Consider the following 185,718-nt stretch of genomic DNA (forward strand, 5'->3'; position numbering starts at 1 on the left):
ACCCTAGGTTGGAAAACACCGGCGGAAACTCTCGACCAATTGCTACGAGTGAGCGATACACAGGGTGTTGCGACGAGTGATTGAATCCGCCCTGGATCGCCCGATCAAGTCGGGCGATGACACCGAGGGTGAGGAGCAAGCTTCGCGGACGGCGACGGCGGAGAAGAATTGGGAGCGCGCCACGCAAAAAGAAAAAGGCCGGGATTGCTCCCGGCCTTTCGTCGTTACGAGGCGTGCGTTACTGCAGCGAGGCGCGCTTGGGCGGGGTGGCCGGCCACGACTTGATCAGCGTGTCGTAGTCGACCGTCTCGCCCTTCGGCTTCTCGTTGGCGAGCTTGCGCTGCGGAGCAATCGTGCCGTCCTTCTGGGCCTTGGCGAACCAGTACTCGGCCGACTCCTTCTTGTGCAGCTTCGGACCGCAGGCACCCTGCACGCCGGACTTCTCGAGGCGCTCCATGACGGAGTCCTGAGCGGCCGCGAGTGCATCCATCGCCTGCTGCGGCGTCTTCGTACCGGACGACGCATCGCCGATGTTCTGCCACCACAGCTGCGCGAGCTTCGGATAGTCGGGCACGTTGTTGCCGGTCGGGGTCCACTGCACGCGCGCGGGCGAACGGTAGAACTCGATCAGGCCGCCGAGCTTCGGCGCACGCTCGGTGAACGACTTGTCCCAAATGTCGGATTCACGGATGAAGGTGAGACCGACATGGCTCTTCTTCAGCGACACCGTCTTGGAGACGATGAACTGGAGATAGAGCCAGGCCGCCTTGCGGCGATCCGCCGGGGTCGACTTCAGAAGCGTGAGCGAGCCCGCGTCCTGGTAGCCGAGCTTCATGCCTTCCTTCCAGTACGAACCGTGGGGCGAGGGAGCCATACGCCATTTCGGCGTACCGTCCGCGTTCATCACGGCGATGCCCGGCTTCACCATGTCGGCGGTGAAGGCGGTGTACCAGAACATCTGCTGGGCGATGTTGCCCTGCGCCGGCACCGGACCCGACTCGGAGAAGGTCATGCCCTGAGCCTGCGGCGGAGCATACTTCTTCATCCACTCCAGGTACTTGGTGATCGAGTAGACCGCGGCCGGACCGTTGGTGTCGCCACCACGCTCGACCGAGGAGCCGACCGGACGGCAGCCTTCCATGCGGATGCCCCATTCGTCGACCGGCAGACCGTTCGGAATGCCCTTGTCGCCGTTGCCGGCCATCGACAGCCAGGCGTCGGTGAAACGCCAGCCGAGCGAGGGGTCCTTCTTGCCATAGTCCATATGGCCGTAGACCTTGACGCCGTTGATCTCCTTGATGTCGTTGGTGAAGAACTCGGCGATGTCCTCATAGGCGGACCAGTTCACGGGCACGCCGAGTTCGTAGCCATACTTGGCCTTGAACTTGGCCTTGTAGTCGGGGTTGGTGAACCAGTCGTAGCGGAACCAGTAGAGGTTGGCGAACTGCTGGTCGGGCAGCTGATAGAGCTTGCCGTCCGGCGCGGTGCCGAACGACTTGCCGATGAAGTCGTTGACGTCAAGCATGGGATCGGTGACGTCCTTGCCCTCGCCGGTCATGTAGTCCGACAGCGCGATGGTCTGGCCGTAACGGAAGTGCGTGCCGATCAGGTCGGAATCGTTGATCCAGCCGTCATAGACGTTCTTGCCGGACTGCATCTGGGTCTGCAGCTTCTCGACGACGTCACCTTCCTGGATGATGTCGTGCTTGAGCTTGATGCCGGTGAGCTCGGAGAACGCCTTGGCCAGCGTCTGCGATTCGTATTCGTGGGTCGTGATGGTTTCGGAGACGACGTTGATCTCCATGCCCTTGAAGGGCTCAGCGGCCTTGGCGAACCACTCCAGCTCCTTCTTCTGGTCTTCCTTCGACAGTGTCGAGGGCTGGAATTCCGCAATCCACTTCTGGATCGCGGCGTCGTCTGCGGCGCGGACCGGCGCCGAGACGGCGAACGACACCGCAACAAGCGCGGCGACGCTGGACATGGTCAGAAAGCTATTCTTGGTCAATGGACCTTTCCTTCTCCTAAACTGTCGCATGTTGTTCCTCCGTTGCAGCGACAAAATTTTTACAGGCCCGGGTTGGTCCCGGATCTGGCCGTCCCTTCGCGAGCGTCAGACCGTGCGGAAAATGAGCACGGCCGTGGCCAGCGAAATTCCTGATGCGAGCCACAGGCTCGAGATTTCAAAACCCTCCTCGCCGATCGGCAGCGTGGCGAGCGCGTCGGTGCCGACGAAGGCGATCCACAAGAGATGGATCACGGCGGCCGTGATCAGCGAGATGAACAGGCGGTCGCCGCGCGTGGTCGGAATGCTGAGCACGCCGACACGCTCGGCTTCGGGATAGACCGCCGCGAGCCAGGTCATCACGGCCAGCGTGCAGGCCAGCGCGGCGAAGAAGATCGCCGTCGGCAGCGTCCAGGCCATCCATGCGATGGATTCCATCAGAGCCTCCTTACACGCGCCCGAGCGCAAAACCGCTCGCGATGTAATTGCGGACGAACCAGATCACGAGCGCGCCCGGAATGATGGTGAGCACGCCGGCCGCCGCCAACAGGCCCCAGTCCATGCCGGCCGCCGACACCGTGCGCGTCATGATCGCCGCGATGGGCTTGGTCTGCACCGAGGTCAGCGTGCGCGCGAGCAGCAGTTCGACCCAGGAGAACATGAAGCAGAAGAAGGCGGCAACGCCGATGCCGCTCGCGATCAGCGGCACCAGGATCTTGATGAAGAAGCGCGGGAAGGAATAGCCGTCGAGGAATGCCGTCTCGTCGATCTCGCGCGGCACGCCGGAGACGAAGCCTTCGAGGATCCAGACCGCCAAGGGCACGTTGAAGATGCAATGCGCGAGCGCAACCGCCCAGGGCGTATCGAACAGCCCGATCGCCGAATAGAGGTTGAAGAACGGCAGCGCATAGACCGCGGCCGGCGCCATGCGGTTCGACAGCAGCCAGAAGAACAGATGCTTGTCGCCGAGGAAGCGGTAGCGCGAGAAGGCGTAGGCCGCAGGCAAGGCCACCGAGATCGAGATGATGGTGTTGAGGACGACGTATTCCAGCGAGTTGATGTAGCCGGAATACCAGCTCTCGTCGGTGAAGATGCGCCTGTAGTGCTGCAGCGTCGGCGTGTGCGGCCACAGCGTCATCGTCGAGACGATCTCGGCGTTGGTCTTGAAGCTCATGTTGACGAGCCAGTAGATCGGCAGCAGCAGGAAGATCAGGAACAGCCCCATGATGAGGCGACGGCCGGGAATCGAGTGCATCACGCGGCTCCTTCCTGCGGCTTACGTTCAGCGCCCGCATTGGTCATGACGGTGTAGAAGATCCAGCAGACGATCAGGATGATGAGGTTGTAGACCAGCGACAGCGCGGCGGCCTTGCCGAGGTCGAACTGGCCGAGCGCGATCTTGACGAGCTCGATCGACACGAAGGTCGTCGAGTTGCCGGGCCCGCCGCCGGTGACGACGAACGGCTCGGTGTAGATCATGAAACTGTCCATGAAGCGCAGCAGCACCGCGATCAGCAGCACGCGGTTCATCTTCGGCAACTGGATCGCCTTGAACACGGCCCAGCGCGAGGCCCCGTCGATCTGCGCTGCCTGGTAATAGGCCTCCGGGATCGACTTCAGGCCGGCATAGCAGAGCAGCGCAACCAGGCTGGTCCAGTGCCAGACGTCCATCACGATGACGGTGACCCAGGCATCGATGTCGTTGGAGACGTAATTGTAGTCGAGGCCGATATGGTTGAGGACGTACCCCATCAGACCGATGTCGGGCCGGCCAAAGATCTGCCAGATCGTGCCGACCACGTTCCACGGAATCAACAGCGGCAGCGCGAGGATCACGAGGCAGGCCGCCACCGTCCAGCCCTGGCGCGGCATCGACAGTGCGATGACGATGCCGAGCGGCACCTCGATGGCGAGGATCACCAGCGAGAAGAACAGGTTGCGGCCGAGCGAGGCGAGGAAGCGGCCGCCGAGATCGGTCGAGGGATCGAGCAGCTCCTTGAACCAGCCGACGCCGTTCCAGAAGAACTGGTTGTTGCCGAAGGTGTCCTGCATCGAATAGTTCACCACCGTCATCAACGGCAGCACCGCGGAGAAGGCGACGACCAGGAACACCGGCAGCACCAGGAACCAGGCTTTTTGGTTGACGGTCTTGTCCATCAGGCGGCTCCCTCCACCAGAAGGCTGTCGGCATAGACGTGGACATGCGACGGATCGAATTTCAGCCCGGCGGTGCCGTCCGACGTGAAACCGCCCGGCGCGCGCGCGGCGAGCTTGGCGTCGCCGAGACGCGCACGCGCAAAGCGGATGCGGCCGAGGTCGTCGATGCGTTCGATTTTTGCGGTGAGCAGGCCGGACGCGGGCGCAACCACCTCCACGAATTCCGGACGCACGCCGATCTCGATCTTCGCGCCCGCGGGAAGCTTGTCGTAGCTGCGGCCCAGCGCGATGACGTGACCGTCGATCCTGGCCTCGCGTCCCCTCACCTCGGCCGGCAGGATGTTCATGCCGGGCGAGCCGATGAAATAGCCAACGAAGGTGTGCGCCGGCTTGTCGAACAGCTCGGCCGGCGTGCCGCTCTGCACCACGCGGCCGTCATGCATGACGACGACGGTGTCGGCGAAGGTCAGCGCCTCGGTCTGGTCGTGGGTGACGTAGATCATCGTGAGGTCGAGCTCGCGATGCAGCGCCTTCAGCTTGGAGCGCAGCTGCCATTTCAGCTCGGGGTCGATCACCGTCAGCGGCTCGTCGAACAGCACGGCGGCGACGTCGGAGCGCACGAGGCCGCGGCCGAGCGAGATCTTCTGCTTGGCGTCGGCGGTGAGCCGCGTCGCCTTGCGGTTCAGATAGGGATCGAGATCGAGCAGGCGGCCGATCTCGGCGACGCGCTTGTCGATCTCGGCCTTGGGCACGCCGCGGTTCTTGAGCGGAAACGCCAGGTTCTGCCCCACCGTCATGGTGTCGTAGATCACCGGAAACTGGAACACCTGGGCGATGTTGCGCTTCTGGGTCGACAGCGGTGTGATGTCCACCCCGTCGAACAGGATTTTCCCCCGCGACGGCGTGATGATGCCGGAGATGACGTTGAGCAGCGTGGTCTTGCCGCAGCCGGACGGCCCGAGCAGCGCATAGGCGCCGCCCTGCCGCCAGGTCATGGTGACAGGCTTCAGTGCAAAGCTCTCCTGCGGCGCATCATTGCCGCCGTAGGAGTGGGCGAGATCGACGAGGTCAATGCGGGCCATGGCGCATCCCCTCACGAATTGCCGGGTGCCGCGACCAGCCGGTCGGCAGCATCAAAGACAAAAACATCGTTGGGATCGAGCACGGCATCGATGGTCTGGCCGGGCTCGAACTCGTGCACGCCGTGCAGCACCGCCACCCAGTTCGATCCGTCGCGGGTCAGATGCACGAAACTCTCCGAACCGGTGATCTCGGTCACCGTGACAGTGGCGTGGAAGGCATGGCGATCGGTCTCGCCATTGGCGAGCGCAAGCTGATGGGCGCGAAAACCGACGCGATAGGCGCCGTCGGCAAGAGAGGAATAGAGGCCGGACGCCGGCGCGGCGATGCCGCCCGCATACTGCACGGAGCCGTTCCTCTTCTCGATGCCGACGAGATTAAGCGGCGGATCGGAGAACACCTGGGCGACACGCAGCGTCTGCGGCCGGCGGTAGACCTTCGGCGTCTCGCCGATCTGGAGCGCCTGCCCTTCCCACATGCAGACCGTGTTGCCGCCGAGCAGCAGCGCCTCGGTCGGCTCGGTGGTGGCATAGACGAAGATCGCGCCAGACGCCTCGAAGATGCGAGGCAATTCTGTGCGCAGCTCCTCGCGCAGCTTGTAGTCGAGATTGGCGAGCGGTTCGTCAAGCAGCACGAGATCGGCGCCCTTGACCAGCGCGCGCGCCATCGCCGTGCGCTGCTGCTGGCCGCCGGACAGCTGCAGCGGCGTGCGCTTCAGGAACGGCTCGAGCCTGAGCAGCTTTGCGGCTTCCGCGACGCGCGCCTCGATCTCCTCGCGCGGCTTGCCCTGCACGCGCAGCGGCGAAGCGATGTTCTCGTAAACCGTGAACGAGGGGTAATTGATGAACTGCTGATAGACCATGGCGACCGAGCGCTGGCGCACGTCGACGCCGGTGACGTCCTTGCCGTTGACCAGCACCCTGCCCGCGGTCGGCTTGTCGAGGCCGGCGAGCAGCCGCATGATCGAGGTCTTGCCCGACAGCGTCGGTCCGAGCAGCACGTTGAGCGTGCCGCTCTCGAGCGTCAGCGAGACGTCACGGATGTGCTCGACACCGTCGACGGCCCGGGTCACCTGATCGAGCGTGACGGTCATGAGCGTCCTCCCGCTTCCAGCAGGGGACTCTGCGGCACGGCGTGAGTCCTGATCCAGTCGTCAAGCGCCGCGATTTCGTCGGCACTTAGTCGCAGGCCGAGCTTGGAGCGGCGCCAGACGATGTCCTCGGCGGTGACGGCCCATTCATTGACCATGAGGTAGCGGACCTCGCGCTCGGTCAGCGTCGCACCAAAGTCCTGACCGAGATCGGCGGCCGATTTCGAGTCACCAAGCAGCTTGATGGCGCGGGTGCCATAGGCGCGCGCGAGGCGCCGCGCATGTGCGTGGCCGAGGAAGGGATAGCCGCGCTGGAGCTCGGCGATCAGGCCGTCGATATCGGACACATCCATGTCGCCGCCGGGCAGCGGCCATTTCCCGGTCCACCCCTCGCGCGCTTTCGCGCTACGCAGATAGGGCGAGAGCCGCTCCAGCGCCTCTTCGGCGAGACGGCGATAGGTCGTGATCTTGCCGCCATAGATCGAGAGCAGCGGCGAGCCGCCGGGCGTGTCGAGCTCGAACACGTAGTCGCGCGTTGCGGCCTTGGCTTCGCTGGCGCCGTCGTCATAGAGCGGGCGCACGCCGGAATAGGTCCAGACCACGTCCTCCAGCGTCACCGGCTTGGCGAGATATTCGCTTGCCGCGGCGCAGAGATACTGGATCTCCTCGGGCGTCGCCTTCACCTTGGCGGGGTCGCCGTCATAGTCGCGGTCGGTGGTGCCGATCAGCGTGAAATCGTCCTGGTACGGGATCACGAAAATGATGCGGCCGTCGGCGTTCTGGAACATGTAGGCACGGTCGTGGTCGTAGAGTTTTTTCACGACGATGTGCGAGCCCTGAACCAGACGCACCTTGGCCTTCGCGTTGACGCCGGCGCCGCGGCCGAGCACATCCTCGACCCAGGGACCACCGGCATTGACCAGCGCCCGGGCCTGAATGGATGAGCGCTCGCCGGTCAGCGTGTTGACCATGCCGACGGTCCAGACGCCATCGGACTGCTTGATATCCGTGGCACGGGTGCGGGTACGGATCTCGGCACCCTTGTCGGCGGCATCGCGCGCATTGAGCACGACGAGCCGGGCATCATCGACGAAGCAGTCGGAATATTCGAAGGCGCGGCTGTAGCGATTCGGGATCAGCGGCTTGCCGACCTCGTCACGCCCAAGATCGACCGAACGCGTCGCCGGCAGAAGGTGGCGACCACCGATGTGATCATAGAGAAAGAGGCCGAGGCGAAGCAGCCAGGCGGGGCGAAGCCCTGCGTGATGCGGCAAGACGAAACGCAAGGGACGGATGATGTGGGGCGCGATGCCCCAGAGGATCTCGCGCTCGATCAGCGCCTCGCGGACCAGCCGAAACTCGTAATATTCGAGATAGCGCAGGCCGCCATGCACCAGCTTGGTCGACCAGGACGACGTCCCGCTCGCCAAATCATTCATTTCGCACAGGAAAACCGTGTTGCCGCGGCCCACCGCATCGCGCGCGATGCCGCAGCCGTTAACACCGCCTCCAATGATGGCGAGATCGAAAATACGCTCCAACAGACGCATCCCCCGGCGGCCACTCGTTCCTTCGAGCGGTTACTTTCGTTTTTGATTAGATCACACCGAAAAACGAAAGCAAGATGAAAGAGAGGCCAAGAGAAGTGAAAGCGGAACTTTCTTGTCACCAGTACGGCTGAGAAATCGGCAGGAGAACAGGCAAGTCTAGAGGCAAACGGCTCGATTGAACGGCACCGGGCACAGTCCGCACCAGCGAATACTTGATTGTAGCAACATGCCTACATATAATTTTGACCAGTAAGGCGTTGCTACGGCGATGAGGTGCTGACGATGGTGACCACCCTGACCAGCCGAGAATTCAACCAGGATACGAGCGGCGCCAAGAAAGCGGCCTCGCAGGGGCCAGTCTTCATTACGGATCGCGGCCGCCCGGCCCATGTCCTGCTGACCATCGAGGATTATCTGCGCCTGAGCGGCGGGCACGTGAGCCTTGCCGAAGCCCTGGCGCAGGCGAACGCGGACTTTGATTTCGATCCGCCTCGCATTGCCGGCGGTATCTCCAGGGCCGCCGATCTCGACTGATGTTTTTGCTGGACACCAATGTCATTTCCGAACTGAGGCGACCGGATAAGGCCGATCACAACGTCCTCGCTTGGGCCAATGCAGTGCCCGCGGCGAATTTTTTCATGTCCGCGATCTCGATTCTCGAAATCGAGCTTGGCGTGCGCCTGATCGAGCGAAAAGACGCGGCGCAAGGCGCCGTCCTGCGCGCGTGGATCGACGGCCAAATTCTGGCTCGCTTCGAGGGGCGGATCCTCGCTATCGATACGGCCGTGGCGCAGCGCTGTGCGCAACTTCACGTTCCCAACCCGCGGGCTGAACGCGACGCCCTCATTGCAGCGACCGCGCTTGTCCACGGCTTGACCGTTGTTACGCGCAATGTGGGGGATTTCGAACCTACGGGCGTGCCGCTGATCAATCCGTGGAGCGGCACATAAGCTCTTAGCGCAGCAGCACCAGCGGCGCGGCCTCTTGCGCCGGTTCAATCGCATCATCGATATCCGCGCCCTTCGGCATCGCCTCCACCACCTCGATGCCCTTGCCGTGGCAGGTGGTGGCGAGGCGCTCGGGCAGTTCCTGGTCGGAACGCTGAGGCCACCTGACGGCGCAGAGCTGCCGCAGTGGCGTCGCGCTGTCCGTCATGGATGGCTTCCTTGCCGCAACCGCGCTCGCAAACAATCTCGCGCTCGTCACGCGCGACGTGAGGGATCTTGCGAGCTTCGGCGTGCCGCAACTCAACCTTTCGGTTGATGGACGATCGATCTCGGAATGTTACCGTTGGTTGCTGAATGCAACTAAAAACTGCACGGCACGCCTACTCATCTCAATTAGGAATGCTTGAATGCAGCGTCGGGCCTGGTTGCTCGCCTTTACGGCCCTGACCGCCATCGGGGTGCCGACCGCATCAACGGCCCAATCGGTCTGGACGGCTGGAAGCAATTCCAACGATTGGTTCACTTCCGGCAATTGGTCGCCGAGCGGTGTGCCAGCCGCCGGCACGAACGTGGTGGTCGACACGACTTCCCCGTTCCCCACCGTGATCTCGGGTGGACCTGCGCTATCAGGCATAACCACCATCGGCACGGCGGCCGGCTCAACCGGCAATGTGACGGTGACCGGCGCAAGCTCGACATGGGTCAATTCCGGCGCGCTCGATCTCGGCGTGGACGGCAGCGGGACACTGAACGTTCTGAACGGCGGCCAAGTCAGCAACACCGTGGGCAATTTCGGCCTTAATGCCGGTTCAACGGGAACTGCAACGGTCAGCGGAACCGGGTCTACCTGGACCAACTCCAATCTTCTCACCATCGGTTTTAGCGGCAATGGCGCGTTGAACGTGGCAGCAGGCGGTTGGGTGTCCAACACGATTGGCGTCATAGCCGCAAATGTCAGTTCGACCAGCACGGCGACGGTGACCGGCGCAAACTCCTGGTGGACCAATTCCGGCGGGCTTGTTGTCGGTCAATCCGGCCACGGCACGCTCAACGTCCTCAACGGCGGCACGGTGACCGATACGGATGGCACACTTGGTGCGAACGCCGGTGCAACCGGCGTTGCCATTGTCAACGGAACAAATTCAAGATGGACCAATTCCGGTCTTTTGCTCGTCGGCTCGAGCGGCACCGGCACACTGACAATTCAGAGCGGTGGTGCGGCGAGCGGCAATGTGGTCACCATCGGTTCCAACGCGACGGCAGACGTGACGGTCGATGGTGTCGGCTCAACGCTGACGAGCAACCAGCACATCAACATTGGCTTGAGCAGCAGCGGTACGCTCACTGTCCAGAACGGCGGGGCGGTCAGCAACACATTCGTTGTTGTTGGCGGTTCTGTCGGGGCAAGCGGCACAGCGACGGTGACCGGCGCGAACTCGATATGGACCAATTCCAGCACGCTTGAGGTCGGCCAATCGGCCAGCGGCACGCTCAACGTCCTCAACGGCGGCACGGTGACCAACACCGACGGCACCCTCGGTTCAAACGCCGGCGTGACCGGCATCGCCACCGTCAGCGGAGCAAATTCAAGGTGGACCAGTTCCGGTCTTCTGTTGATCGGCAGAAACGGCACCGGCACCCTGAATATCCAGAACGGCGGTGCGGCGAGCGGCAATGTCGTTACCATCGGATTCTCCGGAACGGGAGACGTGACGGTCGACGGCGCCGGCTCAACGCTGACAAGCACTCAACATATCAATTTGGGTAACGGTACACTCACCGTCCAGAATGGCGGCTCGGTCAGCAACACATTCGCTTCTTTGGGCACATTCGGCGCGCCCGCCACGGCGACCGTGACCGGTGCGAATTCCACATGGACGAATTCCGCCTATATTCGTGTCGGCGAGGCCGCCACGGCCACGCTGAACATCTTGAACGGCGGCAGGGTGAGCAACACGGCCGCCGATATCGGCATGGGCGCTGCCGGCACAGTGACCGTCAATGGCGCAGGCTCGACATGGGTGAATGCCGGGGTTCTGTCGGTTGGTGTCAACAGCACTGGCATTCTGAACGTTCAGGACGGCGGCGCGGTGAGCAGCACCGGAACCGCCCTTATTGGTACGAACGGCGGCACGACGGGCATCGTGAACGTGACGGGGCCGGGCTCGACGTGGACAACGACCGGCCATGTCAATGTCGGCGCTTTCGGCACCGGCACACTGACGATTGCGGATGGCGGTACGGTGAGCGGGACCGCCATCGTGATCGCAGCGGCGCCAGGTTCGACCGGCACGCTGAACGTCGGTGCAGCAGCGGCCGCACCCGCGGTGGCGCCGGGCACAGTCAATGCGCCGATTGTGACGTTCGGCGACGGCACCGGCCAAATCGTGTTCAACCACACCGCAGCCAACTACACATTCGCGCCGCTGATCTCGGGCGTCGGCACGGTACTGGTCGAGAGCGGGACCACCAGCCTCACGGCAATCAATACCTACACGGGCAACACGACGGTGACCGGCGGCACGCTGGCGGTCAACGGTTCGATCGCCTCGTCGCCGCTGACCACGGTGAGCGGCAGCGGCACGCTCGGCGGCAACGGCACCGTCGGCAATACCACCTTCACGGGCGGCACGCTGGCGCCCGGCAACTCGGTCGGCACGCTCACGGTTCAGGGCAATCTCGTTCTGAACGCAGCGACGACATACATGGTCGAAGTGGGCTCGGGTGGCGCGGATCGCACCAACGTAACCGGCACAGCGACACTCGGCGGCGCGACGGTGCAGGCGATCTACGCCAACGACGCGTTCGTGACACATCGGTACACGATCGTAAACGCGGGCGTACGGATCGACACGTTCGGCACGCTGGTCAACACCAACCTGCCGGCAAACTTCTCGACCGCGCTGAGCTACGACGGGAACAACGCCTACCTCGATATCACGCTGAATTTCGTGCCTGCGCCGGGGTTCGGCAGCGGTCTCAACATCAATCAGACCAACGTGGCCAATGCCCTGATCAATTCGTTCAACACCGCGGGTGGCATCCCGCTGGCGTTTGGCGGTCTGACCCCACAGGGGCTGACGATCGCGTCGGGCGAGGCCGCGACAGGTACGCAGCAGACGACGTTCGATGCGATGGATCGCTTCCTCAATATCATGACGGATCCGTTCATGGGTTCGCGCGTCAGCGGGATGCCAGCGGCTGGCGCGATGGGCTATGAGGAGGAGGCTGAGGCGACCTCCTACGCAGCGGTGAGCAACAGCAAAGCGCGGAACGCGCATGCGGGCATCGTCGGCAAGGCGCCGACGCCGCTATTCTCGCAGCGCTGGAACGTCTGGTCTGCGGGTTATGGCGGCTCGCAATCGACCGAGGGCAACGCCGTGGTGGGATCGAACGGCTATGCCACGCACATCTATGGCGGCGCGGCCGGCGTCGACTACCGCCTCTCGCCCGACACGCTGGTCGGCTTCGCGCTCGGCGGCGCGGGCACGAGCTATCATCTGGCCAATGGTCTCGGCGGCGGACGCTCCGATATGTTTCAGGCCGGCATCTATGCTCGCCACAACGTTGGATCGGCCTACATCGCGGCTGCCCTGGCCTATGGCTGGCAGGACATCACCACTGACCGTACCGTACTGTCCAACCAGCTGCGCGCCAACTTCGATGCGAATGCTGCCGCCGGCCGGCTGGAGGCTGGTTATCGCTTTGCCACCGGGCTCGGCGGATTGACCCCCTACGCCGCCGGCCAGTTCACCACCTTCTTCGTTCCCGCATACGCCGAACGGACGGTTGCCGGCATCGACAACTTTGCCCTGTCCTATTTCGCCAAGGATGTCACCACATCGCGCAGTGAGCTCGGCCTGCGCGCCGACACTTCGTTTGCCGCGCAGGACGCGGTGATCACGCTGCGCGGTCGCGCGGCGTGGGCGCACGATTTCAACACTGAGCGCAGCGCCACGAGCTTCTTCCAGACGCTTCCGGCATCGACTTTCATCGTCTACGGCGCCGCGCCCGCTCGTGACACGGCACTGGTGTCGGCATCCGTCGAGAAGAAGTGGCTCAATGGCCTTTCGGTTGCCGCCGCGTTCGAAGGCCAGTTCTCTCACGTCACCGAAAGCTACGCCGGCAAAGGTGTGGTTCGCTACGCCTGGTAGTTGGCGACTTCGCCCTGCCTCAAGCGCATCGGAGATTCACACGCTCCGGAGCGTGACCGGGGTGGTCTCCGCCGCCGCATCGTCGATATCCCCCGCCCCCTTCGGCATCGCCTCGACCACCTCGATGCCCTTGCTGTGGCAGATGGTGGCGAGGCGCTCGGGGAGTTCCTGGTCGGTCACGAAGGTCTGGATCTGGCTGATATGGGCGATGCGCACCGGGGCGCTGCGGCGAAGCTTCGTCGAATCGGCGACCAGCATGACGCTGCGGGCATTGGCGATAATGGCTTGCGCGACCTGCACCTCGCGATAGTCGAAGTCGAGCAGCGCGCCCTCCTCGTCGATCGCGGATGCACCGATGATGGCGTAGTCGACCTTGAACTGGCCGATCAGCTGCGTCGCGGTCGAGCCGACCACCGCGCCGTCGGCGCGCCGCACCGTGCCGCCGGCCACCACCACCTCGATGCGGGGATGGCGGTAGAGCAACATGGCGACGTTGAGATTGTTGGTGATGACGAGGAGATCCTCGTGCGAGGTCAGCGCGCTCGCGACCTCCTCGGTGGTGGTACCGATGTTGATGAAGAGCGAGCAACCGTTCGGGATCAGCGAGGCGGCGGCGGCTCCAATCGCCTTCTTCTCGTCGGCGGCGACGAAGCGGCGCGCCTCATAAGCGAGGTTTTCCACGCCGGAGGCGATGATGGCGCCGCCATGGATGCGCGTCAGCGAGCGCCGCTCGCAGAGATCGTTGAGATCCTTGCGGATCGTCTGCGCCGAGACCTCGAATTTGCGCGCAAGCTCCTCGACCATGACGCGGCCGGAAGCGCGCGCGATGTTGAGGATTTCGGCTTGACGATGGGTCAGTCCAGTCACGGCAATGGCCTCAAATCAGAATGCCGCATGGTGCGGCGGTTCGCGCGATCGGTCAATCCGCCCGCCAATCACAGTTAACGGACGAGGCCTCTCACCACGCCATCGCAGCAGCCAGAGGCGCGAGCAGGTCCGGATCATCGAAGGCGCTCACGGAGGTGACCGCGCCTGCTGCGACCAGGTCAGCATGGCTGAGGCTGGTCCGGATGCCGATGGTCGGAATACCCGCCGCAGTGGCCGACTGCACGCCGGTGCGGGAGTCTTCGAACGCGATCGAGGCTGTCGCGCTGGCGCCGGCAAAGCGCAGCCCTTCCTGATAGGGCAACGGATGCGGCTTGCCGTGCGGCAGCTCGGCGCCGATCACGAGCGCCATGAAACGATGCGCGATGCCGAGGCCGGAGAGCAGTAGCTCGGCGTTGAGACGCGGCGCATTGGTCACGGCAACCATGGGAACGCCGGCCGCGTCCGCCCGGTCGAGCAACGCCATCAGGCCCGGCAGCGGCTCGATCTGCCCGGCCACCAGCGCGCGGAAGACTTCCTCCTTCTCATCCAGGATCGAGGCGCGCCGTTCCGGCGCCTCGTCGGGCAGAAAGCGCTCGCCGATCGATACATTGGCGAAACCTTGCAGCTCCCTGGAGAAGCGCGCGTGATCGAACACATGGCCGCGAGGACCGAGCACCTGGTTGAAAGCCCTCAAGTGCAGCGGGTCGGTGTTGGCGAGCGTGCCGTCGATGTCGAACAGCAACGCCCCGCCCATTGCACCGTGCCTGGTCTCGATCATTTCCGTACTTTCCCAAATGCGCGACGCATCGATGCGCGAGACGTATCAATATGGCTGCGATCACGCAATGAGGCATGCACATGACGACGACGTGACCACTCGACAAAGCCGCGCGCGGCTGCAACACTCTCTTCAAGATCAAAAAGGAGGAAACGATGACGATCAACCGACGCGATCTGGCTCTCTCGACCCTTGCCGTTCCGGCTCTTGCCGTCTCCGCGCTCGCCCTCACGACGCCGGCGCTGGCCGCCTCAGCGGACGAAGAGGCCGTGGCGAAGAAGGTCGAGGCCTTCCGCCTCGCCCAGATCGCGGCCGATCCGAAGGCGCTCGGCGCGCTGTGTTGGGACGATCTGAGCTACAGCCATTCCAGCGGCAAGGTGGAGGACAAGGCGACCTTCATCACCAACGCCACCGACGGCAAGTCGAAATTCCTTTCGATCGAATACAAGGACCCGACCATCAAGGTCGTCGGCCCCGCAGCAATCGTGCGCTTCCACTGGGTCGCGGAACAGGAGATGGCGGCCGATGGGAAGAAAGTGCCGACCAACCTTCACATCCTGATGAACTGGCAGAAGCAAGGCGACGACTGGAAGCTGCTGTCGCGGGCGGCGACGAAATTGTGATGACGTCTCTTCCCTCTCCCCTTGTGGGAGAGGGTGGATCGCCGCGTTAGCGGCGAGACGGGTGAGGGGTTCTATCCGCGAGTGGATCTCTCACAGTTGAATTCGCCGAAACAACCCCTCATCCGGCGCTTCGCGCCACCTTCTCCCACAAGGGGAGAAGGGAAGGCAGCCGTTCATGCGGCAATATCTTCCGGGCTCGCGCTTCGCGCGCCCCGGAACGACAGCGGCAGTTACGCCGCTTCCTTCACATCGCCGTTAATCAGCTTCCGCGCGGCGCGCTCGGCTTCGCGGGCGTTGCGGAAGACCTGGCCTTCGAGGCGATTGAACTGGTGGGACGACGCGAAGAAGCAGTAACCTCCCTGGCCGCGAACGACGATACCTGCGGTTTGCGAGTTGACTTCGATAATGTAGCTATCCGGCATGGCCCGTGGATTCCTCAAGTGCGGGCAAATAACGGCACTTCTGCCCAAAGGTTCCTGGGCATTTGAGGCCGTTTCCACCCCGAATCGACACGCAATTGAGTACGCCGGGACCTCATCCGTTTTATGACTTGTTCTTGGCGAAGACGCGATGACTGCGGTTGCAACGCGGCGCGGTCATACGCCGCGCGCGATTACGTCGCGATCGGCGTATCGGTGCGACTTATCGACTGCGGACGGCCGTGGTCGTCGATCGAGACATAGGTGAAATTGCCGTCAGTGACGAGAAACGGATGTTCCTCTCTGCGACGCAGCGCCCACGCTTCGAGATGCACGGTCATGGATGTACGCCCGACACGCACGAGATTGGCATAGACCGAAACGAGATCGCCGACATAGACGGCTTTGCGAAAGTTCATCGCCTCGATCGCGACGGTCACGGTGCGCGACTTCGCGACTTTCGAGGCAAACACGCCGCCGCCGACGTCCATCTGGCTGAGCAGCCAGCCGCCGAAGATGTCGCCATTGGCGTTGGTGTCGGCGGGCATCGCCAGCGTGCGGATGCAGAGATCGCCGCTCGGCCCGGTATTGACCTGTTCGTTCATGCCCCTCTCACTTAAGATCGCTCACTTGAGATCGCTCACTTGAAATTGTCCCAGCCCGCATCGGGGGCGAACCGTCCGCCGAATCGATCGGCGAGATCGCGCAAGGTGGACACGACATTATCCACGCCGCGCGTGCGCGCATAGTTCAGCGGACCGCCGCGAAACGGTGCGTAACCCGTGCCGAAGATCATGGCGCCATCGACCGCATCGGGATCGTCGACGATGCCTTCGCGCAGCGCGGCGACGCAGACGTTCGACATCGGCAGCACCAGGCGGTCGATCATCTGGTCGGTGACGCGCGGGCCGGTCTCGGGCAGCGGCGCTTTCTCGGCCTTGCCGTCCTTCCACGTGTAGAAGCCCTTGCCGGTCTTGCGGCCGAGTTCGCCCTTGGCGACCTTCTCGCGCAGCCAGGCCGGCGTCGGCGGCAAGAGATCACCGAATTTGGTGCGCAGCATGTCGCCGACATCGAGGCAAATGTCGAGCCCGACCTGATCGGCCAGTTCGATCGGCCCCATCGGCATGCCGAACTGCTCGGCTGCGGCGTCGATCAGGCGCTGGTCGGTCTTCTCGTCCAGCATCACCATCGCTTCCAGCATGTAGGGCGTCAGCGCGCGGTTGACGAGGAAGCCGGGCGAGCTCTTCACGGATAGCGGCAGGCGGTCGATCGCGCCGACGAAGGCGAGCGCCTCCTTCAGCACTTGCGGATCGTTGCCGTCATGGCTGACGACTTCGACAAGTTGCAGCCGCGACACCGGGTTGAAGAAGTGCAGCCCGATCAGGCGCTCGGGCCGCGCCAGCGTCGTGCGCAGGTCCTGGAGCGGGATGCTCGAGGTGTTGGTCGCGAGGATGGCGCCCGGCTTCATCCTGGGCTCGAGACCGGCATAGACCTTCTGCTTCAACTCGAGCTTTTCCGGCACCGCCTCGATGATGAGATCGGCGTTGCGGACGCCCTCCCCGTCCATATCGGGGATCAGGCGATCGAGCGCGTCGCGCACATCGGTGGGTTTGCGGATGATCTTTCCGTAAAGCTCGGCCGCACGCTTCACAGCGCCGGCGATCGGCTCCGCCTTCATGTCCGCGAGCGAGACCCGCAGCCCCTGCCCGGCTACCCAAGCCGCGATGTCGCCGCCCATGGCGCCGGCGCCGATGACATGGACGTGCTTGATGGTGTTGCCGCTTCCTGCCGTCTTCTTCATCTGCTCGCGCAGGAAGAATACGCGGATCAGATTCTGCGCCGTCGGCGTCACCATCAATTTGGCGAATGACGCTTGCTCGGCCCCCAGCATCGCAGCCTTGCTGCCGCCGTGCGTCTCCCAGAGATCGATCAGCGCGTAAGGCGCGGGATAGTGCTCGCGCGGTGCGGCCTTCCCAGCCTCCGAGCGCATGCGCTTGGCCAGGAGACCGCGCACGGGTCCGAGATTGGCGGCGCGGGTGAGAAGACCGGGCTTGGTCCGCTTCAGCCGGCCGAACAGCACGTCCTTCACCGCACCTCGGACATGGCGCTCCTGCGTCACGGTATCGACGAGGCCGAGCGCTTTGGCGCGGCGTGCATCGATGGTGCGGCCGGTCAGCATCAGCGCCATCGACTGGGGCGGATTGACCAGCGCGGTGAAGCGCGCGGTGCCGCCGAGGCCCGGATGCAGGCCGAGCATCACCTCCGGGAAGCCGAAGCGCGCGCCATCAATGGCAATGCGCGACTGGCAGGCCAGCGCGACCTCGAGCCCGCCGCCGAGGCAGAAGCCGTGGATGACCGCGACCGTCGGCAGTTTCAGCGCTTCCAGGTGATCGACCACCGCATGGGCGGCGCGGATACGCGTTTCCACCATCTCGGGATCGCTGGCGCCGCGGAATTCGTTGACGTCGGCACCGGCGATGAAGCCGGACGGTTTGGCCGAGCGGATCACGAGACCTGCCGGACGCTCGGTCTCGATCGCCGCGAGCACGGCGTCGAACTCCTCCATCACGTCCGACGAGAGCGTGTTGGCACTGGAAGCGGCGCGGTCGAACAGCAGCCAGGCGACACCGTCGGCATCGCGCGTCAGCTTGAAGTGCCTGTAGGGGCTGTCGGCCGCAGGCTTGGGCCCGAGCTCCAGCACGCGGTCGCCGAGCGCGGTCATGATCTTCGACTCCATGATCACACCGCCTCGATCAGCATGGCGCCGCCGAGCCCGCCGCCGATGCACTCGGTGGCAATTCCGCGCCTTGTGCCGAGCCGCTTCATCGCGTTGACGAGATGCAGCACGATGCGGTTGCCGGAGGTGCCGACGGGATGGCCGAGCGAGATCGCGCCGCCGTCGACGTTGAGCTTGTCGCGGTCGATCTCGCCGGCCGCGCCGTCGAGGCCAAGAATCTCGCGGCAGAATTTGTCGTCGTTCCAGGCGGCAAGACAGCCGAGCACCTGGGTCGCGAACGCCTCGTTCAGCTCCCAGGTCTCGACGTCCTGAACCGTGAGGCCGTTGCGCCGAAGCAGCGGCGTCGCCGACATCACCGGGCCGAGCCCCATGATACTGGGATCGAGCGCAGCCCAATTGCTGTCGACGATGGCGGCCTTCGGTGTCAGCTTGTGCTTGGCGACCGCCGCGTCGGAGGCGAGGATCACCCAGGACGCGCCGTCGGTGATCTGCGAGGAATTTCCGGCGGTGACCTGGCCCCACGGGCGCTCGAACACCGGCCGAAGCTTTGCGAGCGTCTCGGCTGTCGAGTCTGGCCGCACGCCGTCATCGTGATCGAAGAATTTGCCGTCGCGAGAGAACGCGGTCTCGACTTCGCCCTTCAGAAAACCTTCCGCCTGCGCGTGCGCGAGGCGGCGGTGGCTCTCGGCGGCATAGGCGTCGGACTGCGCGCGGGTGATGCCGAACAGGTGGCCAACGACCTCCGCGGTCTGGCCCATGTTCAGGTCGGTGATGGGATCGGTCAATCCCCGTTCAAGCCCGATGATCGGCTTGAGATGGCGCGGACGCAATTTGAAGGCGGCGGCGAGCTTTGCGGCCACGCCCTTGGCGGTGGCGAGACCGGCAAACCAGCGCACGCCGGAATTCGGCCAGACCAGCGGCGCGTGGCTGAGCGCCTCGGTGCCGCCGGCCAGGATCATGTCGGCATGGCCCTCGCGGATGTAGCGGTAGGCGGTGTCGATCGACTGCATGCCGGAGCCGCAATTGATCTGCACGGTGAAGGCGACCATGTCCTCGCCCATGCCGAGCCGGAGCGCTGCGACGCGGGCCGGGTTCATCTCGTCCGCGATCACGTTGACGCAGCCGAGGATGACCTGGTCGAAATCATCAGGCGAAAACGGCTGGCGCGCCAGCAGCGGCCGGCCGCATTGCACGGCGAGATCGACCGGGGTGAACGGGCCGGGCCCCGAGCGCGCCTTCAGAAACGGCGTCCGGCTGCCGTCGACGATGAAAACCGGTCGTGCCATCAGCTCGCCGCCCTCTGTTCACCGAGTTCCTGGAAGAACTGATGCACATCTCCGGTTTTCTTGTAAATCGGCGACAGCGCCTCCGGCGCAAAATCATCGACCTCGATCACTTTTGTGACGGCTTCATGAGCCGCGGCGAGCTGCTCGCCCTCGGCCTGCGTGATCACGCCCTTGGCCACCGCTTCCTTCCAGTCGCGGAGGTGCGCCGCACGGATGCGCTTGGCGATCGCGTCGGTGCTCGTGACCAGCTTGAACGCACGCTCCAGCCGCGCAAAGCCGCCGTCATCATCGACATAAGCAAGATCGGGCGTGAGACGGTCGCGCGCGGCCGACGGCTCCAGCACGATGCCAGCGCATTGATGCACGACGCGGTCGGACGGGCCGAGCACGCGCGCGCCGAACGGCTGGACCACGAGCTTGAGGATGACAGCGACGAAGCGGTTCGGCAGATTGGCGAGGATTTCGGCAAGCCTGTTCTCGATGGTCTTGAAGCCGGTCGCCATGCACCATCCCAGCGCGGCAAAATCCTCCTTTTGCCGGCCCTCGTCCTGCCAACGCTTCAGCACGGCCGACAGCAGATAAAGTTCGGACAGGATGTCGCCGAACCGCGCCGACAGCATCTCCTTGCGCTTGAGCGCGCCGCCGAGCGTCAGCAGCGCCATGTCGGCGCAGAGCGCGAACGCCGCCGAATAGCGCGAGAGCTGGCGATAGAATGGCGTGGCATCGCCCGCGTTCGGTGCCGGCGCGAAGGCGCCCAGGGTCCAACTGCGGCCGAAGGCACGCAATAGCGTCTCGAAGCTGTGACCGACATGCTTCCAGAACGCCTTGTCGAACGCAGTGAGCCCGCGTTCGCGGTCGGTGTCGGCGAGCGCGTTCATCTCGTCGAGCAGATAGGGATGGGCGTGGATCGCCCCCTGCCCGAACACGATGAGATTGCGGGTCAGGATATTGGCGCCCTCGACGGTGATGCCGACGGGGACGGCGCGGTGCAGATTGCCGAGATAGTTTTGCGGACCGTCGATCACCGCCTTGCCGCCGTGGATGTCCATGGCGTCGTCGACCGCAGTGCGCATCCGCTCCGTCGCGTGCAGCTTCATGATGCCCGAGATGACGGCGGGATGGACACCGGCATTGAGCGCCGCGCAGGTCAGCCGCCGCGCCGCGTCGAGCTGATAGGCGGTGGCAACGATGCGCGCGAGCGGCTCCTCGACGCCCTCGAATTTCGAGATGGAGATGCCGAATTGCTCGCGGATGCGGGCATAGGCGCCGGTGGTGCGCGCCGCATAAGCGGCACCGGCCGCCGACAGCGACGGCAACGAGATGCCGCGGCCGGCGGCGAGCGCCGTCATCAGCATCTTCCAGCCCTGCCCGAGGCGCTCCTGGCCGCCGATCACGTAGTCGAGCGGAATGAAGACGTCGCGGCCCCGGTTCGGGCCGTTCTGGAACACCTGCATCGACGGCAGATGGCGATGGCCGATCTCGACGCCGGGCAGATTGGTCGGGATCAGCGCCACGGTGATGCCGAGCTCTTCCTGGCTGCCTACGAGATGATCGGGATCATAGGCTTTGAAAGCGAGGCCAAGCAGCGTCGCGACCGGACCGAGCGTGATGTAGCGCTTGTGCCAGTTGAGGCGGAGGCCGACGACCTCGCGGCCTTCGAAGATGCCCTTGCAGATGATGCCGGTGTCGGTCATCGAGGCGGCGTCGGAGCCGGCTTCCGGGCTGGTGAGGCCGAAGCAGGGAATGTCGCGGCCGTCGGCCAGGCGCGGCAGCCAGCGCGCCTGCTGCTCCCCGGTGCCGAAGCGCATCAGGAGCTCGCCGGGACCGAGCGAGTTCGGCACCATCACGGTGACGGCAGCCGCGATCGAGCGGGTCGAGATTTTTCGCACCACTTCCGAATGCGCGTAGGGCGAGAAGCCGAGGCCGCCAAACTCCTTCGGGATGATCATGCCGAAGAATTTTTCGCGCTTGACGAAGGACCAGACGTCCTGCGGCAGGTCACGCCATTCCCAAAAAATCCTCCACTCGTCGAGCATGGCGCAGAGCTCGTCGACGGGGCCGTTGAGGAAGGCCCGCTCCTCAGCGGTCAGCGTCGCCTGCGGCACCTTCAAGAGCTTCGACCAATCGGGGTTGCCGGTGAACAGATCGGCGTCCCACCAGACGTCACCAGCCTCCAGCGCCTCGCGCTCGGTGTCGGACATCGCCGGCAGCACGCCGCGCGCCCAGGAGAAGATCGGCTTTGTGATTTTGTCGCGGCGGAAGCTCATGGCGGACCTCATGCATCGGCGCGGTTATCGGACATTTTAGCGGAAAGTGGCCGGCGGAAGGGAACACTTCGCGCGCAAAAGGAAGCGAATTGACGCGGCCGGGCGGCCCCCGAGACCATAACGGCGGGGGCATGGGGGCAGTTCCGGGAGGGGAATGACGGCGTAGAGAGGCAGGCCTAATCCGGCCGGACCATCTCGAACATGTTTTCCGGCTTGATCTCGAAATAGTCGCCGCGGCGGCCGGCACGGACGATGGGGCGGGCGGCGGCGGTCTGGTAGACGCCGTCCTTGATCATGGCCTTGTCGATGTGGACGGCGACGACCTCGCCGAGCGTCAGCCAGGCCTCGGTCTCCTTGCCGTCGGCACCCTTGAGGCGGACGATGTCGGAGACCTTGCACTCGAACGCGACGGGGCTCTCGCCGACGCGCGGCACGTTGACGAGCTTGCCGGGCACGGCGGTGAGGCCGGCGAGCTTAAACTCATCGACCTCGGGGCCGACATGCGCGGCGGTCGCGTTCATGTGTTTGGCGAGATCCATCGTGGCCAGATTCCAGACGAATTCGCCGGTCTGCTGGATGTTCTCGACCGTGTCCTTCCAGTTGGTGGAGGAGAAGCCGATGATCGGCGGCACGTAACAGAACGCATTGAAGAAGCTGTAGGGCGCGAGATTGACGTGGCCCTTGGTGTCGCGGGAGGAGATCCAGCCGATCGGCCGCGGCGCGATGATGGCGTTGAAGGGATCGTGCTTGAGGCCGTGGCCCTTGGAGGGCTCGTAGAAATAGAGGTCTTTGTCGGTCACGCGCTGCTTCTCCGCTATCCACCATTCCGGGCAATGCGAAGCAGCTTATAGGGCGAAACCCGCCGGCCCGTCAGTGGCGCGGCGACAGACCCGCGATGACGAAATCGATCATCTGGTCGATGGTCGGGCCCGGCTTGGTGGCGCACTGGGCGATCATCTGGGGGTGGAAGAAGCGCATCATCGCGGTGCACGAGCAGAGCGCAGCCAGCTGCAGATCGGGCGCCTCGAACTCACCGGTGGCGACGCCTTGCGCGATCATCTGGCCGACCATTCCGGCGATACATTCCATGTGGGTGACACAGACGCCCCAGTCCTCCTGCATGGCGATCTCGACCATCTCATGCAGCTTGTTGTCACCGACATAGCGCTCGGTGTTCATGCGATGGACGGTGGTGAGGAGCTCGCGGAAACGCGGGAGCACCGGACCTGGCCTTGCCACGATCCGCTGCGCCTCGAGCTCGACCTCGCCCATCAGCGAACGGGCCACCGCCTGGTGAATCGCCTTCTTCGATTCGAAGAAGCGATAGACGTTGGCGGGGCTCATCCTGAGCTCCTTGGCGATGTCTCCGACCGTGGTCTTCTGGTAGCCGATCTGGCGGAACAGCCGCTCGGCCACCTCGAGGATACGATCCCGGGTGTCGCCTTCGATATGTTCCGAAATAAGGGCCATCAGTCAGGACTCGTTCGTCGGTAGTCTTCTCATTTATTCAGCTGCTTCAGCAAGCGGAATTGCGTGCTGGTCATCGCTCCCATGCTGCGGCGCGGCAGGCTGCTCGGGGGTGCCGGCCTCGTCCAGGCTCTTCCTGAACCACAGGGCGTAGAGGCCCGGCAGGTACAGGAGCGTCAGGAAGGTCGCCACGAACAGGCCGCCCATGATCGTGATCGCCATCGGGCCCCAGAAGGCCGAGCGCGACAGCGGGATCATGGCCAGGATCGCGGCGAGCGCCGTCAGCACCACCGGACGGGCGCGGCGGACGGTTGCCTCCACGATCGCCTCCCGGCGCGTCAACCCATGCGAAACGTCGGTCTCGATCTGGTCGACCAGGATGACCGTGTTGCGCATGATCATGCCGGCGAGCGCGATCAGGCCGAGCAGCGCCACGAAGCCGAACGGGGCATTGGCGACGTTGAGCCCGAAGGAGGCGCCGACGATGCCGAGCGGCGCGGTCAGGAACACCAGGATCAGGCGCGAGAAGCTCTGCAGCTGGAACATCAGCAGCGTCAGCATCACCATCACCATCAGCGGGAAGAGGATGAAGATCGAGGCGTTGCCCTTGGCGGATTCCTCGAACGCCCCGCCCGGCTCGATGCGGTAGGCCGGCTCGAGATGATCCTTGATCGCCTTCAGCTTCGGCGTGATCTGGTTGGTGACGTCAGGCGCCTGCACGCCGTCGACGACGTCGGAGCGCACGGTGATCGCCATGTCGCGGTTGCGCCGCCACATGATCGGTTCCTCGTGGGAATATTCGATCTTGGCGATCTGCTGGAGCGGCACGGCGACGCCATTGCGCGACGTGATGGTGAGATCGCCGACACCGCCGAGGTCGAGACGCTCTGACGGGATCGCACGGGCGACCACGGCGACCTTCTCGATGCCGTCACGGATGGTCGTGACCTGCGCGCCCGAGATCAGCATCGACAGCGCCTGCGAGACGTCCTGCGGGGTCAGGCCCATGGCGCGGGCGCGGTCCTGGTCGACGACGAGCTTGAGATACGGCGACTGCTCGTTCCAGTCGAGCTGGACGTCCTTGACGCTCTTGTTCTCGCGCATGACGTCGCGGACCTGGTAGGCGATCTCGCGCACCTTGTTGGCATCGGGGCCGATCACGCGGAACTGCACGGGGAAGCCGACCGGCGGGCCGAAGTTGAAGCGGTCGACGCGCACGCGCGCCTCGGTCAGCATGCCGTCGGCGACCGCGTTCTCGATCTTGGCCTTGACGCGCTCGCGCCCCTCGACGCCCTTGGCGACGATGACGATCTCGGCGAAGGCCTCGTTCGGAAGCTGCGGATTGAGGCCGAGCCAGAAGCGCGGCGAGCCCTGGCCGACATAGGCGGTATAGGTCTCGATGTCCTTGTCGTCCTTCAGCAGCGTCTCGGCCGTCTTGACGGCCTTCTCGGTGACGTTGAAGGCGGTGCCTTCCGGCAGACGGAGCTGGAGGAACAGCTCGGGCCGCTCCGACAGCGGGAAGAACTGCTGCTGGACATGGCCGAAGCCGACCACCGAGGCGATGAAGACGCCGACGGTCGCGACCACCACGGTGATGCGGTGGTTGACGCACCACTGCACGACGGCGCGCAGGCCGCGATACATGCGGGTCTCGTAGACCGCATGCGGATCGTGGTTGTGGTGCACCTTGATGTTGGGCAGCAGCATGACGCCGATATAGGGCGTGAAGATCACCGCGACGAACCAGGAGGCAACCAGCGCGATCGCCACGATCCAGAAGATGCTGCCGGCATATTCGCCGACCGCGGAATTGGCAAAGCCGATGGGGAGGAAGCCAGCGGCCGTGACCAGCGTTCCCGTGAGCATCGGAAACGCAGTTGATTCCCAGGCAAAGGACGCAGCCCGCATGCGGTCCCAGCCCTGCTCCATCTTCACCACCATCATCTCGACCGCAATGATGGCATCATCCACCAGAAGGCCGAGCGCGATGATCAGCGCGCCGAGCGTGATGCGGTGCAGGTCGAGCGACATCGTGTTCATGACGACGAAGACGATGCCGAGCACCAAGGGCACCGACAGCGCCACCACGATGCCGGTGCGCCAGCCGAGCGCCAGGAACGAGACGAACAGCACGATGACGAGCGCCTCCATGAAGGAGTGCACGAACTCGCCGACGGCGTGCTCGACCACCTTGGGCTGGTCGGCAATGAGCTTGACGTCGATGCCCTGCGGCACCGCCTTCATGAACTCGGCCGTCGCCTTCTCGACCTCCTTGCCGAGATCGAGGATGTTGGCGCCCTTGGCGGTGACGACACCGATGCCGATCGCGGCCTTGCCTTCCTGGCGCACGACGAAGCTTGGCGGATCGACATAGCCGTGGGTGACGGTGGCGATATCCCCCAGGCGGAACACGCGGCCATTGCTCTCCACAGGAGTCTCGGCCACGGCCTTGGCGCCGTCGAGCGCGCCGGTGACGCGCAGCGGCACGCGCTGTGACGAGGTCTCGACCGTGCCGGCCGGCGTCACGTTGTTCTGCTTGGCGAGCGAGTCGAACAGCGCCTGCGGCGTGATGCCGAGGGTGGCGAGCTTGGCGTGGCTGAATTCGACGAAGATGCGCTCGTCCTGATTGCCGTAGACGTCGACCTTGGTCACGCCGGGCACCTTCAGCAGGCGCTGGCGGAATCCTTCCGAGACCTTCTTGAGCTGGGCATAGTCGGCGCCGTCACCGGTCATCATGTAGAGGATGGAATCGACGTCGGAGAACTCGTCGTTGACGACGGGTCCCAGAATCCCCGAGGGCAGCTGGCCCTGCACGTCGGCGAGCTTCTTGCGCAGCAGATAAAACAGATACGGCACGTCCTTCGGCGGCGTGGAATCGCGGAAGGTGACCTGGAGCGCGGTGAAGGCGGGCTTGGAATAGGTCTGCACCTTCTCGAAATAGGGCAGCTCCTGGATCTTCTTCTCGATGGGATCGGCGACCTGGGTCTGCATCTCCTGCGCGGTTGCGCCGGGCCAGATCACGGAGACGTTGACCACCTTCACCGTGAAGAACGGATCCTCGGCGCGGCCGAGCTTCTGATAGGAGAAGAAGCCGGCGACGCCGAGCACGAGCATCAGGAACAGGACCAGCGTCGGATGGCTGACGGCCCAGGCCGAAAGGTTGAAGCGCTTCATCGCTCTCTCCGAAAAGACGATCCAGTTGCAAAAACGACAGCCACTCGGTTCAACCCGTCGTCGCGAGGCAGCGAAGCAATCCAGGGGGCTGGGCAGGTTCTGGATCGCTTCGCCGCTTCAGCCTTTGCTTAGGGACAAAGGCCGAAACTCACCTCACACGACGTAACTCGTATTGTTGGGCATGACCCTTACGGAAAACCGCTGCACACTTTTCCGGGGTCATGCCTTAGAAAGACAGCGACGACACGATCCGCACCCGCTGGCTCGGATCGAGCTTCTGCACGCCGAGGGCGACGATCTTGGCACCCTCTTCGACACCGCCGGTGATGATGACGTCGTTGCTCTCGTAGGACTTCACCACGACCGGCTTCAGCGCCACTCCGCCATTGTCGTCGACGACGTAGAACGAGGGCTTGCCGCCTTCGTTGAACAGCGCCGACAGCGGCAGCCGCGCGACGCGCTGGGTGGCGGCGTCCGACAGCGTCAGTGTCGCGGTCATGCCGAGCGAAACCTTGTCGTCGGCCTCGGGCAGCGAGAACTTTGCAAGATAGGTACGCGTGGCGGTATCCGCGGTGGGCGCGATCTCGCGCAGCGTGGCCGTATATTTCTTGCCCGGCTCCGACCAAAGAGTGACGCTGGCGGCGCCCGACTTGGCACGTCCGACCAGCGTCTCAGGGATCGCGACGACCGCTTCCTTCTCGGCAAAGCGGGCGACGCGGATCGAAGCCTGGCCTGCGGCAACCACCTGGCCGGGCTCGATCAGCGTTGCGGTGACGACGCCACGGGCGTCGGCGTTGAGCGTCGCGTAGGAAAGGGAATTCTTGGTCAGCTCGACCGAGCGCTCGGCCCGGTTCAATCGTGCGCGGGCCTCGTCGGCGGCGGCGCGGCTCGAATCCATCTGCGCGTCGGTGGTCCAGCCCTTGGCCTTCAGATCCTTGGCGCGCTGCTCGGCGGCGGCGGCCTGCGCCAGCACGCCGGTCGCGGCGGTCTGCTCGGCGACGGACTGCTCGGCCTGCAGCTTCAGGTCGACCTCGTCGAGGGTGGCGAGCGGCTGGCCGATCTCGACGGTCTGGCCGACCTCGACCAGGCGCTTGGCGACCTTGCCGGCGACGCGGAAGCCGAGATCGCTCTCGATCCGCGGCCTGATCGTGCCCACGAAGCTGCGTTCCGGAGTCTCGGCGTCGTAATGGGCGGTGGCGACCAGAACCGGCCGCGGCGGCTCCGCTTTCTCGGCGACGGTATCATTGCACCCGGCCAGGGCGGCAGCCATCAGGGCCAGCGACACACCTGCCAACAGCTTGGAATAGCTCGCTAAAACTGACCGGACGAACATCGAAGGACACTCCTGCCGCTGCAATGAGAGGAATGTCGACTAATCACTGATGAAAGTCAATAATCGTCAGTCATCAGGAATCTGTGATCGTTAAGGGGTGGTAACCCCTCCCGTCGCCCTGGCGAAAGCCAGGGCCCATTACCCGTGAAGCCGGTTGCTGGAAGAAGCCGTCTCCCCGCGCGCCCCAAGAGGAGCCGCGGAGTATGGGCCCTGGCTTTCGCCAGGGCGACATTGAAGGAGACAGCTCGTAGCCCGGATTTCGCTTTGCTCCATTCGGGCTACGCAGTGGTGAGTCCTGCTCTACCGCCCCTGTTCGGCGAACTCGTGCTTGCTGTCATGGCCGCCGACAAAGACGAGAATGCCGGCGAGCAGCGGCAGCACGGCGAGCACCAGCAGGCCGGTCGAGGTCTGGCCGGTGGCCTCCTTGACCCAGCCGATCAGATACGGGCCGCCGAAGCCGGCGAGATTGCCGATCGAGTTGATCAGGGCGATGGCGCCAGCCGCGGCCGTGCCGGAGAGCCAGGCGGTCGGCAGCGTCCAGAACACGCCGAAGCAGCAGAACACGCCGATCGCGGCCACCGTCAGCACCACCATCGTCATGGCGGGATCGGTGAGATAGGAGGAGACGGCAAGCGCGACGGCAGTGAGCAACAGCGGCGCACCGACATGCATCACGCGCTCGCGCGTGGCATCGGAATGCCGTGCCCACAGGATCATCGCGATGGTGCCGAACAGATACGGGATCGCGGTGACGAAGCCGGTCTGCGCATTGGTAAGACCGAACGCTTTCACGATCTGCGGCAGCCAGAACTGCATGCCATAGAGCGCGCCGACGAAGCCGAAATAGATCAGGCTGAGCGCGATCACCTTGGGGGAGGACAGCGCTTCGCCGAGCGACAGATGCTTTACCGCCTGCTTGGCCGCGATTTCCGAATCAAGCTTGGCCTTCAGCCAGGCCTTCTGCTCGGCCGAGAGCCAGTCGGCCTTCTCCGGCCTGTCGGTGAGGTAGAACCAGGTGACGATGCCGAGCAGCACCGAGGGGATGCCCTCGATGACGAAGAGCCACTGCCAGCCCTTCAGGCCCATCGCGCCGTCGAGCCCGAGCAACAGGCCCGAGACCGGCGCACCGATCACGGTCGAGACCGGCACGGCGATGGCGAAGGCCGCGAGGAAGCGGGCGCGATATTCGGCCGGATACCAGTAGGTGAGATAGAGAATGATGCCGGGGAAGAAGCCGGCTTCGGCGACGCCGAGCAGGAAGCGCAGGACGTAGAAGCTCGTCACGCCGCTGACCATCGCCATCAGCGCCGAGATGATGCCCCAGGTCACCATGATGCGGGCGATCCAGCGGCTGGCGCCGAACTTTTCCAGCGCCAGATTGCTCGGCACCTCGAAGATGAAATAGCCGATGAAGAAGATGCCGGCGCCCCAGGAGAAGATCAGCGGCGTGAACTTCAGCTCGGCATTCATGGTCAGCGCGGCGAAGCCGAGATTGACGCGGTCGAGATAGGAGAAGAAGTAGGCCAGCACCAGGAACGGGATCAGGCGCCAGGAGATGGCGCGGATCGTCGAGGTCTCGATTTCGCTCTTGGCTGTGCCGGCGGAACCGGCATAGGTCGTGGTCTGGCTCATGACTTCCCCCCAGGGTTGTTGCTTTTATGGGCTGAGGAGCGGTTTTGAGCATCACGGGCAAAGAGTCAATGGAGCGAGCAATGCGCGGGGCGCAGCCGGACAAACCTGTTGCGCCGCTGCGAGCATCCCTGATCCGCGCCGCCCTCGCTTTCGCGGTGATCGGCTGCGGGCTGAGCTTGCGCTGGTACGGCTTCCCGCTCGGACTACCCGCCTTCGTCGTGAAGTATGGCGGCTCGCTGCTGTGGGCGACGATGGTGTTTCTGCTGGTCGGGGTTTTGCTGCCGCGACTGACGCGGATGCAGATCGCGGCCATCGCGGTGGTGATCGCGGTCATCGTGGAATTGTCCCGGCTGGTGCACACGCCATGGCTCGATGCGTTCCGCCTCACCACGGCCGGCACGCTGCTGCTCGGGCGCATCTTCTCCCTGTGGAATATGGTCGCCTACCTCATCGGCATCGTCGTCGGCATCTGGCTCGACATCTGTGTCGCGAGACACCGGATCCAGCCCCAGCCAAACACGTTCAGTTCGCAGCCGGCCGGACCGACCCGCGAATGATCAGCTCGGTCGGCACGGTGAGACCGCGGCCGTGCTCGATCTCATCGCCGCGCATCCGCTCCAGCAGCATGGTCGCGGCATGGCGGCCCATCGCCGCCAGATCCCACGCGATCGCCGTGATGGGGGGCGTGTGCAATTCGGCCAGATCCGAATCGCTGCCAGCGACCACCGACATCTCGTCCCCGACCGCGATGCCCATCGTCCGCAGCGCGCGCAGGCAGCCGCCGAGCATGTCCATCGCTGCGACGAAGAGCGCCGTCGGCGGCTCCGCAAGACCGATCAGCGACGCCGTCGCCCGATAGGTGTCTTCGCTCGAGAGCACATTGTCACGCAACAGTCTCGGATCAGGTGCGATCCCTGCCGCCGCATGGGCTGCACGAAATCCCTCCAGACGGCTTCGCGACGGAAAGGCCTTGGTATCGCCGACGAGCATCGCGATCCGCCGGTGCCCGAGGCCCAGCAGATGGCTGGTCGCAAGGCGCGCGCCCTCGCGATGATCGGCCGTGACGCGATCGAGCGCCGCGATGCGATCGCGGTCGATGAGCAGGACCGGCATCGGCGCTGCCGACAGCGCCTCGTGCACGCCCTGATGCTGCTCGTCGCTCAGCGTCATCATCACGCCGTCCACCCTGCGCCTGCGGAAGGCGCCCAACAGGGAGATCTCGATTTCGGGACGGTTGGTCGTGCTCGCCAGCAGCAAGGTGTATCCGGCCTCGCGCAGCACCGCCTCGGCCTCCTTGATGAACAGCGCGAAGCGCGGGATGTCGAAATCACGAATGGCGCAGGCGACGAGCCGCGACCGTCCCGCACGCATGCTCTGGGCCGTGACGTCGACCTGATAGCCGAGATGCGCCATGGCCCTTTCGACGCGCTCGCGCAGCTCCCTGGTCACCTTGGGATGATCGTTGAGCACGCGGGAGACCGTGCCGACCGCGACGCCGGCCTCGCGGGCGACGTCCTTGACCTTCACGGTTTGCGGTCGAGGGATCTGTAACGGCATCTCCGATTTATGAACCGGTTCATTAGCTTCGGCAAGTCGCATAGCGAAAAATTGCCTAATAAATGAACATTCCGCGTAACATTGCTTCAGACGATCCAAGCCGATGATGAACCGGTTCATTGACTCCTCTACGGAACCCGGCACAATGCGCGGCGGCGGTGAAAAGCCGCTGCGAGGAGACCTCAGCCATGCCGCAGCCCAAGATCGCCTTCGTTGGATTTGGCGAGGCCGCGCGATGCTTCGCAAAGCATCTGGTGGCCCAGACCGGGGTACAGGTCGTTGCATTCTGTCAGGGCAAGACCAACGCGCCGCCCTACTCTCAGGCCTTTCGCGCAGTGGCGGCCGATTGTGGCGCCACGCTCGTCGATCGGCTCGAGGACCTCGCGGATGCGGACGTGATCTTTTCCGCCGTGGTCGTTGCCGTCGCGGCCGAGACGGGTGAGGCCATTTCCAGGATCGTGCGTCCCGGCTGCCTCGTGGTTGACATCAACGCTGCGACCCCGCGAACGAAACAGCGTGTCGCCGCTGCCGTCGAGGCGCGCGGCGGTTTGTTTGCGGATGCGAACCTGATGGGCTCCGTCGACCTCTATGGCGCCGCGGTCACGCTCTACACGTCCGGCAGCGGTGCCGAGCGTTTCGCGGACATCTTCAAACCACTCGGCTTCCGCATCGAGGTGGCGGGCCCCGAAGCCGGAACGGCAGCAGCCGTGAAGATGCTGCGGAGCGTGGTGACGAAAGGCATGGAGGCGCTGCTGGTGGAGGCGCTGACTGCCGCGACACTGGCCGGCGTGCGCGATGAAACCATGCGCGGGCTCTGCACATCGATGGATGCCACCACGTTCAGCAAGTTCCTCGACATGTGCGTCCGCTCCGACGTGCTGCATGCCGAGCGCCGCGCCGTGGAAATGGACGGCGTGGCCGCGGGCCTGCGGGAATTGGGCTTCGACCCCGTGATGACCACCGCCACGACCGAGCGCTTGAGAGTCTCCGCGCGCCTGGGGCTGCGGGACGAGTTCGCGCGACGTTCGGGCTATTCCGCCGACGAGGTGCTGGACCGATATGCGCACGTGCTGTCCGGTCCTGGCGGCGAGCCACGCGACTTGCACCAACTCTGAGGGGGATGACGCCGCTCACTCCGCGAGCTGAAACCGCTCGAAGCGATCGAGCTCCTCTTCGATCTTCTGCTTGAGCTCCTTGCGCCCCGCGGCCTTCTTCCCCTGCCCAACCCAATTCCATTTCTGTATCAGCAGCTTCTTCGCCTGCCGGTCGGTCTTCAGGTCGAGCGCGGCGACGATCTCGTCGCCGACCAGCACCGGCAGCGCAAAATAGCCGAGCTTGCGCTTGGCCTTCGGCACATAGGCCTCGAACAGATGATTGTAGCCGAAGATGAGGTTGGTGCGCTTGCGCTGGATGATCAGGGGATCGAACGGCGAGAGGATGTGGACGAGATCGGGCGATGGCCCCTCGCCGCCGGCCTCCAGCACTGCGGGCTGCGCCCAATGCTCCTGCTTGCCGGCGCCGTCGATCGCGACGGGGACGAGCTCGCCGCGGCGGACGCGGGCGGCGATCAGGCGCGCGACCGCCTTCTTGCTCGGCGCGTCGAGATGGCAGACCGAATCGAGACTCACCACGCCCTGCGACCGCAGCGCGCGGTCGAGCAGATAGGCCGTGATGTCCGATGCCGAGGCCGGTTTCGGCAGCGTGTCCCAGCCGAAATGGCGCGTCATCAGCTCATAGGTCTTGAGCATGCCCTGGCGCTCGCTGATGGTGACGGCGCCGGTGTAGAAGGCAAGCTGCAACGCGCGCTTGGAGGGTTTGCGGCTCTGCCACAAATGCTCCTTCTCGGTGAGCACGTCGTCCTCGATGTCGCGGATCGTCAGCGGCCCGGCGCGCACCAGCCGCATCACCTTGCGCGTGTCGGCGGGCTTCACCGAGGCGAACCATTTATGCCCTTCGCGCCGGTGCTCGCGCATCGCCGGCAGGAAGAAGCGGAAATCGCTCGACGGGACGTAGGACAACGCATGGGTCCAGTATTCGAACACGCTTCTGTCGACGCTCTGCGCCTGGCGCAGATCGGCGCGGCGGTAGGACGGGATGCGGCTGAACAGGATGTGATGGTGGCAGCGCTCGATCACGTTGATGGTGTCGATCTGCACGTAGCCGAGATGAGCGGTCGCAGCCGCAACGGCCTGCGCGCCCTCGCCGAACGGAGCGCGCTCATCCAGCCGCTGGGCGTGCAGCCAGATCTGCCGGGCCTGTGTCGTGGTGAGTGGGAGCGGTTCGGGCGCGCGTGACATTGCAGGACGCAATGTAGCGGGATTCGCGCCAAGAGAAAGAACGCGGCAAAGCAGCGATCAAAGAAAAGGCCGCGCTGCCATCTGCTGACAGCGCGGCCGTTCGACCGGGCCGATGCCTATTTCGCCGTCATCGCCTTCTGGGACTTCATATAGTGCATGCAGGCGCTCTTCATCTTGCCATTGCTCATGTCCGTGTTGGCCATGGCCATTTCCTTGTTCGACGCCATCTTGGCCGGCGTGTCGGGTGTGCCGCCCATCATGGCGGCGGACTTCATCATGTTGTCCTTGGTGCACGCCATCATCGCGGCCGATGCGGGGGACAGGGAAAGAGTGAACGCGACAAAGGCGGCGGTCGTGAGCAAGATCTTCATCGAAAAGTCTCCTCCGTAAAACGAAACCGGCATCATGCCGGCCTTCGCAATTACGTATTCTCTCGCGCAGACGTTTCGCGGAGAAGACAATTTTCTTGCTGCGGTGCGAAGACGAAGCGGCTCAACGGCCGTCCTTCGGGGCTCTGGGCCGGTCGCTGAGGCTGCCGGTGGCGATATCCGGCTCACACAAGGCTTTGCCGCGCCCCTCCGCCTGGCAGCGATAGACGCTGCCGGTGAGACGGTCGACCAGCCACATGTTCTCGTCGGTCGGCCCGTCGAGGCCGACATAGCGGGAGGTCAGCCCCGTGATCAGCGTCGAGAGCAGGATCGCCACCGCAATCATCGCTGCGCCGATATAGATGGGCATGGAGCTCAGGGACACAGTCCGATCCGGCGGGCCACTGCGATAGAACTGGTAGTCACTCGGCCTCGGCACTGGACGGAACTCGGCTCCCCTCATTTGCGGTTGGTGACGAGGAGTTCTGCTAGGCGCGCATCTTGCCGAAAACTTGTTCGCAGGCAGGCCATGCGGCGACGGCTTTGCGACGATCGGTGTGCAAGGGTTTCCGAGGCAACAGCGGCCCGGACTGGACTGCTTCGCGCGTCGTAGTTCGCCGGATCAGCGCCCGAACAGGCCGCCCACCACGTGGCCGAAGAGAACCCCGGCACCACCCAGGCCGCCGTCCATGCCTCCACCCTCGCCGCGAGAGCGACGGCTGCCTCCGCCGGAGGCGCGGCGACGCACCGGCTCGTCGTCGGAGTCGCCGGACGCGGCGGCGCGGGAAGGCTTCGTGACGGTCGACCGATCGACGCTGGCGGTGGTGTTGCGCGGGGCGGTGGCGGCACCGGCCCTGATCGCAGCGATGCGGGCCAGCGCCAGCGACTTGAAGGTGCCGTTCGGATAGCTCGCCAGGTAAGCGTTGAGCTCCTCGACCTTGTTGCTGTCCTTGACCGAGCGCCAGAACTCGAGCTCGACATCGCTGGCCTGAGCCACGACGACCGGCGCTGCACCGGCAGCCGCGGCGGACGTCGCAGCCGGATTGAGGTAGACCGCGCCGGTGAGATTGGTGTGGCCCCAGGGGAGCTGCGTCTTGCCTGTCTCGTAATTGACCTGGGCGCGGACCTTGGTCATGGCCTGCTGGATCTCGACGCCGGGGGACGCGATGTTGGAGACGAGCGCGCGGGTAAAGGGGCTGTTCGCGCCGGCTTCACCATCGAGCGCAGTCTGGCCCGGACCGGTCGCAAACGCGATCAACGTGCCTTCGCCGGACTTCATCTCGGCGAGCCCGCTGGCGACCGTGACTGAGCGCGTCGCCTTGGCGGAACGGATCTTTGCGGCGAAGGGATTGTCGCGGCAGGCGTCGAGGAACACAAGCTTCACCTTGGCATCCGCCATGGTCTGCTCCAGCGTGAGATCGACATTGATCGCGGCGCCGAGCTTGACGTCCATCTCGGATTTGAGATCGGCATCGATAGGCAGCAGATAGTTGGTGCCGTTCACCGCGATACCGTGGCCGGCATAAAAGAACAGCGCCACGTCGGCACCTTCGCTCTTCTTGCCGAATTCGAGCAGCTTGGCCGTCATGGCGTCGCGGGTGAGGTTCGCACCCTCGACCACATCGAAGCCGACATTGCGCAACACCTGCGCCATCGACCTCGCGTCGATCGCGGGATTCGGAAGCTGCGGAACATTCTGGTAGGCGGCGTTGCCGACCACGAAGGCGACGCGCTTGTCTGCGAGCGCCGCGTTGCCGCTGAAGACGAGGGCTGCGAGGGACATTGCCGCGATCAGGAAACGCATAGTCTTTCTTCCTAGATCAAGAACCACCGATACCCGCAGTCTGATCTCGTCCCCGAACACAGAATGTGATTTACATCACGTTGGGATCGCGACCGATCGATCGGTCCCCCCTAAAAAACGCGACAACGGCTGTTCGCGCGCTCGTCCTCCCCCTCCGCCCGGAAGCGAAATGACCGGTTCGCGCGACCCGAAACGGCGAAAAATGCGCTAGGATGGGTTTCTGAGGCGCCTGTGGCCCACCGTGACCAGGATCACATCAGGGCTTTTGAACCTGGCCTATGCTCACAGCATCAAATCGCCATCAGGCGTAACAGCGAGGATACGACAATGACCCGTTTTGATAAGTTCTTTGGACTGAAGATCATTACTCTCACGGCTGCGCTGTCGATGACGGCGGGCCTGGCACTGGCCGGCGACGGCAACGTCTCTTCCGACAAGATCCTGGATGCGTTGAAGCCGAGGCCGGCGACCCGCGGACTCTCCGCCGGTCCGCAGGCCGATCCGGCGGTGCAGGCCAAGGAAACCACGTTCCTGAACACCGTGCGCAACCGCTCGACGCGGTCGCTCTCCACCGGCGAGCGCGAGCAGATCGCCGAGTTGGCCGCGACCAAGCCGAAGATCGATCTGGAGATCCAGTTCGACTACAACTCGGCCGACATCGCCAAGACGTCGGTGCCCTCGGTGCAGGCGCTCGGCAAGGCGCTGTCCGACCCGGCGCTGAAGGGCTCGACCTTCGTGGTCGCCGGCCACACCGACGCCGTCGGCGGCGAAGAGTACAATCAAGGGCTCTCCGAACGTCGTGCCGACACCATCAAGAAGTACCTGGTGCAGAACTACGGCCTCAACGGCACCGATCTCGTCACCGTCGGCTACGGCAAGACCAAGCTGAAGGATACCGCCAACGGTGCCGACCCGATCAACCGCCGCGTCCAGGTCGTGAACATGGACACCAAGACCGCGTCGAAATGATCTCGAGCATGATCCGGACCCGGAGGGCCGCACTAGCGCAAAGTGCGCCGCGGCTTTCCGACCAAGATCATGCGCAAACAATGATCTAAAGCGCGATGACGATTCATCCCAATCTCATCGCGCTTTAGTGCCGCCCCACCGCCTGCCGCCCACGTGGCAGGCGGGTCGCGGCTCAGACTGGCACGGCGGCGGCGAGTGCCTCCCGCACCAAGCGCGCAAGCTCCGCCTTGCGGTAAGGCTTTTCCAGGATCAGCGCGCCCTGCCGGAGGTGGCCGTTCGCCGCCAGCGTTTCGAGGGCGTAACCGGACGTCAGCAGCACGCGCAGCTCGGGTCTTGCCTTGCGCGCGAGCCCCGCAAGCTCCCAGCCATTCACGCCCCCGGGCATCACCACGTCGGTGAACAGCAGGTCGACATGCGGTGCCGTAGCGAGCGTCTGTACGGCCTCCTTGCCATCGACCGCGGAGATCACCTTGTAGCCCAGGCTCTCCAGGCTCATGACGGCATAGGAGCGGACGAACGGATCGTCCTCCACCACCAGCACGGTTTCGGAGCCGCTCTGCACCGCTTCCTTCTCGATCGCGATCGGCACGCCCTGCGTTTTCGCGAGCGCCGCGGGAAGATAGATCCGCACCGTCGTCCCCAAGCCCGGCTCGCTGTAGATCGTGACATGGCCGTTGGATTGCTTGGCGAAGCCGTAGACCATGCTGAGCCCGAGCCCACTGCCCTTGCCGACCTCCTTGGTGGTGAAGAACGGCTCGAACGCCCGTTCCAGCACCCGCATCGGCATGCCGCAACCGTTGTCGGTCACGGCGATCACGACATATTCACCAGGCCCGACATCGGGATGGGCATTGTGATCGCCGACATCCAGCGACGCGTTCGCCGTCGAGATGGTCAGGCGTCCGCCGGACGCCATCGCGTCCTGCGCGTTGAGCGCGAGGTTGAGGATCGCCGATTCGAGCTGCACCGGGTCGGCGAAGGCGTGCCGCAGCGAGGGATCGGAATGGGTCGACAGCTCGATATCCTCGCGAAGGGTCCGCCGCAGCAGCTTGTGCATGGATTCGACGAGCTTGCTGCACTCGGTCTCGACCGGCCGCAGCAGCTGCTTGCGGCTGAACGCGAGCAGGCGCTGCGTCAGCTCCGCGCCGCGTTCGCCGGCGCTGCAAATGTCGTCGGCCAGCCGCTTCAGGTCGCCACGCGACAACAACTGCTCGGCCAGATGTTCGGCGTTGCCGACGATCACGGTGAGGAGGTTGTTGAAATCGTGGGCGATGCCGCCGGACAGCTGCCCGACCGCTTCCATCTTCTGCGCCTGCATGAGCTGCGCCTCGGTGCGCTTGCGATCCGTCAGGTCGTGGATCATGCCGACGAAGATGGAGGAGCCGTCCTGCTTGGCCTCGCCGACCGACAGGTCCATCGGGAAGGTCGTGCCGTCCTTGCGCCGCCCCATCACCTCGCGTCCGATGCCGATGATTTTCTTGTCGCCGGTGGCGATGAAATTGCGAATATACCCGTCGTGCTCGGAACGGTAGGGCTCCGGCATCAGCATCCGGACGTTCTGCCCGAGGACCTCTTCGTCGCGATATTTGAAGAGCCTCTCGCAGGCCGGATTGAACTTCAGGATGGTGCCGTCGGAATCAATCAGGATCACACCATCGACCGCGGTGTCGATGACCGCGCGAAGCCGGGCCGCGCTCTCGCGCAGCTCCCGCTCGACCCGCTCGCGCCCGGTAAGGTCGTGAATGATGCCGACGAAGATCGACTCTTCCCCGGCCCGCCTGGTCTCACCGACCGAGAGATGCATCAGGAAGGTCGAGCCGTCCCTGCGCTGACCCACCACCTCACGGCCGATACCGATGATCTTGCGGTCGCCGGTGGTGTGATAATTGTGCAGATATCCGTCATGGGCGTCACGGTAGGACGACGGCATCAAGACCTTGACGTTCCGCCCGATCACCTCGTCTGCGGGATAGCCGAACAAGCCTTCGCAGGCCGGGTTGAACATCAGGATCGAGCCGCGCGCATCGATCAGGATTACGCCATCGACCGCGGTGTCGACGACGGTACGCAGCCAGTCGGCGTTGGAATGATCCGGTCTGGCGATGCGATCCTCCGTTCCCACCTGCCGCCTCTCCGATTCCGAAGATGGCTGGCAGTCCACACGTGCTGATTGATTCAGGCAAGACAATTCTAGCGGGCCTATGCACGCAAGCGGGCACTAGATCCAGCTCTTGAACAGCATCAGCCGGTTGAAGCTTTGCATCGACGTGCCGATGAAGGCCGCCGAGATCGGCAGCATGACCGCAAAGCCGATCGCGGCGAGGCCGACATAGGCCCACAGCAGCCAGCGCGGCAGACCTTTCCTGCACAGCACATAGACCAGCGCAAGCGACGCCGCGGTCGCGGACGGCAGATAGTAGTAGATGAAACCCAGGGTGCGCGGCAGCAGCGCCCAGGCGAGCCAGGGGCCGAAATAGAACGCCGCGATCAGGAACGCATCCCAGCGGCGCGCGACGACGACGTCGCGCAGCACCAGCGCAAGCGCGGCCAGCGCCGGCCACAGCACCAGCGGGTTGCCGAGGAAGACGATCGCGGAGACCTTGTCCTCCGCCGTCTTGTCGAACAGGAACCACACCGGGCGGGCGAGCAGCGGCCAGGACGGCCAGGAGCTCATGTAAGTGTGACCGGCGATCGCGGTGGTGGTGTTGTCGGCGAAGATCCGACGTTGCGCCTCGATCAGACCCGATGGCGATAATCCGTAGAGCGGAACGAAAGCGGCAAGATATGTCATCGCCGGCAGCACGGCGAAGCAAAGCGCGACATGCGGCGCCCTGAAGCCGGGCCAGAGCTCGGGCCGGTACCAATCGTCCGGCTTCGCGTCGGCGAACAGCGTGCGCCAGCCCTGCATCAGGCGGATCACCGCAACGATGGCGATGCAGATGCCGAGCGGAAACAGGCCGCTCCATTTGCAGGCTGCGGCACAGCCGAACAGGCTGCCCGCCACCGCAAACAGCGCATGCGGCCTCTCCCTGCGAAAGCCATGCATGAAGGCGGCGGTCGCGAGCAGTCCGAAGCCGAGCGCAAAGATGTCGAGCATCGCAATGCGCGCCTGCACGTAGAGCATCTGGTTGAAAGCCGCGATCAGCGTGGCGGCGAGCGCGGGCCCTTGCGCGGCGAACAGCGCAAGGCCGCACAGATAGATCGCGACGATCGCGAGCGCGCCGAACAGTGTCGCCGGATAGCGCCAGCCGAGCGCGTTGTCGCCGAATGTCGCAATCGATGCCGCGATCAGCTCCTTGGCCAGCGGAGGATGCATCGGATTGAGCATCGGCTGCGACATCACGGGCGCCAGCATCTGTCGCGCAGCCGGCACGTAGTGCACCTCATCGAAAACGAACTTCTCCGGCGTCGTCAGTCCGATCAGCAGCGCCAGATGCGCCATCAGGAAAATTACGACAGCAATCACTGCGCTCCGCGACATGTCCGGAACTGCGGGCAATTCGAGCGGCCGTTGTGGGGATGTTTTGCGTGGCAAATCTGCTTCACCGCGGAGAAAAATATGGATGGCGCTTTTCATTGAACGCATTCCGCCGCAACTGTCACTAAGCATAACGCACGACCCGCGCCGCTTGTGATAATTTCGCCACATCGCAAGCGAGCACGGTCCGGTACGATCAGGGACACATCGATCGGTTGCGAAATGAATTTGCGTTTCTGGCTTTTCCCCATTCTGTTGTCGGTCGTCGCGTGCGCAGCGCCTTGCGCACGGGCGCAGACGCGCGTCGGCGAAGCCGTCGTGATCCAGAACGAAGTGGTGCGCGTGGCCGCGAGCACGACGCCGATCAGCGTCGGCGACAGCATGCTGCGCGACGAGACCGTGCGCACCGGCGCCGACAGCGCGGCGCGCTTCGTCATGGCCGACAGCACCAACCTGTCGCTCGGGCCCAGCGCCACGCTGAAGCTCGACCGCACCGTCTTCAACGACGAACACAGCTATCGCGACGTCGCGATCCGCATGACGACCGGCGCATTCCGTTTCGTCACCGGACATTCCGAGAAGGCCGCCTACAAGATCACGACGCCGCTCGCGACCATCGGCGTGCGCGGCACCACGCTCGACATTCTTTCGCAGCGCGGCCGCTCCGTCGTCGTGCTTCAGGACGGCGCGGCCAGCGTCTGCACGCTGAGCTTCCAGTGCGTGCAGCTCACCCAGCCTGGCGACACCGCAATCATCACCTCGACCGGCGGCAAGGTTGGCATCAGCAAGACCAACACGCCGCCCTGGACCTTTGCCGCGACCTGCGCCGCGAGTGCCGGGCTGTGCGCGGTCAACCAATACGCGGACGCCTCGCCGACCGTCACGCCCGTCGTCAATGACGACGGCATGCTGTGCGGGCGCTGATAATGGCGAAACTCGGCTTCGGTCGCTTCGTTCTCGCCGGCGTTCTGACCGTCGTGGCTGCGTTTGCGCTCGTGGCGCTCGATACCCGTCCGGCCGCGGCCCAAGCCGCCTGCGAGTCCGAGTGCGGCGAGCCGACGCCCACCCCGACACCGACAGATTCCCCGTCGCCGGCCCCCTCCCCCAGCCCTTATCCGTCGCCCAGTCCGTCTCCATCGCCGAGCCCAAGCCCGACCGGCGCGGATTCCAGCGGCAATTCGATCGGCGGCCTCGCCAATCAGCGCTTCAACCAGATGATCACCAACCGGGTGCTCGGTACGGTGCTGCTCGGCGTCAACGAGCAGGTCAATTGCAGCGACTGCATCAGCGCGTTCGGCTCGGCCGGCTCGTTCTCGGCCGGCATCCACGGCCGCAAGGCGCTGACCAGCAATCTGTCGCTGCTCGCCGGCATCGCCTACACGCAATACAGCGAGGGCGGCTACAACATCACCAGCGCGCCGATCGGCGCCTTCGCGCTGCGCTATGACTTCACCGATTGGGGCTCATCGCGCCCGTTCTTCGACGTCGGCACGATCCTGACGCCGTGGGAGAAGGCCCGCTACACGCGCAGCTACAGCACCAGCTTCGGCCCGGTGAGCGTCACCAGTTCGACCAACGCCTCCAACTATGCCGTCTATGGTCGCGCCGGCTGGATGAGCCGCGTGTCACCGCGCGACGAGGTCGCGGCCTCAATCGAGGTCTGGCAACTCTGGCAGCGCGTCTCAGGCTATTCGGACAGCGCCGCGGCGTTCAATCCGTTCGACGCCACCATTGCGACCGGCACCGACCGCACCAGCCTGGTCAAGATCGGCGGCCAGTGGACGCATCTCTACGGCAGCAACATCGAGGCCAACATCAATGGCGGCTGGGTGCAGTCGTTCGCCAGCCATAGCGGCATCGTCGCCACCGTGACCGGCGACGGCACGGTGGTGCCGACCATGGGCAACCAGGGCTGGTTCGAATATGGCGGCCGCCTCGGCTTCCGCGTGCAGAAGGGCTGGATCGTGGACCTGTTCGCCAACGGCACGCTCGGCCCGCAGCCGGTCGGGAACACCATCCACGGCGGCGTGGGGCTGAGGATCAATTACTAGCGGCGAGATCTCGCCTCACAATCCGCTGTCATGCCCCGGCTTGACCGGGGCATCCAGTACGCCGCAGCTTCTCGGCTCCATTACAACCGCCTCGGAGTACTGGATCGCCCGCCTTCGCGGGCGATGACACCGATCATGTAGCCAAAGCGTGCAGCCCTCACGCCGCCGACTTGCCCTCGAACGCGCGGCGCAGCGCCTCGACGTCGAGCTTCACCATCTTCATCATCGCCTGCATCGCGCGCGCGGCGGCGGCCTTGTCGGGGCTCGACAGGAATTCGAACATCACCTTCGGCACGATCTGCCAGGCCACGCCCCAACGATCCCTCAGCCAGCCGCACTGCTCTTCCTTGCCGCCATGGGCGAGGAACGCATTCCAGACGCTGTCGACCTGGGCCTGGTCGTCGCAATGGATCATCAGCGAGAGCGCGTGGGTGTACTCCATCTTCATGCCGCCGTTGAGCGCGACCAGGGGCTGCCCGGCCACCGTGAACTCGACGACGAGCACGGAGCCATCCTTGCCGGAGGGATTGTCCGAAACGTTGCGCTGGACGTGGGTGACCTTCGAATTCGGCACCAGCGAGACGTAGAACTTCGCGGCTTCCTCGGCATCGCCGTTGAACCACATGCAGGGCAAGAGCTTGGTCATCGTGAAGGCTCCTCTTCAGCTTTTCGATCCTGTCGGGTTTCGATCAGGCGCACGCCATCTCGGACTGCGCGGCGAAGGCCGCCATGTCCATCCAGTTCACGCCCCACATATGACCGTCCGGATCCTCGAAGCTGCGGCCGTACATGAAGCTGTATTCGTCCTTCGGGCTGGGATCGGCCACCCCGCCCGCGGCTTCGGCCTTGCCGACGATGTCGTCGACGTCGTCGCGGCTGTCGGCCGACAGGCAGAGCAGCACCTGGTTTGAGGTCTTGGCATCCGCGATCGGCTTGGGCGTGAACTGGCGGAACTTGTCGTGGGTCAGAAGCATGACGAAAATGGTCTCCGAGAAGACCATGCAGCTCGCCGTATCGTCGCAGAACTGCGGGTTCCTGACCGCGCCGACCGCCTCATAAAAGGCCGTGGCGCGCTTGAGGTCGGTCACCGGCAGGTTGACGAAGATCATCTTGGGCATCGGAAGCTCCTTGGGCGGGGTTCTGCCCAAGGACGGATGGGCCGACAGCCATCCGACATCGCTTCCGGATATTTTTTCAGGCCCGCCTGCCGTGGTTCTGTCGCACAGAACCGGCAGGCTCAGGCCGGCCTTACTTCTTCTCGTTGGGGTCCCGGTGCACGGGGTCGATCCACAGCACGGTCTCGGGCTTTTCGACCGGCTCGATATCGAGATTGATCGCGACCGCCTCGCCGTCGCTGCGCACCAGCACGCATTCCAGCACCTCGTCGGCGCTGGCGTTGATCTCCTGGTGCGGCACGTAAGGCGGCACGAAGATGAAATCGCCGGGGCCGGCCTCGGCGGTGAATTGCAGGCTCTCACCCCAGCGCATCCGCGCCCTGCCCTTCACCACATAGATGACGCTTTCGAGATGGCCGTGGTGATGTGCGCCGGTCTTGGCGTCGGGCTTGATGCTGACCGTGCCCGCCCACAATTTCTGGGCGCCGACGCGTGCGAAATTGATGGCGGCCGCGCGGTCCATGCCGGCCGTCGACGGCACGTTCGTATCGAGCTGGTTGCCGGGAATGACGCGCACGCCGTCATGTTTCCAGCGATCGTCGTGATCATGGTCATGGTGGGAATGCGAGTGATCATGGCCGGTCATTGGACTTGCTTTCTGTTGGTTCCGTGCGCGGCAAACTAACCCAAAGGCGCATCGGCAAGCTATGCCAAAAAAGGAACTCTCGCAGTCGTCCAGTGTTGTCCCTGCGATAGAACTGGAAGGAGAGGTTCATGGGTAGCACGAGCGACAAGATCAAGGGCAGCGCCAACGAGGCGATCGGCAAGGCCAAGCAGGGCATCGGCGAAGCCACCGGTTCCGACCGCATGAAGGGCGAAGGCGTGGTCCAGGAAGTGAAGGGCAAGGGCCAGCAGGCCATGGGCGATGCCAAGGACGCCGCAAAGGAAGCGATCGATCGCGCCGCGGCTGCCGCACGCCGCGCGGCTGAGTAACGCGCAGCATTGAAACGAAAAGACCGGCCGAAAGGCCGGTCTTTTTTGTTTGCATTCGTCTCTATCCGTCATGGCCGGGCTTGTCCCGGCCATCCACGCCTTGGCCACGTCAAGAAAGAACGTGGATGCCCGGGACAAGCCCGGGCATGACGAGGCAGACAGCGGTCACTTCACCGCGAGCAATTCCACGTCGAACATCAGCGTCGCGTTCGGCGGGATCACGCCGCCGGCACCGCGCGCGCCGTAGCCGAGCTGCGGCGGAATGATCAGCGTGCGCTTGCCACCGACCTTCATCGAGGCGACGCCCTCGTCCCAGCCGGCGATCACGCGGCCCTTGCCGATCGGAAACTCGAACGGCTCCTTGCGATCGACCGACGAGTCGAATTTCTTGCCCTTCTGGCCGTTCTCATAAAGCCAGCCGGTATAATGCATCACGCAGATCTGACCGGGCTGTGGCGAGGCACCGGTGCCGGCGACGCTGTCGATGATCTGCAAGCCTGAAGCTGTGGTCATGGTCTTTCCTGCGGTCTGGGCCGAGGCCGTGGTGAAAACGAGATCGGACACGCCGGCGATCACGGTAATCGCGAGTGCCGACATGATGGCGAGGAGCACGCGCTGGAAACGCTGCATAAGACACCTTCCGTTTGAGGCGGGAGGTGTCTAGCGCAATGCGGTGGTCGTTTCTAGCCGTAACGTTTGCAGCTCTGGGCTTCGATCAATAGCCCAGCGCGCAGCCGTCCTTGCGCGGATCGGAACCGCCGGTCAGCGTGCCCTTGTCCCAGTCGATCCAGATCGCCTGGGCGCCGCCGAGCGGGCCGACCACGCTGGTGGTCTTGTGGCCGAGCTTCTTCAGGCCTTCGACGATGTCGGCCGGCACGCTGTCCTCGAGCTGGTACTGGCCCTCGTAGTGCAGGCCGCGCGGCATGTCGATCGCCTCCTGCACGTCGCAGCCATAGTCGAGGATGTTGGTCAACAGATGGGTCTGGCCGGTCGGCTGGTACTGGCCGCCCATGACGGCGAACGACATCGTGGAACGGCCGCCCTTGGTGAGCAGGCCGGGCATGATCGTGTGCAGCGGGCGCTTGCCGCCCTCGATGCAGTTCGGATGGCCGGGCTGGATGCGGAAGCCACCGGCGCGGTTCTGGAACAGCACGCCGGTCTTGTTCGAGACGATCGCCGAGCCGAAGGAATGCGCGACCGAATTGATGAACGAGCAGACGTTGCGGTCCTTGTCCACGACCGTGATGTAGATGGTCGAGGGATTCATCGGCGGCGCGACGTTCGGCAGGTCGAGCATGCCGTCCAGACGGATCTTGCTGATGTACTCGTCGGCAAAGCTCTTTTCGAGCATCTCGGCGACGTTGATCTTCATGTGCTCGGAAGAGGCGACATGCATCTCGCGGTTCATGTAGGCGATGCGCGCGGCTTCGGCTTCGAGATGGAAGCGCTCGACGCTCAGCGGCGCATACTTGGTCAGGTCGAAGCGCGACAGGATGTTGAGCATCAACAGCGCGGTGACGCCCGGGCCGTTCGGCGGGCACTGCCAGACGTCATAGCCCTTGTACATCGTGCCGATCGGCGTCGTCGTTTCGGTGGTGTGCGCGGCGAAATCGTCGAGCGTGTGCAGGCCGCCGATGCCGCGCAGGGTCTCGACCATGTCCTCTGCGATCGGTCCCTTGTAGAAGGCGTCACGGCCGTCCTTGGCGATCGCGCGCAGCGTCTTGCCGAGTTCGGCCTGGCAGACGACGTCGCCGGCCACCGGCGGCTTGCCACCCGGCAACAGGTAGCGCACGGTGTTGGTGCCGCCCTTCAGTTTTTCGAACTGGTTCTTCCAGTCGAAGGCAATGCGGGGGGCGACGACATAGCCTTCCTCGGCCGCCTTGATCGCCGGCTGGAGCAGGCGGTCGAAGCCGAACTTGCCGTGATCGCGCAGCACGGTCGCGAAGGCGTCGATCACGCCGGGGATCGAGACCGCGTGCGCCGAGGTCAGCGGCACGGACGTGATCTTGCGCTCGAGATACCAGTCGGCGCTCGCCGCCTTCGGCGCCCGGCCGGAGCCGTTATAGGCGATGATCTTGCCCTCGCCGCGCGGCTGGATCAGCGCGAAGCAGTCGCCGCCGATGCCGGTCGATTGCGGCTCGATCACGCCGAGCACGGCCGAGCCCGCTACCGCCGCGTCCACCGCCGTGCCGCCCTCGCGCAGCACCTCGATCGCAGCCAGCGAGGCCTGCGGATGCGAGGTCGCCACCATCGCGTTGGTGGCGTGGACCGTGGACCTGCCGGGGAAATGGAAGTTTCTCATCGAATTGTTGCTCTCGTTAGGCTCACTGGACCGTTGGCGCGGACGGCGCGCCGTCTCGGAAAAACCGGGCCTACATGACACATTCCGGCCCGCCGGGGCAATGCTGGCATGCCAGGGAAATGGCTGCCATCCGCTGGGCGTATAGACCTTTTGCAAGCGCCGGCCGTGCGGGTTTTCTGAGCGGCGGCCGCCTGCTAAACGAGCCGCCATGACTTTCAAGAATCCGGTCACCAAGGTCGCCGCCTTCTACCAATTCGCCGCCCTGCCCGATTACCGCGAGCTGCGCGAGCCGCTGCGCGCGTTCTGCGCTGGCCTTGAGCTGAAGGGCAGCGTGCTGCTGGCCAGTGAAGGTATCAACGGCACGATCGCAGGCGCGCCGGAGGCCATCGACGCCTTCGCCCATGAGCTCGCGCGCGGGACCATGTTCGGCGGCCGGCTGGACCATCTCGAACTGAAATTCTCGGCCGCCGAGGCGATGCCGTTCGGCCGGCTCAAGGTGCGGCTGAAGAAGGAGATCGTCACGCTCGGGGACGCGGCCGCCGACCCGACCCGGCAGGTCGGCACCTATGTCGATGCGAGCGAATGGAACGCGCTGATCGCGGCGCCCGGCACGCTGGTGCTGGATACCCGCAACGCCTTCGAGGTGGCGATGGGCACGTTCGAGGGCGCGGTCGATCCTGACATCAGGAGCTTTGGCCAGTTCAAGGACTTTGCGGCACGCGAGCTCGATCCGGCCAAGCACCGCAGGATCGCAATGTTCTGCACCGGCGGCATCCGCTGCGAGAAAGCGAGTGCACACCTGCTCGCGCGCGGCTTTTCCGAGGTCTATCACCTCAGGGGCGGCATCTTGAAATATCTGGAAGTGGTGCCGGAGGCGCAGAGCCGCTGGCGCGGCGAATGCTTCGTGTTCGACGAGCGCGTCGCGCTCGGCCACGGACTGCGCGAACAAGGCCTGCGGCAACCGGACAAGGACGCGACTCGTGACGAATGAGATCAAGACGCTGAGCGAGCGCATCGACGCGCTGGAGATGCGCCTCGCCTATCAGGACGACACGATCGAGACGCTGAACCAGACCATCACCGCGCAATGGAAGCAGATCGACGCGCTGACGCGGCAGCTCGCGCAGCTCAACGAGCGGCTGCAGGAGGCCGAGACGAATGCGCCGGGCCCCGCCAACGAACCCCCGCCGCATTATTGAGCGGTATTGCTGCCGGACGGCCGTTACTGACCGGACGCCTTGGGCAGCAGGTTCATGATCTCGCCCGACATCGTCAGACGGTCACGGCCCGTGTCCTTGGCGGCGTAGAGCGCGCGGTCGGCGGCCTCCACCAGCGAAGCGGAGCCTGCGGTACGCTCGAACGCCGGACGGCAGGCCACACCGCCAAGCGAGACCGTCACGTATGCCGCAAGCGGGCTGGATGCGTGGACGAGGCCGGCCTGGTGGATGGCCTGGCGGATCCGCTCGCCGATCCGGGCACAGCCGGCGGCATCGGTGCCGGGGAGCAGCATCGCGAATTCCTCGCCGCCGTAGCGCGCCGCCAGATCGCCGGCGCGGTGCATTTCGGCCGCGAGGATCTTCGAGACCACTCGCAGACAGGCATCGCCCGCGGGATGGCCGTATTCGTCGTTGTAGGCCTTGAAATGGTCGACGTCGATCATGAGCAGAGCGAGGCTGGAGCGATCGCGATAGGCACGCGCCCATTCCTCCTTCAGCCGATCGTCGAAGCAGCGGCGGTTGGCGAGCCCGGTGAGGCTGTCCTCGGTCGCCAGCGTCTCGAGCCTGGTTTCCAGCGTCTTCTGCTCGGTGATGTCGCGCGAGATCGCGACCACGCCGTCGACGTTGCCGTTGTCCTTGCGTGTCACCCGCATGGTCGATTCGAGCCAGACTTCGCCCTTCTGCCGGTGCGAGTTGCGATAGGTGACGCGCGCCTCCTCCTTTTCGCCGCGCTTCAGGGCGTCGACGAGGGCGTGGACCTGCGGCAGGTCGTCGGCATGAACGCCGGCGAGTGCGGGCGTTCCGATCAATTGGTTGGCCCGCCAGCCGACGACGCGGACCGACGAGGGAGAGACGTAGCGCAGCCGCTCGTCGAGCCCGATGCGGGTCACCATGTCGCTGGAGCCTTCGGCGAGCAGGCGGAAATGCTCTTCCTTCTCGATCAGGGCTGCCGCCATGCGCTGGCCCCGCTGCAACTGCCGCACCAGCACCGCTCCGATGATCGCGATCAACATGACCAGCGCGAGGACGTAGAGCATGCGGGAAATCGCCGCGGCGCGCCAGGGCGCCAGCAGTTCGTTCTTGTCGACGGTGGCGAGCAGGACGAGCGGATAGCGGCCAGAGCGCTTGAAGAAGCTGACGCGCTCGGCGCCGTCCAGCGGCGACTTGAAGTGATAGGCGCCGCTCGGCCGTTGCAGGCTCGCGTCGCGGAACAGCGGGGTGTCGGCGACGTTGCGGCCGACGAATTTATCGTTGCTCGGATTGCGCGCGACGATCAGGCCGCCGCCATGCGTCAGTGCGACGGAGCTGTTGCGGCCGATCTCGAACTGCTCGTAGAAATGCGACAGATATCTGGAGCTGATGGTCGCGAGCACCACGCCGCCAAAGCTGCCGTCCGCCTTGTTGAAACGGCGCGAAAGGGTGACGAGCCATTCGCCGTCGAGCAGGCTCTTCACGGGATGGCCGATATGGGCCTCCCGTTTCGGGGAGAGCTGGTGATAGCGGAAGAACGCGTCGTCGCTGAGCGTCGATACGATCGTGCCGGGCGAGGTCAGCCAATTGCCCTGGTCGTCGATGATGGCGAAGCTGTGCACGCGCTCCGTCGCCTTCTTGCGGACCTCCATGAGATTTCTGAGCTTGGCGATCGTGGCGGGGTCGGTGCCATCCATCTCCAGCCGGCTGACGACGCCGACGACGCCGGAATCAAGCAGATCGAGGCTGTCCTCGGCATGCTGCGTCAGTGAGCGCGCAACGTTCGCCATCTCGGTCTCGGCGCCTTTGAGCACCGCGTCGCGCGCGGCCCATTCGCGCCAGCCGCTGACGCCGAGGATGGTCGCGCAGGTCAGCACGACGAACGCCGCCGCGCGAAGCGGCAGGCGGCTCCATCCGGCTCTTTGGGTAGCGGCGCTCATGACGGCAGTCTTCTCCGATCATTCGGAACCTCTGCCGCTTCTGTTATTGAACCCTGAAATGACTGCCGAAATACGCCGCGATATCCCCCGTTTCCCGTAGTCCTACGGACGCGAAGATCAACGCATCGCTAACAAGGTATTAGCGAACCTATCGGAATCCGGCGCCCCTCCCCGCTAGCTGAAGATGGCCTTAACCTTGTCCCAGAGCGAGGGGCCGTCCGCGTCGGCATCGGCCTTCGAGGGCGTCGGCTGGGCGACGCTTACGGGATCGGACGCCGGGAAGCTGTCCTTGAGCCCGGTATCGAGCTTGGCATGACGATCGGCGGCGAGCGCTTCGTGCAAATCGTCGGCGTGCTTGTCGTGCGGCGCGGGATTGAATGTCTCAGCCATGGTCTCCTCCACTGGGTGGTCAACGCGGCCCAATTGCGCTTGTTCCCCTGTTCCGCTGAAGGCCGCGGCGGTGTATCAGGAGCCGTAACCTTGCCCAGGACCCTCCGTGCCCCAGTCTGCGACAAAGCCCTTCATCGACGTGCTCTCCGGCCAGCGCCAAGCCATCCCGCCGATGTGGATGATGCGCCAGGCCGGCCGCTACCTGCCGGAATATCGCGAGGTGCGGGCGAAGGCGGGCGGCTTCCTCGATCTCTGCTTCAACCCGGAACTTGCCGCCGAGGTCACGCTGCAACCGATCCGGCGGTTCGGCTTCGACGCGGCGATCATCTTCTCGGACATCCTGGTGATCCCCTACGCGCTCGGCCGCTCCGTGCGTTTCGAGGTCGGCGAAGGTCCGCGGCTCGAGCCGCTGGATGATCCCGCGAAGGTCGGAACGCTCGCCCCGCGCGCCGACTTCGGCAAGCTCGCGCCGGTGTTCGAGGCGCTCAGAATCGTGCGCGGCGCGCTCGATCCCCGGACCGCACTGATCGGCTTCTGCGGCGCGCCATGGACGGTCGCGACCTACATGGTCGCGGGCCAGGGCACGCCCGACCAGGCGCAGGCGCGAATGATGGCCTACCGGCATCCGGAGGCGTTCGCTGATATCATCGACGTGCTGGTCGACAACTCGATCGAGTATCTGCTGGCGCAGCTTGCAGCCGGTGCCAATGCCTTGCAGATCTTCGACACCTGGGCCGGCGTGCTGCCGCCCGCCGAGTTCGCGCGCTGGTCGGTCGAGCCGACGCGGCGCATCGTCGAGGGCGTGCGCGCCAAGGTGCCGGATGCGAAGATTATCGGTTTTCCGCGCGGCGCCGGCGCGCAATTGCCTGGTTATGTCGAGGCGACCGGCATCAACGGCGTCAGCATCGACTGGACCGCGGAGCCGGCCTTCATCCGCGAGCGCGTGCAATCACGCGTCGCCGTGCAGGGCAATCTCGATCCGCTGGTGCTGATCACGGGCGGCGCCGCGCTCGACCGCGCGGTGGACAATGCGCTGGCGAACTTTGCGCAAGGACGCTTCATCTTCAATCTCGGCCACGGCATCCAGCCGGAGACGCCGATCGCCCATGTCGAGCAGATGATCAAGCGCGTGCGGGGGTAAGGACGAGCGGTCTCTCCGCGTCGTCATGGTCGGCAAAATAAAAAATGCGAAAACAACCCCATGCACAGTAGGGAAGTCGTTGAATTTCCTGAGGCAGTTCTAACAATCCGAAATTTTGCTTGACCCGTCGGGCAAAACAGGTGCATGGTGGCACTATCCCGCCGATCGTAACTTCGCCAGGCCAGCTAGCGCGGCCGGCTGCGCTCGATGATCTCGGCGGCGCCCTTCGTCAGCAGATCGAGACCCACGGCACGGCCGAGCTCACGCGGCCGGTTGGCGGGGCCCGTGCGCGAGGCCTCGATGATGGTGTTGCCGGAGAGGTCGAGCACGGAGGCGGTGAGCGACATCCGATCGCCCGCGATGGTCGAGAAGCCAGCCACCGGCGAGTTGCAATGACCGTTCAGCACCCACAGCACCTCGCGCTCGGCATCGGCAGAGGCGTGTGCTGAGGGATCGTCGATCGAGGCAAGGATCTGCCGCGTCTGCCAGTCCTGTGCCGCGCATTCGACCGCGACGATGCCCTGCCCCGCCGCGGGCAGCATCTCTGTCGCGGTAAACTCATAGGCGATGCGGCTGGCCAGACCGACGCGATCGAGACCCGAGCGCGCCATGATCAGTGCATCGGCGGGACCGACCGCGCCGCCATCCGGCAGCTTCTGCTTCTCGCCGTTGTCGAGCTTTCGCACGCGCGTGTCGGCGGCGCCGCGGAAGTGGATGACCTCCACATCAGGAAACAGCCGCCGCGCATAGGCGGCGCGGCGCACCGCGTTGGTGCCGATCTTGAACCCCTTGCCGCGCGACTGGCGCAGCGCCGCCAGCGTCACGCCATCGCGCAGCACGAGGGCATCATTGGGCGGATCGCGTGACAGCGTGGCGCCGATGACGAGGCCGGGCGTATCCTCGTTGCCAGGCATGTCCTTCAGCGAATGCATCGCCGCCTGGAGTTCGCCCGACAGCACGGCGGCGCGGATCTGCGCCACGAAGGCGCCGCCCTTGCCGCCATGCGGCAACAGCTTGCTGGTCTGGTCGAGATCGCCCGTGGTGTCGAACTTGACGATCTCGACGTCGAGACCGGGCACGGCGGCGGTCAGGCGGCGCGCGATCTCTTCCGTCTGTGCCAGCGCCATCGCGCTCTTGCGGGTGCCGATCCTCAGTCGCGTAGCCAAGCTGTCAGCTCCTTCTCGCGCGGGTTTACCGCGCATCCTCCAATATCATGTCGGAGGCCTTTTCGGCGATCATGATGATCGGCGCGTTGGTGTTCCCCGACACGAGGTCCGGCATGATCGAGCCGTCGACGATGCGAAGGCCCTCGAGCCCCCTCACCTTCAGCCGCTGGTCGACCACCGACAGCGCGTCATTGCCCATACGACAGGTCGAGGTCGGATGGTAGATGGTGCTGCCGCGCTCACGGCAATAATCGAGCAGTTCGGCATCCGTCGATACCTTCGCCCCGGGATCATACTCATTGACCACGAACGGCTTCAGCGCCGGCGCATTCAGTATCTTGCGCAGGATCTTGAGGCCTTCGACGTTGGTGGTGCGGTCGGTCTCGGTGGACATGTAGTTGATGCGGATCTCCGGCGGCACGGTCGGATCAGCGCTTCGGATACGCAGGGAGCCGCGGCTTTCGGGGCGGAGCTGACAGACCGAGGCGGTGAAGCCGGAGAAATCATGCAGCCTCTCGCCCATCTTGTCGGTCGAGAACGGCAGGAAGTGGACCTGGATGTCGGGCGAGGCCAGCCGCGGACTGGTCTTGAAGAACGCGCCGGCCGTTCCCGCCGCGATCGTCAGCCAGCCCTTCCGGAACAGCGCATAGCGCGCGCCGGCCAGCGTGCGGCGAAGCGGGTGGTTGACGGTGTCGTTGAGCGTGATCTTCTGCGAGCAGCGCATCACGATGCGGACCTGCATGTGGTCCTGGAGATCGTGGCCGACACCCGGAGCGTCCAGCACCACGTCGATGCCATGCTTGCGCAGGAGATTGGCAGGCCCGACACCGGAGAGCTGGAGCAGCTGCGGCGAGTTGTAGGCGCCGCTCGACAGCACAACCTCTTTTCGCGCCCGCGCGCGGCGCAGCGTGGCGCCTTGCCGGTATTCGACGCCGACGGCGCGGCGGCCCTCGAACAGCACGCGCTGGCCAAGCGCCTCGGTCTCGATCTTGAGATTGCCGCGCGTCTTCGCGGGTCCAAGATAGGCCACCGCCGTCGAAGCGCGGCGGCCGTTGCGCGTCGTGGTCTGGAACAGGCCGACGCCTTCCTGCGTGGCGCCGTTGAAATCGGGATTGTAGGGCAGACCGGTCTCGACCGCGGCGTCGATGAAGGCCTTCGACAGCGGATCGGTCACGACCATGTTGGACACCGGCAGCGGCCCGCCGCTGCCGTGGTATTGATCGGCGCCGCGCGCCTGGTTCTCGGCCTTCTTGAAATAGGGCAGCACGTCGTCATAGCCCCAGCCGGCATTGCCGTGCTGACGCCAGCGATCGTAATCCTCGTGCTGGCCGCGAACATAGAGCAGGCCATTGATCGAGCTCGATCCGCCCAGTGTCTTGCCGCGCGGCTGGAACACCTGACGTCCCTTCAGCTCGGGCTCAGGCTCGGTCTGGTACATCCAGTTGACGGTCTTTTCCTTGAACAGCTTGCCGTAGCCGAGCGGCACGTGGATCCAGATGTTGGAATCCTTCGGGCCGGCTTCGAGCAGCAGCACCGAGTGTTTGCCGTTCGCCGACAGGCGGTTGGCGAGCACGCAGCCGGCGGAGCCGGCGCCGACGATGATGTAGTCGAATTCAGGATCGGACGGTGCGAGAGAGGAATTTGCGTTCATGCGCTACAAGTCTTCTTGTTCGTGAGGGCGTTTCCAATTTCGTCACCTCTCCCCGACGGGGAGAGGTCGGATTGCGCTCGGCGATGCGAAGCATCGTCCGTAGCAATCCGGGTGAGGGGCCGCAACGGCAAGCGAGACCGTAACCCCTCACCCGGATTGCATCTCCGATGCAATCCGACCTCTCCCTGCGGGAGAGGTGATCCGAGTTCGGCGTCAGCACCGCCCACATAACTCATCTCAGACTAGCACAATCATGCAGCGACGCGCAGCGCCTCAACCAGCGACTTGAACGCACGGGCATATTCCGCGCCCGCCCTTGCGATATCCGCGCGTCCGGCGCAGGCCACCGCGGCCTCCGTCACCGCGCCGAGCAGCAGCCGCGCCAGCGGCTCGACCGGCTGCTTTGCGATCAGGCCAGCCTCCATGGCGGCTGCGATCGCGCGCGGCATCTTGCCGCCAAAGTGCTGCGCGTCGATCTCGCGCCAGCGTTCCCAGCCGAGCACCGCGGGGCCGTCGCGCAAAATGATCTGACCGGTCGGGCCCTTGGCGGTCGCCGCAAAGTAATGCTGGGTGCCGGCAACCATCGCGGCGAGCACGTCCTTCTCGGCGCGCGCGGTGCGATCGATCTCGGCGACGAGATCGCGCGAGACGGAATCGAACACCGCAGCGAACACCGCCTCCTTGGTCTTGAAGTGATGATAGACCGCACCCTTGGCGACGCCGGCGCCCTCCGCGATCTCATCCATGGTGGTGGCGGCAAAGCCTTGCGTCCCGAACAGCCGGCGTGCCGCCGTCAGGATTGCCTCCGATGTCGCCGCCCGCCGCTCCGCCTGTTTGGCCATGAGTCCTCGACTGGAGCCGCGGCGTTGCTCGACCTCCGCTTGCGGGAGAGGGGGCCGACCGTCTTCGCGGACGCAGCTCGATTTGATCAAGTGAAGCTGTAATCGAATTCGCCTCACGCGGCCAGTTGACTTTTCGACTATCGGTCGGTATTTACCGACTATCAGTCGGTTTGATCGTGAGGTGCGCCATGCCGAGCCGGGACATTGTCGAAGCTTTTGCAAAGCGGTTGGAGGACGGGGACTTCGTCGGCGCGATCGAGACATTCTATGCCCTCGATGCCGCGACCTATGAAAACCACGCCGCGCCGACCATTGGCCGGGAAAAACTGGCAGCGAAAGAGCGCGGCGTGCTCGCCGCGACCAAGGAGGTCAAGGCCGTCCGCATCGGGCCGAGCCTGATCGAGGGCGACACCGTCGCGACGCGCTGGAAATTCAGCTTCACCAGCGCGGAAGGGGTCATCCGAACGTTGGACGAGATCGCCTGGCAGACGTGGAGCGGCGACACGCTGATCGAAGAACGGTTCTATTACGATCCGAAACAATTGGGGCGGTGATGCGCCAGTTGGAGAGGCTGCCCTCTCCGCGCCGTCATGGCCGGGCTTGTCCCGGCATGACGCCCCTTCCAAGATCTCACACGCGATAGGCCTGTCGTGACGACGATTGCGACCGCACCGCGCATTTGTATCGATTTGTTATCGATACAAATGCTTCGGCACCTAGAAGTGATCGCCGCGATGGCCGCCAGCAGGGATAATTCATAGTTCGTCAAAGGTTTGCAGCGAATTCTCCGGATCGAGCTGGACGAACGGCCCATCCTGCTAGGCTCTGGAATGCGGACTCAACTGACCACCTATTTCGCGCGGCTGTTCGCCGGCGATCTGTCGGCGTTCGGCGGTCCCGCAACCGACGAAACCATGGCCGGTCATATCCGCGCCGAACAGATGTCGCTGGTGCTCGGCTATTCGGTCGGCATCATGCTCGCCAATGCCTGCAACGCCACGGTGCTCGCCATCGCACTCTGGCCGTCGCCGGACCGGACTTTCGCGCTGATCTGGGCGGTTGCCGTCGCCGGCGCCGCGATCGCATTCGGTCTGCAATCCCACGCCGCGCGCCGCATCACCAAGCCGCAATTCGTCTCGCGCCGCGCCATGCATCGGCTGGTACGCAATGCTTTCATCCTCGGTGCCGCCTGGGGCATCGTGCCGGTTGCCTTCTTTGCCGACGCATCGACCGGCGGCCAGCTCGTCATCACCTGCCTGTGCTCGGGAATGCTGGCAGGCGGCGCGCTCGCCTTCGCCACGATCCCGGTCGCAGCCATGGCCTTCACCGCGCCTATCTTCGTCGGGATCGCCATCTGTCTCGGCAGGAACGGCGATTTGGCCTTCCTGCTGATCGCCTTCCTCGTCGTGGTCTACGGAAGCGTGCTGCTGCGCGGCGTGTTCGTCAATTCCCTCTCGTTCGCGCGGCGCGTGATGCGGCAGGTCGAGGCCGAGCGCACGGTGCGGCAGGACCCGCTGACGCATCTGCCCAACCGCTTCGCCTTCAACGAGACGCTCGATGCCGCCTTGAAGCGGCTTGCCCTGTCGGGCGAGGAGTTCGCGGTACTGCTGCTCGACCTCGATCGCTTCAAGGAGGTCAACGACAAGTTCGGCCATCCCGCCGGCGACGAATTCCTGATCCAGGTCGCAAGCCGCCTGCAACGCTGCACCCGCGCGGCCGAGCACGTCGCACGCATCGGCGGCGACGAGTTCGCGCTGGTGATGGCCAATCTGGCACGGCCGGAGGACGCGCTCGAGATCGCCGAGCGCTTCGTCGCGGCGTTCACGGAGCCGTTTCCGATCGAAGGCCGCCAGATCGTCGGCGCAACCAGCGTCGGCATCGTGCTGGCGCCGCGCGACGGCACCACGCAGCTCGACCTCATGAAGAATGCCGACGCCGCGCTCTATCGGGCCAAGAAGGCGGGACCCGGCACGGTCTGCTTCTTCGAGGTCAGCGACGACAGGGCGTCGCGCGACCGCAAGGCGCTGCAAGCGGACCTCGAGGGCGCGATCGCGCGGAACGAGCTGTTCCTCGTATTCCAGCCGTTCCTCGATCTCGGCGAGAACCGGATCACGGGCTTCGAGGCGCTGCTGCGCTGGCAGCACCCGCAACGCGGCCTGGTGCCGCCGAGCGAATTCATCCCCATCGCGGAGGAGACCGGGCTGATCCACGAGATCGGCGAATGGGTGATCCGGCGCGCTTGCGCGACGTTGGCGGACTGGCCCGAGGAGATCAGGGTCGCCGTGAATTTCTCCGCGGCGCAGTTTCACAACACCGGCATCCTCCAGAGCATCGTGCAGGCGCTGGCCGACGCGAAGGTCTCGCCCAGCAGGCTCGAGATCGAGATCACGGAATCGATGCTGCTGTCGAAATACGGCTCCGCCGCCTCGATCATGAACGCGCTGCTGCAACTCGGCGTCACCGTGGCGCTGGACGATTTCGGCACGGGGTTCTCGTCGCTGACTTACCTGCGCAAGCTGCCGTTCAGCCGCATCAAGATCGACCAGTCCTTCATCCGCGACATGCTGGTGCAGCCCGACTGCGCGGCGATCGTGAAGTCGGTGGTCTCGCTGGCGCGGGACCTCAACATCGACGTCGTCGCCGAGGGCGTCGAGACCGCCGACCAGCTCGAATATCTCAGGCAGATCAGTTGCGACGAAGTGCAGGGCTATCTGATCAGCCGGCCGGTCTCGGCCGATGACGTGCTGGCGCTGCTGGACACGAAGAAGAAGCGGGCGACTTACGCGGCGTAACGCCTGCTCCATGGGCACGAGCGTCCAGGGTTGGACCCGCACTTCCGGGCTTAACGAAATCTGAATCGCAATAATTTGCCGACGTTTGTTAGCTTAGTCTTATGGGGCGCACCCTTAGGTAGCAGATGACCTGGATGTTGGCTGTCAGGAGTCATCGCAATGTCATTCGGCAAGCGTCAACCCGGAGCCGGTGCCGCCGCACAGGCTCTCAGCCCCGGCTCCGCTGGCGCGAGAAGCCAAGCCATCGCCGACGCGGCCGCGACGCGCAGTCCAATTCGCTGGTTCCTCGTCTGCCTCGCCTGTATCGGCGCGCTCTACGCACTGCTCGTGAGCTACGGCCCGGACATCATCCGCGACCACCGGCTCGCCGGGACCTGGCAGCCGGCCTATGACCTGCAAGCGATGGAGGGGAAGTGCAAGCGGACGAACTTCGTCGTCACGCTCTGCACGGCCAAGATCAAGTCGGTCGCAAGGCCCGATCAGGCGCCGATCGATCACAGCTTCTTCATGTTGTTTTCCGGCGGCGACGGCGAGGCTCTCGTGCCGGTGCGCTCGACGACCGATCGCACCGCGGTCTCGATCGCCTACACGGCGGAAACGAAACTCTGGAACCGCACGCTGTCGTTCATTTTCTCGGCGGGCTTCCTGGCCTTGGCCAGTCTCGTGACCCTGCTGGTCTTCTGGAAATCGGTCAATTGATCGCGCCGATGCGCTGAATTTCAACACCGGGCAATAGACCGTGGCACTGTTCAAGGTACTTGGCGCCATCGGCGGCATCCTGCTTTTCTGGGGCTATTTCCAATTGCCCTCCGGCTCCGGCGATGTAGCGGCGCGACAGACCCTGTCGATCAGCGAGGAGCCGGACCGCATCGTGCTCGGCTGGAGCGGACCCGTGCAGGAGCCGATGAGCGAGCGTGTTGCCGCTGCCTTCGACCGTTACAGGGCCGATCGGCGCCGGCTCGTCCTCATCCTCAACTCGCCGGGCGGCTCGGTCGAACACGGGCGCAAGGTCGTCGCCGCGATCCGCGCAAGCGATCATGCGATCGATACGCTCGTCCAGAAAGCCGGTGTCTGCGCCTCGATGTGCGTTCCGATCTTTCTCTCTGGCACCAGACGCATCGCCGACGCCGAGGCCTATTTCATGTTCCACCAGGTCAGCCTGAGCAGCAGCGCGAAAGCCAACACGAAGCGGCAGGAGCTGAGCGACGCCGAGAAAGCTTTCCTCACGCAGACTGTCAAGACGATCGAAGCGCACGTGACCGACGAGTTCTTCCGCAGCGACATCGGCATCCGCGGCGTCAACACCGTATGGCTTGCCGGCATGCGCCAGAAGATCGCGGGCCGCGATGTCTGGATGAGCGGCCAGCAGCTCGTCGATGAGGGCTCCGGTATCGTCGACAGCCTCATTGGCACGCCTGCGCGCTAGCCGGCCTCCGAGCTTGCCTCAGATCGCATCCGCCCGCAGCAGCGTATCCACCGTGATGGTGCCCCGTGCTCGCGAGACGCAGGCGCAGATCTTCTGGTTGCTCTCTTTCTGATGGTCGCTGAAGAAGACGTCGCGGTGGTCGATCTCGCCGTCGACGGCGACCACGTCGATGGCACAGAGGCCGCATTCGCCGCGCTTGCAGTCGGATATCACCTCAAAGCCGCTGGCATTGAGCACGTCAAGCATCGAGCGCTCGCGGGGGATCTCGAGCTCGACATCGGAGCCCTTCAGGCGCACGCGAAAGGTCTCGGTCGGCAGCGTGCCGCTGGACCCAAACGTCTCGTAGCGAAGATCGGGGAGCGGATGGCCGGCGCCGATCCAGGCGTGGCGCGCGGCATCCAGCATCCGCATCGGGCCGCAGAACAGCGCCAGCGTACCTTGCGGCAATGATGCGAACAGCGCGTCGAGATCGAGCCGCCGGCCTTCATCGCTCGCATGGACAACCAGGCGGTCGCCGAGCATCCCGGCGAGATCGTCGAGATAGGCGGCCTCGCCGCGCGAGCGCACGGCATAGTGCAGCGTGACACCGGCGCCGCGCCGCGCCAGCGCCTGGGCTGCACCGAAGATCGGGGTGATGCCGATGCCACCGGCAATCAGGCAATAATTGTCGCGCGCCCAGTCCACCGCGAGCAGCGAGGCGGGCTGCGTGATGTCGAGCCGCGCGCCCGGTGCCAGCTGCCACATGTAGCGCGAGCCGCCACGCGAATCCTCGGCGCGGCGCACCGCGATCTTGAGGCCGCGCGAGGTGGCCTCGCCGACCAGCGAATAGGAGCGCGTCTCGGGCTGGCCGTCGATGGTGACGCTGACATTGATGTGGCTGCCGACCGGATAGGCCGCGCCGTCGAACCGGTCCGGCAGGATCAGGAATTCGCGGATGCCGGGCGCAAGGTCGCGCGTTGCGACGAGCGTCGCCGGGGTCCAGGTTTCGATGAAGCGCATGGGTGACTGCCCTCAATCGGTTGCGGTCTTGATCAGCGCGAGCGCCGGCAAGAGGTCGAGATGGGTCCGGTTGCGCAGCGCGAGCCGCAGGTTTCGCACGGCAAGCCGCGCATGCTCGCGCATGATCGCTTCGGCACGCGCACCCTCGCGGTTCTCGATGGCGTCGATGACGACGCGGTGGTGCTCCTGCCCGATGATCAGGATCTGCTGGGCCTCGGGCAGCGCCGATTGCGCCATCACAAAACCGCTTGGGGATGCGAACGGCAGCGCGGAGGCGCGGTCGATCTGCCGGATCAGCGGCGGGCTGCGCGACAATTCGGTGAGCAGGGCATGGAAGCGCGCGTTCAGCGTGACATAGGACGAGAAGGCATCGACCGAGATCGGCACCTGGCGCAGCAATTCATCGATCGCGGCGAGGCACTCCTTCAGCGGCTCGAGCTCACGGGCGGACACGCCGCGCTCGGCGGCAAAACGCGCGGCGAGACCTTCCAGCGTGCCGCGCAGCTCGATGGAATCGGAGATGTCGCGCTCCGAAAACGCCTTCACCATGAAGCCGCCGGAAGGGATCGCCTCGAGCAGGCCTTCCTCCTCCAGCCGCACCAGCGCCATCCGCACCGGCGTGCGCGAGGCGCCCGTCGTCTCCACCGCCTGGAGTTCGGAGATGCGTTCGCCGGGCCGCAACGATCCCGACAGGATCTGGTCGCGGAGCGCGAGCTGCGCCTTCACGGTCTGCGAGACGGAGCGGTCGACCTCGCGCTCGGCCATGTCGGCTTACTCCGCGGCCTGAAGGTGCTGCGGCGCGTTTTCTTTCGCCACCATCTTGTCGATCAGCTTGCGCGTCCACATCGCGCCGGCGTCGATGTTGAGATTGTAGAAGATGCGATCGGGGTTCTCGTCCATGGCGCGCTGCTGCGCTTCGAGGATCAGCTCGTCCTCGTGGAAGATGCCGGAGACGCCCTCGCGGATTTCGGTGGTGATGCGCTGCTCGCCGATCTGGTAGTTGCGGACGAAGGCCCAGAAATAGTGGCAGGTCTTCTCGGTCTCGGGCGTGATGGTGTTGAGCACGAAACCGTTGACGCCCTGCGAGCGGTCGCCTTCGGGCGCGCCGGTGCCTGATGGCGCCACGCCGACGTCGATCGCGATGGTGCACGGCGCCTCGAAGCGGATGATCTGCCAGCGGTCGACGAGACCGGACTTGCCGAGCTGCTTGGCCCAGAACGGCGGCGCCTCGATGCCGCGCATCCAGCGCGTCACCGTGACAGTCTTCTCGCCATGGGTGACGTCGAACGGCGCTTCCGCCACGGCATCATTGCCGATGGATGAGCCGTGCACGAAGGTCTCATGGGTGAGGTCCATGAGATTGTCGAGCACGAGGCGGTAGTCGCAGTTCACCCGGATGGTCTTGCCGTCGCCGGCCCAGGCGGGATCGTGGTTCCAGTGCATGTCGGGCACCAGCGCAGGATCGGCCAGCGCGGGGTCGCCCATCCAGAGCCAGATGTAGCGATGACGCTCGACCACGGGATAGGCGCGCACGCAGGCCGACGGGTTGATGGTCTCCTGCGAGGGCATGAAGGTGCAGCGGCCCTGCGCATTGTATTTCAGGCCGTGATAGCCGCAGACGACGGTGTCGCCCTCGAGCCGGCCCTTGGACAGCGGCACCAGGCGATGCCAGCAGGCATCCTCCAGCGCGGCCACCGAGCCATCGGCCTTGCGATACATCACGACATGCTTGCCGCAGATCGTCCGCGGCAACAGCGCCGGCTTGACGTCGGCATCCCAGGCGGCGGCGTACCAGGCGTTCATCGGGAAGGGTTTTGTCACCGGCGATCTCCCAAGGCTTATGTATGCGTTATGTATACATTAGCCGAGGGTAACGGGCCGCTCAAGGCCGAAATTACCCTACTAAATTACCTTTAATGAGTATTCGGTATACATTCTTACTGTATGAGGCCCGCGAGCGTCGGCGCTAGCGCCTCAACAGCGTCATGGCCGGGCTTGTCCCGGCCATCCACGCATTGCCACGCGGTACGAAGAACGTGGATGCCCGCGACAAGCCCGGGCATGACGACCTATCGTGAACGCGCGTGATCTTGTTGTGCTCTTAGGGCCGTTACGCCCCGAACACCTTCTTCAGCCCGGCCTGGGCCTCGTCCTGGATCCGCTTCAGGTGGTCGGTGCTGCGGAAGCTCTCGGCGTAGATCTTGTAGACGTCCTCCGTGCCGGACGGCCGCGCGGCAAACCAGCCGAAATCGGTCTCGACCTTGATGCCGCCGAACGGCTGGCCGTTACCGGGGGCCTTGCTGAGCGTTGAGCGGACGGGATCGCCGGCGAGCTCCTTGAGGCCGAGCTGCTCGGGCGTGACGGACTTCAGGATGTTCTTCTGCGGCGTCGTCGCCGCGACGTCGATGCGCGCGTAATGGGGCATGCCGAACTCGGCGGTGAGATCGCCGAACAGCTGGCTGGGGTCGCGGCCGGTCTTGGCCATGATCTCGGCGGCGAGCAGGCCGAGGATGATGCCGTCCTTGTCGGTGGTCCACACGGTGCCGTCGCGGCGCAGGAACGAGGCCCCCGCGCTCTCCTCGCCGCCAAAGCCGAAGCTCCCGCCGACGAGGCCGTCGACGAACCATTTGAAGCCGACCGGCGTCTCCACCAGCTTGCGGCCGAGTTTTTTGGCGACGCGGTCGATGATCGAGCTCGACACCACGGTCTTGCCGATCGCGGCATCCTTGCCCCAGTTCGGGCGGTGCGCGAACAGATAGGAGATCGCGGTCGCCAGATAATGGTTCGGGTTCATCAGGCCGCCGGTCCGCGTCACGATGCCGTGGCGGTCGGCGTCGGTGTCGTTGGCAAACGCGACGTCGAAGCGGTCGCGCATGCCGATCAGGCTCGCCATCGCGTAAGGCGAGGAGCAGTCCATGCGGATCTTGCCGTCCCAGTCCACCGTCATGAAGCGGAAGGTCGGATCGATCGCCTCGTTCACGACAGTGGCCTTGAGGCCGTAGCGCTCGATGATCGGATGCCAGTAGTGCACGGCGGCGCCGCCGAGCGGGTCGATGCCGATATTGATGCCGGCGGATTTGACGAGATCGAGGTCGACGACGTTGCCGAGATCGGCGACGTACGGCGTGATGAAGTCGTAGGCGTGGACGTTCGCGGATTTCTTCGCCTTGGCGTAGTCCATGCGCGCGACGCCCTTGAGCCCGTCGGCGAGATAGGCGTTGGCGCGCTTCTCGACGATGCCGGTGACGTCGGTGTCGGCGGGGCCGCCATGCGGCGGATTGTATTTGTAGCCGCCGTCCTCAGGGGGATTGTGCGAGGGGGTGACGACGACGCCGTCGGCAAGGCCGCTACCGCGGCCCTTGTTGTAGGTGAGGATCGCGTGCGAGATGACGGGCGTCGGCGTGTAACCGCCGTCCTTGTCGATCATGATGTCGACGCCGTTGGCCGCGAACACCTCGACGGCGCTTGTAAGCGCCGGCTCGGCCAGCGCATGGGTGTCGATGCCGATGAAGAGCGGGCCGGTCAGCCCCTTTTCCTTTCGGTAGTCGCAAATCGCCTGCGTGGTCGCCAGGATATGGCCCTCGTTGAAGGTGTTCCTGAACGAGGTGCCGCGATGGCCCGAGGTGCCGAACGCCACCCGCTGCGCGGGGTCGGCCACATCGGGCTTGCCGGCGAAATAGGCCGTCACCAGCCGCGGAATGTTGGTGAGCGCGTCCGGCGAGACCTGCTTGCCCGCCGCGGGATCGACTTTTGCCACTGCAACTCCCCTATGTCTTCAAACGACAAGTTGAAACACCATACCATCGGCCAGCCCGTCGCCAAGCCGATTGCCGGACCGCTGCGATGCCGCGTTCCGGTCAGGATTAATCGACAACGCCCATCCCGCACAGGATGATCCATGGCGAATACGCATGGCGCCCTCGTACTTTGGTCCCGGATATCGGTTGATGCAGGACAAAGACGCCGCCGCGCGGCGTGGGGCACGCTGCTTTCCGTTGGATCACGAAAGCCGGGACCTCCTGAAATTACCGGCAGATCCTGTGGGGAGTGGACTTGAGATGACCGGACGCCTGTTTCTCGTGCTCATGCTGGCATTCGCCACATCATCTTCCACATCGTCTGCCTCCGCCGCGGAGGGCGATCCGGCTGCGGGCATGGCCATCTTCCAGCGAACCTGTGAGAATTGCCACGCGGCGGGGATCGGGGTGAACAAGGTCGGCCCAAGCCTCTGGAATGTCATCGACCGCAAGCCCGCAATCGTCCCGGACTTCGCCTATTCTGATGCCATGAAGGCCAACAAGGAGGCCTGGACGCCGACGACACTGGACACCTATCTCGCCGACCCCCGCGGCGACGTCCACGGCGTCAAGATGTTCTTCAAGGGGCTGCCGAACCCCGCAGATCGGGCCAATGTCATCGCCTATCTTCAGACGCTGAAATGAACGATCGGGGCGGACGCTAGACCGATCCGAACAACGCCCGTTCGCCGGGTCATGCGGTTCTGTTATGATCCGCACGGCCACGGAGAATCATCCACGCATGGACCTCGCGCGCTGGCATCTGCCCGTGCTTATCGTGCTCGCCATCGCTGGGGCGGCGGCTCGCGCGAACGCCGCCGAATTCTACACCGAGGATCTGCGCATCCCGATGGCGGAGGCCGGGCCGCAGGGACTGGAGGCGTTCCTGGTGCGGCCGGCGGGGACGAAGCGCTACCCGCTGGCACTGCTCAGCCACGGCTCGCCACGCAGCTTCGACGACCGCGCGACCATGTCCGCGCACAAATATTACGGCATCGCGCTGGAATATGCCCGGCGCGGCTTTGCCGCACTGATCGTGATGCGGCGCGGCTACGGCACCTCGCCCGGCGGACGCGCCGACAGCGTCGGCGGCTGCGCCAATGCCGCCTACCTGCCGGCGGCCGCCGTTGCGGTTGCGGACTTGCGCGCCGCGATCGATGCGATGGCGCATCGGGCCGACGTCACGACATCAGGCATGATCGCGGCCGGCCATTCCGCCGGCGGGCTCGCCACCGTCGCGCTGACGGCGCAGGCGCCGCCCGGTCTCGTCGCCGCGATCAGCTTTGCCGGCGGCCGCGGCTCGCGGGACGACGATGATGTCTGCAACGCGAGCGGCCTGGTGCAGGCCTTCGCCACCTTCGGCAAGACCTCGCGTGTGCCGATGCTGTGGGTCTATGCGACCAACGATCTGTTCTTCGGCCCCGATCTGGCGCGCCGGCTCCATGACGGTTTTCGCGCAGGCGGCGGTACCGCGAAATTCGTCGCGGCGGCGCCTTATGGCGACGATGGCCATTATCTCTATTCCGTGGCCGGACGCCCGCAATGGACGCCCTACCTCGACGCCTTCCTGCGCGAGCGCGGGCTTGGCCACGATATCCTGAGCCTGCCCGATCCGCTGCCGCCGCCGAGCCAGCTCAACGAGGCCGCGCGCGCCGAGTTCGCGCGCTATCTCGCCAGCACCGTGCCGCACAAGGCTTTTGCGGTGTCGCCCAACGGCGGTTACGGCTGGCGTTCGGGGCGCGCGACGGCCGACGACGCCCAGCGCGATTCGCTCAGCGCCTGCATGAAATGGTCGCCCACCTGCACGCTCTATGCGGTCGACGACCGGCTGGCCGGCTCGCGGCAGACCTCCACCGACCAGGGCACCCGCGCGCCATAGCGCCACCGCCGATGGCAAATCGGTTGTTAACTCGGACGATATAAGACGTGCCCTATGCTGCGGGACCCGGCACATCCACATCACCACGCGAGGTGGCGACACGTCGCGATGGCCGTGCTGTTGCTGGCGTCGACCTGCGCCCATGCGCGGGACGACGCGGCGAACGACGTCGACACGACGTCGGCCATTGCCCGCGACAATGCCGAGCTCGGCGCCGGAGAGACCGCGACCTCCCGGACCGCGATCCGAAAGATCATCGAACGCGAAACCGCCAAGACCAATCTGCCGGCCGACATCGCCGAGGCCGTCGTCTTCGTCGAGAGCGGATACAACTCGGCGGTGGTCGGCAGCGTCGGCGAAGTCGGCCTGATGCAGGTGCGGCCCGAGACCGCGGCGATGCTCGGTTTCCGGGGCAACAGTTCGGAGCTCGCAGAGCCGGACATCAACATCCACTACGGCGTGATCTATCTCAGCCGCGCCTGGCGCCTCGCCGGCGGCGACCTCTGTCGCGCGCTGATGAAATACCGGGCGGGTCACGGCGAGGAGACGATGACCCCGCGTTCACAGGTCTATTGCAATCGCGCCCGCAACCGCCTTCTCGCGATGAACTCGGCCGCACTGGGAACCCCGGTTGCGGCCGTCCCGGATGCGTCAACGACGGCACCAGCAGCGCCGCCAGCACCGGCGACGATGACAAAATCGGCGCGCAATCCGAAGGTGGTGGCACAGCCGAAGGACGTTTATGCGCGCTACAAGCAGGGCACGGCCGCCGCGAGCCGCGCCTACTGGGCCGCACAGGAGGCCCGCGTCAGCCTGATCAAGGCGCGCATCGAAGCGAAATGGAAAAGGGTCGCATCGCGCTGAACCCTTGACGAGCCTGGCACTGTTGATGGACAAATGCGGATGCTCGTTTTCCGGGCAGCCGTGACGATTGGACGATCAGTTTTTTTTGCGTAAACCCGAATAGAGCCCATGCACAATAGTTTGAGAGTCTTGTTCGCAATCTTTGCGACCGCCGCCGTGGCCACGTCCACCTTCATCGCCATCCGGCTCGTCGTCGGCTTCAGCGGCTGAAACCGCCGGCGGCGCATGGCCTTGGGCGGACGCGCCTAGAGGCGCTCGCTGAGCGCCAGCTTGTAGCCGACGCCGGTGACGGTCGCGATGACAGGCGTGCCGCTGCCGACGAGCTTGCGGCGCAGCCGCGCCACCAGCGCATCGACGGTGCGGATGTCGACTTCGGCCTGGCGGTTGCTGACGACCTCGATCAGATAGTCGCGGCTGAGCGGCCGGCCGTCGGCGCCGACGAGCGCCGCGAGCAGGTCGAACTCGGCGCGCGTCAGCAACACCGGCTTGCCGTCACTGCCGAGCAGCTCGCGCCGCGTCAGGTCGATGATCCAGTCGCCGAAGGCGATCGAATTGTGGTTGCGCGCCGCCTTTCGATCGATCGAGCGGCGCCGCAGCACGCTGCGGGCGCGCGCGAGCAGGTCGCGCAGATTGATCGGCTTGGTGACGTAATGGTCGCCGGCGATCTCGAGGCCGAGGATGCGATCGACGTCGGTGTCGCGGCGGGTCACGAAGATGATGCCCGCGTTGCTGGTCGCCTGGACTTCCTTGGCGAGCTCGAAGCCGTCGCCGTCGGGCAATTGGACGTCGAGGAAGACGAGATCGGCGCGCCCGCGCAGCGCCTGGCGGCATTCCGCGCAGGAGCCGGCACCGACCACGTCGAAATTGTTCTCGCTGAAATAGCCGACCAGCATCGTCCGCGTCACCGGATCGTCTTCGACGACGATCAGCCGCTCGCGGCCGGCGGGACGCACGTCCTGACGTGCGGAATCAGACACGATGCTGGATGTCCTGTGTGCTTGCGGCCCAACCTGAAAATTCAAGTCGTCGCGCAAGGCGCCGTCATGTGAACGACCATTCACGACTGGTTCGAGCCCCCGAAATTGCCTGCTGGAATACTAGGCGTGTTGTGCTGCCCAAACAATATTGGTCACGATCCCGACGCATTAAGTATGAATTGGCCCACAATTCTCATCCCGCGCATCATCACGCGGGCAGCGCCGCAGCGCCGGCCCGGACCGCCGATCGCGCACATGTGGCCCGGGTTCAACCGAAGGTTCGTGGCAGGAAGGCTGTCACTTCGGAAAAACGAAATATACTCCATCTTCTCCGCTCGCAACACGAAACGCCGGACCAGGGCTGATCGCGAGCGGCATGCTGAGCGGCCGCTTCCGTCCTCGGGCGGCCGATGCGGATTGCCCGCCTCGGACGACAAATCTAATGTTGATTCCGAAGGATCTGGACTCTGGAGGAGACGCGATGGAAGTCATACTGCTCGGCACCGGCGGCCCGCGCCCGGACCCGCGGCGCATGGCGACGACGACGCTGATCCGGCTCGGCGAGGAGAACATCCTGTTCGACGCAGGCCGCGGCGTCATGGTGCAGCTCGGCAAGGCCGGCGTGCCGCTTGGCGCCATCAACACGGTTTTTCTCACCCATCACCACTTCGACCACATCGGCGACCTCTACGACGTGATGCTGAATTCATGGATGCACGGCCGCAAGGACGAGCTGCGCATCTATGGGCCGCCGGATACCGAACGGCTGGTCAACACGCTGGTCACGCAGGTCTACGACAAGGACATCACCTGGCGCGACCAGGGCGAGCCGGGCTTCGGCGGCTGGAAACCTGTCGTCGCAACCGACATCATTCCAGGGCCGGTTCTCGACACCGGGCGCTGGAAGATCAGCGCCGAGCTCGTCTCCCATGGCGACGGCCTCGACATGTCGCCTGCGTTTCTCGCGCGATGGATGTGTCTCGGCTACCGCTTCGAGGCGGAGGGCAAGGTGATTGCGATCTCCGGCGACACGGTCCCCTGCCCCGGCCTGGAGCGACTGGCCGAGGGAGCCGACCTGCTGGTGCAGTGCTGCTTTCTCGCGACGCCGGAGATCAACAACGACCATCTGCGCCGGCTTGCAAGATTCACGATCGCCTGCGGCGACACGGTCGGCAAGGTCGCCGCCAAGGCCGGCGTCAAGAAGCTCGCGCTGACCCATCACCGGCCGCGCACCGACGATGCCATGCTGAATGTGCTGCTTGCGGATGTCCGGCAGGACTATTCGGGTCCCGTCGTGCTCGGCGAGGATCTCACGCGGATCGAAGTCTGAAAGCCACCGATCTCAGGACGAGCCCACCTCGATCCGGTACGACAAGCGCTCGACGGATGGTATCGACGCGCCGACAGGCGATGAAGCGCCGGCTGCACCCTACGGCGGCAATCCACGCGATCATGGCAAACCCGGCCACGCCAACAAATACGATCGCTACAACGAGATCGCCAGCTCGACGACGATCACCTTCCGCGACCGTTCGCCCTTGGGTCTTATCAAGCATTTCGTCCCTGCCTCTGAGCAAGGACGCAGCTGGTCGCGGGAGCGGCCGACAATCGGTTGGTTGGTGATATTGACCTCACCGCTCAACCTTAAAAGCTAACTCCCTCAGGGCTACCGGCTCGCTCCCCTCAGGGGAACGGTCAGCTTCCTTCGGGCAGATTTTTCTGATCGACTTAGGACCCCCTTGACCGCGATCGCCGGGAAGAGGTGGCTCGTCTTTCTTCCGCCGCACGAAGGAGAAACGTTGGCACTTCGCAAGAGGGTTGTAGAATATACGGCTTATACTTCAGGTAAGTCGCGCGTCGGCGTCTCGAGATCACCTCTCTGACACCATATCCGGCGGCAAAAGAGATCGCCGACGTGGCAAGCAATATGATTGCGCCTAACATTGGCAGCGCGCCAGAATCTGGGCTGTTGAAGATGCATTGTTGCTGCGTTGGCAACGGGCCGCGTTTCAAGACAAGTCGTCCCCTGATCGCCGTATTCACATTACGTGGGGCGGTCTCCTTCGAGTTGATGAATCTCAAGTTGCAACACTGCCATCCCCTTCGGGACCAGCCGCCCGCCGCTCCTTCAGGGCTGGCGCAGCGGAAAAGCTAGCCCCAGCGGCGGGATGTTCTATGGCCGCGCGAACGATGCAAGGGACGAAATGTTAGGGAAGGTCGAGCACAATTAGCGGTACACCAAGGCTCTTCGGGCGAACCCGGCCCCGAGCCTACAGTCCCAATCGGAAGACCGTTGGGAGCATGACCAAATTCTGCATTGCGTAGCGCCTGCTCCTTTGCGCCGCAGGACCCGCCCAAGACGTCGGCTCTTGCCGAAACATCGTCCAGGACAGCAATGCAAAGGATTGAAAACCCCACAACTGTTCTTTCCCACATGAAGAAAATTTAGATGGGAGGGGACCTGTCGATTTGACACATCTCAAGTTTTCAAATTTCAGACTTGGCCGACCCAGGAACGTCGGAGCCCGCGCAAGCCCGTGCTCGACGGCTGTCAGAGGCTCTCATTCCTTCGGTTCGGCCGCGAGGCGTCGAGCGTAACTTTGCATGGTTCGGCAGATGTCGGCGCCTCTCCAAAGATTTCGAAGGCTCTGCCGCCACCGAGCTAGCCTGGTTGCTCGCCGCCCATCTGAGGCTCCCAACTCGCCGCTTGGCCAGACCCTGAGAACGCCTACGCTTTTTGAGTTAGGCTCTCAGGACGAGCCCACCTCGATCCGGTACGACAAGCGCTCTTCCGCGTCGGCGGCGATATGCATCAGGCCCGGCTTGTCGCTGAACTCGCCGTCGAAGCCGGCCGGACTGGCATAGCCGCGCCAGGGCTCGATGCAGAGAAACGGCGCGCCCAATGGTTTCGACCAGACGCCGAGCTCGCGAAAACCGCGCCAGGACATCTTCAGCCAGGGCCCGGCGCCCTGCCTGGCCGCATAGCGGACCGATTGGCTCGCGATCCGGTCGAAGATGATGGCGTCGTCGGTGAACAAGGATTCGGACAGAGGAAGCACCGTGCCACTGACCGGACTCGGCTCCGTTGCGGCGCGCAACAAGCCGCCCTCGAGACGACGGACGGGAGATGACTCCGCATTCGCGAAGGTCAGCGCGTGGCTTTCCTTGGGCACGCCGGGCTGGAGCGGCCAGTTGAATGCGGGATGGCCGCCGAGCGACGCCGGCAATGTCTCCTTGCCGGTGTTGGCGATCGTGAGTGAGAGGTCCAGACCGGCAGCGTCGATCGCATAGGTGGCAGTCAGGCGGAACGCGAACGGATAGAGCGCGCGCGTGGTCGCGCTGTCTTCGAGCACCAGCACGCAGCGTCTCTCGCCGCGCTCCGCCCACGCAAACCGGCTATCGCGCGCAAAGCCGTGCTGGGTCATCCGGTACGTCCTGCCCCGGTGCCGCAACTCGTCATTGGCAAGGCGCCCGACGATCGGAAACAAGATCGGCGCATGGCGCGGCCAGGCTGGACCGGCCTGCCAGATGAATTCGGTGCCGGCCTCGTGCTTCAGCGAGCACAGTTCGGCGCCCTGCGCCTTGATGGTGGCAGTGAGCCCGCCAAAACGGATGCAGTGGATGTCCTCAGCCATGATGCAATCTCGCGATCTCGCGGTAGATGCGACTCGGCGCAATATGCGCCGAAAAGCCTCTCATTGTCAGCGCTATAGACGTCCTTTACCGCGCGGCGGACGACAGTTCTCGCTAGGGCTTCGAGGTGGTGTTGCCAGGCTTCGCTGTTGTGTCCCACGGCCGCTTGCCGTCGCCGTCGCGATCCCACGGCCGCGCGGATGGGCCGCTTTTCGTCTCTTCGGCTTGCTTGGCCCGGGTCGCCTTGATCTGATCGCGGGATGAGAGTTCAGGAGTGGCGGGTGCCGGGGGTGCGGGCTGCGCAGCTGAGGCGGGCACCAAGAAGACGACCGCGATGATCGCGAGATATGTTTTCATTCTCGTCAGTAGCACATCCAGGACAGGACGTCCGATTTTGTTCGTCGGCTCCGCACGACCGGGCGTCGGCCTACCGCCATCAATGCCTCCGCCACGGGCAGGCAGGCCAGCCCTTACTCGCCTTGGCTGGCGGCGCTAACCACCCGTTGCGCGTTCGGCCTGGAGATCGTGACCTCGACGGTTGAGATGCCCTCATCATGGCGATTCTTGCCGATCACGACGAGTGTGAATTTGTCGGGACCGGAGAAATCGGGACTTGCGAAATACCGAAATCCCGGCCCCACCAGAACAACCTCGCCGCCCTGCGGCTTCTGCGCAACCGTGACGCTGTGGATCTGCATCGTCGACCAGCGCAGGCCCTGGATGCAGTCGGCCCCCGGCGCGATGGTCATCGACCATTCGGCGGTGTCGCCGACGAGCTTATAGGGCTTGATGTCGCGGAAGCAGTTGGGGGTGGCGTGAGCGGGGGACGCAGGCTCTGCAACAACGCCGATCACGATCAATGCGATCGACGCGCAGATTGATTTTCGTGACATGGTTCGCCTCTCCCTCAAACTGAAGCACCAAGCATGGAGAGCGAGACTGAATGTTCAGTAACGAGACGAAAGGCATCCACAATAATGGTAAACGTTGGGTCACCCCCGGCTCTTAGGGCTCGTGTGGGTCGTTCGGCATGGTGTTGGCGTTGGACGCCCAGGCGAGAATGGCCTGGATGTTGAAATGATGGTGCATGTCACGATGCGATCCCATAATTGTGATTTCGGCGCGGGATGGGAAAGTCGGACGGCTCCGCGCTCAAGCTCGCATTGACGAGACGGCTTTTGGACGCAGCATCCGGTCACGCTCGCTGGAAGACAACCGGGGTCCAGAAGCTAATCGCCCTCGACCATATGGCGAGTGGTTTCCCCAACGCGCATTTGCGCATCGCCGAACCACGCGACAGTTGGAGCTTTCCAACGGCGTAGTGATCATTTTGTGAAGAAGAATTGCACAGTCAAACTCGATGAACGCGACGCAGGCAGCGGCTGACCAGACGTGTGACTCTCGCAATCACCTGCTTCAACGTTCATCAATGTTGGCGTTACCCCAGATCTTGCCTGCGCTGAAAGCCATTGCGCGCACCTCCGCATCGAATCGCGCCGGCGACTCCCGTGTTTATACGGTGCTTGTCGTACAACCTTGAGGCGGTGACGCAAGTCTAGGTCTTCGCCTCGAGTCGCGCAGTGCTCGCCGTTCCCGAAGAGGAACTCTCCATCAGGAAAAAACACTGCCCGCAATTTTAGTCAATCAAGAACCTGCCCTTAAAACGCGGCGTGAATGATCGCCTCCAACAACAAGCATTTCACCGAGGCGTCATGTCTTCTCAGTCATCACCGCAATTCGTCACCAAGACCGCGACATCCACGACCACGTTCATTGATTCGATCGGCGTCAACACGCATCTCGCCTTCAACAGCTCACCTTACGCTAATATCAACGGGGTGTCGGCCGCGCTGAGCTATCTCGGCATCCACAACATCCGCGACCAGCTCTACACGACGACTCTCGCCACGAACAGCTTCAACACGCTGGCCGCGCAGGGATACAAGTTCGATCTTGAGGCGACCCTCTCCAAAGACGGCACGGTGGACGTTTCCAAGTTCATCTCCGACCTCGACAGCCTGGCCAGCCGGTACCCTGGCAGCATCAAGGCGATCGAGGGGCCGAACGAGGTCAATATCTGGAAGGTGACATACAACGGCGTCACCTCGATCGCATCGGCCGCAGAGATCCAGAAGCAGATCTTCGCCGCCGTAAACTCCGACGCACTGCTCAAGGACATCTCGGTCTACAACGTGTCGATCGGGTCCACCGATACCAGCCAGTTCACCCAGCTTGGCAATCTCTCGAACTCCACCGACTACGCCAACGAGCACGCCTACGTCATGTCGACGACCAACATTTCCAATGGTCTCGACTATCTGCTCTCGTTTGCCCAGATTAGCGCGCCCGGAAAACCGACCGTCATTACGGAAGCCGGCTACACCACTCTGTCAAGCTACTGGTATAACGGCGTCAACGAAGCGGTTCAGGCAAAATACACGCTCAACACGTTGATGGACGCGTATCAGAAGGGCGTCTCGCAGACCTATCTATATGAACTTCTAGACGAACCGAATTTGGGCGCTGCCAACCCAGAGAGCGACTTCGGTCTATTCCATGCTGACGGCACGCCCAAGATAGCGGCAACCGCAATCCACAACCTGACCGAGATCCTCCAGGACAAGGGGCAATCCGCAAGCACCGCATCAGGTAGTCTGACCTATGCGCTATCCGGCGCACCGACGACGTCACATGACATGGTGTTTGCCAAAAGCAACGGCAGCGTGGACCTCGTGCTGTGGGCCGAGCCAGTGCTGTGGAACCAGAACACGCACAGCGAAGTACAAGCAACGTCGTCGCCGGTGACGGTCACATTCGGCCAAACCGAGGCTCTCGTGAAGGTCTACGATCCCATGCTGGGTACCAGCCCGATCGCGACCTATGCCAACGTCGCGAGCATTCAGGTCTCGATCTCTGATCACCCGCTGGTGATCGAGGTTACCCCGATCACCGCGGCTGCCGCCCCGGCGCCGGTTGCGAATACCAGCCAGACCTATGTTTCTGGTGTTCTGGCAAGCGAGACCACGACCTTCGCCGCCGGCTCGACCGACCTGTCGAACACCAAATCCTACACGGCTGGCGTGCTGACGCGGGAGACGGTCGTACACGCCGACAATACCAAGGACGTCTTCATCTACAACGTCAAGAATCAGAGCTACGTCAGCGAGCACGATACTTTCGATGCGAATGGAACGCTGACCGCCATGGTACGTACCCATGCCGACGGGACCTTCGCCTACAGCTACAATCTCGCGAACGACGGGACCAAGACCACCCATACCTACAATTCGGCCGGCATCATCACGTCGGACACCATCCTGAATGCAGACGGCTCGTCGGAGGCCAGATTCTACACCAACGGAACGATCGTCAACGACACAACCAAATATACATCTGGCACAATCATATCGGACTCCAAGAATTACACCAATGGAATGCTGACCAGCGAGACCGTCAAGTTCGCGATTGGATTTGAAACCAAGAACTACACGGCCGGCGTACTGACGCGTGACGATATCGTCCACGCGGACAACAGCGAAGACGTCTATCTCTACGGAATCCAGAACAAGGACTACGTCTCGGGCCACGATTTCTATAATTCGGCAAGGGTCTTGGTGTCCTCGGTTCGCACGCATGCTGACGGCTCCCTCGCCTACACGTACAATCTGGGCGCCGATGGCAGCAAGACGACCGACCAATACGACAGCACCGGCCATCTGGTCTCCGACAACGTCATCTACGCGAACGGATCGTCTGACACGAAGACCTATGTCAACGGCGTGCTAACCCGTGAGTCCATCACCTACGCCCGCGGTGCCGCCGATCTGAGCGAGGTCAAGGTCTATACCGCTGGCGTCCTGACCTCCGACACCATAGTGCACGCTGACAAGTCGAAAGACGTCTATCTATCCAACGTGCAAAACAAGAGCTACGTCGCCGAGCACGACGTCTACAATTCGGCGGGCGTCCTGACTTCGATCGTTCGTAGCCACGCTGACGGCTCGGCTGACTATACCTACAACCTCGGCTCGGACGGGACCAAGACCACCGACACCTACGATGCAGCCGGTGTCCTGACTTCGGATACCGTCGTGCGCGCTAACGGCTCGTCGGAGGTCAAGACATACACAAATGGCGCACTGACCAGCGACATCATCAAATACGCTGCCGGATCCTCCGATTTCAGCGACAGCAAGACCTACGCCTCAGGTATCCTTGTCAAGGAAACCATCATTCATGCCGACAAGAGCAAGGATGGGTTTGACTGGAACATCACCGGCAAAAGCTACGTCGCCGATCATTTCGTCTATAACTCGGCCGGCGCGCTGCTGACATCCGACCTCACCAACACCAACGGCTCACATACCCAACAGGCCTATGTGTCTGGCGTCGGCCTCACCTCGACCAAGAGCGTGGCCGACACGCTCACGGCCGCAAGTGCGGGCGGAAACAGCTTCATTTTCAAACCGAACTCAGGCAACGACACCATCGTCAACTTCCATGCCGGCAATGCCGCCAACCACGACACCATCATGATCGATAATTCGATGGTCAGCGACTTCAGCCACTTGGTCATGCAGCAGGTCGGCAAGGATACACTGATCACGCTCGACGCACACGATTCGATCTTGCTGAAGAACGTGGCGCCGACCGCCCTGACCAGCGCGGACTTCCAGTTCTTCGTCCACCATGATCTGGTAGTGTGAGCTGATCCTTGCAAAACGGGCTGGGAGCCGCGGCCGGACACGACCGCGGCTCTCGCCTTTGGGCTCCCGGCAGCGATCTGGCCTCGTGGAATCCGGCCTGCTAGAATTACGGATATGACGGGTGGCTTTTCTTTAAAATGACGGGATGAAGGATTTGCGGAAGGTGACGTTCTGCGGCGCTCTCGCGCTGCTCGTGATGACGGATGGGGCCGCCCCAACAGGCGCGCAGGCGGGACCAAGCGCCGAGGTTGCTCGGAAGTGCATGCACTTCTCCTATGTCGCCTATCCCTACCAGCGGCCCGGCGCCGTCAAGATGAGTGGGGATCGTCAATCCTATTTTAGGGATTGCATGGCCAAGGAGGGCAATGTTCCGGAACCGGCTGCCCCTCCAAAGGCGCAATAGACCGGCGCGGCCGGCGCGGCCGAAAACGGGCAACACTGTTACTTGCCGCTGTCATCCACTTTGCCGTTGTTGGCAACGCATTTGTTGAAATAGGCGGTCTGATCGCGCCCAGAGCCCTTGGCGCTGCCTGCCGCCGGATTGGCGGGCTCGCGGGGGGGGAATTGCTTGGTGGTAAGCGCCTTGCAGGTCCTCGCCAGCTCGACTGTGATCGCCAAAGCCCGGTCGGGGATTACCCCGCCGGCCAGGCAAATCAGCCCGATTATGACGGCGCCGGTCTTGCATCTGAAAACCATTGTTCCTCCCTCGCGCATGTGGCAGAGCCGACAGCGTCAACCTCCGATATCCCCCTTTTGAAAGGATCCGGCAAGGTGTCAGTCCACGATCTCCCGACGATCGTCGGAGATCAAGCAGATCGACAGCTTCGACGTCACGGGAGCAAACTTTAGGGCCATGAGTTCGAGAGACCTGCGCCCCAATGACGAGGACGAGGCAGAACCGGCTTCCAGTGAAGTCCAGTTCGCCCTCGTAATCGCGCGCATGCTCGAGACGGTAAAGACCCATCCCGAGCACATGCGGCAGGTCGTCTACGACCTCGCCCGCTACAAGCTCCAGGAGCAGTTCACCCACTCCGACGTCAAGGAGATGAAGTGGTCACAGCAGGCGCTGGAGAGCGCCATTCGAGGCGTCGAGGCGTTTTCGCAGAAGCAGGACAGCGTTCCGCCGCCGGTTACGCCGGCCCTGCCCGCGCTCGCGGTCTCGGATCAGGCCACTCCCCTGCGCGAGGTCACGATCCGGGAGCTTCCGCCGGCGCCATTCCACCCACGGATCGACATCGACCGCAGCCCTGCCACGGTCCGTCATCGGCTGTGGCCGGTCATCAGACGGACGGCTGCACTGCTGATCGTAGCGGGTCTTGCGGTGCTCGCGGTCCAGCAGCGGCAGCGGTTGGCGTCGCTGGCCGGTTACCCTCAGCGCCAGGAGCGACAGATCGCCGCTGCGCCGCCTGTGACCGCCGTGCCGGCGGCAGCGCCCACAATTCGGCCCAAACCGAACCCGCTGCGGCCGACCGACTACGGCATCTATGCCGTGGTCGACGACAAATCGCTCGCCGAACTGCAACTTCTGCCCGGCCGGGCGCCGGACATCCGGGTGGCAGTCTCGGCCGCCTTCAAAGTGCCGGACCAGGCCAGCCTACCCAACGGCCATCCGAAATTCATCGTGTTCCGCCGCGACGCCGTGACCAACATCCTCGAACGCGCCGAGGTGCGCGTCGTCGCCAAGATCGCTCGGGAGTTCTCGGCCGAGGCCAGCGGAAAGAAGCCGGAAACCGACGACGCCTGGGTGATCCGCAACGCCTCGTACCCGTTCAGGGCCTCGCCGGTCCCGGACAATCCTGAGATGTATGAGCTGCACAGCGAGGACCCCGCGCTAGAGTTGCCGCCTGGCCGCTACGCGCTGATCCTAAAGGCGCAGTCGTATTATTTCAGAGTCAACGGCGACGTCACCGACCCGCGCCAATGCATCGAGCGGATCGTGGCCGTCAGCGGCACGTTTTATACCGACTGCAAAAAGCCGTGACCTCTTCCCAACGGTCGATTTGAACCTACTTCAAGCTGAGGCGTTGGCACACGGGCCGGCTCTTCGCGAGGAGAACTCTATGAGCGTCAATCCCTATGTGATCGTTGCGGCCGCCCTCGCATGTGCCACGCCGGCACTGGCCCAGGGCGCGCAGAAGACGAACCGGTCGCAGACCACCACGATCCAATCGCGGACACCGGTGGCGACGCAGCCGAGCAACAACCCGTTCAGCAATCCGATCGGACAGGGCGTGCCGCCGGCCGCATCCGCCAATCCCAATCTGAACAGCAACCGGACTTACCCGCCGCGCTGATCGCGATCCGGTTTGGTGCGAAGAGTTGAATCAGGATAGCGCCCAGCTCCATCCGCGGCTCAGCGCAACACCGAGCGCATAGAGCCAGCCCAGCATCGCAATCGACACCATCGCGCCATAAGCGAGCGCGACGGCGCGATCCGCCCAGATCGCACCCCGCAGTTCTGTCGCCGCAGGCGCAACAAGATTGGAAGAAGAGAGCGATACGCGCATAAGCTGTCAACATTGACGGAGGGATAGACGTCGCCCGATCTGATATGATGGTGACGTCACAAATGTGACCTTCTTCACAACAAGGTCGACCTATCGCAATGAGCGCGCAAAAATTCACTGCGACGTGATATCGACCTCGATGGAGGATGTTCCACTCCTGCGCAGCGATGTTCCGGAAATCGCGATCTTGAAGGAGTCGGAACCTTGCGCATCAGGACTTGAGAAATACCGGAATGCGGGACCCTGAATTATGAGGCGCCCGAACTTCGGCGGCTCGACGATCGAGATGTTGTCGATGATGATCGTCGACCAGCGCAGGCCTTGGATGCATTCGCTGTCTGGCTTGATCCGAATCGACCAGCGGATCGTGTCGGATTGCAGCTTGAAAGGCTGCGCGTGGAGGAGGCAGATTCCTCCGGCGGAGGCGGATTGCGGGACAAACGCGAACGCGAGAGCGATCGACGTCGCGAGGCCCTTTCGAACGAGGTGATATAATCCCATCGGGGGTGTATGACCGGAGTTGGTATCAGCCTTGCGGCAAGTGAATAACAGGCGAACAACGAGGATACCTCGCCAGCTATTGCAGCCACAAGACATCGTTACAGCCACAGGAGATCATTCTTCGATCAAGATCCGGGTCCGGCACGCAGCCATTCGCCGAAAAGTCGCAACTTGAGGACGAGATTCGACCACCGGAAGCGATCGAACGGCGCGGCGCTGCTCGGATCCGAGGCATTATCTGATCGCCAAAGGAACACGCCGAGGTCGCAAATCATGCACAGCCCCGTTAAGGCTATCTTCCCAACCACTTGATCCATCTTAATAAAGTATTGAATTTTGCGGCCAAATGGCTATTCATCAATCTGTGCCGGGCTCGCTTGCTGCCCATGATCACCGCGTGATCGACGTGTTGAGACAGCAGATCGACAACGGATTTTTGGCACTGACCGATAAACGCGGTACCATGCTCTGCGCGGTGATTTGAATGCCTTTGACGCTCAAGCCGACCCAGCCGACATTCGATCGTGAGGCAATGAGCCTCGATTTCAACCGTGCGTTGGCGCCGATGGTGGCGGCTTGCCTCGGGTTCTTTCTGCAGTTCAACATCATGACCGCGAACTTCGGTCTTCCGTTCCTGAGGATCACGGACGCCTTATTGTTCCTGCTGCTTCCGGGCCTTTTCATCATGGTAGGCCTGAGCGCTACCGCACGGTACGGCTTGGCATACTTCTTCATCCTCGGTTCGGTCGTGTTGATGGCGCTCGTGCTCAAGACAGCCGTGGCAGCCGGGGACACCTATTACACTTTGATCTTCTTCCTGAGCGCGGTCTTCTCTTTCTATTTTGCGTTCATCGCGTCGGAGAATGAGAACGTCCTCGTTTATTTTTCGATCGGCACGCTCCTTGGACTCGTTCCATCATTGATCGTCCTGTTCTTGCAGGCTGGAGGCAATTCGTCCCTGCCAAGCTTCGGGCTGGGAGTGCGCCCCGAAGATCTTCCTGAGCGAGCTTCGTTGCTCGGCACGGTCAAGTTTGGTGGCATGTGGGTTCACGGAAACGAGGCAGGCCACGTCTATGCGCTGGCCCTCGCTCCGGCCCTCTACCTCGCGCTGAAATGGCGGCGCCCTATGATCTACATCGCGGCCTATGTGTGCCTCGTTGCCAGCTTCGCCGTCACCCTGAATCGCGCCGGCCTGATTGCCCCAACAATCGGGCTGATCTTCTGCTACGCCCGGCTCGGCAACTATTCGTTATATATGAAGAGCGCCGTAACCGTAGCCGTGGCCGGCGCACTCATTCTGTCCTACGCGGACATTCCCAACCTCGACACGTTCTCCGAGACGCTCCAATCGCGCTTCCTGGAGGACAGTAACACGGACAACAACGTCTCCGAACGACTGACGTCGAATCTGGCGGGTATTCAAATTGCGCTCGAAAATCCGTTCGGCATCGGCATCGAGGAGCGCGTCGTGACGATGATGCAGAAGACGAGCAGCCATCTCTTTTCCATCCACAACGGTTTTCTGTCGTTTGCCTACCAATGCAGCCTGTTTGTTCCGATCGCCTTCGTGATTTCCGGGATATATCTGTGGCGACGACGCCGAATCGTCTCACCCTTCTATTTGATCACGCTCTTGTTTGCCGCGACGTCGATGATGTTCGAGGAAGTGAGCATCAATCAGGCCTATGTCTTTGTGGTGCCTATGATCGTCGCTGCCGCGTGGATTCAGTATTATAAGTATGACGCGGAGCAACGCCGGATCAGGACCGTCCCGCTTCGCCTCGGTTTCCGTAAAGCTCGTTCAGCCGACTCTCAATTCTCCGGACGTTGAAAATCCGCGCATCCATCATATTGGGGCTTCGAATTTCGTGGGCACATCGTTGTGGAACTCCGGCGACTGACATGGATCGGAAGTCAGGCAATAAGAGCGAACGGCTCCTGGCAGTCCAGGGACTGCGGGCCATCGCCGCAACGATGATCGTCCTGCTGCACGCTCAAGAGCTGGTTCTCAACTATGCGACGGCAAACTCGCTGGCCTTCGCACCTCTGAGACACCTCCCGTGGGGCGCCGGCGTCGACCTGTTCTTCGTCATCTCCGGATTCGTCATCGTTTTCGCGTCGAGCAAGCTGTTTGCCGTGCCGGGGAGCCATTGGGAGTTCATGCGCCGCCGGCTCATTCGCATCTTGCCGCTCTACTGGACGGCATTGACCTTGCGCATTCTGGTGCTGTCCGCTGGCGCCCTCGTCGGAGCAAAGACCTTTCCCGACGTGAGCGCCATCATCGCTTCATATTTGTTCATACCCTACGATGCGATGGGCTTCGGGCCCAAGTATCCGTTCCCGATCCTCGATCTCGGGTGGACACTCAACTACGAAATGTTCTTCTACGTCCTTTTTGCGCTGTTTGTGGTGCTGCGGCGGGAACAAGCAGTATTCGCCGTGGTCTCCGTTCTGCTCGGCGGCGTCCTGATCGCCACCGTCTTCCCACCAGAGAATATCGCGCTCCATTTCTGGTTCCAGCCGATCACGCTGGAGTTCGCTCTAGGGGCGATCATCGCCCTTCTGTTCCTACGCGGCGTTACCCTGCCGTCGGTGGTCCGCTTCGCGATGATCGTAGCCGCATTGTCCTTGTGGCAGGTGCCGGTCTCATGGTTTGCTGACCTGTCAGGTCCCGGATTCTACACTTGGCCGCGACTGGGAATCTGGGGCGCTGGTGCCGTCTTGATCATCGCGGCTGCCGTGCTCGGCCCGCTCGAGTTCAAGTCGACATGGTTGCGAGCGCTAGCCGGTCTCGGCGACTCGTCTTACGCGCTCTACCTGCTGCATCCCTTCGTTTTCATTCTGATCAAGGCAGCGCTCGCCAAGATGACAGTCCCTCAGATCCTCTGCTGGCCCCTGGTCTTCCTGTGCGCGGGGCTCGCCATCACGGCGGCGGCGCTGTTCCACCGCTACGCCGAGGTTCCGGTCGTCGACTTCCTCAGAAGAGCGACGGCGACCCGAATCCGACCGACCCAGGTTGAACCGACGCGCTGACGAGGGGCGCGCTCAGGTCGCTTCCTTGCTGAACGGTTGTAGCGGGTCTTCCTGCATCACCTCAGCCGGTCTCGGCAGCATCGAATCCGCCGTCGCCTTGTGCCCGACGTTCTGCACAACCCGCCGGCGGACCACCTTGCCGATCGCAATGAAGGGCTCCTCGATCAGATTGAAGGTCAGCGCCGACATTGCGAGTGCCAGCCCAAATACAAGCAGGAGCAACAGCGCGAAATGGAGAGACCCACCCGACTTCCCGATCAACGCCATCGCAACCCAAAGTGCGATGCCGTGGAAGAGATAGAGGCCGTAGCTCACCCGCCCGACATACACGAAGGCCGACGAGGTGAGGGCACGCCAATGGAGCGCAAGCAGAAAGACGGCGAGGGCACCCACGGTCGAGAAGAACACGGACGCCGGCGACAGTAGGAGGCTATACCCACCGACTCTGAGCCGGGCGACGAAGATGAACGCAAACACGACGATGAAGGCTGTCGCGATGAAGAGGCGCGCCCGGCGCTGATCACTCCCCTGCGCCATGCGAATATTGTGGCCGACGATCATCGCGAACAAAAATGAGGCAGTATACATCAAATCTGCGGCAGGCTTTGCATATCTGATCGCCGGCATGGCGATCAGCACGCAGCTCAAGAATATGATGCCCCCACCCGCAAGCACTGCGACATACTGCATACGCGCGGCGCTATGCAGCGCTCCTACCACGAACAGCAGGGCGCAGAGGATATAGAAGAAATGCTCGATCAACAGCGTCCAGTAGGGATAGAGGATATTCTCGAACCCGAGCAGCATCTGAAACATGGTGGCGTTGGCGAGCACCATCGCGAAACTCGGCAGCTTCATTCCGAGTAACGCCATCACCGCGATGGCGAGAACGATTGAGAACCAGTAGAGCGGATACAGCCGAAACAACCGGCCGATCGCGAAACTCACGAGAGGTTTCGGCTGATTGGCAATGCTGCTGGGAATCAGGAAGCCGCTGATGAAGAAGAACAGGATGACGCCGAACCGACCAAAATTGAAGTCGTTGACGAACAGATAGGCAAACGGCGAAGCAATCGTCGCATTGGGGTTATTGAGAGGACTGAATTCGAGACAGTGCTGAACGACAACCGCCATCGCGGCGATTCCCCGGAGCCCATCGATAGTCCGATATCTGTCGATCTCCATGCACCCGTCCATTCAAACGCTTAGAAATATTCGTGTCGACACGCGCTCTGCGCCGTCGGCACGAAGAACCTCAGTATTCCCGACTATATTTGATCCCAAGCAGATCTTCCTACCTCTTATTGCGCGCCCCCTGCACAGAAATTGACCGCCTCGATTCCTGACTGGTCTTAACCTTACTTCCGGCACGATCGCCTGATGAAACTGGAGCAAGCATTAAGGGTCATGCAACTTCCAACTTGCGGTCATCCAGCGTGGCTAGCAAAGATGGTGGGATATCGGACCACTGGGGGCTGCGACATCTGATCCAATATGCCTGAGGCCGTTTTGCCCTAAGTCTTTAGTGCAACCGCGCCGACAGTCACGAGATGAATAATTCAGGGATGGAAGGAATTATTATGAGTGATAGGCAATGGCAACAATGGGGCAAGGAAGATCCCTATTACGGAGTCTATTCCGAAGATCGCTTCAACCGCAACCGGATCAGCGACCATCGCGATGAATTCTTCGCGACGGGCGAGAAGATGGTCAGCGTCCTTCTCGACCGCGCCAGTCGTTATTTTGGCCCTGTTCCGACCCGGAGCGCGCTCGAATTCGGCTCCGGCGTCGGCCGCATGACGATTCCGCTGGCACGCCGCTTCGACGACGTCGTGGGACTCGATATCTCGACCGGCATGATTGCGGAAGCGACAGAAAACTGTAAGAAATTCGGGATCCCGAATGCGACTTTCCTGATCTCCGATGACGAGCTTTCCCGCGTGACCGGCACGTTCGACCTAGTGTTGAGCTACATCGTACTGCAACACGTTGTGCCCGAGCGCGGATTGCCTATCATCGATCGCCTGCTGGCGCACGTGTCGACGGGCGGCGTCGCCGTCCTCCAAGCGAGCGTCAAGCGACCGGAGATCGGACTCCCTGCCAAGCTTCGCTACTACATCCGACACGAACTACCCTGGATCAGGGCCACGCTCAACGTGCTCCGCGGCAAGCCGTGGTCGACGCTCTCTATGCGCATGTCGGAATATGATCCCGTCGAGATTCTACGACTCTACCGGAAGAATGGCATGAGCGATGTTGTCGTCACCGAACACTATCAGGGCGATGTCCTGACCTATCATTTCATGGCGAAGAAACTATCATGAAGGCTCTGATTTCACGATGATCCGGAACTTGCAGGCGCTGCGCGCGGTCGCGGCGTATATGGTTGTCGTTTATCATTTTCTCGGACAACAGGTCTCGCAGCTCTATCCTAGCACCAGGATGCTGAGCTTCGGCGCCGCCGGGGTTGACATCTTCTTCGTCATCAGCGGCTTCATCATGGTAGTGACCACCATGAAACGGGAAGCGACACCGTCCGAGTTCTTGTCGCATCGGATCGCGCGGATTGGTCCGGTCTACTGGGTTGTCACGCTGCTGCTGTTCTCGATGACCCTGTGCGGCTTCAAGCCGGTCGGAATTATGCGAATGGAACCGGATTGGCTCGCCAAGTCTCTGCTGTTCATTCCGTTCGACCGTGACGGCCGTGTCGAGCCGATCATCTCGGTCGGATGGACGCTGAACTACGAGATGTTCTTCTACGTTCTGTTCGCGACTTCCCTGTTTGTGAGGCAGGCGCTAGCGCGCACGCTGTTGTTATGCGCGATCATGGCAGCGCTCGTCATCATGCCGCTTTTCGTCGAGGTCGGCCTGTTCGGCACGTTCTACACGATGCCCATAATCCTCGAATTCGCCTACGGCTGCGCCCTCGGCTACGTCTTCACACGGGTGCCAACCGCGAAGCTCGGAAGTCCGGCGCCGTTCTATGCGGCAATTGCGCTTGGCGGCCTCATCATCATACTCGCGCAGATCTTCCATCAAGGTTCAGAGCCGGAGCTTACCGGCTTTACCCGACCGTTCGTATGGGGCACCGCCGGGCTCCTGATCGTTGCGGGCGCGGTGTTTCTGGAGCGCATCGGGCGAGTGGTCCGCTATGACTGGTTGGTTGAACTCGGCAACGCCAGCTATTCGATTTACCTGATCCATGCGCTGCTGCTACACGCGGCCTCCAAGACGTCGAAAATGTTGTTGCCTCTCGGCTTTGCATCCCTGGGCTTCAATCTCGTGGTCGCGGTGATCGGATCGGCCGTCGTCGGGCTGTTCCTCTATCGCACGGTGGAGCTGCCGGCGAACCTCTGGCTACGAACACGTCTTCGGCCGCTTCACGCCACGTGACCGGGGCGACAATCACGAGGCTTGGTGGATGGTGCTGACCAACATTCAGGTTCTGCGCGGCATCGCCGCGATGCTTGTGGTCTGGGTGCACGCGCAAATGATCATGACGACGACGCTGCTTCCGACGTCGCTGCGGCAGACCGGTTACGGCGGCGTCGATCTGTTCTTCGTTATCAGCGGCTTCATCATCGTCCACTCGACATCGGGCAGCAACGACTGGACGGCATTCGCCAGGCGCAGGTTCCTCCGCGTGGCGCCGCTCTACTACGTCTTCACGCTGATTGCCGCGCTGATCTGCTATTGGCGCCCATCAGTTTTCAACCTGACCGACATCGATGCTGCGATGATCGCAAAGTCGCTTGCCTTCATCCCCTTCGAGATCGCAAGGAACAGCATCTACCCGGTATATCCGCTGGGATGGACGTTGAACTACGAGATGTTCTTCTACGCGCTGTTTGTGCCGATGCTGATGCTGAGCGCGGTCAGAATGCGAGTTGCGGTCGCCACCGGCATCCTGCTTGCTCTTGCCATGGTCGGCTTAATGCTCCATGGTCCGACGGACGCGGGTCTCGTTGCCTATTTCTACACCCGGCCCGTCATTCTGGATTTCGTTCTCGGAATGATCATCGCCTCGATCTGGCGACACTTCCCAACCAGGACGCCCGCGCCCTATTACGCTCTCCTCGTCGCCGGGGTCGCCGGACTGATATGGTCGGGCCGGATCCTTCCGTCCGTGACCGTCGCTGTCTTTCCCTGGAGCGGAACCACGCTGAGATACGGTCTGCCGTCCGCATTGATCGTGGCCGGCATGGTTGGCCTGGAAGCCTGCGGCCGTAGGGTAGACAATCGGCCCCTGAAGCTATTGGGGGACGCCAGCTATTCAATCTACCTGTCCCACTTTCTGCTGGTTCTCCCTCTCCTGTCTGCCCCGCCCGAGGTCCTGAGCGGCGACCTAACGACCTTCGCAGTGGGGTTGGTCGCGATGGCTGCGGCTCCCGCCTTCGGCATCCTGATCTACCGCACCGTCGAACGTCCACTCGCCGGCGATTTTCGTTTCGTCGCGCGGAAGCCGCCTGTCGTCTCAGAGCGGGCAGGCTAGGCGTCCTGTCAAATTAGACGACCTCATCCAGCACGTTCGCCATATCGCGACAGGTCTGCTCGATATGGAAGCGCTGGGCTGCCGAGGAGCGGCCCAGCGCTGCGAGACGGCCGGCGAACGCGGGCTCGGACAGCATGCTCTGCACGGCACTCGCGAGGGCAGCAGGATCATTGGGCGGAACCAGCAGGCCGGTTTCGCCGTCGGTCACAATTTCGTTGACACCGCCCCCACTAGTTGCAATCACCGGTCTTCCTGAAAGCATTCCTTCTACTACAACGCGCCCAAACGGCTCAGCGTGGGTCGAGGTATGCAGAACGATATCCACGCCGGCCATGATGGTTGCTACGTCGTTCTGGAACCCTGCGAAGTGAACTCGCTTCGATACTCCCTCCGCCTCGGCCAGCCGATGCAATTCGGCGGCATACGCATCCTCGCCGAACAGCGCACTACCGACGATCAGGGCCTGGACGCCAGGAAGGCTCTTCAGCGCCTTCAGGAGCACGTGCTGGCCCTTCCAGGGCGTCAGGCGACCAAATAGCCCAACTACCGGCGCGCCGCTCAGACCAAAGCGCTGGCGCAGCGTGCTTCCTGCCTCGGGGCTGGCCTGCGGATGAGCAGCAGGATCGAAACCACAATAGACAACGCGGACGCGGTCACCCTTGCCGCCGGCTGCGATGAAGGCTTCCGCGCTGGCCTTCGAGTTTGCCACGACACGGCTCGCAAACAGATTCGCAAACAGCACTGCGGCACGCCGCGTGTTGGCGCTAAACGCGGGATCGGTGATGATGTCGTGCAGCACCCAAACCAGCGGCCGGCGCACGATCCGGCTCGCCAGCGCCGATACGAACAGCGCCTTCTGCGAGTTTGCGCAGATCACGCGGTAGCCGCTCGCCGCGCGCGCCAGCGACCGTGCAAGCGAGACCACACCTCCGACTGCCCCGATCAACTTCAGCGCGGATGCCTCCCGCCGGATGCCGGACAGCGCCGCGCCAGCCGACAACACGATGGGCTGCCGCCCGAGCGAGGCAAGTTCGCGTTCGGCGGGCCCCCCAGTGAAGAAGCAGCCGTTCCACCCGTTGGGTCCGTGCGCGATGATATCGAGCATGAACAGCTCGGCACCGCCTTTTTCTGCGGTCTGGCTGACGAACAGCGCGTCTGTCTTCATGTCGGGACACGCTTCATATCAGGCCGGCAACAACAGGCCCGGACCTCGGCTGACCGCGCCTGGACAAGGCGCGGCGAAACACGTCCTCGTACTGGCGCGCGGCTTTGTCCCAGGAAAAGCGTTGGAGGTTCTCGATGCCGCTCCGCACCAGTTGTTCCCTTATGTCCTGTTCCGCGATCACGGTGCGCAACGCATCGACTAACATCTGCGGATCCTCCGGATTGAAAGTCAGCGCCCCCTTCCCGGCAATTTCGGGGGTTGCGGACCGGTCGGCGCAGACCACCGGACAACGCTCGCCCTGGGCCTCCAGGATCGGCAGGCAAAAACCTTCGTAAAGAGATGGTACGCAAAGGCAGGACGCGCCGCGGTAGAGCGCCGCCAGACGTCGGTCGTCGATGCCGGTCAGCCGAACGAGCCGAAGCTTCGAGCCTGCGTCCGCGAGCGTTTGCGCAATCGCTTCGCCGGGGTCGCTACCGACGTGAACCAACGCAATGTCGGGAAACGCCTCGTGCAGCGCTGCCATAGCCTTGGCGAGCACCTTGAAATTCTTGTTCAGCGTGGCATTCCCGACGGCAAGCACGTAACGCCCCGCGATCTCAGTCCCAACGTCCTCATGCGAGGACGCCGTCAGGGTCGCGGCAGAATGAACCGTGGTGACGCGGTCGGCGCTCGAGGGGTAACAGGCCACTAGGTCATGCTTCGTCGCATCCGACACCGTCACGATTTCATCGTGATTGCCCAGCATAAGACGATAGATGATGTCTGTGGTGAATGCCTCCCTGCGACTTACCTGTTCCGGCAGCACGCGGAAGTAGAGATCATGTACAATCATGACGCGTGCACGTCCGCCGGTCGGTGCGGCGAATGGATCGATGTTCACGAGAAGATCAATCCCCATCCGACGGCACAAGAGTGGCATGAGCAACGTCTGGAGAAACACATCTAGGACCATGATCGAGGGACGCTTGATAGTAACGACGTCGAGATCGGCCGTTCTCAACGACGCCGGAAGATCCGCCCGCTCCCATGGAGATCGCAGGACATAGTTAAATTCACGATTTCGGAGCAGCGCCTCAATCAGGCAAAACGCCATCCGAGCCACGCCGGACGGTTTCCCCCCAAATTGACTCGGCATATTGAGCAGCACACGAGTCATCGAGAGCCAGAACAGTCAGTCATACAATGATGCAGGGATCACCCATTCAGGTTAAGTATAGTGGCAGTAAACGCCTTGATAGTCTAGCCTTAATCGCAATGCACGCATGTCAACACTGTAAAATCGGCTATAAGAAGCGCGACCTTTTCGGCGATCATTCTTGATGCGCATATTACATATCAGCTCACTCTATTCTCCCGATCAGATCGGCGGCGCCGAGGTGATGGCCCAGGTCCTCGCCGAGACCCAGGCGGCGAACGGCCACGCCGTCGCGGTCGCCTGCATGTCACGTAAGGAGGAGGCACCCTCCGAACTCAACGGCGTCACCATCTATCGCACCGGATATGGAACGCCGTATTTCATCCTGGATCAGGAGCATCGCTCGCGGCTCGAGCAGCTGCACTATCGGCTGAAGGCCAAGGTCAACAGCTACGCAGTCGAAAGATTCGAGGCCGTGATCCGCAGCTTCAGGCCCGACATTGTCAACACCCATTCACTTTCGGAGTTGCCGCCGCAGATCTGGCCGATGGTAAAACGCCAGGGGGCCGCTCTCGTGCACACGCTGCACGACTACAAGAGCATGTGCACCAAGGGCTCGATGTTTGCAAACGGACACGCCTGCGAAAAACAGCATGCCAGATGCCGCCTGCTCTCCTTTCCACATTCCCGCTGCCAGTCGTCCGTCGACGCGGTCACAGGTGTAGGATCTGAGATCCTCAAACGACATCTCGATGCAAAGCTGTTCCAGCACATTCCGGAGCGACTTCGCCGCGTGATCTGGAATCCGGTCGACCCTCCGGCGCGCCGACGTACCAGGACTCTCGCGCCCGGCCACGAACTGGTGTTTGGATTTCTCGGGCGGATCGAACCATCGAAGGGGATTGACGTTCTGCTCGATGCCTGCCGGGAACTTCCTGAGCAGGGATGGAAACTCATCGTTGCCGGCCGCGCCGCCGAGGGGATGGAACGATATCAGGCGCTTGCCCGGGGCCTGCCTGTTGAATTTTCCGGTTTCGTCGAGCGTGACCATTTCTTCGATCTCATCGATTGCCTGGTCGTTCCATCGGTCTGGCCCGAGGCGTTCGGCCGCACGGTCACTGAAAGCTATATGCGCGGTGTGCCGGTAATCGGGTCGCGCATTGGCGGCATTGCCGAGCAGATCGGCGGTGATTCAAAATGGCTGTTTGCGCCCGGCGACAAGAATATGCTCGCAGACATCATGAAGAACGTGCTTAGAAATCCTGCATGCCTGTCTGAAAAATCAGCAGGAATGGACACAATGAGCTCTCGCGTGGCCCCCGGCCATATTGCGCAGAGCTATCTCGATCTCTATCAAGCCCTGCTATAGTCGTCGGCAATCCAGCGAAACGTCTTTCTCAAAAGGTAGCTGAATGCGAATCCTTCATCTGAGCTCACTGTATCCGCCGCACATCGTTGGTGGAGCCGAGCGGTCCGTAGAGCATCTGGCTGAAGAATTGGCCGCGATGGGTCACGAGGTCGGGGCCGCCTGCATTGCCCGCGAGCCGAGCGCGAAGGAGGAGCGCCACGGCGTCACCGTCTATCGCATGGCTAGCCACAATGATTTCTGGCTCGAGGACTGGGCCTCGCACAACCGCTTCGAGCGCGCCTGGCAGAAGATGAAGCAGCAATGGAACACCTCCATTGAAGCCGATTTCGCCAAGGTACTCGACGACTTCAAGCCTGACATTCTCAACACCCATTCCCTGCTCGATATCTCGACACTAGTGTGGCGGGCCGCCAAGCAGCGCAATATCCCGATCGTGCACACCATCTGCGAATACGATCTGATCTGTGCAAACGCGGCGATGTTCCGCCGCGGCAAACCATGCGAATCCTGGCACATGGGTTGCCGGGTTATCAACTTTACGAAGCAGCTCAACAACAAGATGATCAATGCGGTGGCGTCCGTCGGGACCGAGATCCTGAAGATCCACGTCGATCACGGCTACTTCACGCATCTTCCCCCCGAACGGCGGCGCGTCATTTTCTATTCATGCACGGTGCCCGGCGGCGATCCCGTCGAACGACGCAAGGTCGATCGCAGCGGTCGCCCGCTGACCTTCGGTTATCTCGGCCGCATCAACGTGGAGAAAGGCGTCGGCACGATGATCGACGCCTTCAAGCGCATCGGGCCGGGCAACTGGAGGTGTCTCGTCGCCGGTCGCGCACTCGACGACAGTATCGAGCGTTTCAAGGAACAGAGCGCGGGGTTGCCGATCGAATTCGTCGGCTTCGCCGACCCCAAGACGTTCTTCACTGATATCGACGTCCTGATCGTCCCCTCGTTCTGGGCCGAACCGTCGCCGCGCACGATCTACGAAGCTTATATGATGGGCGTCCCCTGCATCGGTGCACGCTCCGGCGGCATCCCTGAATTGATCGGCGACAACAACAACGACTGGCTGTTCGAGCCTGGCAACGCGGTCGATCTTGCGGCCAAGATCGGGGCAGTTCTCAAGGCCGGACGCGGGGCGCTGCCGAACGAATCCTCGTTCGGACATGTTATCGACGAATCGACGGCACGACGCGTTGCGGAAAAATATCTTGAGCTCTATGAGGAGCTCGTCCCCCAGCGCGTCCAATCGCCCGTATCGGCATTGGCCTGAGCCCGGAAAGCCCGACCCTCGGGCCCAAACGCCGGCAACTTTCACGGAACTCGTTCTTGGCGCCCGACGACCAGAGCACAGCTGTATCGGTCCGGCGGTCGATGAAGTCGGCCGCCTGGGTCGCCATCGGCAATTACGCCAACATTCTGATCAGCTTCGTGATCTTCGTCGTGCTCGCGCGCCTGCTGTCGCCGGTAGAATTCGGCATCGTCGCGGTTGCGACGGTATTTCTCGACGTCCTCCTGCTTGTTGCGCGCGGCGGCCTACCGGACGCCATCGTGCAGAGACAGGACCTGACCGAGGAATTCGCCGATACCGCGTTCTGGGTGTCGGCCGGCTCGGGCATCGTCTGCTGCCTGGTTCTGTTTGCGCTCAGCTACCCCATCTCGCTCGGCTTCGACATGCCCGAGCTCAGCCCTATCCTCAAGACGCTGTCTATCGTGTTCGTGCTCGGAGGGTTGACCGGCATCCACGAAGGACGACTGCAACGATCCTTCGGCTTCCGGAGTCTCTCGATCCGCGGGTTGATTGCCAACCTACTATCCGGTGCCATCGCGCTATGGTTCGCCTTCAACGGCTACGGTGTGTGGAGCCTCGTGATTCAGCGCATTGCGACGTCACTTGCATCCATGGTCATCACTTGGTTCTCGCTGCGATGGATGCCTAGATTCCATTTTAATAGGAAATATGCCGTCGAGCAGCTCAAGTTCGGTTCCAAGGTGTTCGGCACCACTCTCCTGCTCACGCTCAACAATCGTATCCACGAACTGATAGCGGCGCTATTCCTGTCGACAACCGACGTCGGCTACCTCCGCATGGGCTGGCGCTGCATCGATCTAGCCTCGCAATTCTCGGTCATTCCGCTGGCGTCGGTGGCGCTGCCGACCTATTCGCGCCTCCAGCATGACCGGCCGAAGCTCGAGGACTCCTATCTCCACTTCATCAAGATATCCTCGACCCTCACCTATCCGGCGCTCCTCGGCATGGGCGCGATCGCGCCGGTGCTGCTCCCTGCGGTGTTTGGTCCGCAGTGGCAAGGCGCAGCTCCGACGCTCCAGGTACTGTGCCTGCTCGCCGCACCTTTCGTCACTAATTCGTTCCTATGGCCGCTACTCGTTGCCCTGAACAAAACGAACTATGGGCTCGCCTTCACCATTTTCCAGTTCGTGGTCGGCTGCGCAATGTCGTTCGTCGCCGCACCTTTTGGCGTGCTTTACATCGCTGCTTCGCACGTCCTGCGGGCTTTCGCAGTATGGCCGATCGCCCTGTGGATCACGGACAAGCAGTGTGGAATATCGACCCGGCGCACGCTTCTAGCGGTCGGCATGCCCCTTGCTTCTGCAATCCTGATGGCGCTGGCTATCTTCGTGCTCCAGCACTTCCTGCCCGCCGCCTTGCCGAAGGTCGCCAATCTCGTGATTTCCATCATGTGCGGCAGCATCCTATATTTCGTGTTCACCGCCCTCTTGGCGCCCGACATCCTCAAGCAAACCCGCACCGAGATCGTGACGCTGATCCAGCGCCGCCGACAATCGAGCTAACCCAGCGAGGCTGGCCTACAGAGCATGAGAACAATCACCCTTTTCGACACCAGCGCCGCGTCCGACAATCTCGGCGATCAGATCATCGTGGAGGCCGTTCGCGACGTGATCGATGAAGTGCTACCCGATGCCTACGTCTATACGGTGGCAACCCACGAATACATCACGGGCGTATCGAAGAAGCTCCTGAAAGCGAGCGACTTCTCCATCGTCGCGGGAACCAACATCCTTGCCTCAAACATGGAAGCCCGCACCCTGTGGAAGCTACTTCCGTGGGACGCTTTTGCTTTCGATCACGCCGTGCTGCTGGGCTGCGGATGGCTGAACTACATGAATCCGCCAAATGCCTATTCACGCTGGCTCTTGAACCGGATCCTGTCCGCAAAGCACCTGCACGCGACGCGCGACGACTACACCAAGGAGAAGCTCGCCGGAATCGGTCGGCAGACCGCGAACACCTCGTGCCCGACCATGTGGCGGTTGACCGAGGCGCATTGCGCCGAGATTCCCATGAAGCAGGCGGGCGCGGCCGTCATTACCCTCACCCACTATCTCGGGAAGCCCGAGATCGACCGGACCTTCGTCGAGCTTGTCAAGCGGCACTACGGGAACGTCTACTTCTGGTCGCAGCAGTGCGAGGACATGGAGTATTTCGAAAGCCTCGGTGTTCCCGGCTATCGAGTGATAAAGCCCAGCCTGCGGGGCTTTGATGAGCTACTGGAAGGAACTGACGTCGACTTCATTGGCACCCGCCTGCACGGCGGGATCCGAGCCATGCAGAAGAAGCGCCGCGCCCTCATCCTCGCGGTTGACAATCGCGCGACCGAGATCAGCAAGGGCACTCAGTTGCCGATAACGCGGCGGGACGATTTCGCCACCATGGAAAGCTGGATCACCAATCCGCAGCCGACGCGCATCGTGCTGCCGCAAGCTGAAATCGATCGTTGGAAGGCGCAGTTCAAATAGTCTTCTTCGCGACCCCGCGCGGCAAGACTTACGCCTCGATTTCAACCGCGGTGAGTTGGTCGCTTACCACCACTCGCAGGCGACCGTCGGCCCGCCCGATCGGCGACTCGGAGAGCGTCCCGTCGTCCTGGAACACTCGCGCCTTCGCCACGCGCGGCAGCGGGTTGAGCGTCAGGAAAAGCTCCCGCGACACAGGAGGCCGACCGACCTTGGCGACGCGGTCCCACCCGGACACGCCGAGCCACAGGAATAGGAGATGGGAGCCGTCCGCACGACGGAACGCAATTGACTGCACATCCTGTAAGCCGCCTGCCAGTTCGAAGCGAAGGTCCAACGCCCGCGCACTCGTCGCCGGGCGCGTAAACAGCGCAAGCAACTGCTTCACCGCAAAGAAACAGGGTTTTCGCGTCCCGTCGAAGGTAGCTAGCCCGAAGTTGGATTCTGGGTCGGTCAAACCGTTGTTGAAGCTGTCCATCATCTCATAGATGTAGGAGCGTGGGACGCCATTCTTGAAGTCCCACAGCAGGAGACGCGGCAGATAACGCGTCTTGATCGACTCAGATACGGGAAGATGAAACTTGGTGGTCTGGACTGCCGTGTGATAGCCAGTCTCCGAGACCAGCGCCGGCTTCTTGCCGACGATGCGCTCGGAGCCGGCGATGAAGCCGAGCAGCGCACCCGGCCCGGTCGTTTCAGGGTGCTCCATGCCGGGATAGGGATGGATGTTCATCCAGTCCGCGGCATCGGAAATATCCTCGGCAATCGGAACACTCTTCTGAATGTAGCTCGGAGAGGCGACGATAACGTTCCGCATCGCCGGCGTCGCCTTCACGGTCGCATAAAGTGTCCGCTGATGCTCGGCCGAGATCGCGGGATTCATGTTCGAGTTCTTGAACAGGTTAGGTTCGTTGGCCCCCTCAAATATCTCGACGCCGTGATCGCACCATTCGTAGATGTCGGCAATCCGGCGCGGCGCAACGAACAGATATCCGTTCAAGGGATCGGCGCAGACCAGATCCAGACGAAAGCCCATACCAACAAGCATGCGCATGCGCTGATAGAACTCGTGATCGCGACCGACATAATTTGCAAATAGGGCATCGTCGCGGATGTGACGGACGCCGAGATCCTTGAGGAGCTCGACCAGTCTTTGAAAGTTGGAATAATAAGGCGTCTGCTTGTTGCCGTTGTGCACGCAAACACCGACGCTGTTGACGAAATCGGAGCCCAGAAAAGTCCGCTGGGCATTGCCCTCGACGGCCAGCGCCTGACCGGCAACCATCACAATCGACGCCGATGCTGCCGAGCGCAGCAGTTGGCGGCGGGACAATCCGGCTTCGGTCACAAGCGTTTTCATAGAGGTCATCGACGAGTCCCTAGCAGAGCCCGGGGCGTGACGAGGCTTCCCCCATCAGACACCGCGAGGCAATCGACATCGACAAGATGTCGGTACAATGGCGGACTGTTGCCGACCTTACGGTCGATCAGGCGCGCTTTTCGCGCGCCCGCCTTACCAGCGAGGTTGTGCTGTGCCCTTGCAGAATGTCCACGATGACGATCTCTCCACCATAGGCCGTCACGATCTCGTGTCCGACGACCTGTTCACGGGTGTAGTCGCCGCCTTTCACCAGCACGCTAGGCCGGATCGTCGAGATCAGATTCAAAGGGGTGTCTTCCTCGAAGATCGCGACCAGATCCACCGCTTCAAGCGCAGCAAGCACCTCGGCCCTTGCCCGCTCCTCCTGAACCGGGCGCTCCGGGCCCTTCAGACGACGCACCGAGGCATCGCTGTTGAGACCCACGACCAGCCTGTCGCAAGCCGCGCGCGCCTGCGTCAGAACGCGAACGTGGCCGGGATGGAGGATATCGAAGCAGCCATTGGTAAATCCAACCCGCTGGCCTTCCTTCTGCCATTCATCGACCTGCGCTTTCAGAATATCCGCGCTCATCGCGATCTTCTCCTCGGCCGTGAGGGACGCAGCCGGCAATATCTTCCGACGCAGTTCCGAGAGTGAAACGGTGGCGGTTCCGGGCTTACTCACGGCAACCGCGGCGGCCGCCGTGGCGCAACGAAGCGCATCCTCCCAATCGGCTCTGGTAGCCAGAGTGACTGCAATGACAGCCACAACTGTGTCGCCCGCTCCGGAGACGTCTCGAACCTTCGATGGCAGCGCCGGCACGTGAATCAGATCGCCGTTGCGATGCGCAAGCGTCATCCCATCTTCGCTGCGCGTCACCAGGATCGCTTCCGCATCGGCGGTCCGCAGCGCCTCAACCGACGCCTCGGCAATGTCCTCGTCGGACAAAATACGACGGCGCGTTGCTTCGGAAAACTCCTTGCGGTTCGGTGTGAGCAAGGTCGCTCCGCGATAGAATGCGAGATTAGCGTTCTTTGGATCGACGATCACGGGTTTGCCGAGCCTGCGGGCCTCGTCAATAATGTGACGAACAACACGGGCCGTCAGCACGCCCTTGGCATAATCGGACAACAGCACCACGTCGGCGCGCGGCAGAGCCGCGACGGCAGAGTTGATGAGCTGCTGCTCAATCAGCTCCGACGCGGCCGCGGCTCGCTCGGCATCCGCGCGCAGCATATGCGTGGAAAAATGCTCCGAGACATACCGCGTCTTCCGCGTCGTCGGACGATCTCGGTCGACGATCAGCGCGGGCTCGATCAGCGGGTCGCTCGCAAGTTCTGCCTTCAGGAACCTTCCGGTCATATCATCGCCGATCAGGCTGAGGAAGATACAGCGGGCACCGAGGGCGGTGATGTTCCTCGCAACGTTGCCTGCGCCGCCGATGTTCGTTTCGCTGCGCTGGACCGCCAGCACGGGCGTCGGCGCCTCCGGCGAGATGCGTGACACCTCGCCATAGACGAATTCATCCAGCATCACATCGCCGACGCACAAAACGGTCTGGCGAACGATGGTCTTCGAGAGCAATTCAAAATCGAACATCTGAGCTTCCCAGTCCTGTTGAGCGATTAGCGGTAGCGATCAGGCCTATCGAGAAAGTTCCTGACATAGGCGGACGCCGCCTCCTCGAGCGAGGTGAAGCCTCCATTGTAACCGGAGCCGTGCAGCTGCTCGACGGCGGCTTGCGTGAAGTACTGATAGCTGTTGCGTATCTGCATCGGCATATCGATGTACTCGATCCTCGGGCTTGCGCCGAGGGCATCGTAGGCCGCCACGATGAGATCGCGAAAGCTTCGCGCCTTGCCGGTGCCGACATTGAAGATGCCGCTGGCGTTACCCGAGGACAGCAACCACATGATGACGCGCACGACGTCATCGACATAAATGAAGTCGCGACGCTGGTCACCGTCGGCAATGCCCTCGCGGTGCGATTTGAACAGCTGGACCGTCTTGCCCGACTTGATGTCGTCGAACCGGCGCGCCAGCACGCTCATCATCGAGCCCTTGTGATATTCATTCGGCCCGAACACATTGAAGAATTTCAGGCCTGCCCATTGCGGCGGCATTTTGGCGCCCTTCGCGAGCCGCTCAACGACCAAGAGATCGAACAAATGCTTGCTCCAGCCGTACAGATTCATCGGGCGAAGCTTCTTGAGGGCATCGAGCGAAAAATCATCGACGAAGCCTTGGTCGCCGTCGCCATAGGTCGCGGCCGAAGATGCGTAAATAAACGGCGTTGCATTGGCCGTGCACCAGTCGAGCAGTCGCGTGGACAACCGGAAATTGGTCTCTATGACTAGATCGCCGTCGGTCGCCGTCGTTTCCGAGATCGCGCCCATATGGATGACAGCGTCGAGCTTGCGACCTTCGAGCCAAGCCGGAAGATCTGCAGGCGGCACCACGTCGGCGAGCTGACGCTTGGCGAGATTGCGCCATTTACCGTCGTTGCCGAGGAAGTCGCACACTGCAATATCTGCACGCCCTGCCTCGTTGAGCGCAGCCACGATGTTGGAGCCTATAAAGCCGGCTCCTCCAGTCACCAGAAACATCGATTGTTCTCCTAGACAGTCTCTTGTCGCCAGCGCCGATCCGGCGAACCCCCAAACGACAGGAGCAAAAATTGCGCCTGAATCCGCCGGCTGCGGCCTTATCTCATACGGTTAAGGAGAATTCCTGACACTGATCGCCTCAAAATGAACAACTATTCACTGTTAACCTTCAGCGGAGCGTCATCTTGATCTTACCCGTAGACCTGCTGTTAGCGCTTTCGTCGCCCGGTTTGAAGCACGCGCATAGCGGATCGAGATCAGACACGGCAACGAAGTTAATTCGCGAGTGCATTCCCGGGCTTACGGCATTGACATGATCACGCCAGTCACGCTCTACACTGTGGCACAGCCATTGCAGAACGACGGATCAGCGACAAACAACTGACGAAGGAATTGTCGTAATTCTCGTCTAGTTTCACTCCAGCTTGCGCGTTGATGATTTCGATGCCGGCTGATTATCGTTAACTCTAGAGCGAATGCGGTTACCTTGCCCCAGGATCGAATTTCAGCACACTTTCAGAGTTCAGTGGATGGACTGACCCGCGCGGTACAGAGTCCTGAGCTGCTCGCCACCCTGCACACCATCGCAAGCGACATCGCTGCCGCATTGAAGTCCGGCAAGAAGCTGCTGTTGATTGGCAACGGCGGTAGTGCGGCGGATGCGCAACACATCGCGGCAGAGATCATCGGCCGTTACAAGCGCGAACGACCGGCATGGGCAGCAATTGCCCTCACGACGGACACCTCGGCCCTTACTGCAATCTCGAATGACTACAGCTATGAAGAGGTTTTTGCCCGCCAAGTGCAGGGGTTGGGTCAGCCGGGAGACGTTCTGCTCGGCCTCACCACGTCGGGAAAATCACCCAACATCCTCGCGGCGATGAAGGCCGCGCGGGCCAAGGGCTTGATCACCGTGGGTTTTACCGGTGCAAGGGGTGAGAGCATGAGAGCCTTCTGCGATCACGTCCTGATCGCGCCGACGGAAGACACGCCCGTGATTCAGCAAATCCACCTAATGTCGGCGCACGGAATCTGCGACCAGATTGAGCATATGCTCACGACAGAAGCCACGAAGGCTTGATCAAAGCACGGCGTCAGGACGTCGCTGAACGCCGCGCCCTCTGTTCAAGCGCCGACGACCCGTCGCGCGGCGCAGCAGGGTCTTCTGTGCTCTCGCGACCGGATTCGCTCGTTCCTAAGAGCCTTTCGATGACGGCAGCCTCGACCGCATCCACCGATATCGTCTCCATGATATCGTTCTGCTGCGGATGGCTCTCGAAGCCAAAGTGAATATAACCTGCCGCCGGATGCGATGAATCGACGCCGGTGGCCCTGCTGTTACACGCGCCCCAGCGCGCGAAACGCGTGGGCCCGTGAAGGCACACGACGGGCGCGTCCAGCGCCGCGGCGAGATGCGCGACGCCCGTGTCGACGGTCACGAGCAGCCTCGCCCGATTCAGCGCATAGGCCAGTTCCGGAAGGCTGAGGGAGCCGGCGAGCGAAAACGCGCTCTCGCTCGACACTTTCGCCGCATCGAGAATCGAGCCGACAGCTGCCTCGTCGGCTTGCGTACCTGTGAAGCCGATAACGAACCCCTTGCTGGTCAGACGACGAACCAGCTCGGCCCAGCATGCCTGTGGCCAGGACTTTGGTCTCGCGGCCGACCCGCCGGGCGTGGCGTGCATGAGCAACAGCCTGTCGTAAGGCAGCGCCTTCGAGGGAGATCGCTCCAGCGGGCGGATTGTCAATCGATATGTATCGAGAGGACCGAAGAGCTCCGCCATCGCACGATGATTTGCGATTTCGTGGCGATCACTGCGATAGGGAACTGTCACGTCGAAGGCAGGATGAATGCCCTGTCCCTTGGAACGAAAGCCGAAGGTTGCCTTAGCGCCCGACAGCAAGGTCAACAAAGCCGTCAGCCTTGTCCACGGCGCACAATTGATCAGGATGTCGAGCCTGCTGTTCCTGAGCTCCCGCAGCGCCGACCGCGGATTGGTGAAATCGCAGCGATGACCTATTACTTCCGGCAAAAGAAACTGCACGGCACTTCCGTTGAACACGCTGTGGAAGATGTGAATCTCTGAGGATGGGTACAGTCGGTGGAGATGAGCCACCAGACCGGAGATGAGGAACATGTCGCCGATCGCAGACGGTTGAATCAGGCCTATGCGCGTGATGGCCTGAGGCAACTGACCCCGGCGCGCGCGCATCAGTCCAACGACGCGGATCGTCGGAATCCCAAGATATCTGTCCAGCGACCTCTGTAGTTTACTTGAGCGTGCCACTATCCTACCAGCCGTATGCCTGTTCGTGCTCAAACAGCATGATGACCTGAAAATCAACTATCATCGATCAGTAACGTCTGGGCCTAGAATATGCATGCAATCAACTCGATTCATAGATGCTCCCAGATTCAAAGCCCAGCCGATTTCTTCATCACAGCTTATTTGGGCGTATCGAGGGCATGCGCACCCATTTCCAGACGAGCAAGCATGTCGGGCCATTGGCGTGCTCGTGATCAGTAGCCTATTGAAATTTCTGCTACAGAATTAGACATTGGAGCCCGATCCTTGGGCGGGCCGACGGTCGCGGAAGGAGCCATCCAAACCCTCTAAATCGCGTCTATACACGAACACCCGTACATGAACCGGAACTCATCGCTTATGCGCCTCTTGGGGGCCCTCGCCTACACTCTCTCAGCTTGCGCCGTGGCGTCGGCACAAACACCCATGCAGGCCCCGCCGGCGGCGGGCGGTATGCAGAATCTCCGAAATCCTCCCGTCGTTGGCGGCACAGGGAGCCTCGCGCTTCCTGACAAGAACGACAGCAATCGGTATCTCGGACAACCGAATCAACACAAAACTGTTACAGGACAAGCTTGCGTTACGGTCAACGGTCTCGTCAAAGCGCAAATCGTCAATCCGCAGATTTCTGAACATGTTCTGCTGATCGCGAACGCGTGCAGCTATCCCATCAAGCTAAAGGCTTGCTACTACCAGTCCACGACGTGTTTCCAGACCACAATTTCAGGTTACACGCGCCGGCAGCAGACCCTGGGATACTCGCCGGATAAGGAATTCCGCTTTGCTTACACCGAAGACTTCAACTAGCCGGGCGCCGCCGCATGACCCCGAAAAATGCCGGGCCGCCTTCTCGCCGACTGAAGCTTAGTCAGCTCATCCGCATTCTAGCCGTGTGCCTTGGGAGCTTGACCGGGTCCTTGCACAACTACGCTTCCGCCGCAGATATCACACCAATCGTACTGCAATTAGTTGATCAAACGGACGTGTCGGCGGCTGGCGCAATTGTCGCATTGAAGGCCGAACTGTTTGCCAAGCATGGTCTTTCTGTGCGGATTGAGAACGTCGACGGCAACGACTTGAATCTTCAGAACGGAGACTCCATCGTCATACGATTGCAGAATGTCCGAGAATTCTTGATTGCGCGGGCTGCGGGAGTTCCGCTAGTCGCTATTGCGAGCAATTATATAGATAGTTCGGTCGTTTTCTATTTCCGGCGCGATCGCAAGATACGGTCCCCGGACGATCTCGGTGGCAAGAAGGTTGGATACGATTCCAAGTCCGATACCGGATTGGTCTTCGAATGGTTTCTTGGAAAGAACTCTGTTTCCAGATCCAGCCTAACCGAGGTCGCGACCAGTGCCGGGCCGGCGGGGATACTCGACAACTCGCTCGATGTACTCGTGGGCCACGTTGGTGTAGACAACGTGGCATTCGATCGGAACGGCGTGGACTACGATTTCCTTGATCCCCGGCAATATGGCGTTCATATTGCGGGAACGGCCTATGTCACGACCGAAGCCAATATCCGACAGAACTCGGATGCTATCATCCGCTTTCTCCGAGCGCTGATAGCGGGTTGGGACCTCGTCTATGCGGATATCGATCGGACCGCCTCGATGCTCGCGCCGCCGGCGAACCACGTAAACGAGATCGGTCTGCTACGACGCTCACTCGAACAGCAACGCGAGTTCCTGAGGCCGGGAGGAGCTCGTTTTGGTGAGGTCTTAAAGCACAAATGGACTGAAATGTACGCGTATATGTACCAAAAGCGGCTGATCAAGTCCCCGATTGACCTGTCCCGCGCCGCCGACGGAAAATTGCTGACCGAGGCCTATCGTGGCGGCGGCAGCAAAAAGATTGCTGATTAACCGTACGGATCCGGAAATTTCAGATGATGATACGACGATTGATGGTCGCCACGGTCTTTTTCATGACGTTGACGTCCGTGACGAGTGCGTTCGCGGGCTGCTCCTGCACCTGCGTGGACGGCCAGATTCGGCCAGCTTGCAGCAACACCTTCGACATTGCGCCGATCTGTCCAGCAACGACATGTGCCCGGTCCGGCACCAGCACGTTGGGGCCCCCTCCGCTCGCCGGCAGCCGTTCCGCCTGCCGGGAGCAACAGGTCTGCGACGCGTTTCAGCGTTGTGAATGGAAAACGGTCTGTCGCGGCGATCGTTAGTAGCCGCGCGTTAATCGACCTGCCAGGGACGCAGCTCCGGCATCGAGACACCAGGAATCTCGACTTCGATGCCGGCCCGCCGAAGGTTCGTTGCCAGCTGCTTTTTATATTTTTCGCGCACATCGGACAAAGCCGCCAGCAGGGTCTTGCGGATCGGCCAACCAGGACCGATGAGGTTGGCGGTGCTCTCCCGCAAAAAGCCTGAATCGACCATAGCGGCAAATTCTTTCACGACGCGGTCCTGCAATTGCGGCGGCAACAATGGATAGGCAAGGAGCGCGTAGCTGTTTCTTCTGACAGCGATCCACCCCTCATAGGGCCCCAGCTCGTAGGATTTCGCCAGATAGCCAATGAGGTCCTCGTGGAAACCTCCGTGCATTGCCTCAAGCCAGAACAGCGCAAACCACAAGAACGAATCTGCCGGCGCGCAAGCCAAGGACTTCCTGATCGTCCTATTCGCTGCTGCTACTGCCTTCTGGCGTTCATCCGGATCGGAGTTCTCGATCGCGAGTTGAACAAGCCGGCCCCGGATGATCGCAGCATTATGCATCGCCTTGGGGAGACAGATGTCGGACCGATCGAGTGCATCGAGCTCGGGGGTAACGCCTTCGATCACTTCGGTCGGCAGATTATCGAAGCGAATGATCCGCGCGGCGATACCGTCGAGCGCGGCGTAGCTCCATGACAATGGACCAACCTCGTTCGCCCAGACCATCGCACCGATGCCGATGGCAAAGAGGGGGAACAAAGCGCCCCTTGCGAGGATCTGCATCAGCGATCAATCGATGTAACCGTACCGATGATAATAGCTGTTGTAGTAGTAGTTACCGCGATGCGCATCATACCGGTTCAATACGTCGATGTTGGCCTTGTTTAAGACGGTTCCGATGATCTGGTCATGCAGCATAGGAGCATCTCGGAGCGCCTGCGTAATGGTATCGCGTTCCGTACGGCCCCACTCGATCACAAGCACATAGGCGTCGATCAGACGGGAGGTCGAACGCACGTCGATGACGGGCGCCAGCGGCGACAGGTCGACGATGACCCAGTCAAATTTCTCCCGCAGAGCCTCCATCGTTTTGGCCATGGCGGACGACGACAGGAATTCCGACGATTGGGCAATGCGATCCGGCACGACAGTAGGCAGGAAGGCAAGCTGGGTCGAAGGATCCCTCAACAGCGCGGATTCAAGATCGGTCTTGCCGAGGACCACCTCAAGCAAACCAAGCGTCGCCGTGGGCGCCAGAGATCTGCTCAGCGACGGATTACGGATGTCGGCGTCGACCAGGACGACCCGATTGCCTGCCAGCGCGAGAATCTGCGCGAACGACGCGCTGATCGTTGTCTTACCTTCATTTGGCAAAGCTGAGGTGAAGCCCAATACTCGCGTCTTGTGGTCCATGAAAGCGATGTCGGCAGCCACTTTGATGGACCTGACCGCCTCGGTGAAGCGGGAGAACGGCGAATCCTGCACATAACGCATGATGTCGTCGGCGATCACCAGCGAGCCCGACTGGGCCGTACCGCCGGCAACCGCGGAGCCACGGAGCTCTGTGCGTCCTGGTCCACGTTCGCCGCGACCGCCGAGCAGCCCTGTAATCAGGCCCGTAGCCCCACCGAGCAAGGTCCGACGATGCGCCTTAACGCCCTTCGCGTCCTGACTGCCGATTTTGGGCGTGACCGCGAGGCAGCTGACCCCAAGGAGCGCCTCGGCATCATTGCGCGTGCGGATCACCTGGTCCAGAGCATCTCGTGTCCAGCCGACGGCAAAACCGAGCAGGGAACCGCCGACAATAGCCGCAAGGATAATAAGCATCGTCTTCGGATCGCTGGGGGTCAGCGGCGGCGAAGCATCCGTGATCAGACGTGCATCTGTCATCGGGAACGATTGCTGCTGGACCGACAGCATGTAGAGCTGCAGGAAGTTGTCTGCCAACGCACGCGCGCTCTGCGCGTTGCTATCGAGATCGCGCAGCACGATCTGTGCCTGACTCGTATCGTTGGACTGGTCGATGGTCGACTTGAGGCTGGCTTGGACCGATGCTTCGCGAGCTCTCGCGATCTCGAGGTCGCTCTTGTAGGACTCGCCGATTCTGCGCAGCTCGTCAGTGATCGACTTACGGATCTCGCGCATCTGGTTGCGAATATTAACGACCGCCAGATGCTGGGCGCCGTAGCGCTTGGACCAGTCCGCCTCGCGCGCCGAGAGGTCAAGATATTGCTGCCGCAGTCGCGTGATGACATCGTTCCGCAAGGAATCCGTCACCGTGGCAATGTCCTTGAAGAGGTCGTTTACGTCACGATCTTCATCGCTCAAAATCGCCGACAGCCGGTCATACCTCGCCTGCGCTTCCGCGGTCTGCGCCCGTGCGATCGTGAGTGCGCTGTTCGTCTCCGCAAGCTGTTGTTCGGTGAGAAGCCGACCGCCAGTGTCGACGATGTTATTCTTGGCCTTGTAGTCGGCGACCGCACGATCGGCGGAGGATGCCTGGGCGCGCAGCTCCTTGAGACGGTCCTGGAGCCAGCTGGCCGCGCGCTTCGACGCCTGGTATTTCGCCTCTAGCGCGTCAATGAAATAGGCTTCCGCAATCGCGTTGGCGATCTGCGCCGACAACTCCGGATCCCTGGACTTGTAGGACAGCTCGATGACATAGCTCAGCGCCTTGCGCTTCACCGTGAGATTCTTCTGAAGCTGAAAGAGAACGACGCGCGTCAACGAACGTTCGGTGGATGGCTCGCTCGCAAAGAACAGCTTCGTGATCGACGAGAGCCAGCTCGTTTCCGTGCTGACGAACTCGGGATTGTGGATTAGGTCGAGGTCCTTGATGACCGCCAGCGCGACCTTCTCGGATTTCAGAATTTCGACTTGACTATCGACCGTCGCGGAATCCAATGGGGTATCGACCCCGAGCGGCGACGAAGACGATTGCTGATTGAGCATCTGCGTCTTGCGACTGTCAATGATCAGCGCCGCCGTGCTGGTGTACTTCTTCTGCGCGGTCATGCAGTAGGCGGCCCCGAGGGTGACACAGACAAGGACCGTGAGGATGATATAGGGCAGCTGCCGGCGGATCAGAGCTCGCACCGCGAGGAGCGAATCCTGCGACGTCAGCACCTCACGTTGAGGCTGCTCTGGTGCTGTTGGCGAGGATCGAAGGGCCTTTGGGTCAACCTGAAGCATGAATCGTCCTGTTCACCGGTACAACATCGATCAGCCGGTCCTTGCCGGCTGATCGTTCGCGTCCCTTCGAAAGTGAGCGGAGGTCCGCTACTGGCTCACACTGGTTGACGACGTCGAGGCGGCGCTGATGCCTGAAACGCTGGAGCCGAAATAACTGACTCCGGTCGTTGCGGTCCCGCTCGAAGCAAACGGGGTGCCCGTCGGAGTGCCGCTAGAACTGGACGTCGTCGGATTGGTGGCCCCGCCTACGCCGCCGGCAGACACCGCGCCACCGCCACCGCCACCGCCGGTCGCTCCGATCGGATTGCCGGTTGCGAGCGCGAAATTAGTTTGAGCGGGCGTAGATGTCGCCTTCGCCAACGCTTCGGCGATATCGGTCGCGAACTTGGGATCCGGGACCTTACAATCGTTTGCCGCACCTCCCAATCCCGTACCGATCGCACCTTGCTGTGCAACGTTGGCGGTTTTGAGCAGCTCGACCACAACGGGCAGCGTCCGCGGGTCTGAAGCGACTAGGTTTTCGATCGCCCTGGTGAAGGGATCGTTCGCCGATTTGGGGTTCGGATTTGCGTTCGCGGGGTCGTTCAGCAGCGACGCAGGATTGTTGAGGAAATCGGAAATTGCCTGGGGCGACATCTGCTTGTCGGGCGACAGACACGCAGCCATGGCACCCTGGCAAAGCAAGACCGTCGTCGCAACGGTCGCAAGAAAAACACGTCCGTTCAATTTCGCTGCAGACCTACCCATATGACGCACTCCTTCAATTTCTTAATTTATACCATGTTTCTCAGGACCATATAGCACATTTTGCAGTGCAAGATGGCATCCCTGAGGCGATTTATTGCTAATTGCTTAATTGAGCCGAAATCACACGTTTTTTGAAATCACTCATCCGTCACCAGAGTTGCATCTGGTCCGTCCCGCGCCCTTGCAGTCCGGGATCGGAAAGACTGCGACAATCCGGCACCGACAACAGCAAAGGCGACGATCGAAAACGCCGGAATCTGAAGCGGAAAATCGACTATCGTATGCAGGGTCGCGGCGACCAGCACGCCAAGCGCAGCGGCCGGACACCCGACTCCTCGTCGGCGCGTCAGAATACCGCGGACCAGCAACGCGATCATGGCGATCCAGCCCAGCGCGAGCAGGACTCCTAGCGGGATCCCCAGCTCGGAGGTGAGCTCCAGAAACGTGTTGTGTGCACGGTCCCAGACGCCCCAGCTTGAGATCAGCGGGCTCCGGTAGCCCGGGAACACCCACGCAAACGACCCGAGGCCGGTTCCGAGCCAAGGGTAATCTTCGATGATTCTCCAGGTTGAAAGATAGGCTTGCCACCGCCCCTGGTCCGACACCCCTTCAACGCTAACCCGTTCGGCAACCGCGCCACCGAGAAACTGTATCAGCACGCCTGCGGCAACGACGGCCGCCGCCGCAGCGACCAGCAGCGCATGGCGAGAGGCAAAGGATCGATAGAAGAAGCCGAGGAGTGCGACGATGAGCCCCACCACTGACGCCAGCGATCCCGCCCGCGAGCGAGTCATGAACATGGCGACGAGGCAGACCAGCAATGCGAGCGCGGGCGGCAGCAATTCGCTGTACAAGACCGAACGCCAGTCCCGCAGGTTGAGCCTACCAGGCGCCTGCCTTCGGATCGCTTCCGAGAGAAACACCGACCAGACCACAGCACAGCATCCGAAATAAATGGCGGCCGTATTCCGATTGTAGAACGTCGCCGTCAGCTCCGCGAGATAAGCGGCCTTGTCGTATCCGAGGATCTTCGACGGATCGATCAAATAGGAGACGATACCAAATATCGCATAGAGCAGGCCGCTGCAGGCAAAAGTTGCGAAGATCGATCGCGCGTAGTTGCGCTTGGCCCCAAGCACGAATGCGCAACTCAGGGCGAGGACGGCAAGCAGAAAAGGGCCCTGGGACAGAAACGGCTGGAATCGCAATGCGGACGGAACCGGCTCCAGGCGGGTGGACAGAAGATTGGCAGTTTCAACCCAGATCGGGTGGTCCAGCCGATCTGTTGCCGCAGACGGCCAAGTCTGCAACAGCAGGACGACCACCCAGCATGCACAGAAAACCCAAAGGGAGAAAAGTACGATCGCGCGTCGCGGGTCCAGCCGCTGGAAAGAGGCGAGTACACCGGCCACCCCAAGCATGGCAACCCACACGACGATGGACGGCAGTCCCACCGAGCCAAACGGCATCGGTGAGACCACCATTGTGGTACAAAGCAGGATTATGGAGACAAGACCCGACCAGCGGCGAAGGGTTCTTGCTAAACCCGTCACTGCCGGGAGTTGATTCTCAATATCTGCACGTTGTTCGCCGCGACAGTCGTATCGTTGGCGGTCGCGATGACCAGGCGCACATATTGGAGCCACTTTGCCGAATCCACCGTCGCCGCGTTCGCAGCGAACAGGACGTCCTTGTCGCGCATCTCGAACTTGGTCGCCAGGAAGAAGCCGGCTGGATCTCTGAGGTCGACATTGTAGATCACCGGCACCAGCGGCCCGACGTATTTCGAGCAGTCAACACCCAGTCGCTCGGCCAGCTCACGTGGCTCGCGCCGATAGACGTAAACGCCTGTCGGCTCAGCCTGCGCGTCGAGCAGTCCCCCTGCCTTGCCAAGGGCCTGCGCCATGTTGATCTTCCACATATCGAACGTGAATTGCCCCTGTTGCCCTTGGGCACCAAATGCCAAGAAGACCTGCGGCTCACGATAGACGTAGACCGTATCGTTGGGGTGGACCCAAACGTTGTTCGCAGGCTGATAGACCAGCGCACCAAACGGCACGGTGGCACGCTTGCCGTTGCGCTCGAGCGTGACCCACGTTTCGTAGCCCTGCCCCTTAATGCCGCCGGCTCGCGAGATCACGTCCAGGACATGCTCACCCGCCGCATTGGCCTGCAAGCGTTGCGGCGTATTGACCTCGCCGAGCACACTGATCAACGACGTGTTCTGCGTGATCAGGGCAACCACGACCTGTGGCTCAATGGCGCGGTTACCAATGGCACGGACGATATCCTGCTGGATTTCGCCCGGTGTGCGGCCCGCAGCCTTCACGGCTCCCGCATAGGGAACGGTGATATTGCCGGCCGAATCGACGTTCTGGTTCGGAAGCTGAACGAAATTGCCCGGACGCACGCCCGCTTCAGCGGGAATGAAGAGACCGCCGGCAGCAGCCTCGAAAATCGTAACGGAAACAACGTCACCAATGCCAAATTTGATCGACGCAGGCGGACGATTATCCGGGAAGGATCCTGCAATCGCGCCAGGACCGTACTCTTTGAGGATATCAACGGCAGTCGCGGTAAGCTTCACCAACCCATAGTCGGGCCCGGCCTTCGTGACCTCGCTCTTGATAACGTGATCTTCCGGGCCAGAGCTCGGCATGAGCGAGCACCCCGCCGTGCTCAGCATGGCAACAATCGCCAGTGCCCCTCGGAAAACGCCCCTGTTCAAAACCAATCCCCAATCACAATTTACGCAGGTCAGGATTGGTTGAAATACCCAATTGAGTCAACGCGATTTGGATGACAGCCCGTAAGTAAGCGGGAGTTGTTGCGCTGCAGTTACAGGTGGCCAAATTCGAACAAGAATTGAGCAGATTCCTGCCCAAGGAAGCTCGCGCAAGCTTCTTTCGAGGCCACTGATTCAACTAATACGCGTTGCGGGACCGCACCAATTCCAGACACGTCAGGACCAAAATCTTAAAGTCCAGCGCCAAACTCCAATTATTGATGTACCAGAGGTCGCAGTCGACCCGCCCCTTCATCTGCTCCACCCGCGCGGTCTCGCCACGGAATCCCCTGACTTGCGCCCAGCCTGTAATGCCCGGTTTGACATGGTGCCGGAACGCATAGGCGGAAAGCAGATCGCCATAGTGGTCGTCATGCGCAAGCGCATGCGGGCGGGGCCCAACAAGCGACATGTCGCCAAAGAGCACGTTCAGTAGTTGAGGAACCTCGTCGATGCTCGACTGCCGCAGGATCCGCCCGACCCTCGTCACACGCGGATCGGACCGCCTCGCCTGGACGACGGTCGCCCCATCCTCCATCACGGTCATCGTCCGGAACTTGAAAATGGGGAATTGCTTGGCGTTGAAACCCTTGCGCCGCTGACGGAAGAACACCGGCCCAGGTGAATCCAGCTTGATCGCGATTGCGCTCAGCAGCATCAAGGGCGTGAGGACAATGAGGCCGAGCGCAGCCCCGGCCACGTCGACAAGGCGCTTGGAAAGCTGTTCGGCGCGTGACAGCGGACCACGCTGAATTTCAATCGACAAGGATTTGCGAAGACGGAACGAGGGATTTTCGGCAAGCGAGCGGATTCGTCGATCGGGAAGCAGTTGCACCGGAAGCGGCGAAATCCTCAGTTGGTCGCGAACCAGCTCCAGCTTGCGCGTATCGTTCCACGGGAAAGCGAGCACGATCTCGTTCGCGCCCCGCTCACGCGCAATCGCCAGCGCCCGATCAAGAGAAGACGATTCATCTTCAGTCATCGCGAACCGGGTGTTGTCATTGCTGGAGAAAACGACGCGCTCGATCTCCGTGAGACCGAACCGCTCAAGCAGTTCATCGACCCCGAGGGTCGCAAGCTCATTGCGAGTTCCGAGAACGATCGCACGCCGGCCCTGGACTTGGCCCTCAGCAACTGCGGTCGCAACGAACCGCTTGGAAATGCGCCGGGACAGCAAGAGCAGAGACAGGGCCAACAGCCCAAAGCAGATGATCGAGCCGCGGGAGAAGGACGCACCAGCTTTCAGTAAAAAGGCGAGCAGGGTGAGAAGCAGGCTCACCAGCGCCCATTGCGCGAAAATCCGTCCGACATCCTTCCTCTTGGAGAAGGCGGTCCGCAGGTCATAGAAGCCGCTGGACTGGCCAATCAGCACATACAGCAATGCCGCCGTCATGCCCGCACCGAGCAACTGGTCGGCATTCTTGAAGTCGCCCATGACGAACATCTGATAGAGCCCGCCGCCAATCAGGCTCGCTGAGACGATCAGGCACGCATCGATGAATGCGAGCGCATTCTGGAGCGCAAAATAGGGAAGCTTCAGCTTGTGGCCGGCACGGCTGCTCTGGGCAGGGATATTGGTTGGGTACAGGCTACCGGCCCCCTCAGACGCTGTTTCTGCGAGGCGCTTTGCAAATCGCTCGCGTTGCTCTAGTTCAGTCGAACTCTGAGGGGTCAAGGTCGCCTCCCGATACAGCCGGGTAAGTCTATTTTTACTCTAAAGATCATAAACTTTGTTGCAATGCAATAAAATTGCGCGACGCAGCACATCAAAACTTTATGATAAACAACTGCCAACAAAGTAAGCATGCCGTCAAGCTGGTCCTTGTGAACAGACATCAACGCCGCCCCTCACCAATGGCGCAAGTGCGTTTTAGCGTCTTATGTGCCCTGGCTTTCGTGGTGCTGTGCAGCGTGTCCGGCGCTCGCGCGCAGCGGTTGCAGAATTGCGTGCCCGGCGCCGGCGCGGGCCAAATCGAAAGCTGCGACGAGGAGGCTTCAAGACTTGCCAACGCGCGATCCCAAACGACAATGCTTGGCGATGGATGGCGATTGGCTAAGACACGGGATTCGAGCAGTAACGCCGAAGTCGTCTCGATCATGCACGTTGCGGACATCTCGAAATCGGACATCAACCTCGCCGGATTGAGCTTACGCTGCGGTCAGGACGGGCTCCAGGCCGTCCTGATCCTGCTCGAACCGCTTTCTCGCGCCAGTCACCCAACTGTGGTGGTGAAGAGCGACACGAAAAGGTCCGAATTTGAGGCGGCCGTCATTCAGGGCGGAGAGGCCTTGCTGTTGCCGGGGCTCGCATCCACGCTGGCCAACGGCGCTTGGCAAATGGCGTCCGAATTGTCGATCGAGATTGCGGCTCGGCCCAATCCAATCCAGGGCATCGTGCCGATCCGAGGGCTGGCCGCAGCGCTCCGCTCCCTGCCGCCGAACTGCTTAACCAAATAGCGAAGCCGCGTCGTCGAAACCTCTCATTTCACAGTTTCTTAGGGAACCCGGTGAAATGGTGGCGACCGGAGATTTCGCATGATTCCGGCCGCCATTTTCTTGTTTCTCGTGGGCGCAGTCCTAGCGTGGGCATTCCGCGTCTGGATCCTGGTGCCATTGTCGCTATTGACGATCCCGTTCGTGATTGTGTTCGACCTCATCTCCGGCGCCACCTTCCTCGAAGCCTGCGGGTACGGTCTGCTGGTCGGCATGACGCCGCAGTTCGGCTATGCGTTCGGCTTGCTGGCACGATCGGCGCTGTTGGGCCTGCGGGCACCTCTGCTGCCGAAATCGTCTCGCGATGCTGCAGTCGGGGTGCTCTACAAGAAGAACGAGATGAGGCGGCCTCACTGAGGTCGCGCCTTCCCCATCGTGCCGCCTGAGAGCTACCGGTCCGCAAGCAGTGATCGCTGCAAAGTTTGGCGTTGCGCCTCCCATATGCGATAGTGGGTGGCAATTGCGTCAGATGTGACCCGTCATATCTCGGTCACGTCACCACCCGAAGCTTTGAAACTTGCTGATCGCCTTCCGACTTCTCACCATACTTCTAGCCGCCATTCCTGCACTTGCGATCGCGAACGACACGCTCGCGCAGCATGGCGTCATCCTGGCTGCGGCGGTTCTCGCAACGCTGACCGCGGCAGCCGTGCCGCAAGGCGACTTGTCGATCGTTTCGCCGCTGCTACGGCGCGTATCGATCGCGATCATCTTTCCCGTGGCCTGGATGGCGCTGCAAATCGTGCCGCTACCGTTCGCCACGCTCGCGAACCCGATCTGGTCGACCGCGACAACCGCCATGGGCGAAGTTTCGAAATGGGGGCATATCAGTACAGATCCCGGGGCTACGCTGCGAAGTCTCGTCTCCTATCTAGCGCTGCTGGCGCTGATGATCTCCACGGCTTTGGTCGCAAGGGATCGCAAGCGGGCCGAGACGACTTTCTTCGTCGTGACCATCGTGGTGACGATTGTGTCCGCCGAAGTTCTGATCGGCCAGACCAAGCCTTTCGCCGCGATGATCCCCCCCGCGGATAGTGCAGCTTCAAGCATGTTTGTCGCCATGGGTTCGCTGGCAACACTCTGCAACAGCGCGGTTACCATCATGACCATCGAACGGCATTTGAGCCGGAGGGATTCAACCGAAGACTCGTCTTTCTCACCACTGCTGCGCCGACTGAGCGTGGTCTTGCTCGGCGTCGCCATTTCGACAGCAGCAACGGCGATCCTTGCCCCAGGCTTCGCGGTTGCCGCCCTGATCCTCGGGCTGGCGGCGCTACTATTCGTTGCAATCCTTCGTCGCCTCGGCTTTCAGTCGTGGCTCTCGACGATCCTGTTTCTCATCGTTGCTGGGATTGCCGTTGCGATCATCTTTCCGCATCTGCGGGGAAATTCGGCCGGCGGCATCGCCGGCTTCGCGACCTCTTCGACTACCGAGGCGCTCGCGCTTGCGACCCGAATCCTGGCTGATACGCCTTGGCTCGGAAACGGCGTCGGAACGTTCCGCGCACTGACATCAGTGTATGGCGATTTCGGCAGCGCGCCGCAGGGAGTGCCGACGACTGCGCTGTCGATCGCGGTCGAGTGGGGATGGCCAGCCTTCGGAATTCTGGCGGTGCTGGCCCTCCACCTCTTCGTTTTTCTCTTTGGCGGCGCCATACGACGAGGGCGAGATTCCGTCTTCGCGTCGGCGGCTGCGGCGAGCGTCCTGATCGTGGCTGCCGAAACCTTTTGTGATGCGAGCTTGCTTAGCCCCGAGGTTCAGGTCATCGCTACGGTCATCGTTGGGCTCGGCCTCTCGCAGAGCGTGGGCCGAACCAGCAGGCTGAAGTAGATCGCCTTACACGCCGCGGCCCGCAATCGTCGCCCAGAGCCTGTGATGGGTCGGCGTCTGGATCCGTACCCACCGGTAAGGTGCGCGCGACCACGGCCTGATCTGCGGCGTCAGATTGTCGAGCACCAGATCGCCGCCATTGGTCCGGACGACCAGCACCAGATGATGTTCGCCCGAACTGACGATGACTTCGCTCAGCAGAAGCGCACGCGCCGGCCAGCCTCGGCTGAGAAGTTCATGACGCTTGCTGACGGCATAGTCGTTGCAGTCGCCGCGATCCGGATTGATCAGCCATTTCTCTGCGGCGAGCCCGAGATCATTCCGTTCCGGAACGATCTCGCGATTGACGCTTTGATTGATCTGCTTCAACTCGGCCCAACGCTCTTCCGTCAGCTTCACCGGTCCACCACGGAACATCGGACGCTTGCGGCACTCGTCCTCGTATCGGACGCAGAACTGCAGGAAGGCAAAAGGCGGCATCGTCGGCGTTTCGAACTTGATACGCTGGATTGCAGCCTGCAGCCCCATCGGCATACCCAACAATCCGGCGTGAGCCCCTTGGATTCCCATCGACATCGCCACGATGGCCGTGGCAACCAGAGCAGAAAACTTGCGCATGTGTCGCATCCCCGTATTTCCCTTGCCGGGGAAGCTAGATGTAAAGGCTTGAAATTCCGGGTCTATTTGACCATCAATTAGGATCAAATGCGCCACATCGCCTACCGAAGTCGTTTACTATGTGGGTAGGGTCGAACTATCCGAATCACGCTGCTGCACGGGTCGCCAGAGCTCCAGATGTTCAAATGGTCACGCGCGAAGACGCAAAGGCGGAAGCCGAGACTGCCGGAGGGGATTCGCATCTACGCCATCAGCGACATTCACGGATGCGCCGATCTGCTTCAGCAAATGTTCACCGTGATCGACAAGGATTTGACGACCATCGGCTCCAGACGCCCAATCCACGTCTTTCTCGGTGACTATATCGATCGCGGCCCGGACTCCTGCCGGACCATCGAAATGCTGATCGAGCGGGGGCTCAGGCACGAGTCGGTGTTCCTCAAGGGCAATCATGAGGCCTTCCTGGCGGACGTACTCAAGGATCCGGCACAGCTCGATCAGTGGAAGCAATACGGCGGCCTCCAGACCCTCACGTCCTACGGTCTGAGACCCTCACTCAATCCCGACGCAGCCGAGCAGACCGAACTGGTCAAGGAGCTCGCGACGAAAATTCCTTCCCAGCAGCAGCGCTTCTTCGAGAGCCTGCGGCTGCGGTTCGTCTGCGGGGATTTCTTCTTCGTTCACGCCGGCATCAAACCCGGCGTACCGCTCGCGCAACAGCAAGAACAGGACCTGCTCTGGATCCGTGAGGAATTTCTCCAGAGTGAGCGGCATTTCGGCAAATATATCGTTCATGGACACACGCCGGTGCAAGAGCCGGACATACGTCCCAACCGGGTCAACATCGACACCGGCGCCTATGCAACAGGCAATTTGACCTTGCTGACCATCCAGGGCGATAGTCTCCTAGCCATTTGACGGGGTCCCGTTTACCGATGAATCCCATTCGCTTCCGCATCGTTCTGACTGCCCTTGGGCTCGCGCTGTGCTGCTATGACCTCGCATCCATGGCCGCAGAGTTGAGCGCAATACCAAGGCCACAGTTTCCCTCTGATTCGGGAAGAATCGCCGCGCCTGCCGACGAGCCTCCAGGATGGCTCGAAACGATTGCGCCCTTCAGGTCCGACCTCGAAGGCAATCACGCCCTGATCGCCGCGCTGCAGACGATCCAGCGCGGGAAAGCCGCCAGCGGCGCCACCGCCGATAATGCGCGTGCACGTTTGCGCGTCAGGCAGGCGCTTTCCGTGGCTCCCTACGACGCAGACCTATGGCTCGCCCTCGCCCTGCTCGAGAGTCAACACGACCCCAGCGGCCCCGCCATGCTCGACGCACTGAAGATGACGTACTTTACGGCGCCCAACGACGCACGGCTGATGCCGGTGCGACTTGATACCGCAACGCTTTTCGATGCCTTGATCGACCCAGACCTTGCGGAGCTGGCGCGGGGAGACGTGCGGCTGATGCTGACGCGGCGGACCGACTTGAAAGCGGGGGTCGTTCAGGCCTACCGGCGGGCGTCAAAGCAGGGCAAGGGATTCCTCGATCAAGCGGTCAAGGCAATTGATCCATCCTTCATCGCCACCTTGCACGGCTAAGCCGATCGGGTCGGGCCTGCGCGCTTCGCTTGCCCGTTTACGCGGGACCGTCTAAGGTTATCGCCAACTGGGGAAATACAGCCATGCGATCTGTTCTTGGACTTCTCGCGCTCGCGTCGAGCCTGACCGTCTCCGCCGCACCTTCCTTTGCCGCCGACTATGCCGTCCGGCCGGTTGCGGTACGCCACGCATCGAGCATCTCGTACATTGATCGCGGCCCGAATCCCTATTGTGGCCCGCGCTGCGGCTGCCCGATTGTAGTTCATGTCAGGCACCGCTCGCTTGAGCGCGCCTACTCCTATGCGTTTGATCCACGGACTAAGGATGAGGACCCGCACTACTATTACGGGCGCGTCCGAACCTACGCCCGTTTTGCAAATCCGGCGTTTCCCGAGCGAGTTCTTCAATACTGAAGCTTGAGGCGCCTTCGCCCGAGGTGAGCGCGACTGACTGATCTCTGTTGCGTCCGGCTTGTGTTACGTGGCGGCTAGTTAGTACTGGCCGGCGGCCTGAACTCCGGAAACCGGCTCAGCATAGCCGCCTTCAGGAATTTGAAATGCGCGATCGAGGAGCCCAGTTCTTTGAGCCGGCGCTGGCCATTCAGAATCTCCTTGTCGAACAGATCCTGGTGATGATTGTCCAGGTCCTCGCGCTCGAGATATTCGTCATCGCCGTTGCCGAACGTCACGGCGGCCCGCGCCAGCACATCCTCGACCCGGCGGTTCAGGCCTGATTGCTCGCGCTCGGCGGCACGCAGGGCATCCTCGATCGCGGTCATGATGGCCTCAATGCGGGCCTGATCGGTTTCGGCGTCGCGCTCGGGCGAACGGGCACGGAACTCCTGCTCAGCCCGACTGTGGCCTCTCAGGAAGTTATGGGTACGGGCCCGCAAGAAAAGCTGAAACATGCGTGCATTTTCCGGTTGGAGGCGCCAGACCAGAAAATGGGTCCGGGATGGTTAATAAAGGCTAAAGCCGACGGGCTGCTCGCCACGGTTTTGCGCCATCCATGCCTTCCAGGCTCCTTCGTGCTTGGCGTACAGCTCTTGCCAACGCTGCTCGACCGCAACGGGCCGCAAGGCGCTCTCGTCGCGTACGATCTGGCAATCGGCCAGATCAACGACCGGCTGACTGTCCAGCCGTTCGAACTCGAAGGTTTCTTCAAGCGTCAGCCCAATCAATACGCGCCGTCCGCCTGCATCAACGAAATATCGCCGCGGAGCGTTATTCCTGAGATCAGTCATGGCGCGTTGCCCCTCTCGAAAATCCACGGACCGCTTAACTTATGGAGGCAGCGGCCATAGGCCCAGACGAACAGCGGCACACCCACAACCAATACAACCAGAGCAAAGAGCCAGATCATCAACTCTATTCCCAACTCAACAGTGCACGGTGGCAATCATTGGCCTGAAAATCCGTGCGCAACCTAGCTACCGTCATCCCGGCAGACAACGGCAGCTGCGATTTAACCTAACCGGACATGGTTACCCTGGTCATCGCGGAATTATTCCACCATCCGCTGAGACCATACTGCGACTGAACCAGCCCGATCTCCTTCCGATTGTATACTCTCAGAATGCTCGCCGCGCAGCCGGCCGAGACGCAGAGGGCCCATAGGGTGCATAGAGCTGGCGCATCTGTTTGCGCTTGCGCGATCGCCGCGCGCGCGCGGCGTAGCCAACGCCGAAGCCGGCGAAGAAGATCAAGATCACGATCAGGACTGGCGTCATTGGGAAATCTTTTCATTTTGCGGAACGCTTCCTTCTCCCAGACGCAACATTCTCATCGTGCAGTTGTGTCGACATGATGATGAGTGCTGCTGATTTCGCTATCAGGCGCGAGAAATCTTGGGCAGCAATCTGCTTGCGGATCGGTCACCCGCTTGCAGCTAGCTGAGGAACCACAGGATCAATCTCACCAACAACAGCGTGATGAAATAGACCCAGCCGGCCATTGCGATCAGCGCCACGCTGAAGAACGCGCCTTCGAATGCCCGTTCTTTGATCTTGGTGAGAGGCAACGTCGCCCAAGCTTTTTGAAGCATCTGCGTATTCGCGTTTGTTTGCGAGATCATAGGCGGACGATTTCGACGATCTCATGACGCGTCACCGCAAGATGAGACGCAGAAGTTTATCGAGAGACAATTCACCGAGGCAATGTTGCATGCACGCATCATGTTTCGATCAATTCTGAACCAGCGTTGACACGACAGTCACGATTTCGTCGAACGACGAATCGACTCGTGTCGACTGGCATGAATTTGCAAGGCTTCGGTGCGACGGAAAAATAAATTGTCGCGCAATCAAGCTAGCGCGGAGCTATCGGCACGAAATCTGCAGTTTGTCCGTCGACGCCGGAACGGCCGCGAAACAAGAATAAACCCTTGTCTGTCGAGACGATGTCTCCAGGCTGCAGCGTATCGTCGCTCAGCACTCGCTGGGTGGCGATCTTCTCCGGCGGATCCGCCGCAAACGTGCGCAGCGGGGCATTGAGCTGCCAATCTCGCCGCGCCTGCGCGGCGCGCTTGCGCGCATCGTCAATCCTGCGCTTCCAATCCTCGCGGGGAATCAGACTGTCCGGAGAAAGAGCCATCTCGTTCGCCGGCTCCTCGACTGCCGACGCCTCGTCGCCGGCATGACCCAGCCCCGGCCATGCCTGGGCCGCGGCGACCAGCACGATGGCTGCAGCGAAATGTGCTTTCATGCGGGTCATCACGATCATCCGGACATGCTGCGTCCAGCATAGTTCGTCATGCGGGCCTTGTCTGCCGGTCGCGGGCCAGAACCGGCTCCGACGCACCGGGGCATGCACTATCGCAAGACATGCGGCTTGGGCTTCTTAGCGAGGACACGGCCCGTGCGCCAAACCCACCCCGTTCGGCGAGCAGTGCCTCGTCCGATCGAACTTCCGTGGTACTACGGAGCGCTCCGCATCGATTTCATCGCGGTAAGGTTGAGCAGTTAGCTTAATCCGCGTTGTTTGTTGCGAAGTCTCACCGATCGCATATCCATCTCCGCACCGGGCTTCCCCAAGGCCCGGCCCCACCCAAGCAAAGCCGTCGAGCGACATGGGTCCGCTTGGCGGCTTTGTCGTTGTGTCGATGCGAGAGGATTATTTCGGTTATGGCGCGGAAGCCCTGGTCGTTCAAGGAAGACCGCCGGCTCATGGAGCTGGCCAAGTCTTCAACGTCATTGGAAGAGGCGGCGAAACAGCTCGGGCGGTCGCCCGACGCGATCAAGCGCATGGCCTTGCGTCTTGGCCTGGCGCTCAAGTCGAAGTCCGGCAAGAAGGGTTAACGGCCTAGCCGCGCACACCGCCGCCTGATCTCCGCGGCGGAACCGACGGCCGCCTCGGGCGTTGCTCTAGAAGAACTTGCTGAAATGGCGGAGATTCCGTCGTGGCACGCTATTTCATTCTTGGAATATCGATCTGGCTCGGCCTTAACGTTGCGTTCGTCGCGTTGCGCCTTTGGGTCACCCGCCCCGTCGGCCGTCGAGCCTATGCAGGCAGTTATCGACTGAACGAAATCCGGGCACGGCAGCATCTGCATCGCTGACCATAGCCGCATTATCGAGGCAATCGCCCCACCGGCTCATGCATCGTGTGGAAGGCCGGAGGCCAGCTTAAACCCTATCTTAGCCCTTCGGGTCACCCTCTCTCTCCTATTCCTCCGCGGGCCGGGTGAAGGCAGCACGGCTGAGACTGTCATTGGCGGCACTCGTGCTTACGAGCATGGTGATCTTCGTCGAAACGCTCCGCAGCACGGTCGCCGCGGCGCGGGTTTCCGCGTGGCAGATCGTGGTCGAGGTGACCGAGCGCGACGAACTCAATGATCTCGCGCGTGCCTCAACCGTCGTGAGCGAGCTGCGCGACTATGGATTCCGCGTTGGCATCGACGACGTCGGCGTCGGCCACAGCGGGCTGTCGCGGCTGAAGGGACTCGGCGCCAACACCATCAAGATCGACAAGTTCTTCGTCGACACCATCACGGTGGACGCCTCAACAACGACGATCGTGGAGATGCTGGTGACGCTCGCCAGGGACTTCCAGATGACGGTGGTCGTCGAAGGCATCGAGTCCGAGGAGCAAGTCCGCGCGCTGACTTCGTGCGGCGTCGAAGAAGGCCAAGGTTATATTGTCGCGCCACCTCTACCTTTCACAAAATTTAGTGATCTTCTTGAAGCTCACACCGTGCTGAGCAATTCATCAGTCGCCGCGTCCAAATATGCGTTGCCTGCGCAAGATCGTCAGCCTCCACCTCTTTGAGAGTATCGGGCACTCGCGCGCCTGCTTCCAATCCAGACAGAAGCCGCAATTTTGCACACGGCAATCGACCATGCACACAATCCACCGCCAAACTTCCGCTCGATAGCTGTCGCATCATCCTCCCGATAGCTGAACCCGGCGAGGATCGTGGTCATGAGGCGCGTCAAGTGGATTCTCGCCATCGCAATGCTGATTTCCGCTGAACCAACCTTTGCAATCTCGCAAGATGATCGCGTTTTGCCCCCCATGGCGTTCACGCTCTTTTGCGCACGCTATCCGGCGGAATGCAGCCAGAAAGCAGGAACTCAGCAGGCGGTGGACAGGTTCGACTTCGCAGTGCTTTGGCATGAGCTAAACGTGGTCAACACCGCGGTGAACAGCAGTATCGCACCAAGCAGTCCGACAGATACGATCGACCTCAATTGGAAGATCTTTCCCCCAGAGGGCAACTGCGCAGACTACGCCGTGACCAAACGCCACTTGTTGCTCAACGCTGGCTGGGCTTCATCCGCGCTATTGCTCGCGGAGGTCGTCATCCGCAAGACTGGCGAGCACCATCTTGTACTCATCGTAAAGAAAAATGGGGACTACCTGGTTCTTGACAATCGTCGGCCCGCGATCGTCAAGCTCCTACAGGCACTTAGGGACTACAGCATCGTTCGAACCCAAAGTGATGAAACGTCAAGGCTGTGGACGCGCGGCCCGATATAGCTGTGATTTCGGCCTGGAGATTTTCTAATTGAGATTCGGCATAGCTTGTCGGAGAAGCCATTTGTCCAGCAATCAATCAGAGCAATCGGTGATGCGGCCTGCAGTTTTTTTCGATCGCGACGGTGTTCTCAACGAAGACGACGGTTACGTGTTTGAGCCAAACAAGATTCGCTGGATCAATGGTGCTCGGGAAGCTGTCCAAGCCGTCAACCAATCCGGCTATTTTGCCTTCGTGGTCACAAACCAATCAGGTGTTGCACGGGGATTCTACAGGGAGCATCAAGTTCAGGCGCTTCATGAGTGGATGGCGCAGCAATTTGCAGAGGTCGGCGCGCACATAGATGAGTTTGCTTACTGCCCCCATCACCCTGAGGGCACCATCGCCGAGTATCGGCAAACATGCATTTGCCGAAAGCCGCAGCCGGGCATGATCAACGAACTTGCAAAGCGACATTCCGTTGACATCCACCGAAGCATCTTGGTCGGCGATAAGCAGAGCGACCTCGAAGCTGCGGCCGCGGCCGGCGTTACGGGTCACATGTTTCAGGGACCGGACCTAAGATCGTTTATCGTTCCGCTGTTGGCGCAACTCCGAGGGATACCCTGATCAATCTCGCGTTCGAGGATGAGCGCGTCTTCTTGAAGCAGGAACCTTGATCTCGCCGTCGAATTGACTGATGCAAGAAATGTCCGAGGTTGAATGTCTCGCAACAAAAGCACGCGATGGACCGAGGACCAGGAGTCGTTGCTGCTCAAGCTGGACGCGGAGGGTTATCCGCCGCAACTTATCGCGGCGAAACTGGAGCGCTCCGAGCGGTCCGTCGTGATACGCCTCGCACAGCTCAAGAAGGCTCGACAGCATCCGCGGCACTAACTGGCACACAAAATATTATTTGCGTCGCATGTTAGCACTGACTTTTGTCTCCGGGATTCTTGCCATCGGATTTGCCGCGGGTTACGGTCTTCTCGAGGTAACCTCGCAAAGGCGCCACCGGCGCCGCTTTGGGCAGTCGCTGCTGTGAGAGGCCGGATATAAAGCATGCTTTCGGCAAGTTGCGGACTCAATAGGTCACGATCGCCAGATGTGGCGGCTGCAATCCGCGCTTTCTGATTCCGTTCCGGAAATCAGTAAGCAAGTTCATGTGATCGCCCGTCATCGGGATTCCGCAGTTCTGCCTTATCCATGTTGAGCAAGACCGGTAAACGAGACAAAATCCCGTCTACCCGTCAGGTCTTACTCAATGCTTGGTGCCCTTCTCTTGACTTTGATCGTGATGGCGTCGTTCGCAGCAGGCTACGGCACGCGAGCCGCCGTTTCACGGAGACACCGTGAAAGATATGCCAAGTGGGAACCCTACATTCGATCTTCACGGCCGTCCCAGCCTCCGCAGTTTCTGATGCGGCCGGAAAATCGAAACGTCGCATCGATCAAGCGGTTTGCGTCAGGCAACCGTCGCAGCGGCTGATGCTGCATATTTGATCATGCCGCCTGCAAAAATCTGAGCGTCAGGCTCGTAAAACGAGCAGCAACGCAATCCTAGACGCCGCCGTTTCCAACGTTGTTCGACTATCGCGAACAGCGTTGCCCTCCGCGGGACAGCCCCTTTAACGATACTGGAAGGTTTCAAGCGCCCGACGCGCGCATTGACGGTATAGGTGCCGACATGCGCCGCAACCATCTCATAACCGCAACGGGCATTTGTCTCCTGCTGATTGCTTATGCCACTTTGGCAAAGCTGGCAGGCAGGCCGGCGCTAATGGGACATGCAGAGGGGTATTGGGTCGTCGTCATAGAGCGCTTCAGTGCCTACGCTCTGTTGGGCTTCCTCTTAGCCTTCCTATTGCCGGGGCGTATCGCTGCAGCCTGTCTGCTCGTTCTAACGGTCGCAATCTTTCTTGAATTTTTTCAAGCTCTTATACCTGATCGCGACCCACGAATTTTCGATGTATTGCAAAAGGCCGCGGGTGGGGTCGTAGGTGTCCTCATCGCCCAGACAATATTAGCGTTCCTGCCCAGGCCGCCGTCGTAGTCTTGCGCCTGACAATAGGCTGGCCTGAGAACAAAAAATTTCAGTTTGGCGGTGAGCAGCCTCCCGTTCATATTATCTACTCTCGGTGGCGGGGACCGGTGATGAATGGATATGGCGTACTCTTGGCTGGAACCCTGTTGATCGGCACATCCCTGTCTGCCGAGGCCCAAGGCAGTTACGGAACCAGCACACGAAGTGGATATAGCAGCAGCGCCTCCGGCTCGCCCAACGCTCCCAAAGCGTCTTCAACATCCTCCCCATATGCAGTTCCGGCCGCGAGGAATCTGGGAACCGGGCAAGGTCGAACCGAAGGTGCCATGGGGCTCTCGCCGCAACTGCAAAAAGAAATGGGAATTTCGCGCCAACAATAGCTTCCTGATATCTACACCCGTCATATTTCCAATAAGAATTCAAAAGCGAGCGGCGACCGGAACGCGACCCGAATCAGTCAGTTGAGGTCACGCCAGACTGGCGGCTTGAAGGGCGTCCCAGATGCGCATTCGCTTTGCCTTGGTCTCGATCGCAATACTTTCGTCAGTGGGGGCCTCAGCTCAAGACAAACCTCGTCAAGCCAAGCCTCCGTCCCCTGACAATGGTCCGTGCACCTATACGATTGCAGGACAGCAGTATGAAGTTCCTGTCGGCACCAAGGTTTGCTTTCGTTCGCCCGCCCCTTATGGGGACCAATATTCGCTGCAGCAGTGTTTTCCGCCACTGGATGAAATTGCTCAGGTCAAGCGTGGCGACCCGCGTTGCGAACGATATGAAGACCGCCAATGATTGCCGACAACAACGGCGCTTTGAAGCTAGCTGAACAGGCCTAGGACGAGATCGAGAAGGACGCGGGCTGCGGCTGCGGAGAAAAGCTGCATGCCTAGCGGAATGCAGCCTGATTCGGGACAATCATCGCGGGAATCTCGGCTTCCCGCTCAGAGCCCCCTGATCGGGGACTGGAAGCGGCGGCTCAGGCCATCCCGCGCCTGCCATGGACTTCGCTCGGCGTCAGAAGTTCCGCCATCTGCCGGTGCGTGGCCTGGAGCGCCTCGATGGCGCTGTCGAGATCAAAATCCGACTCGCGGACCGACGCAAAAAATTTGGCTGTCAGTGCCAGGTCCAGCTTGACCCGGGTAGCGCCGTCGCGGCTTTTCTTGCGGTCAAGCGACAGATGAATGGCGCGTAACCTCGCCTCGCTGCTGCTGCAGTCACAGAGCGTACCAAGTTCGTCATATGTCATCCAGATCTGAGGCATGTTCTTCCCACCACAATTGTTCGCCCGCAGATTAGGTTTTCATGTCTAAAAGCTTTGTTGTGCGATGCCCCCGCGGCTTGCCTTCGCTGCAACAGCGTCAATGCAAGACTAAGACGAAGGAAGCCTGGGCGAGGCAAACGGATGGCGCGGCCGGGAACGGCTGTCGAGGCCCTTGGGCAATTTTTCGGCATTGAGCTTCACGATCGCGCATCCTGCGTCGGCGGCCGGCGCATCTTCCTGGCTGTAGATCAGCGTCGCCTCGAATTTGACGTCGGGCGCTTGCTTGGCCGTGCCCGAGCAGGTCGCGACCAGGCCATTGCACACCCCCGCAAGATCGACCTCGACCTCGTCCGGGCCGAACACGCTCGGCGGACCATCGGCGTACCGGTTCACGGTCAAGACGGCCGAGAATTGGCTCTCATCGACACGATAAGAGCCGCCATAGGTGAAGAAGCTGTCGCGGCCCGCGATCCGGCCCTCAGTCAGATCCACGACGCCGGTACCCTGGCCGCGCGGGGTCCTGAACCAGGCCGCGTATTTGCCGTCTCTCAACATGCGAAATTTCTCGACATGAAAATTGACAGGTATTTGCAACCAAGTCTGGGGCGCGACAATGACCAAACCGCCAGCGCTTTCGGCAAGGTTAACACCCTGAAAACCCGATCCATCGAATTGCTGCCGGCGCACGCGGCAACGCCGGCACCGACGTCAAAACAATTCTATGCCGTCATCCGCGGTCTCGACCGCCTCGACGCGCCGCGTGGCGGCGAGCGACGCAAGCCCGAGCGTTTGCAGGAACTCACGGTGGACGTCCCGCTCGCGCTCCATCGTGTAGCGCGCGAAGAGATCGTCGAGCACGGCCTCGTCCTGCGCAATTGGTTGCGGCCGCCGGGCGCCCGCACTCGCAGTCTCGAGGCGTGCGGCCACCGCAGGCAAGGTCGCGGAGCTTTCGCCGAGCCTGTTCATCAGACCTTGCGCCGAATTCATCAGGCCTTCGAATTCCGCGCCTTCGTCGACGAGCCGGCTCATCAGCTTGTCGAGCCGTTCGTTGCCGGCCTCCACCTCGCGGAGCGCCCGTAGAATCTGCGGCTCGAGGTTGGCAAGCTGCGTGGGATCGCCCTGCACGCGAAGCTCCTTCAGCGCCTTGGCCGAGCGCTCGATGCCGTCGAGCACGGGCCGGAGGCGCGCCGCCCCCGCCGAAACCTGGTCCGCCGTCGCCTTGAGCTCGTTGGCGATCACGACGAAGGCGCTGCCGCGGCTGCCGAGATGGCTTGCCTTGAGACCGGCATTCATCCCGATCAGCGTGATGTCGACGGTCGCATCGGCGAGCCCGGCGATCGCCTGGCGAAATTTCGCCAGCGTGTCCTCGACAATGGCCAGCGCCTCGTCGACCGAACGGCCGGCGCCCTCGCACGTGGCGATCAGGGTCGAGGCATGCGCCAGTATCTGCTTGATGCGCGACAGGAACGACGATGAGCCGCCATCCTCACCGCCGAACAGTGTGCGGCCGTGGCCGACGACGCTGCCTGCATCATGCAGGATGGCCGTCAGCGCGCGCACGATCTGGCCGATGTCGCCGCCGAATTCGCGCTGGGCGTCCCTGAGCTGAGCCGCCTGCAAAAGGCAGATGGCGCGTGCGCCGTCATCGCTCGTGAGCGGTTCGGGAACGAGGCCTGGGGAAGGCCCCGACGCAAGACCGAGACCGTGACAGACATGCTCGAGACGCTGGCGCGTGCTGTCGCCGGCCTGCAGGGAGATGATCGCACTGCCGACCGCCTCGGCGATCTTTCTGGTGCTGGTGCTGGCGAGGTCGGCGACATGGCTGCTTTTGCTGCGCTGGTCGCGCAATCCGCCATAGGCCTCGCCGAGTTCGGCGCTCTCTGAGACCAGCTGATTCCGGTAACGGCTCTCGAACTCCTTCTGCCGGCCCGAGGCGTTGGCGACGGCTTCCGACAGACGCTGCTGGTCCCTCGCGCAGCCCTCGATCGAGCGCTGCACGGCCCTGCCGAGATCGTAGGCTTCCTGCGTGAAGGCGAGAAAGCCCTCACGGTCGCCGTCGAGCGAAGCCGCCTCGATCCGCGCGCTGCGCGCGATGATGGTGATCATTCCGATGTGCTTGAACAGCGGCTTGAGCAGCGAGGACGCCTCCGCCGTGCTGTTGCCGATGGTCGCGAGCAGCGCGCTCTCGGCCGGCAGCGCCTGCGCCAGCTCGCTGAGCCGCGCAGCGATCTCCTGCAGCGCGGTCGCAGCGCCCTCGATCTCGGCGCCGGAGAGCTCCTCGGAGAGCGTCGCGAGGCCCCGGTTCAGCTCCTTGAAGATGATGTGCCCGCGGCCGAGCTCCTGACCGACGCGCGCGAAGACGTCCTCGATGCGCGACGAGACGTCCTCGATCGCCGCGATCGATTCAGTGCGCGTGTTGGCCGGAATGGCGGACATTGCAATCAACCTGCCACCGCGACGTGTCCGGCCTGATACCAGAGCATGATCTCGCGCGGGATATGGTGCAGCGAGACGACCTTCTCGACACCGCCATGGGCGATGGCTTCCTTGGGCATGCCGAACACCACGCAGCTTTCTTCATCCTGCGCCCGCGTCGAGGCGCCGAGCTTGCGCATCTCCAGCATGCCGCGCGCACCGTCATCGCCCATGCCGGTCATGATGACGCCGAGCGCGTTGGCGCCGGCGTGCTGGGCCGCCGAACGGAACAACACGTCGACGGACGGGCGATGCCGCGACACCGGCGGACCGTCCTTGATCGCAATCTGGTAGCGCAGGCCGATGCGCTGGAGCAGCATGTGACGGGCGCCCGGGGCGATATAGGCGCAGCCCGGCAGCACCGGCTCGCCGTCCTCGGCCTCCTTGACCCGGATCTGGCAGATGCTGTCGAGCCGCCTGGCAAAGGCCGCGGTGAAACCGGCCGGCATGTGCTGGACGATGACGATCGGTGGACAGTGCGGCGGCAGCATCTCGAGGACGTCGTTGAGCGCTTCGGTGCCGCCCGTCGACGCGCCGATGCAGACGATGCGCTCCGTCGTCGGCCGGACCTTGCCCTGCACCGGCGGCGGGATGATGGCGTCCGCCGTCAGCTTCTTCTCGACCACCCGGCGCACGGCGCGCGGACGCACCCGCGCGCGCGCCGCCGACTTCACGGCCTCGCGCAGCCGCGTCGAGCATTCGAGCAGCGCCAGCCGGGTATCGATCTTCGGCTTGGGCACGATATCGACGGCGCCGGCCTCGAATGCCTCGAACATCACGTTCGAGCCTTCTTCGGTCAGCGAGGAGCAGATGATCACCGGGATCGGGCGTTGCGCCATGATCTTGCGCAGGAACGTCATGCCGTCCATGCGCGGCATTTCCAGGTCGAGGATCATGACGTCGGGAATCTCGTTCTGGAGGCGGCGCGCGGCTGCGAACGGATCCGACGCGGCCCCCATCACCTCGATGTCTGGATCATCGTTGAGGATCGTCTGCAGGATTTGGCGCACCGACGCCGAATCGTCCACGATCAGTACGCGAACTTTCTCCCTCGGCATTCTGGTTGCGCTCCGGCTAGACCTTGAAAATGGTTGGCTGAACTTGCTTCAAACCCGGCACGGCACTGTGAATCATCGATTCCGAATGTCCGACCAGCAGATAGCCGCCGGGCCGCAAATGGCTGCACAATTGCTCGATCACCTTGCGCTGCGTCTCGCGCTCGAAATAGATCAGGACGTTGCGGCAGAAGATGATGTCGACGTCGCGGTCGACGGGATAGGACGCATCCATGAGGTTCATCCGCATGAAATGCGTCATGCGCCGCAACTCCGGCACCACCCGCACCTCGCCGCGCGACTTGTCGCGCGACGACAGGAAATAGCGCTTCACGAAGTGCTCCGGCACGGGCGCCAGCACATCGCGGGTGTAGATCGCGGTCTTGGCGAGGCGCAGCACCGCGGTCGAAATGTCGGTTCCGAGAATGCGGTACTGGAAGCGTGATCCGCTCCGCGTCATGTCGTCGAGCACCATGGCGGTCGTGTAAGCCTCCATGCCGGTGGAGCTTGCCGAGCTCCAGATCTTGAGGTTCGCGCTCTTGCGCCCGTGCAGCTTGAGCAAGGCAGGGATCGCGACGTCGCGCATGAAGGTGAAGTGCTGCGGCTCGCGGAAAAAATCGGTCTTGTTGGTCGTCACCACATCGATGAGATGAGTGAGCTCGGCGTCGAAATGCTCTGCCCCGAACAGGTTGTCGACATATTCGTTGAGGTCGGAGAAGTTCAGCGCACGCACCCGCTTGTGCAGCCGCCCTTCCAGCATCAGGCGCTTGCCTTGCGGCAGCTTGATGCCGACCTGGCCCTCGATCAATTCGGCGATGGTCCGGAAGTGACGGTCCGACAGATGGACGGCCGTATCCTGAACGGCAGGCATCATCGCTGCATGCCCCGATCCGGGATGGCCGCCTGCACTGAATGTCGGGCCATACGGGCCATCTTGAATCCTACGCGTTTACGCAATCACTGACGAAAGATCGGCCCGCCGGTGAGGATGAACCGATCCCTCTGGGGTCCTAGCGCTGGAAATCGGCGTCCCGATCGTCCTCGCCGTCGTGCATGTCGAAGGCAAAGCCGCCGCCCGCGGCAGCCTTCATCGCGCGCGCCGGCTTGGCTTGCGGCTTCCGGGCCGGACGCTCGACCGCCGCCATGGTGGCCGCCTTGGCGCGCAACTGATTGACCGCACGATCGATCGGAGCCGGCGCCTGATTGCGTCCCTGCTCGATGCGGAAGTAAGCGATGGTCGACTGGAGCTGCTCGGCTTGCGAGGCGAGCTCCTCGGAGGTCGAGGACACCTGCTCGGAGGCGCTGGCGTTCTGCTGGCCGACCTTGTCGAGCTGCTGGATGGCCTGGTTGATCTGGGCCGAGCCGACGTCCTGCTCGCGGCAGGCCGCGGTGATCTCCTCGACCAGCTCGGCGGTCTTCTTGATGTCCGGAACCAGCTTGGCGAGCATATTGCCGGCTTCCTGCGCGACCTTGACGGTTTCAGTCGACAGCGTGCCGATCTCGGCCGCGGCCGCCTGGCTGCGTTCGGCAAGCTTGCGCACTTCGGAGGCGACCACTGCAAAGCCCTTGCCGTGCTCGCCCGCGCGCGCCGCTTCGACCGCGGCATTGAGCGCCAGCAGGTCGGTCTGGCGCGCGATCTCCTGCACGATCGTGATCTTCTCGGCGATGGTCTGCATCGCGTTGACGGCACGACCGACCGCGGCGCCGCTTGCCTCGGCATCCCTGGCGGATTGCGCGGCGATCTTCTCGGTCTGGTTGGCGTTGTCGGCATTCTGCTTCACGTTCGAGGCCATCTCCTCCATCGAGGAGGAGGCTTCCTCGGCGGACGAGGCCTGCTCGGTCGCGCCCTGCGAGAGCTGCTCGGCGCTGGCGGAGAGTTCCTGGCTGCCGGCGGAAACGTTCTGCGCCGCGGTCAGGGCTTCCGACACGATCTGGCGCAGCTTCTCCACCATGCGCTCGAGCGCGAGGCCGAGCGTATCCTTGTCCGACAGCGGCTTGGCTTCGACCGTGAGGTCACCCTGTGCGATCTGGTTGGCGAGCGCCGCCGTCGCATTCAGGTTCACCGTCATCGCATTCAGCGACTTGATGAGATCGCCGATCTCGTCATTGCTGGAGGACTCGATCTTGTGGCTGAGATCGCCGATCGCAACCGCATCGGCGAGGCCGACCGCCTGCGCCAGCGCCCGGCTGATGTTCATCGCGATCCAGGTCGCCGCAACTGCGGCGATCAGCAGCGAGACGATGACCAGGCTCATCAGCAGCAGCTCGGCGCGGGCGCCATCCTGCCTGGCCTGCTCGGCCTGCTCGGCCATGTTCTTCTTGACGTTCTTGATGTAGCCGTCGGCTGCTTCCAGCGCGTCCGCGACGACCTTGCGGCCGTCATGCATGGTGCGGTCCAGAGCCTTCGGTCTGTCGGCCTTCGCCAGCCTGACCGTTTCGTCCTGGTAGGCGTTCAGCTTGGCGAAGGCGACGTTGAAGACTTCCATCAGCTTCTTGCCGCCTTCGCTGGCCGCCGCGTAGATCTCGTCCTTGGACTTGGCGACCGCTTCACGGTTCTTGGCGAGGTCAGCTACGAATTGATCGTATTCGGCGTCGTTCGCGGCCAGGATCGAGTTCTTCTCGGCACGCACCAGGAACAGGATGCCTTCCTTGAGCTCCGCAGCTTTCTCCATACGGCCCGCTCGCGCGACCAGAAGCTCGGTGGTGCCGACCATGTCGGCCAGCTTCATGTAGCCGACCGCACCGGCGATCATGGACAGCTGGATGACGACGCCGAAGGCGCTGGCAAGCTTGGCTTTGACGGTGAATCTCATATCAGTCTCGTTGGTTCGAATTGGGGTGCTTACGCTTGACCACGCACTTGCAGACTCAGGCCGCGCGCGATGAATCCGCAGCCGTGTTACGCCCTTCCGGAATCTCGTCATGCGCCATCAGCTTGGCGAGATCGAAGATCACGACGAATTTCTCGCCCTTGCGGCCGATGCCGGCGGCATAGTCGGACTGCCATTTGCCGCCGACCTCGGGGATCGGCTCGATCGCCTGCTCGTCGATGTCGGTGACCTCAAATACGCAATCGGCGACGAAGCCGACTCCGACCAGGCGGTCCCTCATCGGCACGTCGAGGATGATGATGCGGGTCGCCTCGGTCGCCGCGACACTCGGCAGGCCGAGCTTGGTTCGGAGGTCGACGATCGGATAGCCGCTGCCGCGCACGTCGATCATGCCGAGCAGGAAGTTCGGCGCGTGCGGCAGCCGCGAGATCGGCCGCATGTCGAGAATTTCACGAACGTTGCGAATGCTGATGCCGAACGTCTCGCCGGCGAGCCCGAGCGTCAGGTATTGCGAGGTTGCGGCCATGATGCAGTCCAGGGATCCCAGGGTTTGCGAATGAGCGCGGTCCGGCACGTGGCCGGACCGCTTCAGCGTTGGAACTCGGCGTCGCGGTCGTCTTCGCCATCATTCATGTCGAAGGCGAAGCCGCCACCGCCGCCGGCGACTTTCATCGCACGGGTCGGCTTGCGGACAAGCGCGGGCTTCCTTGCGCCGCGATCCGCCGCCGCCATGTGCGCCGCCTTGGCGCGGAGCTGGGTAACGGCGCGGTCGATCGGCGCGGGCGCGGCGCTCTCGCCGCGGCCGGCATGCTCGATGCGGAAGAACGAGATGGTCGACTGGAGCTGCTCGGCCTGCGAAGCGAGCTCCTCCGAGGTCGAGGAGACCTGCTCGGAAGCGCTGGCATTCTGCTGGCCGACCTTGTCGAGCTGCTGGATCGCCTGGTTGATCTGCGAGGAGCCGACGTCCTGCTCGCGGCATGCCGCGGTGATCTCCTGGACCAGCGCGGCGGTCTTCTTGATGTCGGGCACGAGCTTGGACAGCATGGAGCCTGCTTCCTGCGCGACCTTCACGCTCTCGGTCGAGAGCGTGCCGATCTCGGCGGCAGCCGCCTGGCTGCGCTCGGCGAGCTTGCGCACTTCGGAAGCGACGACCGCAAAACCCTTGCCGTGCTCACCGGCGCGCGCGGCCTCGACCGCTGCGTTGAGCGCGAGCAAGTCGGTCTGGCGTGCGATCTCCTGCACGATCGTGATCTTCGCGGCGATGGTCTGCATCGCCTCGACAGCGCGGCCGACAGCGGTGCCGCTAGCCTCGGCATCCTTGGCCGACTGCGCCGCGATCTTCTCGGTCTGGTTGGCGTTGTCTGCGTTCTGCTTCACATTCGAGGCCATCTCCTCCATCGAGGATGAGGCTTCCTCGGCGGACGAGGCTTGCTCGGTCGCGCCCTGCGAGAGCTGCTCGGCGCTGGCGGAGAGCTCCTGGCTGCCGGCAGAGACATTGTGTGCCGCGGTCAGGGCCTCCTCGACCACCTGCCGAAGCTTTTCCACCATCATGTTCAGCGATTTGACGAGATCGCCGATCTCGTCATTGCTGGAGACGTTGATCGTCTGGCTGAGATCGCCGCCCGCCACCGCGCCAGCAAGGCCGACCGCACGGCCGAGGCCACGGGAAATGCTCATCGATATCCAGATCGCCGCGATCAGGCCGATCGCAAGCGACGCCACCACGGCCGAAATCAGCATCATGTGGGCCCGATTACCGTCCTCGTGGGCCATGGCGGCCTGCTCAGCCATGTTCTTCTTGACGTTCGTCACGTAGACGTTGGCGGCTTCCATCGCCTCTCCGACCGCCTTGCGAACCTCGGTCGTGGAGCGCTCGGTGGCCTTCGCCTTGTCGGTCCGGGCCGTCTTGAGGGCCTCGTCCTGAGCAGCGTTCATCCGGGCGTAGGCCGCGCCGAAATTGTCGAGCAGCTTCTTGCCTTCCACGGAGGCCTGAGCGTGGATCTCTTCTTTCAGCCTCAGGAGCGTCTCGCGTTGCTTGGCGATCTCGGCGACAAAGCGATCCGCTTCCCCATCGGGCGCGAGAAGGAGGTTCTTCTCGGCGCGAACCTGGAGCAGGATGCCCTTCTCGATTTCCGCCGCGCGATCCATCCGGCCGGCGCGCGACACCAGATTATCCGCGGTGTCGATCATCTCGCTCAGCTTCACATAGGCGAGACCGCCCGCGGCCATCGAGAGCAACAGGACCACACCGAACGCGCTGGCCAGCTTTGCCTTGACAGTAAATCTCATTTCCAGCCCCTACCCCAGTCTCGCCGAGACCTCATTTCAATTCAGAATGCGTTCCATGTTGGGAACGATGACGAACTCTTCACGCCACTTGGCGATGAAGCGAATGAACTCCGGCTTCCAGTGCATGCCGACGCGCGGTGTCTGCTGCACGTCGGTCTGCGAGATCTCCGTGACCTCGTAGACCTTGTCGGCGGTGACGCCGACCAGAACGGGCTCGCCGTCGAGCTCGATCTCGATGACGACGATGCGCGTATCGGCCGAATCATCGAGCTGCGGCATGCCGAAGCGGATGCGCAGGTCCGCAAGCGGAATGACGTTGCCGCGCACGTTGATCACGCTCGGAACGAAGGCACGTGCGCCGGCGACCTTGGTTACCGGCACGGGATCGATGATCTCGCGCACGAGGCCCGCGTCGAGTGCGAACTTCTCCTCGCCGAGCCCGATCATCACGACCTGCATCGCGCCCGCCTGATGCTCGCCGGTCAAGCCATCGTTCATCACGCCGCCTCGCTGATGTGCTGCTTCTCGACCTTCGACTGCGCCAGCGCGACGAGCTGCGCGACGTCGAGGATCAGCGCCGCCGTGCCGTCACCCAGGATGGTCGCGCCGGAGAAGATCGTGACGTCGGAATGCAGCTTGGAGAGCGACTTGATCACGGTCTGGTGGTTGCCGATGATCTGGTCGGCGACGAGGCCGACGCGGCTCTCGCCGGTCGAGATGATGATCGTCTTCTGGTGCCGGTCGGGCGCACCCGACGACGACATGATCTCGCGCAGGCGCAGGAACGGGACGAGGTTGCCGCGCACGTTGAGGAAATTGCGACCGCGGGAGCGCTCGTCCTCGGCCGTCAGCTCGACGCATTCCTCCACCGCCGACAGCGGAATGATGTAGCGGCCTTCGCCGACACGGATCAGGAGCCCTTCGATGATCGCGAGCGTCAAGGGCAGGCGCAGCGTCACGGTGGTGCCCTGGCCCGGCTTGGTCGACAGGTCGATCGTGCCGCGCATGTTCTCGATGGTCCGCTTGACCACGTCCATGCCGACACCGCGGCCGGACAGCGCCGAGATGGTCTGCGCGGTCGAGAAGCCGGGGTGGAACAGGAACTGGTGGATCTCGTGATCGGTCAGCACGGCGCCGGCCGCAATAAGGCCCTGCTCTTCCGCCTTGGCACGGATGCGCGCAGTGTTGAGGCCACCGCCATTGTCCTTCACCGTCACGAGCACCTGCGCGCCGGAATGAACGGCGGCGAGCTCGATCCGGCCCTGCTCGGTCTTGCCGTTGGCAGCGCGCGTTGCGGTGTCCTCGATGCCGTGGTCGATGGCGTTGCGGATCAGATGCACCAGCGGATCGGCCAGGCACTCGATCATGGTCTTGTCGAGCTCGGTATCCTCGCCCGTCGTGACGAACTCGACCGGCTTCGACAGATCGCGCGACAGATCGTGGATCAGGCGGCGGAAACGGCCGAACAGCGAACCGATCGGCACCATGCGCGCGCCCATCGTGGTGTCGCGCAAGGAGGAGGCGAGGCGCTCGATCTCCTCGGCGATCATCTTGATCGAGAGGTCGGAGCCGGAAGATGCGAGCTGGGTCAGCCGGGCCTGGGCGATGACGAGCTCGCCAACGCGGTCCATCAGTTCGTCGAGACGCTCGGCCTGAACGCGGACGGTGGCGATGCCGCGATCATCGCGCTTGGCCTCGGGCTTTGATTCGGATTTGGGCTCCGGCCTCGATTCAGATTTGGGTTCCGCCTTTGCGGCGGGCGGCGCGGCAACCTCGACCACCGGCGCAGGCACCTCAGCCGCAGGAGCCCGCTCCTCGTCGAGGAGCTGAAACAACGGCATCGGCGCGGGCGCTTCGAGCTGCTCAAGCGGCGAGAGCGTCAGCTTCATCTCATCCGAGACGAACATGAAGACGTCGTCGATCGCGTCCTTGCCGCAGACCGCGTGCAGCTTGACGTCCCACTTCAAATAACAGTCTTCCGGCTCCATCTCGTCGAGGAAAGGGATGCCGTCGGTAACCGGCACGACGAAGCAGGGGCCGAGCTTGCAGAGGTCTTCCAGCAGGTCCAGCGGGTTCGAGCCGTTACGCAGGATATGGGAATCGAATTCCAGATACAGGTGCCAGCCGGCCTGCTTGCTCTCGCTCGGAGCCCGCGCCTCCGTGATCTCGGCGGCCGCAACAGGCTGGTCGGACGAGACAAAGCGCTTGAGGTCGTCGAGGATGGCTTCGCCGATGACGTCGTCGGTCGACTGGGGATCCTCGATCAGCGCACGGATATAATCCTTGGCGGCGAGCGCGACCGAGATCAGTTCCTGCGTCGGCTTGATCTCGCCCTTGCGGACGCGATCGAAGGCGGTCTCGAATTCGTGGGTGAAGGAGGCGACCTTGTCGAAGCCGAACATGGCGCCCGAACCCTTGATCGTATGCAGGGCGCGGAAAGCGGAATCGACCAGTTCGCGGTCGTCGGGACGCTGGCCGAGATCGAGCAGGGCCCCTTCAAGGACCTCGAACAGCTCGCTGGCTTCCTGGCGAAAGACCTCTGTCGGGTCCATCGCACTCATGCACGCACCAACTTACCGACGACGGCGAGCAACTGCTCGGGCTTGAACGGTTTGGTGATCCATCCGGTAGCGCCGGCGCTCTTGGCCTCCTGCTTCACCGTGTCGTTGGATTCAGTGGTCAGGAACACGATGGGCATGCCGACCGCGCTCGGCAGCTTGCGCAGGGCCCGGATCAGGTCCAGCCCGTTCATGACGGGCATGTTGAGGTCGGTGATGACGAGGTCGAGCTTGCCGGCCTGGGCCTTGGCGAGCCCTTGCGCGCCGTCACCGGCCTCGATCACGTTATGGCCGGCCGGCTCGAGCACGACCTTGATCATTTGCCGAATGCTGGGGGAGTCGTCGACCGTGAGAATCGTGGCCATTAGGTGCCATCTTTCTTTTGCGGGAAATGCTGATCGATCATCGCATCGCTGGCGAAGCCGGCGCGGCGAAGGGTGTTGCGCAGAGACTGGGAGAATGCGGTGAGCACCACCGGGCGGCCCTGGGCCTCGCCCGTCCTGGCGGTCGACAGCAGAAGCTGGATCGAAGTCACGTCGGCCTTGTCGACGCTGGAGCAATCGATCTCGAGCCGCTCCTGGCGACCGAACGCCTCGCGAATGAGATCATAGACGCTGCGAATGGCCGCGATGCTGCAATCGGCGGGTAACCGCAACGACCACTTCGGCTCCGTCGGATTGAGCGCCATCGCTGTCCCCGCCTTGCAAAATTCCGATACTCGTTTGACGTGAATCAAGTGAGCAAACCCCTAACGGAGAGCTCCGTACAACTACGGGTCACATTCCCAAGGACTTCCCGTGACTGCATGCAACCGTGCATAGCCTGCTGAAATCTCATGCGAGACGCGCATATCCGCGCAGGCGTATGCATGCGCGGCGCATTTGCTTCGCGTTAAATTCGCTCGGGTTATGCAGTGGGTTCTTGCCCTTGCCAGCGAAGAGAGCCCCGGCCGCCGATGCTGACCCAAGCGCTTCTTGTTGACGACAGCCGCTCCGTCCTCAACTTCCTGAAACGTCACATCGAGGCGGAAGGTCTGGTCGAGGCCACCACCTTCCTCGATCCCGTGGACGCGCTGGCCTGCGCGCGGGAGCGGGTCTTCGACCTCGTGCTGGTCGACTACGAGATGCCGCACATGGACGGCATCAGCTTCATCCGCATGCTCCGCACCCTTCCCGGCTGCGCCGACATCCCGATCGCGATGATCACGTCGCGGCAGACCGATGACGTGAAGATGGAAGCGCTGCAGGCCGGTGCAACCGATTTCCTGCCCAAGGCGCCGCAGAGCGTCGAGATGACGGTGCGTTTGCGGAATTTGATTCAGCTTGGTGCAGCCGTACGCAAGCTCAACGATCGCGCCGCCCATCTGGCCAGCGAAGTTGCAGCCGCGACACGCAAGCTCGGCGAGCGCGAGGAAGAGATCATCCTGCGGCTCGCGCTCGCGGTCGAATACCGCGACAACGACACCGGCGAGCACGCCCTGCGGGTCGCCCGCTACAGCCGCATCATCGCCGAGCAGCTCGGCCTGCCGGCCCGGCTCTGCCGCGACATCTATCTCGCCGCGCCGCTGCACGACGTCGGCAAGGTCGCCATTCCCGACAACATCCTGCTCAAGCCCGGCCGGCTGACCGATGAGGAGATGGCGGTGATCCGCACCCACGCCACGATCGGCGCTCGTATTCTGGCGGACTCCGGCTGCGAGCTGATCCAGCTCGGTGCACAAATTGCCGCAGGCCATCACGAGCGCTGGGACGGCGCGGGCTATCCGAACGGCCTCAAGACGGACGAGATCCCGGTTGCCGCGCGCGTCGTTGCGGTCGCCGACGTCTTCGACGCGCTGACGACGCGGCGGCCATATAAAGAGCCGATGCCGCTCGAGGTGGCACGGGATTACCTGGTCGAGAACCAGGGACGGCAGTTCGACCCGGCCTGCGTCGCGGCCTTTCTGTCGCGCTGGGACGAGGTCGTGGAGATTGCCGCCGGACTGCAGGCGACGCCCTTTCAGAAGACCGAAGCTGCACTTGCTCCTGCTGGAGAAACGACCGTCGAGAGCCGTCCGCTCGAAGACCGTCCGCCGGAGGCCATTCCGGCCGCCTGAGATCGCCTATCCCGGCAACAGCTTGCCACGGCTCCATTTTCTCCAGTCGCCGGTTTGAACCTGTTCCTGATAGAGTGGACCAATATCTGAGGGTGATTCCGGTCACACTTGCCTGGGCGCTCCGCTGCTATGCATCGGACCAGGACGGGGACCGGCAGAGTATCGGTCGAATTGGATGAGAATACCCATGAGAAGCCTGATCGGCGCCGTTGTCGGCGCGTTCTGTGTTGCGGCCCCCGCTCTGGCGGAAACCCCGGCCGCGATCGTCGAGGACGTCCAGGGCAAGGTCGACGGCATCGAGTTCATGGACTATGTGGCGCCGGGCAAGATCATCAAGCTCGGCCCGAAGGCGAGCGTCACGCTCAGCTATCTCAAATCCTGCCTGCGCGAGACGATCAGCGAAGGCGTCGTCCTGGTCGGCGCGGAACAAAGCACCGTGCAGCTCGGCGAGGTCAAGCGGGAGAAGGTGCCCTGCGATACCAATGCCGCAAAACTGTCCGAGCGCGAAGCCAACCAGAGCGCTGCCACCACGTTCCGCACCATGCGGTCCGACACGAAGAGCGCGCCGGCCAAGCTGCCGACGATCTATGGCGTCGCACCGCTGGTGCAGGCCAAGAGCGGCAGCACGCTGGTGATCGAGCGCACCGACGGCAAGGAAGCCACGATCACCGTGCCGCTCAGGAACGAAACCATGATCGGCGGCAAGTTCTATGACTTTGCCAAGGCCGGGAAGTCTCTGACCCCGGGCGGCAGCTATCTCGCCATTCTCGGCGCCAAGCGCTACGCCTTCCAGGTCGATGCCAGTGCCACGTCCTCGCCGACGCCGATCGTCGGCCGCCTGCTGCGGCTCGAATAGGCGGCCTGCGACGGGGCGATGCGGCGGCTTGGAAAGCGGGACATCGTTGCAGCGATCCTGATTGCGCTCCTCGCTGGCGCTGTCTTCACATCGCCGCCACTCCACACACTGCAAGGTCTGTCGCTCGACATCCTCACCGCCATGCGCGGCAGGCTGGTCGGCGACCGCCGCGATCCCGCGACGTCGCCGGTCGTCGTGGTTGCGATCGACGGTGAGACCTACGACACCCCGCCCTTCAAGGGATCGCCGACGCAGACCTGGACGCGCGAGATCGCCCGGGTGCTCGGCAGCATTACCGACGGCGGCGCCAAGGTGATCGGCTTCGACGTCATCTTTCCGAGCTCGATCGAGCAGTCGGAGATTCCGTTTGGCGACGCGCCGCTCGGCGGCCGTATGAGAGGTTTCGACCGGGACTATCTCATCGCCCTACGGAAGCTTTCCGACAGCGGCAAACTGGTCCTCGGCGAGATCCTGAGCAACGACCATCCCGACGCGCCTTACCCCGCACAGCGACTTGCGGTGAAAAACACTGTCCGCTCCCTCAACGTCCATACCGACACCGACGACGTGATCCGCCGAATGCCGCTGAGCTTTTCCATCGACGGCAAGCCGGTTCCTGCGATGGCGCTCGAGCTTGCCGCGCGTGCACTCGGCGCAACACTGGAAACCAGGCCATCCGGCGTGTCGGGATTGTCGGGCTATGCCATCCCGAGCGCCGTTCCAAACACACTGAGCCTGAATTTCCGCGGCATGGGCCGCGACATTCCAGCCTATTCCTTCGCCGACCTGCGCGCCTGCGTCGAGAAAGGCGACCACGACTTCTTCCGCCGCGCCTTCGAGGGCAAGGTCGTGCTGCTCGGCACCGTCCTCAATTTCGAGGACCGCAAGCTCACTTCGATGCGCCTGTCGGGCGGATACGACGGCACGCCGGCGCCGCGATGCGCCCTGCCCGCCCCGGCGGGCACCGCACAGAAGGCTCGCAGCGACATCGCCGGCGTCTTCGTGCATGCCACTGCGGTCCGAAACCTGATCGAGCGCGATGCCGTGACCGAGCTCGGCTTTCCGGCGCGGACCATTCTCACGATCGTGCTCGCAGCAATCGTCGCCTGCGCAGCCAGCATGCTCGCCCCCGGCGGCGCGGTGATCGTCTGGTTCGCCCTCACCGCCGTTTACGCCGCTGCGGCCGTCGGCGCGTTCGTGCACGCACTGGCGCTACCCCTGACCGAGCCCGCGCTCGCGAGCCTGGCCGCGCTCGCGATGATGATCGGCTACCGCTTCATGCTGGCCGATCGCGACGAGCGCTTCCTGCGCAAGAGCTTTGCCTTCTATCTCGCGCCTGAGGTCATCGACACCATGGTGGCTTCGGGCAAGATGCCGGCGCTCGGCGGCGAGATGCGCAACGTCACCATGCTATTCTCCGACCTCAGCGGCTTCTCGTCCATCGCCGAGACGATGACGCCGGGCGAGCTGGTCACGCTGATGAACGAATATCTCTCCGCCATGACCGACATCATCGAAGGCCATGGCGGCTATGTCGACAAATATATCGGAGACTCCATCGTCGCCATGTTCGGTGCGCCGGCTGACGATCCCGCCCACGCGCGCAATGCCGTCCGCGCGGCGCTGAAGTGCCACGAAAAGCTGGCGGACCTCAACGCCAACAACGCCGCCTTCGCCGGTCGCGACCTGTCGCACCGCATCGGGCTCAACAGCGGCGAAGCCGTGGTCGGCAATATCGGCTCCCGCCGCCGCTTCAACTACACCGTGATGAGCGACACCGTGAACGTTGCCTCGCGGCTCGAAGGCGCCAACAAATATTACGGCACCGCCATCATGGCCTCGGAAACGACGGTCGCGCAAACCGGCGACACTTTCGCCTGGCGCGAGCTCGACGCCATCAAGGTGATGGGGCGCGGTGAGGCAATCAAGGTATTCGAGCCGCTTGCGGAGAAGGGCGCGGAGAACACCGAGCAGACGAAGGCCGCCGCAGCATATGCGGAAGGGCTTGCGCGCTGGCGTGCGCGGGAGTTTGCGAAGGCGGCTGATGCGTTCGGACGAATGGCGGAGAGCGATCCAGCTTCAGCGCTATTTGGAAAGCGCGCGAAAGCGCTCGCCGCAAATCCACCGCCGTCGGATTGGACGCCGGTCAACATCCTGGAAGGGAAGTAGCGGAGCGTCGCGACGCCTTTCGAAACCACGCCTCGCTAGAACGGCAACCCCACGTAATTCTCCGCGAGCAGCCGCTGCGCCGTCTCAGACGAGAGCAGATAGTCCAGCTCCGTCTGCTGAAGCCGATCCTCGTAGTCGAGACGGTCGGGGAAACGATGCAGCAGCATCGTCATCCACCAGGAGAAACGCTGCGCCTTCCAGATCCGCGCCAGTGCCTTGGCGGAATAGCCCTTGAGGCCGGAATCATCGCCACTCTGATAATGCGCGAGCATGGCGTGGTAGAGATAGTAGATGTCGGACGCGGCGCTGTTCAGCCCGCGCGCGCCGGTCGGCGGCACGATGTGGGCGGCATCGCCGGCGAGGAACAGGCGGCCATAGCTCATCGGTTCGGCGACGAAGCTGCGCAATGGCGCGATGCTTTTTTCGATCGAGGGCCCCGTGATCAGGCGGCCAGCGACCTCGCCGGGCAGGCGGCGCTTCAGCTCGGCCCAGAACGCGTCGTCGCTCCAGTCCTCGACCTTGTCGGTGAGCGGCACCTGGATGTAGTAGCGGCTCAACACCTGCGAACGCAGCGAACAGAGCGCAAAGCCGCGCTCGTGCTTCGCATAGATCAGCTCGGGCGACACCGGCCTGGTGCGCGACAGCACCCCTAGCCAACCAAACGGATAGACCTTTTCGTATTCGCGCAGCACGTCCTTCGGAATCGACTTGCGACTGACGCCGTGGAAGCCGTCGGCGCCGACGATGTAGTCGCAATCGACGCGAATGATCTCGTCGTTCGAGCGGTACGTCACGTAAGGGCGGTCCGACGCCAGATCATGCGGCGTCACATCCTGCGCATTGTGCACGACCTTGCCGCCGAGACGGTCGCGCGCCTCGTAGAGGTCGCGCGTCAGCTCGGTCTGGCCGTAGACCAGCACCGAATTGCCGCCGGAATGCTTGTGCAGATCGATCTGGGAGAGCACGCCGTCATGGGCGATCTCGAAGCCCCTGTGGACCTCGCCCTCGCGGTCCATCCGCTCGCCGCATTGCGCCTCGCGCATCAGTTTTGCAAAACCGTGCTCGAGCACGCCGGCGCGGATCCGGGCCAGCACGTGGTCGCGGCTGTATTTCTCCAGCACGACCGTGTCGATCCCCTTCAGGTGCAGCAGCTGGGACAACAGCAGCCCGGACGGCCCACCGCCGATGATACAGACCTGAACTTTCATTTTTGCATCCTCCCGTCGGAACTTTTTTGCAGATTCTGCAGCGCAATCCGATGGAGGGTTTCGCCTTTGTCTTGTACTATTCGAACATGAGAAGCGCAGCCCCTGCCCCCGCGATCCGCGTCTACAACCTGTTCGGCGAGTCCGGCGACCTGCCCGACGTCGTGCATTGCGAGACGATTGCGTCCCGTTCCGTGCTGCATGACTGGACCCTCGCCGTGCACCGCCATGCCCGGCTGCACCAGGTGCTGCTGATCGAACGCGGCGGCGGCGAGGCGACGCTCGACGGACGCGTGGTGCCCTTGAAGCCGATGCAGGTCGTCAACGTGCCGGTCGGACACGTCCACGGCTTCCGCTTCGTGCCCGAAACCCAGGGCTGGGTGCTGACGATTGCGGCGGAGATTCTGGACGAGGCGCTGCTCGCCGCCGAAGGCCTGCGCGGGGCCCTGTCACGATCGGCCGTCGTCCGCGGCACCCCGCAGATCCGAGCCACCATGAAGCAGATCTTCGCCGAACACGCCGCCCGCGATTTCGGCCGCGCGCATGTGCTGCGCGCTTTGTCGGCAGCCATGATCGGGCTGGTGGCCCGCGCGCTCACCGGCGAGAGCGGCGGCAACGGCACGGCCGAATCCGGCCTGTTCCGCCGCTTCGAGGTGCTGCTCGAGCAACATCATCTGGAACGCTGGAGCGTCGCGGACTACGCTGATGCGCTGTCGATCACCCCGACCCACCTCAACCGCGTGACGCGGGCGGCGACCGGCGACACGGCCTCGCACCTGATCCTCAACCGGCTCATCCGCGAGGCGCGGCGCAACCTCGTCTACACCAACCTGCCGGTCTCGACGATCGCCTACGCGCTCGGCTTCGAGGACCCCGCCTATTTCAGCCGGGTCTATGCGGCGGCCACGGGACTGTCTCCGCGCAGCTTTCGCGCCCGGCTCCATGGCGGTGAATAAGAGCCTCGACCAATCGGATCTAGGAGCTGAACCTCCGACGGTAGTCCTGCGGCGCGGTGGCCAGCACGCGCAGAAAGCTGCGGCGCATGGTTTCCTCCGAGCCGAAGCCGCAGCGCTGGGATATCCGCTTCACCGGCTGGCGCGTCTCCGACAGCATCCGCCGGGCAGCCTCTACCCGCAGCCGCTCGATCGCGCGCAGCGGCGTTAGTCCGGTTGCTCTGGCATAGTGGCGGCTGAAACTGCGTTCGCTCATGCCAGCCTGACGGGCCAACCTGGATAGCGACAGGTCGCCGGAGAGATGCTGGCTGATCCATTCGTGCAGCGTGCCGAATTCATCCTCAGCGGACTGCATCGACAGCGCCTCGCTGAACTGCGCCTGCCCGCCCGGCCGCTTCAGGAAGACCACGAGATAGCGTGCCACTGCGAGCGCCACGGTGCGGCCCAGATCCTCCTCGACCAGGGCCAACGCCAGGTCGATACCGGCCGTCACGCCCGCCGATGTCCAGATCGCGCCGTCGCGCACGAAGATCGGATCGGCCTCGACGCGCACGGCCGGAAAGCGGCGCGCGAGCTCGGTGCAGTATGACCAATGCGTCACCGCGCGCCGTCCGTCGAGCGCTCCCGATGCACCGAGCAGGAAAGCTCCGGTGCAGACCGAGGCCACGCGCCGTGCCTTCCTCACGCGCTGCCGCAGCCAATCGACCAGCGCTGGATCCGCTGCGGCAAGGTCAACGCCCGGGCCACCCGCGACCACCAGCGTATCCAGCGCGCTGGTGCCGCGCGGAAGCGGCTCCGCTGCGATTTCGAGTCCCGACGAAGCCGCCACGCGCGAGCGATCCTTTGCCACGACGCGGAGCACATAGGGCGGCGTTCCGCCGGCCTGCACCACCTGCTCGTTGGCGGTGGCGAACACCTGGAGCGGTCCCGTCACGTCGAGCAACTGCACCGCCGGATAGGCCAGCACTTCGATGACACGGACGACGCCGGCCCGAGCGGAGGGGCGAGCCGCGCGCGAACCGGAACTTGGCGGGAAACGAGGGGACTTTGGCATTACCGCCACAGCGTGCCCGGTTAGATTGCGGCTGTCCAGTTTCGAGTTGAGAGCAAAACCCATGATCCCGCATGACACGCACCTGCAAATCGGCTCCCTGTTGTTCGACGGCCTCGACCAGATCGATCTGACCGGCCCCTTCGAGGTGCTGTCGCGCATTCCGAACGCGACTTATCGCGTCTACGCCGGGACGACCGAACCCGTTCGCGACGTCAAAGGCCTGCGGTTAACGCCGGATGCGACGCTCGCGGAAGCGCCCCAGCTCGACGTGCTGCACGTGCCGGGCGGCTTCGGCCAGGAAGCGCTGATGGAGAACGAGGAGATCCTGGCCTGGATCGCACGGCAGGTCGCAGGTGCACGCAGCGTATTTTCCGTGTGCACCGGCGCCTTGCTGCTCGGGGCGGCGGGCCTGCTCCGGGGACGGCGCGCGACGACCCATTGGGCCTCGTTTCACCTGCTGCCACTGTTCGGCGCCATCCCCGTCAACGAGCGGGTCGTGGTCGACGGCAGCTGGATCTTCGCCGCCGGGGTTACCGCCGGAATTGACGGAGCCCTGCGGCTCGCCGCCGAGCTGCGCGGCGACGACGCGGCGCGCGCGATCCAGCTCTACATGCAGTACGCACCGGAACCGCCGTTCGACAGCGGCACACCGGAGCGTGCCCCCGGCGCCATCCTCGACCAGGCCAGACGTGCGGTCGCCGGCATCACCGCACAACGGGAGGCGACCGCCCGGCGGGTGGCCACGCGGCTCGGGATCGTCACGCCCAACGGCTAGTTCGCGAGGCCTCACATCCCAAGGAGGAAACGATGAGCACGAAGACCTTCACCAAGACCGCACCGCCGGAATGGCTTCTCGCGATGTGGAGAGAGATCGACGACAAGACGTTCGGCAAGGGTTTCGACTGCTTCGCCGAAGACGCGATCTGCAATCTCGGCGTCGCCGACTGGCACGGCCGCGAGACGATCCGCAACAATCTGCGGCAGTTCATCGACCGCGGCTTCACCGCCCTCCACGACGTCATCGAGTACTGGGACAGCCCCCTGCTCAAGATCTTTCGCGGCGAGGTCTCGATGCGCTTCGACGATCCCAACATTGCGCCGGCGCGACCGACGATGGTCCATTTCTTTTACATGGACGAAAAGAATCCCACCAAGGTCAAGCACTGGATCGGGTCGGTGGGGCCGATGGGATTCTAGCCGGCGCGTCGCCGGCATGGCTCAGCACCGCAAGTTTCGTCACGACGGCAGGATCGGTCTCATCTTTCGATGGGACCGATCCATGCCGAACCGGATGAACTAGACGTCGAAGAACACGGTCTCGTCCGGCCCCTGCAAATTGATCGTGAAGGAATACACGGCCTTGCCGGCGCGCTCGCTGCGCGTTGCGATCAACGTCTTGCGCCGTGTCGGCTGCTCGATCAGGTTGAGCACGGGGTCGGCAGCATTGGCGGCCTCTTCATCCGAGAAATAGAGCCGCGTGTTGAGACCGATGTTGATGCCGCGCGCGACGACCCAGACATTGACGTGCGGCGCGCATTTGCGTCCCGCCTTGTCGGTGATCGCGCCGGGCTTGATGGTCTCGAAGGTGACGAGGCCGCTCTCGAAGTCGGAGCCGGCGCGGCCCCAGCCGCGAAACTCGTCCTCCAGCGCACCGGCCGAGCGATCGGCCGAATGGTTGTAGCGGCCGGCCGCATTGGCCTGCCAGATTTCCAGCAGCACGTCGCGCAGCGGCGTACCGGTGCCGTCGAGCACCTTGCCTTCCAGCGTGATGCGTTCGCCCTTGGTGCTCGGCGTCACCAGCACGTTGGAAAAATTCTTCTCGAAGATGTCGAAGCCGGCCATGGCCGGGATCAGGCCGATATGGACGTACGGTCCGGCGGTCTGCGAGGCGGTTTCCTTGAGATAGTTGAGCGGCTGCGGCATGGGCTCAGTTCCCCGCGGTGCGATTTTCAAAATAGGTGGAGCGCTGGCCGCGCAGGACGATGTCGAAACGGTAGGCAAGCGAATCGAACGGCGTCGAGGCGTTGAGATCGAGCGGCGCGACCAGGCGGTCGAGCGCATCCTTATCCGGAATCGTCGTCAGGATCGGGCAGACCGGGATGAGGGGATCGCCCTCGAAATACATCTGGGTGATCAGCCGCTGCGCAAAGCCGGAGCCGAACACCGAGAAATGGATGTGGGCTGGACGCCAGCTGTTGACGTAGTTGCGCCAGGGATAGGGCCCCGGCTTCACGGTGCGGAAATAGTAATAGCCGGTGTCGTCGGTCAACGCGCGACCGCAGCCGCCGAAGTTCGGATCGATCGGCGCCAGATAGGTGTCCTTCTTGTGCCGGTAGCGTCCGCCGGCATTGGCCTGCCAGAACTCGACCAGCGTGTTCGGGACGCCCCGGCCGGTCTCGTCCAGCACGCGGCCGTGGACGATGATGCGCTCGCCGACGGGGTCGCCGTCCTTGGCGTAGTTGCGGATCAGATCGTTGTCGAGCGGGCCGAGGTCGTTGTGGCCGAACACCGGCCCCGTGATCTCCGAGACCGAATTCTCCAGCGACAGCAGCGCCTGGCGCGGCGAGCGCAGCACCGAGGATTTGTAGCCGGGTGCGTGCGCGGGCGGATGGATGGAGCGGTCGCGCTGGAAGAAGCCGCCGTCGCCGAGCGGCGGCGTGAACGGCTCGGGTCGGTTGAGGCGGGGATCCTGCAAGGCTGGCGCCTGGGCATTCATCGGCGTTGTCTCTCCCTATGGCGCCCGGTCCGGGCGCGCGGCTTATCGGGAGATCATGGAACGGTCTATTCTCAAGATAAATAGATCGATTATAATAAATTCCATGAAAAAAATCGATCATTTGGCCCTCGACGGCCGCGCCCTCGAACTGTTCCTGGCCGTGCTGGAGGAAGGCTCGGTCACGGCGGCGGCCACGCGGCTCGGCCTGACGCAATCGGCGGTCAGCCACGGCCTCAACAAGCTGCGGCGGATCGCCGGCGATCCGCTGTTCGCCAAATCCGGCCGCGGCATCGTCGCCACCGCGCATGCTCAAACATTGGCCACGAAGGCGCGCGCGCTGATCGACGAGATGCGCAGCTTCGCCGGCGGCGTCAGCTTCGCGCCGGCCCAGGCCCAGCTCTCGCTGACGATCGCGGCCAACGATTTCCAGCGCGATCTCTTGCTGCCGCGCTTCTTCGGCCATGTCGCCGACCAGGTGAGGAGCCTGAACCTGCGCGTGATCCCCTCGCAGTCGCCCTCGCCTGCGATGCTCCGCGAGAACCGCTGCGACCTCCTGATCACGCCGCTGCCGCCGTCCGGCGTCGACATCGTGCAGAAGCGCCTGCTCAGCGATCACTACGTCTGCTATTTCGATCCCAAGGCACGCACGGCGCCCGCCGGCCGGAGCGCCTATCTCGCAGCGCGCCACGTCACCGTGGTCTATACCGATAACGAGCGGCTCGACTTCGACCGCCGGCTGGCGGCGAACGGCTTCCACCGCGACATCGCGATCTCGGTTCCCAGCTTTTCCGGCGTGCCGTCGTTCCTGCGCGGCTCGCAGATGCTGGCGAGCATGCCGAGCCTGCTGGCCTCCGGCGTGATGCGCGGCTTTGCACATGTGCGGATACCACTGGCCTCGCGCACGCGCACGCTGGCGGAACTGCCGATGTTCATGGTCTGGCACCAGCGCTACCAGAAAGACCCGGCCCATCGCTGGATCAGGAGCCAGCTCGAGACCGTGGCGGCGACGGCCGCGGGCAACTGAACGCGCCGGCTGCGTCCCATCGGCCACACCAGAGTCCCGAAATGCGCATCCGGCGCGATGATCGGCCGAGCCCAACCGAACGGTTGATGTGCGGACCGCGATACCGCGTCACGGTCGCGCAACTGGTGGGACGAGGTGAATACCATGAAGAAGATTCTTGCGGTCATGCTCGGCACGACCGCGGTACTGACCGTCACGAGCGCCGCCGCCGGAGACCTCGAAGACGTCAATGCCCGCCTCGAATTACTGGAGCGGCAGAACGCTGCGATCCGCAAGGAAAACGCCGCGCTGCGCGAGAATCAGCGGCTGATCGAAGAGAATGCGCGGCTGAAGACACAGAGCACGCATGCGGCAAGCGAGCCTGCCAAGATTTCGGCCCGATCGCGCCCGCAAAACTCGGCGTTCCTGGCCGTGTCGGCGGCTTCGCAACAATCCAAAAATCCGTTGCAGGCCTACGCCGCCGACTTCCCGGTCAAGGCGCCGCCGCTTGCTGGTCCTGCATTGTTCAGGGCCTGGATCGAAGGCGGCGCAATCTTCAGCGGCGGGGATCCGATCTCCAGCTTCTACGGTCTCACCGGTCAGTTCGACCTGACACCCAAGGTCGGGTGGGAAGCCGCCATCGGCTTCGACTATCGCTTCGCGGGCTCTCCCTGGCACATCAGCGGCCAGTTCCGCTACGGCGAGGGAGGCAAGAGCACCGGCCTGGACTCGGCCTCGGAAACCATCGCCTTTGGCGGTGCCAGCGCAACAGCAACGAGCACCTATGGCGCGGCCTACAAGGAAACGCACTGGCTCGCCGATCTCGCTGTCGGACGCGACATCGCCGGCAGCGGGCCAAGCGTGCTTCAGTTGAAGGGCGGCGTTCGCATTGCCGAATTCGTCACCCGGAGCTCGAACTCGAACGTTGCGGTCGCCACGTTCAGCGGCCTCGCTCCGATCGTGGTGCCCGGATTTCCTGCGGTCACCGGCTACTCCGGCACGACCTCGAACTTGTACGATACGCGCGCGAGCTTCCTTGGCGCGGGGCCCCTTATCGGCGTCGAAGGCTCGGTTCCATTCGCCGGCAAATGGTCGTTCGACTATGCAGGCGACGTCGCCTTGCTGCTCGGCCGGCAACAGTCGGTCAGCAGCGCGAGGAGCCTGTCTTCGGTCACGCCGTCCTATCTCTCCGGCGTCTTCCCAGTCACGGACACGCTCGACACGAGCAGCGATCGGTTGTTTGCCGGCGTGCTGAGCGCCGACATCCAGGTCGGCGTGTCCTATTGGCTGACGCAGAATTTGAAGCTCGGCGCAGGCTATCGGCTCGACGCATTCATCAATTTGTTCAACGAGGCCGGCTTGTCCCGCTACAATCTCACGCCGGACCGCTACACCCACGGCCCACGCGTCACGCTCACCGGGCAGTTCGACGCGATGTAGCGGGGCGCGAGGTCGCACGATCCTCCGGAGAGTTTCCATGCGGCCAAGCGTGTGCCTTCTGACTGCCTACGACTCCGTTCAGCAACCGCTCGCCGCCCTCACCGTTCCCCGCATGCAGGCATTCGCCGAGGCGCATGGCTATCAGGAGCGCGTCATTCATGGAGACGATTGGAAACGTCCGCGCGGATGGCTGAAGATCGAAGTGATCCGAGCCGCGCTTGAAGACAATTTCGACTTCGTGCTCTGGATGGACGTCGACGCCATCGTGCTTCGCAACGACGTCGATGTCAGGACGGCGGCAGTCGACGATGCCCATCTGCACATGGCCTGGCACGGTCCGGATACATCCGAGATCCTGGCCACGAATTTCGTTCCGCATTACAATTCCGGAGTCATGCTGATCCGTGTGCACGACTGGTCACGCGAATTTTTCAGGCGGGTCTGGGAGGCCAACGAATTCCCGCATCCCTGGTTCGACCAGGCCACCATGCTCCACCTTCTCGGTTACGATGAATGCGTGGGGCTCGGACCGGATCGTCCCGACGAGCCGAACCGGTCCGGTGTCGCGCGTCTCGACACTGCCTGGAATTCGATTCCCGGTCTCGCCACCGTGCCCGACCCGATCGTTCACCACTATGCCGGGATCAGCAATCCATCGACACGGCTCAGGATGGTCGAGGCGGATGCCATGACCGCGCCTTTGCGCGAACGACTGGACGCTCATGCGCGCCAGGCGTTCGCCCGCCAGTTCAGCCTGTGGCGGGAGGACGCTGTGATGCGCGACTGGGTCACGGCGGAGCGCGATTCGGCCCTGGCAGCGCTTCAGCCCGTTGCGGCCGAACGACACGGATTTTTGGCGGAGAGAGACGACGCGCGGGCGCAACTGGCGGCGGTCCGAAGCTCGACCTCCTGGAGGCTGACGGCGCCGCTGCGCCGGACCAAGGAATTGTTTTGCCGCCCCTGACGTGACCGATCCGCAGCCCCCTCGCCCGGTGCCGTGCGGTGGCCAGCCCTTCGCCAAACCCACTGGTTGCGCGCGGGCCGTCACGCTAGAATTCGGCCATGACCGTGACCGACATTGCGAGCCGGACCTACAATCACAGCTGGCGGCTGGATCCCATCATCCGCAGCCTGCTTGATACCGACTTCTATAAGCTATTGATGTTACAGATGATTCGGGAGGATTACCCGAATCGGCAGGTGACCTTCTCGGTCATCAACCGCTCGCGCCATGTACGCCTCGCCGAGATCATCGACGAGGGCGAGCTGCGCGCCCAGCTCGACCACGCCCGCACCATCCGCTTCACCAAGAAGGAGCTGATCTGGCTTGCCGGTAACACCTTCTACGGCAAGACCCACATGTTCTCGGCGGACTTCATCCGCTGGCTGGCCGAATTCCGCCTGCCCGAATACGAGTTGCGCAAGGTCGAGGGCCAGTACGAGATCCATTTCCACGGGCCGTGGACCCACACCACGATGTGGGAGATCCCGGCGCTCGCGATCCTCAACGAGCTGCGCTCGCGTGCCGCGATCAAGGGCCGCGGCCGCTTCGAACTGGACGTGCTCTACGCTCGCGCCAAGGCCAAGCTGTGGACCAAGGTCGAGCGGCTGCGCAAGCTGGAGAATTTGCGGCTCTCCGATTTCGGCACCCGCCGCCGCCACGGCTTCCTCTGGCAGCGCTGGTGCGTTGAGGCCGTGAAGGAAGGCCTGGGCTCGTCCTTCATCGGCACCTCCAACGTGCTGCTCGCGATGGACAACGACCTCGAAGCCATCGGCACCAACGCGCATGAGCTGCCGATGGTCGCCGCCGCGCTCGCCAAGGACGACGAGGAATTGCGCTGGGCGCCCTATCGCATCCTCGATCAGTGGCGCCAGACCTATGGCGGCAACCTCCTGATTGCACTGCCCGATGCTTTCGGCACCAAAGCCTTCCTGCGCGATGCGCCGGAATGGGTCGCCGACTGGACCGGTTTCCGCCCCGACAGCGCGCCGCCGATCCAGGCCGGCGAAGAGATCATCGCCTGGTGGGAGAAGAAGGGTCGCAACCCCAGGGACAAGCTGCTCGTGTTCTCCGACGCGATGGACGTCGGCTCGATCGAGGAGACCTATCACCACTTCACCGGCCGGGTGCGGCTCTCCTTCGGCTGGGGCACCAACCTCACCAACGACTTCGTCGGCTGCACCCCGGACGGCTCGTTCAATCTCGATCCGATCTCGCTGGTCTGCAAGGTGTCGTCGGCCGACGGTCATCCGGCCGTCAAGCTCTCCGACAATCCGGAAAAGGCAACCGGCCTCCCCTCGGAGATCGAGCGTTACCTGCGCGTGTTCGGCGACGTCGGCCGCGTGCGCAAGCCGGTGCTGGTCTAAGCCCCGGCCCCAACTCTATCAATCAAGTAAACCGCGCAGGGCGAATGCGAGGCATTGGTTCGCCGATACCGCTTTGGTTCCGGTTTGTCGGCATTTGCAACGATCTGCACGCTTCCGCTTCACAACGCCTTCACCCTGCGGTGCAGTCCCCCGCATCTTTCAGGTCGAGTTAAGCAACCTTCTCCTCTACTTGGCGTTGCAGGCGCAACGCTCCGCTGGGGTCGTTGATCGATTTGGGGAAACGCAGGGTGCTTCGCAGAACAGCGTCTTCGACGAAGGGGCACAGCTTCCTTCACGTCATCAAGCTCGTCTCGCCTTTCGTGATGGTCGTCGTGCTCCAGGCGGCGATTGCGGGATTCAGCCTCGAGGTGATGTCGTCGGTCCGCGCCTATGTCGCGGGCGAAGCGCTGTGGTCGCGCTCGCAGAAGAATGCCGTCTACTTCCTCAACGGCTATCTGCATTCGGGCGAACCGGGCCAGTTCGCGCAATACCAAACCTCGCTCGCCGTTCCCATCGGCGACGAGTTCGCACGCTGGGCGCTCGAGCGCGATCCGGTCGACGTCGAGGCGGCCCGCATCGGCTTCCTGCAGGGCGGCAACCATCCCGATGACGTTCCGGGATTGATCTGGCTGTTTCGCTATTTCAACCGCGTCAGCTTCCTCCAGGAGGCGATCCGCGAGTGGACTGCCACCGATCCCATGCTGCTGGAGCTGAGCGTGTTCGGTGAGGTCATCCGGTCCGAGCTGGAGAAAGGCCCCGTTCAGGACAGCGGCCGCCTGCAATTCCTGTCGTCGCGGCTCTCGGAGCTCAACTCCCAGTTCACGGTGCATGCGAACCGCTTCTCCACCGTCCTCGGCGAAGGCTCCCGCGCCATCAAGTTGACGCTGACCGGCATCAACATCGTCACTGCCGTGACCTTGATCCTGCTGCTGATCTGGCACACGCGACGATTGGTGCTGCAACGACAGGCGTTCGAGGATGCCCTGCGTGCCGAAAAGGAGCGCCTGGCCTGGCAGGCTTCGCATGACTGGCTGACGGGCCTTGCCAACCGCCGCGCCTTCGAGGCGCGCCTGCAAGGCGAGCTGGACAATATTGCATCAGGCGCGCTGGGCCTGATCCTGCTCGACCTCGACCAGTTCAAGAACGTCAACGACAGCTGCGGCCATCTGGCTGGTGACCGCCTGCTCTGCCAGATCTCGCGCCTCCTGCAACAGAACCGGCGCCCGCATGATCTGGTGGCCCGGCTCGGCGGCGACGAATTCGGCCTGATCCTGCCACAGTGCTCGCCCTTCGACGCCGTCGATATCGCCGAACGGCTGCGCACCTCGCTCGATCTGTTCAGCTTCGCCTGGGACGATCGGTGCTTTGCGGTAACCGCCAGCATCGGCGTTGCCTGCATCGCCGACGGCAATACCACGCTGGAAGAGGCGATGCATCGCGCGGACGCAGCCTGCTACCGGGCCAAGGAGAAGGGACGCAACCGGGTTCAGGTCGACAGCGGCAGACCGGACGTCGTCGTCGTCGCGTCGCGGCCGCGCGAAGCTGCCGCAGCGCGAGGCTGACAGCCGTCCGCAAGCCGCTTCATCCCCTCGCACCGTTCAGCAATCAGCTCACCGCGAAATTCGACGCTCAAGCCGTCGGCGGCCGCATCGAGGGTGGCTATCGCCTCGCCACGCCGATCGGCGGCGTCACGCCATATGCGGCGGTGCAGGCGCAGGTTTTCCGTACGCCCACTTATACCGAGACCGATCTGGCCGGCAGCGGCTTCGGTCTGACCTATCAGGGACGCACCGCCTCCGACACACGGAGCGAGCTCGGCGCGCGTTTCGATCGCGCGGCGCTGGTCACGCCGAATTCGGTCCTGACGTTGCGCGGCCGTGCGGCCTGGGCGCATGATTGGGTGAGCGATCCGGCGCTCGTCGCCGCGTTCCAGGCGCTGCCCGGCGCGAGCTTCATCGTCAATGGCGCAACGCCGGCAAAGGACGCCACGCTTGCGTCTGCCGGCGCCGAGCTGAAGTTTTCGAACGGCGTTGCCCTGTCGGCCAAGTTCGACGGCGAGTTCGCCGCCCACAGCACCACTTATGCCGGCACTGCCAGCCTGCGATATGCGTGGTAGCGGCTGCGCGACTTCTCATCATGGTGACCTTGCGCCGACCGGCAGAATTCCGAGACCCGCGAGATGCGCGTCGATAAACTGTTCGACCTGCTGGCGCAGCATCTGCGGCGGCACGGCCACCATGCGCTCCTCGAGGCCGAGCGAGATGATGCCGTGCACGGCGGAAAACAGCGTGCGCGACAGCAGCGCAATCTTCACGTCATCCGCATCCGGTAGCAGCCGCACCAGAGGCGGGTGCATCAGTGCGAAGGCGTCCATCACCATCTGAAGGATGTCGTCCGGATAGGGGCGATCGTCCTCCATCCGATGCTCGAACAGCGAACGCAGCAAATTGGCGTGCTCCGCGAAGAATTCGAGATAGGTCTCGGCAAGCCCGTAGAGCTGGCGAACCGGGTCCTCGGCCGGAACCTCGCGCAGCCGCGCCGAGAGCGCCTGAACGGTCTCCCGGTTGACGGTGAGGATCACCCCGTCGAAGTCGCCGAACTCGTTGTAGACACTGCCGACCGAGCAGCCGACGGCATCCGCCACATCACGAACTTTGAGAGATTTCAATCCTTTAGCTGCAATAATGCCCCGGGCGCTTTGCAGGATCCGCAGCCGCCTGCGAACTTTTTTTTGGTCTCGCAGCGATTCTTCTTGAACATTGTTCATTTTCAAGCTACTCATGTGAACATTGTTCAAATTAACCTGGAGACCTGCAAAATGCAAACCCTCGCTGTTGATATTGCCACCACCTTCGTTGATGACGCCGCAGCTCTCGTGACCGGCCTTGGCCGGGCCGCCCTCAAGCTCGCGATGGCGCCGATCGATCGCATCGCCAATGCCTGCGACATTGCAGGCGTGCTGACTGAGCGCCGCGCGACCTTCCGGATGTGGCGGGCGAATCGCTCCCGCGCCCGTCGCGAAGGCCGCCGGTTCAGCCTGCTCGGCCGCCTCTCGCCCTTTCGCCACCTCGCTCATCTCACCTGAGGGACGGCGCAGCCGGCGCGTTCCGGTCGGCTCGAATGCAATATCCGGTTGCAAGGAAGGAATTACCATGTCCCGACATTCGCAACGGATTCTGAGGCCCTCGGCGGTGCGATTCAGCTTTTCCTCATCGCCGGCTCGATACCCGGTAAGTGCGGCCTTTGCGCCCGAACTGCGGCCGCGCCCGGATATTTGCGAACCTAACGAGACCACTTGGAGACCAAAAGGATCGGAGGGACCGAGGGGATTGAGCAGGCCGGCGACCGTCGTCATCCGGCCATCGTTCGTCCCATACGCTTCCGGTCGTGACGCCTTCTCGACAACGTAACAACCTCAGGCTGATTTTCCAAAACAGGACTGGTCATGATCAGGGATTTGATGTCGTCACGCCGCTTCGCGCCGCTGTTCTGGGCGCAATTCTTCTCGGCGCTCAATGACAACGTGCTCAAGAACGCACTCGTCATCATCTTGCTCTACAGCGCCGTGACCGGCCACGGCGATGCCCTGGTGACGGTGGCAGGCGCCGTCTTCATCTTCCCCTATTTCATCCTGTCGGGGCTCGGCGGACAGCTCGCCGACAAATACGTCAAATCGGTCGTCGCAAGGCGGCTCAAGTTCGCCGAGATCTTCGCCGCGGGCTTCGCCGCCGCCGGCTTCTTCCTGCACTCGGTGCCGCTGTTGTTCGCGGCGCTCGCGCTGTTCGGGATCATCGCCGCCCTGTTCGGCCCCGTGAAATATGCCATGCTGCCGGACCAGCTTGAGCTCGGCGAGCTCGCAACCGGCAACGCGCTGGTCGAAGGCGCGACCTTCATGGCCATCCTGCTCGGCACCGTCGCCGGCGGCCAGTTCGTGGCCGGCTCGGCGCATATGGGCTGGGTCGCTTCGGCCGTGGTCGTTCTGGCCCTGCTGTCGTGGGCCTTCGCCTCGCGCATTCCGCAGACGACGCCCTCCGCACCTGACCTGCCCGTCGATGCCAACCCCTGGACCTCGACGGTCAGCCTGCTCAGGACGTTGCATGCCGATCATCGCCTGTGGGACGGCACCGTGATCGTCTCCTGGTTCTGGCTGGTCGGCGCCATCGTGCTGTCGCTGCTGCCGGCGCTGGTCAAGGAGGTCGTCGGCGGTACCGAGGGCGTGGTGACGCTGTGTCTTGCCATCTTCGCGATCGGCATCGCCATCGGCTCGCTGTTTGCGGCGAGCCTGAGCCACGTTCGCCCGAATCTCGCGCTGGTGCCGATCGGCGCCATCATCATGGGATGTGCCGGCCTCGATCTCGCATGGGCCATCGCCGTGACCGCCAAGGGTCAGGACATCACCGCGCTCGACTTCGCAACCTCGTTCGCAGGCCTGCGCATGCTGGTCGACTTCGTCGCCTTCGCATTCGGTGGCGGCCTGTTTGTCGTCCCCTCCTTTGCCGCCGTCCAGGCCTGGTCGGCTCCGTCCGAGCGCGCCCGCATCATCGCCGCTGGCAACGTGCTGCAGGCGGCCTTCATGGTGGTCGGCTCGCTGTTCGTCGCGCTGCTCCAGGCGGGCGGGCTGCATGTCGGCTGGATCTTCTTCGGCCTCGGCCTCGCCAGCTTCGGCGCGGTGTGGTTCGTGCTGACCAAATGGGGCAAGGAAGGCGTGCGCGACTTCGGCGGCCTCTTGTTCCGCGCGCTGTTCCGCACCGAGATTCGCGGGCTCGAAAATCTCCCGCCTCCGGGCACGCGCATGCTGATCGCGCCCAACCATGTCAGCCTGATCGACGGCCCGCTGCTGCACGCCGTGCTGCCGATCGACGCGAGCTTCGCGGTGGATACCGGCATCGCCAAGGCCTGGTGGGCCAAGCCGTTCCTGCGCGTGGTCAAGCATTACACGATGGACCCGACCAAGCCGCTGGCCGCGCGCGACCTGATCAAGCTGGTCGCCGCCGGCGAGCCGGTGGTGATCTTCCCGGAGGGACGCATCACCGTCTCCGGCTCGCTCATGAAGGTCTATGACGGCACCGCGATGATCGCGGACAAGGCTGACGCCGTGGTCGTGCCGGTGCGCATCGAAGGCGCGCAGCGCTCGCATCTCAGCTATCTCAACGCTAGCCAGATCAAGCGCTCCTGGTTTCCGCGGGTGACGGTCACGATCCTGCCGCCGGTCAAGCTCCCGGTCGACCCGGCGCTGAAGGGCAAGGCGCGCCGCAACGCCGCAGGCGCCGCGCTTCAGGACGTGATGATCGATGCGATGGTCAAGAACGCCATGCTCGACCACACGCTGTTCGAAGCGCTCGGACACGCCTATCGCGACCGCGACACCGGCAAGGTCATCGTCGAGGACGCGCTCGGCACCAAGCTGACCTATCGCAAGCTGATCCTCGGAGCGCAGGTCCTGAGCCGCAAGCTCGAGACCGGCACCGCCGTCGGCGAGAATGTCGGCGTGCTGCTGCCGAATTCCGCAGGCGTCGCCGTCGTCTTCATGGCGCTGCAAAACATCGGCCGGGTGCCGGCGATGCTCAACTTCTCGGCTGGCCCGGTCAACGTCCTCGCCGCCATGAAGGCCGCACAAGTCAAGACCGTGCTGACCTCAAAAGCCTTCATCGAGAAGGGCAAGCTCGACAAGCTGATGGCCGCGATCGCCGCCGAGGCGCGCGTCGTCTATCTCGAGGACGTCCGCGCCTCGATCGGCACCGCCGACAAGATCAAGGGCCTGCTCGCCGGCACCGCACCGCGCGTCGCTCGCCAGGCCAACGATCCGGCCGTCGTGCTGTTCACGTCAGGCTCGGAAGGCACGCCCAAGGGCGTGGTGCTGTCCCACCGCAACATCCTGGCCAACGCCGCACAGGCGCTGGCGCGGGTCGATGCCAACGCCAACGACAAGGTGTTCAACGTGCTACCGGTGTTCCACTCCTTCGGCTTGACCGGCGGAATGATGATGCCGCTGCTCGCGGGCATTCCGATCTACATGTACCCCTCGCCGCTGCACTACCGGATCGTGCCCGAGCTGATCTACCAGACCGGCGCCACCATCCTGTTCGGCACCGATACGTTCCTCACCGGCTATGCACGCTCGGCGCATGCCTACGATTTCCGCACCTTACGCCTCGTGATCGCCGGCGCCGAAGCGGTCAAGGATCGGACGCGGCAGGTGTTCATGGAGCGCTACGGCATCCGCATCCTCGAAGGCTATGGCGTCACCGAGACCGCGCCGGTGCTGGCGATGAACACGCCGATGGCCAACCGCCCCGGCACCGTCGGCCGCCTCTCGCCGCTGATGGAGAGCAAGCTCGATCCGGTCCCCGGCATCGAGGAAGGCGGACGCCTCTCCGTGCGCGGGCCGAACGTCATGCTCGGCTATTTGCGGGCCGAAAATCCCGGCGTGCTCGAAGTGCTCCCCGAGGGCTGGCACGACACCGGCGACATCGTGGCAATCGACCCGGCCGGCTTCATCACCATCAAGGGCCGCGCCAAGCGCTTTGCCAAGATCGCGGGCGAAATGGTCTCGTTGTCGGCGGTCGAGAGCATCGCTGCGACGCTCTGGCCGCAAGCCGGCTCGGTTGCCGTGTCGATTCCGGACCAGCGCAAGGGCGAGCGCATCGTGTTGCTGACGACGGAGAAGACCGCCGAGCGCAGCGCGATGCAGGCCCAGGCCAAGGCGATCGGCGCCTCCGAGCTGACCGTTCCCGCGGCGATCATGGTGGTCGACAAGGTGCCGCTGCTCGGCACCGGCAAGACCGACTATGTCACGGCGACGACGATGGCCCGCGAGCAGGCGTCCTCGCCGGAGCGCGAGGTGGCGTAAGCCAGATGCACGAGGCGCCTCAATCAGGCGACGCGCGATGCCCGGGAGTGGTCCTGCTTCATGGCATCGCACGGACCTCGGCATCCATGAAAAGCCTTGAGCGGTCGCTCCTAGGGAGCGGCTTCACAACGCTCAGCATCGACTATGCCAGCCGCAGCAAGCCGATCGCGGCGCTCGCGGACGACATCCATCCGGCGGTCGCCGATTTCGCGGAACGTGATGCGCCCGCCCGACACCTTGTCAGCTGGTCACGGCCCAGGGATCGATCATCGTCAGACCGGCAGCGTTGAACGCACTCGTGTCGCGCGATGCCACGGCGAACCCGTGCGCGGCGGCGATCGCCGCGATATAGCCATCGGGCGTGGGGAAGCCTTTCCCGGCCGCGCGCGCCTTGACGGCGAGATCGGCATAGCGCCGCGCCGCGGCGGTATCAAAGGGCAGAATGCGGGCCGCGAACAGGTCCAGCACGCCGTCGAGCGCAACTGCCAGCCTGTCCCTTCGCTTGCCGCGCGGCAACGCGGCAATGCCGAACAACAGTTCGGCGATGGTGACGCTGGAGAGAAACAGCGTCTCGGCCGCCTGGGCGTCGAGCCAGTCACGGACCGATGGATGCGGTTCGGGCTTCATAGCCTCGGAGACCACATTGGTATCGAGCAGGATCATTCGAAGCGAAGCGGCTCAGCGGGACGCGCGTCGCGGCCACGTTCAAGTGCCTCGACGTCGGCGTTGGTGAGGCCGATCTTCCGGCTCATCTCCGAAAGAGCGGTGCCGAGCCGCAGCCGGCCCTCGGGACGCACTGCGGCCTCCAGAATGGCGCGCATTTCCGCTTCCGCGCTTCGATTGTGCTGTGCCGCGCGGACTTTCAGGGCGCGATGCGCTTCCTCGGAGAGGTTGCGGATGGTGACAGCGGCCATGATGGCGTCCAACGGAGACTGACTGCAATGCTATCAAAATAGACCAATTGATAGCAATTTTCAAGAGCAATTGCTGCGCTCACGCGCCGCCGAGCCTCCAGGCCGGGAGCCGAACTTCTTCTCTCTACCGCGCACCTGCGCGACGGCCGCTTTCGACCATCTAACTCTCAAGAGCCGGCCTCGCTACGCCGCTCCTGCGCATAGCGCACCAGCGCCGCAAAGCGATAGATGCCGTGCACGAACTTGCCATAGGGCATGGTGATGAACAGCGCGAACACCGCGCCGAGATGCAACGCCAACAGCAGCCCCATGACAGGGGTCTCGCGCAGGACCAGAAGCAGCATGCCGGAGAGCCCGGTCAGGAACAGCATGGCGATGAAGCCGACATCCATGCCGTAGCGCTGCTCGTCGAGCAGCTCCGGAGCCCTGCGTGATTTCGCGACGAACAGCCCGACCGGTCCGACAATGAGGCCGATGCCGCCGAGCGCGCCCAGCACCACGGGCAGATCCCACCACGGATAAGGCGCCTCGCGGCCGAGCAAATAGTGATACAGCGTGGCCACCGACGTCGCGGCAAAGCACAGCAGAAAGCCGTAGAACGTCAGGTGATGGAAAAGCTTGCGCCGGTCGGTCGGCTTGTCGTCCTCGTTGTAGCAGCCGACGCCGCCGCCATGGAGATAGCGCAGCTCACCGGCATCGCGGATCGCCTGGACGATCGAACCACCATCGGCGCGGCCGCCGATCGGCGTGCCGATGTCGCGCCAGAACGCGCGCACGCTCATGACCAGCGCGAGAATGGCGTAGAGAAATGCGACGCTGAACAGCGCGGCCATCGCATTATGCGGCATCAGTCTGTAGAACGCGCCCGGCCCGGTCTGGACGCCGAACAGTACGCCGCGGTCGTTCAGCGCGGCGAAACCAAGGATGAACGCTGCCATGCTGAGCGCGGCGACGATGCTGATGACGAGGCCGTTGCGTGCAAAGGCGCCCGACAGCGCCTGCGGCCAGGCATAGGCCGCATAGGATTCGGCGCGTGCCACCGCCAGCGTCTTCGGAACGTTGACGTTGAACTCGTGCGGCGGCGAGAACTGGCAGTCGACGTAACAGGCGCCGCAGGAATGGCAGAGGTTTGCGAGATAGTTGAGGTCGCCGTCGGAGAAGGCGCGCCGCATCTCCATGGCGGGAAATACCGCGCATAGCCCTTCGCAGTAGCGACAGGAATTGCAGACCGTCATCAGGCGGTCGGCTTCGTCCAGAATTCGGGTTCCGTGCATGGCTTTACTTCGTCAGGCCTTTACCCTCGAGCCATTTCTGGATCAGGGCTGCGACCTCGAGGTTGTTCTTGTCCATCATCACCATATGCGAATTGCCCTTGATGCCGGCCTGCGGGAGGTCGACGATGTCGACACTGCCGCCCGCCGCCTTGATGGCCTCCGCAAAGGCGATGCCGTTGGCGCGGATCTTGGGCCAACGCGAGTCCCGTTCGATATAGTCGCCATAGATGATGAGGGTCGGGATGTTCTTCAGCACATCCGCCCTGGCGGGATCGCCAATGCCGGCCGGCTCGATTGCGATCAGCGCCTTGACCTTGTCGGGGCGGGCCTGCGCAACCTTGAAGCCGAAAGTGCCGGCCTGGCTATGGAACAGGAGCACCGAGGGGCCGACGCGATCGATCTCGGCGATATAGGCGGCGATGGTCGCATCGTCGGTCGTTGTCCAGCGCGGCACGTTCTGCTTGACGAAATTCTCGTAGCCCTCGACCGGAAACTGGTTGCCCGGCAGCACCTTTCGCTTGGCGGGATCTGGATCGTAGGAGTTTGGCCCATCACCGATACGGAAGCGCTCGAACGGATTGGCCGTGGTGAGGAAAACCGGCTCGCCCTTGAAGATATCAGGGTATTGCGCCCAGCCTGCCCGTCCGCGCTCGACCGCATCTGAATTGTAGACCGCCCATCCCTTGCGCAGGAAATAATTCAGCCAGCCTTCGCGTCCGTCAGGCGTGGTCTCGTAGGTGACGCCGGTCAGTCCGCCGCCATGCCACAGCAGCAGCGGATAGGCGCCCTTCTCGTTGGCCGGCAGGAAATACTGCACGTACATCTGCTCGACCTGATAGGTGCCGTTGGGATCGACCTTGGCCGGCACGCCGCCGGGCGCGAACACGACCTCCCTCACCGGCTTGCCGGAAATTTCGACAAGACGCCCCCCGACATGGAACGAACCCATGTCGCGCAAGCTGATCGGCTCGGCGGCGCGGGCCTGGCCGACCATCAGCAGCGCCGCGATCGAAGCAATGACAATGCGTGACATGGTTTCTCCCTATCTTTTCTTCATTCTAGTTCTTGGCGTGGCGTGCCGCTTCCCGTCCCGCGATCCGCCCGAACACGCTGCCGATGGTCATGCCCATGCCCGCGGCGTAGCCCTTGCCAAGCACGTTGCCCGCCATGATCTCGCCAGCCGCGAACATGTTGGCCGACGGCTTGCCGTCCGTCATCAGCATGCGCGCCTCCTTGGTCACGCGGGTGCCGAGATAGGTGAAGGTGATGCCGGGCCGCACTGGATAGGCGAGGTAAGGCGGCGTCGCGATTTTGCGCGCCCAATGCGTCTTCGGCGGCGTGATACCTTCGGTGACGCAGTCATCCAGGATGGTGTGGTCGAAGGTACCGGGCCGCACCGCGGCGTTGAACTCGGTGATGGTTTTTTCCAGCGCGGCCGGTTCGAGCTCCAGCTTGCCGGCAAGCTCGGCAACCGTTTGGCCAGCGATCGGCGGGAACAGCGTCGGCATGAAGCTGGTGACGACGGTCGAGTCGAAGATGATGTAGGCGATCTGGTCGGGCTGTGCCGCGACCAGCCGGCCCCAAATTGCATAGCGTTTCGGCCAGAGGTCCTCGCCCTCGTCATAGAAACGCTGCGCGTGCTTGTTGACGACGATGCCGAACACGACGGAGTCATGACGCGTGATGATGCCGCCGTCGAATTTCGGCGCGCGGGCATCGATCGCGACCGCATGGCACTGGGTGGGATCGCCGACCTCCTGCACGCCCTTGTCGAGCAGCATCTTCAGGATCGAGCCGCGGTTATAGGGCGTGCCGCGGATCAGGAAGTTGTCGGCGGCCTCGCCCCAATATTGCTTCAGCCATTCGATATTGGCCTCGAACCCGCCGGCGGCAGCGACCAGCGAGGTCGCGCGGATCTCGGTCTCGCCCTTGATCGGCCGCTTGAGGCGCGCGGCGAGAAACATGCCGTCCTCGATCACGAGGTCCGTGACCTCGGCATCGTATTCGACATCGACCCCGAGCCGCTCGGCGGTCAGATACAGCGCGTTCAGCATCGCGCGGCCGCCGCCGAGGAAGAAGGAGTTGGTGCGGCCGAGGCTCAGCGTGCCGCCGAGTGAGGGCTGCCAGCGCACGCCCTGCTCCACGATCCAGTGCAGGATATCCTTGGACTCGCGGATCATGTGACGGGCCAGCACCTCGTCGGTCTGCCCGCCGGTGACGCGCAGCAGGTCCTCCCAGAACTCCTCTTCTGTATAGGGGCCGGTCAGAATGTCCGTTGCCGCATCATGGGCGCAACGCATGTTTCGGGTGTGGCGGGTGTTGCCGCCGCGATAGAATTTCGGCGCGCCTTCGAGCACCAGGACGGACGCGCCGCCACGGCGCGCCGCAATCGCTGCGCACAGCGCCGCATTGCCACCGCCAATCACCAGCACGTCGTATTTGCTGCTCATGCCGTCTGCCCGATGCGACGAAGTTGGAAACATTCTGCCCGCCGGCAGCCTCGGTCAACCGGTCCGCCATTGCGTACTTTTGTATACAAAGATATACAGAAGCTGCGCAACCGGCATCTCTGCATGGGCAGGATGCGCTTGGCGCTTCGAGGATGCATGGCCAGACGCCCGGCAAAGGCAGGATCGATCGCGCGCGGCGCCGGCGTCGCGCTGGGTGAAGCGGTGTTCCGCTCACTCTGCGAAGCCCTCCAGGCCGGCAGCTACCGTGCCGGCGATCGCCTCCGCGAGGAGGAAGTGGCTCAGCGGCTGAAGGTCAGCCGCACGCCGGTTCGCGAAGCGCTGGGCCGGCTCGCGGCACGCGGCTTCGTCGAGCCCGCCGGCGGCCGCGGCCTGATCGTCCGCAACCTCGATATATCAGAGGTGCTCGAGCTGTACGCCATGCGCGAGATCATGGAAGGCGCCGCCGCGCGCCTTGCCGCCGAGCACGCCTCGGCGACGGAGATCGACGCCCTCAGGGACATCGAGCAGACCTTCGTCGAGGCGTCCGGGACCGACGCCAGCGAGATGGCGCGGCTCAACCGTGCCTTCCACGAGGCGATCTGCCGCGCGGCGCGCAACCGCTATCTCGACAACGCCTCCCGCGAACTACAGGACTGGATTGCTCTGCTCGGCCCGACCACCTTCACGGTGACGGGACGCCCCTCGACCAGCCACGGCGAGCATCAGGCCATCATCGACGCCATCACCGCGCGCGACGGCGATAGAGCCGAACAGCTTGCGCGCGCACACATCCGCGAGGCGCTGCGCTGCCGGCTGAAATTGTTGCAAAGGCAATAGGCCGAATCGTCTGGCCGATCACGCCTCGAATACGCGCGTCAGCAGCCAATAGCCGCCAAGCAGACTGATCGCCGCGGACACCGTGTAGACCAGCTTCGCAGTTCGCACCGGCTCGATCCGGTTGGCACTGCTCAGCCGATCCAATAGGCCGAGTAGCGGCAGCATGACCGCGACGACCGCGATCTGCCCGATCTCGACGCCGATGTTGAAAGCGGCAAGCCCCGGAACGATGGCATTCGGCGGCAAGCCGATCTCATGAAGCGCGCCGGCGAAACCGAAGCCGTGGATCAGGCCAAACAAGAAGGTCACGCGCCAGCGCCTGTCGACATCGCGCGAGACGAAATTCTCCAATGCCACGAACACGATCGAGGCCGCAATCGCAGGCTCCACGATGCGGCTCGGGATGACCAGGACATTCAACGCCGCCAGCGACAACGTCATGGAATGAGCGACAGTGAAGGCCGTGACGATCTTGACGACCGGAACGAGCCGGCGCGCCCAGAGCATCACGGCGAGCAGAAACGCGACATGGTCGTAGCCGAGGAAGATGTGCCCGATGCCGGTCAGGAGATAGCGCCACATGGTCGAGGGCAGCGATGGCGGCGCTGTCGAGAGCGTAACCGTCGTGTTGCCGGCGTCGAGCAAGGCCTGCGCCTCGGACCTGCCTTGCGCGATCAGGACGACCTGACGCGCCGTCTTGTCCTTCTCGGTCAGCACGGTGGAGCGATAGACGATGTCACCGGCGGCGTGGGCGCAGGCGAAACTGTTGCGGTAGACGATGCCGTCACCATCAGGCAGGATCGTGGCATCGCTCGACGCACAGGCCATTCCGCCACCCGTCACAGCCAGATGTGCATCCATATAGGCAAGGATGCCGGCCCTGGCCGCTTCGACCGCGGCCGGATCGACCGCATCCTGCTTCGCGTCATACGTCTTCGTGCCGATCAGGCGATCGACGTCGCTGCCCTTCAGTCCCAGCTCGACGGTGACCGTGCGATCGCCGACCAGCGCGACGCGGGCCGTCACGAGATTGATCTGATGCGCCTCAGCCGGCAGCCAGATCCCCAGCAGAATCGCGAACCACAGCAGTTGTGGCCGCGTCATGATCCCGCTCCATCGCCCCTCAGGCCAGCACATCCGCGACGACCGCCTTCGAGACATCCCGGACGTCGGTGGGCTTGAGCCGCACCTGCAAGCCGCGCTGGCCGCCATTGAGATAGACCAGATCATGCGCGAGCGCACTCTGCTCGATCACGGTTCGCACCGGTTTGCGCTGCCCGAACGGGCTGATGCCACCGACCTTGTAGCCGGTGACGCGCTCGGCTTCGGGCGGCTTCATCATCTGCGCGGATTTGCCGCCGACTGCAGCGGCGAGCTTCTTCATCGAGACTTCCTGGTCGGACGGAACGATCACGCAGACCGGCTTGCCGTCGACCAGTGCCATCAGCGTCTTCAGCACGCGCGAGGGGTCCTCGCCGAGAGCCGCCGCGGCCTGGAGGCCGATGCTCTCGGCGTCGGGATCATAGTCGTAAGGGTGGACGGTGAAGGCGACACCGGCGGCTTCGAGCGCACGTGTGGCGGGAGTGACTTTGGACATGGGCGATATCTAGCACCGCCGCTGCGGGGAGCGAAACGACGGCGACGTAGGTGCACACATGCACCACAACCTCAGCGTCGTCCCGGCGAAGGCCGGGACCCATAACCACAGGCAGGAGTTTGGCGAAGACTCGTCGTTCGGTACGCCCACCATCCGCTAACGAGACACCTCGCGGTATGGGTCCCGGCCTTCGCCGGGACGACACCGCATATTTGGAGGCATCGCGCCGCCAAAAGACCGGCGAACTCGCCGCCTACTCCGCCGCGTCCCGCATCTCCACGCGCTCGGCTCTTGCCGCGCAGAACTTGAACTCCGGGATCTTGCCGAACGGATCGAGCGCCGGATTGGTCAACAGGTTCGCCGCCGCCTCCGCGTAGCAGAACGGCATGAACACCATGTTTTCCGGCACGTCGCGGTCGGAGCGGACCTTGACCTCGACCGCGCCGCGGCGGGTCTCGAGGCGAATGAAATCGCCTGGCGCGAGCTGCTTCTTCCGCATGTCCTTCGGGCTCATGAAGGCGACCGCCTCCGGCTCGATCTGGTCGAGCACCTGGGCGCGGCGGGTCATCGAGCCGGTGTGCCAGTGTTCGAGCACGCGGCCGGTCGAGAGCACCATCGGATATTCGGCGTCGGGAAGCTCATCCGGCGGGATGACGTGGGCCGGCACGATCTTGCCGCGACCGCTCGCGGTCGGAAAGCCCGTGGTGAAGATGATCTCGTTGCCGGGCTTGTTGGGATCGTCGACCGGATAGGTCACCGCGCCCTCGCGCACCAGCCGTTCCCAGGTGATGTTCTTCAGCGACGGCATCAGTTGCGCCATCTCGGTGAAGACGTCGCCGGGGCCGGCATAATTCCACGGCAGGCCCATGCGCTTGCCGATCTCCTGGATGATCCAGAGATCCTGCCGCGCATCGCCCGGCGGCTTGATCACCTGGCGCGCGAGCTGCACGCGGCGATCGGTGTTGGTGAAGGAGCCGTCCTTCTCGGCGAAGGCCGAGGCCGGCAGGATGACGTCGGCATGGAACGCGGTCTCGGTGACGAAGAGATCCTGCACGACGAGATGATCGAGCATGGCGAGCGCGTGGCGCGCGTGCTGGAGATCGGGATCGGACATCGCGGGGTTCTCGCCCTCGATATACATGCCCTTGATCTCGCCGGCGTGGATCGCGTTCATGATCTCGACCACGGTCAGCCCGCGCACGGGATCGAGGTCCTGGCCCCACAGTTTTTCGAAATTGCCGCGCATGTCATCGCGGCTGACCGGCTGATAGTCCGGCAGGAACATCGGGATCAGGCCGGCGTCGGAGGCGCCCTGCACGTTGTTCTGGCCGCGCAGCGGATGCAGGCCGGTGCCGGGCCGACCGACCTGGCCAGTGATCAGCGCGAGCGCAATCAGGCAGCGCGCATTGTCGGTGCCGTGGACGTGCTGGCTGATGCCCATGCCCCAGAAGATGATCGACGATTTCGCCTGCGCATAGGTGCGCGCCACCTCGCGCAGCGTTTGCGCCGGGATGCCGCAGATCGCCTCCATCTTCTCCGGCGTAAATTCCTTGATCTTCTCCTTGAGGTCGTCAAAGCCCTCGGTGTAGCCGGCGATGTACTGGTCGTCGGTCAGGCCTTCCGTGATGATCGTGTTGATCATCGCGTTCAGCATGGCGACGTCGGAGCCGGGCTTGAACTGCAGATGCCTGGTCGCGTGCCGCGACAGCGTCTGCCGGCGCGGATCCATCACGAACAGCTTGGCGCCATTCTGCTTGACCGCGTTCTTGATGAAGGTCGCGGCGACCGGATGGTTCACGGTCGGGTTTGCCCCGATCACGATGATGACCTCGGCGTCCATCGCCGCGGAGAACGGCGCCGACACGGCACCCGAGCTGAGACCTTCGAACAGCGCCGCCACCGACGAGGCGTGGCACAACCGGGTGCAGTGGTCGACATTGTTGGATCCGAAGCCGGTGCGCACCAGCTTCTGGAACAGATAGGCCTCTTCGTTCGAGCCCTTGGCCGAGCCGAAGCCGGCGAGCGCCTTCACGCCGTTCGTGTCGCGGATCTTGACGAGACCCTTGGCGGCGATGTCGAGCGCTTCCTCCCAGCTCGCTTCGCGGAAATGCGTGAAGGGATTGGCCGGATCGACCTGGTCATTGGCATCCTTCTTCGCGTTCGGCAGCCGCACCAGCGGCTTGGTCAGGCGGTGCGGATGGTGAATGTAGTCGAAACCGAAGCGGCCCTTGACGCAGAGACGATTGCGGTTGGCGGGACCGTCGCGGCCCTCCGCATAGATCACCTTCTCGTCCTTGACCTCATAGGTGACCTGGCAGCCGACGCCGCAGAACGGGCAGAGCGAATCCACCTTCTTGTCGGCATAGGTGACGCGGGTCTGCTTCTCGTCGAGCATCACGGCCGGCATCAACGCGCCGGTCGGGCAGGCCTGCACGCATTCGCCGCAGGCGACGCAGGTGGACTCGCCCATGGGATCGTCGAAGTCGAACACGATCTTCGAGCCATGGCTGCGATAGGCCATACCGATGACGTCGTTGACCTGGACCTCGCGGCAGGCGCGCACGCAGAGGCCGCACTGGATGCAGGCGTCGAGATTGACACGCATCGCCGGATGGCTCGCGTCGCTAGCCCAGCGCTCGGCCGCGGGAAAGCGGCTCTCGGTGACGCCGGTGGTCTCGGCCCAGTGCCAGAATTTCGAATCCGGATCGTGCGAGGTCTCGCGCGCCGGCTGGTCGGCGACGAGCAGCTCCATCACCATCTTCTGCGCGGAAACCGCGCGCGCGCTTTCGGTCTTCACTTTCATGCCGACCGACGGCGTGCGCTTGCAGGACGCGGCGAGCACGCGCTCGCCCTCGATCTCGACCATGCAGGCGCGGCAATTGCCGTCGGGCCGATAGTCGGGCGCCGGCGAATAACACAGATGAGGGATCTCGCGGCCCTGGCGTTTTGCGACTTGCCAGATGGTCTCGCCGGGACTTGCCTCGACCTGCTTGCCGTCGAGCTCGAACGTGATTTTGGTCATTCGGCCGCTTCCTTGAACTCGTCAGGGAAATATTTGATCACGGAGGACAGCGGATTCGATGCCGCCTGTCCGAGCCCGCAGATCGAGGCATCGCGCATCGCCTGGCTCAATTCTTCCAGCAAGGCGCGGTTCCAGACCGGCTTCTGCATCAGCTGCGCCGCCTTCTGGGTTCCGACGCGGCACGGCGTGCACTGGCCGCAGCTTTCGTCCTCGAAAAACTTCATCAGGTTCAGGGCCGCTGCTCGCACGCTGTCCTTCTGCGACAGGATCACGATCGCGGCCGAGCCGATGAAGCAGCCGTATTTCTCCAGTGTGCCGAAATCGAGCGGGATGTCGTCCATCGACGCCGGCAGGATGCCGCCGGACGCGCCGCCCGGAAGATAAGCGTAGAATTGATGGCCATCGGCCATGCCGCCGCAATATTCGTCGATCAGCTCGCGCACGGTGATGCCCGCCGGTGCGAGCTTCATGCCGGGATTTTTCACGCGGCCCGACACCGAGAAGCTACGCAAGCCGTGACGCTCGTGGCGGCCGTGGCCTTTCCACCAGTCGGCGCCCTTCTCGACGATGTCGCGCACCCACCACAGCGTCTCGATATTGTTGATCAGCGTCGGCAGGCCGAACAGGCCGACCTGGAATGGATAAGGCGGCTTGTGCCGGGGCAGGCCGCGCTTGCCTTCGATGCTTTCGAGCAGCGAGGATTCCTCTCCGCAAATGTACGCGCCGGCGCCTCGGCGCATGTGCAGTGTCGGACCACCCGGCGGCAGCTTTGCGATCTCGCGCTCGAGGATCTCGCGCGAGGCCGGATATTCGTCGCGCAGGTAGATGTAGACATCGGAGGCCTGCACGACATGCGCGCCGATCAGCATGCCCTCGATGAAGCGATGCGGATCGCTTTCGAGATAGACGCGATCCTTGAACGTGCCGGGCTCGCCCTCGTCGCCGTTGATCGCCATCAGCCGCGGACCGGGCTCACCCAGCACCGCGCGCCATTTGCGTCCCGTCGGGAAGCCGGCGCCGCCGAGACCGCGCAGCGAGGCGTCGTCGAGCGCCTTCAACAGATCGTCCTTCGGCAATTCGCCCGAACGAACGCGATTGAGCAGCTCGTAGCCGCCGCCGGCGACATAGGCGTCGTAGTCGATATACTTTGGCAGATGCGCGTGGGTGTCGCCGGCCTTCGCGGCCGCCATCACATTGGCGACGGTCGCATGATCCACGAAGTTGTGTCCGACTTCCGCGGCCGGTGCGGTATCGCAGCGGCCGACGCAGGGCGCGCGCACGACGCGGATGCCGGGACCCGACGCTTCTTGCAAATCCGCGAGCAGCTTCTCGCCGCCAAGCATCGCGCAGGTGAGAGAATCGCAGACGCGGATCGTCAGCGGCGCGATATAAGGCTCACCTTCCTTCACGATGTCGAAATGCGCGTAGAAGGTCGCGGTCTCGAACACCTCGGCGAAAGCGAGCTTCATCTCGTCGGCAAGGGCCGCGAGATGCGCGGCCGATATCTGGTGATATTTGTCCTGGATCAGGTGGAGATATTCGATCAGGAGGTCGCGCCGCCGCGGGCGATCGCCGAGCAACTGCTCGATCTCGTGCGCGGCGGTGGGATCGACCTGCCGCCCCTTGGGCGTGGCCTTGGCTCGCTTGCGTCCCTCGCCCGGATGTTCGAACGAGCGGACCTCATGCACGTCGTGGCTCATCGATGAATCTCGTAAACCTTCTTTAGAAAACGTCCAACTCTAGCCTTTGGCATACCAGATGCCAAGAGAATTGATCTGTTCCGATAAGCATTTAAGGGGCATGCGGCCAACAAGCCCGCACGCCCCCCTCAGCTCGAACTGTGCGCGGAACCGACGTCAGCTCTTGTTCATGCACTCCTCGATGTAGAACCAACGGTCGTCGCCGGCGAGGCCCTTCGACTTCACGTCGGCGCGGCAGGCCTTGAGCTTCGGCTTGTTGGCGGACCACTTCGCCTTCATGTCCTTCAGCTTCTGCATGGTGAGCTTGATCTTGCCCGGCTTGGCCTCCGTCGTCGCGGCAGGTGCCGTGGTGGCGGGTGCCGCCGCCGTTTGCGCGGACGCGGCGTGAAGGCCAGCGACCAGCAACACGGCCGCAAGGCAAATTCGGGTGCGAAGCATTTAAATCCCCCTAAGTCCCAGTCTCGATGATGTCTGAAAGGCGAACGCCGCGGGACGCCGATGACGGGCATCCCGCGGCTGTCTTGATGGCGATCAGAATATCTTGACCGCACTCTCCAGCGTTTTCCAGACACCCCAGAGCAGGGGAATGCCGACGAAGGCCCAGAACAGCGCCGCCTTGGCGTCAAGCCCGCCAAATCCGATGCCGTAAGAGCCGTGCGGTCCCGCCGCAGCGGCGCTGGCGCTCGCCGCCTGCAACTTGGCGACATCGGCCTCCTTCATGTGCCACTTCGAATCGACCGGCTTGATCAGGTAGTTGCAGATCAGGCCCGCGATCAGCATCGCGCACAGGATGTACATGGTGGTGTTGTAGAGCTGATCGCGCGGCACGCCGGCCGCGAGCTGGAACTCGCGGATGTAGTTGACCACGACGGGACCGATGATGCCCGCGGTGGACCATGCCGTCAGCAGCCTTCCGTGGATGGCGCCGACGAACTGCGTGCCGAACATGTCGGCGAGGTAGGCCGGCACGGTCGCAAAGCCGCCGCCATACATCGACAGGATGATGCCGAACCCGAGCACGAACAGAAGCTTCGAGCCCATCGCCGCAAAGGTCGGTGCCAGCGCATAGAGCACGATGCCGAGGATGAAGAAGGTGTAGTAGGTGTTCTTGCGTCCGATCTTGTCCGACAGCGACGCCCAGAAGAAGCGGCCGCCGATGTTGAATAGCGACAGCAATCCGGCGAAGCCCGCGGCGATTGCGGCGATCTGCGCTTTCTGCCCGGCGTCGAGCGCGTTGAAGCCGACGTCCGGCAGGCCGATCAGCTTGCCCGCGAAGATCTCCTGGAGCATCGGCGAAGCCATGCCGATCACGCCGATACCCGCCGACACGTTCAGGCAGAGCACCCACCAGATCAGCCAGAACTGCGGCGTCTTGTGCGCGTCGTTGAGATGAACGTTGTTCTTCGAGATCATCGCGTTGGCCTTGGACGGCGGGGTCCAGCCCTCGGGCTGCCAGCCGGGCGGCGGCAAGCGATAGCGGAACGCGCCGATCATCATGAACACGAAGTAGATGACGCCCATCGCGACGAAGGTCTCCCAGACGCCGACCGAAGTCGGGGTCTTGAAGTAGTTCATCAGGAGGTTGGCCAGCGGCGCGCCGATCATGGCGCCACCGCCGAAGCCCATGATGGCCATGCCGGTCGCCATGCCGCGGCGGTCCGGGAACCACTTCACCAGCGTCGACACCGGCGAGATATAGCCAAGGCCAAGGCCGATGCCCCCGATCACGCCCGAACCCAGCCACAACAGCCAGAGCTGATGGGTGTAGACGCCGAGCGCGCCGAGGAAGAGGCCGCCGCACCAGCACAGCGCCGAGACGAAGCCGGCTTTGCGCGGTCCCACGCGTTCCAGCCAGCCGCCCCAGACCGCAGCCGCGATACCGAGCAATACGAAGAACAGCGTGTACATCCACCCCATGCTGGCGACCTTCCAGTCGCAACTGGTCGTGAACAGCTCCTGGAACAGCGACATGTCTGCGCACGCCTTCGGCGCTGTCAGACCGACCGCGCGCGACAGCGGCAGCCAGAACACCGAGAAGCCGTAGGCCATGCCGATGCACAAATGGATGCACAGCGCCGCCGGCGGCACCAGCCAGCGATTGAAGCCGGCGGTCGCGATGGTCCGCTCACGATCAAGAAAGCCAGAGCCAGCGCCCGAAATCGTTCCAGCGCTCTCAATTGTAGCCATACAGTCCTCCCCTAAGCCGCCCTTCTGAGCAGCCTGCCGCTAAGATCCTGATCCTCAGCCAGTCGCGGTGCAGCCAACTGTCCCTGCTGTCCCGCTCAATCATCCGACGCGCGCCAGGATCGTCACGCGCCTCCGAAACGTTATCCCCTCAAGCGGGGCCCCTATGCCCGATACGACGTGCAGCCTTCGTGTCCGGCCTGCTAATCCGTGTATCGCAGGCGAGACTCAACCTCCGCGCCCGCACGGAGAGCGTCAATTTGGGCAGAAGCCATGATCGATGTCGATAGACAAAAGGTCGGTATCAACGCGGTAGCGCGCTCAAGAACGCAGCGCACCATTGGCATTGCCTATCGGACCATTTGCCTTTTCTATCAAGAACACGATACGCGCATCGTTGCGCTCGGTGATCTCCACCGTGTCGCCGGTCTCGCGAATCAGGTTCGGAATGTCGATCACCGACAGGGGATCCGTGCAGTGCACCTCGAGCTGATCGCCCGGCTGTAACGGTTTGAGCGCCTTGCGTGTCTTCAGGGCGGGCAGCGGGCATTTCAGCCCGGTGAGATCAAGCGTGGTTCTGGTCGTTGTTCTGGTCATGGGCTCAACATGGCGGGGCCCGTCCGTGGCGTCAACGCAACCGGTCAGAGCAGATCGGCATAGGACAGGAAACCTACGCCCTGCCCTGGCTCGACACGAATGATATCTTCGCCGAGTTCGACGAGGCCGTCGGTCTCGACCAGCGAGGACAGCAACCCGGCCCCTTCGCGCGGGAACTTGATTGCCTCCAGCGCGCCATCCTCTCCGCGCCGCAACGAGGCCCGAACATATTCGCGGCGCCCGATCTTCTTCTTGTAGCCGAACGCCGCGCGCACCGGGATCGGCAACAGCGGCTCAGGCAGACCGCCCATCAGCGCCAGCACCGTCGGCCGCACCACGTGAACGAAGGTGACGAAGCTCGCGACGGGATTGCCGGGCAGGCCGATCAGCGGCGTGCCGCCGATGATCCCCATCGCCACGGGCCGGCCCGGCTTGATCGCCATCCGCCACAGCACCAGCGAACCGATGCTCTCGACCGCCCCCTTGACGTGATCCTCCTCGCCGGTCGAGACGCCCCCGGTGGTGAGGATCAGGTCGTGGCTGCCTGCAACCTGCTTCAAGCCATTCGCGAGGGAAGTCCGCTCGTCACGCAGGATGCCGAGGTCGCTGATCTCGCAGCCGAGCCGGCGCAGCATTGCCATCAGCATAAAGCGGTTGGAATCGAACAGCTGCGAGGCGGCGCGCGGCTCACCGGGCGACGCCAGCTCGTCGCCGGTCGAGAACACCGCAACGCGGATCCGCCTGACGACGTCGAGCCTGGTCAGGCCGAACGCCGCAGCAAGCGCGACGTGTTGCGGCAACAAGCGCTGGCCGGCGCGCAGGGCGACATGCCCCTGGGAGATGTCCTCGCCGGCCGGGCGGACATTGGCGCCCGGCTTCAGCCCCGGGGGCAGCACGATCCTGCCGGAAGCATCGATGCGGACATCTTCCTGCATGAAGACGGTTTCGGCCCCCGGTGGCATCGGCGCGCCCGTGAAGATGCGCGCGGTGTGGCCGGGCTTGATTGGCGCGCTCGCAAGGCCGCCGGCCTGGATGCGGCCGTCGAGCGGAAGCGCGTGCTCCTCCGCTTGCGGAAGGTCCGCGTTGCGCACGGCGTAACCGTCGACGGCGGAGTTGGTGAAAGGCGGCAGCGGCAAGGGCGCTGCAATATCGCGAGCCAGCACGCGCCCGTCAGCATCAACGAGTGCCACGTTCTCGAGATCAGCAATCGCGTTGACGCGCGTGGTGATGAGACCAACGGCCTCGTCGACCGACATCATCGGTCCGCCGAAGGCAAAGCAATCGTCCGACAGTTGCGCCATGGTGCCTCGTCAGCGCATTGCGGCGCTTCTGGCGACCGCTTCCTCGACCGGCATCGCCGCGCGCAGCAGCAGCGCGGCGGCAGCTTCGATATCATCGAGATGGACGGTCGGCAGCCGCGTTTCAATGGCGGTGTCGGTCGCAACGCCGGCAATTCCGGGGTCGTCGGGAAACAGCAGCGGCTTGCCGTTGGCGGCGCGATGCACCTCGATCTTGCGATGCGGCTCGCGCTTGAAGCCTTCGACCACGACGAGATCGACCGCGGAGAGCTTGCTCAGGAGTTCCGGCAGCCGCGGTTCCGCCGCGCCGCGCAGCTCGTGCATCAGGGCCCAACGGTTCGACGAGGCAACCAGCACCTCGGCTGCGCCCGCCTCGCGATGCCGCCAGGAATCCTTGCCGGGCACGTCGACGTCGAACTGGTGATGCGCATGCTTGATGACGGAGACCCGCAGGCCCTGCGCATTGAAATGCGGGATCAACCGCGTCAGCAGCGTCGTCTTGCCCGCACCGCTCCAGCCTGCAAGGCCGATGACTTTCATCGCTACTCGATCTCCGCGGCCGGAACCGCCTTCTCCATCTTCGTCAGCATGCTTATATCGGCTTGACCCGAATGTCATGCTAACGTCGCGACCATGATGAAGATCGACAAAGCCCCGGTGCCCCTGATCGTCCCCAACCCGGATGACCCGCGCCTGACCCAGAGCGTGACCGGGACCGACCAGACCGGCGCCAGGGTCGAGATCAAGGTGCCGATGGAGCGGCCGCTGACGCTCTACCTGAATTCGCAGGAGATCGTCACCATGATGACGATCGGCGACTATCCGCAATATCTGGCGCTGGGCTACCTGCTCAACCAGAACATGCTGAAATATAACGACGCGGTCACCGAGGTCGAATACGACGACGATCTCCAGGTCGTCGTCGTACGCACCGAGCACCACACCAATTTCGAGGCCAAGCTGAAGAAACGCACCCAGACCTCGGGCTGCGCGCAGGGCACCGCCTTCGGTGATCTGCTGGAAGCGGTCGAGAGCGTCGCACTGCCGAAGGCGGAGCTGCGCACCTCCTGGCTCTACCAGATGACGCAGACCATCAACACCATGCCTTCGCTCTATCTCGAAGCCGGCGCGATCCATGGCTGCGTGCTCTGCAAGGAGGGCGAGCCGCTCTGCTATACGGAGGATGTCGGCCGCCACAACGCCGTCGACAAGATCGCGGGCTGGATGTACCGCCACGGCGTCGATGCCTCGGACAAGATCCTCTACACCACGGGACGCCTCACCTCGGAGATGGTGATCAAGACGGTGCGCATGGGCATTCCGATCCTGGTGTCGCGCTCCGGCTTCACCGCCTGGGGCGTTGATCTCGCAAGACAGGTGGGCCTGACGCTGGTCGGACGCACGCGCGGCAAACGCTTCATCGCGCTCGCGGGCGAGGAACGCATCGTCTACGACCAGAACCTTGCTTACGTCGAGGAAGAGTCGGCCAAGCACAAGCGCAAGGGTGAAGCTGGTGACGACTGACTTTCCAGCCACGCAAGGCGCGCTGCTCGCCGGCGGCCTCGCGCGACGCATGGGCGGCGGCGACAAGCCGATGCGCACCATCGGCGGCCGCACCATCCTGGAGCGCGTGATTGCGCGATTGACGCCGCAATGCAGCGGCCTGATCCTCAATGCCAACGGCGATCCCGCGCGTTTCGCCGCCTTCGGCCTGCAGGTGATCGCAGACGACGTGCCCGGCTTTCCCGGCCCGCTCGCCGGCATTCTCGCCGCACTCGACTGGACCGCGGCGAGCCGGCCGGAGATCGAATGGGTGCTCAGTGCCGCCGGCGACTGCCCGTTCCTGCCGCGCGATCTCGTCGCGCGCCTGCACGAAGCGCGCGAGCGCGAAAACGCTCAGCTTGCGGTCGCCGCCTCAGGTGATCAGTCGCATCCGGTGATCGGCCTGTGGCGCGTCGCCTTGCGCGACGAGCTGCGCCACGCGCTGGTCGTCGAGGACCTCCGCAAGATCGACCGCTGGACCGCGCGCTATCCGCTCGCGACGGTGACATGGCCGACCGAGCCGCTCGATCCGTTCTTCAACGCCAACACGGTCGAGGACATCGCGGAGGCCGAACGGCTGGCGGCGCTGGATGACGCAGCGTAGGGCTCTGCTTTGAGCTCTTGCCCGTGAACCGGACCGCGCAATGGAACGACCAATGATTGGTAGGTTGCCTGGATGAGCCATGGCCGACTCTTTCTTGGATGTCATATTCGAAGTTGTCGATTTCGCCGTCGATGTCTCGGATACGATCGATCGTACCAAGCGGCTGGGCAAGCCTGACATCGTCGAGGTCCCGCCGGACCCGAAGCCGCCGCCGCCGGCGGAACAGCGCGCGCTCGCAGAGGCCGAGCAGCGCGAACGTGCCGCTCAAGCCGCCAGCGGCGCCGTCCAGGCGTCGTAGCCGTAGACCCAGCTCGTGTCGGTCCTTTCTCTCAGCCAGATGTTGGCGCGCGAGGTCTCCTGCACCCGCGTCGTTCGCCCTTTCCGCGTCGCCTCAAAGCGGCGGAATGCATCCGCGACGCCGTCGCGGTCGGTACCGTCGAGGCATCGCGACAATACTGCCGCGTCCTCGATCGCCATGGCCGCACCCTGCGCCATATAGGGCGTCATGGGATGGCAGGCATCGCCGAGCAGCGTCACCTTGCCGTCGACCCAGCGATCGAGCGCCTCGCGATCCATGATCGCCCATTTGTGCACGTCGGGACATGCGGCGAGCACCTCGCCGACTTGCGGATGAAAGCCCTCGAACGAGGCGCGCAGATCGCGCACGTCCCCCTTCGCCGACCAGGACTCGATGCGGAAGTCCGGCTCGGGTTGGCTGGTGACGAGATAGACCTCGCTGCGGTCAGGCTTGACGTAATAGATGACGATGTGGCGGTCCTCGCCCCACCATTTGGTGCAGTCGTCGATCTCCGCGCCGCCGAGCAGCGTGGCCGGATAGGTGGTGCGGTAGGCGATACGGCCGGTGAACTTGACCGGCGCGGTGTCGAACAGGATGTCGCGCACTGCCGAATGAACGCCGTCCGCGCCGACCACGGCATCGGCGATGGCGCTGGTGCCGTCGGCAAAGCTGAGCCGAACGCCCTTGGCGCTCTCGTCGAGCCCCACGAGCTTGTGGTTGAGCTTCACGACCTCATTCGGCACCACGCTCGCCAGCGCAGCATGCAGATCGCCGCGATGGGCGAGCAGATAGGGCGCGCCGAATTTCTGCTCCGCGCTCTCGCCAAAGATCATGTCGAACTTGATGTCGCCGCTCTTCCAGTCGCGGTTGTTCCAGGAGCGCGGATAGAACGAGTGCTCGCGCATCCGCGCCTCCAGCCCGAGCGCGCGCAACACCTTCATGGCATTGCAGCCGATCTGGATGCCGGCGCCGATGCGCGCGAATTGCGAGGCCTGCTCGTAGACCATCACATTGATGCCGACGCGCCGGAGCGCCGCGGCGGTCGCAAGCCCGCCCATGCCGGCACCGACGATCGCAACCGAAAGCGGCCTTGCCATCGTGTCCCCCACCCTGTCGCGCGGCTTGAACGCCGCGTCGTCGAGCTACACGGGACGGAAGCCCGCTCGCTCCAGCGCCGTACGCGCTTGGTCCGAACCGAGCGCGTCGAGAAAAGCTTGCACGGCCGGACGCTGCTTGCGCGCCGTCACCAATGCAAAGTCATAATGCTCTTCCGCGAGCGGAATGAAACCGAGGCCGACCGCATGGGCGACCGGCGCAATGGTCATGCCCCAGTCGGCCCGTTGCTGTGCGACGGCCGCTGCGACTGCGTTGTGCGACCGCGGCTGGTTCCAATAGCCTTCCGGCCGCGCCCCGCCGAGCAGCCGGTCGATCAGGATGCGCGTGCCCGCGCCCTGGTTGCGGTTGACCATGATGCAGGCGGGATCGGTGAGCGCTGCGGCGACGGCCTCCTTCGCGCTGAGGCCTTCGAAGCGCTTGTCGCCTTTCCTGAACACGATGCCCTGCATCCGCCGCCACCCCGGCACGAGCTCGAGTCCATCGACGAGATAAGGCGTGTTGTAGGTCTCGCTTTTGTCGTCGAACAGATGGATCGGCGCAAGATCGCACTCGCCCCGTTTCGCCGCCGCCAAACCGCCAAGGCTGCCGACAGCAATCGAACGCACGGTCAGGCCGGCATGCGCGAGCTGTGCGGTGACGAGATCGAGCCCAGTACAATGGCTGCCGACGATGACGAGATCGGGCACGCGCACATGCGGCGTGAACAGCGTCACTTCGGCCTCGGTGCCGGCCGGCATCTGGTCGGCAAGCGCATCGATGCGCAGGAAGCCGTCGGCCTGTGCAAAGGAGGTGATCGCACCGGATCCCTTGCCGGAGGGATAGGCAATCAAGCCGTCATTGCCTTCGACCAGCGAGACCATGACGAATTCGGTGCGGCCAAGCTCCGAGGCGATGCGCACCGGTACGGTCGCGCTGACCTTGGCGTCGGAGCGCGGCGGCAGGCCGGCCATCCTGCGCAGCACCGGCACGATCATGTCGTGGAAGGTGAACATCGCCGAGGTCGGAAAGCCCGGCAGGATCACCACCGGCTTGCCGCCGCATACGGCGAGGCACAGCGGCTTGCCGGGCTTCAGCGCAACGCCATGCGCGATGATCCCGGGGGCGCCGAGCCGACTGATGATGCGATGAGACAGGTCGCCCGCCCCCTTCGAGGTGCCGCCTGAGAGCACCAGCATGTCGGCGTCCGCCAGCGCGCTCCGCATGGCGGTTTCGAGCTTCGCTTCGTCGTCGGGAATGGCGCCGAGGAAAACCGCCTCGCCGCCGTTCTCTGTGATCGCGGCGGCGACGATCGCGCCGTTGGTGTCGTAGATCTCCGCAGGCGCGAGTGCCTCGCCGGGCTGAACCAACTCATCGCCGGTCGAGATCACCGCGACCCGCGGCTTGCGCGCTACGGCCACTTCGGCGATGCCGCAAGCCGCCAGCATGCCGATCTCGCGCGAGCCGATGATCGTGCCGGCGCGCAGCAAAGCTTCGCCGCGCGCGATGTCGGACCCTGCGTAGGAGACGAATTGTCCGGGAGAGCTCGCACGGCGGACGTCGACTGCATCCAAACCGGCCGGTTGCGTGTGCTCGACCATGACGACTGCGTCTGCGCCGCGCGGCAGCGGGCCGCCGGTGGCGATGGGTGTTGCAGTGCCTGTGATGACTTGCATCCTCGGCGCGGTACCGCAGTGGATGGTCTCGCCGTTCAGCGCAAGGCGAACGGATGCGCCCTCGCCCGCCGCGGCGAGGTCCGCCGAGCGGACGGCAAAGCCGTCGACATTGGAGCGATCGAACGGCGGCACGTCGATCGGCGCCGTGACGTCTTCGGCGAGCGCCGTGCCCAGCGTATCGGCCAGCTTGCGCGTTTCGGTCGGGATCGTGCGGGGGAACAGCGCCGCCTCGAAACGTGCCATCGCCTCCTCCCGCGAGAGGATTTTGAGGAACTGCTCCTGCTCGGGCGCGCTGCGGTCTTGCAATTGCGGGATCATCGTCATGCCGGAACCCATATCACTCCCGCATCAGATAGGCATCGGCGGGTGCGCCCGCTGCAAATCCCTCGAGGCTCGCGGGAATGATCAGCCAGGCATCCGCACTGGCGATGGCCCGCAACGGCCACTCCCCCACGGCAAGCGGCATCCAGGCACGATGTTCCTCGGCCAGCAGGGCGACTTCGGCGATGCCGACACCAGATGCGATTTTTCGCGCGAGCGGCAAGGCCAGTTGCCGGCGGTGGCGGCGCGCCGACAATCGGTCGATGAGCGGAAGCACCAGCGCGAGCCAGGCCGCGAGCGCATGGTCCGGAGAGCCGGGCAAGGCAACGACGGGAACTTTGCCAAGCCGCCCGATCGCGGCGGTGCGGCCGGGCTGCAGCGCAATGCCATGAGCGATCACGTCACCACACTGCGCCAGCGCCATGATCGCGGCATCCTGGCGACCGACGCCGCTGCCACCGATCGTGACCGCGAGATCGCAGGCGGAAGCATCGAGCGCATCCGCAATCGATGCCGCATCGCGCGCGCCGGCATCGTGCGCGCTCACATCCAGTCCCGCAGCGCGCGCGATGTCGGCGATCATATGCGCCGCCGCCGTCGCACCGGGCACATTGACGATGCGCAGCCGCGGCCGGCGCACGCCCAACCTGTCCACCCCGGCCAGGCGCGCGAGCAGCAGAACGGCCGCACTGACCGGACATCCCTCCGCACCTGCGGGCGCGCGTTCGGCGACGTCGCTTCCGGCGCGCCTGATACCCTGCCCCGGCAGGCCCTCCGCGAGCACCTGCGCAAGCGGACCAGACATGTCGACGGCGTCGGCATCGAGCACACAGTCGCATCCCGCCGGCATCACGTCACCGGCCTCGACCCAGGCCGGCACTGTGGCCAGAGGCGACGGCGAATAGGCAGAGGCGCCGACGAGATCGTTGGCGCGCAATGCCCAGCCGTCCGCGGCCGCAATGTCGTGCGGCGGATAGGCGGCAAGCAGCGGAGCACCCGCCGCGATGCAGCCGGCCGCCTCGGCCAGCGGCAACTCCACTGGTGCGATCGGTTCAACGTCTCGCAGCAACGCGGCGAGCGCGGTGTCGAGCGGCGTCAGTGATGGCGGCAGGCGCTGGGGCATGCGCCATGATGGAGCATGCATCGTTCGGTTTGGCAACCGCAGGAAGGCGCGGATGTCAGCCGCCCGATTTGTCCGCATTCGGAAAGAACAGCTGCTGTCCGTCGACCTTGAAGCCGGCGATCGCCGTCTGGCCGTCCAGCGAGATCAGCCAGTCGACGAAGGTCTGCCCGAGCTCCTTCTTCACGTTCGGAAACTTCTCGGGGTTGACCAGCATCACGCCGTATTGGTTGAGCAGCCGCTTGTCGCCTTCGACGATGATGTCGAGATCGCCGCGCTCCCTGAAGGCGATCCAGCTGCCGCGGTCCGACAGCACATAGGCATTTGCGACACGCGCAGCTTCGAGCGCCGCGCCCATGCCCTCCTTGGCCTCGCGATACCAGGCGCCCTTGGCAGCGGCGATGTCGATGCCGGCGACGATCCAGAGTGCGAGCTCCGCCGCGTGAGTGCCGGAGCGATCGCCGCGCGTCACGAACGGCGTGCCCTTGGCCTCGATCGCCTTCAGCGCTGTCGCGATGTCCTTGCCCTTCACACCGGCAGGATCGCTCTTCGGCCCGATCAGCATGTAGTCGTTGTACATCACGTCGAAGCGCTTCACGGCAAAACCGTCGGCGACGAATTTTTCCTCCTGCGGCCGCGCATGTGTCAGCACGACGTCCGCCTCGCCCCTTCGCGCTCCGTCGAGCACCTCATCGGCGCGCCGTGCGATCAGCCTGACGTCGATACCGGTTTTCTGGCGAAAGATCGGCAGCAGATGATCGAGCAGGCCGGACTCCTGCGTCGATGTCGTCGAGGCCAGGACAATCGCGCGGTCCTCCGCGGACGACGCCGCGATGCCCGCGGCCAGGCCGCAGAGAAGCGCGAGTGCGACGGACAGGCGAAAGGCCATGAGCTGGTTCCCATTGGTTACGGGCGCGATCATGATGATCGATTGCGCCGCACTCGTGACGCGTTTGCCCATCGCGTCGCCCGATCGAGACAACAAGAGATAGAGCGGAGATCAAGCTACTACCGGTCGCCCGCCTTGTCGCGCAGCCGGTCGCGCCGCGACGGCTCATTCGGGATATTTCGGCAATGAATCAACCGGCACGTTGATTGCAAACGCGAGCGCCACGATCGCAAGGCCCACACCATTCGAGCGGCTCAAGATCGTCAACCAAGATAGACATCGCCGCATCAGGATGTGTTGCAAAGCAACGAGATGATCGGGCATGGTTCTCGCGGACGAAAATTGAAATGCAGAATTCCACCTGCGACGAAAGTCCAAAAAGAAGCAAGAATTTGCATAGGAATGCAGGATGGAATTCCTGACGACCAGTGAAGCCGCTGACTATCTCCGACTTGGCGAACGCAAGCTCTACGAACTCGTCACCACCGGTGCGATCCCCTGCAGCAAGGTGACCGGGAAGTGGCTCTTCCCGCGGCACGAGCTCGATCTCTGGGTGCTGTCCGGACTGGCGCGCCCTGCGGGCATGCTGAGCACGGAGCCGCCACCTGTCATGGGCGGCAGCCAGGACGAGCTTCTGGACTGGAGCCTGCGCGAATCCGGCTCCGGCTTGGGATCGATGAGCGAGGGCAGCGCGCGCGGGCTCGAACGCCTCCAGCGCGACGAGGTGACGGCCGTGGCCGTGCACTTCCACAGCCTGGATGCCTCCGGCAATCTTGCCTCCGACGCCAGCGTGACAGCGCTGCGGGACGCGCCGGACCTGCATGATGCGCTGCTGGTCGCGTTCGCGCGCCGCGAGCAGGGTCTCGTGCTGCCGCCGGGCAATCCGAAGCGATTGCGCGGTCTCGCCGACGCGCTCGCGCTCGGCGCCAGGATGGCGATGCGACAACAGGGCACAGGCGCGCAGATGCTGCTCGACGTGCTCCTGAAGCGCGCGGATGCCACCACCCGCGATCTGCGCCGGGTGGAGACGCCGGCCCTCACCGGGCCGGATCTCGCCGAAATGGTCCGCGCCGGCCAGGCCGATTGCGGCGTGGCGACACGCGCGACGGCGCGCTCGGCCGGCCTCGATTTCGTGCCGCTGGTCTGGGAGAATCTCGATCTGGCGATGCGGCAGCGCAGCTATTTCCGCCCGCCGATGCAGGCCCTGATCCGGTTTCTCAGCGAAAGGCGGCTGCGCCAGCGCGCCGAGGAGCTCACCGGCTACGATCCTTCGCCGGCGGGACAAATCCGCTTCGCGGCCTGACGTTGACGCCCACCCCAAAATAGTTGCAAAAGAAACCAATTCAGCCGGGCCATACCCGGACAGCAACACCGGCCAACGAGCCGGATCAGGGGAGGACAAGCGTGCATCCAGCAAGATTTGGACTGCCGGTCGCGGCCGTCCTGGCAGCACTGCTGCCGGGCGCCGCAATGGCGCAGGTTTCCGACGACGTCGTCAAGATCGGCGTGCTCACCGACATGAACGGTCCGGCCTCCGCGCCAACCGGCCAGGGCTCGGTGACCGCGGCGCAGATGGCGATCGACGATTTCGGCGGCACGGTGCTCGGCAAGCCGATCAGCATCGTGATCGGCGACCACCAGCTCAAGGCCGACATCGGCGGCGCCATCGCGCGGCGCTGGTACGACGTCGACCAGGTCGACCTGATCGTCGACGTGCCGGTCTCGGCGGTCGGGCTCGCGGTGCAGAACATCGCCAACGAGAAGAAGCGGCTGTTCATCGCCCACTCCACCGGCACCGCTGACTTCCACGGCAAATTCTGCTCGCCTTACGCGATGCAATGGGTGTTCGACACCCGCGCACTCGCGGTCGGCACCGCGGATGCCGTGGTGAAGCGCGGCGGCGACAGCTGGTTCTTCATCACCGACGACTACGCCTTCGGCCATTCGCTGGAACGCGATGCCTCCAGCGTCGTCACCGCCAATGGCGGTAAGGTGCTGGGCTCGGTGCGGCCGCCGCTGGCGACGCCCGATCTCTCGTCGTTCGTGCTCCAGGCGCAGGCCTCCAAGGCCAAGATCATCGGCATTGCCGCAGGCCCCCCCAACAACATGAACGAGATCAAGACCGGCTCGGAGTTCGGCGTGTTCAAGGGCGGCCAGCAGATGGCGGCGCTGCTGGCGCTGATCACCGACATCCACGGCCTCGGCTTGCAGGCAGCCCAGGGCCTGTTGCTGACGACGTCGTTCTATTGGGACATGGACGACAAGACGCGCGAATGGTCGAAGCGCTATTTCGCCAAGATGAACAAGATGCCGACGATGTGGCAGGCCGGCGTCTATTCGAGCGTGATGCACTATCTCAACGCCATCAAGGAGACCGGCACCGACGATCCGCTCAAGGTCGCCGCGAAGATGCGGGAAAAGCCGATCGAGGATTTCTTCGCCCGCAACGGCAAACTGCGCGAGGACAATCTGATGGTGCACGACCTCTGGCTGGTGCAGGTGAAGACGCCGGAGGAGAGCAAATATCCGTGGGACTATTACAAGATCCTCACGACCATCTCCGGCGACAAGGCGTTCGGACCGCCGGACCCGGCGTGTGCGATGGTGAAGAAGTGAGATTGGCGAATGGCGAATAGGGAGTGGCGAATGGGCATGCTTCCATTCGCTATTTGCAATTCGCCATTCGCTACTTCACCACCCCGATCTCGCGAAAGTACTTCATCACGCCAGGATGAATCAGCTCCGGCTTCGGCGCCGCCGCGACCGTGTTTGCGGCCGTGGTCTCGCAGGCCTGCGCGAGCTTCTTGCAGAACGTCGCCTCGGCGCCGTGCAGCGTCTTGGCGAGGCGATAGGCGACGTCGTCCGGCAGGTCTTCGCGCGTCAGCACAAAACTCCACGAGCCGAGCGAGGCGATCGCCTCCGTCTGCTTCGGGTAGGAGCCGGCGGGCACGGTGAGCGGCTTCAGGAACGCATGCTTGGCGCGGATGCGCGTGATCTCTTCCGCGCCGGGCGCGATGAAGCGCGCGCCTGACGCGCTCGAGGCCACCGCGGCAAAACCGGGCCAGCCGATGCCCGCGCCCCAGAGTGCTGCGACGCGGCCGTCCTCGACCATTGCAGGCCCATCGCCGGCGCGGTCGAGATAGACGGCCTTGAAATCCTCGTCCTGCCTCAAGCCGAGACCATCGAGCACGTAACGAGCCAGGATCGGCAGGCCCGAGCCCTTGGCGCCGAACGCGACGGGCTGGCCGACGAGATCGGAAATCGTCCTGTAGGGACTGTCGGCGCGCACCACGAACATGCCGGGATTGGAATAGATCGCTGTGAGGATCTTCAGCCGCACCGGCGCACGGCCGATGCCGGCGAAGGCCTCGTAGGCCGGCTCGCCCGCGACCAAAGCGAGATCGAGCTCGCCCTTTTCCAGCAGCGGGATGTTCTCGTTGCTGCCCCTGGTGTTGCGCGGCGCGATGGTGGCTTGCGGATCGGCCGCGTTCATCACCTCCGCAAAAGCGTTGCCATAGAGCGGGAAGCCGCCGCCGGGCGTCGCGGTGCCCAAGCTGAGTGTCGTGGTCGGAATGGCCGTGCCTCCGGTTTGGGCCGCGGCGGGGCTCGAGAGCAGCGCCGCGGCGAGAAGGATGATGCTGGCGAATCTCATGGTCGTTCCCGGCGGACCTGCGTCAACACCGACTTGCGACGATGTAGGCAGCGGCCCGATTTTGTGAAAGCATGTGCGCATAAGACAATAATGCAATGGGAGGCGTCATGTTGCGAATTTTGCGTAACAGAGTGTTCGGGCTCGCGATCATCCTGGGCCTGTTCGGCGCCGCACCTCCCGCCTCCGCCGGCTATCCCGACCGCCCCGTGCACTGGATGATCGGCTTTGCCGCCGGCGGCCCGGTCGACATCGTGGCGCGGATCATGGCGCAGTGGCTGTCGGAGCGTCTCGGCCAGCAATTCATCGTCGAGAACCGCACCGGCTCCGGCGGCAACATCGCCGCCGCCGCCGCGATCAGCTCGCCGCCGGACGGCTACACGCTGCTGTTCGTCGCGCCCAACAACGCGATCTCGACCTCGCTCTACAAGAAGCTGCCGTTCGACTTCCTGCGCGACACCGTGCCGGTCGCGAGCATCATGCAGCTCACCAACATGCTGGTCGTCTCCAACGCATTTCCCGCCAAGACGGTTCAGGAGTTCATCGACTATTGCAAGGCCAATCCCGGCAAGATCTCGTTTGCCTCGTCCGGCAACGGCACCTCGGTGCACATGTCGGCCGAGCTGTTCAAGGTGATGACCAAGTGCGACATGGTGCACGTGCCCTATCGGGGATCTGCCATCGCCTTCCCCGACATCATCTCCAACAAGGTGCAGCTGATCTTCGATAACCTGCCCTCCGCGCTAGAGCAGGCCAAGGGCGGCACTGTCCGCGCGCTCGGCGTGACCTCGCCGCAGCGCTGGCCGATCGTACCTGATGTCCCCGCGATCGCCCTAGGGCATGCACATATCTCTAAGGCTCCATCCGGCTGAGAGGGCATGGAAGTATTGGAGACCATTGCTGAAG

174 protein-coding genes and 2 pseudogenes are annotated in these 185,718 nt (G+C 63.3%); 70 read left to right on the forward strand and 106 right to left on the reverse strand.

The annotated features are described in order from the left end of the window. Window positions 1–238 precede the first annotated feature (238 nt). The 7 genes from AC1RUR_RS27375 to glpD all read right to left on the reverse strand — a co-directional run bounded on the left by AC1RUR_RS27375 (window position 239) and on the right by glpD (window position 7,879). Window positions 239–1,981 carry an ABC transporter substrate-binding protein gene (locus AC1RUR_RS27375; protein ID WP_492850104.1) on the reverse strand — a complete coding sequence of 581 codons (1,743 nt, stop codon included), beginning with the start codon at window positions 1,979–1,981 and terminating at the stop codon, window positions 239–241. Between the two features lie 129 nt (window positions 1,982–2,110). After that, window positions 2,111–2,440: a DUF2160 domain-containing protein gene (locus AC1RUR_RS27380; RefSeq protein ID WP_492849784.1), complete on the reverse strand. Its 330-nt coding sequence runs from the start codon at window positions 2,438–2,440 to the stop codon at window positions 2,111–2,113. Between the two features lie 10 nt (window positions 2,441–2,450). After that, window positions 2,451–3,257, reverse strand: a complete 807-nt coding sequence (locus AC1RUR_RS27385; protein WP_492849786.1) for a carbohydrate ABC transporter permease — start codon at window positions 3,255–3,257, stop codon at window positions 2,451–2,453. Further along, window positions 3,257–4,159 carry a carbohydrate ABC transporter permease gene (locus AC1RUR_RS27390; RefSeq protein ID WP_008137745.1) on the reverse strand — a complete coding sequence of 301 codons (903 nt, stop codon included), beginning with the start codon at window positions 4,157–4,159 and terminating at the stop codon, window positions 3,257–3,259. Before AC1RUR_RS27390 ends, AC1RUR_RS27385 begins: the two co-directional genes overlap by 1 nt. Beyond that, window positions 4,159–5,241, reverse strand: coding sequence for an ABC transporter ATP-binding protein (locus tag AC1RUR_RS27395; RefSeq protein ID WP_492849788.1), 1,083 nt, complete (start codon window positions 5,239–5,241; stop codon window positions 4,159–4,161). The genes AC1RUR_RS27390 and AC1RUR_RS27395 overlap by 1 nt, the downstream gene beginning before the upstream one ends. An 11-nt stretch (window positions 5,242–5,252) precedes the next feature. After that, window positions 5,253–6,332 carry an ABC transporter ATP-binding protein gene (locus AC1RUR_RS27400; protein WP_492849790.1) on the reverse strand — a complete coding sequence of 360 codons (1,080 nt, stop codon included), beginning with the start codon at window positions 6,330–6,332 and terminating at the stop codon, window positions 5,253–5,255. Next, window positions 6,329–7,879, reverse strand: coding sequence for a glycerol-3-phosphate dehydrogenase (gene glpD / locus AC1RUR_RS27405; RefSeq protein WP_492849792.1), 1,551 nt, complete (start codon window positions 7,877–7,879; stop codon window positions 6,329–6,331). The genes AC1RUR_RS27400 and glpD overlap by 4 nt, the downstream gene beginning before the upstream one ends. A 282-nt stretch (window positions 7,880–8,161) precedes the next feature. Between glpD and AC1RUR_RS27410 the strand changes: the two genes are divergently transcribed. After that, entirely contained in the window at window positions 8,162–8,413 is a 252-nt protein-coding gene (locus tag AC1RUR_RS27410) for a type II toxin-antitoxin system prevent-host-death family antitoxin (protein ID WP_492849793.1), read from the forward strand. Next, complete coding sequence (locus AC1RUR_RS27415) at window positions 8,413–8,829, forward strand: type II toxin-antitoxin system VapC family toxin (RefSeq protein ID WP_492849795.1); 417 nt, start codon at window positions 8,413–8,415, stop codon at window positions 8,827–8,829. The genes AC1RUR_RS27410 and AC1RUR_RS27415 overlap by 1 nt, the downstream gene beginning before the upstream one ends. A 4-nt stretch (window positions 8,830–8,833) precedes the next feature. On the opposite strand, the gene AC1RUR_RS27420 is transcribed toward AC1RUR_RS27415, so the two are convergent. Beyond that, on the reverse strand, window positions 8,834–9,034 hold the full coding sequence (locus AC1RUR_RS27420) for a hypothetical protein (RefSeq protein ID WP_492849797.1): 201 nt from the start codon (window positions 9,032–9,034) through the stop codon (window positions 8,834–8,836). A 199-nt stretch (window positions 9,035–9,233) separates the two neighbouring features. Here AC1RUR_RS27420 and AC1RUR_RS27425 point away from each other — a divergent pair, with 199 nt between their 5' ends. After that, window positions 9,234–12,980 carry an autotransporter outer membrane beta-barrel domain-containing protein gene (locus AC1RUR_RS27425; protein ID WP_492849799.1) on the forward strand — a complete coding sequence of 1,249 codons (3,747 nt, stop codon included), beginning with the start codon at window positions 9,234–9,236 and terminating at the stop codon, window positions 12,978–12,980. 36 nt (window positions 12,981–13,016) lie between these two features. On the opposite strand, the gene AC1RUR_RS27430 is transcribed toward AC1RUR_RS27425, so the two are convergent. Together AC1RUR_RS27430 and AC1RUR_RS27435 are read right to left on the reverse strand one after the other, a co-directional pair. After that, window positions 13,017–13,847 (reverse strand): DeoR/GlpR family DNA-binding transcription regulator, encoded by an 831-nt coding sequence (locus AC1RUR_RS27430; protein ID WP_492849801.1) that lies wholly within the window; start codon window positions 13,845–13,847, stop codon window positions 13,017–13,019. Window positions 13,848–13,938: 91 nt separating this feature from the next. Further along, window positions 13,939–14,625: an HAD family hydrolase gene (locus AC1RUR_RS27435; protein ID WP_492849803.1), complete on the reverse strand. Its 687-nt coding sequence runs from the start codon at window positions 14,623–14,625 to the stop codon at window positions 13,939–13,941. A gap of 155 nt (window positions 14,626–14,780) precedes the next feature. On the opposite strand from AC1RUR_RS27435, the gene AC1RUR_RS27440 reads away from it, so the two are divergent. Then, window positions 14,781–15,248, forward strand: coding sequence for a nuclear transport factor 2 family protein (locus tag AC1RUR_RS27440; RefSeq protein ID WP_492849805.1), 468 nt, complete (start codon window positions 14,781–14,783; stop codon window positions 15,246–15,248). A 230-nt stretch (window positions 15,249–15,478) separates the two neighbouring features. On the opposite strand, the gene AC1RUR_RS27445 is transcribed toward AC1RUR_RS27440, so the two are convergent. The 10 genes from AC1RUR_RS27445 to AC1RUR_RS27490 form a co-directional block, all read right to left on the reverse strand. Beyond that, window positions 15,479–15,670 carry a hypothetical protein gene (locus tag AC1RUR_RS27445; protein ID WP_492849807.1) on the reverse strand — a complete coding sequence of 64 codons (192 nt, stop codon included), beginning with the start codon at window positions 15,668–15,670 and terminating at the stop codon, window positions 15,479–15,481. A gap of 191 nt (window positions 15,671–15,861) precedes the next feature. Beyond that, window positions 15,862–16,272, reverse strand: coding sequence for an acyl-CoA thioesterase (locus AC1RUR_RS27450; RefSeq protein ID WP_492849809.1), 411 nt, complete (start codon window positions 16,270–16,272; stop codon window positions 15,862–15,864). Between the two features lie 35 nt (window positions 16,273–16,307). Further along, a complete protein-coding gene (locus tag AC1RUR_RS27455) occupies window positions 16,308–18,404 on the reverse strand; it encodes a 3-hydroxyacyl-CoA dehydrogenase NAD-binding domain-containing protein (protein ID WP_492849811.1) in 2,097 nt (698 codons plus the stop codon). A gap of 2 nt (window positions 18,405–18,406) precedes the next feature. Beyond that, window positions 18,407–19,690 (reverse strand): acetyl-CoA C-acetyltransferase, encoded by a 1,284-nt coding sequence (locus tag AC1RUR_RS27460; protein WP_492849813.1) that lies wholly within the window; start codon window positions 19,688–19,690, stop codon window positions 18,407–18,409. Next, a complete protein-coding gene (locus AC1RUR_RS27465) occupies window positions 19,690–21,957 on the reverse strand; it encodes an acyl-CoA dehydrogenase (RefSeq protein ID WP_492849815.1) in 2,268 nt (755 codons plus the stop codon). Before AC1RUR_RS27465 ends, AC1RUR_RS27460 begins: the two co-directional genes overlap by 1 nt. 176 nt (window positions 21,958–22,133) lie before the next feature. Then, window positions 22,134–22,757, reverse strand: a complete 624-nt coding sequence (locus AC1RUR_RS27470) for a flavin reductase family protein (RefSeq protein WP_492849817.1) — start codon at window positions 22,755–22,757, stop codon at window positions 22,134–22,136. Window positions 22,758–22,827: 70 nt separating this feature from the next. Next, window positions 22,828–23,427, reverse strand: coding sequence for a TetR/AcrR family transcriptional regulator (locus AC1RUR_RS27475; protein WP_492849819.1), 600 nt, complete (start codon window positions 23,425–23,427; stop codon window positions 22,828–22,830). Window positions 23,428–23,460: 33 nt separating this feature from the next. Then, window positions 23,461–26,598, reverse strand: a complete 3,138-nt coding sequence (locus tag AC1RUR_RS27480; RefSeq protein WP_492849821.1) for an efflux RND transporter permease subunit — start codon at window positions 26,596–26,598, stop codon at window positions 23,461–23,463. Window positions 26,599–26,824: 226 nt separating this feature from the next. Next, a complete protein-coding gene (locus tag AC1RUR_RS27485) occupies window positions 26,825–27,931 on the reverse strand; it encodes an efflux RND transporter periplasmic adaptor subunit (RefSeq protein WP_492849823.1) in 1,107 nt (368 codons plus the stop codon). A gap of 300 nt (window positions 27,932–28,231) precedes the next feature. Then, entirely contained in the window at window positions 28,232–29,563 is a 1,332-nt protein-coding gene (locus tag AC1RUR_RS27490; protein WP_492849825.1) for an MFS transporter, read from the reverse strand. A gap of 80 nt (window positions 29,564–29,643) precedes the next feature. Between AC1RUR_RS27490 and AC1RUR_RS27495 the strand changes: the two genes are divergently transcribed. After that, the gene (locus AC1RUR_RS27495) at window positions 29,644–30,120 is read left to right on the forward strand and encodes a ribosomal maturation YjgA family protein (protein ID WP_492849827.1); all 477 of its coding nucleotides are present in this window, start codon (window positions 29,644–29,646) and stop codon (window positions 30,118–30,120) included. Here the strand turns inward: AC1RUR_RS27495 and AC1RUR_RS27500 are convergent. Further along, window positions 30,086–31,090 carry a LacI family DNA-binding transcriptional regulator gene (locus AC1RUR_RS27500; protein WP_492849829.1) on the reverse strand — a complete coding sequence of 335 codons (1,005 nt, stop codon included), beginning with the start codon at window positions 31,088–31,090 and terminating at the stop codon, window positions 30,086–30,088. The two genes, AC1RUR_RS27495 and AC1RUR_RS27500, sit on opposite strands and share 35 nt — an antisense overlap. Before the next feature lie 218 nt (window positions 31,091–31,308). Between AC1RUR_RS27500 and AC1RUR_RS27505 the strand changes: the two genes are divergently transcribed. Beyond that, window positions 31,309–32,235, forward strand: coding sequence for an NAD(P)-dependent oxidoreductase (locus AC1RUR_RS27505; RefSeq protein WP_492849831.1), 927 nt, complete (start codon window positions 31,309–31,311; stop codon window positions 32,233–32,235). A 15-nt stretch (window positions 32,236–32,250) separates the two neighbouring features. Here the strand turns inward: AC1RUR_RS27505 and AC1RUR_RS27510 are convergent, their stop codons facing one another. The 4 genes from AC1RUR_RS27510 to AC1RUR_RS27525 form a co-directional block, all read right to left on the reverse strand. Beyond that, on the reverse strand, window positions 32,251–33,417 hold the full coding sequence (locus tag AC1RUR_RS27510; protein ID WP_492849833.1) for a winged helix-turn-helix domain-containing protein: 1,167 nt from the start codon (window positions 33,415–33,417) through the stop codon (window positions 32,251–32,253). 116 nt (window positions 33,418–33,533) lie between these two features. After that, entirely contained in the window at window positions 33,534–33,788 is a 255-nt protein-coding gene (locus AC1RUR_RS27515; protein ID WP_492849835.1) for a hypothetical protein, read from the reverse strand. A gap of 121 nt (window positions 33,789–33,909) precedes the next feature. Beyond that, window positions 33,910–34,155 carry a hypothetical protein gene (locus tag AC1RUR_RS27520; RefSeq protein ID WP_492849837.1) on the reverse strand — a complete coding sequence of 82 codons (246 nt, stop codon included), beginning with the start codon at window positions 34,153–34,155 and terminating at the stop codon, window positions 33,910–33,912. 252 nt (window positions 34,156–34,407) lie between these two features. Further along, a complete protein-coding gene (locus AC1RUR_RS27525; RefSeq protein WP_492849839.1) occupies window positions 34,408–35,589 on the reverse strand; it encodes a caspase family protein in 1,182 nt (393 codons plus the stop codon). A 327-nt stretch (window positions 35,590–35,916) separates the two neighbouring features. Between AC1RUR_RS27525 and AC1RUR_RS27530 the strand changes: the two genes are divergently transcribed. Continuing rightward, on the forward strand, window positions 35,917–36,558 hold the full coding sequence (locus AC1RUR_RS27530; protein ID WP_492849841.1) for an OmpA family protein: 642 nt from the start codon (window positions 35,917–35,919) through the stop codon (window positions 36,556–36,558). Between the two features lie 172 nt (window positions 36,559–36,730). Here AC1RUR_RS27530 and AC1RUR_RS27535 read toward each other — a convergent pair whose 3' ends face one another. Both AC1RUR_RS27535 and AC1RUR_RS27540 read right to left on the reverse strand, forming a co-directional pair. Further along, the gene (locus AC1RUR_RS27535; protein ID WP_492849843.1) at window positions 36,731–38,680 is read right to left on the reverse strand and encodes a hybrid sensor histidine kinase/response regulator; all 1,950 of its coding nucleotides are present in this window, start codon (window positions 38,678–38,680) and stop codon (window positions 36,731–36,733) included. Between the two features lie 96 nt (window positions 38,681–38,776). Next, the gene (locus AC1RUR_RS27540) at window positions 38,777–40,207 is read right to left on the reverse strand and encodes a phospholipid carrier-dependent glycosyltransferase (protein WP_492849845.1); all 1,431 of its coding nucleotides are present in this window, start codon (window positions 40,205–40,207) and stop codon (window positions 38,777–38,779) included. A gap of 51 nt (window positions 40,208–40,258) precedes the next feature. Between AC1RUR_RS27540 and AC1RUR_RS27545 the strand changes: the two genes are divergently transcribed. Both AC1RUR_RS27545 and AC1RUR_RS27550 read left to right on the forward strand, forming a co-directional pair. Then, a complete protein-coding gene (locus AC1RUR_RS27545) occupies window positions 40,259–40,960 on the forward strand; it encodes a FecR family protein (protein ID WP_492849847.1) in 702 nt (233 codons plus the stop codon). 2 nt (window positions 40,961–40,962) lie between these two features. Then, window positions 40,963–42,087, forward strand: a complete 1,125-nt coding sequence (locus AC1RUR_RS27550) for a hypothetical protein (protein ID WP_492849849.1) — start codon at window positions 40,963–40,965, stop codon at window positions 42,085–42,087. Between the two features lie 157 nt (window positions 42,088–42,244). Here AC1RUR_RS27550 and AC1RUR_RS27555 read toward each other — a convergent pair whose 3' ends face one another. From AC1RUR_RS27555 to AC1RUR_RS27565, 3 genes are all read right to left on the reverse strand, one after another. Continuing rightward, entirely contained in the window at window positions 42,245–42,733 is a 489-nt protein-coding gene (locus AC1RUR_RS27555) for a VOC family protein (protein ID WP_492849851.1), read from the reverse strand. Window positions 42,734–42,776: 43 nt separating this feature from the next. Then, complete coding sequence (locus AC1RUR_RS27560; protein ID WP_492849852.1) at window positions 42,777–43,205, reverse strand: VOC family protein; 429 nt, start codon at window positions 43,203–43,205, stop codon at window positions 42,777–42,779. A gap of 130 nt (window positions 43,206–43,335) precedes the next feature. Then, window positions 43,336–43,848, reverse strand: coding sequence for a cupin domain-containing protein (locus AC1RUR_RS27565; RefSeq protein ID WP_492849854.1), 513 nt, complete (start codon window positions 43,846–43,848; stop codon window positions 43,336–43,338). A gap of 128 nt (window positions 43,849–43,976) precedes the next feature. On the opposite strand from AC1RUR_RS27565, the gene AC1RUR_RS27570 reads away from it, so the two are divergent. Continuing rightward, window positions 43,977–44,195, forward strand: a complete 219-nt coding sequence (locus tag AC1RUR_RS27570; protein WP_492849856.1) for a CsbD family protein — start codon at window positions 43,977–43,979, stop codon at window positions 44,193–44,195. Window positions 44,196–44,360: 165 nt separating this feature from the next. Here the strand turns inward: AC1RUR_RS27570 and AC1RUR_RS27575 are convergent, their stop codons facing one another. After that, window positions 44,361–44,825: an FKBP-type peptidyl-prolyl cis-trans isomerase gene (locus tag AC1RUR_RS27575; RefSeq protein ID WP_492849858.1), complete on the reverse strand. Its 465-nt coding sequence runs from the start codon at window positions 44,823–44,825 to the stop codon at window positions 44,361–44,363. Between the two features lie 85 nt (window positions 44,826–44,910). Then, the gene (ggt, locus tag AC1RUR_RS27580; RefSeq protein ID WP_492849860.1) at window positions 44,911–46,497 is read right to left on the reverse strand and encodes a gamma-glutamyltransferase; all 1,587 of its coding nucleotides are present in this window, start codon (window positions 46,495–46,497) and stop codon (window positions 44,911–44,913) included. Window positions 46,498–46,705: 208 nt separating this feature from the next. Here ggt and trhO point away from each other — a divergent pair, with 208 nt between their 5' ends. Next, window positions 46,706–47,488 (forward strand): oxygen-dependent tRNA uridine(34) hydroxylase TrhO, encoded by a 783-nt coding sequence (trhO, locus tag AC1RUR_RS27585; RefSeq protein WP_492849862.1) that lies wholly within the window; start codon window positions 46,706–46,708, stop codon window positions 47,486–47,488. Then, on the forward strand, window positions 47,478–47,696 hold the full coding sequence (locus AC1RUR_RS27590) for a SlyX family protein (RefSeq protein ID WP_492849864.1): 219 nt from the start codon (window positions 47,478–47,480) through the stop codon (window positions 47,694–47,696). Before trhO ends, AC1RUR_RS27590 begins: the two co-directional genes overlap by 11 nt. A gap of 23 nt (window positions 47,697–47,719) precedes the next feature. On the opposite strand, the gene AC1RUR_RS27595 is transcribed toward AC1RUR_RS27590, so the two are convergent. Next, a complete protein-coding gene (locus tag AC1RUR_RS27595) occupies window positions 47,720–49,624 on the reverse strand; it encodes a sensor domain-containing diguanylate cyclase (RefSeq protein ID WP_492849866.1) in 1,905 nt (634 codons plus the stop codon). A 174-nt stretch (window positions 49,625–49,798) separates the two neighbouring features. Continuing rightward, window positions 49,799–50,014, reverse strand: a complete 216-nt coding sequence (locus tag AC1RUR_RS27600) for a hypothetical protein (RefSeq protein WP_492849868.1) — start codon at window positions 50,012–50,014, stop codon at window positions 49,799–49,801. Window positions 50,015–50,120: 106 nt separating this feature from the next. On the opposite strand from AC1RUR_RS27600, the gene hemE reads away from it, so the two are divergent. Beyond that, window positions 50,121–51,155, forward strand: a complete 1,035-nt coding sequence (gene hemE, locus AC1RUR_RS27605) for a uroporphyrinogen decarboxylase (protein ID WP_492849870.1) — start codon at window positions 50,121–50,123, stop codon at window positions 51,153–51,155. A gap of 185 nt (window positions 51,156–51,340) precedes the next feature. Here the strand turns inward: hemE and hemC are convergent, their stop codons facing one another. From hemC to AC1RUR_RS27620, 3 genes are all read right to left on the reverse strand, one after another. Next, on the reverse strand, window positions 51,341–52,321 hold the full coding sequence (gene hemC, locus AC1RUR_RS27610; RefSeq protein ID WP_492849872.1) for a hydroxymethylbilane synthase: 981 nt from the start codon (window positions 52,319–52,321) through the stop codon (window positions 51,341–51,343). Between the two features lie 25 nt (window positions 52,322–52,346). Continuing rightward, on the reverse strand, window positions 52,347–53,972 hold the full coding sequence (locus AC1RUR_RS27615; RefSeq protein ID WP_492849874.1) for a GMC family oxidoreductase: 1,626 nt from the start codon (window positions 53,970–53,972) through the stop codon (window positions 52,347–52,349). Window positions 53,973–54,223: 251 nt separating this feature from the next. Further along, window positions 54,224–54,814 carry a TetR/AcrR family transcriptional regulator gene (locus tag AC1RUR_RS27620; protein ID WP_492849876.1) on the reverse strand — a complete coding sequence of 197 codons (591 nt, stop codon included), beginning with the start codon at window positions 54,812–54,814 and terminating at the stop codon, window positions 54,224–54,226. A 188-nt stretch (window positions 54,815–55,002) separates the two neighbouring features. Between AC1RUR_RS27620 and AC1RUR_RS27625 the strand changes: the two genes are divergently transcribed. The 4 genes from AC1RUR_RS27625 to AC1RUR_RS27640 all read left to right on the forward strand — a co-directional run bounded on the left by AC1RUR_RS27625 (window position 55,003) and on the right by AC1RUR_RS27640 (window position 59,032). Then, window positions 55,003–55,368 (forward strand): nuclear transport factor 2 family protein, encoded by a 366-nt coding sequence (locus tag AC1RUR_RS27625; protein WP_492849878.1) that lies wholly within the window; start codon window positions 55,003–55,005, stop codon window positions 55,366–55,368. A 276-nt stretch (window positions 55,369–55,644) separates the two neighbouring features. Next, window positions 55,645–57,606, forward strand: a complete 1,962-nt coding sequence (locus tag AC1RUR_RS27630; protein WP_492849880.1) for a putative bifunctional diguanylate cyclase/phosphodiesterase — start codon at window positions 55,645–55,647, stop codon at window positions 57,604–57,606. A gap of 159 nt (window positions 57,607–57,765) precedes the next feature. After that, window positions 57,766–58,305: a hypothetical protein gene (locus AC1RUR_RS27635; RefSeq protein ID WP_492849882.1), complete on the forward strand. Its 540-nt coding sequence runs from the start codon at window positions 57,766–57,768 to the stop codon at window positions 58,303–58,305. A 40-nt stretch (window positions 58,306–58,345) separates the two neighbouring features. After that, on the forward strand, window positions 58,346–59,032 hold the full coding sequence (locus AC1RUR_RS27640; protein ID WP_492849884.1) for an ATP-dependent Clp protease proteolytic subunit: 687 nt from the start codon (window positions 58,346–58,348) through the stop codon (window positions 59,030–59,032). A gap of 18 nt (window positions 59,033–59,050) precedes the next feature. On the opposite strand, the gene AC1RUR_RS27645 is transcribed toward AC1RUR_RS27640, so the two are convergent. The 4 genes from AC1RUR_RS27645 to pgm all read right to left on the reverse strand — a co-directional run bounded on the left by AC1RUR_RS27645 (window position 59,051) and on the right by pgm (window position 63,788). Beyond that, window positions 59,051–60,031 carry a PDR/VanB family oxidoreductase gene (locus AC1RUR_RS27645; RefSeq protein ID WP_492849886.1) on the reverse strand — a complete coding sequence of 327 codons (981 nt, stop codon included), beginning with the start codon at window positions 60,029–60,031 and terminating at the stop codon, window positions 59,051–59,053. A 12-nt stretch (window positions 60,032–60,043) separates the two neighbouring features. Beyond that, window positions 60,044–60,796 (reverse strand): GntR family transcriptional regulator, encoded by a 753-nt coding sequence (locus tag AC1RUR_RS27650; RefSeq protein ID WP_492849888.1) that lies wholly within the window; start codon window positions 60,794–60,796, stop codon window positions 60,044–60,046. A gap of 6 nt (window positions 60,797–60,802) precedes the next feature. Further along, complete coding sequence (locus AC1RUR_RS27655) at window positions 60,803–61,852, reverse strand: aromatic ring-hydroxylating dioxygenase subunit alpha (RefSeq protein WP_492849890.1); 1,050 nt, start codon at window positions 61,850–61,852, stop codon at window positions 60,803–60,805. Window positions 61,853–62,141: 289 nt separating this feature from the next. Next, window positions 62,142–63,788, reverse strand: coding sequence for a phosphoglucomutase (alpha-D-glucose-1,6-bisphosphate-dependent) (gene pgm / locus AC1RUR_RS27660; RefSeq protein ID WP_492849892.1), 1,647 nt, complete (start codon window positions 63,786–63,788; stop codon window positions 62,142–62,144). Window positions 63,789–63,978: 190 nt separating this feature from the next. Between pgm and AC1RUR_RS27665 the strand changes: the two genes are divergently transcribed. From AC1RUR_RS27665 to AC1RUR_RS27675, 3 genes are all read left to right on the forward strand, one after another. After that, a complete protein-coding gene (locus AC1RUR_RS27665; protein WP_492849894.1) occupies window positions 63,979–64,473 on the forward strand; it encodes a c-type cytochrome in 495 nt (164 codons plus the stop codon). Window positions 64,474–64,570: 97 nt separating this feature from the next. Continuing rightward, on the forward strand, window positions 64,571–65,707 hold the full coding sequence (locus AC1RUR_RS27670; RefSeq protein ID WP_492849896.1) for an alpha/beta hydrolase family protein: 1,137 nt from the start codon (window positions 64,571–64,573) through the stop codon (window positions 65,705–65,707). A 54-nt stretch (window positions 65,708–65,761) separates the two neighbouring features. Beyond that, entirely contained in the window at window positions 65,762–66,571 is an 810-nt protein-coding gene (locus AC1RUR_RS27675) for a lytic transglycosylase domain-containing protein (protein ID WP_492849898.1), read from the forward strand. Window positions 66,572–66,816: 245 nt separating this feature from the next. Here the strand turns inward: AC1RUR_RS27675 and AC1RUR_RS27680 are convergent, their stop codons facing one another. Continuing rightward, a complete protein-coding gene (locus AC1RUR_RS27680; protein ID WP_492849900.1) occupies window positions 66,817–67,632 on the reverse strand; it encodes a winged helix-turn-helix domain-containing protein in 816 nt (271 codons plus the stop codon). Window positions 67,633–68,029: 397 nt separating this feature from the next. Between AC1RUR_RS27680 and AC1RUR_RS27685 the strand changes: the two genes are divergently transcribed. Together AC1RUR_RS27685 and AC1RUR_RS27690 are read left to right on the forward strand one after the other, a co-directional pair. Next, window positions 68,030–68,878 carry an MBL fold metallo-hydrolase gene (locus AC1RUR_RS27685; RefSeq protein WP_492849902.1) on the forward strand — a complete coding sequence of 283 codons (849 nt, stop codon included), beginning with the start codon at window positions 68,030–68,032 and terminating at the stop codon, window positions 68,876–68,878. A 1,257-nt stretch (window positions 68,879–70,135) separates the two neighbouring features. After that, a pseudogene (locus tag AC1RUR_RS27690) lies at window positions 70,136–70,270 on the forward strand (IS5/IS1182 family transposase); the annotation flags it as partial. 28 nt (window positions 70,271–70,298) lie between these two features. Here the strand turns inward: AC1RUR_RS27690 and AC1RUR_RS27695 are convergent. The 4 genes from AC1RUR_RS27695 to AC1RUR_RS27710 form a co-directional block, all read right to left on the reverse strand. Next, entirely contained in the window at window positions 70,299–71,183 is an 885-nt protein-coding gene (locus AC1RUR_RS27695; protein ID WP_492849904.1) for an aldose 1-epimerase family protein, read from the reverse strand. Between the two features lie 112 nt (window positions 71,184–71,295). After that, on the reverse strand, window positions 71,296–71,538 hold the full coding sequence (locus AC1RUR_RS27700) for a hypothetical protein (RefSeq protein ID WP_492849906.1): 243 nt from the start codon (window positions 71,536–71,538) through the stop codon (window positions 71,296–71,298). A gap of 113 nt (window positions 71,539–71,651) precedes the next feature. Continuing rightward, on the reverse strand, window positions 71,652–72,074 hold the full coding sequence (locus AC1RUR_RS27705; protein WP_492849908.1) for a hypothetical protein: 423 nt from the start codon (window positions 72,072–72,074) through the stop codon (window positions 71,652–71,654). Window positions 72,075–72,186: 112 nt separating this feature from the next. Beyond that, window positions 72,187–72,288, reverse strand: coding sequence for an RING finger protein (locus tag AC1RUR_RS27710; protein ID WP_492849910.1), 102 nt, complete (start codon window positions 72,286–72,288; stop codon window positions 72,187–72,189). A gap of 563 nt (window positions 72,289–72,851) precedes the next feature. Here AC1RUR_RS27710 and AC1RUR_RS27715 point away from each other — a divergent pair. Continuing rightward, a complete protein-coding gene (locus AC1RUR_RS27715) occupies window positions 72,852–75,887 on the forward strand; it encodes a hypothetical protein (RefSeq protein WP_492849912.1) in 3,036 nt (1,011 codons plus the stop codon). A gap of 441 nt (window positions 75,888–76,328) precedes the next feature. Here the strand turns inward: AC1RUR_RS27715 and AC1RUR_RS27720 are convergent, their stop codons facing one another. Further along, a complete protein-coding gene (locus tag AC1RUR_RS27720) occupies window positions 76,329–76,583 on the reverse strand; it encodes a hypothetical protein (protein WP_492849914.1) in 255 nt (84 codons plus the stop codon). A 244-nt stretch (window positions 76,584–76,827) separates the two neighbouring features. Between AC1RUR_RS27720 and AC1RUR_RS27725 the strand changes: the two genes are divergently transcribed. Together AC1RUR_RS27725 and AC1RUR_RS27730 are read left to right on the forward strand one after the other, a co-directional pair. Next, window positions 76,828–77,868, forward strand: coding sequence for a hypothetical protein (locus tag AC1RUR_RS27725; RefSeq protein WP_492849916.1), 1,041 nt, complete (start codon window positions 76,828–76,830; stop codon window positions 77,866–77,868). 79 nt (window positions 77,869–77,947) lie between these two features. After that, window positions 77,948–78,181, forward strand: a complete 234-nt coding sequence (locus tag AC1RUR_RS27730; protein ID WP_492849918.1) for a hypothetical protein — start codon at window positions 77,948–77,950, stop codon at window positions 78,179–78,181. A 30-nt stretch (window positions 78,182–78,211) separates the two neighbouring features. Here AC1RUR_RS27730 and AC1RUR_RS27735 read toward each other — a convergent pair whose 3' ends face one another. Continuing rightward, complete coding sequence (locus tag AC1RUR_RS27735) at window positions 78,212–78,394, reverse strand: hypothetical protein (RefSeq protein WP_492849920.1); 183 nt, start codon at window positions 78,392–78,394, stop codon at window positions 78,212–78,214. A 114-nt stretch (window positions 78,395–78,508) separates the two neighbouring features. Further along, the gene (locus tag AC1RUR_RS27740; protein WP_492849922.1) at window positions 78,509–79,003 is read right to left on the reverse strand and encodes a hypothetical protein; all 495 of its coding nucleotides are present in this window, start codon (window positions 79,001–79,003) and stop codon (window positions 78,509–78,511) included. A gap of 238 nt (window positions 79,004–79,241) precedes the next feature. Here AC1RUR_RS27740 and AC1RUR_RS27745 point away from each other — a divergent pair, with 238 nt between their 5' ends. The 3 genes from AC1RUR_RS27745 to AC1RUR_RS27755 all read left to right on the forward strand — a co-directional run bounded on the left by AC1RUR_RS27745 (window position 79,242) and on the right by AC1RUR_RS27755 (window position 81,928). After that, window positions 79,242–79,379 (forward strand): hypothetical protein, encoded by a 138-nt coding sequence (locus AC1RUR_RS27745; protein ID WP_492849924.1) that lies wholly within the window; start codon window positions 79,242–79,244, stop codon window positions 79,377–79,379. Then, a complete protein-coding gene (locus AC1RUR_RS27750; protein ID WP_492849926.1) occupies window positions 79,380–80,726 on the forward strand; it encodes a hypothetical protein in 1,347 nt (448 codons plus the stop codon). It abuts the gene before it with no gap. A gap of 71 nt (window positions 80,727–80,797) precedes the next feature. Beyond that, on the forward strand, window positions 80,798–81,928 hold the full coding sequence (locus tag AC1RUR_RS27755; RefSeq protein WP_492849928.1) for an acyltransferase family protein: 1,131 nt from the start codon (window positions 80,798–80,800) through the stop codon (window positions 81,926–81,928). A gap of 12 nt (window positions 81,929–81,940) precedes the next feature. Here the strand turns inward: AC1RUR_RS27755 and AC1RUR_RS27760 are convergent, their stop codons facing one another. Further along, the gene (locus tag AC1RUR_RS27760) at window positions 81,941–83,113 is read right to left on the reverse strand and encodes an acyltransferase family protein (RefSeq protein ID WP_492849930.1); all 1,173 of its coding nucleotides are present in this window, start codon (window positions 83,111–83,113) and stop codon (window positions 81,941–81,943) included. Between the two features lie 395 nt (window positions 83,114–83,508). On the opposite strand from AC1RUR_RS27760, the gene AC1RUR_RS27765 reads away from it, so the two are divergent. From AC1RUR_RS27765 to AC1RUR_RS27775, 3 genes are read left to right on the forward strand one after another with little or no spacing between them, the layout of a single operon-like run. After that, window positions 83,509–84,252, forward strand: coding sequence for a class I SAM-dependent methyltransferase (locus AC1RUR_RS27765; RefSeq protein ID WP_492849932.1), 744 nt, complete (start codon window positions 83,509–83,511; stop codon window positions 84,250–84,252). A gap of 16 nt (window positions 84,253–84,268) precedes the next feature. After that, window positions 84,269–85,321, forward strand: a complete 1,053-nt coding sequence (locus AC1RUR_RS27770) for an acyltransferase family protein (protein ID WP_492849934.1) — start codon at window positions 84,269–84,271, stop codon at window positions 85,319–85,321. Window positions 85,322–85,349: 28 nt separating this feature from the next. Continuing rightward, window positions 85,350–86,420, forward strand: a complete 1,071-nt coding sequence (locus tag AC1RUR_RS27775; RefSeq protein WP_492849936.1) for an acyltransferase family protein — start codon at window positions 85,350–85,352, stop codon at window positions 86,418–86,420. Window positions 86,421–86,433: 13 nt separating this feature from the next. On the opposite strand, the gene AC1RUR_RS27780 is transcribed toward AC1RUR_RS27775, so the two are convergent. Then, window positions 86,434–87,585 carry a glycosyltransferase family 4 protein gene (locus tag AC1RUR_RS27780; RefSeq protein WP_492849938.1) on the reverse strand — a complete coding sequence of 384 codons (1,152 nt, stop codon included), beginning with the start codon at window positions 87,583–87,585 and terminating at the stop codon, window positions 86,434–86,436. A 13-nt stretch (window positions 87,586–87,598) separates the two neighbouring features. After that, window positions 87,599–88,741, reverse strand: a complete 1,143-nt coding sequence (locus AC1RUR_RS27785) for a glycosyltransferase family 4 protein (protein WP_492849940.1) — start codon at window positions 88,739–88,741, stop codon at window positions 87,599–87,601. Window positions 88,742–88,904: 163 nt separating this feature from the next. Between AC1RUR_RS27785 and AC1RUR_RS27790 the strand changes: the two genes are divergently transcribed. The 4 genes from AC1RUR_RS27790 to AC1RUR_RS27805 are packed head-to-tail and all read left to right on the forward strand — an operon-like array spanning window position 88,905 to window position 93,875. After that, on the forward strand, window positions 88,905–90,089 hold the full coding sequence (locus AC1RUR_RS27790; RefSeq protein WP_492849942.1) for a glycosyltransferase family 4 protein: 1,185 nt from the start codon (window positions 88,905–88,907) through the stop codon (window positions 90,087–90,089). 43 nt (window positions 90,090–90,132) lie between these two features. Beyond that, window positions 90,133–91,368 (forward strand): glycosyltransferase family 4 protein, encoded by a 1,236-nt coding sequence (locus tag AC1RUR_RS27795; RefSeq protein ID WP_492849944.1) that lies wholly within the window; start codon window positions 90,133–90,135, stop codon window positions 91,366–91,368. Between the two features lie 56 nt (window positions 91,369–91,424). Beyond that, window positions 91,425–92,909, forward strand: coding sequence for a lipopolysaccharide biosynthesis protein (locus AC1RUR_RS27800; protein WP_492849946.1), 1,485 nt, complete (start codon window positions 91,425–91,427; stop codon window positions 92,907–92,909). Window positions 92,910–92,933: 24 nt separating this feature from the next. Then, a complete protein-coding gene (locus AC1RUR_RS27805; RefSeq protein ID WP_492849948.1) occupies window positions 92,934–93,875 on the forward strand; it encodes a polysaccharide pyruvyl transferase family protein in 942 nt (313 codons plus the stop codon). Between the two features lie 28 nt (window positions 93,876–93,903). On the opposite strand, the gene AC1RUR_RS27810 is transcribed toward AC1RUR_RS27805, so the two are convergent. The 3 genes from AC1RUR_RS27810 to rfaD form a co-directional block, all read right to left on the reverse strand. Beyond that, window positions 93,904–95,241, reverse strand: a complete 1,338-nt coding sequence (locus tag AC1RUR_RS27810; protein ID WP_492849950.1) for a hypothetical protein — start codon at window positions 95,239–95,241, stop codon at window positions 93,904–93,906. 118 nt (window positions 95,242–95,359) lie between these two features. Next, entirely contained in the window at window positions 95,360–96,832 is a 1,473-nt protein-coding gene (rfaE1, locus tag AC1RUR_RS27815; RefSeq protein WP_492849952.1) for a D-glycero-beta-D-manno-heptose-7-phosphate kinase, read from the reverse strand. 26 nt (window positions 96,833–96,858) lie between these two features. Beyond that, the gene (rfaD, locus tag AC1RUR_RS27820) at window positions 96,859–97,839 is read right to left on the reverse strand and encodes an ADP-glyceromanno-heptose 6-epimerase (protein WP_492849954.1); all 981 of its coding nucleotides are present in this window, start codon (window positions 97,837–97,839) and stop codon (window positions 96,859–96,861) included. Between the two features lie 487 nt (window positions 97,840–98,326). Here rfaD and AC1RUR_RS27825 point away from each other — a divergent pair, with 487 nt between their 5' ends. After that, window positions 98,327–98,920: a D-sedoheptulose 7-phosphate isomerase gene (locus AC1RUR_RS27825; protein WP_492849956.1), complete on the forward strand. Its 594-nt coding sequence runs from the start codon at window positions 98,327–98,329 to the stop codon at window positions 98,918–98,920. Between the two features lie 13 nt (window positions 98,921–98,933). Here AC1RUR_RS27825 and AC1RUR_RS27830 read toward each other — a convergent pair whose 3' ends face one another. After that, complete coding sequence (locus AC1RUR_RS27830) at window positions 98,934–99,977, reverse strand: glycosyltransferase family 9 protein (protein ID WP_492849958.1); 1,044 nt, start codon at window positions 99,975–99,977, stop codon at window positions 98,934–98,936. A gap of 594 nt (window positions 99,978–100,571) precedes the next feature. On the opposite strand from AC1RUR_RS27830, the gene AC1RUR_RS27835 reads away from it, so the two are divergent. Beyond that, window positions 100,572–100,952, forward strand: a complete 381-nt coding sequence (locus AC1RUR_RS27835) for a hypothetical protein (RefSeq protein WP_492849960.1) — start codon at window positions 100,572–100,574, stop codon at window positions 100,950–100,952. Between the two features lie 14 nt (window positions 100,953–100,966). Next, on the forward strand, window positions 100,967–102,013 hold the full coding sequence (locus tag AC1RUR_RS27840) for an ABC transporter substrate-binding protein (protein ID WP_492849962.1): 1,047 nt from the start codon (window positions 100,967–100,969) through the stop codon (window positions 102,011–102,013). A 19-nt stretch (window positions 102,014–102,032) separates the two neighbouring features. On the opposite strand, the gene AC1RUR_RS27845 is transcribed toward AC1RUR_RS27840, so the two are convergent. From AC1RUR_RS27845 to AC1RUR_RS27875, 7 genes are all read right to left on the reverse strand, one after another. After that, a complete protein-coding gene (locus AC1RUR_RS27845) occupies window positions 102,033–102,218 on the reverse strand; it encodes a hypothetical protein (protein ID WP_492849964.1) in 186 nt (61 codons plus the stop codon). A 119-nt stretch (window positions 102,219–102,337) separates the two neighbouring features. Further along, the gene (locus AC1RUR_RS27850; RefSeq protein WP_492849965.1) at window positions 102,338–103,099 is read right to left on the reverse strand and encodes a hypothetical protein; all 762 of its coding nucleotides are present in this window, start codon (window positions 103,097–103,099) and stop codon (window positions 102,338–102,340) included. Between the two features lie 6 nt (window positions 103,100–103,105). Continuing rightward, entirely contained in the window at window positions 103,106–105,508 is a 2,403-nt protein-coding gene (locus tag AC1RUR_RS27855; protein WP_492849967.1) for a polysaccharide biosynthesis tyrosine autokinase, read from the reverse strand. 87 nt (window positions 105,509–105,595) lie between these two features. Beyond that, complete coding sequence (locus tag AC1RUR_RS27860; RefSeq protein ID WP_492849969.1) at window positions 105,596–106,255, reverse strand: hypothetical protein; 660 nt, start codon at window positions 106,253–106,255, stop codon at window positions 105,596–105,598. Between the two features lie 137 nt (window positions 106,256–106,392). Further along, a complete protein-coding gene (locus AC1RUR_RS27865) occupies window positions 106,393–107,724 on the reverse strand; it encodes an O-antigen ligase family protein (protein ID WP_492849971.1) in 1,332 nt (443 codons plus the stop codon). Window positions 107,725–107,804: 80 nt separating this feature from the next. Beyond that, window positions 107,805–108,941, reverse strand: a complete 1,137-nt coding sequence (locus tag AC1RUR_RS27870; RefSeq protein ID WP_492849973.1) for a polysaccharide biosynthesis/export family protein — start codon at window positions 108,939–108,941, stop codon at window positions 107,805–107,807. Between the two features lie 238 nt (window positions 108,942–109,179). Continuing rightward, window positions 109,180–110,715, reverse strand: a complete 1,536-nt coding sequence (locus tag AC1RUR_RS27875; RefSeq protein ID WP_492849975.1) for an undecaprenyl-phosphate glucose phosphotransferase — start codon at window positions 110,713–110,715, stop codon at window positions 109,180–109,182. Between the two features lie 74 nt (window positions 110,716–110,789). Between AC1RUR_RS27875 and AC1RUR_RS27880 the strand changes: the two genes are divergently transcribed. The 3 genes from AC1RUR_RS27880 to AC1RUR_RS27890 all read left to right on the forward strand — a co-directional run bounded on the left by AC1RUR_RS27880 (window position 110,790) and on the right by AC1RUR_RS27890 (window position 113,364). Next, window positions 110,790–111,497, forward strand: coding sequence for a hypothetical protein (locus tag AC1RUR_RS27880; RefSeq protein ID WP_492849977.1), 708 nt, complete (start codon window positions 110,790–110,792; stop codon window positions 111,495–111,497). 78 nt (window positions 111,498–111,575) lie between these two features. Next, a complete protein-coding gene (locus tag AC1RUR_RS27885; protein WP_492849979.1) occupies window positions 111,576–111,890 on the forward strand; it encodes a hypothetical protein in 315 nt (104 codons plus the stop codon). Between the two features lie 160 nt (window positions 111,891–112,050). Continuing rightward, complete coding sequence (locus AC1RUR_RS27890) at window positions 112,051–113,364, forward strand: O-antigen ligase family protein (protein WP_492849981.1); 1,314 nt, start codon at window positions 112,051–112,053, stop codon at window positions 113,362–113,364. Between the two features lie 6 nt (window positions 113,365–113,370). Here AC1RUR_RS27890 and AC1RUR_RS27895 read toward each other — a convergent pair whose 3' ends face one another. Next, on the reverse strand, window positions 113,371–114,078 hold the full coding sequence (locus AC1RUR_RS27895) for a transglutaminase-like cysteine peptidase (protein ID WP_492849983.1): 708 nt from the start codon (window positions 114,076–114,078) through the stop codon (window positions 113,371–113,373). An 81-nt stretch (window positions 114,079–114,159) separates the two neighbouring features. Between AC1RUR_RS27895 and AC1RUR_RS27900 the strand changes: the two genes are divergently transcribed. The 3 genes from AC1RUR_RS27900 (at window position 114,160) to AC1RUR_RS27910 (ending at window position 115,990) form a co-directional block, all read left to right on the forward strand. After that, window positions 114,160–114,900 (forward strand): metallophosphoesterase family protein, encoded by a 741-nt coding sequence (locus tag AC1RUR_RS27900; RefSeq protein WP_492849985.1) that lies wholly within the window; start codon window positions 114,160–114,162, stop codon window positions 114,898–114,900. A 17-nt stretch (window positions 114,901–114,917) separates the two neighbouring features. Next, window positions 114,918–115,577, forward strand: a complete 660-nt coding sequence (locus tag AC1RUR_RS27905; RefSeq protein WP_492849987.1) for a hypothetical protein — start codon at window positions 114,918–114,920, stop codon at window positions 115,575–115,577. A gap of 83 nt (window positions 115,578–115,660) precedes the next feature. Then, a complete protein-coding gene (locus tag AC1RUR_RS27910) occupies window positions 115,661–115,990 on the forward strand; it encodes a hypothetical protein (RefSeq protein WP_492849989.1) in 330 nt (109 codons plus the stop codon). Window positions 115,991–116,064: 74 nt separating this feature from the next. Here the strand turns inward: AC1RUR_RS27910 and AC1RUR_RS27915 are convergent, their stop codons facing one another. The 5 genes from AC1RUR_RS27915 to AC1RUR_RS27935 all read right to left on the reverse strand — a co-directional run bounded on the left by AC1RUR_RS27915 (window position 116,065) and on the right by AC1RUR_RS27935 (window position 118,297). After that, entirely contained in the window at window positions 116,065–116,484 is a 420-nt protein-coding gene (locus AC1RUR_RS27915; protein WP_492849991.1) for a hypothetical protein, read from the reverse strand. Window positions 116,485–116,535: 51 nt separating this feature from the next. Continuing rightward, the gene (locus tag AC1RUR_RS27920; RefSeq protein ID WP_492849993.1) at window positions 116,536–116,820 is read right to left on the reverse strand and encodes a hypothetical protein; all 285 of its coding nucleotides are present in this window, start codon (window positions 116,818–116,820) and stop codon (window positions 116,536–116,538) included. A gap of 327 nt (window positions 116,821–117,147) precedes the next feature. Beyond that, window positions 117,148–117,306, reverse strand: a complete 159-nt coding sequence (locus AC1RUR_RS27925) for a hypothetical protein (RefSeq protein WP_492849995.1) — start codon at window positions 117,304–117,306, stop codon at window positions 117,148–117,150. A 158-nt stretch (window positions 117,307–117,464) separates the two neighbouring features. Continuing rightward, window positions 117,465–117,620 (reverse strand): hypothetical protein, encoded by a 156-nt coding sequence (locus tag AC1RUR_RS27930; RefSeq protein ID WP_492849997.1) that lies wholly within the window; start codon window positions 117,618–117,620, stop codon window positions 117,465–117,467. Between the two features lie 263 nt (window positions 117,621–117,883). After that, window positions 117,884–118,297 carry a hypothetical protein gene (locus tag AC1RUR_RS27935; protein WP_492849999.1) on the reverse strand — a complete coding sequence of 138 codons (414 nt, stop codon included), beginning with the start codon at window positions 118,295–118,297 and terminating at the stop codon, window positions 117,884–117,886. A 401-nt stretch (window positions 118,298–118,698) separates the two neighbouring features. Between AC1RUR_RS27935 and AC1RUR_RS27940 the strand changes: the two genes are divergently transcribed. The 6 genes from AC1RUR_RS27940 (at window position 118,699) to AC1RUR_RS27965 (ending at window position 122,583) form a co-directional block, all read left to right on the forward strand. After that, a complete protein-coding gene (locus tag AC1RUR_RS27940; RefSeq protein ID WP_492850001.1) occupies window positions 118,699–118,872 on the forward strand; it encodes a hypothetical protein in 174 nt (57 codons plus the stop codon). A gap of 101 nt (window positions 118,873–118,973) precedes the next feature. Further along, the gene (locus AC1RUR_RS27945; protein ID WP_492850003.1) at window positions 118,974–119,132 is read left to right on the forward strand and encodes a hypothetical protein; all 159 of its coding nucleotides are present in this window, start codon (window positions 118,974–118,976) and stop codon (window positions 119,130–119,132) included. A 176-nt stretch (window positions 119,133–119,308) separates the two neighbouring features. Continuing rightward, window positions 119,309–119,842, forward strand: a complete 534-nt coding sequence (locus AC1RUR_RS27950; protein ID WP_492850005.1) for an EAL domain-containing protein — start codon at window positions 119,309–119,311, stop codon at window positions 119,840–119,842. Window positions 119,843–119,995: 153 nt separating this feature from the next. Further along, complete coding sequence (locus AC1RUR_RS27955) at window positions 119,996–120,553, forward strand: transglutaminase-like cysteine peptidase (protein ID WP_492850007.1); 558 nt, start codon at window positions 119,996–119,998, stop codon at window positions 120,551–120,553. A gap of 61 nt (window positions 120,554–120,614) precedes the next feature. Beyond that, entirely contained in the window at window positions 120,615–121,160 is a 546-nt protein-coding gene (locus AC1RUR_RS27960; RefSeq protein WP_492850009.1) for a D-glycero-alpha-D-manno-heptose-1,7-bisphosphate 7-phosphatase, read from the forward strand. Window positions 121,161–122,217: 1,057 nt separating this feature from the next. Next, window positions 122,218–122,583, forward strand: a complete 366-nt coding sequence (locus AC1RUR_RS27965) for a VanZ family protein (RefSeq protein ID WP_492850106.1) — start codon at window positions 122,218–122,220, stop codon at window positions 122,581–122,583. Between the two features lie 964 nt (window positions 122,584–123,547). On the opposite strand, the gene AC1RUR_RS27970 is transcribed toward AC1RUR_RS27965, so the two are convergent. The 12 genes from AC1RUR_RS27970 to AC1RUR_RS28025 all read right to left on the reverse strand — a co-directional run bounded on the left by AC1RUR_RS27970 (window position 123,548) and on the right by AC1RUR_RS28025 (window position 135,728). Then, window positions 123,548–123,832: a hypothetical protein gene (locus tag AC1RUR_RS27970; protein WP_492850011.1), complete on the reverse strand. Its 285-nt coding sequence runs from the start codon at window positions 123,830–123,832 to the stop codon at window positions 123,548–123,550. A 108-nt stretch (window positions 123,833–123,940) separates the two neighbouring features. Beyond that, a complete protein-coding gene (locus AC1RUR_RS27975; protein ID WP_492850108.1) occupies window positions 123,941–124,387 on the reverse strand; it encodes a hypothetical protein in 447 nt (148 codons plus the stop codon). A 153-nt stretch (window positions 124,388–124,540) separates the two neighbouring features. After that, a complete protein-coding gene (locus AC1RUR_RS27980) occupies window positions 124,541–126,268 on the reverse strand; it encodes a methyl-accepting chemotaxis protein (RefSeq protein WP_492850013.1) in 1,728 nt (575 codons plus the stop codon). 5 nt (window positions 126,269–126,273) lie between these two features. Further along, window positions 126,274–127,365 (reverse strand): protein-glutamate methylesterase/protein-glutamine glutaminase, encoded by a 1,092-nt coding sequence (locus AC1RUR_RS27985; RefSeq protein ID WP_492850015.1) that lies wholly within the window; start codon window positions 127,363–127,365, stop codon window positions 126,274–126,276. 16 nt (window positions 127,366–127,381) lie between these two features. After that, window positions 127,382–128,236, reverse strand: a complete 855-nt coding sequence (locus tag AC1RUR_RS27990; RefSeq protein WP_492850017.1) for a CheR family methyltransferase — start codon at window positions 128,234–128,236, stop codon at window positions 127,382–127,384. Between the two features lie 136 nt (window positions 128,237–128,372). Continuing rightward, window positions 128,373–130,175, reverse strand: coding sequence for a methyl-accepting chemotaxis protein (locus tag AC1RUR_RS27995; protein WP_492850019.1), 1,803 nt, complete (start codon window positions 130,173–130,175; stop codon window positions 128,373–128,375). A 55-nt stretch (window positions 130,176–130,230) separates the two neighbouring features. Then, complete coding sequence (locus tag AC1RUR_RS28000) at window positions 130,231–130,719, reverse strand: chemotaxis protein CheW (RefSeq protein WP_492850021.1); 489 nt, start codon at window positions 130,717–130,719, stop codon at window positions 130,231–130,233. 62 nt (window positions 130,720–130,781) lie between these two features. Continuing rightward, complete coding sequence (locus AC1RUR_RS28005; RefSeq protein ID WP_492850023.1) at window positions 130,782–132,482, reverse strand: methyl-accepting chemotaxis protein; 1,701 nt, start codon at window positions 132,480–132,482, stop codon at window positions 130,782–130,784. Window positions 132,483–132,518: 36 nt separating this feature from the next. Further along, window positions 132,519–132,980, reverse strand: coding sequence for a chemotaxis protein CheW (locus tag AC1RUR_RS28010; protein WP_492850024.1), 462 nt, complete (start codon window positions 132,978–132,980; stop codon window positions 132,519–132,521). Continuing rightward, window positions 132,980–135,043 carry a chemotaxis protein CheA gene (locus AC1RUR_RS28015; RefSeq protein WP_492850026.1) on the reverse strand — a complete coding sequence of 688 codons (2,064 nt, stop codon included), beginning with the start codon at window positions 135,041–135,043 and terminating at the stop codon, window positions 132,980–132,982. The genes AC1RUR_RS28010 and AC1RUR_RS28015 overlap by 1 nt, the downstream gene beginning before the upstream one ends. Continuing rightward, window positions 135,040–135,405, reverse strand: a complete 366-nt coding sequence (locus tag AC1RUR_RS28020; RefSeq protein WP_492850027.1) for a response regulator — start codon at window positions 135,403–135,405, stop codon at window positions 135,040–135,042. The genes AC1RUR_RS28015 and AC1RUR_RS28020 overlap by 4 nt, the downstream gene beginning before the upstream one ends. Then, on the reverse strand, window positions 135,405–135,728 hold the full coding sequence (locus AC1RUR_RS28025; RefSeq protein ID WP_492850028.1) for an STAS domain-containing protein: 324 nt from the start codon (window positions 135,726–135,728) through the stop codon (window positions 135,405–135,407). The genes AC1RUR_RS28020 and AC1RUR_RS28025 overlap by 1 nt, the downstream gene beginning before the upstream one ends. Window positions 135,729–135,995: 267 nt before the next feature. Between AC1RUR_RS28025 and AC1RUR_RS28030 the strand changes: the two genes are divergently transcribed. From AC1RUR_RS28030 to AC1RUR_RS28040, 3 genes are all read left to right on the forward strand, one after another. After that, window positions 135,996–137,135: a response regulator gene (locus AC1RUR_RS28030; RefSeq protein WP_492850029.1), complete on the forward strand. Its 1,140-nt coding sequence runs from the start codon at window positions 135,996–135,998 to the stop codon at window positions 137,133–137,135. Between the two features lie 187 nt (window positions 137,136–137,322). After that, a complete protein-coding gene (locus AC1RUR_RS28035) occupies window positions 137,323–137,991 on the forward strand; it encodes a hypothetical protein (RefSeq protein ID WP_492850030.1) in 669 nt (222 codons plus the stop codon). An 18-nt stretch (window positions 137,992–138,009) separates the two neighbouring features. Beyond that, entirely contained in the window at window positions 138,010–140,160 is a 2,151-nt protein-coding gene (locus AC1RUR_RS28040; RefSeq protein ID WP_492850032.1) for a CHASE2 domain-containing protein, read from the forward strand. A gap of 35 nt (window positions 140,161–140,195) precedes the next feature. Here AC1RUR_RS28040 and pobA read toward each other — a convergent pair whose 3' ends face one another. Next, window positions 140,196–141,368, reverse strand: coding sequence for a 4-hydroxybenzoate 3-monooxygenase (pobA, locus tag AC1RUR_RS28045; RefSeq protein ID WP_492850034.1), 1,173 nt, complete (start codon window positions 141,366–141,368; stop codon window positions 140,196–140,198). Between the two features lie 50 nt (window positions 141,369–141,418). Here pobA and AC1RUR_RS28050 point away from each other — a divergent pair, with 50 nt between their 5' ends. Then, on the forward strand, window positions 141,419–142,321 hold the full coding sequence (locus AC1RUR_RS28050; RefSeq protein WP_492850110.1) for a helix-turn-helix domain-containing protein: 903 nt from the start codon (window positions 141,419–141,421) through the stop codon (window positions 142,319–142,321). 19 nt (window positions 142,322–142,340) lie between these two features. Here AC1RUR_RS28050 and AC1RUR_RS28055 read toward each other — a convergent pair whose 3' ends face one another. Beyond that, window positions 142,341–143,291, reverse strand: a complete 951-nt coding sequence (locus tag AC1RUR_RS28055) for a GlxA family transcriptional regulator (RefSeq protein WP_492850112.1) — start codon at window positions 143,289–143,291, stop codon at window positions 142,341–142,343. Between the two features lie 142 nt (window positions 143,292–143,433). Between AC1RUR_RS28055 and AC1RUR_RS28060 the strand changes: the two genes are divergently transcribed. Together AC1RUR_RS28060 and AC1RUR_RS28065 are read left to right on the forward strand one after the other, a co-directional pair. After that, on the forward strand, window positions 143,434–144,147 hold the full coding sequence (locus AC1RUR_RS28060; RefSeq protein ID WP_492850036.1) for a DJ-1/PfpI family protein: 714 nt from the start codon (window positions 143,434–143,436) through the stop codon (window positions 144,145–144,147). Window positions 144,148–144,179: 32 nt separating this feature from the next. Then, complete coding sequence (locus tag AC1RUR_RS28065; RefSeq protein WP_492850038.1) at window positions 144,180–144,569, forward strand: nuclear transport factor 2 family protein; 390 nt, start codon at window positions 144,180–144,182, stop codon at window positions 144,567–144,569. A 99-nt stretch (window positions 144,570–144,668) separates the two neighbouring features. Here AC1RUR_RS28065 and pcaG read toward each other — a convergent pair whose 3' ends face one another. Together pcaG and pcaH are read right to left on the reverse strand one after the other, a co-directional pair. Continuing rightward, the gene (pcaG, locus tag AC1RUR_RS28070; protein ID WP_492850040.1) at window positions 144,669–145,295 is read right to left on the reverse strand and encodes a protocatechuate 3,4-dioxygenase subunit alpha; all 627 of its coding nucleotides are present in this window, start codon (window positions 145,293–145,295) and stop codon (window positions 144,669–144,671) included. 4 nt (window positions 145,296–145,299) lie between these two features. Further along, window positions 145,300–146,088, reverse strand: a complete 789-nt coding sequence (gene pcaH, locus AC1RUR_RS28075; protein WP_492850042.1) for a protocatechuate 3,4-dioxygenase subunit beta — start codon at window positions 146,086–146,088, stop codon at window positions 145,300–145,302. Between the two features lie 103 nt (window positions 146,089–146,191). Here pcaH and AC1RUR_RS28080 point away from each other — a divergent pair, with 103 nt between their 5' ends. The 6 genes from AC1RUR_RS28080 (at window position 146,192) to AC1RUR_RS28105 (ending at window position 153,014) form a co-directional block, all read left to right on the forward strand. Further along, window positions 146,192–147,112: a LysR family transcriptional regulator gene (locus tag AC1RUR_RS28080; RefSeq protein WP_492850044.1), complete on the forward strand. Its 921-nt coding sequence runs from the start codon at window positions 146,192–146,194 to the stop codon at window positions 147,110–147,112. A 144-nt stretch (window positions 147,113–147,256) separates the two neighbouring features. Beyond that, window positions 147,257–148,531, forward strand: coding sequence for an Lpg1974 family pore-forming outer membrane protein (locus tag AC1RUR_RS28085; RefSeq protein ID WP_492850046.1), 1,275 nt, complete (start codon window positions 147,257–147,259; stop codon window positions 148,529–148,531). A gap of 37 nt (window positions 148,532–148,568) precedes the next feature. Then, complete coding sequence (locus AC1RUR_RS28090; RefSeq protein WP_492850048.1) at window positions 148,569–149,495, forward strand: putative nucleotide-diphospho-sugar transferase; 927 nt, start codon at window positions 148,569–148,571, stop codon at window positions 149,493–149,495. 98 nt (window positions 149,496–149,593) lie between these two features. Beyond that, window positions 149,594–150,898, forward strand: a complete 1,305-nt coding sequence (gene pncB / locus AC1RUR_RS28095) for a nicotinate phosphoribosyltransferase (protein WP_492850050.1) — start codon at window positions 149,594–149,596, stop codon at window positions 150,896–150,898. 248 nt (window positions 150,899–151,146) lie between these two features. Further along, window positions 151,147–152,460, forward strand: coding sequence for a GGDEF domain-containing protein (locus AC1RUR_RS28100; RefSeq protein WP_492850052.1), 1,314 nt, complete (start codon window positions 151,147–151,149; stop codon window positions 152,458–152,460). After that, the gene (locus AC1RUR_RS28105; RefSeq protein ID WP_492850114.1) at window positions 152,457–153,014 is read left to right on the forward strand and encodes an autotransporter outer membrane beta-barrel domain-containing protein; all 558 of its coding nucleotides are present in this window, start codon (window positions 152,457–152,459) and stop codon (window positions 153,012–153,014) included. The genes AC1RUR_RS28100 and AC1RUR_RS28105 overlap by 4 nt, the downstream gene beginning before the upstream one ends. Window positions 153,015–153,032: 18 nt before the next feature. On the opposite strand, the gene AC1RUR_RS28110 is transcribed toward AC1RUR_RS28105, so the two are convergent. Continuing rightward, on the reverse strand, window positions 153,033–153,665 hold the full coding sequence (locus AC1RUR_RS28110; RefSeq protein ID WP_492850116.1) for a TetR/AcrR family transcriptional regulator: 633 nt from the start codon (window positions 153,663–153,665) through the stop codon (window positions 153,033–153,035). 678 nt (window positions 153,666–154,343) lie between these two features. On the opposite strand from AC1RUR_RS28110, the gene AC1RUR_RS28115 reads away from it, so the two are divergent. Then, entirely contained in the window at window positions 154,344–157,748 is a 3,405-nt protein-coding gene (locus tag AC1RUR_RS28115; RefSeq protein WP_492850054.1) for an acyl-[ACP]--phospholipid O-acyltransferase, read from the forward strand. 240 nt (window positions 157,749–157,988) lie between these two features. Here AC1RUR_RS28115 and AC1RUR_RS28120 read toward each other — a convergent pair whose 3' ends face one another. From AC1RUR_RS28120 to tcuA, 5 genes are all read right to left on the reverse strand, one after another. Further along, window positions 157,989–158,411 (reverse strand): type II toxin-antitoxin system VapC family toxin, encoded by a 423-nt coding sequence (locus AC1RUR_RS28120; RefSeq protein ID WP_492850056.1) that lies wholly within the window; start codon window positions 158,409–158,411, stop codon window positions 157,989–157,991. Then, a complete protein-coding gene (locus tag AC1RUR_RS28125; RefSeq protein ID WP_492850118.1) occupies window positions 158,408–158,662 on the reverse strand; it encodes a FitA-like ribbon-helix-helix domain-containing protein in 255 nt (84 codons plus the stop codon). Before AC1RUR_RS28125 ends, AC1RUR_RS28120 begins: the two co-directional genes overlap by 4 nt. A gap of 167 nt (window positions 158,663–158,829) precedes the next feature. After that, window positions 158,830–159,936 (reverse strand): tricarballylate utilization 4Fe-4S protein TcuB, encoded by a 1,107-nt coding sequence (gene tcuB / locus AC1RUR_RS28130; protein WP_492850058.1) that lies wholly within the window; start codon window positions 159,934–159,936, stop codon window positions 158,830–158,832. Between the two features lie 4 nt (window positions 159,937–159,940). Further along, window positions 159,941–160,969 carry an alpha/beta hydrolase gene (locus AC1RUR_RS28135; protein WP_492850060.1) on the reverse strand — a complete coding sequence of 343 codons (1,029 nt, stop codon included), beginning with the start codon at window positions 160,967–160,969 and terminating at the stop codon, window positions 159,941–159,943. 25 nt (window positions 160,970–160,994) lie between these two features. Then, on the reverse strand, window positions 160,995–162,386 hold the full coding sequence (gene tcuA, locus AC1RUR_RS28140) for an FAD-dependent tricarballylate dehydrogenase TcuA (RefSeq protein ID WP_492850062.1): 1,392 nt from the start codon (window positions 162,384–162,386) through the stop codon (window positions 160,995–160,997). Between the two features lie 156 nt (window positions 162,387–162,542). Between tcuA and AC1RUR_RS28145 the strand changes: the two genes are divergently transcribed. Then, a complete protein-coding gene (locus AC1RUR_RS28145) occupies window positions 162,543–163,223 on the forward strand; it encodes a GntR family transcriptional regulator (protein WP_492850064.1) in 681 nt (226 codons plus the stop codon). An 18-nt stretch (window positions 163,224–163,241) separates the two neighbouring features. Here the strand turns inward: AC1RUR_RS28145 and AC1RUR_RS28150 are convergent, their stop codons facing one another. The 9 genes from AC1RUR_RS28150 to mobB all read right to left on the reverse strand — a co-directional run bounded on the left by AC1RUR_RS28150 (window position 163,242) and on the right by mobB (window position 174,161). Continuing rightward, window positions 163,242–164,327: a HupE/UreJ family protein gene (locus tag AC1RUR_RS28150; RefSeq protein WP_492850066.1), complete on the reverse strand. Its 1,086-nt coding sequence runs from the start codon at window positions 164,325–164,327 to the stop codon at window positions 163,242–163,244. 19 nt (window positions 164,328–164,346) lie between these two features. Next, entirely contained in the window at window positions 164,347–164,820 is a 474-nt protein-coding gene (gene ybaK / locus AC1RUR_RS28155) for a Cys-tRNA(Pro) deacylase (protein WP_492850068.1), read from the reverse strand. A gap of 253 nt (window positions 164,821–165,073) precedes the next feature. Beyond that, complete coding sequence (gene fdhF, locus AC1RUR_RS28160) at window positions 165,074–167,842, reverse strand: formate dehydrogenase subunit alpha (RefSeq protein WP_492850070.1); 2,769 nt, start codon at window positions 167,840–167,842, stop codon at window positions 165,074–165,076. Continuing rightward, window positions 167,839–169,542 carry an NADH-ubiquinone oxidoreductase-F iron-sulfur binding region domain-containing protein gene (locus AC1RUR_RS28165; protein ID WP_492850072.1) on the reverse strand — a complete coding sequence of 568 codons (1,704 nt, stop codon included), beginning with the start codon at window positions 169,540–169,542 and terminating at the stop codon, window positions 167,839–167,841. The genes fdhF and AC1RUR_RS28165 overlap by 4 nt, the downstream gene beginning before the upstream one ends. Window positions 169,543–169,698: 156 nt before the next feature. Next, window positions 169,699–169,980 (reverse strand): hypothetical protein, encoded by a 282-nt coding sequence (locus AC1RUR_RS28170; RefSeq protein ID WP_492850074.1) that lies wholly within the window; start codon window positions 169,978–169,980, stop codon window positions 169,699–169,701. A 93-nt stretch (window positions 169,981–170,073) separates the two neighbouring features. Further along, window positions 170,074–171,729 carry an OFA family MFS transporter gene (locus AC1RUR_RS28175; protein WP_492850076.1) on the reverse strand — a complete coding sequence of 552 codons (1,656 nt, stop codon included), beginning with the start codon at window positions 171,727–171,729 and terminating at the stop codon, window positions 170,074–170,076. 318 nt (window positions 171,730–172,047) lie between these two features. Next, window positions 172,048–172,323 carry a sulfurtransferase TusA family protein gene (locus AC1RUR_RS28180; protein ID WP_492850078.1) on the reverse strand — a complete coding sequence of 92 codons (276 nt, stop codon included), beginning with the start codon at window positions 172,321–172,323 and terminating at the stop codon, window positions 172,048–172,050. A gap of 44 nt (window positions 172,324–172,367) precedes the next feature. After that, window positions 172,368–173,624, reverse strand: a complete 1,257-nt coding sequence (locus AC1RUR_RS28185) for a molybdopterin molybdotransferase MoeA (protein ID WP_492850080.1) — start codon at window positions 173,622–173,624, stop codon at window positions 172,368–172,370. A 9-nt stretch (window positions 173,625–173,633) separates the two neighbouring features. Continuing rightward, window positions 173,634–174,161, reverse strand: coding sequence for a molybdopterin-guanine dinucleotide biosynthesis protein B (gene mobB, locus AC1RUR_RS28190; protein WP_492850082.1), 528 nt, complete (start codon window positions 174,159–174,161; stop codon window positions 173,634–173,636). Between the two features lie 93 nt (window positions 174,162–174,254). Between mobB and fdhD the strand changes: the two genes are divergently transcribed. The 3 genes from fdhD (at window position 174,255) to AC1RUR_RS28205 (ending at window position 176,065) form a co-directional block, all read left to right on the forward strand. Then, complete coding sequence (gene fdhD / locus AC1RUR_RS28195; RefSeq protein ID WP_492850084.1) at window positions 174,255–175,145, forward strand: formate dehydrogenase accessory sulfurtransferase FdhD; 891 nt, start codon at window positions 174,255–174,257, stop codon at window positions 175,143–175,145. Then, the gene (gene mobA / locus AC1RUR_RS28200) at window positions 175,132–175,767 is read left to right on the forward strand and encodes a molybdenum cofactor guanylyltransferase MobA (RefSeq protein WP_492850120.1); all 636 of its coding nucleotides are present in this window, start codon (window positions 175,132–175,134) and stop codon (window positions 175,765–175,767) included. The genes fdhD and mobA overlap by 14 nt, the downstream gene beginning before the upstream one ends. Before the next feature lie 79 nt (window positions 175,768–175,846). Continuing rightward, complete coding sequence (locus AC1RUR_RS28205; protein WP_492850086.1) at window positions 175,847–176,065, forward strand: hypothetical protein; 219 nt, start codon at window positions 175,847–175,849, stop codon at window positions 176,063–176,065. Here the strand turns inward: AC1RUR_RS28205 and AC1RUR_RS28210 are convergent. The 5 genes from AC1RUR_RS28210 to AC1RUR_RS28230 form a co-directional block, all read right to left on the reverse strand. Then, a complete protein-coding gene (locus AC1RUR_RS28210; protein WP_492850088.1) occupies window positions 176,032–177,162 on the reverse strand; it encodes an FAD-dependent monooxygenase in 1,131 nt (376 codons plus the stop codon). The genes AC1RUR_RS28205 and AC1RUR_RS28210 overlap by 34 nt on opposite strands. Before the next feature lie 45 nt (window positions 177,163–177,207). Beyond that, window positions 177,208–179,157 carry a molybdopterin biosynthesis protein gene (locus AC1RUR_RS28215; protein ID WP_492850090.1) on the reverse strand — a complete coding sequence of 650 codons (1,950 nt, stop codon included), beginning with the start codon at window positions 179,155–179,157 and terminating at the stop codon, window positions 177,208–177,210. 13 nt (window positions 179,158–179,170) lie between these two features. Then, window positions 179,171–180,277 (reverse strand): molybdopterin-binding protein, encoded by a 1,107-nt coding sequence (locus AC1RUR_RS28220; RefSeq protein ID WP_492850092.1) that lies wholly within the window; start codon window positions 180,275–180,277, stop codon window positions 179,171–179,173. 55 nt (window positions 180,278–180,332) lie between these two features. Continuing rightward, the gene (locus AC1RUR_RS28225; protein WP_492850094.1) at window positions 180,333–181,163 is read right to left on the reverse strand and encodes an ABC transporter substrate-binding protein; all 831 of its coding nucleotides are present in this window, start codon (window positions 181,161–181,163) and stop codon (window positions 180,333–180,335) included. A gap of 165 nt (window positions 181,164–181,328) precedes the next feature. Then, window positions 181,329–181,487, reverse strand: coding sequence for a hypothetical protein (locus tag AC1RUR_RS28230; RefSeq protein ID WP_492850096.1), 159 nt, complete (start codon window positions 181,485–181,487; stop codon window positions 181,329–181,331). Window positions 181,488–181,572: 85 nt separating this feature from the next. On the opposite strand from AC1RUR_RS28230, the gene AC1RUR_RS28235 reads away from it, so the two are divergent. Then, window positions 181,573–182,466, forward strand: coding sequence for a substrate-binding domain-containing protein (locus AC1RUR_RS28235; RefSeq protein ID WP_492850098.1), 894 nt, complete (start codon window positions 181,573–181,575; stop codon window positions 182,464–182,466). 101 nt (window positions 182,467–182,567) lie between these two features. Further along, window positions 182,568–183,779, forward strand: a complete 1,212-nt coding sequence (locus AC1RUR_RS28240; RefSeq protein WP_492850100.1) for an ABC transporter substrate-binding protein — start codon at window positions 182,568–182,570, stop codon at window positions 183,777–183,779. A 70-nt stretch (window positions 183,780–183,849) separates the two neighbouring features. On the opposite strand, the gene AC1RUR_RS28245 is transcribed toward AC1RUR_RS28240, so the two are convergent. Then, entirely contained in the window at window positions 183,850–184,815 is a 966-nt protein-coding gene (locus AC1RUR_RS28245) for a TAXI family TRAP transporter solute-binding subunit (RefSeq protein WP_492850102.1), read from the reverse strand. Window positions 184,816–184,922: 107 nt separating this feature from the next. Between AC1RUR_RS28245 and AC1RUR_RS28250 the strand changes: the two are divergent. Further along, a pseudogene (locus tag AC1RUR_RS28250) lies at window positions 184,923–185,645 on the forward strand (Bug family tripartite tricarboxylate transporter substrate binding protein); the annotation flags it as partial. Window positions 185,646–185,718: the final 73 nt, after the last annotated feature.

The sequence above is a fragment of the Bradyrhizobium sp. GW821-FHT12B03 genome (genome assembly GCF_058807535.1).

What these genes read in the sequence shown, in the direction of transcription:
- AC1RUR_RS28135 (WP_492850060.1), bottom strand. Translation starts at nt 160,969, where the DNA reads ATGTCACGCATTGTCATTGCTTCGATCGCGGCGCTGCTGATGGTCGGC.
- AC1RUR_RS28125 (WP_492850118.1), bottom strand. Translation starts at nt 158,662, where the DNA reads ATGGCCGCTGTCACCATCCGCAACCTCTCCGAGGAAGCGCATCGCGCC.
- AC1RUR_RS28005 (WP_492850023.1), bottom strand. Translation starts at nt 132,482, where the DNA reads ATGAGATTTACTGTCAAGGCAAAGCTGGCCAGCGCGTTCGGTGTGGTC.
- AC1RUR_RS27920 (WP_492849993.1), bottom strand. Translation starts at nt 116,820, where the DNA reads ATGACTGATCTCAGGAATAACGCTCCGCGGCGATATTTCGTTGATGCA.
- AC1RUR_RS28030 (WP_492850029.1), top strand. Translation starts at nt 135,996, where the DNA reads ATGCTGACCCAAGCGCTTCTTGTTGACGACAGCCGCTCCGTCCTCAAC.
- AC1RUR_RS28090 (WP_492850048.1), top strand. Translation starts at nt 148,569, where the DNA reads ATGCGGCCAAGCGTGTGCCTTCTGACTGCCTACGACTCCGTTCAGCAA.
- AC1RUR_RS27990 (WP_492850017.1), bottom strand. Translation starts at nt 128,236, where the DNA reads ATGATGCCTGCCGTTCAGGATACGGCCGTCCATCTGTCGGACCGTCAC.
- AC1RUR_RS27725 (WP_492849916.1), top strand. Translation starts at nt 76,828, where the DNA reads ATGCTCGAGACGGTAAAGACCCATCCCGAGCACATGCGGCAGGTCGTC.
- AC1RUR_RS27995 (WP_492850019.1), bottom strand. Translation starts at nt 130,175, where the DNA reads ATGAGATTCACCGTCAAAGCCAAGCTTGCCAGCGCCTTCGGCGTCGTC.
- tcuB (WP_492850058.1), bottom strand. Translation starts at nt 159,936, where the DNA reads ATGCACGGAACCCGAATTCTGGACGAAGCCGACCGCCTGATGACGGTC.
- AC1RUR_RS28050 (WP_492850110.1), top strand. Translation starts at nt 141,419, where the DNA reads ATGGAGGGTTTCGCCTTTGTCTTGTACTATTCGAACATGAGAAGCGCA.
- AC1RUR_RS28150 (WP_492850066.1), bottom strand. Translation starts at nt 164,327, where the DNA reads ATGACGCGGCCACAACTGCTGTGGTTCGCGATTCTGCTGGGGATCTGG.
- AC1RUR_RS27485 (WP_492849823.1), bottom strand. Translation starts at nt 27,931, where the DNA reads ATGTTCGTCCGGTCAGTTTTAGCGAGCTATTCCAAGCTGTTGGCAGGT.
- AC1RUR_RS28180 (WP_492850078.1), bottom strand. Translation starts at nt 172,323, where the DNA reads ATGACCAGAACAACGACCAGAACCACGCTTGATCTCACCGGGCTGAAA.
- AC1RUR_RS28165 (WP_492850072.1), bottom strand. Translation starts at nt 169,542, where the DNA reads ATGAGCCACGACGTGCATGAGGTCCGCTCGTTCGAACATCCGGGCGAG.
- AC1RUR_RS27700 (WP_492849906.1), bottom strand. Translation starts at nt 71,538, where the DNA reads ATGAAAACATATCTCGCGATCATCGCGGTCGTCTTCTTGGTGCCCGCC.
- AC1RUR_RS27730 (WP_492849918.1), top strand. Translation starts at nt 77,948, where the DNA reads ATGAGCGTCAATCCCTATGTGATCGTTGCGGCCGCCCTCGCATGTGCC.
- glpD (WP_492849792.1), bottom strand. Translation starts at nt 7,879, where the DNA reads ATGCGTCTGTTGGAGCGTATTTTCGATCTCGCCATCATTGGAGGCGGT.
- AC1RUR_RS27600 (WP_492849868.1), bottom strand. Translation starts at nt 50,014, where the DNA reads ATGGCTGAGACATTCAATCCCGCGCCGCACGACAAGCACGCCGACGAT.
- AC1RUR_RS27850 (WP_492849965.1), bottom strand. Translation starts at nt 103,099, where the DNA reads ATGCAGATCCTCGCAAGGGGCGCTTTGTTCCCCCTCTTTGCCATCGGC.
- AC1RUR_RS27670 (WP_492849896.1), top strand. Translation starts at nt 64,571, where the DNA reads ATGGACCTCGCGCGCTGGCATCTGCCCGTGCTTATCGTGCTCGCCATC.
- AC1RUR_RS27575 (WP_492849858.1), bottom strand. Translation starts at nt 44,825, where the DNA reads ATGCAGCGTTTCCAGCGCGTGCTCCTCGCCATCATGTCGGCACTCGCG.
- AC1RUR_RS27450 (WP_492849809.1), bottom strand. Translation starts at nt 16,272, where the DNA reads ATGAACGAACAGGTCAATACCGGGCCGAGCGGCGATCTCTGCATCCGC.
- fdhF (WP_492850070.1), bottom strand. Translation starts at nt 167,842, where the DNA reads ATGACCAAAATCACGTTCGAGCTCGACGGCAAGCAGGTCGAGGCAAGT.
- AC1RUR_RS28065 (WP_492850038.1), top strand. Translation starts at nt 144,180, where the DNA reads ATGAGCACGAAGACCTTCACCAAGACCGCACCGCCGGAATGGCTTCTC.
- AC1RUR_RS27835 (WP_492849960.1), top strand. Translation starts at nt 100,572, where the DNA reads ATGCAGGCCCCGCCGGCGGCGGGCGGTATGCAGAATCTCCGAAATCCT.
- AC1RUR_RS27415 (WP_492849795.1), top strand. Translation starts at nt 8,413, where the DNA reads ATGTTTTTGCTGGACACCAATGTCATTTCCGAACTGAGGCGACCGGAT.
- AC1RUR_RS28220 (WP_492850092.1), bottom strand. Translation starts at nt 180,277, where the DNA reads ATGCCCCAGCGCCTGCCGCCATCACTGACGCCGCTCGACACCGCGCTC.
- AC1RUR_RS27555 (WP_492849851.1), bottom strand. Translation starts at nt 42,733, where the DNA reads ATGACCAAGCTCTTGCCCTGCATGTGGTTCAACGGCGATGCCGAGGAA.
- AC1RUR_RS27855 (WP_492849967.1), bottom strand. Translation starts at nt 105,508, where the DNA reads ATGCTTCAGGTTGACCCAAAGGCCCTTCGATCCTCGCCAACAGCACCA.
- AC1RUR_RS27480 (WP_492849821.1), bottom strand. Translation starts at nt 26,598, where the DNA reads ATGAAGCGCTTCAACCTTTCGGCCTGGGCCGTCAGCCATCCGACGCTG.
- AC1RUR_RS27510 (WP_492849833.1), bottom strand. Translation starts at nt 33,417, where the DNA reads ATGTCACGCGCGCCCGAACCGCTCCCACTCACCACGACACAGGCCCGG.
- AC1RUR_RS28010 (WP_492850024.1), bottom strand. Translation starts at nt 132,980, where the DNA reads ATGAACGATGGCTTGACCGGCGAGCATCAGGCGGGCGCGATGCAGGTC.
- AC1RUR_RS27940 (WP_492850001.1), top strand. Translation starts at nt 118,699, where the DNA reads ATGGCGCGGAAGCCCTGGTCGTTCAAGGAAGACCGCCGGCTCATGGAG.
- AC1RUR_RS28185 (WP_492850080.1), bottom strand. Translation starts at nt 173,624, where the DNA reads ATGGCGCAACTGTCGGACGATTGCTTTGCCTTCGGCGGACCGATGATG.
- AC1RUR_RS27830 (WP_492849958.1), bottom strand. Translation starts at nt 99,977, where the DNA reads ATGTTCCTCATCTCCGGTCTGGTGGCTCATCTCCACCGACTGTACCCA.
- AC1RUR_RS28225 (WP_492850094.1), bottom strand. Translation starts at nt 181,163, where the DNA reads ATGGCCTTTCGCCTGTCCGTCGCACTCGCGCTTCTCTGCGGCCTGGCC.
- AC1RUR_RS27570 (WP_492849856.1), top strand. Translation starts at nt 43,977, where the DNA reads ATGGGTAGCACGAGCGACAAGATCAAGGGCAGCGCCAACGAGGCGATC.
- AC1RUR_RS27630 (WP_492849880.1), top strand. Translation starts at nt 55,645, where the DNA reads ATGCGGACTCAACTGACCACCTATTTCGCGCGGCTGTTCGCCGGCGAT.
- AC1RUR_RS27930 (WP_492849997.1), bottom strand. Translation starts at nt 117,620, where the DNA reads ATGCTTCAAAAAGCTTGGGCGACGTTGCCTCTCACCAAGATCAAAGAA.
- AC1RUR_RS27420 (WP_492849797.1), bottom strand. Translation starts at nt 9,034, where the DNA reads ATGACGGACAGCGCGACGCCACTGCGGCAGCTCTGCGCCGTCAGGTGG.
- AC1RUR_RS27745 (WP_492849924.1), top strand. Translation starts at nt 79,242, where the DNA reads ATGGCTATTCATCAATCTGTGCCGGGCTCGCTTGCTGCCCATGATCAC.
- AC1RUR_RS27975 (WP_492850108.1), bottom strand. Translation starts at nt 124,387, where the DNA reads ATGTTGAGAGACGGCAAATACGCGGCCTGGTTCAGGACCCCGCGCGGC.
- AC1RUR_RS28145 (WP_492850064.1), top strand. Translation starts at nt 162,543, where the DNA reads ATGGCCAGACGCCCGGCAAAGGCAGGATCGATCGCGCGCGGCGCCGGC.
- AC1RUR_RS27595 (WP_492849866.1), bottom strand. Translation starts at nt 49,624, where the DNA reads ATGAGCGCCGCTACCCAAAGAGCCGGATGGAGCCGCCTGCCGCTTCGC.
- AC1RUR_RS27915 (WP_492849991.1), bottom strand. Translation starts at nt 116,484, where the DNA reads ATGTTTCAGCTTTTCTTGCGGGCCCGTACCCATAACTTCCTGAGAGGC.
- AC1RUR_RS28235 (WP_492850098.1), top strand. Translation starts at nt 181,573, where the DNA reads ATGGAATTCCTGACGACCAGTGAAGCCGCTGACTATCTCCGACTTGGC.
- AC1RUR_RS27765 (WP_492849932.1), top strand. Translation starts at nt 83,509, where the DNA reads ATGAGTGATAGGCAATGGCAACAATGGGGCAAGGAAGATCCCTATTAC.
- AC1RUR_RS27460 (WP_492849813.1), bottom strand. Translation starts at nt 19,690, where the DNA reads ATGGCACGACCGGTTTTCATCGTCGACGGCAGCCGGACGCCGTTTCTG.
- AC1RUR_RS27495 (WP_492849827.1), top strand. Translation starts at nt 29,644, where the DNA reads ATGCGCGGGGCGCAGCCGGACAAACCTGTTGCGCCGCTGCGAGCATCC.
- fdhD (WP_492850084.1), top strand. Translation starts at nt 174,255, where the DNA reads ATGATGAAGATCGACAAAGCCCCGGTGCCCCTGATCGTCCCCAACCCG.
- ybaK (WP_492850068.1), bottom strand. Translation starts at nt 164,820, where the DNA reads ATGTCCAAAGTCACTCCCGCCACACGTGCGCTCGAAGCCGCCGGTGTC.
- AC1RUR_RS28205 (WP_492850086.1), top strand. Translation starts at nt 175,847, where the DNA reads ATGGCCGACTCTTTCTTGGATGTCATATTCGAAGTTGTCGATTTCGCC.
- AC1RUR_RS27400 (WP_492849790.1), bottom strand. Translation starts at nt 6,332, where the DNA reads ATGACCGTCACGCTCGATCAGGTGACCCGGGCCGTCGACGGTGTCGAG.
- AC1RUR_RS28015 (WP_492850026.1), bottom strand. Translation starts at nt 135,043, where the DNA reads ATGAGTGCGATGGACCCGACAGAGGTCTTTCGCCAGGAAGCCAGCGAG.
- AC1RUR_RS27955 (WP_492850007.1), top strand. Translation starts at nt 119,996, where the DNA reads ATGAGGCGCGTCAAGTGGATTCTCGCCATCGCAATGCTGATTTCCGCT.
- AC1RUR_RS28085 (WP_492850046.1), top strand. Translation starts at nt 147,257, where the DNA reads ATGAAGAAGATTCTTGCGGTCATGCTCGGCACGACCGCGGTACTGACC.
- AC1RUR_RS27810 (WP_492849950.1), bottom strand. Translation starts at nt 95,241, where the DNA reads ATGACCTCTATGAAAACGCTTGTGACCGAAGCCGGATTGTCCCGCCGC.
- AC1RUR_RS27695 (WP_492849904.1), bottom strand. Translation starts at nt 71,183, where the DNA reads ATGGCTGAGGACATCCACTGCATCCGTTTTGGCGGGCTCACTGCCACC.
- AC1RUR_RS27870 (WP_492849973.1), bottom strand. Translation starts at nt 108,941, where the DNA reads ATGCTGAGCACGGCGGGGTGCTCGCTCATGCCGAGCTCTGGCCCGGAA.
- AC1RUR_RS27985 (WP_492850015.1), bottom strand. Translation starts at nt 127,365, where the DNA reads ATGCCGAGGGAGAAAGTTCGCGTACTGATCGTGGACGATTCGGCGTCG.
- AC1RUR_RS28080 (WP_492850044.1), top strand. Translation starts at nt 146,192, where the DNA reads ATGAAAAAAATCGATCATTTGGCCCTCGACGGCCGCGCCCTCGAACTG.
- AC1RUR_RS27410 (WP_492849793.1), top strand. Translation starts at nt 8,162, where the DNA reads ATGGTGACCACCCTGACCAGCCGAGAATTCAACCAGGATACGAGCGGC.
- AC1RUR_RS27925 (WP_492849995.1), bottom strand. Translation starts at nt 117,306, where the DNA reads ATGACGCCAGTCCTGATCGTGATCTTGATCTTCTTCGCCGGCTTCGGC.
- AC1RUR_RS27760 (WP_492849930.1), bottom strand. Translation starts at nt 83,113, where the DNA reads ATGGAGATCGACAGATATCGGACTATCGATGGGCTCCGGGGAATCGCC.
- AC1RUR_RS27795 (WP_492849944.1), top strand. Translation starts at nt 90,133, where the DNA reads ATGCGAATCCTTCATCTGAGCTCACTGTATCCGCCGCACATCGTTGGT.
- AC1RUR_RS27475 (WP_492849819.1), bottom strand. Translation starts at nt 23,427, where the DNA reads ATGGCCCTTATTTCGGAACATATCGAAGGCGACACCCGGGATCGTATC.
- ggt (WP_492849860.1), bottom strand. Translation starts at nt 46,497, where the DNA reads ATGAGAAACTTCCATTTCCCCGGCAGGTCCACGGTCCACGCCACCAAC.
- pcaG (WP_492850040.1), bottom strand. Translation starts at nt 145,295, where the DNA reads ATGCCGCAGCCGCTCAACTATCTCAAGGAAACCGCCTCGCAGACCGCC.
- AC1RUR_RS27540 (WP_492849845.1), bottom strand. Translation starts at nt 40,207, where the DNA reads ATGTGGCGAAATTATCACAAGCGGCGCGGGTCGTGCGTTATGCTTAGT.
- trhO (WP_492849862.1), top strand. Translation starts at nt 46,706, where the DNA reads ATGACTTTCAAGAATCCGGTCACCAAGGTCGCCGCCTTCTACCAATTC.
- tcuA (WP_492850062.1), bottom strand. Translation starts at nt 162,386, where the DNA reads ATGAGCAGCAAATACGACGTGCTGGTGATTGGCGGTGGCAATGCGGCG.
- AC1RUR_RS27505 (WP_492849831.1), top strand. Translation starts at nt 31,309, where the DNA reads ATGCCGCAGCCCAAGATCGCCTTCGTTGGATTTGGCGAGGCCGCGCGA.
- AC1RUR_RS27910 (WP_492849989.1), top strand. Translation starts at nt 115,661, where the DNA reads ATGCGATCTGTTCTTGGACTTCTCGCGCTCGCGTCGAGCCTGACCGTC.
- AC1RUR_RS27645 (WP_492849886.1), bottom strand. Translation starts at nt 60,031, where the DNA reads ATGCGCTTCATCGAAACCTGGACCCCGGCGACGCTCGTCGCAACGCGC.
- AC1RUR_RS28110 (WP_492850116.1), bottom strand. Translation starts at nt 153,665, where the DNA reads ATGAACAATGTTCAAGAAGAATCGCTGCGAGACCAAAAAAAAGTTCGC.
- AC1RUR_RS27515 (WP_492849835.1), bottom strand. Translation starts at nt 33,788, where the DNA reads ATGAAGATCTTGCTCACGACCGCCGCCTTTGTCGCGTTCACTCTTTCC.
- AC1RUR_RS27445 (WP_492849807.1), bottom strand. Translation starts at nt 15,670, where the DNA reads ATGCCGGATAGCTACATTATCGAAGTCAACTCGCAAACCGCAGGTATC.
- AC1RUR_RS27625 (WP_492849878.1), top strand. Translation starts at nt 55,003, where the DNA reads ATGCCGAGCCGGGACATTGTCGAAGCTTTTGCAAAGCGGTTGGAGGAC.
- AC1RUR_RS28170 (WP_492850074.1), bottom strand. Translation starts at nt 169,980, where the DNA reads ATGCTTCGCACCCGAATTTGCCTTGCGGCCGTGTTGCTGGTCGCTGGC.
- AC1RUR_RS27780 (WP_492849938.1), bottom strand. Translation starts at nt 87,585, where the DNA reads ATGAAGACAGACGCGCTGTTCGTCAGCCAGACCGCAGAAAAAGGCGGT.
- AC1RUR_RS27860 (WP_492849969.1), bottom strand. Translation starts at nt 106,255, where the DNA reads ATGGGTAGGTCTGCAGCGAAATTGAACGGACGTGTTTTTCTTGCGACC.
- AC1RUR_RS27865 (WP_492849971.1), bottom strand. Translation starts at nt 107,724, where the DNA reads ATGCCGTTTGGCTCGGTGGGACTGCCGTCCATCGTCGTGTGGGTTGCC.
- AC1RUR_RS27395 (WP_492849788.1), bottom strand. Translation starts at nt 5,241, where the DNA reads ATGGCCCGCATTGACCTCGTCGATCTCGCCCACTCCTACGGCGGCAAT.
- AC1RUR_RS27380 (WP_492849784.1), bottom strand. Translation starts at nt 2,440, where the DNA reads ATGGAATCCATCGCATGGATGGCCTGGACGCTGCCGACGGCGATCTTC.
- AC1RUR_RS28035 (WP_492850030.1), top strand. Translation starts at nt 137,323, where the DNA reads ATGAGAAGCCTGATCGGCGCCGTTGTCGGCGCGTTCTGTGTTGCGGCC.
- AC1RUR_RS28000 (WP_492850021.1), bottom strand. Translation starts at nt 130,719, where the DNA reads ATGGCCGCAACCTCGCAATACCTGACGCTCGGGCTCGCCGGCGAGACG.
- AC1RUR_RS27720 (WP_492849914.1), bottom strand. Translation starts at nt 76,583, where the DNA reads ATGGTTTTCAGATGCAAGACCGGCGCCGTCATAATCGGGCTGATTTGC.
- AC1RUR_RS27520 (WP_492849837.1), bottom strand. Translation starts at nt 34,155, where the DNA reads ATGCCCATCTATATCGGCGCAGCGATGATTGCGGTGGCGATCCTGCTC.
- AC1RUR_RS28120 (WP_492850056.1), bottom strand. Translation starts at nt 158,411, where the DNA reads ATGATCCTGCTCGATACCAATGTGGTCTCCGAGGCTATGAAGCCCGAA.
- AC1RUR_RS27805 (WP_492849948.1), top strand. Translation starts at nt 92,934, where the DNA reads ATGAGAACAATCACCCTTTTCGACACCAGCGCCGCGTCCGACAATCTC.
- AC1RUR_RS28175 (WP_492850076.1), bottom strand. Translation starts at nt 171,729, where the DNA reads ATGGCTACAATTGAGAGCGCTGGAACGATTTCGGGCGCTGGCTCTGGC.
- AC1RUR_RS27775 (WP_492849936.1), top strand. Translation starts at nt 85,350, where the DNA reads ATGGTGCTGACCAACATTCAGGTTCTGCGCGGCATCGCCGCGATGCTT.
- AC1RUR_RS27970 (WP_492850011.1), bottom strand. Translation starts at nt 123,832, where the DNA reads ATGCCTCAGATCTGGATGACATATGACGAACTTGGTACGCTCTGTGAC.
- AC1RUR_RS27980 (WP_492850013.1), bottom strand. Translation starts at nt 126,268, where the DNA reads ATGTCCGCCATTCCGGCCAACACGCGCACTGAATCGATCGCGGCGATC.
- AC1RUR_RS28020 (WP_492850027.1), bottom strand. Translation starts at nt 135,405, where the DNA reads ATGGCCACGATTCTCACGGTCGACGACTCCCCCAGCATTCGGCAAATG.
- AC1RUR_RS27950 (WP_492850005.1), top strand. Translation starts at nt 119,309, where the DNA reads ATGGTGATCTTCGTCGAAACGCTCCGCAGCACGGTCGCCGCGGCGCGG.
- AC1RUR_RS28115 (WP_492850054.1), top strand. Translation starts at nt 154,344, where the DNA reads ATGATCAGGGATTTGATGTCGTCACGCCGCTTCGCGCCGCTGTTCTGG.
- AC1RUR_RS27840 (WP_492849962.1), top strand. Translation starts at nt 100,967, where the DNA reads ATGACCCCGAAAAATGCCGGGCCGCCTTCTCGCCGACTGAAGCTTAGT.
- AC1RUR_RS27675 (WP_492849898.1), top strand. Translation starts at nt 65,762, where the DNA reads ATGCTGCGGGACCCGGCACATCCACATCACCACGCGAGGTGGCGACAC.
- AC1RUR_RS27565 (WP_492849854.1), bottom strand. Translation starts at nt 43,848, where the DNA reads ATGACCGGCCATGATCACTCGCATTCCCACCATGACCATGATCACGAC.
- AC1RUR_RS27435 (WP_492849803.1), bottom strand. Translation starts at nt 14,625, where the DNA reads ATGATCGAGACCAGGCACGGTGCAATGGGCGGGGCGTTGCTGTTCGAC.
- AC1RUR_RS27685 (WP_492849902.1), top strand. Translation starts at nt 68,030, where the DNA reads ATGGAAGTCATACTGCTCGGCACCGGCGGCCCGCGCCCGGACCCGCGG.
- AC1RUR_RS27905 (WP_492849987.1), top strand. Translation starts at nt 114,918, where the DNA reads ATGAATCCCATTCGCTTCCGCATCGTTCTGACTGCCCTTGGGCTCGCG.
- AC1RUR_RS27425 (WP_492849799.1), top strand. Translation starts at nt 9,234, where the DNA reads ATGCAGCGTCGGGCCTGGTTGCTCGCCTTTACGGCCCTGACCGCCATC.
- AC1RUR_RS27650 (WP_492849888.1), bottom strand. Translation starts at nt 60,796, where the DNA reads ATGGCCGAGCGCGAGGTCGACCGCTCCGTCTCGCAGACCGTGAAGGCG.
- AC1RUR_RS27375 (WP_492850104.1), bottom strand. Translation starts at nt 1,981, where the DNA reads ATGTCCAGCGTCGCCGCGCTTGTTGCGGTGTCGTTCGCCGTCTCGGCG.
- AC1RUR_RS27530 (WP_492849841.1), top strand. Translation starts at nt 35,917, where the DNA reads ATGACCCGTTTTGATAAGTTCTTTGGACTGAAGATCATTACTCTCACG.
- pobA (WP_492850034.1), bottom strand. Translation starts at nt 141,368, where the DNA reads ATGAAAGTTCAGGTCTGTATCATCGGCGGTGGGCCGTCCGGGCTGCTG.
- AC1RUR_RS27770 (WP_492849934.1), top strand. Translation starts at nt 84,269, where the DNA reads ATGATCCGGAACTTGCAGGCGCTGCGCGCGGTCGCGGCGTATATGGTT.
- AC1RUR_RS28215 (WP_492850090.1), bottom strand. Translation starts at nt 179,157, where the DNA reads ATGACGATGATCCCGCAATTGCAAGACCGCAGCGCGCCCGAGCAGGAG.
- AC1RUR_RS27560 (WP_492849852.1), bottom strand. Translation starts at nt 43,205, where the DNA reads ATGCCCAAGATGATCTTCGTCAACCTGCCGGTGACCGACCTCAAGCGC.
- AC1RUR_RS27465 (WP_492849815.1), bottom strand. Translation starts at nt 21,957, where the DNA reads ATGAGCTTCCGCCGCGACAAAATCACAAAGCCGATCTTCTCCTGGGCG.
- AC1RUR_RS28060 (WP_492850036.1), top strand. Translation starts at nt 143,434, where the DNA reads ATGATCCCGCATGACACGCACCTGCAAATCGGCTCCCTGTTGTTCGAC.
- AC1RUR_RS27455 (WP_492849811.1), bottom strand. Translation starts at nt 18,404, where the DNA reads ATGGAGTCGAAGATCATGACCGCGCTCGGCGACCGCGTGCTGGAGCTC.
- AC1RUR_RS28040 (WP_492850032.1), top strand. Translation starts at nt 138,010, where the DNA reads ATGCGGCGGCTTGGAAAGCGGGACATCGTTGCAGCGATCCTGATTGCG.
- mobB (WP_492850082.1), bottom strand. Translation starts at nt 174,161, where the DNA reads ATGAAAGTCATCGGCCTTGCAGGCTGGAGCGGTGCGGGCAAGACGACG.
- AC1RUR_RS27385 (WP_492849786.1), bottom strand. Translation starts at nt 3,257, where the DNA reads ATGCACTCGATTCCCGGCCGTCGCCTCATCATGGGGCTGTTCCTGATC.
- AC1RUR_RS28230 (WP_492850096.1), bottom strand. Translation starts at nt 181,487, where the DNA reads ATGCCCGATCATCTCGTTGCTTTGCAACACATCCTGATGCGGCGATGT.
- rfaE1 (WP_492849952.1), bottom strand. Translation starts at nt 96,832, where the DNA reads ATGTTCGATTTTGAATTGCTCTCGAAGACCATCGTTCGCCAGACCGTT.
- AC1RUR_RS27390 (WP_008137745.1), bottom strand. Translation starts at nt 4,159, where the DNA reads ATGGACAAGACCGTCAACCAAAAAGCCTGGTTCCTGGTGCTGCCGGTG.
- AC1RUR_RS27550 (WP_492849849.1), top strand. Translation starts at nt 40,963, where the DNA reads ATGGCGAAACTCGGCTTCGGTCGCTTCGTTCTCGCCGGCGTTCTGACC.
- AC1RUR_RS27705 (WP_492849908.1), bottom strand. Translation starts at nt 72,074, where the DNA reads ATGTCACGAAAATCAATCTGCGCGTCGATCGCATTGATCGTGATCGGC.
- pcaH (WP_492850042.1), bottom strand. Translation starts at nt 146,088, where the DNA reads ATGAATGCCCAGGCGCCAGCCTTGCAGGATCCCCGCCTCAACCGACCC.
- AC1RUR_RS27490 (WP_492849825.1), bottom strand. Translation starts at nt 29,563, where the DNA reads ATGAGCCAGACCACGACCTATGCCGGTTCCGCCGGCACAGCCAAGAGC.
- rfaD (WP_492849954.1), bottom strand. Translation starts at nt 97,839, where the DNA reads ATGTTTCTGGTGACTGGAGGAGCCGGCTTTATAGGCTCCAACATCGTG.
- AC1RUR_RS27965 (WP_492850106.1), top strand. Translation starts at nt 122,218, where the DNA reads ATGCGCCGCAACCATCTCATAACCGCAACGGGCATTTGTCTCCTGCTG.
- AC1RUR_RS27710 (WP_492849910.1), bottom strand. Translation starts at nt 72,288, where the DNA reads ATGGGATCGCATCGTGACATGCACCATCATTTCAACATCCAGGCCATT.
- AC1RUR_RS27885 (WP_492849979.1), top strand. Translation starts at nt 111,576, where the DNA reads ATGATTCCGGCCGCCATTTTCTTGTTTCTCGTGGGCGCAGTCCTAGCG.
- AC1RUR_RS27785 (WP_492849940.1), bottom strand. Translation starts at nt 88,741, where the DNA reads ATGACTCGTGTGCTGCTCAATATGCCGAGTCAATTTGGGGGGAAACCG.
- AC1RUR_RS27790 (WP_492849942.1), top strand. Translation starts at nt 88,905, where the DNA reads ATGCGCATATTACATATCAGCTCACTCTATTCTCCCGATCAGATCGGC.
- AC1RUR_RS27665 (WP_492849894.1), top strand. Translation starts at nt 63,979, where the DNA reads ATGCAGGACAAAGACGCCGCCGCGCGGCGTGGGGCACGCTGCTTTCCG.
- AC1RUR_RS27935 (WP_492849999.1), bottom strand. Translation starts at nt 118,297, where the DNA reads ATGATCGTGATGACCCGCATGAAAGCACATTTCGCTGCAGCCATCGTG.
- AC1RUR_RS27735 (WP_492849920.1), bottom strand. Translation starts at nt 78,394, where the DNA reads ATGCGCGTATCGCTCTCTTCTTCCAATCTTGTTGCGCCTGCGGCGACA.
- AC1RUR_RS27615 (WP_492849874.1), bottom strand. Translation starts at nt 53,972, where the DNA reads ATGAACGCAAATTCCTCTCTCGCACCGTCCGATCCTGAATTCGACTAC.
- AC1RUR_RS28025 (WP_492850028.1), bottom strand. Translation starts at nt 135,728, where the DNA reads ATGGCGCTCAATCCGACGGAGCCGAAGTGGTCGTTGCGGTTACCCGCC.
- AC1RUR_RS27755 (WP_492849928.1), top strand. Translation starts at nt 80,798, where the DNA reads ATGGATCGGAAGTCAGGCAATAAGAGCGAACGGCTCCTGGCAGTCCAG.
- AC1RUR_RS27635 (WP_492849882.1), top strand. Translation starts at nt 57,766, where the DNA reads ATGTCATTCGGCAAGCGTCAACCCGGAGCCGGTGCCGCCGCACAGGCT.
- AC1RUR_RS27440 (WP_492849805.1), top strand. Translation starts at nt 14,781, where the DNA reads ATGACGATCAACCGACGCGATCTGGCTCTCTCGACCCTTGCCGTTCCG.
- AC1RUR_RS27900 (WP_492849985.1), top strand. Translation starts at nt 114,160, where the DNA reads ATGTTCAAATGGTCACGCGCGAAGACGCAAAGGCGGAAGCCGAGACTG.
- AC1RUR_RS27545 (WP_492849847.1), top strand. Translation starts at nt 40,259, where the DNA reads ATGAATTTGCGTTTCTGGCTTTTCCCCATTCTGTTGTCGGTCGTCGCG.
- AC1RUR_RS28210 (WP_492850088.1), bottom strand. Translation starts at nt 177,162, where the DNA reads ATGGCAAGGCCGCTTTCGGTTGCGATCGTCGGTGCCGGCATGGGCGGG.
- AC1RUR_RS28245 (WP_492850102.1), bottom strand. Translation starts at nt 184,815, where the DNA reads ATGAGATTCGCCAGCATCATCCTTCTCGCCGCGGCGCTGCTCTCGAGC.
- AC1RUR_RS27525 (WP_492849839.1), bottom strand. Translation starts at nt 35,589, where the DNA reads ATGCGTTTCCTGATCGCGGCAATGTCCCTCGCAGCCCTCGTCTTCAGC.
- AC1RUR_RS27620 (WP_492849876.1), bottom strand. Translation starts at nt 54,814, where the DNA reads ATGGCCAAACAGGCGGAGCGGCGGGCGGCGACATCGGAGGCAATCCTG.
- AC1RUR_RS27750 (WP_492849926.1), top strand. Translation starts at nt 79,380, where the DNA reads ATGCCTTTGACGCTCAAGCCGACCCAGCCGACATTCGATCGTGAGGCA.
- pncB (WP_492850050.1), top strand. Translation starts at nt 149,594, where the DNA reads ATGACCGTGACCGACATTGCGAGCCGGACCTACAATCACAGCTGGCGG.